Source organism: Proteus sp. G2669, assembly GCF_009915245.1.
Classification (GTDB): domain Bacteria; phylum Pseudomonadota; class Gammaproteobacteria; order Enterobacterales; family Enterobacteriaceae; genus Proteus.
Map to the genome: position 1 here is coordinate 1 of NZ_JAABLX010000008.1, position 193,124 is coordinate 193,124.

The 193,124-nt window shown below is 38.5% G+C and carries 168 protein-coding genes and 1 tRNA gene; 83 read left to right on the forward strand and 86 right to left on the reverse strand.

All coding sequences use genetic code 11. The features are described from left to right. Window position 1 precedes the first annotated feature (1 nt). From tuf to GWI68_RS00510, 8 genes are all read right to left on the reverse strand, one after another. On the reverse strand, window positions 2-1,186 hold the full coding sequence (tuf, locus tag GWI68_RS00475) for an elongation factor Tu (RefSeq protein WP_166539077.1): 1,185 nt from the start codon (window positions 1,184-1,186) through the stop codon (window positions 2-4). 68 nt (window positions 1,187-1,254) lie between these two features. Next, window positions 1,255-3,369, reverse strand: coding sequence for an elongation factor G (gene fusA, locus GWI68_RS00480; RefSeq protein WP_166539078.1), 2,115 nt, complete (start codon window positions 3,367-3,369; stop codon window positions 1,255-1,257). Between the two features lie 82 nt (window positions 3,370-3,451). Beyond that, entirely contained in the window at window positions 3,452-3,922 is a 471-nt protein-coding gene (gene rpsG, locus GWI68_RS00485) for a 30S ribosomal protein S7 (RefSeq protein ID WP_004246897.1), read from the reverse strand. Between the two features lie 98 nt (window positions 3,923-4,020). Next, window positions 4,021-4,395 carry a 30S ribosomal protein S12 gene (gene rpsL, locus GWI68_RS00490; RefSeq protein ID WP_004236497.1) on the reverse strand — a complete coding sequence of 125 codons (375 nt, stop codon included), beginning with the start codon at window positions 4,393-4,395 and terminating at the stop codon, window positions 4,021-4,023. 127 nt (window positions 4,396-4,522) lie between these two features. After that, entirely contained in the window at window positions 4,523-4,816 is a 294-nt protein-coding gene (gene tusB / locus GWI68_RS00495; protein WP_100159732.1) for a sulfurtransferase complex subunit TusB, read from the reverse strand. Between the two features lie 31 nt (window positions 4,817-4,847). Beyond that, window positions 4,848-5,216 carry a sulfurtransferase complex subunit TusC gene (tusC, locus tag GWI68_RS00500; protein WP_109408912.1) on the reverse strand — a complete coding sequence of 123 codons (369 nt, stop codon included), beginning with the start codon at window positions 5,214-5,216 and terminating at the stop codon, window positions 4,848-4,850. Beyond that, a complete protein-coding gene (tusD, locus tag GWI68_RS00505) occupies window positions 5,216-5,611 on the reverse strand; it encodes a sulfurtransferase complex subunit TusD (RefSeq protein WP_166539079.1) in 396 nt (131 codons plus the stop codon). Before tusD ends, tusC begins: the two co-directional genes overlap by 1 nt. Before the next feature lie 9 nt (window positions 5,612-5,620). Next, the gene (locus tag GWI68_RS00510; protein WP_023583301.1) at window positions 5,621-6,325 is read right to left on the reverse strand and encodes a transcriptional regulator; all 705 of its coding nucleotides are present in this window, start codon (window positions 6,323-6,325) and stop codon (window positions 5,621-5,623) included. A 347-nt stretch (window positions 6,326-6,672) separates the two neighbouring features. Between GWI68_RS00510 and GWI68_RS00515 the strand changes: the two genes are divergently transcribed. Both GWI68_RS00515 and GWI68_RS00520 read left to right on the forward strand, forming a co-directional pair. Further along, the gene (locus GWI68_RS00515) at window positions 6,673-6,831 is read left to right on the forward strand and encodes a hypothetical protein (RefSeq protein ID WP_166539080.1); all 159 of its coding nucleotides are present in this window, start codon (window positions 6,673-6,675) and stop codon (window positions 6,829-6,831) included. A 144-nt stretch (window positions 6,832-6,975) separates the two neighbouring features. Beyond that, window positions 6,976-7,857, forward strand: a complete 882-nt coding sequence (locus tag GWI68_RS00520) for a DMT family transporter (protein ID WP_166539081.1) — start codon at window positions 6,976-6,978, stop codon at window positions 7,855-7,857. Between the two features lie 97 nt (window positions 7,858-7,954). On the opposite strand, the gene fkpA is transcribed toward GWI68_RS00520, so the two are convergent. Then, window positions 7,955-8,704 carry an FKBP-type peptidyl-prolyl cis-trans isomerase gene (gene fkpA, locus GWI68_RS00525; RefSeq protein ID WP_109408915.1) on the reverse strand — a complete coding sequence of 250 codons (750 nt, stop codon included), beginning with the start codon at window positions 8,702-8,704 and terminating at the stop codon, window positions 7,955-7,957. A gap of 415 nt (window positions 8,705-9,119) precedes the next feature. Here fkpA and GWI68_RS00530 point away from each other — a divergent pair, with 415 nt between their 5' ends. Further along, window positions 9,120-9,338 (forward strand): SlyX family protein, encoded by a 219-nt coding sequence (locus GWI68_RS00530; protein ID WP_166539082.1) that lies wholly within the window; start codon window positions 9,120-9,122, stop codon window positions 9,336-9,338. 81 nt (window positions 9,339-9,419) lie between these two features. Here the strand turns inward: GWI68_RS00530 and slyD are convergent, their stop codons facing one another. From slyD to kefG, 4 genes are all read right to left on the reverse strand, one after another. Further along, window positions 9,420-10,058 carry a peptidylprolyl isomerase gene (slyD, locus tag GWI68_RS00535; RefSeq protein ID WP_072068764.1) on the reverse strand — a complete coding sequence of 213 codons (639 nt, stop codon included), beginning with the start codon at window positions 10,056-10,058 and terminating at the stop codon, window positions 9,420-9,422. Window positions 10,059-10,147: 89 nt separating this feature from the next. After that, window positions 10,148-10,351 (reverse strand): YheV family putative zinc ribbon protein, encoded by a 204-nt coding sequence (locus tag GWI68_RS00540; protein ID WP_109408917.1) that lies wholly within the window; start codon window positions 10,349-10,351, stop codon window positions 10,148-10,150. A 4-nt stretch (window positions 10,352-10,355) separates the two neighbouring features. Beyond that, window positions 10,356-12,218 carry a glutathione-regulated potassium-efflux system protein KefB gene (gene kefB, locus GWI68_RS00545; RefSeq protein ID WP_166539083.1) on the reverse strand — a complete coding sequence of 621 codons (1,863 nt, stop codon included), beginning with the start codon at window positions 12,216-12,218 and terminating at the stop codon, window positions 10,356-10,358. Further along, the gene (gene kefG, locus GWI68_RS00550) at window positions 12,218-12,769 is read right to left on the reverse strand and encodes a glutathione-regulated potassium-efflux system ancillary protein KefG (RefSeq protein WP_166539084.1); all 552 of its coding nucleotides are present in this window, start codon (window positions 12,767-12,769) and stop codon (window positions 12,218-12,220) included. The genes kefB and kefG overlap by 1 nt, the downstream gene beginning before the upstream one ends. 121 nt (window positions 12,770-12,890) lie before the next feature. Here kefG and GWI68_RS00555 point away from each other — a divergent pair, with 121 nt between their 5' ends. From GWI68_RS00555 to GWI68_RS00565, 3 genes are all read left to right on the forward strand, one after another. Then, window positions 12,891-14,822: an ABC transporter ATP-binding protein gene (locus tag GWI68_RS00555; protein WP_166539085.1), complete on the forward strand. Its 1,932-nt coding sequence runs from the start codon at window positions 12,891-12,893 to the stop codon at window positions 14,820-14,822. 331 nt (window positions 14,823-15,153) lie between these two features. After that, a complete protein-coding gene (locus GWI68_RS00560) occupies window positions 15,154-16,836 on the forward strand; it encodes a methyl-accepting chemotaxis protein (protein ID WP_166539086.1) in 1,683 nt (560 codons plus the stop codon). Between the two features lie 538 nt (window positions 16,837-17,374). After that, entirely contained in the window at window positions 17,375-19,117 is a 1,743-nt protein-coding gene (locus GWI68_RS00565; RefSeq protein ID WP_166539087.1) for a methyl-accepting chemotaxis protein, read from the forward strand. Between the two features lie 97 nt (window positions 19,118-19,214). Here GWI68_RS00565 and GWI68_RS00570 read toward each other — a convergent pair whose 3' ends face one another. The 3 genes from GWI68_RS00570 to GWI68_RS00580 all read right to left on the reverse strand — a co-directional run bounded on the left by GWI68_RS00570 (window position 19,215) and on the right by GWI68_RS00580 (window position 23,075). Continuing rightward, the gene (locus GWI68_RS00570; RefSeq protein ID WP_166539088.1) at window positions 19,215-20,759 is read right to left on the reverse strand and encodes a methyl-accepting chemotaxis protein; all 1,545 of its coding nucleotides are present in this window, start codon (window positions 20,757-20,759) and stop codon (window positions 19,215-19,217) included. Window positions 20,760-20,908: 149 nt separating this feature from the next. Further along, window positions 20,909-21,769 (reverse strand): SIS domain-containing protein, encoded by an 861-nt coding sequence (locus GWI68_RS00575; protein WP_109408924.1) that lies wholly within the window; start codon window positions 21,767-21,769, stop codon window positions 20,909-20,911. A 700-nt stretch (window positions 21,770-22,469) separates the two neighbouring features. Continuing rightward, window positions 22,470-23,075, reverse strand: coding sequence for a LysE family translocator (locus tag GWI68_RS00580; protein WP_072068772.1), 606 nt, complete (start codon window positions 23,073-23,075; stop codon window positions 22,470-22,472). 99 nt (window positions 23,076-23,174) lie between these two features. On the opposite strand from GWI68_RS00580, the gene GWI68_RS00585 reads away from it, so the two are divergent. The 3 genes from GWI68_RS00585 to GWI68_RS00595 all read left to right on the forward strand — a co-directional run bounded on the left by GWI68_RS00585 (window position 23,175) and on the right by GWI68_RS00595 (window position 25,305). Beyond that, window positions 23,175-24,155 (forward strand): hydrolase, encoded by a 981-nt coding sequence (locus GWI68_RS00585; protein ID WP_072068773.1) that lies wholly within the window; start codon window positions 23,175-23,177, stop codon window positions 24,153-24,155. Then, complete coding sequence (locus tag GWI68_RS00590) at window positions 24,152-24,373, forward strand: YheU family protein (RefSeq protein WP_109408926.1); 222 nt, start codon at window positions 24,152-24,154, stop codon at window positions 24,371-24,373. Before GWI68_RS00585 ends, GWI68_RS00590 begins: the two co-directional genes overlap by 4 nt. A gap of 62 nt (window positions 24,374-24,435) precedes the next feature. Then, entirely contained in the window at window positions 24,436-25,305 is an 870-nt protein-coding gene (locus GWI68_RS00595; protein ID WP_072068774.1) for a phosphoribulokinase, read from the forward strand. Window positions 25,306-25,393: 88 nt separating this feature from the next. Here GWI68_RS00595 and GWI68_RS00600 read toward each other — a convergent pair whose 3' ends face one another. Further along, window positions 25,394-25,801, reverse strand: a complete 408-nt coding sequence (locus GWI68_RS00600) for an OsmC family protein (protein ID WP_166539089.1) — start codon at window positions 25,799-25,801, stop codon at window positions 25,394-25,396. A 313-nt stretch (window positions 25,802-26,114) separates the two neighbouring features. Here GWI68_RS00600 and crp point away from each other — a divergent pair, with 313 nt between their 5' ends. After that, window positions 26,115-26,747 (forward strand): cAMP-activated global transcriptional regulator CRP, encoded by a 633-nt coding sequence (gene crp / locus GWI68_RS00605; protein ID WP_004246872.1) that lies wholly within the window; start codon window positions 26,115-26,117, stop codon window positions 26,745-26,747. Window positions 26,748-26,842: 95 nt separating this feature from the next. Here crp and GWI68_RS00610 read toward each other — a convergent pair whose 3' ends face one another. The 3 genes from GWI68_RS00610 to ppiA all read right to left on the reverse strand — a co-directional run bounded on the left by GWI68_RS00610 (window position 26,843) and on the right by ppiA (window position 29,694). Beyond that, a complete protein-coding gene (locus GWI68_RS00610; RefSeq protein WP_166539090.1) occupies window positions 26,843-28,057 on the reverse strand; it encodes an aspartate aminotransferase family protein in 1,215 nt (404 codons plus the stop codon). Between the two features lie 117 nt (window positions 28,058-28,174). Continuing rightward, window positions 28,175-28,750 carry an aminodeoxychorismate synthase component II gene (locus GWI68_RS00615; protein WP_036933913.1) on the reverse strand — a complete coding sequence of 192 codons (576 nt, stop codon included), beginning with the start codon at window positions 28,748-28,750 and terminating at the stop codon, window positions 28,175-28,177. 374 nt (window positions 28,751-29,124) lie between these two features. Then, the gene (gene ppiA / locus GWI68_RS00620) at window positions 29,125-29,694 is read right to left on the reverse strand and encodes a peptidylprolyl isomerase A (RefSeq protein WP_072068777.1); all 570 of its coding nucleotides are present in this window, start codon (window positions 29,692-29,694) and stop codon (window positions 29,125-29,127) included. Window positions 29,695-29,964: 270 nt separating this feature from the next. Between ppiA and yihA the strand changes: the two genes are divergently transcribed. The 3 genes from yihA (at window position 29,965) to GWI68_RS00635 (ending at window position 32,226) form a co-directional block, all read left to right on the forward strand. Beyond that, a complete protein-coding gene (gene yihA / locus GWI68_RS00625; RefSeq protein WP_109408929.1) occupies window positions 29,965-30,597 on the forward strand; it encodes a ribosome biogenesis GTP-binding protein YihA/YsxC in 633 nt (210 codons plus the stop codon). Window positions 30,598-31,081: 484 nt separating this feature from the next. Continuing rightward, window positions 31,082-31,600, forward strand: coding sequence for a peptide deformylase (gene def, locus GWI68_RS00630; protein ID WP_109408930.1), 519 nt, complete (start codon window positions 31,082-31,084; stop codon window positions 31,598-31,600). Window positions 31,601-31,767: 167 nt separating this feature from the next. Next, a complete protein-coding gene (locus GWI68_RS00635) occupies window positions 31,768-32,226 on the forward strand; it encodes a hypothetical protein (RefSeq protein WP_166539091.1) in 459 nt (152 codons plus the stop codon). A gap of 53 nt (window positions 32,227-32,279) precedes the next feature. Here GWI68_RS00635 and polA read toward each other — a convergent pair whose 3' ends face one another. From polA to GWI68_RS00655, 4 genes are all read right to left on the reverse strand, one after another. Then, window positions 32,280-35,078 (reverse strand): DNA polymerase I, encoded by a 2,799-nt coding sequence (gene polA / locus GWI68_RS00640; RefSeq protein ID WP_166539092.1) that lies wholly within the window; start codon window positions 35,076-35,078, stop codon window positions 32,280-32,282. 640 nt (window positions 35,079-35,718) lie between these two features. After that, window positions 35,719-36,342, reverse strand: a complete 624-nt coding sequence (gene dsbA / locus GWI68_RS00645; protein ID WP_109408932.1) for a thiol:disulfide interchange protein DsbA — start codon at window positions 36,340-36,342, stop codon at window positions 35,719-35,721. Between the two features lie 20 nt (window positions 36,343-36,362). Continuing rightward, the gene (locus tag GWI68_RS00650; RefSeq protein WP_166539093.1) at window positions 36,363-37,358 is read right to left on the reverse strand and encodes a serine/threonine protein kinase; all 996 of its coding nucleotides are present in this window, start codon (window positions 37,356-37,358) and stop codon (window positions 36,363-36,365) included. A gap of 14 nt (window positions 37,359-37,372) precedes the next feature. Continuing rightward, window positions 37,373-37,642: a YihD family protein gene (locus GWI68_RS00655; protein ID WP_109408934.1), complete on the reverse strand. Its 270-nt coding sequence runs from the start codon at window positions 37,640-37,642 to the stop codon at window positions 37,373-37,375. Window positions 37,643-37,862: 220 nt separating this feature from the next. On the opposite strand from GWI68_RS00655, the gene mobA reads away from it, so the two are divergent. Together mobA and mobB are read left to right on the forward strand one after the other, a co-directional pair. Beyond that, the gene (gene mobA / locus GWI68_RS00660) at window positions 37,863-38,453 is read left to right on the forward strand and encodes a molybdenum cofactor guanylyltransferase MobA (RefSeq protein WP_166539094.1); all 591 of its coding nucleotides are present in this window, start codon (window positions 37,863-37,865) and stop codon (window positions 38,451-38,453) included. A gap of 5 nt (window positions 38,454-38,458) precedes the next feature. Beyond that, a complete protein-coding gene (mobB, locus tag GWI68_RS00665; protein ID WP_166539095.1) occupies window positions 38,459-38,977 on the forward strand; it encodes a molybdopterin-guanine dinucleotide biosynthesis protein MobB in 519 nt (172 codons plus the stop codon). A gap of 59 nt (window positions 38,978-39,036) precedes the next feature. Here the strand turns inward: mobB and GWI68_RS00670 are convergent, their stop codons facing one another. Next, entirely contained in the window at window positions 39,037-40,695 is a 1,659-nt protein-coding gene (locus GWI68_RS00670) for an alpha-glucosidase (protein ID WP_166539096.1), read from the reverse strand. A gap of 216 nt (window positions 40,696-40,911) precedes the next feature. On the opposite strand from GWI68_RS00670, the gene GWI68_RS00675 reads away from it, so the two are divergent. Then, window positions 40,912-41,892, forward strand: coding sequence for a LacI family DNA-binding transcriptional regulator (locus GWI68_RS00675; protein WP_166539097.1), 981 nt, complete (start codon window positions 40,912-40,914; stop codon window positions 41,890-41,892). Between the two features lie 63 nt (window positions 41,893-41,955). Here GWI68_RS00675 and GWI68_RS00680 read toward each other — a convergent pair whose 3' ends face one another. The 5 genes from GWI68_RS00680 to GWI68_RS00700 form a co-directional block, all read right to left on the reverse strand. Then, a complete protein-coding gene (locus GWI68_RS00680) occupies window positions 41,956-43,032 on the reverse strand; it encodes a Fic family protein (protein ID WP_166539098.1) in 1,077 nt (358 codons plus the stop codon). Window positions 43,033-43,378: 346 nt separating this feature from the next. Further along, window positions 43,379-43,876, reverse strand: a complete 498-nt coding sequence (locus GWI68_RS00685) for a RidA family protein (RefSeq protein ID WP_072068788.1) — start codon at window positions 43,874-43,876, stop codon at window positions 43,379-43,381. A gap of 48 nt (window positions 43,877-43,924) precedes the next feature. After that, a complete protein-coding gene (locus GWI68_RS00690; RefSeq protein WP_166539099.1) occupies window positions 43,925-45,343 on the reverse strand; it encodes an FAD-dependent oxidoreductase in 1,419 nt (472 codons plus the stop codon). Window positions 45,344-45,952: 609 nt separating this feature from the next. Continuing rightward, entirely contained in the window at window positions 45,953-47,308 is a 1,356-nt protein-coding gene (gene gorA, locus GWI68_RS00695) for a glutathione-disulfide reductase (RefSeq protein ID WP_166539100.1), read from the reverse strand. A 144-nt stretch (window positions 47,309-47,452) separates the two neighbouring features. Beyond that, window positions 47,453-48,295 (reverse strand): 23S rRNA (adenine(2030)-N(6))-methyltransferase RlmJ, encoded by an 843-nt coding sequence (locus tag GWI68_RS00700; RefSeq protein WP_166539101.1) that lies wholly within the window; start codon window positions 48,293-48,295, stop codon window positions 47,453-47,455. A 180-nt stretch (window positions 48,296-48,475) separates the two neighbouring features. Between GWI68_RS00700 and GWI68_RS00705 the strand changes: the two genes are divergently transcribed. The 4 genes from GWI68_RS00705 (at window position 48,476) to GWI68_RS00720 (ending at window position 51,583) form a co-directional block, all read left to right on the forward strand. Continuing rightward, complete coding sequence (locus tag GWI68_RS00705; RefSeq protein WP_166539102.1) at window positions 48,476-48,865, forward strand: DUF1090 domain-containing protein; 390 nt, start codon at window positions 48,476-48,478, stop codon at window positions 48,863-48,865. Between the two features lie 327 nt (window positions 48,866-49,192). Next, a complete protein-coding gene (gene yhjD, locus GWI68_RS00710; protein ID WP_109408943.1) occupies window positions 49,193-50,212 on the forward strand; it encodes an inner membrane protein YhjD in 1,020 nt (339 codons plus the stop codon). A 70-nt stretch (window positions 50,213-50,282) separates the two neighbouring features. Further along, window positions 50,283-50,492 carry a 4-oxalocrotonate tautomerase family protein gene (locus GWI68_RS00715; RefSeq protein ID WP_109408944.1) on the forward strand — a complete coding sequence of 70 codons (210 nt, stop codon included), beginning with the start codon at window positions 50,283-50,285 and terminating at the stop codon, window positions 50,490-50,492. A gap of 80 nt (window positions 50,493-50,572) precedes the next feature. Then, window positions 50,573-51,583 (forward strand): serine hydrolase domain-containing protein, encoded by a 1,011-nt coding sequence (locus tag GWI68_RS00720; protein ID WP_166539103.1) that lies wholly within the window; start codon window positions 50,573-50,575, stop codon window positions 51,581-51,583. Between the two features lie 102 nt (window positions 51,584-51,685). Here the strand turns inward: GWI68_RS00720 and GWI68_RS00725 are convergent, their stop codons facing one another. The 8 genes from GWI68_RS00725 to GWI68_RS00760 all read right to left on the reverse strand — a co-directional run bounded on the left by GWI68_RS00725 (window position 51,686) and on the right by GWI68_RS00760 (window position 61,239). After that, complete coding sequence (locus tag GWI68_RS00725; protein WP_227336145.1) at window positions 51,686-53,200, reverse strand: insulinase family protein; 1,515 nt, start codon at window positions 53,198-53,200, stop codon at window positions 51,686-51,688. A gap of 174 nt (window positions 53,201-53,374) precedes the next feature. Next, a complete protein-coding gene (locus GWI68_RS00730; protein WP_109409039.1) occupies window positions 53,375-54,085 on the reverse strand; it encodes a HAMP domain-containing protein in 711 nt (236 codons plus the stop codon). Window positions 54,086-54,608: 523 nt separating this feature from the next. After that, on the reverse strand, window positions 54,609-55,610 hold the full coding sequence (gene dppF / locus GWI68_RS00735; protein ID WP_166539104.1) for a dipeptide ABC transporter ATP-binding subunit DppF: 1,002 nt from the start codon (window positions 55,608-55,610) through the stop codon (window positions 54,609-54,611). Next, window positions 55,603-56,586: a dipeptide ABC transporter ATP-binding protein gene (gene dppD, locus GWI68_RS00740; protein WP_166539105.1), complete on the reverse strand. Its 984-nt coding sequence runs from the start codon at window positions 56,584-56,586 to the stop codon at window positions 55,603-55,605. Before dppD ends, dppF begins: the two co-directional genes overlap by 8 nt. A gap of 12 nt (window positions 56,587-56,598) precedes the next feature. Next, window positions 56,599-57,501: a dipeptide ABC transporter permease DppC gene (dppC, locus tag GWI68_RS00745; RefSeq protein ID WP_166539106.1), complete on the reverse strand. Its 903-nt coding sequence runs from the start codon at window positions 57,499-57,501 to the stop codon at window positions 56,599-56,601. Window positions 57,502-57,511: 10 nt separating this feature from the next. Next, window positions 57,512-58,531, reverse strand: coding sequence for a dipeptide ABC transporter permease DppB (gene dppB, locus GWI68_RS00750; protein ID WP_109408948.1), 1,020 nt, complete (start codon window positions 58,529-58,531; stop codon window positions 57,512-57,514). A 153-nt stretch (window positions 58,532-58,684) separates the two neighbouring features. Further along, a complete protein-coding gene (gene dppA, locus GWI68_RS00755) occupies window positions 58,685-60,292 on the reverse strand; it encodes a dipeptide ABC transporter periplasmic-binding protein DppA (RefSeq protein WP_166539107.1) in 1,608 nt (535 codons plus the stop codon). An 870-nt stretch (window positions 60,293-61,162) separates the two neighbouring features. Continuing rightward, window positions 61,163-61,239 (reverse strand) — tRNA-Pro (locus tag GWI68_RS00760). Between the two features lie 300 nt (window positions 61,240-61,539). Here GWI68_RS00760 and GWI68_RS00765 point away from each other — a divergent pair. After that, a complete protein-coding gene (locus GWI68_RS00765) occupies window positions 61,540-61,845 on the forward strand; it encodes a DUF5339 family protein (protein ID WP_166539108.1) in 306 nt (101 codons plus the stop codon). A 74-nt stretch (window positions 61,846-61,919) separates the two neighbouring features. Here the strand turns inward: GWI68_RS00765 and GWI68_RS00770 are convergent, their stop codons facing one another. After that, window positions 61,920-62,255 carry a YceK/YidQ family lipoprotein gene (locus GWI68_RS00770; RefSeq protein ID WP_208105078.1) on the reverse strand — a complete coding sequence of 112 codons (336 nt, stop codon included), beginning with the start codon at window positions 62,253-62,255 and terminating at the stop codon, window positions 61,920-61,922. Window positions 62,256-62,642: 387 nt separating this feature from the next. Between GWI68_RS00770 and GWI68_RS00775 the strand changes: the two genes are divergently transcribed. Beyond that, window positions 62,643-64,301 (forward strand): putative transporter, encoded by a 1,659-nt coding sequence (locus tag GWI68_RS00775; protein WP_166539109.1) that lies wholly within the window; start codon window positions 62,643-62,645, stop codon window positions 64,299-64,301. Between the two features lie 265 nt (window positions 64,302-64,566). Here the strand turns inward: GWI68_RS00775 and GWI68_RS00780 are convergent, their stop codons facing one another. Together GWI68_RS00780 and GWI68_RS00785 are read right to left on the reverse strand one after the other, a co-directional pair. Next, window positions 64,567-65,826, reverse strand: a complete 1,260-nt coding sequence (locus GWI68_RS00780) for a valine--pyruvate transaminase (RefSeq protein WP_166539110.1) — start codon at window positions 65,824-65,826, stop codon at window positions 64,567-64,569. A gap of 170 nt (window positions 65,827-65,996) precedes the next feature. Continuing rightward, window positions 65,997-66,581, reverse strand: coding sequence for a DNA-3-methyladenine glycosylase I (locus tag GWI68_RS00785; protein WP_166539111.1), 585 nt, complete (start codon window positions 66,579-66,581; stop codon window positions 65,997-65,999). A 238-nt stretch (window positions 66,582-66,819) separates the two neighbouring features. Between GWI68_RS00785 and glyQ the strand changes: the two genes are divergently transcribed. Together glyQ and glyS are read left to right on the forward strand one after the other, a co-directional pair. After that, entirely contained in the window at window positions 66,820-67,725 is a 906-nt protein-coding gene (gene glyQ / locus GWI68_RS00790; RefSeq protein WP_004246832.1) for a glycine--tRNA ligase subunit alpha, read from the forward strand. Window positions 67,726-67,734: 9 nt separating this feature from the next. Then, the gene (glyS, locus tag GWI68_RS00795; protein WP_166539112.1) at window positions 67,735-69,807 is read left to right on the forward strand and encodes a glycine--tRNA ligase subunit beta; all 2,073 of its coding nucleotides are present in this window, start codon (window positions 67,735-67,737) and stop codon (window positions 69,805-69,807) included. Between the two features lie 116 nt (window positions 69,808-69,923). Here the strand turns inward: glyS and GWI68_RS00800 are convergent, their stop codons facing one another. Both GWI68_RS00800 and GWI68_RS00810 read right to left on the reverse strand, forming a co-directional pair. Beyond that, complete coding sequence (locus GWI68_RS00800; protein WP_109408955.1) at window positions 69,924-70,349, reverse strand: hypothetical protein; 426 nt, start codon at window positions 70,347-70,349, stop codon at window positions 69,924-69,926. A gap of 470 nt (window positions 70,350-70,819) precedes the next feature. Further along, window positions 70,820-72,106 (reverse strand): DUF3748 domain-containing protein, encoded by a 1,287-nt coding sequence (locus GWI68_RS00810; RefSeq protein WP_166539113.1) that lies wholly within the window; start codon window positions 72,104-72,106, stop codon window positions 70,820-70,822. Between the two features lie 136 nt (window positions 72,107-72,242). Between GWI68_RS00810 and GWI68_RS00815 the strand changes: the two genes are divergently transcribed. The 6 genes from GWI68_RS00815 (at window position 72,243) to recG (ending at window position 79,092) form a co-directional block, all read left to right on the forward strand. Beyond that, the gene (locus GWI68_RS00815; protein ID WP_072068818.1) at window positions 72,243-72,860 is read left to right on the forward strand and encodes a trimeric intracellular cation channel family protein; all 618 of its coding nucleotides are present in this window, start codon (window positions 72,243-72,245) and stop codon (window positions 72,858-72,860) included. Window positions 72,861-73,165: 305 nt separating this feature from the next. Further along, window positions 73,166-73,789 (forward strand): guanylate kinase, encoded by a 624-nt coding sequence (gene gmk / locus GWI68_RS00820; protein WP_166539114.1) that lies wholly within the window; start codon window positions 73,166-73,168, stop codon window positions 73,787-73,789. A gap of 54 nt (window positions 73,790-73,843) precedes the next feature. Beyond that, the gene (rpoZ, locus tag GWI68_RS00825; RefSeq protein WP_006534607.1) at window positions 73,844-74,119 is read left to right on the forward strand and encodes a DNA-directed RNA polymerase subunit omega; all 276 of its coding nucleotides are present in this window, start codon (window positions 73,844-73,846) and stop codon (window positions 74,117-74,119) included. Window positions 74,120-74,148: 29 nt separating this feature from the next. Then, complete coding sequence (gene spoT, locus GWI68_RS00830; protein WP_166539115.1) at window positions 74,149-76,275, forward strand: bifunctional GTP diphosphokinase/guanosine-3',5'-bis pyrophosphate 3'-pyrophosphohydrolase; 2,127 nt, start codon at window positions 74,149-74,151, stop codon at window positions 76,273-76,275. Between the two features lie 2 nt (window positions 76,276-76,277). Further along, window positions 76,278-77,000: a tRNA (guanosine(18)-2'-O)-methyltransferase TrmH gene (gene trmH, locus GWI68_RS00835; protein ID WP_109408958.1), complete on the forward strand. Its 723-nt coding sequence runs from the start codon at window positions 76,278-76,280 to the stop codon at window positions 76,998-77,000. 4 nt (window positions 77,001-77,004) lie between these two features. Continuing rightward, the gene (recG, locus tag GWI68_RS00840) at window positions 77,005-79,092 is read left to right on the forward strand and encodes an ATP-dependent DNA helicase RecG (RefSeq protein ID WP_166539116.1); all 2,088 of its coding nucleotides are present in this window, start codon (window positions 77,005-77,007) and stop codon (window positions 79,090-79,092) included. A gap of 148 nt (window positions 79,093-79,240) precedes the next feature. Here recG and gltS read toward each other — a convergent pair whose 3' ends face one another. Further along, complete coding sequence (gltS, locus tag GWI68_RS00845) at window positions 79,241-80,455, reverse strand: sodium/glutamate symporter (protein ID WP_166539117.1); 1,215 nt, start codon at window positions 80,453-80,455, stop codon at window positions 79,241-79,243. Between the two features lie 241 nt (window positions 80,456-80,696). On the opposite strand from gltS, the gene GWI68_RS00850 reads away from it, so the two are divergent. From GWI68_RS00850 to GWI68_RS00860, 3 genes are all read left to right on the forward strand, one after another. After that, window positions 80,697-82,088, forward strand: coding sequence for a uracil-xanthine permease family protein (locus GWI68_RS00850; protein WP_166539118.1), 1,392 nt, complete (start codon window positions 80,697-80,699; stop codon window positions 82,086-82,088). 201 nt (window positions 82,089-82,289) lie between these two features. Then, on the forward strand, window positions 82,290-83,966 hold the full coding sequence (locus GWI68_RS00855) for an AsmA family protein (RefSeq protein ID WP_166539119.1): 1,677 nt from the start codon (window positions 82,290-82,292) through the stop codon (window positions 83,964-83,966). A gap of 87 nt (window positions 83,967-84,053) precedes the next feature. Then, window positions 84,054-84,293, forward strand: coding sequence for a hypothetical protein (locus GWI68_RS00860; protein WP_072068827.1), 240 nt, complete (start codon window positions 84,054-84,056; stop codon window positions 84,291-84,293). Between the two features lie 81 nt (window positions 84,294-84,374). Here GWI68_RS00860 and rluF read toward each other — a convergent pair whose 3' ends face one another. The 5 genes from rluF to typA all read right to left on the reverse strand — a co-directional run bounded on the left by rluF (window position 84,375) and on the right by typA (window position 89,851). Continuing rightward, on the reverse strand, window positions 84,375-85,256 hold the full coding sequence (rluF, locus tag GWI68_RS00865) for a 23S rRNA pseudouridine(2604) synthase RluF (protein ID WP_166539120.1): 882 nt from the start codon (window positions 85,254-85,256) through the stop codon (window positions 84,375-84,377). A gap of 194 nt (window positions 85,257-85,450) precedes the next feature. Then, a complete protein-coding gene (fabY, locus tag GWI68_RS00870) occupies window positions 85,451-86,365 on the reverse strand; it encodes a fatty acid biosynthesis protein FabY (RefSeq protein WP_109408962.1) in 915 nt (304 codons plus the stop codon). A 36-nt stretch (window positions 86,366-86,401) separates the two neighbouring features. Next, window positions 86,402-86,839: a D-aminoacyl-tRNA deacylase gene (dtd, locus tag GWI68_RS00875; RefSeq protein ID WP_166539121.1), complete on the reverse strand. Its 438-nt coding sequence runs from the start codon at window positions 86,837-86,839 to the stop codon at window positions 86,402-86,404. A gap of 67 nt (window positions 86,840-86,906) precedes the next feature. Further along, the gene (yihX, locus tag GWI68_RS00880; RefSeq protein WP_109408963.1) at window positions 86,907-87,524 is read right to left on the reverse strand and encodes a glucose-1-phosphatase; all 618 of its coding nucleotides are present in this window, start codon (window positions 87,522-87,524) and stop codon (window positions 86,907-86,909) included. 491 nt (window positions 87,525-88,015) lie between these two features. Beyond that, entirely contained in the window at window positions 88,016-89,851 is a 1,836-nt protein-coding gene (gene typA, locus GWI68_RS00885; RefSeq protein ID WP_166539122.1) for a ribosome-dependent GTPase TypA, read from the reverse strand. Window positions 89,852-90,210: 359 nt separating this feature from the next. On the opposite strand from typA, the gene glnA reads away from it, so the two are divergent. The 3 genes from glnA to glnG all read left to right on the forward strand — a co-directional run bounded on the left by glnA (window position 90,211) and on the right by glnG (window position 94,287). Then, complete coding sequence (glnA, locus tag GWI68_RS00890; protein ID WP_072068833.1) at window positions 90,211-91,620, forward strand: glutamate--ammonia ligase; 1,410 nt, start codon at window positions 90,211-90,213, stop codon at window positions 91,618-91,620. A gap of 185 nt (window positions 91,621-91,805) precedes the next feature. Further along, window positions 91,806-92,852, forward strand: coding sequence for a nitrogen regulation protein NR(II) (gene glnL, locus GWI68_RS00895; protein WP_109408965.1), 1,047 nt, complete (start codon window positions 91,806-91,808; stop codon window positions 92,850-92,852). A 10-nt stretch (window positions 92,853-92,862) separates the two neighbouring features. Further along, window positions 92,863-94,287 carry a nitrogen regulation protein NR(I) gene (glnG, locus tag GWI68_RS00900; protein WP_109408966.1) on the forward strand — a complete coding sequence of 475 codons (1,425 nt, stop codon included), beginning with the start codon at window positions 92,863-92,865 and terminating at the stop codon, window positions 94,285-94,287. Window positions 94,288-94,307: 20 nt separating this feature from the next. Here the strand turns inward: glnG and hemN are convergent, their stop codons facing one another. From hemN to GWI68_RS00925, 5 genes are all read right to left on the reverse strand, one after another. Beyond that, complete coding sequence (hemN, locus tag GWI68_RS00905; protein ID WP_166539123.1) at window positions 94,308-95,681, reverse strand: oxygen-independent coproporphyrinogen III oxidase; 1,374 nt, start codon at window positions 95,679-95,681, stop codon at window positions 94,308-94,310. Between the two features lie 862 nt (window positions 95,682-96,543). Further along, on the reverse strand, window positions 96,544-97,200 hold the full coding sequence (locus GWI68_RS00910) for a DUF799 domain-containing protein (RefSeq protein ID WP_109408968.1): 657 nt from the start codon (window positions 97,198-97,200) through the stop codon (window positions 96,544-96,546). After that, window positions 97,197-97,550 (reverse strand): DUF4810 domain-containing protein, encoded by a 354-nt coding sequence (locus GWI68_RS00915; RefSeq protein WP_166539124.1) that lies wholly within the window; start codon window positions 97,548-97,550, stop codon window positions 97,197-97,199. Before GWI68_RS00915 ends, GWI68_RS00910 begins: the two co-directional genes overlap by 4 nt. Before the next feature lie 24 nt (window positions 97,551-97,574). Next, window positions 97,575-98,249 carry a CsgG/HfaB family protein gene (locus GWI68_RS00920; RefSeq protein WP_166539125.1) on the reverse strand — a complete coding sequence of 225 codons (675 nt, stop codon included), beginning with the start codon at window positions 98,247-98,249 and terminating at the stop codon, window positions 97,575-97,577. A gap of 480 nt (window positions 98,250-98,729) precedes the next feature. Continuing rightward, window positions 98,730-101,072, reverse strand: coding sequence for a Tex family protein (locus GWI68_RS00925; RefSeq protein WP_166539126.1), 2,343 nt, complete (start codon window positions 101,070-101,072; stop codon window positions 98,730-98,732). A 180-nt stretch (window positions 101,073-101,252) separates the two neighbouring features. Here GWI68_RS00925 and greB point away from each other — a divergent pair, with 180 nt between their 5' ends. The 11 genes from greB to GWI68_RS00980 all read left to right on the forward strand — a co-directional run bounded on the left by greB (window position 101,253) and on the right by GWI68_RS00980 (window position 111,340). Continuing rightward, complete coding sequence (greB, locus tag GWI68_RS00930; RefSeq protein WP_006534574.1) at window positions 101,253-101,732, forward strand: transcription elongation factor GreB; 480 nt, start codon at window positions 101,253-101,255, stop codon at window positions 101,730-101,732. Window positions 101,733-101,882: 150 nt separating this feature from the next. Beyond that, window positions 101,883-102,605 carry a two-component system response regulator OmpR gene (gene ompR / locus GWI68_RS00935; protein WP_036933800.1) on the forward strand — a complete coding sequence of 241 codons (723 nt, stop codon included), beginning with the start codon at window positions 101,883-101,885 and terminating at the stop codon, window positions 102,603-102,605. Next, a complete protein-coding gene (envZ, locus tag GWI68_RS00940; protein ID WP_166539127.1) occupies window positions 102,602-103,942 on the forward strand; it encodes a two-component system sensor histidine kinase EnvZ in 1,341 nt (446 codons plus the stop codon). Before ompR ends, envZ begins: the two co-directional genes overlap by 4 nt. A gap of 209 nt (window positions 103,943-104,151) precedes the next feature. Continuing rightward, a complete protein-coding gene (gene pstS / locus GWI68_RS00945) occupies window positions 104,152-105,192 on the forward strand; it encodes a phosphate ABC transporter substrate-binding protein PstS (RefSeq protein ID WP_166539128.1) in 1,041 nt (346 codons plus the stop codon). 76 nt (window positions 105,193-105,268) lie between these two features. Beyond that, the gene (gene pstC / locus GWI68_RS00950) at window positions 105,269-106,228 is read left to right on the forward strand and encodes a phosphate ABC transporter permease PstC (protein WP_166539129.1); all 960 of its coding nucleotides are present in this window, start codon (window positions 105,269-105,271) and stop codon (window positions 106,226-106,228) included. Between the two features lies 1 nt (window position 106,229). Continuing rightward, window positions 106,230-107,132: a phosphate ABC transporter permease PstA gene (pstA, locus tag GWI68_RS00955; protein WP_166539130.1), complete on the forward strand. Its 903-nt coding sequence runs from the start codon at window positions 106,230-106,232 to the stop codon at window positions 107,130-107,132. A 29-nt stretch (window positions 107,133-107,161) separates the two neighbouring features. Then, window positions 107,162-107,938, forward strand: a complete 777-nt coding sequence (gene pstB / locus GWI68_RS00960; protein ID WP_006534565.1) for a phosphate ABC transporter ATP-binding protein PstB — start codon at window positions 107,162-107,164, stop codon at window positions 107,936-107,938. Window positions 107,939-107,952: 14 nt separating this feature from the next. Continuing rightward, complete coding sequence (gene phoU / locus GWI68_RS00965) at window positions 107,953-108,687, forward strand: phosphate signaling complex protein PhoU (RefSeq protein WP_109408975.1); 735 nt, start codon at window positions 107,953-107,955, stop codon at window positions 108,685-108,687. 215 nt (window positions 108,688-108,902) lie between these two features. Next, window positions 108,903-109,742 carry an ABC transporter substrate-binding protein gene (locus GWI68_RS00970; RefSeq protein WP_166539131.1) on the forward strand — a complete coding sequence of 280 codons (840 nt, stop codon included), beginning with the start codon at window positions 108,903-108,905 and terminating at the stop codon, window positions 109,740-109,742. A 106-nt stretch (window positions 109,743-109,848) separates the two neighbouring features. After that, complete coding sequence (locus GWI68_RS00975; protein ID WP_166539132.1) at window positions 109,849-110,586, forward strand: amino acid ABC transporter permease; 738 nt, start codon at window positions 109,849-109,851, stop codon at window positions 110,584-110,586. A gap of 1 nt (window position 110,587) precedes the next feature. Continuing rightward, window positions 110,588-111,340, forward strand: coding sequence for an amino acid ABC transporter permease (locus GWI68_RS00980; RefSeq protein WP_109408977.1), 753 nt, complete (start codon window positions 110,588-110,590; stop codon window positions 111,338-111,340). 56 nt (window positions 111,341-111,396) lie between these two features. Here GWI68_RS00980 and GWI68_RS00985 read toward each other — a convergent pair whose 3' ends face one another. Then, on the reverse strand, window positions 111,397-111,909 hold the full coding sequence (locus tag GWI68_RS00985; protein WP_109408978.1) for a GNAT family N-acetyltransferase: 513 nt from the start codon (window positions 111,907-111,909) through the stop codon (window positions 111,397-111,399). Continuing rightward, the gene (locus GWI68_RS00990) at window positions 111,887-112,183 is read right to left on the reverse strand and encodes a DUF1778 domain-containing protein (RefSeq protein WP_109408979.1); all 297 of its coding nucleotides are present in this window, start codon (window positions 112,181-112,183) and stop codon (window positions 111,887-111,889) included. Before GWI68_RS00990 ends, GWI68_RS00985 begins: the two co-directional genes overlap by 23 nt. A gap of 303 nt (window positions 112,184-112,486) precedes the next feature. Here GWI68_RS00990 and GWI68_RS00995 point away from each other — a divergent pair, with 303 nt between their 5' ends. Together GWI68_RS00995 and GWI68_RS01000 are read left to right on the forward strand one after the other, a co-directional pair. Further along, window positions 112,487-113,845 (forward strand): NCS2 family permease, encoded by a 1,359-nt coding sequence (locus GWI68_RS00995; protein WP_166539133.1) that lies wholly within the window; start codon window positions 112,487-112,489, stop codon window positions 113,843-113,845. An 80-nt stretch (window positions 113,846-113,925) separates the two neighbouring features. Beyond that, the gene (locus GWI68_RS01000; protein ID WP_166539134.1) at window positions 113,926-114,237 is read left to right on the forward strand and encodes a monooxygenase; all 312 of its coding nucleotides are present in this window, start codon (window positions 113,926-113,928) and stop codon (window positions 114,235-114,237) included. A gap of 49 nt (window positions 114,238-114,286) precedes the next feature. Here GWI68_RS01000 and GWI68_RS01005 read toward each other — a convergent pair whose 3' ends face one another. Together GWI68_RS01005 and GWI68_RS01010 are read right to left on the reverse strand one after the other, a co-directional pair. Next, complete coding sequence (locus tag GWI68_RS01005; RefSeq protein ID WP_166539135.1) at window positions 114,287-114,835, reverse strand: GNAT family N-acetyltransferase; 549 nt, start codon at window positions 114,833-114,835, stop codon at window positions 114,287-114,289. Window positions 114,836-114,837: 2 nt separating this feature from the next. Beyond that, the gene (locus GWI68_RS01010; RefSeq protein ID WP_166539136.1) at window positions 114,838-116,310 is read right to left on the reverse strand and encodes a glycosyltransferase family 39 protein; all 1,473 of its coding nucleotides are present in this window, start codon (window positions 116,308-116,310) and stop codon (window positions 114,838-114,840) included. Between the two features lie 188 nt (window positions 116,311-116,498). Here GWI68_RS01010 and yihI point away from each other — a divergent pair, with 188 nt between their 5' ends. The 6 genes from yihI to GWI68_RS01040 all read left to right on the forward strand — a co-directional run bounded on the left by yihI (window position 116,499) and on the right by GWI68_RS01040 (window position 122,609). Then, window positions 116,499-116,996, forward strand: a complete 498-nt coding sequence (gene yihI, locus GWI68_RS01015; protein WP_109408983.1) for a Der GTPase-activating protein YihI — start codon at window positions 116,499-116,501, stop codon at window positions 116,994-116,996. A 241-nt stretch (window positions 116,997-117,237) separates the two neighbouring features. Beyond that, window positions 117,238-118,683, forward strand: a complete 1,446-nt coding sequence (locus tag GWI68_RS01020) for a DUF4026 domain-containing protein (protein ID WP_166539137.1) — start codon at window positions 117,238-117,240, stop codon at window positions 118,681-118,683. A 411-nt stretch (window positions 118,684-119,094) separates the two neighbouring features. Continuing rightward, window positions 119,095-119,331 carry a ferrous iron transporter A gene (gene feoA, locus GWI68_RS01025; RefSeq protein ID WP_036914344.1) on the forward strand — a complete coding sequence of 79 codons (237 nt, stop codon included), beginning with the start codon at window positions 119,095-119,097 and terminating at the stop codon, window positions 119,329-119,331. A gap of 48 nt (window positions 119,332-119,379) precedes the next feature. Continuing rightward, window positions 119,380-121,707: a Fe(2+) transporter permease subunit FeoB gene (feoB, locus tag GWI68_RS01030; RefSeq protein ID WP_166539138.1), complete on the forward strand. Its 2,328-nt coding sequence runs from the start codon at window positions 119,380-119,382 to the stop codon at window positions 121,705-121,707. A 19-nt stretch (window positions 121,708-121,726) separates the two neighbouring features. Then, the gene (locus GWI68_RS01035; protein WP_072068859.1) at window positions 121,727-121,957 is read left to right on the forward strand and encodes a FeoC-like transcriptional regulator; all 231 of its coding nucleotides are present in this window, start codon (window positions 121,727-121,729) and stop codon (window positions 121,955-121,957) included. A gap of 181 nt (window positions 121,958-122,138) precedes the next feature. Next, complete coding sequence (locus tag GWI68_RS01040) at window positions 122,139-122,609, forward strand: OsmC family protein (protein ID WP_166539139.1); 471 nt, start codon at window positions 122,139-122,141, stop codon at window positions 122,607-122,609. Window positions 122,610-122,652: 43 nt separating this feature from the next. Here the strand turns inward: GWI68_RS01040 and bioH are convergent, their stop codons facing one another. Next, a complete protein-coding gene (gene bioH, locus GWI68_RS01045) occupies window positions 122,653-123,426 on the reverse strand; it encodes a pimeloyl-ACP methyl ester esterase BioH (RefSeq protein ID WP_166539140.1) in 774 nt (257 codons plus the stop codon). 36 nt (window positions 123,427-123,462) lie between these two features. Here bioH and gntX point away from each other — a divergent pair, with 36 nt between their 5' ends. The 6 genes from gntX to glpD all read left to right on the forward strand — a co-directional run bounded on the left by gntX (window position 123,463) and on the right by glpD (window position 128,737). Continuing rightward, on the forward strand, window positions 123,463-124,155 hold the full coding sequence (gntX, locus tag GWI68_RS01050) for a DNA utilization protein GntX (protein ID WP_166539141.1): 693 nt from the start codon (window positions 123,463-123,465) through the stop codon (window positions 124,153-124,155). Window positions 124,156-124,215: 60 nt separating this feature from the next. After that, window positions 124,216-124,794: a Fe-S biogenesis protein NfuA gene (gene nfuA / locus GWI68_RS01055; RefSeq protein ID WP_166539142.1), complete on the forward strand. Its 579-nt coding sequence runs from the start codon at window positions 124,216-124,218 to the stop codon at window positions 124,792-124,794. Between the two features lie 179 nt (window positions 124,795-124,973). Continuing rightward, window positions 124,974-125,300 (forward strand): thiosulfate sulfurtransferase GlpE, encoded by a 327-nt coding sequence (gene glpE, locus GWI68_RS01060; protein ID WP_166539143.1) that lies wholly within the window; start codon window positions 124,974-124,976, stop codon window positions 125,298-125,300. A 19-nt stretch (window positions 125,301-125,319) separates the two neighbouring features. Further along, window positions 125,320-126,159, forward strand: a complete 840-nt coding sequence (gene glpG, locus GWI68_RS01065; RefSeq protein ID WP_109408991.1) for a rhomboid family intramembrane serine protease GlpG — start codon at window positions 125,320-125,322, stop codon at window positions 126,157-126,159. Between the two features lie 38 nt (window positions 126,160-126,197). Continuing rightward, window positions 126,198-126,956, forward strand: a complete 759-nt coding sequence (locus GWI68_RS01070) for a DeoR/GlpR family transcriptional regulator (protein ID WP_006534541.1) — start codon at window positions 126,198-126,200, stop codon at window positions 126,954-126,956. Window positions 126,957-127,243: 287 nt separating this feature from the next. Next, the gene (gene glpD / locus GWI68_RS01075; protein WP_166539144.1) at window positions 127,244-128,737 is read left to right on the forward strand and encodes a glycerol-3-phosphate dehydrogenase; all 1,494 of its coding nucleotides are present in this window, start codon (window positions 127,244-127,246) and stop codon (window positions 128,735-128,737) included. A gap of 125 nt (window positions 128,738-128,862) precedes the next feature. Here glpD and GWI68_RS01080 read toward each other — a convergent pair whose 3' ends face one another. Next, window positions 128,863-129,216 carry a DUF488 family protein gene (locus GWI68_RS01080; RefSeq protein WP_109408993.1) on the reverse strand — a complete coding sequence of 118 codons (354 nt, stop codon included), beginning with the start codon at window positions 129,214-129,216 and terminating at the stop codon, window positions 128,863-128,865. 277 nt (window positions 129,217-129,493) lie between these two features. On the opposite strand from GWI68_RS01080, the gene metF reads away from it, so the two are divergent. Then, on the forward strand, window positions 129,494-130,393 hold the full coding sequence (metF, locus tag GWI68_RS01085) for a methylenetetrahydrofolate reductase (RefSeq protein ID WP_109408994.1): 900 nt from the start codon (window positions 129,494-129,496) through the stop codon (window positions 130,391-130,393). A gap of 47 nt (window positions 130,394-130,440) precedes the next feature. Here metF and GWI68_RS01090 read toward each other — a convergent pair whose 3' ends face one another. The 9 genes from GWI68_RS01090 to GWI68_RS01130 form a co-directional block, all read right to left on the reverse strand. Continuing rightward, window positions 130,441-131,031 carry a DUF4291 domain-containing protein gene (locus GWI68_RS01090; RefSeq protein ID WP_109408995.1) on the reverse strand — a complete coding sequence of 197 codons (591 nt, stop codon included), beginning with the start codon at window positions 131,029-131,031 and terminating at the stop codon, window positions 130,441-130,443. Between the two features lie 256 nt (window positions 131,032-131,287). After that, window positions 131,288-132,292: a LacI family DNA-binding transcriptional regulator gene (locus tag GWI68_RS01095; protein ID WP_166539145.1), complete on the reverse strand. Its 1,005-nt coding sequence runs from the start codon at window positions 132,290-132,292 to the stop codon at window positions 131,288-131,290. A 59-nt stretch (window positions 132,293-132,351) separates the two neighbouring features. Next, entirely contained in the window at window positions 132,352-133,872 is a 1,521-nt protein-coding gene (locus GWI68_RS01100; RefSeq protein ID WP_166539146.1) for a tripartite tricarboxylate transporter permease, read from the reverse strand. Window positions 133,873-133,892: 20 nt separating this feature from the next. Continuing rightward, window positions 133,893-134,354: a tripartite tricarboxylate transporter TctB family protein gene (locus GWI68_RS01105; protein WP_151436395.1), complete on the reverse strand. Its 462-nt coding sequence runs from the start codon at window positions 134,352-134,354 to the stop codon at window positions 133,893-133,895. 55 nt (window positions 134,355-134,409) lie between these two features. Then, on the reverse strand, window positions 134,410-135,384 hold the full coding sequence (locus GWI68_RS01110; protein WP_227336161.1) for a tripartite tricarboxylate transporter substrate binding protein: 975 nt from the start codon (window positions 135,382-135,384) through the stop codon (window positions 134,410-134,412). A gap of 20 nt (window positions 135,385-135,404) precedes the next feature. Beyond that, on the reverse strand, window positions 135,405-136,457 hold the full coding sequence (locus tag GWI68_RS01115; RefSeq protein ID WP_109408999.1) for an exo-alpha-sialidase: 1,053 nt from the start codon (window positions 136,455-136,457) through the stop codon (window positions 135,405-135,407). 22 nt (window positions 136,458-136,479) lie between these two features. Then, a complete protein-coding gene (locus tag GWI68_RS01120) occupies window positions 136,480-137,409 on the reverse strand; it encodes a dihydrodipicolinate synthase family protein (protein ID WP_109409000.1) in 930 nt (309 codons plus the stop codon). A 10-nt stretch (window positions 137,410-137,419) separates the two neighbouring features. Next, window positions 137,420-139,066, reverse strand: coding sequence for a signal transduction protein (locus GWI68_RS01125; protein WP_166539148.1), 1,647 nt, complete (start codon window positions 139,064-139,066; stop codon window positions 137,420-137,422). Between the two features lie 50 nt (window positions 139,067-139,116). Then, window positions 139,117-140,703 carry an FGGY-family carbohydrate kinase gene (locus tag GWI68_RS01130; protein ID WP_109409002.1) on the reverse strand — a complete coding sequence of 529 codons (1,587 nt, stop codon included), beginning with the start codon at window positions 140,701-140,703 and terminating at the stop codon, window positions 139,117-139,119. 437 nt (window positions 140,704-141,140) lie between these two features. On the opposite strand from GWI68_RS01130, the gene GWI68_RS01135 reads away from it, so the two are divergent. After that, a complete protein-coding gene (locus GWI68_RS01135) occupies window positions 141,141-141,569 on the forward strand; it encodes a hypothetical protein (RefSeq protein WP_109409003.1) in 429 nt (142 codons plus the stop codon). Window positions 141,570-141,620: 51 nt separating this feature from the next. Here the strand turns inward: GWI68_RS01135 and GWI68_RS01140 are convergent, their stop codons facing one another. The 6 genes from GWI68_RS01140 to GWI68_RS01165 all read right to left on the reverse strand — a co-directional run bounded on the left by GWI68_RS01140 (window position 141,621) and on the right by GWI68_RS01165 (window position 147,425). Next, a complete protein-coding gene (locus GWI68_RS01140) occupies window positions 141,621-142,373 on the reverse strand; it encodes a dipeptide/oligopeptide/nickel ABC transporter ATP-binding protein (protein ID WP_166539149.1) in 753 nt (250 codons plus the stop codon). Between the two features lie 24 nt (window positions 142,374-142,397). Then, complete coding sequence (locus GWI68_RS01145; protein WP_166539150.1) at window positions 142,398-143,213, reverse strand: ABC transporter ATP-binding protein; 816 nt, start codon at window positions 143,211-143,213, stop codon at window positions 142,398-142,400. Beyond that, the gene (gene opp1C, locus GWI68_RS01150) at window positions 143,191-144,060 is read right to left on the reverse strand and encodes a nickel/cobalt ABC transporter permease (protein ID WP_109409006.1); all 870 of its coding nucleotides are present in this window, start codon (window positions 144,058-144,060) and stop codon (window positions 143,191-143,193) included. Before opp1C ends, GWI68_RS01145 begins: the two co-directional genes overlap by 23 nt. Window positions 144,061-144,062: 2 nt before the next feature. After that, window positions 144,063-144,989: a nickel/cobalt ABC transporter permease gene (opp1B, locus tag GWI68_RS01155; protein ID WP_109409007.1), complete on the reverse strand. Its 927-nt coding sequence runs from the start codon at window positions 144,987-144,989 to the stop codon at window positions 144,063-144,065. Window positions 144,990-145,051: 62 nt separating this feature from the next. Then, complete coding sequence (nikA, locus tag GWI68_RS01160; RefSeq protein WP_166539151.1) at window positions 145,052-146,626, reverse strand: nickel ABC transporter substrate-binding protein; 1,575 nt, start codon at window positions 146,624-146,626, stop codon at window positions 145,052-145,054. Window positions 146,627-146,645: 19 nt separating this feature from the next. Next, window positions 146,646-147,425 carry a class I SAM-dependent methyltransferase gene (locus GWI68_RS01165; protein WP_109409009.1) on the reverse strand — a complete coding sequence of 260 codons (780 nt, stop codon included), beginning with the start codon at window positions 147,423-147,425 and terminating at the stop codon, window positions 146,646-146,648. 433 nt (window positions 147,426-147,858) lie between these two features. Between GWI68_RS01165 and GWI68_RS01170 the strand changes: the two genes are divergently transcribed. The 15 genes from GWI68_RS01170 (at window position 147,859) to GWI68_RS01240 (ending at window position 167,819) form a co-directional block, all read left to right on the forward strand. Further along, window positions 147,859-149,382, forward strand: a complete 1,524-nt coding sequence (locus GWI68_RS01170; protein ID WP_166539152.1) for a VWA domain-containing protein — start codon at window positions 147,859-147,861, stop codon at window positions 149,380-149,382. Window positions 149,383-149,953: 571 nt separating this feature from the next. After that, window positions 149,954-151,438 carry an SrfA family protein gene (locus GWI68_RS01175; protein WP_208105079.1) on the forward strand — a complete coding sequence of 495 codons (1,485 nt, stop codon included), beginning with the start codon at window positions 149,954-149,956 and terminating at the stop codon, window positions 151,436-151,438. Between the two features lie 3 nt (window positions 151,439-151,441). Then, the gene (locus tag GWI68_RS01180) at window positions 151,442-154,426 is read left to right on the forward strand and encodes a virulence factor SrfB (RefSeq protein WP_166539154.1); all 2,985 of its coding nucleotides are present in this window, start codon (window positions 151,442-151,444) and stop codon (window positions 154,424-154,426) included. A gap of 2 nt (window positions 154,427-154,428) precedes the next feature. Further along, window positions 154,429-157,137 carry a virulence factor SrfC family protein gene (locus GWI68_RS01185; RefSeq protein WP_243733275.1) on the forward strand — a complete coding sequence of 903 codons (2,709 nt, stop codon included), beginning with the start codon at window positions 154,429-154,431 and terminating at the stop codon, window positions 157,135-157,137. 3 nt (window positions 157,138-157,140) lie between these two features. Continuing rightward, the gene (locus tag GWI68_RS01190; RefSeq protein WP_166539156.1) at window positions 157,141-158,148 is read left to right on the forward strand and encodes a hypothetical protein; all 1,008 of its coding nucleotides are present in this window, start codon (window positions 157,141-157,143) and stop codon (window positions 158,146-158,148) included. Window positions 158,149-158,157: 9 nt separating this feature from the next. Next, window positions 158,158-160,161, forward strand: coding sequence for a vWA domain-containing protein (locus GWI68_RS01195; protein ID WP_166539157.1), 2,004 nt, complete (start codon window positions 158,158-158,160; stop codon window positions 160,159-160,161). Then, window positions 160,161-160,853, forward strand: coding sequence for an ABC transporter ATP-binding protein (locus tag GWI68_RS01200; protein WP_166539158.1), 693 nt, complete (start codon window positions 160,161-160,163; stop codon window positions 160,851-160,853). Before GWI68_RS01195 ends, GWI68_RS01200 begins: the two co-directional genes overlap by 1 nt. Next, window positions 160,834-162,069, forward strand: a complete 1,236-nt coding sequence (locus GWI68_RS01205; protein WP_166539159.1) for an FtsX-like permease family protein — start codon at window positions 160,834-160,836, stop codon at window positions 162,067-162,069. The genes GWI68_RS01200 and GWI68_RS01205 overlap by 20 nt, the downstream gene beginning before the upstream one ends. Further along, on the forward strand, window positions 162,059-163,615 hold the full coding sequence (locus GWI68_RS01210; RefSeq protein ID WP_227336169.1) for an SUMF1/EgtB/PvdO family nonheme iron enzyme: 1,557 nt from the start codon (window positions 162,059-162,061) through the stop codon (window positions 163,613-163,615). The genes GWI68_RS01205 and GWI68_RS01210 overlap by 11 nt, the downstream gene beginning before the upstream one ends. Window positions 163,616-163,639: 24 nt before the next feature. Next, the gene (locus GWI68_RS01215) at window positions 163,640-164,323 is read left to right on the forward strand and encodes a hypothetical protein (RefSeq protein WP_109409018.1); all 684 of its coding nucleotides are present in this window, start codon (window positions 163,640-163,642) and stop codon (window positions 164,321-164,323) included. Window positions 164,324-164,340: 17 nt separating this feature from the next. Then, window positions 164,341-164,829 carry a hypothetical protein gene (locus GWI68_RS01220; RefSeq protein WP_227336171.1) on the forward strand — a complete coding sequence of 163 codons (489 nt, stop codon included), beginning with the start codon at window positions 164,341-164,343 and terminating at the stop codon, window positions 164,827-164,829. Window positions 164,830-165,076: 247 nt separating this feature from the next. Continuing rightward, window positions 165,077-165,628 (forward strand): Ail/Lom family outer membrane beta-barrel protein, encoded by a 552-nt coding sequence (locus GWI68_RS01225; RefSeq protein ID WP_166539160.1) that lies wholly within the window; start codon window positions 165,077-165,079, stop codon window positions 165,626-165,628. Between the two features lie 67 nt (window positions 165,629-165,695). Continuing rightward, entirely contained in the window at window positions 165,696-166,205 is a 510-nt protein-coding gene (locus GWI68_RS01230; protein ID WP_166539161.1) for an outer membrane beta-barrel protein, read from the forward strand. A gap of 235 nt (window positions 166,206-166,440) precedes the next feature. After that, the gene (locus tag GWI68_RS01235; RefSeq protein ID WP_166539162.1) at window positions 166,441-166,932 is read left to right on the forward strand and encodes a sce7726 family protein; all 492 of its coding nucleotides are present in this window, start codon (window positions 166,441-166,443) and stop codon (window positions 166,930-166,932) included. Between the two features lie 383 nt (window positions 166,933-167,315). After that, window positions 167,316-167,819, forward strand: a complete 504-nt coding sequence (locus GWI68_RS01240) for an RES family NAD+ phosphorylase (protein WP_166539163.1) — start codon at window positions 167,316-167,318, stop codon at window positions 167,817-167,819. Window positions 167,820-167,930: 111 nt separating this feature from the next. Here the strand turns inward: GWI68_RS01240 and chbG are convergent, their stop codons facing one another. The 6 genes from chbG to GWI68_RS01270 all read right to left on the reverse strand — a co-directional run bounded on the left by chbG (window position 167,931) and on the right by GWI68_RS01270 (window position 173,289). Continuing rightward, a complete protein-coding gene (chbG, locus tag GWI68_RS01245) occupies window positions 167,931-168,692 on the reverse strand; it encodes a chitin disaccharide deacetylase (RefSeq protein ID WP_109409025.1) in 762 nt (253 codons plus the stop codon). A gap of 36 nt (window positions 168,693-168,728) precedes the next feature. Beyond that, window positions 168,729-170,084, reverse strand: coding sequence for a 6-phospho-beta-glucosidase (locus GWI68_RS01250; RefSeq protein ID WP_166539164.1), 1,356 nt, complete (start codon window positions 170,082-170,084; stop codon window positions 168,729-168,731). A 160-nt stretch (window positions 170,085-170,244) separates the two neighbouring features. Further along, window positions 170,245-171,093 (reverse strand): transcriptional regulator ChbR, encoded by an 849-nt coding sequence (gene chbR, locus GWI68_RS01255; RefSeq protein WP_109409027.1) that lies wholly within the window; start codon window positions 171,091-171,093, stop codon window positions 170,245-170,247. Window positions 171,094-171,103: 10 nt separating this feature from the next. Beyond that, window positions 171,104-171,451, reverse strand: a complete 348-nt coding sequence (gene chbA / locus GWI68_RS01260) for a PTS N,N'-diacetylchitobiose transporter subunit IIA (RefSeq protein ID WP_072068898.1) — start codon at window positions 171,449-171,451, stop codon at window positions 171,104-171,106. Window positions 171,452-171,511: 60 nt separating this feature from the next. Then, a complete protein-coding gene (chbC, locus tag GWI68_RS01265) occupies window positions 171,512-172,870 on the reverse strand; it encodes a PTS N,N'-diacetylchitobiose transporter subunit IIC (RefSeq protein ID WP_109409028.1) in 1,359 nt (452 codons plus the stop codon). Between the two features lie 92 nt (window positions 172,871-172,962). Next, complete coding sequence (locus GWI68_RS01270; protein ID WP_072068900.1) at window positions 172,963-173,289, reverse strand: PTS sugar transporter subunit IIB; 327 nt, start codon at window positions 173,287-173,289, stop codon at window positions 172,963-172,965. Window positions 173,290-173,741: 452 nt separating this feature from the next. Here GWI68_RS01270 and GWI68_RS01275 point away from each other — a divergent pair, with 452 nt between their 5' ends. The 4 genes from GWI68_RS01275 to GWI68_RS01290 are packed head-to-tail and all read left to right on the forward strand — an operon-like array spanning window position 173,742 to window position 177,424. Beyond that, the gene (locus tag GWI68_RS01275; protein WP_166539165.1) at window positions 173,742-174,701 is read left to right on the forward strand and encodes a siderophore ABC transporter substrate-binding protein; all 960 of its coding nucleotides are present in this window, start codon (window positions 173,742-173,744) and stop codon (window positions 174,699-174,701) included. Window positions 174,702-174,710: 9 nt separating this feature from the next. Then, window positions 174,711-175,673 carry an iron chelate uptake ABC transporter family permease subunit gene (locus GWI68_RS01280; RefSeq protein ID WP_072068902.1) on the forward strand — a complete coding sequence of 321 codons (963 nt, stop codon included), beginning with the start codon at window positions 174,711-174,713 and terminating at the stop codon, window positions 175,671-175,673. Then, window positions 175,660-176,667, forward strand: a complete 1,008-nt coding sequence (locus GWI68_RS01285) for an iron chelate uptake ABC transporter family permease subunit (protein ID WP_109409031.1) — start codon at window positions 175,660-175,662, stop codon at window positions 176,665-176,667. Before GWI68_RS01280 ends, GWI68_RS01285 begins: the two co-directional genes overlap by 14 nt. Window position 176,668: 1 nt before the next feature. Continuing rightward, the gene (locus tag GWI68_RS01290) at window positions 176,669-177,424 is read left to right on the forward strand and encodes an ATP-binding cassette domain-containing protein (protein WP_166539166.1); all 756 of its coding nucleotides are present in this window, start codon (window positions 176,669-176,671) and stop codon (window positions 177,422-177,424) included. 64 nt (window positions 177,425-177,488) lie between these two features. Here the strand turns inward: GWI68_RS01290 and GWI68_RS01295 are convergent, their stop codons facing one another. Then, complete coding sequence (locus tag GWI68_RS01295; protein WP_166539167.1) at window positions 177,489-178,043, reverse strand: TetR/AcrR family transcriptional regulator; 555 nt, start codon at window positions 178,041-178,043, stop codon at window positions 177,489-177,491. A gap of 86 nt (window positions 178,044-178,129) precedes the next feature. Here GWI68_RS01295 and GWI68_RS01300 point away from each other — a divergent pair, with 86 nt between their 5' ends. Beyond that, window positions 178,130-179,620, forward strand: coding sequence for an MFS transporter (locus GWI68_RS01300; protein WP_166539168.1), 1,491 nt, complete (start codon window positions 178,130-178,132; stop codon window positions 179,618-179,620). A 61-nt stretch (window positions 179,621-179,681) separates the two neighbouring features. On the opposite strand, the gene GWI68_RS01305 is transcribed toward GWI68_RS01300, so the two are convergent. The 4 genes from GWI68_RS01305 to GWI68_RS01320 all read right to left on the reverse strand — a co-directional run bounded on the left by GWI68_RS01305 (window position 179,682) and on the right by GWI68_RS01320 (window position 193,046). Next, window positions 179,682-181,145 (reverse strand): TolC family protein, encoded by a 1,464-nt coding sequence (locus tag GWI68_RS01305; RefSeq protein ID WP_166539169.1) that lies wholly within the window; start codon window positions 181,143-181,145, stop codon window positions 179,682-179,684. 12 nt (window positions 181,146-181,157) lie between these two features. Beyond that, window positions 181,158-182,558: an HlyD family efflux transporter periplasmic adaptor subunit gene (locus GWI68_RS01310; protein WP_227336178.1), complete on the reverse strand. Its 1,401-nt coding sequence runs from the start codon at window positions 182,556-182,558 to the stop codon at window positions 181,158-181,160. Further along, window positions 182,548-184,689: a type I secretion system permease/ATPase gene (locus tag GWI68_RS01315; RefSeq protein WP_166539170.1), complete on the reverse strand. Its 2,142-nt coding sequence runs from the start codon at window positions 184,687-184,689 to the stop codon at window positions 182,548-182,550. The genes GWI68_RS01310 and GWI68_RS01315 overlap by 11 nt, the downstream gene beginning before the upstream one ends. Window positions 184,690-184,769: 80 nt before the next feature. Continuing rightward, window positions 184,770-193,046 carry a hypothetical protein gene (locus tag GWI68_RS01320; RefSeq protein WP_208105081.1) on the reverse strand — a complete coding sequence of 2,759 codons (8,277 nt, stop codon included), beginning with the start codon at window positions 193,044-193,046 and terminating at the stop codon, window positions 184,770-184,772. Window positions 193,047-193,124 lie beyond the last annotated feature (78 nt).

The following is a 193,124-nucleotide window of genomic DNA, read 5'->3' on the forward strand; positions in this document are numbered from 1 at the left end:
ATTAACCTAATACTTTAGCAACAACGCCCGCACCTACTGTACGGCCACCTTCACGGATAGCGAAACGTAAACCGTCGTCCATCGCGATTGGGTGAATCAGATCAACGATCATATTGATGTTGTCACCTGGCATTACCATTTCTACGCCTTCTGGTAATTCGATAGTACCAGTTACGTCAGTTGTACGGAAGTAGAACTGTGGACGGTAACCTTTGAAGAATGGAGTATGACGACCACCTTCATCTTTGCTCAGAATATAAACTTCTGATTCGAATTTAGTGTGTGGCTTGATTGAACCTGGTTTAGCCAGTACTTGTCCACGTTCGATTTCTTCACGTTTAGTACCACGCAGCAGAACACCTACGTTCTCACCTGCACGACCTTCGTCAAGTAATTTACGGAACATTTCAACGCCAGTACAAGTTGTTTTAACTGTTGGTTTGATACCAACGATTTCAACTTCTTCACCAACTTTAACAACACCACGCTCAACACGACCAGTTACTACTGTACCACGGCCTGAGATTGAGAATACGTCTTCGATTGGTAACAGGAATGGTTTGTCAATTGCACGCTCTGGTTCTGGGATGTATGAATCCAGTGCTTCTGCTAATTCAACAATTTTTGCTTCCCACTCAGCTTCGCCTTCCAGTGCTTTAAGCGCTGAACCACGGATTACTGGAGTGTCGTCACCTGGGAAATCGTATTGAGACAGAAGTTCACGAACTTCCATTTCTACTAATTCCAGTAACTCTTCATCATCTACCATGTCACATTTGTTCAGGAATACGATGATGTAAGGAACACCAACCTGACGACCTAACAGGATGTGCTCACGAGTTTGTGGCATTGGGCCATCAGTCGCAGCAACTACCAGGATAGCTCCGTCCATTTGCGCAGCACCAGTGATCATGTTTTTAACATAGTCGGCGTGACCTGGGCAGTCTACGTGTGCGTAGTGACGAGTTGGAGTATCGTATTCTACGTGTGAAGTAGAGATGGTGATACCACGAGCTTTTTCTTCTGGTGCGTTATCGATTTGATCGAATGCACGAGCAGCACCACCGTAAGTTTTAGCTAAAACTGTAGTGATTGCAGCAGTCAGAGTTGTTTTACCGTGGTCAACGTGGCCGATAGTACCAACGTTAACGTGCGGTTTGGAACGTTCAAATTTTTCTTTAGACACGACTATATTCCTTAATATCGCTCCCTCTTATTAGAGGGAGCGTAAACTAAATTGAACTCGAAAGGATCTTATTTCGCTTTACGAGCTTCGATAATAGCCTGAGCGACGTTGCTAGGCGCTTCGTTGTACTTCAAGAACTCCATAGAGTATGAAGCACGACCCTGAGTTTGTGAACGCAGGTCAGTTGCATAACCGAACATTTCAGCCAGTGGTACTTGAGCACGGATGATCTTACCGGTAGGCAGATCGTCCATACCTTCAACCATACCACGACGACGGTTTAAGTCACCGATAACGTCGCCCATGTAATCTTCTGGCGTTTCAATCTCAACTTTCATGACTGGCTCAAGCAGAATTGGCTTAGCTTTCATGAAGCCGTCTTTAAATGCCATTGATGCGGCAATTTTAAACGCGATTTCTGAGGAGTCAACATCATGGTAAGAACCGTAATGTAAACGAGCCTGAATATCCACAACAGGGTAACCTGCTAATGGACCAGATTTCAGCTGTTCTTGAATACCTTTATCAACAGCTGGGATGAATTCTTTAGGAATTACACCACCAACGATATCGTTGATAAATACGTAGTTCTCTTCACCACCTGCTGGTAATGGAGACAGGTCGATAACAACATGACCGTACTGACCACGACCACCAGATTGTTTCGCGTGCTTACCTTCGATATCAGTTACTGTATCACGAATAGTTTCACGGTAAGCAACCTGTGGTTTACCTACGTTCGCTTCAACTTTAAATTCACGACGCATACGGTCAACTAACACGTCTAAGTGCAGCTCACCCATACCAGCAATGATAGTTTGACCAGTTTCTTCGTCGCTTGATACGCGGAAAGATGGATCTTCCTGAGCCAGACGGTTCAGAGCGATACCCATTTTTTCTTGGTCAACTTTAGTCTTAGGTTCGATAGCAACAGAAATTACTGGCTCTGGGAATTCCATACGTTCTAAGATGATTGGTGCATCAATTGCACATAAAGTATCACCTGTAGTTACGTCTTTCAGACCGATAGCAGCAGCGATGTCGCCTGCACGAACTTCTTTAATTTCTTCACGCTTGTTAGCATGCATCTGAACAATACGGCCAAAACGTTCTTTTCTGTCTTTAACCGGGTTCAGAACTGTGTCACCTGAGTTTACAACACCAGAGTACACACGGAAGAATGTTAAGTTACCAACAAATGGGTCAGTTGCGATTTTGAATGCCAGTGCAGAGAATGGCTCTTCGTCGCTTGAATGACGTTCTGCTGGAGTATCTTTACCATCTGGTAACATACCGTTGATAGCAGGGACATCTGTTGGCGCTGGCAGGTATTCAATTACCGCATCCAGCATTGCCTGAACACCTTTGTTCTTAAATGCAGAACCACAGGTAACCAGGATAATTTCGTTATCTAGAACGCGTTTACGCAGAGCAGCTTTGATTTCTGCTTCTGTCAGCTCTTCACCGCCCAGATATTTGTCCATCAGTTCTTCTGATGCTTCAGCAGCTGATTCGACTAGGTTGTTGTGCCATTCTTCAGCTAAATCTTGCAGATTTGCAGGAATGTCTTCGTATTCGAAAGTAACACCTTGGTCTTCTTCATTCCAACGGATTGATTTCATTTTAATTAAATCAACAACACCGGTGAAATGTTCTTCAGCGCCTACTGGAATTTGCAGTGGAACTGGGTTTGCTGCCAGACGTGTTTTGATTTGTTCAACAACACGCAGGAAGTTTGCACCCATACGGTCCATTTTGTTAACGAACGCGATACGTGGTACATGATATTTGTTAGCCTGGCGCCATACTGTTTCTGACTGAGGCTGAACACCACCAACTGCACAGTAAACCATAACCGCGCCATCAAGAACACGCATAGAACGTTCTACTTCGATTGTGAAGTCAACGTGTCCTGGGGTGTCGATGATGTTTACACGGTGAGGCTCAAACTGTTTAGCCATACCAGACCAGAATGCAGTAGTTGCTGCGGATGTGATAGTAATACCACGTTCCTGCTCCTGCTCCATCCAGTCCATTGTTGCTGAACCTTCGTGAGTTTCACCAATTTTATGGTTTACACCGGTATAAAACAGAATACGTTCACTTGTAGTGGTTTTACCGGCATCGATGTGCGCACTGATACCGATATTACGGTAACGTGCTATGGGGGTTTGACGAGCCATTTTTTCCTCTCTCGTGGGCGTTCAATTCAGGTAAAGGACAGCAGAGCTGTCCTGAAAAGAGTTGCGACAACTACTTCGTGGATTACCAACGGTAGTGTGCGAACGCCTTGTTTGCATCTGCCATACGGTGAACGTCTTCACGTTTCTTAACAGCAGCGCCTTTGTTTTCAGCCGCATCAGATAATTCATTTGCCAGGCGAAGAGCCATGGATTTATCACCGCGTTTACGAGCAGCTTCAACAATCCAACGCATTGCTAATGCATTACGACGAACTGGACGTACTTCAACTGGAACTTGGTAAGTTGAACCACCAACACGGCGGGATTTAACTTCCACAGTAGGACGTACGTTATCTAATGCGATTTCGAACGCTTCCAGTTCAGTTTTGCCTGAACGCTGAGCCAGGGTCTCAAGCGCATTATATACGATAGATTCTGCAGTAGATTTTTTACCGTCTACCATCAGAATGTTTACAAATTTGGCCAGCAGTTCTGATCCGAACTTAGGATCTGGCAGAATTTTACGTTGACCAATTACACGACGACGTGGCATGGAAATACTCCGTTTAAATTCAGGGTTGTCCAAAACTCAATGAGTTTATTTTGACATTAATAGTGAAAAAATGTTTGGCCTTACTTAACGGAGAACCATTAAGCCTTTGGCTTCTTCACACCGTACTTAGAACGAGCTTGTTTACGGTCTTTAACACCGGAACAGTCCAGCGCGCCGCGAACAGTGTGGTAACGCACACCTGGTAAGTCTTTAACACGACCACCACGGATTAAGATTACGGAGTGCTCCTGCAAGTTGTGGCCTTCACCACCGATGTAGGAAGAAACTTCGAAACCGTTAGTCAAACGCACACGACATACTTTACGCAGTGCTGAGTTTGGCTTTTTTGGAGTGGTAGTATATACACGAGTACATACGCCACGTTTTTGCGGGCAAGCTTCCAGAGCTGGAACGTTGCTTTTAACAACTTTCGAGCTACGAGATTTGCGCACCAGCTGGTTAATAGTTGCCATTTAAAAAAAGCTCCTGGTTTTTGCTTCGTAAACACGGATTTGAACTCTGTCTTGTCAACAAGACAAAACATGAGGACGCAGAATTTTATTGCTGACGGGCTCATGTGTCAAGAATTATACAGCAATTCTACGCTCCCCAATGAATTTGTTGGGGGTGTTTTACCGTTAAATCGACAAAATCACCATAACTGATGAGTTTAATATGATGAGATACTTGATCTTTTAAGCCTCTAGCTAAAACATCATCAATTAATGCGTAAACTGAAATTTGCTGTTGAAGACAATATTTTAATAAAGGATTGTCCTCAAGAACTGCCAGCACACCATCTTGTATTAACAAAACATCATCTTCTTTTGTCAATAAAGATAAAAAAGCCTCTAAATCACTTTGATAAATAGAGACGGAATAAGTATACAACATAACCGTTCAACCTTCCTGCCTAACTTCTGTATTAAAAGCGTAATACCACATCATATTCACTCAATTTTTGAGCGATATCTTGATGTGATATCACTTGTGCATCCAACACAAAAGAAGTTTGAGAGGATAATCCACGATGAGCCACGTCTTGGTGTGATATATAGACATTTGTCACATCATACAAGGGGAGCACTTTAAAAGTTGCCGCATGATGGCGTGATAACACCCCCTCAGGCTGTTGATTTTCAACTAATTGAAACACACCATCTGAGATAAAAAAAACACCAATATCTTCTGTTAACGCAGAGGTTGCGAGTAAAGCGTCCAAACCTTCTCGTCCAGCACTATTACCGTGCGGTGCCTGTGTAAAAAGAAATGCGATTGAATTCATTTTTTTCATTAAAATTGCACCACACGCGAACAAGTCAACATCGCTTGAGCAAGCGAACCCAACCCACTGAGTTCAAATTCCGTTGCCATATTATGATTATCAATTCCCTGCTCTTTTGCCTGATCCTCATCAATAATTCCTCGACGTAGCGCAGCTGCAACACAAACATGTAAAGGAATTTGGTATTTTTTCGCCAATGCTATCCACGCTTTGGGAAGATCGAATTCATCATTTGCGGGTGACACCAATTTATTAGCATTTACCACCCCTTCCCGATAAAAGAAAATTTGCGTGATTTGATGCCCTTTTTCAAGAAGGGCATTGGCGAATAAATAGGCACTTGAAGATTGTTCAGTGCCATAATGAGGCCCTGTTACCACTAAACAATATGTCAAAGAGCTCATAATGTTGCCTTACTCGCCATTTTTAAACTGGCGAATATAGAGATAAACAGTATGTTTTGAGATATTCAGTCGATCAGCAACTTGGTTAATAGCGTCTTTGATATCAAAAATACCTTTTTCATAAAGACTTAACACCACTTGTTTATTTTTTGCGTTGTTGGCTACTTCACGATCATTATTCACTTCTTCAATGGTGAACTCTAATGTTTGAGCCACTAAATCATCAACAGATGAGGCAAAGTTAACATCGGATGCAACTTCATGCGTTTCTTCAGGAATAAAGGTTTTGATTATTTCAGAGAATGGAACATCAAGGTTCATATTAATACACAATAAACCGATGACTCGACGTTCACGATTACGAATCGCAATCGTAATCGATTTCATCAATGCACCACTTTTCGCTCTAGTAAAATAAGCCTTTGAAAAACTTGAATCTTCATCTGTGATATCATGTAACATTTGTAATGCCAAATCGGTAATTGGAGAACCAATCTTACGACCAGTATGTTCTCCATTCGCGATTTTAACCGCTGAACATTTCAAATCTTCCAGAGAGTGCAATACGATTTCGCAATGGTTGCCGATGAGCATAGCCAAACCATCCACGGCTGCTTCATAGGACTTCAATATTTCGTGATCAGTTTGAGTAAAAGGTCGGCTATCTAGTTTTTCAAACTCGCTGCTGTCACCATTAAATAACGGGCTAGACATTTGATTATATAATCCTTAAAGGCTTTAATTATGATAATGACTTGAGGTTCTATTTTTTATAACGATTCGTCACTGCGAATCAATTTAATATTAAAAAATTTTAAATATAAAAACTGAATTAGGGCACAATTCTGACGTTAGATCGTCAAAAGATCTACGTCAAGTGCCTTAGAATAAGAGCTTTGTCATAGGTCACAGCTTTTTTCGTTTTTCTTTATCTTTTTGTATCAACGCCCTCTATATTTTTGAAAATTCCATTTTTAAACAGGGGTCTGGATAAAGATTGACACTATTGGATAGATTACCTATATTCCAAGTTATTGTTATTTTAACGAGTGATTAATCCCATGAATACACTGATGATATGCCAATGTCAGCAAACTTCATCAATAATGGGGCTAATTTCTGTTGCTTCTATGCCTATTGAAACTCTCTCTCCACCACCTCCACCTGTGAAAGTGGTTGTAGTCAATACAACGGTTATTGTTGCAACTTACATCGCTTGATCTATTTAATCGGCTTAATCGCGTATTTAACCAACAGACTAGATTGATGTGTTATTTACGTTTATTTATTGATGTTTTATCAATCGCCAACCATGACTAAAAATAATCAAGCTATCTTACTGCTCATTTTACAGGTGTATCATCATGTATTTACGTCAATATTGGGCGAAATTCGGCCCAACGACATTATTTGTTTTATTATGGAGTAGCGGTGCTATCTTTTCTCGCTGGGGATTAGATAATGGTAGCTCATTTGCTATTTTGACTTGGCGTTTTATTATCGCTTTGGCATTTCTTTCTTTTTTGTGTATTCAGCGCCATCGCTTTTTGCCACCGAAAGGAAGTCGCTTAAAAACAGCGTGGGTGGGTTTATTAATTATTGGTGGTTATTCTATTTGTTATCTTTTAGCACTCGCTAATAGCATTACACCAGGAATGTTGGCCACAATTATGGGTGTTCAGCCGATTATCACATTATGGATAATAGAACGTAATTTTACAGCAACACGACTATTAGGGCTTTTAATCGCTTTGGCTGGATTAGTGTTAGTGGTTGCCCAAAGTTTATTTAATACAGCCCTCTCATTGACAGGGATGATTTATGCGTTAGTTGCACTGCTTTGTATGAGCTTTGGTGCGATTTCACAAAAAAAATTACAATTAGCACCAATGGATGCTTTGCCTCTGCAATATGTTGTTAGTCTGGTACTGTGTTTGTTATTTGTGCCATTTCAACCTTTTGATGCTTCATTCGATATTGGCTTTATCATTCCTGTTCTTTGGTTGGCTATTATCATTTCTGTTGTCGCTCAGTTACTGTTATATCGCTTACTCACAACGGGTAATTTAGTTAACGTGACTAGCTTATTTTATTTAGTACCGGGAGTGACAGCATTAATGGATTACATCTTCTTGGGTAATAAAATGTCTTTACTCAGCTTAGCTGGGATGGGCGCAATCATTGTGGGCTTGCTATTTGTCTTTAAAAAACCAAAAGCTATTCTTGTTGAAGAACAGGTAGATTAATATTATCCATTCGTAAGCTATGTATATTAATGAACTTCTTAATAGAAATAAAAATGCTGACATCAATGTCAGCATTTTTTCTTTCGTGATAAGTGAATTACTTATCGCTTTCAACACTCAGTAATTCAACTTCAAATACTAATGTTGAGTTCGCTGGAATACCACTTGTTGCGCGTTGGCCATAGCCTAATTCTGGTGGAATAACTAACTTGATTTTACCGCCTTCTTTGATGTATTTCATGCCTTCAGTCCAGCCTGGAATAACACTTTTTAGGCTAATTGTCAGAGGCTCATTACGATCATAAGAGCTATCAAATTGTTTGCCATCAATTAACATACCTTTGTAGTGTACAGTAACGCGATCAGCATCTGTTGGTGTTTTACCTTTACCAGGGTTTTCAACTAAATACAGTAAACCTGATTTTGTTTTAACTACACCTTTTTCAGCAGCAAATTCTGTACGGAATTTATCACCTGCTGTTTTATTTTCTGTTGCTTCTTTTTCCATTTTCGCTGTAGCAGCTGTACGAACTTGATCTTCAAAAGCCGCTAAGGTTAATTCAATCTCAGCATCTGATAATTTTGATTTACTGTTAAATGCATCCTGAACACCTGCCAGCAGTTGTTTAGAATCTAAAGTAATACCAATATTTTTTTGCTCTTGTAATGCAGCTTCCATGTAGCGACCCATCGACGCGCCTAACGCATAGGCATTTTGCTCATTTTGAGTTTTAAATGCGCTATTTAATGTTGGCACTTTAGCAGTTTCTTCAGCGAATGCTTGAGGTGCGCTGAATGCGAAAGCTAAACTTGTTGCCAGCAACGTCGTTTTTAATAAAGATTTCATCCCATTCTCCAGTATATGTTAGTGAGTCGCTACGTTTTACAAACGAAGATCATAGATCTTCACTGAAACGTTTTGCATCACATCTTGCTGTCATTGCGGTATGAACTCGCCATACTTCAAGTTATATATGCGTCTAATGACCCATTCACTTGTCACTTAGCTGCACCTCGAAATATTTAGAGTAAGATCTATCCGCAGGTAGCAATTTTATATGAATTTAAAAAATTTGCCGACACTCTTAACAGTTAATGTTAGGATTTTTGTCAGCACAGAGTGTTATCACATTAACAAAATAGTCTTTTATCTCAAACCAGATTTATGTCTTCCTGTGTATATATCAGTAAATAAGATTAAATTTCACGATTTCGTTAGTCTCATTCGTCGTAATTCGACATTTTAAAGGAGGAAAAACACAATGGATATTAAGGAAGTAGAGCAATTGCTCATACAATTAGAAAGCAAAGTTGCTTTCCAAGATGCGACTATTGAAGAGTTAAATCAGGTGGTCACACAGCAACAAATTGAAATTAGTCGTTTTAAAGAAGCATTAAAAATTGTCACTGAACGCTTAAAAACATCTCAATCCTCAATACTTGCAAGACCTGAAGATGAAACACCGCCCCCACACTATTAAGTGATAATTTTCTTTTTAGCGTAATCAGAAAAAACAAAAAAGGAGCGCTTAAACGCTCCTTTTGATCTTTCTAAAGAAAGATTAGTGTTGGCAACCGCAACCGCCATGACCGTGGCCGTGACCACCGTGACCATGACCTTCGCCACCACAGCATCCACCTTCTTCACCGTGAGAATGGCCATGACCATGACCACCGCCACAGCATCCGCCTTCTTCACCGTGACCGTGGCCACCACAACATTCGTGCTCTTCTTCTTCACCGTGTACGTGACCGTGAGCTAATTCTTCTTCAGTCGCTTCACGAATTGCAACGATTTCAACATGAAATTTCAGGTTTTGGCCTGCTAACATGTGGTTACCATCAACGATAACTTCGTCACCTTCAATACCTGTAATTTCTACTGGTACTGGACCTTGATCGGTATCAGCAAGAAAACGCATGCCAACTTCTAACTCATCAACACCAACAAAAACATCTTTTGGTACGCGTTGAACTAAATTTTCATCGTATTGGCCATAAGCATCATCAGAAGCCACTTCTACGTCGAATTTCTCACCGACTTCGCGACCTGTTAATGCATTTTCTAAACCACTGATTAAAGAACCACGGCCATGCAGATAGTCTAACGGCGCGCTCACCGTGGACTCATCAACTAAAACACCGTCTTCTGATCTTACTTGATAAGCCAGACTAACTACCAAGTCGTTTGCTACTTTCATGACATCTCCTACATACCCGTGGGCAAAATTTTCCCGATTGTAACGAAAAATAAATCTTCTGTATCGGGTTATATCAAAAAAACCTACAATTATTGTGGTGTAAAGATCCCGATGACCTGTTCATTTTCACGAACAAGTGAATTAACTTCATCCTCTGTTTGCCGTTGCTGATGGCCACATTGAGCACATTCCACAATATCAACTTTATCTTCGCGCCACATTTTGAGTGTGTCTTGAGCTTGACAGTGTGGACACACAGCACCAGCGATAAAGCGTTTACGGGTTGCAGACATGGGGTCAGTTCTCCTGTTTATCAATAGATCTTTTTTCTTTACTTATTTGAGGAATATCCTCTGTTAAAGATTCATCCCAAATATCCGGTTGGTGATGTTCTTGACGAATTTCTTCACTAAAAAGTTCTTCAAGCTCTCGCCTTGCTTCTTTTACACGAGAAACATTGGAAACTTCTTCAGGTGATTCATCCATCAGCTTTCTAAGCAATTGCATATCCAAACGACGAAAATGCTGTTGTGCTCGATAAGCTTGATGAGGATGCATACCTAATTCAATTAATGTCTTACGCCCTAGTTCTAAAGCACTAGAAAATGTTTCTCTGCTAAAATCTGTTACACCTGCTTTAAGTAATTCATGAGCCTCAACACGCCCTCTTGCTCTGGAAATAATATGCAAATTAGGGAAGTGTCGCTGACAGAGGTGAACAATTTCCATCGTCGCTTCAGGTTCATTACTAGTGATTACAATCGTTTTTGCGTGTTCCGCACCCGCCGCTCGTAATAAATTGAGATCAGTAGCATCACCATAATAAACTTTATAACCATATTTACGCATGGTGTTTAAACTTCCCACATCATGCTCTAAGACAGTGACGTTAATCTTGTTAGCCATCAATAAGCGCCCTACAACCTGTCCCATTCGACCAAAACCAACAAGAATGACTTCTGGATGATTGTTTTCAACAAAAGGCTGTTCATCTGTTTTAGGCTCATTATAACGGCGAGATAATACAGCGTCTGTCATTTGCATCACAAGTGGCGTTGTCATCATAGAAAGCGTGACAACCACCAGCAATAATGCCATTTGCTGACTATCTAATACGCCCATTGCCATTGATGTTGAAAAAACAACAAACGCAAACTCACCACCTTGACTTAATACTGATGAAAACTGTAAACGTGTAGAAAAGCGTAATCCAGCTAACCATGCAATACCATAAAGTATCAGTGCTTTAACAATGACTAGAATAAGCACACCCAGTAAAACCTCAGGTAAATAGCGCCATAAGATGCCTATATCTAAAGACATACCGACAGAAATAAAAAAGAGGCCCAGTAACAAGCCCTTAAAAGGCTCAATGGAAATTTCTAATTCATGCCGATATTCTGTATCAGCTAATAATACGCCCGCAATAAAGGTTCCCATTGCCATTGAAAAACCGAGTGTTTCCATAAAAATAGCCGCACCTAGCACCACTAATAACGCGGCAGCAGTAAAGACTTCTCTTACACCCGATTTGACAACTAAACGAAACAGAGGACGTAATAAATAACGCCCACAAACCAATAACGCAGCAAAAGAGGCAACTTTTAATCCAATACGATACCAATCACTGCTAGCCGTTTCCCCTGCAAGTAGCGGAATAACGGCGAGAATAGGGATCACTGCCATATCTTGGAATAACAGAACTGCAAAACCTAACTGCCCGCCTTCATTATGATTCATCCCTTTTTCACTCATAAGCTGTAATGCCATAGCCGTTGAAGACATCGCAATACCTAATCCGCCAATAACGGCGGCCTGCCATGAAAAAGAGGTTAAAACGAGAATAAGTCCTGAGAAAATAGAAGCAGTAAAAACCACCTGCATTGAACCGACACCAAAAATAGCGCGTCTTAATTCCCACAACTTGGCTGGATTTAGCTCCAATCCAATAATAAACATCAAAAAGACCACACCAAGTTCAGCAAAATGTAAGATGTAATCGACATCTTTAAACAGCCCTAACCCCCAAGGCCCAATGGCAATACCCGCAATTAAGTAACCCAGTACGGCACCAATTTTAAGGCGTTGTGCAATCGGCACCATGATCACCGCAGCACAAAGGAAAAAGAGAACCGCTTTAATCATCCAGTTATCTTCCATTAGACATGCTCCCCTTCAAGTGGTGCACTTAACCAATGTCGATAAGCTTCTCCAATATGTGTCAATGTCGTTTTAGACTGTTGCCTTGCTGAATACACAATCATGGGTGATAACCAACGCATACCACACATTTCTGCCATTAATTCAAAAGGACGTAATAATTCTGTGAGTGTGTAGTGATTTTTTCCATTATGTTGGTAAGCATATTCAGGTTCACCTGTGGTCACAACACAGCGGAATGCTTTCCCTTTTAAATGTGACCGTCCACTTTCATTTGCAAAAGGACGTGTTAGTATCCTGTCTTGCCACTCTTTTAATAACGCTGGGCAACTATATGTTTGTAATGGAAATTGAAAAATGATCACTTGATGTTTGCACAACAAAGATTGCTCATGGTGTATATCAATAAAAAAATCAGGATAAGTAGCATATAAATCATGAATAGTTATATTCTCTAGATCCCTCACCGCCTTGATTAATGCTTTATTAGCAATGGATTGGCGCGGCTCGGGATGAACATACACCAGTAATACATTTGATGCGTTTGACATCATTCCTCCTTACAAAACGTGTCAGAAACCATTTTTTCCGTTACCATGCACGCATTGTGACCAACTGTTACGAACAACTTACTCTATATATTAATTTACATACTCTTAATAGACGATATTTATGATTGTTTTTTCTTCTTTGCAAATTCGCCGTGGCGTCAGAGTGTTACTGGATAATGCCAGTGCAACCATTAATCCAGGGCAAAAAATTGGTCTAGTCGGCAAAAATGGTTGTGGTAAAACCACATTGCTTTCTTTATTAAAAGGTGAGCTTCAAGCGGAAGCGGGGAATGTCACCTTTCCCAGTACTTGGGCTATGGCGTGGGTTAACCAAGAAACACCTGCACTTGATGTACCAGCAATTGATTATGTTATTGATGGTGATAGAGAATATCGCCAGTTAGAACAACGATTACAAAAAGCCAACGAGATAAATGATGGTCACGCAATTGCACTTATTCACGGGCAATTAGATGCAATTAATGCATGGACAATTCAATCTCGTGCGGCAACCTTACTAAATGGCCTTGGTTTTAGCCAACAACAACTAAACGAGCCTGTAAAATCATTCTCAGGTGGTTGGAGAATGCGTTTAAACTTGGCACAAGCGCTAATTTGTCGCTCTGATTTACTATTACTCGATGAGCCTACCAACCACTTAGATTTAGATGCTGTTATTTGGCTTGAAAAATGGCTAAAAAGCTATACTGGCACCTTAATTTTGATTTCCCATGACCGTGATTTCCTTGATCCGATCGTGGATAAAATCTTGCATATCGAACAAGAAAAAATCTTCGAATATTCAGGTAACTACTCTTCGTTTGAAATGCAACGAGCAACAAAACTCGCTCAGCAACAAGCCTTGTTTGAAAACCAACAATCAAAAATTGCACACTTACAAAGTTTTATCGATAGATTTAAAGCGAAAGCCACTAAAGCAAAACAAGCACAAAGCCGCGTGAAAATGCTTGAGCGAATGGAGCGCGTTGCTCCAGCTCATTCTGATAACCCATTCCAATTTAGTTTCCGCCAACCAGAGAGTTTGCCTAATCCACTGCTATCGATGGAAAAAGTCAGTGCTGGTTATGGCGAAAAAATTATTCTTAATGATATTAAGCTAAATTTAATCCCTGGATCACGTATTGGGTTATTAGGACGAAATGGTGCAGGTAAATCAACTCTAATCAAATTACTTGCAGGAGAGCTTGAGCCATTACAAGGAAAAATGTCTCTCTCAAAAGGCATCAAATTGGGTTACTTTGCACAGCATCAATTAGAGTTTCTACGCTCCGATGAGTCTGCACTACAACATCTAACGCGCTTGGCTCCTAAAGAGACTGAACAAAAATTACGTGACTATCTTGGAGGTTTTGGCTTTCATGGCGATAAGGTGACTGATGCGTGTGGTCAATTTTCTGGCGGTGAAAAAGCTCGTTTAGTGTTATCTCTTTTAGTCTGGCAACGCCCTAATTTGCTGTTAATGGATGAACCAACTAACCACCTCGATTTAGATATGCGTCAAGCGTTGACTCAAGCGTTAATTAGCTTTGAAGGGGCAATTGTTGTGGTATCGCATGATAGGCATTTATTGCGTTCAACCACTGACGACCTCTATCTTGTTCACGATGGTCAAGTTGAGCCTTTTGATGGCGATCTGGATGATTATCAACAATGGTTAGTTGATCAAAACCGCCAAGAAACACAGGCCAATAAAAATCAGCAAGACAAAGATAATACCACGACAACAAATTTAAGTGCGCAAGACAAAAAAGAACAAAAACGTAAAGAAGCAGAGTTTAGACAGCAAACTCAACCGCTACGTAAAAAACTGACTACCTTAGAAAGTAAAATGGATAAACTCAGCCAAGAGCTTACTCTCATTGAAACAGCACTCTCTGACAGTGGCATTTACGATATCAGCCGTAAAAATGAGCTTTCAGATTGTTTAAGCCGACAAGGTATCGCAAAGTCAGCACTTGAAGAAGTTGAAATGGAATGGATGGAATTACAAGAAACATTGGAAGAGATGACAAATACATTTGACTCTCAGTAATAACCTATCATTCATTAAAAAAGGAACTGTTTTAAGTGAAATAGTTTCTTTATTTTTATCCCATCATTCATTCTTAAAATTTATACAATTCATTTTACTTAGAGGATTTATATCATTTTACAGTAGCACTATTTACACAAAATATAATCTCTCCCTATCTGACAATATCCCAGTAAAAATAACAGTCTAACGTTTATTTTCTGACTATTCATATAAAGTAAGAGAAATAAATCCTTTCGCACTAAAGTTTCTAACATTCCAGCCGAATTAATCATTCTGCTAAGTGGACCTCCCACTTATCGACGAAAAGGCAAAGCTAATAGGTAGGGTTATGTTAAAACGAATTAAAATCTCTCAAGGTTTAATGTGTGTCCTGACTCTGTTTTGTATTATTCAGATCATTTCTGGAGTACAAAGCATTCACGATGCCTACCAGACTCAAAATAAACTCAAGCAAATCTCATACAGTTTCGACCAACTACGTACAATGGATAATACTTATGCGGAGTTGAATACATTACGTACAGATATTATTGCGCAAGCATTTAGCTATATATCAAACCCTCAAGCAGAAGATGCAAACATCACCGCATTTATGCAAACCATGCCAGCACGTAAAGCACAAGTTGATGCTTTGATGAATGAGTATGTTGAGCTATCTGCTCAAACAGGTTTCGATCAGCAACGTATGGCTCAGATCAAACAGCTTTATCAAAAAAGCCGAGCTGATCTTGATTTATTGGCACAATATTTAAGTGAGCGAAATACTAATGCTGTTCGATTGATCTTAAAAAGCCCAGCGAATACTAACTTTACTAACTCACTGTATGAAGCCACAGACTTTATTACAGATGAAGTGGTTAATCCCTCAGTGACCGAAGCGGAAAAGAACTACTACAGTATGCTGTGGATAGCGTCTACCTTTATGGGTATTTTCCTTATTTTCACCACGCTAGTGCTTATTTGGATACGTAAATACATCATTGCTCGTATTAATCAAATGATCACCTATCAAGAAACAATTGCTAAAGGTGATTTAGTCAGTCGTGTAGACAGTGACATTTCAGGTAATACTGAAATAGACCAGCTAATGCTGGGATTACAGCAAATGCGCGCACAATTAAAAGAGATGGTAAGCTCTATCCGAAATAGTAGTGCAGCTATTTATACAGGTGTACAAGAGATTGCTGCAGGCAATAATGACTTATCAAGCCGAACTGAAGAACAAGCTAGCGCACTAGAAGAAACAGCATCCAGTATGGAGCAAATGACCGCAACCATTCGCAATAACACAGAGAGCGCTCGTGAAGTCACAGAGTTGGTGATGAGTACTGCAGATATTGCCGTTCAAGGTGGCGAACACAGTAATAAGATGGTTATGACAATGACAGATATTGCCGACCGTTCACAAAAGATTGGTGAAATTACGGCTGTTATTGATGATATTGCATTCCAAACAAATATCTTAGCCCTTAACGCAGCCGTTGAAGCAGCAAGAGCTGGCGAGCAAGGTCGAGGATTTTCTGTGGTAGCAAGTGAAGTGCGCAACTTGGCACAACGAAGTGCAGAAGCTGCTAAAGAAATCAAAGAGCTTATTGAATCCACAATTTTACGAGTAAGACAAGGTAATGATCTTGTTGAACAAGTCAGTTTATCAATGGGTGAAATTGTAACATCCGTTAATCACGTTTCGGGTTCAATGAAAGAAATTCTATCTGCATCAGAAGAACAAACTCGTGGTATTGCACAAATTAGCCTTGCTGTTAATGAGATGGATAAAGCAACTCAACAAAATGCGGCTATGGTTGAACAATCAACTGCGGCTTCTGCCACATTAAGTGAACAAGCCAGCATGTTAGATATCATCGTCAATACATTTAAAGTAGAACATGAAAAACCATCCCCAACGAAACTGCCTACATTCTCAGCAAAATCGCCAGAAAAAGAAGCGATTAAAACACCGACAATAAAGGCAAACCACCATGGCACCGATGATAATTGGGAAAGTTTTTAAGTTGGCCTCTTATACAAAAGAAAGTAATCGCTCGGTATAATAAGTAGTCAATTACATATAACAAAACCTCTACCTACCATACTCCCAGTTAATTTCTGGGAGTATTTCAATTCCCCCCACACATAAACATAAAAAACGATCATTTTTCATACGAAAAAAGAGCGATTTTTAAGAAATAATAAGAGCATTTTCGAAATCAATACGTTTATTTCACTTATCATAAGACAAATCGATAAATAAAGAAAAACATTGCTCATTATTGCTCTCTTATTCAGCAAAATCATTATAAAGTCTTATTATTCTATTAATTAACATAAAAAATAAGTAAGATAATATACTTACAGTATTTTATATATATCATTAGAATATTTTAGCTATTAGCTGATAAACAAAGCTAAAAAAAGAAATATAAGTCGTCTTTACTATTAAATAGAGTAGAAACAATAAAGTTTTTAAATATTAAGCCGAATAAGTTTAATTGATAAATAGTTATCGCTCCTTGCTGTGTGTCCTACAAATCAATTAAATAGGTAAGGCTATGCTGAAACGAATAAAAATATCTAATGGCTTAATGTTTATTTTAATACTGTTTTGCACTATTCAACTTTTCTCTGGTGCAATGAGTATCCGTGATGCGAGTTTAACAAATAAGCGGATCTCACAATTAGCAAATGGCTTTGAACAGATAAAAACGATGGATTATGGTTATGCGGAGTTAAATAAATTACGTGAAGATATGCTTAATGTTATGTTTGAAGCTCATCTCACTCCTGACATTGCAGAAGATAAAATTACCCACTTTCTTTCCACTTACCCACAACGAAAACAAGAAATTACACGTATTATTACCTCGTATTTTACTTCTGCAACCAATGCCAACTTTGATCCTGAAAAAATAGAAAGTATGAAAAAGCTTTTTAATCGTGTTATTTACGATCTTGATCAGCTTGTCTCATGCTTAGAAATTCGAGATTACTACGGCTTTCAATCTCTTTATGCTCATAATACCAATGAGCGTTTTACTCAATCCCTCTATGAAGCAACAGATTACCTCAGTGATAACGTGGTGACTCATGCAACACAAGCTGCGCAAGGTAATTACGAACGTACGTTAATTTTAGCGTTTGTTTTTATGTTTATTTTTATTCTTTTTACGGTTCTTGTTGTACTTTGGATACGTCGAAATATTGTTTTACGTATCAATCAAATCGTGGATTATATGTCAGAAATTTCACAAGGAAATTTATTAGAAAATAAAGACATCACAGCAAAAGGAAATAATGAAATTGACCAATTAATTACGGGTATTCAGTATATGCGCACTGAACTCTCATTAATTGTGAATGCTATTCGAGGAACAAGTCATCATATTTACACGGGTGTTCAAGAATTATCGGCAGGAAATACCGATCTTTCTTGCCGTACTGAAGAACAAGCTAGCGCATTAGAAGAAACTGCATCTAGTATGGAACAACTCACAGCAACAGTGAGAAACAATACAGAAAGCGCTCGTGAAGTTTCACATCTCATCAATCAAACATCAAATATTGCCAGTAAAGGGGGCGATGTCACTAATCGAATGGTGAAAACCATGACGGATATTGCCGACAGCTCACAAAAGATTGGCGAGATCACCGCCGTTATCAACAGTATTGCCTTTCAAACCAATATTCTCTCCTTAAATGCGGCCGTTGAGGCTGCTAGAGCCGGAGAGCAAGGGCGTGGTTTTTCTGTGGTGGCAACTGAAGTGAGAGAATTGGCACAGCGTAGTGCTGAAGCAGCGAAGGAAATTAAAGAATTAATTGATGCCTCAATAAGTCGAGTTCGTCATGGTAATGATCTTGTTGAACAAGTTAGCATTTCTATGGGTGAAATACTGACATCTGTAAAACATGTTGAAGACTCAATGACAGAAATTTTATCGGCATCTGAAGAACAAACTCGCGGTATAACCCAAGTCTCTCTTGCGGTTACTGAAATGGATAAAGCCACCCAACAAAATGCTGCTATGGTTGAACAATCCTCCTCTGTTGCCAGTTTACTAACCGAAGAAGCAGGCAATCTTGAACAGATCGTTGAGCAATTTAAAACTGCTGAAAGTGAGCAATACAATAAAAAATCACAACATAACATAATCGAAAAATCATTCTCTTCTGAAAAGTCACTGCCCCCCAAAGAAGAAAAAATAAAAAACACCACCAAGGATGACATAAAAGAGAAGAGTTTCGTGAAAGGAACATCTGTCAAAAATGATGAAGACGATGATTGGACAAGCTTTTAAATCATCGTTTTATCATGATTAAAATAGAATTTAGATAAACGCAAAGACACCTATTTTTAGTAGGTGTCTTTTTCTTTTATTTTCTAATAATTACAACTTAATGAAATACATTAATTGCACTGACTAAGTAATTAGTTTGTACTTTCATTTCACCTGAAATCATTGAAGCCTTAGAAACATAATTAGCATTTTCATGCGTAATTGATTCCAGTTTTTCAACTGCACGACCTAGCTCCTTTAATCCCGCACTTTGTTCTGATGAGGCAAGGCTAATTTCACCAATTAAATCGGTCACATTTTTGACATGTACGACAATATCCTCCATCGTACTGACCGTCTCATTGACTTGTTTTGAACCGACTTTGATATTACTACTTGAAGCACTAATCAATTTTTTGATCTCTTTTGCCGCTTCCGCACTGCGTTGTGCCAATTCTCTCACTTCAGTCGCCACCACAGAAAAACCACGCCCTTGCTCACCAGCTCTAGCAGCTTCTACTGATGCATTCAATGCAAGGATATTGGTTTGAAAAGCAATACTATCAATTACACCAATGATATTGCTGATCCGCTCTGAACTTTTCGCAATATCATTCATAGTATTGGCAATATTATCCATTGCATTGCCTCCCTTTATCGCTGCATCACAGGTGATATTAGAAAGGTTATTTGCCTGCCCCGCAGTTTCACTATTACTACTTACCGCCGTAGTCAGCTCATTCATCGTAGATGCTGTTGCTTCAACATTACTGGCTGTCTGTTCCGTTCTTACATATAAATCACGATTACCCGCAGCTAGTTGATCACAAGAAATATCGACTTGATGAATTTGATGACTTACATCATTCACTAACCAACGGAACATTCGGCCTAACTGATTAACTGAACGCTGAGTCATCCCAATTTCATCAATACGATTAAGGTAAGCAACGTTATGTTCATCTCCTGTTGCAACTCGATTAGCATGTTTATTTAATTGAATGATGGGCTTAACAATTTGAAAATACAAAATTCGTTCATTTGCCATGAGTAATAATAGTAAAACGACAACATGCATCAAAAGAGCATAGCCGGATAAGCCAGAAAACCATGCACTTAACAACATAAACGGTAGAGGGAATAGAATAAAAAGGCGAAGGCGTTTTTTTAATGAAATAGTTTGATTCCATGAGCGCCAACGTTGCCATCCTTTATAAACAAAAGCACCTTTTAAAAAGGTGTGAGAAGGATATTTACCTTGATTAAATGCATCATAAAGTGTTGAGGCTTGTGCTATTTCCTCTTTTTGTGCACAGGTTCTGACCGACATAAAACTTTGAATTTTGCCTTGACGAATAATAGGCGTGATATTGGCCCTTACCCAATAGTGATCGCCATTTTTACGTCTATTTTTAACAATCCCTGTCCAAACTTCGCCTTGTTTTAAGGTTTTCCACATATCCTTAAAAACGTCTGAAGGGATATCGGGATGCCTGACAATGTTATGGGGTTTTCCCACTAGTTCCTCTACTGAAAACCCACTGGCCTCGACGAAGTCCTCGTTGGCATAAATAATATTGCCATCAAGATCTGTCGTCGACATCAGTGTTGCGTTTTCAGATACCGGGTATTCTCGCTGTGTCACCGGTTGATTGTTACGCATTAGTTACTCTCCTCGATATTGAAATTAAAACATCTCAACAAAAAAACACTGCCTAAATAACTATCGTTTCGGCCGTTGGGAGAATAACTTTAGTAATAAGTGTAAATACCTACCTTTAAATATTAATTTTTTGAATCAGTTCAAAATTTTTAATTATCTAGACTGTTAATTAATGCCTGAGAACTTAACACTAATGTCTTCGCACATTCATCACGTTTCTTTAATAACGCCATGAAAATAAGATCTGTTATTGTATTTTGTGCAGTACGAGATGAGATTGAAGCACTCCTCCACTCCCCCTCATCCGCAATTGTTTCTAATATATAATCAGAGATCTTTCCTAATGGAGAGTGTTTTTCTCCTGTAATAGCAATAATTTTTGCCCCCTGTTTTTTAGCAACAGAGGCTGCCACTAACATGTCTTTTCTTTTTCCACTATAAGAAATAACTATTTGTAAGTCTTTTGGACTTAACATTTGGGCAACAGATATTTGGACATGATGATCCGTTTCAATAAGTGTAGTGATACCGATTTTTTGTAATTTATAACTTAAATCTCTAGCCACCAACCCAGAACCGCCAATACCTATAATTTGAACGCGTTGAGCTTCATCAATAAGCTGGATCACCTTTTCAAAATGAAAATAATTAATTTGGCGAGTTGTATCACTAATAGAATTATTTTTTTCTTGCGCCAGTTTTTGTGCAATAACAACTAAACTATCATCAGAACCTATTTGATTATGTAATATACTAGCGTTTTGCCCTGTACCTGCATTTTTTCGGCCTAGCTCTTCACTTATTGCAAGTTTCAAAGATGGAAAACCTTTGAATCCTATTTTTTGACTAAACTTAACAATCGCAGACTGACTGACGCCCGTAATTACAGCTAATTGCTGTGATGAAAGTGTCACCGTTTTTTCAGGGTTATCTAAAATATAATCTGCTATTTTACGCTGATTTGTAGCCATACCTGGCTTGATCCAAGCAATTTTTGTTAATGTTGGCATAATGACAATATCCACTTCGAGTACTATATCGTTATATTTGGGATCATTCTTGATAAAGAGTTTGATACCTAAAATTATTTAGGTTTTCAGATTAAAATCAATAAAAAAAGAACATAAACAATAAATTATAAAAAATAATGTTATTATTAAAATACTTACTCTTATAATAGTTTTATAATTATCTTTTCTATCTGCATTTGTTCATTAACCACGATATTCTATAATAATTAATTTATTTTTTTCCAATCTTTAATAATAATTTATTCTTTTTGGTCAATAAGAGAATATAAATTCAATCTATATATATTCAATAATATTGCGTTTTTAAACGCTCTAATTAAGTTATAACAATTAAAGAACACACTAAAAACATATGTACAATAAAATTCTCTTTAATTACAAACAGTAAACAGGAATAAATAATTCCTAGCCGCGAGAATTATTTTTCATTTTAAAGTATAAATTCAGATAAATGAAAACGTTAAATAATCACGTTTATATGAAATGAGGAATTCTTATTCTCACCTTATATAAAAGAGCACTTTAACATAAATACCTATGATAACAGGCGATCATAGATCTCTCTTTCACTAGATTAATACTCTTTTTTGGATGAAAATTTAGAACAATCATATCAACCAAACTTAAAAAAGCATTATTTAAATCAAAATAATTAAGTTACTTATTGATTTATAGTTATTTATTCAATCCAAATCAAAGGAACACAGAGCGCTGTTAATAATCCCATTGAAATATTAAAAATAAACCAGGATCTTCTGCTTTGTAAAAATAAGCTGATTAAGGTTCCCCCTAAAATCCAAACAATCCCTGCGACAAAATTCACTATCACCATCACAATGCTCATCGCAATAATTGAACTAAAATAGGCATCACCAGATAAACTAAAACTTCCAACTGCCCCTAATCCCATCATCCACGCTTTAGGATTGAGAAATTGTAATAATCCACCTTGAAACCAACTTACTGCTTGTGGCGTTTTTGCTGGGATATCTAAACGCTGATAAGATGATGTCGCTGTTTTCCAAGCAAGCCAAAGTAAGTATGCACTTCCGATTATCTTTAATCCTATATGCAATGCAGGATAAATAATCAGTAATGCAGCCACACCAAATGCCGAGCTAAGTAAAACACATTGCATTCCCAGCATAATACCCGCCATAAGCTTTAATGAGCCTTTAAAACCGACATTAGCACCTGATGAAGTAAGTAATAAGTTGTTGGGCCCTGGTGTGATAGCGGCAATAAACAGGAAAATAGTTAAAGAAAAAATAAGGCTAATTGTCATGGCGAGTGCTCAAAGATGTGACAGATGTTTTATTTTCACCGAAAATAGCAGTATGTTATTTAGCAAACAAGTGTTAATTCATTTTGATAGACGGAAAATATGTCTCAATACTTTAATCCAATGCGTTGGGCTAAAAATCCACATTTACAAACGCTTTTACCAAGAATAGTGCGTAGAACACCACTATTAACGCCTTACTGGCAACGACTAAACCTTCCTGATAATGATTTTGTCGATTTGGCATGGAGTGAAGATCCCAAAATGGCGCTCGATAAGCCAAGGTTAGTGATCTTTCATGGTTTAGAAGGAAGCTTTAGCAGTCCTTATGTTCATGGCATGTTATCAGCAGCAAAAGAGAGAGGCTGGTTAAGTGTTGTAATGCATTTTAGAGGATGCAGTGGTGAGCCCAATAGACAAAAACGCATCTATCACTCAGGTGAAACCGAAGATGCTCGCTACTTTTTAAATTGGCTAAAAAAGGAATTTGGTGAACAGCCAACAGCTGCCGTCGGCTACTCTCTTGGAGGTAACATGCTCGCTTATTACCTTGCTGAAAGTGGTGAAAATGCCGTTGTAGATGCCGCTGTTATTGTATCAGCACCATTAATGTTAGAGCCTTGTTCAGCTAAAATTGAGCATGGCTTTTCCCGTTTTTATCAATGGTATCTATTAAAAGGACTAAAAAATAACGCGACACGCAAGTTGATCCGCTATCCTGAATCATTGCCAATTAGTTTGTTGACGATAAAGTCCATCAAAAAGCTACGCCAATTTGACGATCTAATTACCTCTAAAATTCATGGATTCAAAGATGCCCTAGATTACTATCGTCAATGTAGTGCTTTGCCTTTATTAAATAAAATAAAGAAAACGACACTGATCATTCACGCTAAAGATGATCCTTTTATGTCTGCGGATGTTATTCCTGATATCACAACACTACCCAATAATATTGAGTATCAACTTACTGAATTTGGCGGGCATGTAGGTTTTGTCAGTGGCAAGCTTTCTAAACCCGTGATGTGGCTTGAAAATCGGATACCTGACTGGTTATCCGCTTATTTGGAGAAAACCAAATGATAATACCTTGGAACGAACTTTCCTCAGAGACTCTAGACAATCTTATTGAAAGTTTCGTTTTACGAGAAGGCACTGATTATGGTATCCAAGAGAAAACGCTTGAACAAAAAGTCGCCGACGTAAAAAAACAACTTAAATCCGGTGAAGCCGTATTAGTTTGGTCAGAACTTCATGAAAGCGTCAATATTATGCCTGCATCGCAATTTCGCTCTGATTAATCACTCCAGAGCGAAATATCGCCACCAATAAGGGCTAACCTTATTTTGCAAAAGGATAACCTATGTCAGTCAAACATCCTATCATCGCGGTTACTGGCTCAAGTGGAGCAGGAACGACTACCACGAGCCAAGCTTTTCGTAAGATATTCCAGCAACTTAATGCACATTCTGCTTTAATTGATGGGGATAGTTTTCATCGTTATACTCGCCCTGAAATGGACATGGCGATAAGAAAAGCCAAAGAACAAGGGCGACATATTAGCTATTTTGGCCCTGAAGCAAATGATTTTAGCCTACTGAGTTCCACATTCAGCCATTATAGTGAAACAGGACAAGGCCAATCACGTAAATATTTGCACTCTTATGATGAAGCAACGCCCTACAACCAATTACCAGGGACTTTTACACCATGGGAATCATTACCCAATAATACCGATGTACTCTTTTATGAAGGATTACACGGAGGTGTTGTCACTGATGAACACGATGTCGCACAGCATGTTGATTTACTAGTGGGTGTAGTTCCTATCGTTAACCTTGAGTGGATACAAAAACTTATCCGAGACACAACCGAACGGGGCCACTCACAAGAAGCCGTAAGAGATTCAGTGGTGCGTTCTATGGATGATTATATTAACTATATCATTCCGCAATTTTCGCGTACTCACATCAACTTTCAACGAGTCCCTACTGTCGATACATCAAACCCATTCTCAGCTAAAGCTATCCCAACTCTTGATGAAAGTTTTATTGTTATTCGCTTTAGAGGCTTAACGGATATTGATTTTCCTTATTTACTTGCAATGTTGCATGGCTCATTTATGTCAACAATAAATACAATTGTGGTGCCTGGTGGAAAATTAGGATTAGCGATGGAGTTAATTATGGCGCCATTAGTCAAAAAATTATTAAATGGCGAAAAGATCAGTTAACAAAAATAAAATCTATTTTTATAAAAATAATATCCCCTTTATTAAGGGATATTATTTCTAAATTAAACTTTATTTTAAAATATCAAATTTATTCAGCGTTTTTTATTTCGAATGAATGTGTAATATTAGCTGCTTTTCCTAACATTAAAGAGACGGAACAATATTTTTCTGCAGATAATTGAACTGCTCGTTCAACAATTTTATCTGTGAGTTCTTTACCTGAAACAATAAAATGTAAATTGATATCAGTAAATAAACGTGGAGCTTCTTCTCGACGCTCTGATGTTAATTTCACTTCACAATCAGTGACTTGATGTCGCCCTTTGCGTAAAATACTAACGACATCAATCGCACTGCATCCACCCGCAGCAATTAAGACCATTTCCATTGGGCTTGGTGCTTTATCGCCAGAGTTCCCATCCATCATTATTTGATGACCTGATGAAGACTCACCAACAAAAGATAAATCTTCAACCCACTTAACTCGTGCTTCCATTTATTTTCCCCCTAAACATGACAGAAACTAAAAGAGTACATTCTCATAATTCAACTAGCAATTAGCAAATAGGTTTATTATGCTGACTGCGTAAAACGAGACTTAATGCACTAATTGTGTTAAAAACAATATCTGCTTGATGATAGTGGTTAAGATCAATGCATTATTTTCTCATTTATTATAATCTACTCCATATTAACTTACCGTGTTCTCAGGAAGTTAATAGGTCAAGATAGGATTTTTAAGCACGCTGTCTCAAAAGGGAGTCTATCCGTTTTGAATGGCTGCATTTAACGTACAGAGGATAACGCGAATGGTTCTCGGCAAGCCGCAAACAGACCCGACTCTTGAATGGTTTTTGTCACACTGCCATATTCACAAATATCCATCCAAGAGCACGCTGATCCACCAAGGTGAGAAAGCGGAAACACTTTATTATATTGTTAAAGGTTCCGTGGCTGTTCTTATTAAAGATGAAGAAGGGAAAGAAATGATCCTCTCCTACCTGAATCAGGGGGATTTCATCGGTGAACTTGGATTATTTGAAGAAGATCAAGAACGTAGTGCATGGGTTAGAGCAAAAACAGCCTGTGAAGTAGCAGAAATTTCCTATAAAAAATTCCGCCAATTAATTCAGGTCAACCCTGATATTCTGATGCGCCTGTCAGCTCAAATGGCGAACAGATTACAAACCACATCAGAAAAAGTAGGTAACCTTGCTTTCCTTGATGTAACAGGTCGTATTGCACAAACCTTACTAAACTTAGCAAAACAACCCGATGCTATGACGCATCCTGATGGCATGCAAATTAAAATTACACGTCAGGAAATCGGTCAAATTGTTGGTTGTTCACGCGAAACTGTAGGCCGTATTCTTAAAATGCTAGAAGATCAAAACCTGATCTCTGCACACGGTAAAACAATCGTCGTTTACGGGACTCGCTAAGTTTCCCTGCCCGAACAAACAATAGCCCGATACAAAGGGCTATTGATAAAAAATCTGTATAAACCCCATTCTTGTGATGGGGTTTATAATAAGGACTACTCTTTTACAAACTCCGCAATAGCTGCTTTTAATGCCGCCATTCCTTCTTGTAATTCTTCTTGGGTAATAATTAATGATGGCGTAAAACGCATAACATCAGCCCCTGCATTTAACATCATTAACCCATGTTTTGCAGCTAACCCTAATAGTATTTTCGCTTTGCCTTCATATTGTGGTGCAAGTTGTGCACCAATCAATAATCCTTGCCCACGGATTTGCGAAAAGACGTTGTAGGTTTGGTTTATTGCCGTGAGCTCGTCTACAATCCACTGATAGCGCTTTTCTACACCCTCAAGTACCTCTGGTGTATTGATTAAATCAAATGCAACATTACCCACTGCACACGCTAATGGATTACCACCATAAGTTGTACCATGAGTTCCTACTCCCATTACCGACGCTATCTCTTGTGTCGTTAACATCGCACTGAGTGGAAAACCACTTCCTAGCGCCTTTGCCGTAGTAATAATATCGGGAGTTACATCGTAATTCATATAAGCAAAAAGCTTACCTGTACGCCCCATACCCGTTTGTACCTCATCAAGAACAAGTAATGCTTGATGTTTATCGCACAACTCACGTAGCCCCCTCATAAATTCAGGAGTAGCAGCTGTTACACCGCCTTCACCTTGTACTGGTTCTAGTACAACGGCACATGTATGATCATCAATAACCGCTTTCACGGCATCTAAATCATTAAAAGGAACGTGTACGATATCGGCAGGTTTTGGGCCAAACCCATCTGCATATTTAGGCTGTCCTCCTACAGATACAGTGAACAGAGTTCGACCATGGAAGGCATGGTGAAAAGCAATAATTTTGGTTTTATAAGGACTATGACGAGTGATCGCATAATGGCGAGCTAATTTAAATGCAGCTTCATTCGCTTCAGCGCCTGAATTAGCAAAAAAGACACGCTCTGCAAATGTATTATCAATTAATTTTTGTGCTAAACGCAGTGCAGGCTCATTTGTAAAAATATTACTCACATGCCAGAGTTGCTCACTTTGTTCTTTCAATGCTTGATTCAGTGCAGGATGAGCATGTCCTAATGCCAATACAGCAATACCACCAGCAAAATCAATATAAGATTTTCCTTGCTGATCCCAAACTCGACTTCCCACCCCTTTAACAGGAATAAATTCTGCGGGTGAATAAATTGGCAACATTACTTGATCGTAAGTTGCCCGGTTGATGCTTTGCTTTGTCATTACCCCACCTGATCGTTATTCATCTTCAATGTGAAAATATAATCACTAAATATGAATAAAAAATCAAATGTGGTTTTGTATAAAAAGGCGTTATTTCGCTATTTAAATACTATCTTATTAATATTTAAGAAAATTATTTAATAACTCATGCCCTTGTTCACTTAAAATACTTTCTGGGTGAAATTGAACCCCTTCAATTGGAAGTGTACGATGGCGAATTCCCATAATTTCATCAACATTTCCATCATGTTGGCTCCATGCCGTTACTTCAAAAGGCACAGGTAACGTCGTAGCATCTATCACTAAAGAGTGATAGCGCGTTACACTTAAAGGACGATTAAGTCCTTTAAAAACGCCTTGTTGGTTATGATGTATCAATGAATTTTTACCATGCATAACTTCTCGTGCTCTAATAACAGATGCACCAAAAGCTTGCCCTATTGCTTGATGTCCAAGACAAACGCCAAGAATAGGAATTTCACCTGCAAACCGCTGTATAGCCTCAAGAGAGATCCCGGCTTCATCAGGAGTACAAGGTCCTGGCGAGATAACAAGATGTGCTGGCATCATCTTTTCTATCTCTTTAAGTCCAATCTCATCGTTACGCTTAACAACAACCTCAGCACCCAATTCACAGAAATACTGATAGAGATTGTAGGTAAACGAGTCGTAATTATCAATAAGTAACAGCATATTAGCCTATCCGACTGATTTTCTTATCATTATCTATTTTATTACTATTTTAAAGCGAGTGTATATTTGCCAAAATAGCTCGTTGTTTAACCGACTTGGGTACAACAAAGCCGATTATCATAGCACAGGTATAAAATATGAATAGTAAGCAAGAAAATCTGCTGATTTATTGCGCAATAACAATAATGACGGTAATTGATGATGAATACAGTGATTAATAGTGTAATGAATACTTATTGCAGGAGATCACACGAAAAAACAGACGATAAAAAATATTTTTTTCGTACTAAAAACCCCGGAATGAATACTTTCACTCCGGTTTATATGTATTTTATCTTATCAGAATACGTAAATACCCTATCCTAATAATGCGTTTATTCTTTTACGACTTCAGCAGATAAAATAGTAACCGTTTTTACTGGCACATTTTGGTAAGGGCCAATATTGCGGGTTTGAGCTTGTGAAATTTTATCAACCACATCCATACCCTTTACCACTTTACCAAATACGGCATAACCAAAATCACGTTGACCGTGATCTAAAAAGGCATTATCAGCCACATTAATAAAGAATTGACTGGTTGCACTGTCTTTATCCGACGTACGTGCCATAGCAATAGAGCCTTTTACATTACGTAACCCATTATCTGCTTCATTTTTAATTGGCGCTCTGGTCTGCTTTTGTTGCAAATCAGCAGTGAAACCACCGCCTTGAACCATAAAACCGGGGATAACACGATGAAAAGTTGTGCCGTTATAGTATCCATCTTCGACATACTGAATAAAATTTTTCGTTGTTATTGGGGCTTTTTTATTATCCAGTGATATTTCAATATTGCCTTCAGAGGTGACTAATTTAACGAAGGTTTCTCCCGTTGCCATTGCAAAAGTCGCTGTTGTTAAAGTGCAAGCGGTAACGAAGGTGACAAGAAAACGTTTTAACATGCAGGGATCCTTTACTTTAATAGTCTACAACTTACTTAATATGCAGCGATTCTAATTCGCTGAGGTAAATAGTGCCAATCATTTACCTTTATTTACGCTCAATAAGTCTAATTACGTCATAACAGAGTAAATTTTAATTTTTAAGCTCTGTTATAAGTCATTAAATTGCGCCAAAATAGAGCAAATAGATATTTTAGATATTCTTTCTCATGCAGAATTGAAATGAGTATGCATGAGAAGCCGCATTATTTCAGAGAGGTTTATACCATAATGGCCCAATTTAATTACCAAAAAGCACATTTCATCATCAGTGCGCCTGATATCCGCCATTTACCACCAGATACAGGGATTGAAATTGCCTTTGCGGGTCGCTCTAATGCCGGTAAATCCAGTGCTTTAAATGCCTTAACCCAACAAAATGGGTTAGCAAGAACCAGTAAAACCCCAGGCCGTACTCAATTAATCAACCTCTTTCAAATTGAAGAGGGTTTACGCTTAGTCGATTTACCTGGCTACGGTTATGCTCAAGTTCCTGAAGAAATGAAGCGCAAATGGCAACGTTCTTTAGGTGAGTACTTACAAAAAAGAGAGTGCTTAAAAGGCGTAGTTATTTTAATGGATATTCGTCATCCATTAAAAGATCTCGATATGCAAATGATTGACTGGGCAGTTGAGTCTGAACTCCCTACACTCGTCTTACTGACTAAAGCCGATAAGCTGGCATCTGGTGCCCGTAAACAACAATTGATGAGTGTACGTGATGCACTAGCAAGTAAAGTTGGTGATATTCGTATCGAATATTTTTCATCATTGAAAAAAATTGGTATTGATAAGCTACGTAACACACTTAATGAATGGTATTCAGGCAAAGAAGAAGCGCCTGTAAACGACAATAACGTTTAATCTCTTCTTTTTCCCACCCAAAACTGACTGATCTTTTATTGATTAGGGGAAAATCACCTTTCCCCTTTCACTTCTAGCACAAACCACTTCAGCAAATTTTAGACAAAAAAATGCCCCAGTCGAAATAAAGTCGACTGGGGCAGCTAATATTCAGCTAAATCCGATTACGTGAAGTAAAAGGTCTGAAAGATAGAACATCTTACCTCTGTACCCTACGAGAGATAATGTACTCTATTTTATTGGTTAATAAAAGCCCTTTTGTAATTTTTTTTCACATGCAGACACGATTCAGCTATGTGTTTATGTATTCAAATCATAAATAAATGTAGTTTAATTACATAATTATGAGACTTTAATCACTTACATGAATATGATTAAAAATAGAACAAATCACACAAAAGGTGCGGTTTATCCTTAATGATTTTGTGATACGCTTACCGCGAGACCGTAGTAAATATGTAATTAGCGATAAAATGAGGTATCCATGGCTGTATTAACGCTGCTGCGTTTTCCTGATGAGCGTCTGCGCAGAGTTGCAGCACCAGTGGAAAAAGTAGATAACGAAATACGCACATTAATCGACGACATGATTGAAACCATGTACGCAGAACGAGGTATTGGCTTAGCGGCACCTCAGGTTAATGTATCTAAACGCATTGTTGTTATTGATGTTTCTGAAAACCGAGATCAACCGATTGCCCTAATCAATCCTGAAATTATCAGCACTGAAGATGAAGTGATGGATATGATGGATGGGTGTCTATCTATTCCAGATTCTTTTGCCCCAACAGAGCGTTACCGCTTCTTAAAGGTGAAAGCATTAGATAGAAATGGTGATGAAATTGAACTTGAAGCCTCTGATTTATTTGCAGGCTGTATTCAACATGAGTTAGACCATCTTGATGGCAAACTCTTTATTGACCATTTGTCTCCGTTAAAACGTCAACGTATTGAGAAAAAACAGAAGAAATTAAGCAAACTGATCGATTCACAAGTTGCTTAATTATTCACTTATCTCTTTTTCACATTTTGATAAGTTTTGACATAAAAAAGCTCGGTAATTAACCGAGCTTTTCTTTTTTCTACCTAATACAGATAAATTATCGCTGTTTTCTCACCATCACTTATACAATAAATATAAAGCTTATTAGCACATCAATTGAGGTAAAAATGGAAAATAGTCAATTTATGGATTTATGTGAACAACTCAAAGCAGCTGGTGCAACAAATCCCAAATCATGGGCAAATAGTGAATTACAAGAAAATATTCCACAGTTTGCACGCTTCCTTGTGTTAAAAGGACTCACCGATATCTATCGTGATGTTGAGGGAAATATCAATGAAATGGATATTTACTCTGATAAAGCCAACGATGTATATCAAAAACTAGCCCCCCAACTTGATAAACAAGAACTTAAGGAATTACTCCATTCCTATGGTAAATCAATTATTGGCAAGGTAATTGATATGCTTGATGAAGGCTATCTTTATGATGTTAATGACAACGTAGGTTGGTCTTTGATGGAACTTGATGACAAAGGCACAACAACAGACAGGCTGATCCAAGGTTTGCACGAAGATTTTATTGAATTTGAAGAGTCAGAGCTAACTTCTGACACTAAAGCTTAAACAAGAAAGGGCACAATCCTGTGCCCTTTCTATTAAAGAATAATATTTAAAAATTAATGTGCTTCATCCCAGTTATTACCCACACCCACTTCGACTTTTAATGGGATAGCTAATTCCATACTACCTTCCATCAATTTGTGGATCATGGTGTTTGCTTTCTCTAAATAAGACTCTCGCACTTCAAACACTAATTCATCGTGTACTTGCATGATCATATGCACATCATCAGGGCATTCATTACAAATCCAATGATCTACTGCAATCATCGCTTTTTTGATGATATCAGCAGCAGTACCTTGCATTGGTGCATTAATAGCCTCACGTTCTGAAGCTTTACGACGAATTGCATTCTTCGAATTAATTTCTGGTAAATAGAGGCGACGACCATCTAACGTTTCAACATAGCCTTGCTCAGAAGCTTGTTTACGTGTGCGCTCCATATAATCCAATACGCCTGGATAACGCTCAAAATAGAGATCCATATAGCGTTGAGCTTCTCTTCTCTCAACACCAATTTGTTGAGATAAGCCAAATGCGCTCATGCCATAAATAAGACCAAAGTTGATCGCTTTCGCACTACGGCGCTGTTCAGAGGTTACTTCCTCTAAAGGTATGCCAAACACTTCAGATGCGGTTGCACGGTGAATATCTTTACCTTGAGCAAAAGCATCTAACAAACCTTTGTCTTGCGATAAATGTGCCATAATCCGCAATTCAATCTGTGAATAGTCGGCTGCAACAATTTTAAATCCTTCACGCGCAATAAAGGCTTGGCGAATACGGCGTCCTTCTTCATTTCTCACTGGAATATTTTGAAGATTAGGATCCCGTGATGATAAACGACCTGTTGCGGTCACTGCTTGATGATAAGAAGTATGTACACGCTTTGTCTTACTATTCACCATTAATGGTAATTTATCAGTATAGGTAGATTTTAGTTTCGCAAGTCCGCGATGTTCTAAAATTAAACGTGGTAATTCATGACTATGCGCTAACTCTTCTAATACTTCTTCATTAGTCGATGGCGCCCCTTTCGGGGTTTTCTTGATAACAGGTAATTGCAGTTTATCAAATAAGATTTCTTGTAACTGTTTAGGTGAAGAGAGATTAAATTCTTGCCCAGCTAACGCAAACGTCTCTTTTTCAATTTCAGCTAAACGTTGTGTAATTTCTTGAGATTGAACTGCTAAAACTTGAGCATCAATTAATACTCCTTTGCGTTCCATTCTAGAAAGCACAGGGACTAATGGCATCTCAATATCGCGGTAAACATGTTTAAGTGGTTCAATAGCTTCTATTTGAGGATACAGAGCTTGATGAAGTAATAAAGTGATATCGGCATCTTCAGCTGCATATAGCGTTGCTTGTTCAACTTCAATTTGATTGAAAGTCAGTTGCCCTTTACCTTTACCCGCAATTTCTTCAAATGTTGTGGTTTTATGGTTTAAATGCTTTTCAGCCAAAGTATCCATATCATGTCGATTACTGACACTATTTAATACATAAGATTCCAACATCGTATCAAAATGGATACCATTTAATTCGATACCTTCATTTTCCATAATGCCACGGTCAAATTTCAAGTTTTGCCCAATCTTTAAGATATTTTTATCTTCTAAAATAGGCTTTAATGCTGTCAGAACATCATCCAGAGGAAGTTGGTCTGGCGCATCTAAATACTCATGACGTAACGGAATATAAGCTGCTTTGCCTGGCTCAATCGCAAACGACATGCCAATTAAACGTGCATCAATATTATTTAAGCTGTCAGTTTCTGTATCGAATGCAAATGCGGGGGCTTTTTTAAGAAGCTCCACCCAGTGTGCTAAGCTTTCATGCGTTAATATCGCCTCATAATTTTCTTGTGTGATCACAGGGAAATTAGCCGATATAGATGCTTCTTTGGGTTTTGCGACTTCAGAGGTATAAGGCACCGCAACTTTATGAGTGCTACGCTGTGCTAACCAGCCACCATTTTGAAGATCACTTATCCAGCGTTTAAATTCATAACGCGTGAACATCTCTAATAATTGATCTAAATTTGGCTCATTAACCACTAAATCATCAAACGTTTTATCGAGTTCAACATCCGTTTTAATCGTTGCCAGTTTATAAGAAAGTTTTGCCACTTTCTCATGCTCAGCCATTTTAGCGCCAAGTGTTTTAGCACCACGGAAACTTAACGTTGCAATATTATCAAGCTGTTGATAAATATCGTCTAAACTCCCAATTCCTTGTAAAAGCCCTAATGCTGTTTTCTCACCGACACCAGGGACACCTGGAATGTTATCTGATGAATCTCCCATTAATGCGAGGAAATCAATAATCAGTTCAGGAGGAACGCCATATTTTTCTTTGACTTCATCAGGACCTAAAATAACGTTAGTCATAGTGTTAATAAGCGTGATCTTTGGCGTCACTAACTGCGCCATATCTTTATCACCTGTACTTATTAGGACATCACGTCCGTCAGCAGCTGCTTTTAGTGCCAGTGTTCCAATGACATCGTCTGCTTCCACACCTGAAATAGATAGCAAAGGTAAACCCATTGCCTGTACCATTTCATGTAAAGGTGCTATTTGCTCACGTAAATCATCCGGCATTGGAGGACGGTTAGATTTATATTCCTCATACAATTCATCACGGAATGTTTTACCTTTAGCGTCAAACACAACCGCAACATGGCTTGGTTTATACTGAATTATCAGACTACGTAACATGTTCAACACACCATACATCGCACCAGTTGGTTCACCTTGGCTATTAGTTAGCGGTGGAAAAGCATGATAGGCACGATAAAGATATGAGGAGCCATCTACAAGGATAAAGGGGTTTTCTGCTATCTGGACCATAATCTGTTCATCATTGTTCTGAGGTTCGTTGATATGACTAGAATGCCACATCACAGCCCAATAGACGAATATTACCTGTTCTTTAATGTGGAAATTCGGCGTAAAGAGTCAATTATTTATTGTTAGCAGAACTTAACCGAAAAGAATAAGTGATAATGATAACTTAATATTAATTAAAACAAACTTTAAGCAAAAGCCTTTTCTGTTAATCTATTCTTAATTAAAAATAAAGGCTAAAAATCACATTTACAACTTTGTTTAAAAACGATTTAGGATAGTGTCATTGATTCATCATTAATATTAACGTTCATATTAGTGTCACTTTTTTCCCATTAAGATTTCAACTATCCAACGAACCTCACAATAACCTGTGGATAACTCTGTGAGTAGTTTTTTAATTCTCTCTATATTAATAAGTTACCTTTCTTTTCACTTTATTAACACAATTAAAAAATCAATCACTTAGCGAATTCATTAAGATATTATAAATTAATAAAAACATTTTTCATTAATGTGGATAGTTATATTATGACAATTTTATGAAAGCAAAAAAAATAGCACTCTTATTTACTGAGTGCTATTTTTCATATAAAAACTATATATTTTTACTTAATCCATATAAGAAAGAATTAAGCCTATATTATTTTTTTAACAATAACTGATTCACAATATCAGAATATGTTTTCGCATATTCTTCTGGTGATTTAGCGCTAATGCCATCATTTTTCATCTTGTATTTACCACCAACGATCATGGCTGGCACACCATTAATTTGGAAATCAGCGACAGCATTTTGTTGTTGGCTCACTAAGGAATTGACGACGAAGCTATTCATTGCCGCATCGTAGTCTTCACCTTTAACGCCTGCATTAATAAAAGTATTGCGGATATCATCAACAGAACGAATAGATTGAGTTTCTTGAATACCTTTAAATAAAGCAGGAGAAACTTGATCTTCAACACCTAATGCCATTGCTACAGCCCAAGAACGGGTCAAATCTTTACCTAAAGGCCCTAAAAAATCAACATGATAACGAACAATATTGGTATTTTCTGGTGCGTTCTTTTCAACAGTGCTATTGACTTTATAGACTTCAGAAAACTGGTAACAATGTGGGCAATAAAAAGAGAAAAACTCAACAACATCCGGCGCTGCATTGACAGTTTTGGAAAGATTAGTATATTGTTTGCCTTCAGAAATATCTGCAGCAGACACGCTGAATGCTAACACCATACTTGCTAACGCCAACCAAATCTTTTTCATGTTTCATCGTCTCCTAAGAATTAATACATTGGGCTAAGTTGTAAAGGAGGCTCATTTAACTGCTCCACTTGTCCCTTGAATAAGGCTAATTGTTTAAACCAAAAATCTTGTTCTTGAAACCAAATAAAAGCTCTTGGAAAGGCCGGATCATTCCAGCGCTTTAATACCCATGCGAGATAATGCACCATTCTCATCGCTCTTAGTGGTTCAATTAATGACAATTCTCGTAAATCAAAATCTTGGTATTCATAATAAGACTCAAGGATTGTATCTAATTGTATAATTTGCTCTTGCTTTGAACCATTTAATAACATCCAGAAGTCTTGTATTGCGGCTCCCATTCGAGAGTCATCAAAATCAACCATTACAACTTCATCACGCCACAATATATTACCGGGATGGCAATCCCCATGTAGTCGTAATATTTGCCATGTGGAGTCTTCTATTCGAGAACTCACTTCATGAATAAGTTTATCAATCACCTCAATAAACTGAGGCCTGAGGCTATTAGGAATTAATGCACTATTTTCAAATTCTAATTTTGGTGCCATCAGATATTCTGCAATAGAAAGGGTTGGGCGATACTGATAACTCTTTTTTCTACCTATTTGATGAATGCGCCCTAATGTGCGTCCTACTTCTTCTAGTTGAAATAAGTTATCCGTTTCATATGCCCTTCCACCAATACTAGGAAATAATGCAAAATAAAACCCGTCATCAGAAAGATGGACTGTCTCATTATGTATGATTAAAGGGGCTGCAACTGATACTTGAGCTTCCTTTAATGCTAAAACAAATTCATGTTCTTCTTTTATTTGCTCATATGACCAACGCTGAGGGCGATAAAATTTCACCACATAACGCTGTCTATGTTCATCCATAAATTGAAAAACACGATTTTCATAACTATTTAATTCAGTTAACCCTGATTCAGGATAAAAACCAATTTTAACTAGTGCATCCCAAATGTTATCAGGTGAAAGTCCCTGAAAATTAAATGAGGCAGATATTTCCATTTTCTATCCTGAACTTAATCTTTAATTACACCACGGGCGCGTAAAATAGCGGTTTTAAAATCTTCTTCGTAATCTTTTTTTAGCCCAGGTATAACATCTGTCGGTGCTGAACCTCGCATTTTCAGATGGTAAATCAAAATATCATCAGTCAGATCAGATAATTGACCTTTAAAACCCGCTTCATTAGCCAGTTTCTGCAATAATTGAATTAAGTTTAAATCAGAATTCTCTTCCCAAACTGGATGCAGTAATTCCATAACTTCATTAAGACGGTGACATTTCATACAAAAAATCCTTATTATTAATGACAACAACAAAGTACCAATTATTATCTGATAGAAAAAGGAAACCTCTGTCAATATGCGTAAAGATTACGCTTTTTTGATAAAAATTGCTGTTGCTTTACATGAAATCTCACTAAGCCGAGACTTTTTATTAGTATATCGTCTTTGCTTGATAAAAATCGTTCGTAAATTTTAGCCAATTTATTCACAAATATTGAATATGAAAAAGAAGAATATTACAGGTGGTATACTCGCTGGAGGCCAAGCAACTCGAATGGGTGGCGCGGATAAAGGGCTACAAATTCTACATGGACAACCTTTATACCTCCATATTGCCCAAAAACTAGCACCTCAAGTTGATAGCATATTGATTAGTGCTAATCGAAATCTAGAGCAATATCGCCAGAGCCAATATCCTGTTATTACTGATGAAATAGAAGGGTTTTCCGGCCCCTTGGCCGGTATGCTAACACTATTAAAACAAGCATCCACACCTTGGGTTGCCTTTGTGCCTTGTGATGTGCCTTATTTTCCACTCAATTTGGTTGAAACTCTCTATGAACAAAAAGGAGAGTCTTTGGCTGTTTATGTTGATGATGGTGAAAGAGAGCACCCTACACTAGCACTATTAAATCGTAGCATTATTCCTATGCTAGAAGCCTATTTAGCACAAGGTGATCGAAAATTAATGTTGTTTATGAAGCAGATAAATGCACATTCTGTTTTATTCGCGGATCAAGCAAATGCTTTTATTAATTTAAATACCCCTGACGATATTAAAAAAGCCAACCAATTAAAAAAACAGGACTGAAAAATATGGCACAAGTAGATTTACCCCTTTTAGGGATCACGGCGTGGAGTGGAACTGGTAAAACGACACTACTAAAACAGCTTATTCCACAATTACGCAAAAGAGAAATTCGTGTGGGGATGATCAAACATACTCATCATGATATGGATGTAGATAAACCCGGAAAAGACAGCTACGAGCTTAGAAAAGCAGGCGCCGACCAGACATTAGTCGCAAGCCAACAACGTTGGGCATTAATGACAGAAACTCCAGAACTACCAGAATTAGATTTGTATTACCTCGCATCTCGTTTTGATACGAGTAAACTAGATTTAATCTTAGTCGAAGGATTTAAAGGCGAAACCATTCCTAAAATTGCACTTTATCGCCATATCAACGAGCGTGATTTTAATGATTTACTTGATGAGCACGTTATTGCCGTCGCCAGTGATTGTGATTTAAGTATCGATTTTCCACTACTAGATATCAACGCACCTGAGGCTATCGCAGAATTTATTGCAGATTGGCTAAAGAGCACAAAATAAAAATCACAAATAATAAAGCGCCCTATAAAGGCGCTTTGTTTTCAATTAGATAAAGAAAATTAAGCAAAAATAATAGCCTGATAAGGTTGAAGTATAAGATTTCCTTTTTCATCTTCAACTATTGGGCTGTTATGCAGATATGCCTGTTTTACTTTAAGTGTTAATGACTTTTTCTCACCACTAAAATTACAGTAAATATTGACGGAGTTGCCTTCATAAGTACGCTTAAAAGCAATCACATTTTCTGGTGAATTTAATGGTAAAAACTCTCCATAAATCAAAATATCGCTGATCTCTGAATGTCGTCTTAATGCAATTAATTGTTGGTAATAAGCGAAAAGAGAGTGCTTATCTTTAGTCTCTTGCTCTGCATTAATCTGCGTATAGTTAGGATTAACTTTTAACCATGGTTTGCCTGTACTAAAGCCCCCATTGATCTCACTATTCCATTGGAAAGGTGTTCTTGAATTATCACGACTGCGTTCATTAAAATATTCAATAATTTGCTTATCGCTATAACCTAATTTCTTGCCCCATTCATGTAATTTAAATACATGTAAATCGTCATGTTCTTCCAATGTCATTGAGCAATTTGTCATGCCAATCTCTTGCCCTTGATAAATAAAAGGCGTGCCCCGTTGCGTTAATAAAAATGTTGCTAACATTTTGGCACTAATGGGGTTAATAGCACCTTTAGGGAGAAATTTATTTAATGAACGAGGTTGATCGTGATTTTCTAAATAAGGCGCTCCCCACCCTACTCTTTGAGTATCTAATTGGCTTTTGATAAATACAGGTTTTAATCTTTCACCGGTAATTGGGTTAATTGTAAATGGCTTTTCATTGCGAATATCCAAATCGGCAATGCTAAAATCAAATACCATAGAGAAATAACCATTCTCGCCGACATAAGCACGTAAATCTTTTTCTGGAACATCAATTTCTGCAACTGTCATACTGTTCGCAGGCTTAAAAGTATTCTCAACTAATTCAGTTAAAAACTTATCAATTCCTGGTTGATTCAAAACCCAAGGCACTAAAGAAGCAGAACCATCATCTTTATCAGGTTCAAATTGATATTCAGATAAGGCTTCAGGGGATTTTTTTAAATTACCAATCGCATCAATACGAAATCCAGCAACACCTTTTTTTATCCAGGCATTTATCATATCGATAATATCTTTACGTAATTGTGGATTTTCCCAATTTAAGTCCGGTTGCTCTGGACCAAACGAATTAAAATACCATCGGTCAGTATTTCCTACTCGGCTCCAAACAGAGCAGTCAAAATAAGTACGTAAATTATTAGGCGGAGTCGGTTTATTCCATTGTTTAAAAATATAATAATCCGCATAAGGGCTATTAGGATCTTCGATTGCCGATTTAAACCAAGGATGTTCATCTGAAGAGTGATTTAATACTAAATCTAATAGAATTTTAATATCACGTTTTTTAGCCTCACTGATCAGTTTATCCAATGCCTTGTTATCACCAAAAATAGGATCAACAACGGAATAATCAGCAATATCATAACCGTTGTCTTTCATAGGCGATCTAAAAATAGGGCATAGCCAAATAACATTCGTGCCTAGTGATTGAATATAATCTAATTTTTCAGTGATCCCTGCTAAATCTCCAATACCATCACCATTACTATCGTAATAGCTTTTGGGATAAATTTGATAGACCACGGCTTCTTTCCACCAATTATTAGACATATTCACCTCACTAAGGTAATTAATATATATGGAACTGTTCCATATTTAATATAAGATACTATAAGCACTAAAATAGCGGATAAGGTAATTAACATACTAAAATGTGAAATAGCTCATACTAAAAAAACACAATTACCTCATTAAAGAGGGGTTTGTCTTAATCAGATTAAGATATATTAGACAATCAACTAATTGAAAGGAGCAACAGCATATTCAATGGCCGGGATCCGTGATGTCGCAAAAAAAGCTAATGTCGCCGCAAGCACTGTTTCAAGAGCACTAAATAACAGTGGTTATGTGTCTCAAGTTGCACGAGAAAAAATAAAGAAAGCAGTAGAGGAATTAGATTATATTCCAGATACTTGGCTAAGAAATTTATATCAACAAAAGAGTGCAGTTGTTGGCGTCATTATTAATAGCCTTGAGTACCCTTATTTTGCGACAGTGACTCGTTTTATCGAAAATAAACTCGCCGAAAAGGGTTATAGCATGATGTTATGTGCTACACAAAATAGCAAAGTACGCGAACGTATATTTTTTGATATGCTCAAACGAGGCCAGATTGACGGTATTATTGCAGAATATCTACTATTGGATGACAATGAATATCAGCATATTCAAAAACCAGTAGTCACACTTGACCGCCATCTTCGTGATATTCCGTTGGTTTGTTCTGATCACTATACTGGTGGCCGATTAGCAGCAGAACACCTTATTCAAAAAAGTTGCAAAAAAATACTCTATATCGAAGATAATTCCAGCTATTTATCTTCAACACCTTCTTATCAAAGCTGTTTAGCTTTTAAAGAAACACTTCTTCAATCAGGTATTATACCTATTCCCTGCAAAGTAAATTGGAAAGAAGAAGAGAAAGATTACTTCCATACTTTTGCAACAAGAATACTGACGCAGCATCCCAATATTGATGCTATTTTCGCTGCTGATATTCCTGCGATGGCATTATTTAATGAAGCAACCAGACGAAATATAACCATTCCAGAACAATTAAAAATCGTTGCTTACGATGGAAGTCCTTGGCTAAATCAGACACTGCGCCAATTAACTTGTATTGAACAGCCCTTTGAACAACTGGCTGAAAAAAGCGTAGAAGTGATTAGTGCATTAATTGAGAATAAAGAAATAACAGATAAAATCTCTGTTATTCCAGTGAAGTTTATTCAAGGTGAAAGTAGTTAAAGCATATATTATAAAATCAATTATTCCTTTATTGCCTCTAAGTTATCGAGGCAATAAAAAACATTATTGATTCAACTCTTGTAATAATTTGGTATTGAGATACAACTTTTCACGACCAACACTCATTTCTTCCAACACACCAATTTCAACTAGCTGTTTAAGATATATCGATGCTGTTTGCCGTTTAGCTACACCATGTTGAACAAGATGATCAATCCGGCAATATGGCTGCATAAAAAGAATTTGGATTAGCTCGTAAGTATATATTTTAGGAAGGTTCTCACACACATAATCAGTTGTTTCTTCCATAAGTTTACGTATAGATAATATTTTACTTGTTGTCCATTGAGATGTACTTTCAACAGCCTTTAACATAAATAGTATCCAAGATCCCCAATCACCTTCTTCGGTTACTTTACGTAAAAGCGTGTAGTAATCATCACGCTTTTCCAAGATAAAGCGTGATAAATAAAGAATAGGTAATGTAAGTAATCCGCTTTGAATTAAATACAAAATATTAAGTATTCGCCCTGTTCTACCGTTCCCATCAGGGAATGGATGAATGCATTCAAACTGATAATGTGCAATAGCCATTTTTACTAATGGGTCTAAATCATCTTCATTGTGTATAAAACGCTCCCAATTTGACAGCAAATTACGAATAGACTCTTCACCCTCTGGTGGCGTATACACCACATGATTATTCTGATCACGTAATACGGTACCAGGGGTTTTTCTTATATCAGTTTGTATTGCGCGTAATTTGGTGCAAATTGCTATCGCTGTGTTGGTACAAAGTGGATAAGTTTCAAGATGAGTATAACCATCATAAAGAGCAGTACGATAACGAAGTGCTTCTTTAGTTGCAGGATCAGCACCGACTTGATGATCAATATACTGAAAAAGCTGATCACTGGTTGTTACAATGTTTTCAATACGTGAAGAGTCTTTTGCTTCCAATATTGGAAGGATATTTATCAATAACTCCTGATCAGGAATTAACTCTCCTGCTGTTTTTAATTCAGCAATTGCTGAGCGCGCATTGATGCACGCTTTTAATATTTCACGTGTTTCAATGAGTTCCAGATCTGGTGGTAACAGTGGTAGATCGTTATAGGGTGTTTTAGGAGACCAACTCATATGTTTATAAAACTCATTTATATCGACATATAGCTATAATATGTCGATACCATAAACATGTCACGCTATTATGTTTATAAAAACACGTTTTATCGACATATCACCATAACATGTCGATACCATAAACATGTCACGCTATTATGTTTATAAAAACACGTTTTATCGACATATCACCATAACATGTCGATACCATAAACATGTTTCGCCATTATGTTTATAAAAACACATTTTATCGACACATCGCCATAACATATCGATATCATAATAAAACGCCAAAGAAAGTTACCCTTCTTTGGCGTTTTATTTGATGATGTTTTACGTCGAAATTGAGTAAAAGCTCTCGTTCTTATTTTGCAGGACGAACAGCGATAACTTCAATTTCTACACGCCATGCAGGGTTCGCCAGTTTATAAACTTGGAACGCTGAGCGTGCTGGTAGTTGATCAGTCTTTGAAGCATCATAGAACTTAGAGTAACCGTTCATGAAACCTTTAAAATCCATAGTGCCATTATTTTCTTCACCACCAACTAAGAATACTTGCATCTTAACAACGTCTTTCATATCAAGACCAAGATTATTCAAGTTAGTTTTGATTTGCTCTAGAACATTAATGGTTTGTTCTTCTGTATTACCATAAGAAGCTAATTCACCTTCTGGTGCATTTGCTGATTTCTTAGTAGGAACTTTACCACTTAAGAAAACCAGATTGTTGCCTGCATTAATTTCAACTGCTTCTGAAATAGGCATACCGTCTAATTTATGATGCACAACATTCTCCGCTGCATTTGCGCTTGCTACACCAAAAATAAAAGGCAGGGCAACAAGTAAACTTTTATAGCGCATGAAAACTCCTTAAAATGTTTAATCTACAGTAAAACAAGGGGTTAATTACTACTTAAAACGATCCATTCTAAATGGTGTTGGATCAATAACTGGTTTTTTACCTGTTACAATATCAGCCGTTAATTCACCGGCTGCAGGGCTTTCAGTCATTCCCCAAACTGTAGCGGTATTAATAACTAGGCCTGGATATTCTTTGACCTCAGAAATAATAGGTAATTCATCAAATGTTGGACTAACAACTGCACCCCAACGCTCAACAACTTGAGATTTTTCAAATACAGGGAATTCAGCTTTCATTCTTTGGAACACAGCATCTAAGTGCTCAGTATTTTGTGTTGCTGTTGCAATGCGATATTGTTCGAACGGTGTTTTTTCATCTAATTTCCAAGATGTTGCCATCTTAAATGAATTAAATAAGTCTTCACCGATAGAGAATTCTAATGGTAGCTCACCACCACCTAATAGGTGCATGAACTTAGGTCCTAATAAGAAACTATCTTTCACAATAGAACTTGTGAAAATGCGTGGTGCGACAGCGTAAGTACCATCCGCTTGCTCACGGAAGTGAATGCCGTTTGGTAAATGCACGTTACCACGAGGTGCGCCAGGAACACCTGATACACGTTGCTGTGATAAGTAAACATTCAGCGTTGGAATATCAATGCCCATGTTACCCATAAATAGGCGTGACCAAATACCACCAGCAAGAACAACATGAGATGTTCTAATTGCACCTTTTTCTGTTACAACATCAGAAATTTTACCACCAGCAGTTTCAATACCTCTTACTGCACAGTTGGTGTAGATTTTTACACCAATTTGCTTAGCATAACGTGCTAATGCTGGTGTACCTGTTTCTGGATCAACAGAACCTGAGTCTTCTTCGAAAGCAGCAACAGTCCATGGCGTTTGCGCACCAACAAGACGGTTTGATAACTCATCACCTTTAATAATGCGAGTATTTAATGGCGTATCAAATCCTGCAGATTCTTTTGCTGTTTTGATCCATGCTTGGGCTTTATCAAACGCTTTTTCATCAGCAAGTGCTTCTACGCGACCTTGTGTACGATAACTGGTGTCTGCACCAATTTTCTCGTTCATACCACGCCATAAGATTTTCCCGTAATGATGTAATGGGAAAATTTCTGGTGATGTTTGATAGCTAATAATTTGGCTGTATGCTCGGCCCGATTGTTCACCGCCAATCTCGCCTTTTTCTAAAATAGTGACACTCATGCCACGTTCTGCAAGGTTGATAGCGGTCATGATGCCTTGGATACCAGCACCGATAATCACTGCATCAGACTCTTTAGGTAGAGCACCTTCTGTCCCTTCGACAAATGATACTCTAGATTTAGTTTCAACGAATTTGCCATCACGACGAACCATTGGAACTAACGCAGCACCGCCAGCTAAAACGCCCGCAGCACCAACACCTAAAAGCAGCTTTCTCCTTGAAATTTTCATCTTCTACCTCAGTAATGGATTTACCATTTATATTTATAATGTTATTAATTTGTATCTTTAAAATTGGATATTATCATAGTTCATTATATTGTTAATAATTATAATTATTTGTTAATCATTTCCACCAACAACAATATCCACAGATACAATATGGTTACTTCAATCGTTTTTTCTCATAAAAAAACATCAATTAAAGACATTCATTCTCTGAGGGTAAGATAGTTATACATTGATATATAAGAATATAATTATAAATTATAAGATTTTTGATAAAAAAGATGATTGTTTCTTTAATTAACATTTTGATACAAAATAACATGTAAAGCTGTCAATTTTTGTTTACAAAACGAGCAAAACCTATCGCACAATTGCATAAAATAAAAAGTCGATATTGACGGAGTAATAACCTTTTTTTTACAAAATAAGTTGTTTCACTTTATGACTGGTTTAGTGGTTAATAAGCAGACGAATATGCTTTTAGGAAAAAATAGAAAAGAAAGAGGTTGAACTAAAAATAAAGTAGGAATAAATACAAATTTTCAATAAAAAAAGCCAGAGTATAAACTCTAGCTTTTGCATGTTAATTTCAAAGTAAGCGATATTATGCGCTTATCTCATGGTAACAAATTCTTCGGCTGCCGTTGGGTGAATTGCCACAGTGTCATCAAAGTCTTTCTTCGTTGCCCCCATTTTCAGTGCAACTGCAAAACCTTGTAACATTTCATCCATACCAAAACCAATACCGTGAATACCGACAATTTTTTCATCAGCTCCCACACAAACAAGTTTCATACGGCAAGGTTGGCGATGACGAGTCACTGCACTATACATTGCGGTGAAAGAAGATTTATATACTTTGACCTGTTCAGCACCGTATTGCTCAACGGCTTGAGGCTCTGTTAAACCAACAGTACCAATAGCTGGATGGCTAAAGACAACCGTAGGGATATTCGAATAATCTAAGTGCTCATTAGGTTTATTGTTAAATAAACGCTCTGATAGACGACGGCCTGCAGCAACAGCGACCGGGGTTAATTCAACCGCACCGGTGTTATCGCCCACAGCATAAATTCCCTTTATATTGGTATTTTGGAATTTATCAACTTTGATATAACCTTTTTCGTTTAACTCAACGCCTGTTACTGCCAGATTAAGGTTATCGGTTGCAGGCTCGCGACCAATTGCCCAAATTAAAGTATCGACGGTTTGTTCTGTGCCGTTTTCCAGCTGTAGCGTTAAACTGCCATCTGAATTTTTGATCACCGCTTTAGGGATCGCGTGAGTATGTAGCTTAGGCCCTTCGCTCTCCATCACTTCAAGCAGAGTTTCAACAATTAATGGATCGAAATTACGCAGTGGGGCATGTTTGCGTACAAATAGATGCGTTTCACTTCCTAAAGCATTTAACACACCTGCAAGTTCTACTGCAATATAACCAGCACCAACGACAGCAACACGTTTTGGTAATGCTTTTAACTCAAAGAAGCCGTCAGAATTAATGCCATATTCGGCACCTGGAATATTAGGTTGAACAGGACGTCCGCCTGTTGCAATCAGAATATTATCGGCTGTGATTTTCTCACCGTTGACTTCAATCGTATTCGCATCAACAAAACGAGCAAACCCTTGGATAACATCAACTTTATTATTACCTAATACACGGTCATAAGACTGATGAATACGGTCAATATAAGCAGAACGGCTACTGATAAGAGTATCCCAATCAAAACGATTAACCGTCGTATCAAAACCATAATCAGGGCCATATTGATGAATAGCTTCGGCAATTTGCGCTGCATGCCACATCACTTTTTTAGGTACACAGCCCACATTAACACAAGTGCCACCTAATGCTTTCGCTTCAATTAATGCACATTTTTGGCCATACATTGCTGCTCTATTAATTGATGCGATACCGCCACTACCGCCACCAATGGCGATATAATCGTAATGTTTGCTCGTCATTTCTCTGATCCATTTATCTGTAGAAAAATAGGTAACTCACAGGCTAAGTCTTTCATGTCATAAAGTCTATTATGACAAAATTTAATACATAGCACGTCAGATTTTAGCTTTTACAGTAATAGGCAAAAACAATAATAAGGATGCTTATTCTGGTACAACCCATTCAACTGATGTATGACCAATACCTTCAGGAACTAATGTTTTATGTAACCAAGGTAATATTGATTTCATTTGTGACTCTAGCTTCCAAGGTGGGTTAATCACAATCATACCTGATGCCGTCATACCTAATTGATCACTATCAGGTTTTACTGCTAATTCAATTTGTAAAATTTTACGAATGCCAGTTGCTTCAAGCTCTTTTAGCATACGCTTAATTTGCTGACGATGAACCACTGGATACCAAATCGCATATGTTCCCGTTGCAAAGCGTTTATGACCTTCCACAACACCTTTCACTACAGCAGAATAATCCTGTTTAAGCTCATAAGGAGGATCAATTAATGCGAATCCACGACGACTTGCGGGTGGTAGTTTAGATTTCAATTGGCCAAAACCATCTTCGCGAGAAACTCTCACTCGCGGATCACGAGAAAATTCTGTGCGTAATAGAGGGTAATCTGTTGGGTGTAATTCCGTTAACACCAAAGAATCTTGTTCTCTTAATAGTTTTCCCGCCAATAAAGGAGAACCTGGATAATAACGCAGTTCACCATTTGAGTTTAATTCTCCAACGGCTTCAAGGTAAGGTAAAATAAGCTCTGGTACCTCATCTTGTTGCCATAAGCGTGCAATACCTTCTAGATATTCGCCAGTGCGAGTCGCATGAGCATTGGTTAATTGATAACGTCCAGCGCCAGCATGAGTATCAAGATAAAGAAATGGTTTTTCTTTCTCTTTTAAAGACTCAATGATGAGTGTTTGAACAATATGTTTTAAAACATCGGCGTGGTTGCCAGCATGAAAACTATGGCGATAGCTCAGCATTCTTTATCTTCCGTTAGAAATAAGTATAGCTTAGTAGTGAATTTACTCTGAAAGCTTGATTAAGTTCAGTGTATCAGAAAAAGCCGAACTTCTTCATTGAAAGCGAAAGAAACGTTGTGTCTTAGTGTTCAGTCGTTATGATAATCCTATATTTCACTTAAGATTAGATAGGATATGAAAATGAAAAAAGCACTCTTTACCGCAATTGCATTAACACTGTCTGTTAGCAGTGTGTATGCCAACACTTCAATCAATGGCTGCGAGATTAAAAAACAAAATATCCAAAAACAGATGGAATATGCAAAAGCACACGGTAATCAATACCGCCTACAAGGCTTAGAACGAGCATTACAAAATGTTGAGCGTTATTGCGCACCAGAAAAAGTGGTTGAAAATACGCGCCTTGAATTACGTGAAAAACAACTTGATGTCAAAGAGCGTGAACTTGAATTAAAAGAAGCTCAACTCAAAGGTGATACAGATAAAATCGCCAAACAAGAAAGAAAATTGGCTGAAGAAAAAGCAGAATTAAAAGCTATTGAAGATGAATTAAATCTACTGACAAAATAATTATCATCATAAATCAATGCTTACTCCTTATTTATTTATGAAATACAGAATAGAACAATACGCGAGTAGCCATTTTCTAATTAAACTCAACCAATTCAGAATTACTGTATTGGTTTTGTATTCTTAATTAAGTACAAGGTGATCACGCCTTTTAATAGTTCATCATCTACACTTAAACCAGAACAAACAATTACATCATCTAAATCAGAGGCTAATTACAATAAGCATAAGGTATGTAATAGAAATTAAGCTATGCTATTTTTGAGTAGAAACTATAGTAATACTACTAATTTATTAAAAATGGACTGATCTAATTAAAGAGGATATATGTCAGAAGAGCAGCAACAAAAAACAGCAGATGAAAAAACTCAACTGACTCAGCCACTAAAAAAAGGGCTGGAAAAAGGATTACATGGTGGAAAAAAAGCCATCGGTATTGGGATAAAAATTAGTAATTTCATTACCAATATTCCTTTTATTGCACATCTTATTCGTGCCGCAGAGCGCTTCACTGATAGAATGGGAAATCAGTTTGGTGCCGCTATCACTTATTTCTCATTTTTATCATTAATCCCTGTATTAATGCTTTCCTTTGCCTGTGCCGGTTTTGTTTTAGCCTCAAATCCCGATTTGCTCGCTAAATTAATTACTGGTGTAGCAAATAGTATCGACGATCCAACATTGGCTGCAACCGTTCAACAAAGTATTGATACCGCTGTTCGTCAACGTACAACTGTCGGTTTAACGGGTTTAGCAATTGCACTTTATTCTGGTGTTAATTGGGTTGGTAACTTACGTCAGGCCATTTTGGCACAATCACGACTTGTTTGGGAAAGAAACAAAGAAGAGCAAGAAAAAATCTATTTCCGCTATTTCCGTGATTTCTTAGCGCTGATTGGCTTACTCTTTGCGTTAATTGTCACTATAACACTCACTTCTGTTGCGGGATCAGCCCAAAGAATGATTGTTCATACCTTAGGATTAGATGGCATTGAATGGTTAACGCCGGCATGGACAACCATCGGCCTAACAATCTCCATTACTGCAAACTATTTACTATTTTTGTGGATATTATGGATTTTACCTCGCCATCAACCTAAACGTATTTCTCTTATGAAAGGTACGCTTATCGCCGCCATTGGCTTTGAAATTTTAAAATCCGTAATGACATGGATGCTACCAAGAATAGCAAGCTCACCTTCAGGTGCCGCATTTGGTTCGGTAATAGGCTTAATGGCTTTCTTCTACTTTTTTGCTCGATTAACACTCTTTTGTGCCGCGTGGATCGCCACTGATGGTCCAAATATGCGTAAAGAACAGCTGACTGAAACGCAATCAACATCTTAATTTTATGATAAAACTACAATGGTTAATTCCCTGCATTAACCGTCTATCAATAACGTAATAAGGAAAAAAAATGCCATACGTTAATATTAAAATCACACGCGAAGGTGCAACTGCCGAACAAAAAGAACAACTTATTGCGGGTGCAACACAACTTTTGGTTGATGTCTTAGGCAAAAACCCAGCAACCACAGTCGTTGTGATCGATGAAGTAGAAACGGATAACTGGGGAATAGGCGGTAAAACCGTAACAGAATTACGAGCAGTGGCAAAAAATAAATAAAGAATAATTGCAGAATAAATAAAGGGTGCCAAGTACACCCTTTTTACTGATTTATTTTCCTGATAGATAAGGAAGTAACTATGGTTCAATCAATGACTGATGCTTTTCATGCCTTACCCTCAGCGAGTGCTATTTATATTACAGGTGCCGGCATTCAATACCCTTTTGGTATGGCACATGGATTTGCCGATGAAAGTACCCTGAAAAAATTAACTGTAGATACTCCTTTTCGGATCGCAAGCAATACAAAAACCTTTCTCGCAGCCGCTTTTTTACGTTTATGGGAACAAGATGCTCTGTCCCTTGATGATGACATAACTAAGTATTTAAGTACTAATTATCAACAGACATTATTAGAGCTAGGGTATGATCTTAACACTATCACATTGCGCCATTTATTAAGCCACAGCAGTGGTTTATTTGATCACGCAAATGAAGCTTACCTTGAGAAAGTCATAAATAGCCCCACCCATCAGTGGACTCGAGAAGAACAGATCGCGCATTATGCTCACCAAGGTTTTCCCATTATCCCTGCTGGAAAACGCTTTATTTATTCAGATACTGGATACATCTTATTAGGCGATATTCTTTCTCAATTTATGAGAAAAAATATGGCTACAGCAGTTCGTGAATTATTACATTTTCAAGACTTAGATTTACCCCAAACATGGTGGGAAGGTCTGGAGCCACAACCCATATCCAAGAAAACTCGCGCTAGACAATTTGCCGGGGAACATGAAGGTACTCACATTGATGCCTCAATGGATACTTTTGGTGGTGGAGGTCTTGTGATGACAACGCTTGAATTAGCTAAATTCACAGCAGATCTTTTTGAAGATAGAGTGTATGCACATCCATCCACCTTAAAAGAGATGAAATGGCAAGGCTCACATACTGGTGCTACAAATTATCGTTTAGGGTTGATGGCTGAAGAGACGAACTTAGGGACTCTTTATTATCATCTAGGTTATTGGGGTTCTGTTGCTTGTTATTTGCCTGAAAAACAAATTGCTATTGCAGGCTTTACAACTCAAAAAAATAACCGTGAAGCATTAACTGAAATAATTAAAGAAGCATTTAAACGCCTTTAATATTAAAAAAGCAAAAAGCCAAAAATGTATTAATAACACTTTTGGCTTTTTTAATTATATAAACGCTAATTTTTTATATCAGCACAACGAATTATTTTATGGTTATTTCTTCGCCGGAGTTGTCACTGTAGGTGTTTCCACCGTTTTATTTGGTGCCGTATTAGCGGGTTCTGAAGCTGGTGTATTTACTACTTCTGGATGAACTTGCTTTTCAAATTGAATACGCAATTCACCTAAATTTACGGTCGGTGTTTCACCACTTTGCGTTAATACAAAAGTAATATCTTCAGACAATACTCTTGAAAGCTCCTGATTTAATGTTTCTTTAGTTAAACCGGCTAAAAATGCTTGGCGTAAACGTTGATATTGCTCAGGAGGAATATCAATAATATTGCTTTGTTGTGATAACAAACGCTGATTAATTAAAATAGCCGTACTTGTTTTTGCATAGCGGGCAAAAAGCTGTGTTAACTGAAGTTGTTTCTCTTGTTGAAGCTCTTTATATAACTCATCGCTAATGCCTTGATTACGCAAACGACCTAATTCTTCACCCACCCATGATGCTAACGCTGGAATATTTGCTGTCGCAGTATCAACATTCAAAGAACAACTGGCGCGCTGATATTGTACTCTGCAATCAATGTTAACTTGCGTACTGTCATTTTCTTTACGTTGTTCAAGGCTACGGCCTAAATGAACAAAGATCACTTCGCGTGCTAAATCACTTAACCAATATTTATTTAACGCATCAGAGTCTTTTACTGGCGACCAATCTAGATCCCAAATTAAAGAAATTTGATCTTTAGCTCGCATGGGCTCTTGTACATATAATGTTTCAGGCTTCATATCTGCCAACATCGGTACTGGAACAGGGGTAACTCGCTTTCCAGATAGCGATGAAAAGGCCTGATTAATACTTTCGGTCAATACTCGATTATCAACATTGCCAGTAATATAAAGCGTCATCATATCAGGGGTATACCAACGCTGTTGATAATCTGATAATTCTTTTGTATTAACTGACTGATTAACTGGCTTACCGGGATTGTGGCCTTTTAGATTAGATCCTTCAAGACGTGAGCGCCAAATAGGATCTTCAATATTAAGTGGAAATGTGGCAATAGGAAGTGGGGACTGAACAGCGTTACGGACTGCATTTTCAGTATATTGCGCTGGCTTAGCAATTCCCGCAAGCAATGCAAAAGCATCTTTTAATAGTTCAGGTTGGTTATTTGGCAGACTTAAATTATAAACCGTAAAATCGTATGAAACGATCATTGGCGGTAACGGATAATCTGGATCTAACGCATTTTTCCATAAGTTATCGCGCTTCTCTGGTGTCAGGCCTGTATTTTCTAATACATTGAGTTTAGACACCAAGGATGAAAAACCCGTTTCACTGCTTTTCTCTGATAAAGAACCTGTATTCACTAATAAACGAATTTGTATTCTATCATTAGGGCGTTGCGGTGTTTGTAAGATTTGCCACTGAAAACCATTTGCTAGTCGCCCTTCTTGCCAAGCAGGATCAGGCTGTAAAGCTTCGGCCTGAACTTGGCAAACAACAGCGCCAAACATAACGCTTCCCAATAAAATTCGTGTCATTACACCCTGCATGTGAACCTCTGTTTTATTAATCCTTGGTATTAAACCACTTATGAGGTTTAACAATAAGCGCCAAAAGACATGTTAGATGTTTGATGTCTATTTTTTGTATTATCATTCTTTGTCACCACAGAAACATGAAATGAAATCACTATAGTGATTAGACTCATTATGGCGTAAGAAGGTTCAGACCTTCGGCAATTTTTGATCAGATTTTTGATGATTATATCCTTTAACCAGCAAACCAATCTCATCATCACGATGTGATTCTGGACAAGATAAAGCAGAAACTTGGCTATCTTTATTAAGAGTAACGGCTATTTGGCGTAAAGGTTTCACCACAATACGATTGATACACCAGCTAATCGCAACCGTTAGAATAAGTCCCATTAACAGATATGTGGTTAACATTAGTGCGACAGTGTTGCTGGCAAAACGATAAAAACGGTTTGTGTCAGCCTGTAAAATAAGATAGCCGGTATAAGACTTATCATCTGTTGAAGTAATACCTAATGGCTGTAATGGAATAACAGCCTCAACAGGGATACCAAAAAGCCAGCTTGAGAAATCAGATACGTCTTTTTTGGGTGCAAAATCTAAGTTCATCACTTGAATATTCTCAGGTTGCATCACTATCGCTTTACCGAGGATACCTGTTGCTTTTAACCCAATTATCTGTTTTTTGGCATCATTTAAATCTGATCGTAACAATGCATCAGCAAGTGGTTGCTGGATACTGACACCCGCATTAAAAAGCTGATTTTGATAATCTTCACGGCGTTGATCTATCAAATAGACAAGTTGGATACTGATAAAAATAGCAATAGTCACCAACGTAACGCCCGCAACTGCGGCCATCTGTTTTATTGTTAATGAATGTTTAAGATGAGGTTTCATCATTGCTATTTCCAATATACATACTTGAACAGAGTGATTATACTGTATTTTTTAGATTATGTATCACCCTCAATAAAGAAAATAGCGCGATAAAAACTGTCTTTCCATTAAAACTAAAGTAGATAAATATATAATTATTATTATTTGAGTATAGTTGTAAGATAAAAATAGTAAAATGAGATAAATACTGGGTTTCACTTTTTTAACCGCAATATTGCCATATTATTTTTATTATAGAATATATTTCACTAAAAAACACAATACCATGTAAATTTAAATCTATAAAAATCTTATTAAGATGTTAAAAACAAAAATAAAAGAATAATAATATTTTAATATATAAATATTTTTTATTTTTAATACCAGCACCACTTAATATTTTAAGAAATTCACATAAAATAACATTTAATATTTACCGAATCATAATAGGATTGTTTCATTTAGATTAGCTTAATATAATTAAAAAAAGGAACAATATATTTTAATATATTGCTCCTCTTTGATTAAATATATTCTTTTTTATTTAAGGTGCTATGTTATCTTGCTCAACAGCAAAACAAGCAATAAGTTGGCCATTATAATCTTTTAAAGTTGGCTGTAATTGACTGCATGGCCCAAATGCACGACGGCAACGTGCTGCAAAAGCACACCCTGGTGGTGGATTTAACGGGCTTGGCAATTCTCCTGTTAATTTAATACGTTCGCGTCTTAATTCAGGTGTTAATCTTGGCGTTGCTGATAACAAGGCTTGTGTATAAGGATGCTGAGGGTTTTCAAAAATTTGAGCCTTAGTACCTTTTTCTACACAACGTCCTAAATACATCACAATAACTTCATCTGCAATATGCTCAACAACGGAAAGGTCATGAGAAATAAAGACATAAGAAAGCCCCATATCCTGTTGAAGATCCATCATTAAATTTAGCACTTGAGCACGCACTGAAACATCGAGAGCAGAAACGGGTTCATCCGCCACCACAATATCCGGCTCAAGCATTAAACCACGAGCAATAGCAATACGCTGACGTTGACCACCAGAAAACATGTGGGGATATCGGCTATAATGCTCTGTTTTCAATCCCACTTTTGCCATCATTGATAATACTTTTTCTTTACGTTCAGATACGTTAAGTGTCGTATTGATCAAAAGTGGCTCTTCTAGAATTTGTCCCACCTTTTTACGGGGGTTTAATGATCCATAAGGATTTTGAAATACAATTTGGATCTTTTGGCGACGCAATTTCTCTGCTGATTTATCTTTGATCAACAGATTCTGCCCACGGTAAGAAAGCTCCCCTGAAGTGGGGATCTCAATCATGGTTAATAATCGACCTAATGTCGATTTTCCACATCCTGATTCGCCAACAATCGCCAAGGTTTTACCTCGCTCTAACTCAAATGAAACACCATCGAGCGCTTTCACTGTTTTCTCTTTTGAAAACAGCCCTCCTTTAACATTGTAATACTTGGCTAAATTGACCGCCTTTAATAAGGGAGTAGTGACATTTGGATTAACTTCAACCATGAGTAGGTCTCCCTGTATTATCTAACGGTGTATGACATTTCACGCGATGTGTTCCCAATTCTCTTAAAGCAGGTTCTGTTTTATAGCATTCATCATGAGCATAAGGACAACGAGGATTAAGTAAACATCCCGTTGGTCTATCATAGCGACCTGGTACAACCCCAGATAATGAAGTTAATCGCGCTTTGTTGCTGGCAAATTCAGGTAATGCTCTTAATAGTGCCTGTGTATAAGGATGACGAGGTGATTTAAAAATTTCTGATGCCTTTCCTGATTCAACAACTTGCCCTGCATACATCACAATAATGGTGTCGGCGGCTTCTGCCACTAATGCTAAATCGTGAGTGATAAGCACTAGCGCCATATTTTCTTGCTTTTGTAAATCCAACAATAGTTCGATGATCTGCGCCTGAATAGTTACATCCAGAGCCGTTGTCGGTTCATCAGCAATCAATAATTTAGGGCGACAAGCAATCGCCATTGCAATCATCACTCGCTGGCTCATACCGCCAGAAAGTTGATGAGGATACACATCTAAACGTGAAGCAGGATCAGGAATACCCACCAACGTTAAAAGGTCGATAGCACGTTGTTTACGTGTTTTTCGGCTTCCACCTTGATGAACTTTCAATGCTTCCATGATTTGATAGCCAACCGTAAAACAGGGGTTTAGGCTGGTCATTGGATCTTGGAAAATCATTGCGACATCGGCTCCCACCAAATTACGTCGCTCTGATTCAGAGATTTTCATTAAATCTCTGCCATCAAAATAAAGCTCTTGAGCACTTACTCGCCCCGGAAAATCAATCAGCCCCATAATAGCCAGTGAGCTCACAGATTTACCTGAACCAGACTCTCCAACAATACCAACGACTTGCCCTTCTTCAACTTGATAGCTAATTCTGTCTACCGCTTTAAACGGAGTATCTTCATCACCAAAGTGAACCGATAATTGATTAATATTTAATAATGCCATCTTCTTACTCCGTTACTGCTTTAATTTCGGATCAAGCGCATCTCGTAAACCGTCACCCATTAAATTAAAGGCAAGCACAGTAAACAAAATAGCAAGACCAGGGAACGTCACAACCCACCATGCACTTTGTGTAAACTGCAACACGTCAGATAACATAGTTCCCCACTCAGAAGTTGGAGGCTGAGCGCCCATACCTAAAAAGCCCAATGCCGCCATATCTAAGATTGCATTAGAAAAACCTAAAGAAGCTTGAACAATTAAAGGCGCAAGACAGTTAGGTAAGATATTGATAAACATTTGGCGCATTGACCCCGCACCAGCAACGCGAGACGCAATAACATAGTCACGGTTTACTTCAATTAAAACAGCAGCTCGTGTTAATCGGACATAATGAGGTAAAGCAACAAAAGTCAGTGCAATAGACGCATTAACGATAGAAGGCCCAAAAATTGCTACCAGCACTAATGCCAATAATAAACTGGGTAATGCCAACATAATATCGACCACTCGCATAATGCCGATATCCACAAGACCACCAAAATAACCTGCTGCTAGCCCTAGAATAATTCCTAAGATAAGTGACAGTACGACAACGATACAGCCAACTAATAATGAAAGACGAGCACCAAACATTAAGCGAGAAAGAATATCTCTGCCAACATCATCAGTACCTAGAATAAATTGCCAACTTCCTCCTTCTTGCCAAACAGGAGGCGCTAATAAGAAATCACGAAATTGCTCATTCGGTGCGTGAGGCGCAAGAAAGCCTGCAAATAACGCAATCAGCAACATAATTACGATATAAATTAATCCAACAACTGCGCCCTTATTTTGTTTAAAATAGTGCCAAAATTCTTGGAAGGGTGTCATGGGAGCCGGTGCATTGATGACCGGTGTAACTTTATTTTCAGTCATTATGCATTCCTTATTTTTTATGGCGAATACGTGGATTCACAATGCCATAAAGAACATCAACCAACAGATTGACAAAAATAATCATCGTTGCAATTAACAGCACACCACCTTGAACTACGGGGTAGTCTCGTCGTTGTAAGGCATCAATTAACCAGCGTCCTAATCCCGGCCATGAGAAGATGGTTTCTGTTAAGATTGCGCCAGCCAGCATTGTCCCAACTTGTAATCCAATAACAGTGACAACAGGCAACATCGCATTACGTAATGCGTGAATAAGAATGACGCGAGCACGGCTTAAGCCTTTTGCTCTTGCTGTACGAATATAATCTTCCCCTAATACTTCAAGCATTGAAGAGCGTGTCATACGCACGATAACCGCTAGAGGAATGGTTCCTAATACAATTGCAGGTAAAATAATATGATGGATAGCATCAATGAAATCCCCTTCTTCACCCCAAATAAAGGTATCAATTAGCATAAATCCGGTAAGAGGATTACTGTCATCTAAAAAGACACTATCAGCGAGACGTCCAGATACTGGCGTTAGGTCTAATTTTACAGACACCAGCATGATTAACATGATCCCCCACCAGAAAATTGGCATGGAATAACCTGCTAATGACACACTAATCGCAGTATGATCAAAGATAGAGCCACGTTTCACCGCAGCTAAAACGCCCACAGGAATACCGACTGAAACCGCAAAGATCATGGCACAAACGCCAAGTTCTAAAGTGGCTTTAAAACGAGGTAAAAATTCATCCCAGACAGGAATGCGGCTTTTTAATGAAATCCCCAAATCACCATGAAGAATACCATTTAGGTAATTAAGGTATTGTTGCCATAACGGTTTATCCAACCCTAACTCCGCCATTAAATAAGCATGGCGCTCTGGAGATAGACCACGCTCACCCGCCATAATCATTACCGGATCGCCGGGAATAAGATGTACGAAAATAAACGTAAGTAATGTAATTCCGATAAACGTAGGGATCACAAGTCCCAAACGTTGAAGGATAAATTGCAGCATATCCTAGTTCTCTTTTCAAACATCAGCTAAAAGATAGCGCTGATAAATCAGGAGAAAATCCCCTGCGCCCACAGTGTACTGAATGTATTCTTTATTATGGAATAGCGGTGCCTTTCATGAAGAAAGACACCGTACTTAAGTAAGGTATTGCTATTATTTCAGAGAGACATTCTCGAAGTGATGTTTACCTAATGGATCAACCACATAGTTCTCCACTTTTTTACTCACTGGCTCATATACCGTAGAGTGAGCAATAATTAGTGCAGGAGCTTGATCGTGCATAACGACTTGAGCTTGTTTATAAAGCTCGACACGTTTTTCATGATCTGACGCTACTCGCGCAGGCTGGATCAGATCTTCAAATGGCTTATAGCACCACTTAGAATAGTTTGAACCTTGCTCTTTCGCAGCACAGCTAAATAATGTCGCAAAGAAGTTATCTGGATCCCCATTATCCCCAGTCCAACCCATCATTACCGCTTGGTGTTCGCCGGATTTAGCACGTTTGAGATATTCACCCCACTCGTAACTTACAATTTTGGTTTTAACGCCAATTTTTTCCCAATCCGCTTGTACCATTTCAGCCATACGACGTGCATTTGGGTTATAAGGGCGTTGTACTGGCATTGCCCATAAATCGATAGTAAAGCCATCAGCAAGACCCGCTTCTTTTAGCAGTGCCTTGGCTTTTTCAGGGTTATATTCATAATCAACAATATCATCGTTATAACCCCACATTGTTGGTGGAATAAGATTTTTTGCTTTTTGGCCTGCACCTTGGTAAACCGCTTCAATAATCGCGTCTTTGTTCACAGCCATACTTAATGCTTGGCGAACTTTTTGGTTATCTAGAGGTTTCTTCTCAACGTTAAACGAGATATAACCCACGTTTAAGCCCGGCTGTTCTAACAGATTGATATCGCTATTTTGTTTCATTTTCGCAATATCAGCAGGATTTGGGAAAGGCATCGCCTGACACTCACCTTTTTGCAATTTAGCATAACGCACAGAAGCATCAGGTGTAATAGAGAAAACTAAGCGATCAATGTCTGGCTTTTTACCCCAATATTGGTCATTTGCTTTATAAAGAATACGAGAATCTTTTTGATATTGTTGTAATTGGAAAGGCCCTGTACCAATAGGATCTAAATCTACTTTTTCAGGTGTTCCTGCTTTCATCATATTATCGGCATATTCCGCAGATAATATGGATGCAAAGTCCATTGCCATATCAGCAATAAAAGGCGCTTCTGAACGTGTTAAAACAAAACGAACGGTATGATCATCAACTTTTTCGATTTTCTCGATCATGTTGTTCATGTCCATTCCTGAGAAGTATTCGTAACTTCCGCCAGACACTTTATGGTAAGGATGTTGTGGGTCCATTTGACGCATAAACGTATACATTACGTCATCTGCGTTAAATTCACGGGTTGGCTTAAAGGTTTTGCTACTATGCCAACTCACGCCTTTACGTAAATGGAAGGTATACACCTTACCATCATCACTCACATCCCAACTTTCAGCGAGTCCTGGAATGATTTCCGTTGTACCCAATTTAAATTCAACTAAACGATCATAAATAGGTACCGAACTTGCGTCATAGGTTGTTCCTGAGGTAAATAGCTGAGGGTTAAATCCTTCAGGTGAACCTTCGGAGCAATATACTAATGTTTTTGCCTGCACACCCGCAGAAACAGCTAATGCAAGTAGCCCGATTGTTGCGGTTAAAATTCCTGTCTGTTTTTTGGAGCTTTTCATCATTACTCTCCGAAATTGTTCTGTTGTGTTTTGGCTTCCTGTTTAAAAACGGAATGCCTTTTTATTTTGTCATTGTTCAATTAACCAACTGTATCCCCTTACGTCAATAAGGGTCTACTCCGTAAAAAGAACAAGTTATAAACACAAATGAAACGAATATCGAACAAACTCAGAATAAAAAAACAAGTCTCTGACTAATATCTAGTCAATAAAACCACACATTAAGAAATCCTTAAGTGAAATGACTGTTTTAAAAAAAGCTATGATTTGTGATTAACCGCTTAAATATTGAACGAATATTTTGAAATGAAACAAAGAACTTGGTGCTTTATTCTGTTATGGAAGAAAAATAATCACCTTGCTAGAGGATCCTGATTTTAGTTTTGATCAGGCAAATAGAGTGAAAAGTATTAATCTTTGCCTCTTAGCAAATCACTTAACTAGATAAGACCATGAAATTCAGTCTGTTATTAATGATTTTAATTCTTTCATAGTGAAAAATTTATATTCTTTAAGCATTATCAGAAGTTCTATCGCCCATAAAAAGTGGCATTGAAAGAAAATTTAAAGACATCTTTAGACTGTTTATTAAAATTATTAAAAACGTCTAAAATAATTTAATGCCTAAACAACTTTATAGGTCAGCGAAACCTACTGCATTTTTAGCCAATATTTATCTTGATTTGGAAAATATTTCCACAGCTCTCTGTTTCTGAACTGTATGGGAGTTTGGAATGCAAATAGAGATGAGATAGAAGTAAGGTTGATCGAGAGAAAACACCTTTTATGGTGAAATCAAAAATAAGAGTGAGGTATTTTTGGTAAGACTAAAACGACAAAACCCCGCTTTAAAAGCGGGGTTTCTTAATATGGTCGGCGAGAGAGGATTCGAACCTCCGACCCACTGGTCCCAAACCAGTTGCGCTACCAGGCTGCGCTACTCGCCGAAAACGAGGTGCATCTTACTGCCAGAAACCCACTGCGTCAATACTTTTTTAGTATCTCCTGACTGTTCGTATGGTTTTCAACCAAAACGCTTGATTTTTAACTTTTTTATCATAAAATCCACCCACTTTTAGCGTAACTATAACAATCGGCTTCTTCTATATTCTCTGCAAATTCTGTTTTTCTTTACATTGCTGATAAAAAACAAGAAAAAATAACAAATTTATTCGCTAATACTATCGTTTATTTTATATGCTTTTTATATAATTTACTTATGTCAAATAAGGTGGGTAGTTTAGAGAATGAAACAATGTTGGTGGAGCCTCGCATTACTCCTGTTGTTAACCACACTTCCAGCCCAAGCATCCACGGCACATGCTTGCCGAGTGTACTTTAAAGAAGCAGACAAATTTATTCAGTATATTTCTCAACGTGAGGATCTAAAGCATAATATACCTGAAATTAAAGGAAATTTTGAGCAAAGTAAAAAACAGATAATGGCAGCATCGCTAACAGAACAAAAAGTAATATGTGATAAAGAAATGCAAGAGCTTAATAGCCTTAATAAAATGTTCGGCCCTAAAGAAGAAACAGTATTAAATAAATAGCCCTATAAATAGTTAAATAAACAGATAATGACTAAATAGAATTACTTATTCGTTATTTAGTCATTATTTTGATATTAATTCTTATTTTCATAATTATTATCTGCTGTTGTACTTTCTAATCTTTTTACTCGTTCTTTTGGTGAGTTATCACTTTTATCATCACTCTTGGTATAATAATCATAAGGCAGTAACAAAGTATCTAATACTGCACTAAAAGGAAAATCTAAAAGAACTAAGGGTTTCATTGCCCACCCTGTTTCATCATCTTTTAGCATTGCCATATTATTTTTTGTCCCTGAATAAAGCTCTTTATTGGGGCCAGCATGTGTCATAACGCTAGAACATCCCGTCAACAAGGTCATTAAAAATGTGATTAATGTTAAATTTTTACTCGTCTTTCTAAATATCATAGGGCACCTATAAAACAAGATCAGGAGTCAACACTTTTTATCATATAGTTAAACCTGTTTTCTCTTATAGGACAAGAGAAAGATGATATAAAATAGCTTAATTTTTCAATAATTAAATAAATAAGCATGCACAAAAAACCTTATTAATATAATTAAAAAAAACATAATAAAATTACCAATTATTATGTTTCTCTGATATTAAAATTCAACCCTCTTTATTTTAAAAAAACATTTTAACTCTATATTTATCTTTCTTATTTTTTTGATCTTTATATATTCCGAATCTGTGCGATAAGACACAGCGACTTTCTTTGTTCTTTGCCAAAATAGGTTTATCGTTTTAGCTCAATTTTTTAATTTTTATTTTTTGAGTATAGGATCTTTTTTATGAGTGATATTGCATTAACAATGGTGATGTTGTCATTAGCAGGCGCTCTAGGTCTTTGGATTGGCAATATCAAAATCTATCGAGTCAGCCTAGGAATAGGCGGCGTTCTTTTTGGTGGTATAATTATTGGGCATTTTGCTCAACACTATAACCTTTCACTCAACGCACAAACTCTTCATTTTATTCAAGAATTCGGTCTTATTCTTTTCGTTTATACCATTGGTATTCAAGTTGGCCCTGGTTTTTTCTCTTCATTACGTGTTTCTGGATTAAAACTCAACGCCTTTGCGATTTTCATTATTCTTCTTGGTTCTATCATCACCGCCTCAATTTATCGCTTATTTGATGTTCCTTTGCCTATTATTTTGGGTATTTTTTCTGGTGCTGTCACCAATACCCCGTCTCTGGGCGCTGGGCAACAGATACTCACTGATTTACATATTGATCCTGCTTTAATCGGGCAAATGGGAATGGGCTATGCGATGGCTTATCCTATGGGAATTTGTGGCATCTTGTTAGTTATGTGGCTTATTCGTGTGTTTTTTAAAATCAACATTGATGAAGAAGCGAAAACCTTTAGTAACCAGCAAAATAGTACTAAAGAGGCACTACATACTATTAATATTGCCATTAAAAACCCCAATTTAGATGGTTTATTAATGCAAGATATCCCACTACTCAATGAAGATGCCATTGTATGCTCTCGTTTAAAACGTGGTGATAACATTATGGTACCGATGCCATCAACGATTATTCAGTTAGGGGATTTGCTGCATATTGTTGGCTCGAAAGAAGATCTTAATAAAGTACGCCTTGTATTAGGCGAAGAGGTTGACGCTTCACTCTCAACATCAACCAATTTACTACAATCAGTACGGATCGTTGTCACGAATGATTCCGTACTCAGTAAGCGTTTAAAAGATCTTGATCTTAAAAGAAAATACGATGTTGTCGTAACTCGATTAAACCGCGCAGGTATCGAACTAATTCCAAGCAATAACAGTATGTTGCAGTTCGGGGATATTCTTAATGTTGTTGGTCGCCCTGAATCTATAGAAGCGATTACTGTCCTGTTAGGTAATGCTCGTCAAAAATTAGAGCAAGTTCAAATGCTACCCGTTTTTATTGGTATTGGATTGGGGGTTTTACTTGGCTCTATTCCTATTTTCATTCCCGGTATTCCCGTAGCTCTTAAACTGGGATTAGCCGGTGGCCCTCTTGTTGTTGCCTTAATTTTAGGGCGTATTGGAACATTCGGTAAGCTCTATTGGTTTATGCCACCAAGCGCAAACTTAGCATTGCGTGAATTGGGCATTGTCATGTTTCTAGCCGTAGTAGGGCTAAATTCTGGTGGCGAATTTGTTGAAACCTTAATTTATGGTCAAGGGCTGAGTTGGATTGGCTACGGCATTCTTATTACACTATTACCGTTATTAATTGTGGGGATCATAGCCAGGATCTTCTTTAAACTTAATTATTTAACTCTTTGCGGAATGTTAGCTGGTTCAATGACCGATCCACCTGCACTGGCCTTTGCCAATTCAATACATAGCTCAAGTGGAGCTGCGGCACTTTCTTATGCCACCGTTTATCCTTTAGCGATGTTTTTACGCATAATAACACCACAATTAATGGCACTTATTATCTGGAGTTTGTAGCAAAAATAATAAATATATTAATCAGTTGAACCTAATATGTTACTAAAATCCACATTTTGCTTAGCAGAGGGATAATTAAGGCCATGAATGGCTCTTATTTAAGCCATAGATTTTATGATTGTCTGTTTTAATAGTTCTCGTGCTAAGAAATTTAGATTGAGACGGATTGCTAAATATTTAGTAATCAATTTCTTTCCGTCAAACTTATGCTCAAAAGTCCTCGTTATTGTCTTTGCCCCTTCTTCTCGCTGAAGGGGCATTTTTATTAGATATTCACTGGCTGATAGATATTCTCGATTTCTTCAGCCAGAATTTTTATTCCTTTCTCTATCAATTCAGGCTCAGGCACGTAATTCATACGCATACATTGATGAGCGTGATCCCATGAATCTTCTAATCCCGGAAAAAAGTAATGCCCCGGCACCATTAATACACCGCGTTTTTTCAAACGACGATATAGCTCTTCACAAGAAACAGGTAAGTCTTTAAACCACAACCACAAGAAAATAGCGCCTTCTGGTTTATGAATAAGGCAACGTTCTTCAGGCAAGTAACGGCGAATAATATCAATAGTTTCAAGCACTCGTTGATGATAAAAAGGCCCAATTATCTCTTGAGATAATCGCATCAAATCATCACGTTTTAGCATTTCTAATGCCATTGCAGGTCCAATTCCACCAGGTGCAAGACTAATAATGCCATTCACATTTGTAATGGCCGAAATCAGCTCTTCACTGGCGATGATAATGCCACAACGTGCGCCGGGTAAACCTAACTTAGACAGGCTCATACATAGAATAGTATTGTCATTCCAACGAGGTGTTGCTTGAGTGAAAATGATACCCGGAAAAGGAACACCATAAGCATTATCTATAATAAGAGGGATATTATGCCGTTTAGCTAAGTCCTCTAGCTTTTCAACTTCGTCATCAGTAATAACATTACCCGTTGGATTTGTTGGTCTAGAAACACAAATAGCCGCAATATCATCACCAATTTCAAGATGAGCAAAATCAACATGGTATTTGAATTGCCCATTTGGCAACATTTCTATAGTTGGCTTATTTGCAACAAACAGATCTTCTTCTAATCCAGAATCGGCATAACCGATATATTCAGGCGCTATAGGAAAAAGAATTTTACGTTTCTTGCCTTCAGGCGTTGTACCACCTAATAAATTGAACAAATAGAAAAAAGCACTTTGGCTACCATTGGTTAATGCAATATTTTTTGCCGAAATATTCCAGCCTAGCTTCTCTTTTAAACATGCCGCCAACGCTTGTAACATAGCATCTTTGCCTTGCGGGCCATCATAGTTACAAACTGCATCACTTAACGTGCCATTTTCTGTCATCTCTTTAAGTAACTGGCGGAAATAGTTGTCCATTTCAGGAATATGCGCAGGATTACCACCTCCCAACATCACGGCACCCGGTGTCCGTATTCCTTCATTTAAATCTTGCATCAAGCGAGCAATGCCTGAATGTTGAGCAAATTTTTGCCCGAATTGTGATAGTTGAGTCATCTTTGCAGGTATCTTCTATGTTGCTTTCTCGTTAAGAAATACCATACCGCGAGCTTTAATCTGCATCAATAGTTATAATAGAAATGATAAAATAGGAATATTAATACAGATTTAAATATTGAAATATAAAACCAATAACCTATTAAGTTAAAGATAACTCAACCCACATTTTACTTTTTATTGGTGTTTTCACTCTCTTCTTGGCGACAAAAACAAGAGAGAATATGGTCATTCACCATACCAACGGCTTGCATAAAAGCGTAGCAAGTTGTTGTACCAACAAATTTAAAACCTTTTTTCTTTAACGTTTTTGCCATTTTATCTGAGATTTCAGTGGACGCAGGTACTTGTGATATATCATCCCACTGATTAACAATTGGTTTATTATCAACAAATTGCCAAATAAACTGACTAAAATCTTCACCTTGCTCTTCCATTGCCATAAAAACACGCGCGTTATTAATAATGGCGTTAATTTTTCCTTGATGACGAATAATTGCAGGATCTTGCAATAAAGCTTCAACATCCTTATCTGTCATTTTGGCAATTTTTTCAGGTGAAAAATTAAAAAAACAGCGACGAAAACCTTCTCTTTTTTTGAGTACGGTATACCAAGATAGCCCGGCTTGTTGGCCTTCGAGGCAAATCATTTCAAAAAGTTTGTATTTATCTCGTTCAGGTTTTCCCCATTCATCGTCGTGATATGCCAAATATTCAGGATCACTGGTTACCCAATCGCAACGCTGTTTATTCATTTTCTCATTCCTTGTTAGCAATAACTTGTAATAGCACCATTTTATATACTGTATGAATATACATGTAAATAGGTGAAAAAAAATTCAATCTAATTCTTTGAGCATAGCCATAAACTCAATTAAGGGATTATTTTTTTGATCGGAGGAAAATTGCCCGCATTCCTTGCTGTATATCTTTCGTCTAGAAGGTATACTGAAACCTTTCTTTTTATTCTATGTATCGCCATGCGGATATAACATGCAAAAGTTTGATACCAAAACCTTTCAAGGTCTTATCCTGACACTACAGGATTACTGGGCTCGCCAGGGCTGTACCATTGTCCAACCATTAGATATGGAAGTGGGTGCCGGCACATCGCATCCAATGACCTGTTTACGAGCATTAGGGCCAGAGCCTATTGCTGCGGCTTATGTACAACCTTCACGTCGCCCTACTGACGGACGCTACGGTGAAAACCCTAACCGTTTACAGCACTATTACCAATTCCAAGTTATCATTAAGCCATCACCGGATAACATTCAAGAACTGTATCTTGGCTCTTTAAGAGAGTTAGGTTTAGACCCAACTATTCATGATATTCGTTTTGTAGAAGATAACTGGGAAAACCCAACACTGGGTGCTTGGGGCTTAGGCTGGGAAGTTTGGCTCAACGGCATGGAAGTCACGCAATTTACTTACTTCCAACAAGTCGGTGGATTAGAGTGCAAACCTGTTACAGGCGAAATTACTTACGGCTTAGAGCGCCTTGCCATGTATATTCAAGGCGTAGATAGTGTCTATGACTTAGTTTGGTGTGATGGCCCATTAGGTAAAACCACCTATGGTGATATTTATCATCAAAACGAAGTTGAGCAATCAACTTATAACTTTGAATATGCTGATGTAGACTTCTTGTTCTCTTGCTTTGAACAGTATGAAAAAGAAGCCCGCGAGTTGTTAGAGTTAGAAAAACCTCTGCCTTTACCTGCCTATGAACGTATCTTAAAAGCAGGACACACCTTTAATCTATTGGATGCACGTAAAGCGATTTCAGTGACAGAACGTCAACGTTATATTTTACGTATCCGTACTTTAACCAAAGCGGTTGCTGAAGCATATTATGCTTCTCGTGAAGCGCTTGGTTTCCCTATGTGTAAAAAGTAAGAGGCTATCATGACAACTGAGACTTTCCTCGTGGAAATCGGCACGGAAGAATTACCGCCGAAAGCGCTTCGTTCTTTAGCCGAATCTTTTGCTGCTAATTTTACTGCTGAGCTGGATAACGCCAATATCACTCATGGTGATGTATCTTGGTTTGCAGCTCCTCGCCGTTTAGCCATTAAAGTGGCCAATATGGCAAAATCACAAGCAGATAGAACCATTGAAAAACGTGGTCCTGCGATTGCTCAAGCATTTGATGCTGATGGTAAACCAACAAAAGCGGCTGAAGGTTGGGCAAGAGGTAATGGCATTACGGTTGACCAAGCAGAACGCTTATCAACAGATAAAGGTGAATGGTTATTTTATCGTGCAGAAGTAAAAGGTGAAGCTGTTAACCAATTACTGATTGGCATGGTAAGCACTGCATTATCAAAATTACCAATTCCAAAATTAATGCGCTGGGGCGATAAAGAAACTCACTTTGTACGCCCTGTTCATACTGTCACTTTATTATTAGGTGATACTGTTATTGATGGTGAAATTTTAGGTATCCAAAGCGATCGCGTTATTCGTGGTCACCGCTTTATGGGTGAAGCTGAGTTCACTATTGATAATGCAGATCAGTATCCTGAAATTCTTTATGAACGCGGAAAAGTTATCGCTGATTACGAAACGCGTAAATCAATTATTCTTCATGATGCTCGCCTTGCGGCTGAAAAACTTGGCGGTATCGCAGATTTAAGCGATAGCTTAGTGGAAGAAGTCACTTCATTGGTTGAATGGCCGGTTGTGCTAACAGCAAAATTTGAGGAAAAATTCCTTGAAGTTCCTGCTGAAGCACTGGTTTATACCATGAAAGGTGACCAAAAATACTTCCCTGTTTATGACAAGCAAGGCAAATTATTACCTAACTTTATTTTTGTCACTAATATTGAATCTTCTGATCCACAACAGATCATTAGCGGTAACGAAAAAGTAGTGCGTCCTCGTTTAGCTGATGCTGAGTTCTTCTTCAAAACTGACCGTAAACAACGTTTAGAAGATAACTTACCACGCCTTGAAACCGTATTATTCCAGAAAGATTTAGGCACACTGCGTGATAAAACAGACCGTATTCAAGCATTAGCTGGCTTTATCGCAGGCAAAATGGGGGCTGATGTTAATAAAGCAACCCGTGCAGGTTTACTGTCAAAATGTGACTTAATGACCAATATGGTATTCGAATTCACAGATACCCAAGGTGTTATGGGTATGCATTATGCACGTCATGATGGTGAAGCCGAAGAAGTTGCGGTTGCATTGAAAGAACAATATCAGCCTCGTTTCGCAGGTGATGAATTACCGTCTAATCCTGTTGCTAGCGCCCTCGCTATTGCAGAGAAAATGGATACCCTTGCAGGTATTTTCGGTATTGGTCAACATCCGAAAGGGGATAAAGATCCATTTGCTCTACGTCGTGCATCATTGGGTGTTTTACGTATTATCGTTGAGCAAGATTTACCGTTAGATATTGAAGAATTAACGCAAGAAGCCGTTCGCCTTTACGGTGATAAACTGACGAATAAAAATGTCGTCAGTGATGTCGTTGAATTTATGTTGGGTCGTTTCCGTTCTTGGTATCAAGAATTGGGTTACAGCATTGATACTATTCAAGCAGTATTAGCACGCCGCCCAACACAACCTGCTGACTTCAATGCTCGCGTTAAAGCGGTAACTTATTTCCGTACATTAGACGAAGCCTCTGCGTTAGCAGAAGCTAATAAACGTGTTTCTAATATCTTAGCAAAATCTGCTAACGTAAAACTGAATGACACTGTTTTAGCTTCCGTCTTAAAAGCACCAGAAGAAGTTCAATTAGCAGCGAATCTTTCTGTATTACAAGATAAGTTGGCGCCTTTATTTGCAGAGCGCAAATACCAAGAAGCCTTAGTTGAACTGGCTTCATTACGTGATGTGGTCAATAACTTCTTTGATAAAGTCATGGTAATGGATGAAGACGAAGCAGTTCGTATCAACCGTTTAACTATGTTAAGCCAATTACGTGAACTGTTCTTAAAAGTCGCGGATATTTCTGTTTTACAATAAGTTGTAAACCTTAGAAAACATAAACCGGCATTGTGAAAGCAATGCTGGTTTTTTTGTATATATCCCCCTAGCTAAACTGGGGATATATATTGTTTTTATCGCTAATTCAATATGAATTAAAAAGGCAATTCTTCTATATTTTTATATGCCAATTCCATTATTTTAATAGATGCTTTATCTATAATATTTGCAATAATATTAGACAATTCTTTGAAATCACTTGCATTGAATACTTCTTGTTCGGTTTCTATTTCAACAGGGAACCCACTTACATCATCAATGTTATAGCCAAATAATATGAATCCGTAATTAAAATTTAATTTTGTTTTACTTATACAAACCAAACTATTACCACTTTGAAAATCCATATCTTCAAAGCGGTTTGTTTTTATTAAAATTTCGATTTTATTATGAGTAAAATCTTCTAGCTTTTTTACTATTTTATATATTTCTTCTTCTATTTTATTCTTTATATCTAGAACTGAAGAAGCTCTATCCAAAGAGGCTTTTATTCTATTAAAAATTTCATTTTCATCGTTCATGTAAAATCCCACAAAATATTGGATAGTGATCAAATTTTTCAAAAAAAACTTTATCCAAACACTCGTTATCATCTTTAAAACTTTATGAAAATCAAGCTTATCAACATCTAATTTAAAACAATCATCTGCCCCGTATAAAAATGAGGAAGAAAATATTATTTGATCAAAAACATGCCATCGATTAGAGGGTGCAGACTTATAATAATAAGTACCTATATTATATAGTCTTTAGCTAATTTAATTGTTTCATTATTTTCTTTATTGGTGGTGATATGCCAATATTCCTCCAGAATAAGTTTATTTCCATTTAATATTTCTATCTATAAAGTTAAAAGCCAAAATTATAATCTAAAAATAAAAAAATAAAATTAGTTAAATTAATTAAAAGTGTATGTATTCAAATATAATTAATTTTAATTAGATTTAGAAAAAAGGTATCAATATTATCTTGATACCTTTTACATTAAAAACTACAGCCCAGTCTCTACTGTAAATATCTGGCGATAACCATCAACATCACGCATAAATGCAATATATTGGTCATTCGGAGAGAACACGACAGCATCACTACTTGGTGCCTGTGCTGTTTTTTCTGTTAAACGTGTTAGTTCACCCGTTTTCACATTACATAGCATCACGCTGTTATCACAAATAAAAGTGAGATATTGTCCGTTACTATTCCATGTAAAGGCTGACTGAATATCCCAATCCTGCGAGGTGACTTGTTTTATCTCTTTCGTACTTGGCGATACCGTATATAACTGCACAATGCCGTTATCATCTTTCATCAAGAAAGCAATCGCATCACCTTTTGGGGAACTTCTTAACCAGTGACGAGGCTGATTTAAAATACCTGCATATTTTCTATTAGCTGTATTTGTTAGGCGAACTTGATGAATACCTTTAGCCACCGCTGGCATTGTTGTATCAGTTCCTGCCAGTGGTTTATCACCTTCAATACTGAAAGCTTGATTATCATCAGGTAAATCCACTAAGAAAATATCAGAAACTTTATCGCCATTTTCACTCACAGTATCGCCGATAAATGCAATAGCCCAACGTTGTTGTGAACCATCAACCTTTGTATAACCCTGAGTACCAACCCAACACTCTTCATAAGCTTTATTAATTTCATCACTTCCCTTTTGTGGATGAGCAACAGTTTGGCTTATTACAGTACAAAAATATTCACCATCATATTCACGATGATGTTTTTTAGCGACATTTACCGCCTTTAGTGGCACAGCAACCGCCACATTACGTTGATCATATTCGCCACCCAGTTCATGCATAATATGATCGTTATATGTAAAGCTTAAACGCGTACCGTCAGGACTAAAGACATGAACATGCGTTCCGCCACGTAAAGCACCGGCTTGATAAGGTGATGTCAACGAGCAAGCGTCGATATTAAATGCTCGATTATTTTCTGACTCATCAACAATCACTCCTCGACGATGATGAAAATCATAATGCCATTCATCATCTGGGTTTTCAGGCCCATGAATAAAAGCATAACGCACAGGCTCAGTTGGGCATACTGTAGCCACACCAACATGTGCCCCTTGTGTAGCAGTGTAAATTATCTGTTGCTGTTTTGTTTTCGCATGAATTTTTTCTATGGTTAGACCCGTAAAAGATCCCCCATTGGGACGTACATCATAGACTAACCACTGGCTATCTGGTGTCCAAACATTTATATTGGTTAACTGATGATGACGGCTATCAAACGTAATCTGGTGTTCCTGAAAAGACATATTTATCCTTATCGGGAAATAAATTTCCACATTATAAAAACTAATTAATTTTACCTGGCACTAAAAAAATTCAGTCGAGACTTTTTCGCAAGGTAATTACTCTATCCTCACTAAATAGTCAGAAAATTAGAAAATCATGTTACTTAGTGTTCTCTATATTATTGGTATTACTGCAGAAGCCATGACGGGTGCGCTTGCTGCTGGCCGTCGTAAAATGGATGTTTTTGGCGTCATTATTATCGCCTCTGCAACTGCCATTGGTGGTGGCTCTGTCAGAGACATTCTACTCGGCCATTACCCACTGGGTTGGGTAAAACATCCTGAATATATCGTCACTGTTGCATGTGCTGCTGTTATCACCATGTGGGTTGCTCCCATGATGAAACATCTACAGCGACTCTTTCTTATCCTAGACGCCATCGGCCTAATGGTTTTCTCTATTATCGGCGCACAAATCGCACTCGATATGGAATATGGCCCAATTATTGCTGCTATTGCCGCGGTGATTACAGGGGCTTTTGGTGGTGTATTAAGGGATATGCTCTGTAATACCATTCCTTTGGTTTTCCAAAAAGAAATTTATGCCGGTATCGCTTTTGGTGCTGCGTGGCTTTATATGGGATTACTGTTTTATACACCATTACCAAGAGACGTTATTATCATCATTACCCTTGTTGCTGGGTTAACGGCTCGACTTCTCGCTATTCGTTATAAATTGGGCCTACCAGTCTTTAATTACGAGAATCAAGATTAACGAATCGCTGTTTTAACAACAGCGGTTATTTTTGATTCTGTGGGGTATCTCAAAATATAATCTCTTTTCGCTATTGTGATAAAAGGTAATTCCTATCACTGAGCCTTTAATTATATGTTAATATTGACATAGTTTAATTTTTCTCTTGTTTCTATATTAAAAAAATAGAATGTAATAAGAAAAAAATGGCCCTGTATTAAACATGGGCACTGTATGTCATTCATTGTATGTGTATACTATATGGGGGATTTGCTCCCTAAACATGTATTTATACTTAATTCTCCAGTCAAATTCAGAAAGTCATCATGATCCAAGGAACTCTTTATATTGTTTCCGCTCCAAGCGGTGCGGGTAAATCAAGTCTTATTCAAGCGCTGTTAAAAACACAGCCTTTATATGACACACAGGTTTCTGTCTCTCATACAACCCGCCCAATGCGACTGGGAGAGAACCATGGTGAACATTACTTCTTTGTTACTAAAGAAGAATTCAAAAGCATGATAGACAGCGGGGATTTCCTCGAACATGCTTGTGTTTTTGGTAATTACTACGGCACATCCGGCAAAGTTATCAAAGAAATCTTAGCCAGTGGTGTTGATGTTTTTTTAGATATTGATTGGCAAGGCGCACAACAAGTGCGTAAAGCGATGCCTGAAGCTCGCAGTATTTTTATTCTGCCACCGTCAAAAGAAGAGCTTTACCGCCGACTTCGTGGACGTGGGCAAGATAGCGAAGAAGTGATTACAAAACGTATGTCGCAAGCTGTATCGGAAATGGAACATTTTAATGAGTATGATTATTTGCTGATTAATGATGATTTCAATACTGCGCTTGCTGATTTACAATCAATTATTCGTTCAGAAAAATTACGCCTTGATCGTCAAACGCTACGACATGGTGATTTAATCAGCAAATTATTGGCAGACTGAGTTAACTTTCAGTATTATGCCCAGTCATTTCGTTAATGGTGGAGTAACACAAATATGGCACGCGTAACCGTTCAAGACGCTGTAGAGAAAATTGGTAACCGTTTTGACCTCGTTCTGGTCGCAGCACGTCGTGCGCGTCAGTTACAAGTTGGCGCTAAAGATCCTTTAGTTCCAGAAGAAAATGATAAAATGACTGTTGTCGCGCTACGTGAAATCGAAGAAGGCCTGATTAACGGTAAAATTCTTGATGCTCGTGAACGTCAAGAGCAGCAAGAGCAAGAAGCAGCGGAATTACAAGCTGTTTCAGCGATTGCGGAAGGTCGTCGTTAATCGTTTTATAAAATAGGGGTAGGTCTGCCTTGTACCTGTTTGAAAGCCTGAATCAAATCGTTCAAAAATACTTGCCATCGGAGCAAGTTGAACAACTTAAAAAAGCCTTTATCGTCGCCCGAAATGCCCACGAGGGACAAACTCGTTCAAGTGGTGAGCCTTATATTACTCACCCTGTTGCGGTTGCGTGTATTCTCGCAGATATGCGATTAGACCACCAAACGCTTATGGCGGCGTTGTTGCATGATGTTATCGAAGATACGCCTGCAACCTTCCAAGATATCGAAAACCTCTTTGGTAGTACGGTGGCCGATCTTGTTGAAGGTGTTTCTAAACTGGACAAATTAAAGTTTAGGGACAAAAAAGAGGCTCAGGCTGAAAACTTCCGTAAAATGATTATGGCGATGGTGAAAGATATCCGCGTCATTTTAATCAAACTGGCAGACCGAACTCACAATATGCGCACACTGGGTTCATTGCGCCCAGATAAACGTCGCCGTATTGCTCGCGAAACACTCGAAATCTATAGCCCTTTGGCCCACCGTTTAGGTATACATCATATCAAAACAGAGCTTGAAGAGCTGGGTTTCGAGGCACTACATCCTAATCGTTACCGTGTTATAAAAGAAGTCGTTAAGGCTGCTCGAGGTAACCGCAAAGAGATGATTAATAAAATCCTCTCTGAAATTGAAGGTCGCCTGACAGAAGCGCATATCGAATGCAAAGTTAACGGTCGCGAAAAACATCTTTACTCTATTTATCGAAAAATGTTGCTAAAAGAGCAACGTTTTCACTCGATTATGGATATCTACGCCTTTCGCGTTATCGTGAAAGAAGTTGATACCTGTTATCGCGTTTTAGGTCAAATGCACAGTCTTTATAAACCGCGTCCCGGTCGAGTTAAAGACTATATTGCCATCCCTAAAGCCAATGGCTATCAGTCTCTTCATACCTCACTTATTGGTCCTCATGGGGTGCCAGTTGAAGTGCAAATTCGTACTGAAGATATGGATCAAATGGCTGAAATGGGGGTTGCCGCACATTGGGCTTATAAAGAGCAAGGTGAACAACCGGGCACAACTGCACAAGTAAGAGCTCAACGCTGGATGCAAAGTCTACTTGAATTGCAACAAAGCGCGGGTAGCTCATTCGAATTTATCGAAAACGTAAAATCAGACCTCTTTCCTGATGAAATCTACGTTTTCACGCCAGAAGGTCGCATTGTTGAATTACCAACGGGTGCGACTCCTGTCGATTTTGCTTATGCTGTACATACTGATATTGGTCATGCGTGTGTGGGCGCAAGAGTTGATAGACAACCTTATCCTCTTTCACAATCGCTACGCACAGGACAAACCGTTGAAATTATTACTGCTCCAGGTGCTCGACCAAACGCAGCTTGGCTAAACTTTGTCGTCAGCTCAAGAGCTCGCTCTAAAATTCGCCAACTTCTGAAAAATCTAAAACGCGAAGACTCTATTAATTTAGGTCGCCGTTTATTGAACCACGCTTTAGGTGAGCATAAGCTCGCTGATATTTCAGCCGAGAATATTGAGCGTGAATTGAAGCGAATGAAGCTCCATTCCATTGATGACCTAATGGCTGAGATTGGTTTGGGTAACACCATGAGTGTTGTTGTAGCGCGTAATTTATTAATTGATATTCAAAATCAAGATAATAACGCACAAACAAATACAACTAATGATGAAACACCTAAACTACCAATTAAAGGTGCCGATGGCGTATTAATCTCCTTTGCTAAATGTTGTCGCCCTATTCCGGGTGATCCTATCGTGGCACATATTAGTCCAGGTAAAGGCTTAGTTATTCACCATGAATCTTGTCGTAATATTCGTGGTTACCAAAAAGAACCTGAAAAATTCATGCCTGTCGAGTGGGATAAAGAGATCAACAGTGATTTCATTACTGAAATTAAAGTCGATATGATTAACCACCAAGGTGCATTAGCAAACTTAACCGCAGCTATTAACGATGCAAACTCAAGTATTCAAAGTATGAATACAGAAGAGAAAGATGGTCGTGTGTATTGTGCTTTTATTCGCTTAACTGCGAAAGACAGAATTCAATTAGCCAATATCATGCGTAAACTTCGTATCATGCCAGATGTTCTGCGCGTTAGCCGTAATAAAAACTAGTCATGAATTCAATTCGATATGCCCGCATCTGTCAAATGATGGCGATGCGGCAACCTGACCTGACGGTTTGCCTTGAAGAAGTGCATAAATCCCATAATGTGGCGGCTGTTATAAGAACAGCTGATGCCGTGGGTATTCCTAAAATTCATGCTATTTGGCCTGAAGAAAAAATGCGAATGCTCGTATCACCAGCAGCAGGAAGTAACAGTTGGGTCAATGTAGAAACACACCCCACAATCACTGATGCAGTAGGTGTTTTTCGTACTCAAGGTATGCAAGTTCTTGCGACACATCTCTCAGATAAAGCCGTCGATTTTCGCGAGATTGATTACACTCGCCCAACTTGTATTATTATGGGACAGGAAAAAACAGGTATCTCACAAGATGCGATAGCGCTTGCCGATCAAGATATCATTGTTCCTATGATGGGGATGGTACAATCACTGAATGTTTCGGTTGCCAGTGCTTTAATTTTATATGAAGCACAACGCCAGCGTCAGGCTGCGGGTATGTATAATCGAACAGAGAGCACCTTAACAGAAGAAGAACAACAAATTCTGCTATTTGAAGGTGGATACCCAGTATTGGCAGAAGTTTCTCGTCGAAAAGGCCTGCCTCGCCCATACATTAATGATCATGGTGAAATTGAAGCACCTGATTCATGGTGGGCAGAAATGCAAATGACACAAAAGCAACTTAGGAAATTAAAAAAGACGGAGTATTAATCCCATGAAAGGAAAACTGCTTGATGCAATCCCCTTAACCACTCTTCACGGCGTAGGTGCAAGTCAGGCAGACAAGCTGGCAAAAATAGGGCTTGTGACTATTGAGGATTTGTTACTCCACCTTCCTTTGCGTTATGAAGATCAAACGCACCTCTATGCTATTAGCGATCTTCTTCCCGGTATCCCTGCTACTGTTTCAGGTGAAGTATTAAGAACCGAAGTCAGTTTTGGTCGGCGTAAAATGATGACCTGCCAAATTTCTGATGGCTCAGGTATTTTAACGCTTCGCTTTTTTAACTTTACGGCAGCAATGAAAAACAACCTTGCTCAAGGTAAACAAGTCACCGCCTATGGTGAAGTTAAGCGAGGAAGTCGGGGCCCTGAAATTATTCATCCTGAATATAAAATCAAAGTTGCAGGCTCTGAAGTTAAACTGCAAGAAACACTCACTCCCATCTATTCAACTACAGAAGGCTTACGCCAAACATCATTACGTAAATTAATAGAGCAAGCATTAGAATTGCTTGATACCTGTGCTATTAATGAATTATTGCCCGATCAATTTATTCATGGTTTACCCCCATTAGCCACCGCATTGCGCACTTTACATAATCCGCCTCCTAATATTGCCTTTGCAGAGCTTGAAAAAGGGCAACACCCTGCACAAAAAAGACTTATCCTTGAAGAATTGTTGGCTCATAATTTAGGTATGCTGAATGCCAGAGCTGGTGCGCAATCTTATCGTGCAGAGCCGCTGTTTATGCCAGATACATCAACATTACGTCAGCAGTTTCTCGCAATGCTACCTTTTACCCCGACTAATGCTCAGCAACGTGTCGTCAATGAAATTGAAAATGATTTAGAAAAAAACTACCCGATGATGCGACTTATCCAAGGAGATGTCGGTTCAGGTAAAACACTAGTTGCAGCATTAAGTGCATTACGCGCTATTGCAAATGGTAAGCAAGTAGCGTTAATGGCCCCAACAGAATTATTAGCAGAACAACATGCATTGACGTTTAGAAAATGGTTTGAGCCTTTTGGTATTCAAGTGGGTTGGTTGGCTGGAAAGCAGAAAGGGAAAGCTCGCGAGGCACAGCAAAACGCCATTGCGAATGGTGAAGTTTCTATTATTATTGGTACTCATGCTATTTTTCAAGAACAAGTAAAGTTTCACTCCCTTGCCTTAGTCATTATTGATGAGCAACACCGTTTTGGAGTGCATCAACGTCTTGCTTTATGGAAAAAAGGTGAAGAGCAAGGTTTTCATCCTCATCAATTGGTGATGACAGCAACACCAATTCCGCGAACACTCGCAATGACTGCTTACGCCGATATGGATACCTCTATCATCGACGAATTACCTCCTGGACGGACACCAGTAACCACAGTTGCCATCCCTGATACTCGTCGTAATGATATTATTGAGCGTATTAGGCTCGCCTGTACAGAAGAGAACCGCCAAGCTTATTGGGTCTGTACATTAATTGAAGATTCCGACGTACTTGAAGCACAAGCAGCCCAAGTCATTTATGATGAACTTACACTCGCACTTCCTGAAATTAAAGTCGGGCTTGTACACGGTCGAATGAAACCTACTGAAAAACAAGCTGTTATGGCGGCTTTTAAAGAAAATGAATTACATCTTCTGGTCGCAACAACCGTTATCGAAGTCGGCGTTGATGTGCCTAATGCCAGTTTGATGATTATTGATAACCCAGAACGACTAGGCCTTGCACAGTTACACCAACTACGTGGACGTGTAGGTCGAGGCGCAATCGCCTCCCATTGTGTCTTGTTATATAAAACCCCACTCACTCAAACAGCACGTTTGCGATTACAAGTATTAAGAGATAGCAATGATGGCTTTGTGATTGCCCAAAAAGATCTCGAAATTCGTGGCCCTGGTGAGCTTTTAGGTACTAAGCAAACAGGTAATGCGCAATTTAAAGTGGCTGATTTATTACGCGACCAAGGACTGATCCCTGAAGTACAACGTATTGCTCGTTACTTACATCAACATTACCCTAAGCATTCTCAAGCCTTAATCGAACGCTGGCTACCCGCTAAGACTCAATATAGCCAAGCGTAAGATCACTCTTTGCATCGCCTTAGCATGCCGTTAAACGCGATTTAGCATAGTATTGAAATAGAACACCATAAAAAAACACCCCAATGCTGAAAAACAACATTGGGGTGCAATTTAATACAGAGATATTTCTCAAGTTATAACGGTAAAACTATCCCGCTATCGGTGTAAAGAATGGTAGCAGTAGATACAGTTTGATCACTATCGCATTCACAATATCAATAAAGAATGCCCCTACCATTGGTACGACTAAGAACGCAAGATGAGACGGTCCAAAACGATCTGTAACGGCTTGCATATTAGCAATCGCTGTTGGTGTTGCCCCTAAACCAAAACCACAGTGACCTGCCGCTAAAATCGCCGCATCGTAGTTTTTACCCATCACACGGAATGTCACAAAAATAGCGTACAACGCCATAACACCCGCCTGAACACCAAGAATAACCAGCATTGGGATCGCCAGTGAAGCCAGTTCCCATAATTTTAGACTCATTAATGCCATCGCTAAAAATAACGATAAACTCACGTTACCTAAAACTGACACAGCTCTATCAAAAACACGGTAGAACCCAAGCATTGAAAGGCTATTACTTAAAATAACACCAATAAATAGAACGCACACAAAGGTTGGTAGTGAGAATGCCGTGCCTTCTAATAATTGAGAAAGGAATGTACCCGCCATTAAACAGATAGAGATCATCGCAATAGTTTCTAACAATACCATTGAAGTAATCATTCTACCTGTAGTGGGTTTCTCAAACGCCGTTGGCATTTCATGATCATCAGCGCCAAGTCCTGGTGTTGGAATATTCTTGATTAAGTAACGTGCAACTGGGCCACCAATCAATCCACCTAAAACCAAACCAAAGGTTGCACACGCCATTGCGACTTCAGACGCACTCATGAAGCCATAACTTTCAACGAACGTTTTACCCCAAGCAGCCCCTGTACCATGACCACCCGATAATGTAATCGAGCCTGCAAGTAATCCCATCAAAGGATCAAGGCCTAACATTTTCGCCAATGCAATACCGACTGTGTTTTGCACTAGCAACAACCCAACAACAACAAAGATGAAAATAAAAAGTGCTTTTCCTCCCGCTTTTAAGCTCGCGAGGTTCGCGTTTAAACCGATTGTTGCAAAGAAGGCTAGCATTAATGGATCTTTAAGTGAGAGATCAAAACTCACTTCCCAATCCATAAAAGATTTAAATACTAATAAAAGAACTGCAACAAGTAGCCCACCTGCAACAGGTTCTGGGATCGTATACCGTTCTAAAAAAGGAACAGATTTCACTAACTTACGTCCGATCAAGAGAACCAAAGTGGCCGCAACCAGCGTGCCATAAACATCAAGATGATACATTTATGTACCCCGTCTTATTTGTTAATTTTATATAAAAATACTACGACGCTAAGTTCATCCATAAACAACGCCAAAAGCAGGTATCCCCGATTAGAAAAAAAAATGGCGACAAACACAAGTTAAAACATATAAAAATGTGAGCGCCTCTTATGCATTTTGATAACATCATTTTCACGCAAACGATTGCTTTTGTGGCGTAGATCATTAAAATACCGTTTTTGTCGAATAAGAAATTCACACCATGGTTACTTCAGAAAATCAAAAATTGCCTAAAGATAGTGATGTTTCAGTTAAAAAAAATAGCGAGCTTCTTTTTGCTTTAGAAGAAAAACCGCCATTAGCTCAAACGCTTTTTGCCGCTTGCCAACATCTTTTAGCCATGTTTGTCGCAGTTATCACACCTGCGATCCTCATTTGCCAAGCCTTAGGATTACCTGCACACGATACCCAACGCATTATCAGCATGTCTTTATTTGCATCAGGAATTGCCTCTTTAATACAAATTCGTGCATGGGGACCAATTGGTTCAGGATTATTATCGATTCAAGGAACTAGCTTTAACTTTGTTGCTCCTTTAATTATGGGAGGATTAGCACTGAAAAATGGGGGGGCTGATATCCCAACAATGATGGCAGCCCTTTTTGGAACATTAATGGTCGCCTCATTAACAGAAATCGTTCTTTCACGCGTACTTCATTTGGCAAGACGTATCATAACGCCTTTAGTATCTGGTGTGGTCGTGATGATTATTGGTCTCTCATTAATTCAAGTGGGATTAACCTCTATTGGTGGCGGCTATGCTGCTATTGAAAATAATACTTTTGGTTCGCCACAGAACTTATTATTAGCAGGCTCGGTCCTCATTGTTATTATTTTACTGAATCGACAAAAAAATCCTTATTTGCGTGTTGCCTCTTTAGTCATAGCTATGGCTGTGGGTTATATTCTTGCTTGGGCTCTGGATATGTTGCCAACACCAGTAGAACATCAAGAAACGCCAATGATGATGATCCCTGAACCGTTTTATTATGGGCTATCATTTGATTGGCATCTGCTTATTCCCTTAATGCTCGTGTTTATGATCACCTCACTGGAAACCATTGGCGATATCACAGCCACGTCCGATGTCTCTGAACAACCGGTTAGTGGCCCTGTTTATATGAAACGTATTAAAGGGGGGGTCTTAGCTAATGGAATTAACTCCATGGTATCAGCATTTTTCAATACCTTTCCAAACTCCTGTTTTGGTCAAAATAACGGTGTTATTCAATTAACGGGTGTTGCCAGTCGTTATGTGGGTTATGTTGTGGCGGCCATGTTGGTTGTTTTGGGTTTATTTCCTTTCGTTGCAGAATTTGTACAACAAATTCCTGAGCCTGTATTAGGTGGTGCTACGCTTGTTATGTTCGGCACCATAGCGGCATCAGGTGTACGTATTGTTTCTAAAGAAGCGCTAAATCGCCGAGCAATTATGATCCTGGCGATTTCACTAGCCGTAGGATTAGGGGTTTCCCAACAGCCTCAAATATTGCAGTTTGCTCCTGATTGGCTAAAAACATTGCTATCATCAGGTATTGCTGCTGGTGGATTAACTGCAATTATTTTAAATCTAATTTTCCCTCCAGAAAAATAAACCCTAAAAACGGAACAGCGGAAAAACATAAACGCCATTTTTCTCACTGAGAAATGGCGTTTTATTTTTATCTTATTTATATCGCTTACATTAATAAACAGGTGAAATAACGTAGATTTACCCGATGAATACTTGAGCATCGCTTAGTTTTCAGGCATAACTGTATAATGTTTTGATGGAGTATAAAACAGGAGAAGGGCAATGCGCTGGCTGATGAAAAGTATGGTATCTCTGATACTTATCGTTATTTTATTTATTATTATAATTTACGCTTTTATTCAGACTCAGTGGGGAGCGCAAAAGACAAGTGAATGGCTAACACAATATACTGATTACGATATTCGCTTCTCAGGTATTGAACATGACCTCATGCAGCCCGAACAAGTTATTGTTCATGATCTCTCTGTTAACCCTAAACAAGACAAAACAACTGTCTTCGCAAAATCAGCACAAATTCGATTTAATTGGCAATTTTTTACTGCTCCTTCTCACCTGCAAAAGATTACATTAGAAAATGGCAATATTGAATTTACCAATAAGGCTCCATCAATACCGTTAAGCGCTGATATTCTGCAATTTAAAAATATGATTTTAAACAGTACCAATACGGATTTTTCTTTCGAAGCAAACAAAGTGACGGGGGGAATTACACCTTGGGCACCTACATCGGAAGATTTTATTGGAGCTGGCCATTTTCAATTTTCCATTGCTAATGGCGCAATAAATAATAATGAATTCAGTAACTTCATTATTTCTGGTCAATATCAACCAAATAATATTCAAATAGAAAAACTAGGAACGCGTTTACTTAATGGCTCACTCTCATTAAGTGGTCAATATCAAGATAATCAATGGAAATTTGATGAAGTTTATATGAATGGCCTACGTTGGCAATCCTCTCAAACCTTCAGTGATTTAATACAATCAATCTCTAAATACCCACACATTAGCATAAGAGCGCTTAATATTATTGATTTTACGGCTGAAGGAAAACAGTGGGCAGTAAGTGGTTTTGATGGTCAATTTTCTCAATTTGATTGGGATAAAAACCTCACATTCACAATGGGTGAACTCAACGCAAATGACGTTGTTTTTCAAGATGAACATTTCACTGATCTTATCGCAAAACTGAATCAGCAAAACAATCAGCTCAATCTAGATAACCTCAGCCTACGCTATGAGAAAGGCTTAATTAAACTTGCAGGTGATTGGAATAAAGACTCGAAAACTATCTCTATTCATGAAGCGACACTTTCAGGCCTTTTATACACACTCCCTGAAAATTGGCTCACTTTTTTAGCTAAACCTATTGATAACAGCAGTGATATTCAAAATATTACTATCGAACAGTTATCCATAAACCAATCAATTTTAATTGATATTACACCAGAGTTTCCTTTCCAATTCACAGGGTTAACAGGAAAACTGCAAAATTTAATTATTGCAAAAGAAGGTGAATGGGGATTATGGCAGGGTTCAGCTATATTAAATGCAGATAGTGGGACATTAAATAGAATTGAATTACGTCGACCTGATCTACACCTTGTCACTCAACAAGATAATGCAATTGTTGAGCAATATTCGGCCTTTATTGGTGATGGTATTGTGCGAGGCTCAGCAGGTTTAGTGCAATCTAACCAACAACGTCAGTTCTCACTCATTGCTAATGGGCTCAATGTGCCTTTATCAACGCCTTATACATTAGGTTTAAAAACAACCTACTCTGATGAAATAGGCCAATTCACACTAAAATTGAAAGGTAATTTACGTGCGAGCCCAGTGATATCAACACTCAATGGTACGTTGACTGGAAGTAAAGGTGAGCAACAAATACTCAATTCAGAAATACAAAATGGTGAAATAATTAATCATCTATAATATTGATCTTTCGCAGGAGCACGGATTGCTCCCTTAATAAAAAGCGTTACAATGCGCTATTGCCCTTTTCTTTATTGTGGAGTTTTCATGTCTGACGAAGATTTTTCCCCTGAAAAAATATCTTTAAACACGTTTCAACAATCTCCTTTAACTGCACTTGAAGATAACAGCACACTGCTTGTGTGTGATGACAACAAAACTCCGTTGTTCTATTGCCTCTCTAAAGAAGACTATGACGCCTTAATTGAACGGGTTATGGATGCCGAACTTGCAGCGATTGTGCTTGAACGTCGCCAAAATAAATTAGATGAGTTGAATTTAGACTAATTTTATTGATGCCTAAATAGAACAAACAAAAAACACCCTTTCAGGTGTTTTTTTGTTTTTATCGCATCTACAGAGATGAAATTAGCGTTTTTTCTTTTTTCGACCCGGTTGAACAAAGCGCTTACGAGAGTTATTTTCCGTTTCTTTGGTTTTTGTTTGAGGAATATGAATACCCAAGGTTTTTGCATTACTACTGATTTGTTTTTTAGGTTTACTTTGTTTTGCTTTTGGTGGTGCTTCAGACGTTGATTTTTCAATCGCTTCAAATAAGGTAATCAGTTCATCATCGGTCAGGTCACGCCATTCACCAACAGGCAATCCCGATAAGCTCACATTCATAATACGAATACGCTCAAGCTTAGTGACCTCATAACCAAAATATTCACACATACGGCGAATTTGGCGATTTAGCCCTTGAACTAAGGTAATACGAAACACCATTGGTGCTTCTTTCTTCACCTTACATTTCTTGGTTTTTTGTCCCATGATAGGAACGCCTGCACTCATTCCATGAATAAACTCATCGGTGATCGGTTTATTCACTGTCACAAGGTACTCTTTTTCGTGATCGTTACCTGCACGTAAGATTTTATTGACTAAATCACCGTGGTTAGTCAGGAAAATCAATCCCTGTGAATCTTTATCTAAACGGCCAATTGGAAAAATACGGGTACTGTGGTTAACATAATCAACAATATTATCTTTTTCGCCATCATCTGTGGTACTGACAATACCCACAGGTTTATTCAGCGCAATCAGCACCAGCTCAGAATTATCTTGTGCTTCAATCAATCGACCATTAACTTTGACTTCATCGCCAGCAAATACTTGATCGCCGATACCAGCGCGTTTGCCATTAATAAGGACAAGTCCTTGCTCAATATAACGGTCAGCCTCACGACGTGAGCAGATCCCGCTTTCACTGATATATTTATTAAGACGAGTAGATAAATTGGTGTCCATGCTTCCCTCCGTAAACTGCGAAATATACATCAATTGGATCGCGATAGAAACACTTTGCCATTCTCCTCGCCCTAAAGGATGGAATTTTGTGGCTCACCTAATAAGATAAGCATTAAAGTATAAATTAATTATCCACACTCTTTAACGCAAAAAAGATAAAAAATCATTAAATTCAATTAATTAACTTTAACCACCTAACATTGCTTGTTTTGTGCAGGTAAAACAATATAAGTACCACTAAAAACAGCACCAACTCCTTCATCACCGCAAATATCGACATCTAACTTAATACGTGCCTTACTCCCCTTTGCTAATCGTCCTAAATCACCACTTAAATTTTCCATATCAGCAACGGCAGCAGGACGCCCAGAAACAGGTTTACGATAACGAATATGGGCATCCACCAGCACAATATCACCTTGTAATTTATGCTCTTGCATTAATAACCAAATCAATCCCCAACCTGTTAAGGTGGCAAGTGAAAATTGGCTACCAGCAAAAATGGTGTGATGGGGATTTTGATTTCCCGCTTCTGGGATAGTGGTATAAAAACGAGTTCCCGTATATTGAGTGATGCGTAATCCCATTTTTTCACTTAATGGAATATGTTGATGCCACTGTTTTTGTAATTCAGCACACCAATCAGGCCGATGAAGAATATCATCTAAGGACTCAATACTTTTTTTCATAAAGAAATGCTTTATGGGTGTTGTTTGCGGACCTGTAACTAGGCCACAATTTTCATAACCCAATTTTTCAAAGAAGCTTACAGACTCTTCTCTTGCACTGCACACGATCCGTTTTATACCTTCTTGGCGAGCCAATGACTCTAGCGCCATGGCAACAAGAGTACCTAAGCCTTTACCTTGCGCATCAGTACGTACCGCCATAAAGCGGATAGCCCCTTCGTTATCCGCATTAATATAAAGTCGCCCAATTGCAACGGGTTGCCCTGTTTCATCAACAACCATTTGGTGATGAGCAAAGGTATCATACCCGTCTTTTTCAGAGCCTTCAGGTTGATGTAGAGGTTTACGAAGCATTTCCCAACGAAAAGCATAATAAGCCTCAAATTCGGCCTCTGTTTTTGGGGTTCGTAAATGGTACATATCTGAGCTCCTTTTTACATCACTACATGTTTGACGTTATACCTGCAACCAGAAGGTAACAGGGCCATCATTAGTCAGTGTGATTTGCATATCTGCGGCAAATTGGCCTGTTTGCGTTTCTAAGCCTTGTAGCTGGCACTGTTCAATAAAGTAGTGATAGAGATTTTTCGCTAATTCTGGCGACGCGCCGTTTGAAAATCCTGGGCGCATTCCTTTTTGTGTTTCTGCGGCAAGAGTGAATTGAGAGACAACTAATAAACTGCCACCAGCTTGTTGCACATTTAGGTTCATTTTGTCGTTTTCATCACTAAAGATGCGATAACCGCACACTTTTTCACATAATCTTTTGGCTTTCTGTTCGTTGTCGTCTTTCTCTACACCTAATAAAACCAATAAGCCTTGATTAATAGCGCCCACTGTTTCACCGGCAATATCCACGTTTGCCTGTGTCACTCGTTGAATTAACGCGATCATACTCTCTCCAAAATGAATCAATAAAAAAGGATAACAAATTCAATATATTGTTATCCTTACAATAGCATTATTCTTCTACCGGGAGAGAAAAATCATAATCTTTAAAATAGTCAATGATGGTTTGTTTATCAATGACATGCACACCTTTTATTCCCACAGCAATGGCAGCATCAACGTTGGCTTTTACATCATCAAAGAAAACGGCATCTTGTGCTTCAATATCTTCAGACTGTAAAACATATTTATAGATTTCAGGATCAGGCTTTCTCATTCCAATATCTTGAGATAGATAGAGAAAATCTGCGGAAGCTGCAATTTCAGGATAGTGTTCTGGCCAATAATCTTGGTGTAAGCGATTAGTATTTGATAATACCACAACCCGATGTCCTTGCTCTCTTAATTTATTCATTATATCAATGACTTCGGGGCGAACTGCGATAAAAATAGCCTGCCATCCTTCAGCAAACTGTTCAAAGCTTAAATTCATGCCTAATTCTGAACTGATTTCTTCTGCAAATTCGATGTCTGTAATATTGCCGCGTTCGTGTAATTTAAAGATCTCTCCTGTGGTGAAGTTCTTTTTTATGTTCGCTAATGGAACACCACTGAGTTTACTCCATACTGCGAATACCCGGTTAAAATCGATATCAATAATCACATTACCCATATCAAAGATATAAAGCATAAATCCTCTCCATAATAGAAAACTCATTTTACTTTAATCATAAATCGCTTTACTGAACAGGCTTAAACGCTAAAAAAGTACAATAATCACACTTAATTTTTTTGTAAAACATAAAACCAGAATAGGGAGAGACGAAAAATGAGACTAAAAGCATCATTATCTATAATGCATAATAGGGTGGATGATGATTTTTGATATTGATACCAGAAAACAACTTATAAGTTGTATTTTGAGTGATAAACAACACTTAAGTTGTAGATTTAACTTGAGGAAGAAAAACTTATGCGATGGTAAATAAACCACCGCATTCGTCTTATAGTACTGATAGTACCTATACTCTAAATAATTTGAATTACAGATAGGCGGGGAACATAGATAAACTATGTAACTCGACTAGTTGAGTGTAATCAACACCCCTGTAACTTAAAGTATGACGAGTATAAACTCAGGGCGCTAACGCGCCCTAAGAATTATGTTATCAGAATAATGAATTAGTCTTTGCTACGGTAAGCACGACGACGATCATTTTCTGACAGATAACGCTTACGCAGACGGATAGACTGCGGAGTTACTTCAACTAACTCATCGTCATCAATAAATTCTAATGCTTGTTCTAATGTTTGTTTCAGGTGTGGAGTCAGCGTTGTCGCCTCATCGGTACCAGAAGCACGCATGTTAGTTAGCTTTTTACCTGTTAAACAGTTTACTGTTAAGTCATTAGAGCGAGTATGAATACCAATTACTTGGCCTTCATAAACTTCTGCACCATGAGTAACAAATAATTTACCGCGGTCTTGTAAGCTATACAGTGCGTAAGCAACGGCTTTACCTTGGCCATTAGAGATCATAACACCGTTATTACGACGACCGATTTCACCTGGGCGAACATCATCATAATGACTGAATGTTGCATACAGTAAACCAGTACCTGATGTCATGGTCATAAATTCAGTACGGAAACCAATCAGACCACGGCTAGGGATAATGTAGTCTAAACGTACACGTCCTTTACCATCTGGTTGCATATCGCGCATTTCACCTTTACGCTCACCCATCGCTTGCATCACATCACCTTGGTGCTGTTCTTCAATGTCGATAGTAACTTGTTCGAAAGGCTCTTGTTTACGGCCGTCAATATCACGGAAGATAACTTTAGGACGAGATACACCTAATTCGTAACCTTCACGACGCATATTTTCAATCAGAACTGACAGGTGAAGCTCACCACGACCTGATACACGGAATGCATCTGGATCTTCAGTTTCTTCTACACGTAATGCAACGTTATGGACTAACTCTTTTTTCAGACGATCTAAAATCTGACGAGAAGTCACGAATTTACCTTCACGACCACAGAATGGTGAAGTATTAACACAGAAATACATGCTAACAGTTGGTTCATCAACGGCTAATGCAGGTAGCGCTTCAACAGCACCGACTTCACAAATCGTATCAGAGATATTCAGTTCACCTAAACCAGTGATTGCGATGATATCGCCAGCTTCAGCAACATCAACTTCGATACGCTCTAAGCCTAAATGGCCTAAAACTTTACCGACTTTACCGTTACGGGTATTACCTTCGCTATCGATGATAGTCACTTGTTGGTTAGGTTTAACCTTACCACGCTTAATACGACCGATACCGATAACACCCATGTAGTTGTTGTAGTCCAACTGAGAAATTTGCATCTGGAATGTGCCTTCCAGATCCACTTTTGGTGGCTCTACATATTTGACAATAGCTTCATATAACGGAGTCATATCTTCAGCCATGTCATTGTAATCTGTTCCCGCAATACCATTTAATGCAGATGCATAGATAATTGGGAAATCAAGTTGTTCGTCAGTTGCACCTAAGTTTACGAACAGGTCAAATACCTGATCAACAACCCAGTCTGGACGCGCACCAGGGCGGTCAACTTTATTGATAACAACAATAGGTTTTAAGTTGTTAGCAAATGCTTTTTGTGTCACAAAACGAGTTTGTGGCATTGGGCCATCCATCGCGTCAACCAGCAATAGAACGCTGTCTACCATAGACATAACGCGTTCTACCTCACCACCGAAGTCGGCGTGTCCTGGGGTATCTACGATATTGATACGATAGTCATTCCATTTAATCGCTGTATTTTTCGCAAGAATAGTAATTCCGCGCTCTCTTTCGAGATCATTTGAGTCCATCACGCGCTCAGCAACGGTTTCACGTTCACCGAACGTACCAGATTGCTGTAGTAATTTATCGACGATAGTTGTTTTACCATGGTCAACGTGGGCGATGATGGCGATATTACGCAAGTTTTCGATCACAAAATTTGCCTCAGGCATTGTAGAAATAAGCGCAGTATTGTACACGCTTTAGACGAGAGACTAAACAAGATCACAATAATGATTGCTTAACAATATGCAATTAATTGAATTGTGATCCTTTTCACGCCTCAGAATTTAGTAGCATCCGTTCGTTTGCACTAAAATAGTGCAACTAATTAGGCTTAATTTGCACCAACTTTGTGCAATAATTAAAAAATCACAGGAGATATTCTACACTAAACTTCATCAATACAGTATATATCCCTTTTTAGATAAGTTGGCATGCTTTTCGCAATAGAATTTAGGTGAGCAAAAAATTCACCGAAAAATGTGTAAGGCCACTGCACTCAATAAAACCATTCGCCAGGAGAGTTCCTATGTCCCTTGAACATGTGTTATCCATGATTGAAGAACATAAAGTTAGATATATTGACTTACGTTTCACTGATACCCGCGGTAAAGAACAACATCTTACTATTCCGGCTCATCAGGTTAACGATGATTTCTTTGAAGAAGGAAAAATGTTCGATGGTTCCTCTATTGGTGGCTGGAAAGGCATTAACGAATCAGACATGGTACTGATGCCAGATGCAACAACCGCAATGCTCGACCCATTCTTTCAAGATCCAACCCTGATTATTCGTTGTGATGTGCTAGAACCGGGCACAATGAAAGGTTATGACCGCGATCCACGCTCTATCTCAAAACGTGCTGAAGATTATTTAAAATCAAGTGGTATTGCAGACACCGTATTATTTGGGCCAGAACCTGAATTCTTCCTGTTTGATGATATTCGTTTTAAAAACGATATTTCAGGTGCTTCTTACGCTATCAACGATATTGAAGCAGCTTGGAACACCAACACAAAATATGAAGACGGTAACAAAGGGCACCGCCCTATGGTTAAAGGCGGTTATTTCCCACTGCCACCTGTTGATTCATCACAAGATATTCGTTCTACCATGTGTAACATTATGGAAGAAATGGGCTTAGTGGTTGAAGCACACCATCATGAAGTGGCAACAGCAGGTCAAAACGAAGTGGCGACTCGCTTCAATACCATGACCAAAAAAGCAGATGAAACCCAAATTTATAAATACGTGGTACAAAATGTAGCTCACGTATTTGGTAAAACAGCGACCTTTATGCCAAAACCTCTCGTGGGTGATAACGGTTCAGGTATGCACTGCCATATGTCACTGTCTAAAAACGGTGTAAACCTGTTTGCAGGTGACAAATACGGCGGATTATCTGAAATGGCGCTGTATTACATCGGCGGTATTATCAAACATGCTCGTGCACTCAATGCGTTTACTAACCCAACAACTAACTCTTATAAACGTTTAGTTCCGGGTTTTGAAGCTCCTGTTATGTTGGCTTACTCCGCACGTAACCGCTCGGCATCAATTCGTATTCCAGTGGTTGCCAGCATGAAAGCACGCCGTATTGAAGTACGCTTCCCTGATCCTTTAGCAAACCCTTATCTCGCGTTTGCAGCTCAGTTAATGGCTGGTCTTGATGGAATTATCAATAAAATTCACCCTGGTGATGCTATGGATAAGAATCTCTATGACTTACCACCAGAAGAAGCCAAAGAGATCCCAACTGTCGCAGGTTCACTAGAGGAAGCATTAAATACACTGAATGCCGATCGTGAGTTCTTAACTCGTGGTGGTGTATTTACTGACGATGCTATTGATGCTTATTTAGAATTATTACGTGCAGATGTTCAACGTGTACGTATGGCTCCACATCCTCTTGAATTTGAAATGTATTACAGCGCTTAAGATAAGTTTTACCGATAAAAACTTAAGCCAAGATGTAAAACTGTTTTTTTTGCCGTGAAGCTATTTTGCCCATCTTCGGATGGGCACTTTTCTCCCACTTAAGGAGTCCGTCTATTCACTTACGCATTGGTTCATTAATGCAATAAAGGTAAGATGCACTAAAATGGTGCAAAGAGGTATTCAATATGGAAACGGCAGACTTACCTGATAACACATTAATTTTGGACTCATTGATACACTCAGTATTGGTTATCAACAAAGAGTTTATTATTTGTTATGCGAATCATTCTGCGTTACAGGTTTTAGCACAAAGCCGCCGAAAATTATTTGAAACGCCTTTTACTGCCTTATTCAGCTATTACTCTTTTGATGCTGATTTAATGCGTGAAACGTTAGCGAGTGGACAAAGCTTTACTGACAATGAAGTGATATTGGTTGTTAATAACCAATCACACACAATGTCGCTCAGTGCCCAACCTATTTCCGAGCAACACATTTTGCTGGAACTGGCGCCTATGGATAGTCAACGCCGGTTAAGCCAAGAGCAGATACAACAAGCACAGCAAATGGCAGCGAGGGAATTGGTTAGGGGGCTGGCACATGAAATTAAAAACCCGTTAGGTGGGTTAAGGGGCGCGGCACAATTGCTGGCAAAATCATTGCCCGATCCTGCCTTAACAGAATATACGCAAGTTATTATTGAACAAGCTGATCGCCTGCGTGTGCTGGTGGACAGACTACTTGGCCCACAACACCCAGGAACAAAAACATATCAGAGTATTCATCATGTTGTTGAGCGAGTGGCTCAACTTATTTCACTTGAATGCCCTGACAATGTCACCTTGTTAAAAGATTACGATCCCAGTTTGCCTGAGTTATCACATTACCCAGATCAAATAGAACAAGTACTCCTAAATATTACACGCAATGCTTTACAAGCCGTTGAAAAAACAGGAGGGACGATTATCTTGCGTACCCGTACTGCTTTTCAAGTCACACTCCATGGTGAGCGTCATCGCCTTGTTGCTCGTATTGATGTAATTGATACTGGCGATGGGATCCCTTCTCACTTACAAGATACTCTTTTTTATCCCATGGTAAGCGGTAGAGAAGGAGGAAATGGATTGGGATTATCAATTGCGCGTAATTTAGTGGATCAGCATGCAGGTAAAATTGAATTTACCAGTTGGCCTGGGAATACCGAATTTTCTATTTATTTACCAATTAAGTAGGAGATAACTAATGCAAAAAGGAAATGTGTGGGTTGTCGATGATGACAGCTCTATTCGCTGGGTACTGGAACGTGCAATTTCTCGTGAAGGCCTTGTATGTAAAACTTTCGAACATGCAAATGATGTACTTAACGCCCTCAATACAGAAATGCCAGATGTCTTGCTATCTGATATTCGTATGCCTGATATCGATGGTTTATCTCTTCTTAAAATCATTAAAGAAAGCTACCCTACTTTACCCGTGATAATTATGACTGCGCATTCTGATCTGGATGCCGCAGTAAATGCTTATCAACAAGGGGCTTTTGATTATTTACCGAAACCCTTTGATATTGATGAAACCTTAGCATTAATTGATCGTGCAATTACGCATTATCGCGAGCAAAAACAGCCCAATACGACTGAACCTACTCTGCAATCTGTTTCTGATATGATTGGTGAAGCGCCTGCAATGCAAGAGGTTTACCGTATTATTGGTCGACTTTCTCGCTCCTCAATCAGTGTACTTATTAATGGTGAATCAGGTACCGGAAAAGAGCTAGTCGCACATGCATTACATCGCCACAGCCCAAGAGCTTCTTCTCCTTTTATTGCTCTCAATATGGCGGCAATTCCTAAAGATTTAATTGAATCAGAGCTTTTTGGTCATGAAAAAGGGGCATTTACAGGTGCGTCTCAAGTACGCCAAGGGCGATTTGAACAAGCAAATGGGGGTTCTCTTTTTCTTGATGAAATTGGTGATATGCCCCTCGACATTCAGACACGGTTACTACGAGTGCTTGCTGAAGGACAATTTTACCGAGTAGGCGGTTATGCTCCTGTTAAAGTTGATGTGCGTATTATTGCCGCTACACATCAAGACTTAGAAAAACGCGTTCAAGCGGGTGATTTTCGTGAAGATCTCTATCATCGACTTAATGTAATACGCATTCAATTACCACCATTACGTGATAGAACTGAAGATATTCCCAGCTTAGCGCGCTATTTTCTACAAAAAACAGCAAAAGAATTAGGCGTCGAAGCCAAAGCGCTTCATCAGCAAAGTTTGCAAATAATGATGGAATACAACTGGTCAGGTAACGTAAGACAATTAGAGAATGTGTGTCGCTGGTTAACGGTAATGACGGCAAGCCAAGAAATTATGCCTCAAGATTTACCACAAGAAATTCGCCAACCCGATGAGAAAGCAAAAAATATCAGTCGAATTGCTTCATCTCAACATTGGTCACAACATCTTTCATTATGGGCAGATGAAGCATTAGCTGAAGGAAAAGACAATATCCTAACGAATGCATTACCTCAGTTTGAACGGACACTTTTACTCAGCGCCCTAGCCTATACACAAGGCCATAAACAAGATGCCGCACGATTATTAGGTTGGGGCAGAAATACATTAACCCGAAAATTAAAAGAATTAGGGATAGAGGAATATTGATCCTCTACCCCCTTCATCAATTAAATTACACGTGAGAATTGACGTTGGCGCATTTGATTTCGTAAATAGGTATCAAAACACATGCAGATATTACGAATAAGCAAACGTCCTCTTGGTGTCACTTGAATGCCATCAGCTGTTATTTCAACTAAACCATCATCTTTCATTGGCACAAGTAATTCTAAATCTTCTTTAAAATAGTCATGGAAGACAATATCGTGCATTTTTTCAATATCAGAAAAATGCAAATTAAAATTACAAATTAAGGTTTTAATTACATCACGGCGAATACAATCATCATTAGTCAGTGATAAACCTCGCCATAGTGCATTACCTTCACTATTTACACGCGCATAATACTCTTTCAATACCTTCTCATTTTGCGCATAGTTATCCCCTAACATACTAATTGCAGAAACACCCATACCTAATAAATCACACTCTTCATGAGTGGTATATCCTTGGAAATTACGATGTAAAATACCTTTGCGCTGAGCAACCGCTAATTCATCATCAGGCTTAGCAAAATGATCCATTCCAATAAATTGATAGCCATTTGTCGTTAGCGTAGAAATGGTTTCTTGTAATATTTCTAATTTTTCTTCCGCTAAAGGGAGATCTTCATCTTTAATTTTACGTTGAGCCGCAAATAAATTAGGCAAATGAGCATAATTAAATACACTTAATCTATCTGGCGATAATTCAATGACACGTTTTAATGTAAAGGCAAAACTCTCTTTGGTTTGCTTAGGTAAGCCATAAATTAAATCAATACTAGTAGAGTGAAAACCCACTTCACGCGCACGCTCTACTAATGCAAAAATAAATGCTTCGTCTTGCTCACGATTTACTTTTTGTTGTACTTCTTTATTGAAATCTTGCACGCCCATACTCAGGCGGTTAAAGCCTTCATTACGCAAATGATCGATAACATCTAATTCAATCTCACGCGGGTCAATTTCAATAGAAAGCTCTGCATTATCGACAAAATGAAAATGCTGACGTAATAACGAAACCAATCGACTAATTTGTTGCTTATCCAGAAAAGTAGGCGTACCCCCACCCCAATGCATTTGAGTCACTTTTCGGTCTTTAAAATAACGAGCTCTATTAATAATTTCTTTTTCTAAAACATCAAGATACTCGTCTGCTTTATGTTTATGCCGCGTAATAATTTTATTACAACCACAGAAATAACACAGCTTATGGCAGAAAGGAATATGGATATAAAGTGATAAAGGGCGCTCAGGATAACGTTGAGTCGCTTTGATAAAATCAGCATCACCATATTGTTGATTAAATTCCAATGCTGTTGGGTATGATGTATAGCGAGGACCTGAATAGTTATACTTATGGATCAGGTCAAGATCCCAAATAATTGTTTGTTCTGACATGCCTCTACCTTCCAAAAGTGAACCGCTGATATCTCATACCAGCAAACAGACATTATGAATATCTGAAATAATAGTGTAACCAATAAATCGAGAACTGAATATGATCGAAAGGGGTATCGTATAAATCCCCTTATCTTCTTATTCATAGGCTATCCGGCCCGAATACAATATGTGATATAAATCACATTACATAAAAATAGTCTTACTCATTAAAGATATTCATGAATAATTTAAGTTTATTCAACATGTTAGTTAAGCTTTATTATTTTAAAATAACGCTTCTCAACTTTTACCCAGAGTTTAAAACGATATATTACTCAAAATACGATTTAAATTAATTAAATATCTCGTTATATTAATTTTATTATTTTTTTATTCTCTCGTAATTCGATGGTTGCAATAATAGTAATAATTATATCTTTACCTAAATTATAATATTACATACCCTAGGACAAAACATTGATTAATATCCAACTCAGTCGTGTTTTGATTTAAATTTGAGAGTCATTTAAAGAATAAAGGTCGCTATATTACAAGGAAAGATAGCATCCCCCATACCTTATCTTATTTTAATTGACCATTCTCTTATTTTATCAGTCTCTTTTATATACCCGAATTATGGATTATTAACCATGGAAGGAAACGGACTAGCAACCAAGGATGGTTTCTCTTTTCAATAAAAATAACCCTCTATTTTATTTTCTTTGTTATTAATCTAATTTCTTTGATTAAAATATCTGCATTCCTTTAATAGCTAATAAGAATTATTATTATTTGATAATAACAAATAGAAAGGCCCTGTTTATTATGATCACATAAAACAGAGCCTTTTTCTTTATTATGGTTAATTTATAGCATTAAATTATTTTGCTTCTTTACCATAATTAGGTGAGCGAGGGCCGTATAAAATACCATTTGCTTTACCTGCTGAAAGTAACCGCACACTGGTTATTCCTGCAATTTGGTAACTCTTATCAGAAACGGTATTAACGATTTGATTCACAACAGCAGAAACCAACATTCCCACTAAGCTGCTTGATGAACTTTCTGTCTCTGTACTTGATGCGGTTGCAGAACTGCTCCACAACACACCACCATTACGGAGATCAACAAGTTTAGCACTAACAGTGACTCGTGTATCACTGGAAATAACTTGGTATGACGTGCCGAATTCAGTGATATCTAAGTATAAAACCGCATCAGCACCAAAGATTTCACGCAATTTATTCGGACTTACTGCGTGAATATCTCCAGCCATTGATAGACCATTTTGCTTAAATGTCTCTTCAACGACCGCAACTGGGAAAACATAATAGCCCGCTTCAGCCAAAGGATACGTCACTTGAGATAAGAAACTATGCCCCGCACCAACCTCTGTTGTGTGGTTTTGTGGCACTAAAACTAAAATACTTTTTGGCTTACTTTGTTTAAAGGCGGTGTAATCTGTTTTGACAGGTTGAGCACAACCCGTTAATACCAACGCAAACGCAAAACACATTAAAGCAAATAAACGACTCATTTTTGCATTCCTTTGTTTTTCATCAGGCGATCCATAAATTCTGCTGATTCAGGGTAAAGTGCTTTTTCCTCATTAAATTCAGCCATCGCTAAATCTAATGCACCTGTTGCACCATATAACATGCCTAAATGTGCATGTAATCCTGGTGGAATACCTAATGATTTAGCGCGGGAAAGTTCAATACTTTTCTTTAATGTATCAATCTGTGCTTGAGGGTCACTTTCACTTTGTTGATAGTGTTGATAAACCACTTGTTGATAGCTATCCCAGTTATAAAGCGGTTTAGGGCCACTTGCGCACCCTGTTAATAATAGTGCGCCAAAAGCAAGGCTCATTAATGATTTTAACATTGTTATATCCTTATAAAATGAGCATTATTTTGAAGGCTGCCAAGCATTGCTCTCAATACCAGCCACTAAATTATTAACCGCTTCACGAATAGCGAGATCAAGCACTTTACCGTTAAGTGTTGAGTCATAGCTTGCTGTTCCACCAAACCCGATGATTTCACGGTTAGAAAGTTCATATTCACCTGCACCTTGAGATGAGAACACCACTTCTGATGTGTTTACATTCACAACGTTTAAATTCACTTTGGCATAAGCAACTTGAGTTTTACCGCGGCCTAAAATACCAAATAATTGGCGATCACCCACTTCTTTACGACCAAATTCAGTGACATCACCAGTAATAACATAGGTTGCACCTTTTAATTGCTGGCTTTGGCCTTTAATACCCGCTTCTTCTTTTAATTCAGATAAGTTAGCTCTATCTAATACATTAAAACGCCCTGTCTGTTGTAAATGTGTCATTAAAATGGTTTTGGATTGATTACCTAATCTATCAACACCATCAGAGAATATTCCATTCATATAACTAGAACGGTTATCAAACTTACCAATTGAAATAGCGCTTTTTGTCCCTGTATAAGTCGTGTTATAGGTTGCAACTTTAGCAACATCTAAAGAGCGAGAAGACTCTGAAGCACACCCTGCAAGTAATGTTGCAGAAACTAAAATCAAGCCAAGCGATAATTTATTTAAATTCATATTAATAACCTAATAAAGGTGAAATAAACTTATAGATATTCATTCTATTAATTAAAATAGAGTTGATATAAACAGAAAAAATGGTTTTCAGTTTTAGCTCATAGAAGTTCACTTAAAAACCTTATTAGTAATAAGGTTATAAGACGATCAACTCATATTTATAATATAAAGGTAATCAGCGATGGGGAGAATAGAAGATAGATGATAAAAACAATAATAAATAAATATAGAGATGAAATAGAGAATACTTTATTTATTATTTTTTTAATATCGCTTAAGTCAGATTAAAACCAAACCGATTAAAAATAAAAAGTAAATGAGAGGATATTTAGTTTGCACTCTTCTTTATCAATGTTTTGTTATTAGAAAATAGCTTGAATAAGGCAAAATAAAAAAATGTGGTGCCATCAATATTCATGACACCACATTCAACAACGTTAGAGCCTCTAGCTCATTAACACCATAACCATAAATGTGTTATTAGCGTTTTTTTCCAAATGCAGCGGCTAACGCGTCACCCATTGCACTATTTCCCGCATTATTACCGTTATTTGTTGATTGACGGTTATTACGAGCTGGCTTCTGCCCTTTATTATTTCTAGGGTGATTATTACTATTACTCGGTAATGATTGTCTATTTTCACTATCACCAGCAACTTCATCTAAACGCATAGTTAATGCAATACGTTTACGAGCTAAATCAACTTCAAGAACTTTGACTTTAACAATATCACCTGTTTTTACCACAGTATGCGGATCTTCAATAAATCGGTCAGCTAAAGAGGAGATATGAACCAAGCCATCTTGGTGTACACCGATATCAACGAATGCACCGAAATTAGTCACATTAGTCACGGTTCCTTCAAGGATCATGCCACTAACTAAGTCATTCATTGTTTCGACACCTTCAGCAAAAGTCGCAGTTTTAAACTCAGGACGAGGATCGCGCCCTGGTTTTGCTAACTCTTTTAAGATGTCATTAATTGTTGGTAGACCAAATTGCTCTGTGATAAACGCTCTTGCATCAACCTGTGAGATCAAAGCGCTATTTCCCATTAAATCGTCAATCTTTTGCTGCGTAGATTGCAGGATATTTTCAACAACTGGATACGCTTCTGGGTGAACTGTTGACGCATCCAGCGGATTTTTACCATCACGAATGCGCAAGAATCCTGCACATTGCTCAAAGGCTTTTGGCCCTAAGCGTGCGACTTTGAGTAACTGTTTTCTATCAATAAAGCGGCCGTTCTCATCACGCCAATTAATAATATTTTGAGCGATAGATTGGCTAAGCCCCGCAACTCGCGTTAATAATGGTACTGACGCTGTATTTAAATCCACACCAACACCATTCACACAGTCTTCAACAACAGTATCAAGTTTTCTGGCTAATAATGTTTGGCTAACATCATGCTGATATTGGCCAACACCAATTGATTTAGGATCAATTTTTACAAGCTCAGCCAACGGATCTTGTAAACGGCGAGCGATAGATACCGCACCACGAATAGACACATCCAAATCAGGAAATTCATTAGCAGCAAGCTCTGATGCAGAATATACGGACGCTCCCGCCTCGCTCACAATTACCTTTTGTGCTTTGACGTCTGGGTAACGTTTTACTGTTTCAGCAAAAAAGCGTTCGGTTTCACGAGAAGCAGTACCATTACCAATCGCCACCAGTTCAACATTATGCTTAATACATAACGCCGCGACACTGGCAGCCGCTTTATCAGCTTGGCCTGTATGTGGATAAATCGTATCGGTTGCAATTAACTTACCAGTGCTATCTACAACGGCAACTTTCACACCGGTACGTAAACCAGGATCAAGCCCCATAGTGGCTCGCATACCCGCAGGTGCCGCCATCAGTAAATCATTTAGGTTTCGAGCAAAAACATTAATAGCTTCTTCTTCCGCCTTTTCTCGTAATTGGCTCATCAATTCTGTTTCAATATGCATTAAAACTTTAATACGCCAAGTCCAGCTTACAACCGCTTTGCGCCAGCTATCTGCTGGTTGGTTGTTTAAGCGTAATCCTAAATGCTCTGTAATCAGTTGTTCACCGTAGCTTTCTTTAGGTGCTTCTTCAAATTGCGGATCAGGATTAAGTGATAATTGTAAAATACCTTCATTACGACCACGAAACATGGCTAACGCACGGTGAGAAGGAACATTGGCAATCGGCTCATGACTGTCAAAATAATCACTAAACTTCGCACCTTCGGCTTCTTTTCCTTCCACTACTTTGGAAACAAGATGTGCATTTTTCCATAAATATTGACGAACTTTCGCCAATAATCCAGCATCTTCAGAAAAACGCTCCATTAAAATATAACGCGCACCATCTAAAGCGGCTTTAGTATCATTCACGCCTTTTTCTGCGTTGATATAAGCGGTTGCTACATCTTCTGGGTTATTTTGTGGCTCATTCCACAACAAGTCTGCTAAGGGCTCTAACCCATTTTCAATGGCGATTTGTCCACGAGTACGGCGTTTAGGCTTATAAGGAAGATAAAGATCTTCAAGCTCTGTTTTACTTTGCGTTTCATTAATTGAAGAACGTAACTCAGGTGTTAATTTTCCTTGTTCTTCAATTGATTTTAAAATGGTTTGGCGACGATCATTGAGTTCTCGTAAATAACTAAGGCGAGTTTCTAACTGACGTAGTTGCGTATCATCTAACCCACCAGTGACCTCTTTACGGTAACGGGCAACAAATGGCACCGTATTCCCTTCATCCAGTAACGTTATGGCCGAAAGGACTTGCTGAGGCTTAACCGTGAGCTCTTCTGCAATAATTCGGCTTAATGATTCATTCATAATATATTTACCTACCGAGAGGAATAATTTTAAAGAGGGCTATTATACACACGCCACACTAAAAAAATTTGGCAAATTTCCGATTACACTCGACAATTATGAGGAAAATAACAGATTAATTTATCATTCACGCTATAGTATCTTTATGAAATTCAATGTTGATGATAGTTTTAATTCGTAATGGCAAAAAGTAACTATATTACTCGTGATGGCTGGTATGCCTTAGACAAAGAGCTAAAATATCTTTGGAAAGAAGAGCGCCCTCGTGTCACACAATCAGTTTCAGAGGCAGCGGCACAAGGTGACCGTTCAGAAAATGCTGAATATATTTATGGAAAGAAGCGGTTACGTGAAATTGACAGACGTGTTCGCTTTTTATCAAAACGTCTTGATGAGCTAAAAATTGTTGACCCCGATCCTCGCCAAGAAGGAAAAGTTTATTTTGGTGCTTGGGTCACGCTTGAAGATGATGACGAAAATGTCAAAACTTTCAGACTTGTGGGGCCTGATGAGTTTGATCCGGCAAAACAGTGGATTTCTATAGATTCTCCTGTTGCCCGAGCTCTCATTGGTAAACAAGTTGATGATGAAATTAGTGTGCAAACACCAGGTGGTGAAGTTAATTACTGCGTATTATCTATCAAATATCATTCGGAATAAGACAAATAAATAGATTTATTACCTTTATTATCACTAAATAACAAGTTTTATCTATAAATTATTAACATTTATTCTTTGGTTTTGGTTTAATATTCTTAACGATGATAGAATTCGCTAACAAAAGCATTTGCACTTCGGGAGCTTAAAAAAATGCAAGAAAGTTATAAAGTGCTAATCGTGGATGATGATTTACGTCTACGTTCACTATTAGAGCGCTATTTGACAGAGCAGGGTTTTCAAATCCGTACTGCTGCAAACGCTGATCAAATGGATCGTCTGCTCACTCGCGAATCTATCCACCTTATCGTGCTCGACTTAATGCTTCCAGGTGAAGATGGCTTATCCATTTGCCGTCGCTTAAGAAGCCAAAACAACCCTATCCCTATTATTATGGTTACAGCAAAAGGGGAAGAGGTTGATAGAATTGTTGGGCTTGAAATTGGTGCTGATGATTACATCTCAAAACCATTTAATCCAAGAGAATTACTGGCTCGCATTCGCGCAGTACTTCGCCGTCAAGCGAACGAATTGCCGGGTGCTCCTTCACAAGATAATGCCATTATCTCTTTTGGTAAATTCAAGCTAAACCTTGGTACACGGGAAATGTTCCATGAAGAAGAGCATATGCCTCTGACGAGTGGTGAATTTGCTGTATTAAAAGTACTGGTATCTCACCCTCGTGAGCCTCTTTCTCGTGACAAATTAATGAGCCTTGCTCGTGGTCGCGAATACAGTGCTATGGAACGTTCAATCGACGTTCAAATTTCTCGTTTACGCCGAATGATTGAAGAGGATCCAACACATCCTCGCTATATTCAAACAGTTTGGGGTCTTGGTTACGTCTTTGTTCCTGATGGAACCAGTGCTCAATGAGAAGGCTGAGGCTTTCCCCTCACAATAAACTGACACGTTCGTTATTTCTGGTTATCTCGCTACTTTTTTTTAGCTTGATAGCCAGTTATATCGTTGTACAGCACCTTATTGTTGGGCCAAGCCTTCAGCAATTTAATAAAGTTTTAGCGTATGAAATACGCACATTAATGCCTGAAGAACTTATTTTAGTTGATGGCACTCCACTCAAAATCTCCCCGGCTTTACGCAATAAAATCTATAGCGAATTAGGTATCTCTTTTTTTGATAAAGAGGCCGCACTTGAGGAAGGACTTTATTGGGCTAAAATCGATGACGATTTAAGTGAACAGATGTCTGAATATCTGGGTGGAGAAACTGAAATTTGGATTGAAAACACGCTGGAATACCCTGTTTTATGGGTTAATACACATATTTCCCCCTCTCTCTGGATCCGTGTTCCTCTCACTGAGTTAGGGCAAAATTTCCTACTGCCAGTTTATCGACAAGCGATTATTTTTATTATCATCGTTGTCGCTTTTTTTTGGCTCTATAACCGTTTTCAAAATCGCCCACTCAATGAAGTAGAATATGCTGCACGTCGTATCGGTAAAGGGGTTATTCCACCACCTATTCCTGAATCTGGCTCCTCTGAAATGCGATCAATCATTCGCGCATTTAATCAGATGTCATCGGGTATTCGTTCATTAGATAATGATAGAACACTCGTTATGGCTGGTGTCAGTCATGACTTGCGTACACCTCTTACCCGTATTCGCCTTGCCACTGAAATGATGAGCCCAGAGGATAGCTATCTTGCTGACTCTATCAATAAAGATATTGAAGATTGCGATGCCATTATTGGCCAGTTTCTAGACTATATGCGCACAGGTAAAGAGATGTCTTTAGAACTGTGCGATATGAATAATCTATTACAAGAAGTCATTTCGGCTGAATCTAATTCAGGTAAAATAAGTGAAGATCATCTTCATCCTGAACCCATTAATATTACGGCTAATCCTATCGCTGTGAAACGAGCACTTGCCAATATGATTGTAAATGCGACCCGCTATGGCCATGGCTGGATAAGTGTTTCAAGTGGAAAAAATGAAGAATATGCATGGTTTCAAGTCGAAGATGACGGCCCCGGTATTCCACAAGAAGACCGACAACGTCTTTTCCAACCTTTTGTTCAAGGTGAACAAGCGCGTAGCTCGACAGGTGCAGGTTTAGGGTTATCCATTATTCGCCGTATTATGGATGCTCACGGTGGTTATGTTGAACTTGATGATAGCGTTAAAGGTGGATTACTTATCCGTGCTAATTTTCCATTAAAAGAGCGTGATGATGAGGATGATTAATTTTTCTTTCTGATAAAGCCCTTTTTTATTCCGCTACTTTTGCTCTATTTTTTCTTCTCCCTCTAAATATTTCATCATTTTTTTACTTTGTCATAAAACTGTCACAATTAAGACATTTAATTGTCATCTAACTGACCTATTGTCTGTGCGTACCGTAACCGAAGTTGATAGATGTCGAAAATTATTCTACCTATCCCACAGGAGGGATTATGAAACTGATGCGTACCACCCTGACTAGTGTCATTGCCGCTGCGTTTTCAATGACCGCTCTTTCTGCGCAGGCAACGACCTCGCTGACTGGTGCTGGCGCAACGTTCCCTGCCCCAGTTTATGCTAAATGGGCAGATTCCTATCAAAAAGAAACGGGTAACAAAATTAACTACCAAGGCATTGGCTCCTCTGGTGGTGTTAAACAAATCATTGCAAACACCGTTGATTTTGGCGCTTCTGATGCACCATTAACAGACGACAAATTACAAGCTGACGGTTTATTCCAATTCCCTACCGTGATTGGTGGCGTTGTTATGGCTGTAAACATTCCTGGTATCAAATCAGGTGAGCTGACCTTAGATGGCGACACTATCGGTAATATCTATCTAGGCAAGATCCAAAAATGGAATGACCCTGCCATCACAAAACTCAATCCAGGCGTAAAATTACCAGACCAGAATATCGCGGTTATTCGTCGTGCTGATGGTTCTGGAACTTCTTTCGTTTTCACTAGCTACTTATCAAAAGTAAATAGCGCATGGAAAGATGAAGTAGGCGCTGGCTCTACCGTAAAATGGCCAACAGGCTTAGGTGGTAAAGGAAATGATGGCATCGCTGCATTCGTTCAACGTGTACCAGGTTCAATTGGTTATGTTGAATATGCTTACGCGAAACAAAACAACCTTGCTTATACTAAATTAGTCACAGCTGATGGCGAAGCAATCGCACCAACAGCAGACAGCTTTAGTGCCGCAGCAAGAAAAATTGATTGGAGCAAAAGCTTTGCACAAGACCTGACTAATCAGAAAGGTGAAAACGCATGGCCGATTACTTCAACCACCTTTATCTTAGTGCATCAAAAACAACAAAATGCAGAAAAAGGTAAAGAAGTGCTGAATTTCTTCAACTGGGCTTATGACAAAGGTAATCAAGAAGCGAAAAATCTAGATTACGCAGTATTACCTGCAGAAGTTGTAGAACAAATTCGTGCTGCATGGAAAACAAGTATTAAAGACAGTAATGGCAAACCGATTTACTAATAAAACCGGTAACCATTAAGAGATAAGTTAACGTTCACCCCCTGCTAACAGGGGGTAATAAATTAAAAGAGGCTTTATGGCCGAGCACACAACGGTAATAAAGGCCCCTAGTAAACGAGGGGACGTTATTTTCAGCGCACTAGTCCGTCTAGCTGCGTTGATTACGCTTTTGCTTTTAACAGGTATCATTGTTTCACTGATTTTTGCCTCATTACCAAGTATTCAGCAGTTTGGTCTTTCATTCTTATGGACAAAAGAGTGGGACCCACCAGCACAGGAGTTTGGTGCATTAGTGCCTATTTACGGCACCATTGTAACGTCAATTATCGCACTGGTTATTGCTGTTCCTGTCAGTTTTGGTATTGCCCTTTTCCTCACTGAATTAGCACCTAATTGGCTAAAACGCCCATTAGGTATTGCGATTGAGTTACTCGCGGCTATCCCAAGTATTGTTTATGGTATGTGGGGACTGTTTGTCTTCGCACCACTGTTTGCAACCTATTTCCAAGAGCCGGTAGGCAATGTGCTTTCTTCTATTCCTATCGTTGGCGAGCTTTTCTCAGGCCCTGCTTTTGGTATTGGTATCTTAGCAGCAGGGGTTATCCTCGCTATCATGATCATTCCTTATATCGCCTCTGTGATGCGTGATGTGTTTGAACAGACACCTGTCATGATGAAGGAATCAGCCTACGGTATTGGCTGTACAACATGGGAAGTAATTTGGAATATCGTTCTACCTTATACCCGTAACGGTGTCATCGGTGGCGTTATGTTGGGATTAGGCCGTGCCTTAGGTGAAACCATGGCGGTGACCTTTATCATCGGTAATACCTACCAATTAGATTCTGCCTCGCTATTTATGCCAGGTAACAGTATCACGTCTGCATTAGCCAATGAGTTTGCTGAAGCAGAAACGGGATTACATACTGCGGCATTAATGGAATTAGGGCTTATCCTGTTTGTCATCACCTTTATCGTACTTGCGATTTCTAAGTTTATGACATTACGTTTATCTAAGAATGAAGGAGCGCGTTAATATGTCTAAAACATCCCCTTCTTCATTACAAGTTCAAACAGAGAGCGAACTGCGAGTACGTCATAAACGCCAACTTTGGCGTCGTCAAAAAAACCGTATCGCACTGTTTTTATCTGTATCTACTATGGCATTTGGTCTTTTCTGGTTAACGTGGATTTTATTCTCAACAATCACAAAAGGCGTTGATGGTATGTCCCTTGCGCTTTTCACCGAAATGACACCGCCGCCAAATACTGATGGTGGTGGATTGGCGAACGCCATTGTCGGTAGTGGATTACTCATTCTTTGGGCCACAGTGATTGGCACGCCATTAGGTATTCTTGCAGGGATTTATCTTGCAGAATATGGCCGTCGCTCATGGCTTGCTGAAACCACTCGCTTTATTAACGATATTTTGCTGTCAGCACCATCAATTGTTGTCGGGCTCTTTGTCTACACTATTGTGGTCGCACAGATGCAGCACTTTTCAGGATGGGCAGGTATTATTGCTCTTGCCTTACTGCAAATTCCTATCGTTATTCGTACCACTGAAAATATGTTGAAGTTAGTGCCTGATAGTTTACGCGAAGCTGCTTATGCATTAGGAACACCAAAGTGGAAAATGATCTCTAAAATCACCTTAAAAGCCTCGATATCAGGCATTATCACAGGTGTGTTATTAGCGATTGCACGTATTGCAGGTGAAACTGCGCCACTGTTATTTACTTCACTATCAAATCAATTCTGGAGCACAGACTTAAACGAACCGATAGCTAACTTACCTGTGACTATCTTTAAGTTCGCCATGAGTCCTTTTGCACAGTGGCAAGAGCTTGCCTGGGCTGGCGTATTACTTATCACCCTCTGTGTTCTATTTATCAATATTATCGCGCGCGTGCTGTTTGCTAAACGCAAGCACGGTTAACGCAGAAAGTTAAGCAAGAGAGACGTTGAATGATTATGGCTAATGATAACGCGGGAAATAAAATTCAAGTTCGTGATTTGAACTTCTACTACGGTAAATTCCATGCGCTGAAAAATATCTCTTTAGATATTGCCAAAAATAAGGTGACTGCATTTATCGGCCCTTCTGGCTGTGGTAAATCAACCTTACTGCGTACTTTTAATAAAATGTATGAGCTTTATGGCGAACAGCGTGCAGAAGGCGAAATTCTACTAGATGGCAACAATATCCTGACAGATAAACAAGATATTGCGCTATTACGCGCCAAAGTCGGAATGGTGTTCCAAAAGCCAACCCCTTTCCCGATGTCAATTTATGACAATATCGCTTTTGGTGTACGCTTATTCGAAAAGTTATCTCGCGCTGATATGGACGAACGTGTTCAATGGGCTTTGACAAAAGCCGCATTATGGAACGAAACCAAAGATAAATTACATCAGAGTGGATATAGTCTATCTGGTGGTCAACAACAGCGTTTATGTATAGCGCGCGGTATCGCTATTCGTCCTGAAGTTTTGTTACTTGATGAGCCTTGTTCAGCACTTGATCCAATCTCAACAGGTCGTATTGAAGAGCTTATCAGCGAACTCAAATCAGAATATACCGTGGTTATCGTGACACATAACATGCAACAAGCGGCACGTTGTTCTGATTACACTGCATTTATGTATTTAGGCGAGTTAATTGAATTTAGCGATACGGATACGTTATTTACGCGTCCTGCGAAAAAACAAACTGAAGATTACATCACTGGGCGTTATGGCTGATAACGAGGCAATAAATGGATAATTTAAATCACAATAAGCATATTTCTGGTCAATTTAATGCTGAGTTAGAGCATATCCGTACTGAGCTGATGGTGATGGGTGGGCTTGTTGAAGAACAGCTGAAAAAAGCCATTATGGCAATGCACAATCAAGACCAAGCACTGGCAAATGAAGTTATTCAAGGTGATCATAACGTCAATATGATGGAAGTCGCTATTGATGATGCGTGTATGCGAATTATTGCTAAACGCCAGCCAACAGCCAGTGACTTACGTTTAATTATGGCGATATCAAAAACGATCGCTGAGCTAGAACGTATTGGTGATGTTGCTGAAAAAATCTGTAAAACAGCACTTGAAAAGTTTTCACATCAACATCAGCCATTATTAGTCAGTTTAGAATCTTTAGGCCAACATGCGATACAAATGCTTCACGATGTTCTTGATGCCTTTGCGCGTATGGACTTGGATGAAGCAGTGCGTATCTATCGTGAAGACGCCAAAATTGATAACGAATATGAAGGTATCGTTCGTCAATTAATGACTTATATGATGGAAGATCCTCGCACTATTCCCAGTGTGTTAACCGCCTTATTTTGTGCTCGTTCTATTGAACGCATTGGCGACCGTTGTCAGAATATTTGTGAGTTTATTTTCTATTATGTAAAAGGTCATGATTTCCGCCATTTAGGGGGAGACCAAGTAGAAAAAATGCTAACAAAAAGTGATGGTAACAATACCACCAAATAAATTTCTCTCTTCTTCTCTTTTCTTACAAACAGCGATAATTATGTCGCTGTTTTTTTATTCCCTCATAAATTTAATACCGTGTTAGCTCAACGCTTTTCCTCACCTTATTCCTTAAAAGTATATCCATATCAATTTTTATTATTTTATGAACTTAGATCAACTTGATAGCGTGATATCCAACATAACGATGATAATTCTTTTCTTTGGGGTGAATAATGAAACTACGTGTTTTGGCAACCGCATTAATTGCAGGCTCTGTGCTTTTCTCTGGTATTGCAAAAGCTGATAAACTTGATGATATAAAAAAAGCAGGTGTAGTACGTATCGCGATTTTTGACAGCAATCCTCCTTTTGGGTTTATTGATCCTCAAACCAAAAAGCTCGCAGGTTATGATGCGGATATCGCCAATGAAATAGCCAAAGATCTAGGTGTAAAACTGGAGCTGCGTCCAACAAACCCAGCAAACCGTATTCCACTGTTAAGCTCTAAGAAAGTCGATTTAATCGCAGCTAACTTCACCATTACCGACGAACGCGCTAAGCAAGTTGACTTCTCTGTTCCTTACTTTGCAACCGGACAAAAATTTATTGCACGTAAAGGGGTTTTAACTAACCCAGAACAAATTCACTCACTACGTATTGGTGCAGATAAAGGTACTGTTCAAGAAATTACGCTACGTGAACGCTATCCCAATACCAAAGTTATCTCTTATGACGATACACCACTGGCTTTCGCCGCATTACGTAACGGTAACGTACAAGCCATCACCCAAGACGATGCAAAATTAGTGGGTTTATTAGCAAATCTTCCTGATGCCATAAAAGCAGATTTTGAAGTGTCATCATTTAGTATCACTCGTGAATACCAAGCAGTTGCAGCAGCTAAAGGTGAAGAGCGTTTAATTAATGAAATCAATAACACCTTATTAAGATTGGAAAAGGAAGGTAAAGCAGACGAGATCTACAATCGTTGGTTTGGCCCTGAAACAAAATCAGCTCAACCTCGTGGTGATTTTAAATTTGCCCCACTATCAGAGCAAACACCACAATCTTGATCTTTAAAGCGTAATAACTTTCTTCTTTCATCAAAATAAAGTTATTCCTTTATTAAAACACCTACCCCGCCTTTGCGGGGTTTGGTGTCTACAATAGGCCTATTATATGTTTGAGCAATTTCTATCACATTACCTTCTTGAGCCACACTATTTAAGTTGGCTTTGGAGTGGTTTTTTAATCACCTTGCTTATCTCTTTTTGGACTATTGTCATTGCAACATTAATGAGCTTTGCCCTTAGTGCTGCAAGAGACAGCACTTTTGCACCATTACGCTGGTTAGCCACGGCTTATACATCGCTATTTCGTAATACTCCACTGTTAGTACAACTATTTTTTTGGTATTTCGCATCTGGAGAAATTCTGCCACAAAGCGCCATGATATGGTTAAACACATCTCATGAGATTGCATTTTTAGGTGTGACGCTTTCTTGGCCTTCTTTTGAATTTTTAGCGGGCATTGTGGGTCTGACATTTTATTCAACCCCGTTTATTGCCGAAGAGCTAAGAGCTGGTATTCAAGGTGTTAAACAAGGGCAAAAATATGCTTCTTTGGCATTAGGTTTAACACAATGGCAATCTATGCGTTATGTGATCCTACCTCAAGCCTTTCGTATTGCTCTGCCCCCTTTGCTGGGTCAATACATGAATGTGATAAAAAACTCATCACTAACTATGGCTATTGGTGTTGCAGAGCTTTCTTACGCATCAAGACAAGTCGAAACAGAGTCTTTACGTACCTTTGAAGCCTTTGGTGTTGCAACGGTTCTCTATATTGCAGCAATCGCATTGATGGAAGCTTGGGGTCAATGGCATCAGCAACGTAAATTAGCACAAGGATATTAAGATGGATTTTACTGTTATTGCTGATAACTGGCAGTACTTACTCTTTGGTGCTTATCCTGATGGACCTTTAGAAGGTGCAGCACTGACCGTCTTTATCAGTATCATTGCAGGTATTGCATCAATTATTTTGGGTACATTAGGTGGCATTGCTTTGGCTATGCTCAGAGGTATCTGGGTTAACCTTTTCGCAGCTTTTTTAGGCTTTTTCCGCGCTATTCCTGTCATTATGTTGATATTTTGGGTCTATTTTTTATTGCCCGTAGTATTAGGAATGGAAATACCTGAAATCACCACCGTAATTTGTGCATTGGCTTTAATTACATCGTCTTATATTGCGCATGGCGTTAAAGCCGGTATTTTAGCGATTGGAAAAGGGCAATGGCAGGCAGGATTATCGTTAGGCTTTAATCGCTGGCAAGTGTTGTGGTATATCGTATTACCACAAGCATTACGCATGATGGTGCCTTCGTTTATTAATCAGTGGATAGCCTTAATTAAAGATACTTCATTAGCTTATGTGGTGGGTGTAGGTGAGCTTTCTTTCTTAGCGACCCAAGTTAATAACCGCAGTATGGTTTATCCAATGGAAGTTTTTCTATTCGTTGCTTTTATCTATTTTATTCTCTGTTTTTCATTGGAAATTATTGCCAATAGAGTAGCGAAATTATTTTCCACACAAAAAGAAAAGCGCCCTTTTTGGCAGATAGTGTTGCCGTTTAAACAACAATCATTTGTTAAGAAAGAAATGGGATAAACAAAAGAGACTAACTTATTGTTTTAATAGAATAAGTTAGTCTCTTTATAATTGATTTATTCATTATCAACTAGACTGATTACCGCTTTAGCATTCGCCATAGTCATAAATAAACGATATTCATTTTGGCTAAATGAAGAAAAACCTAATCCTTGATACATACTTTTTGCAATATCATGCTTTGCATCTACGATAATCATGGGTATCGGAATATTACCAGATGAATTTATTGCTTTTCTTACAGCATCAACTAATAAAATAGATCCTAAACCTTGGCGTTGATACTGCTGACTAATTGCTAACCGCCCGATTAATACGCAATAGAGCTCTTTGGGATATTTTTTCCCGATTTCTTGCGGTAATTCATCTAAATCGATAGTACACAATGCTAATGAATAAAATCCTTTAATTTTTGTAGGCTCGATTTCACTTGTTAATACAAAAGTACGTGCTAAATCTTTTTCATGATGTTGATTGGATATTGCTTTCAAGTAGTTATTAAGTGTTTTATCGCCACAATCAAAAGATGTTCTATCATGTATTTTTCTATTCAGAGGACTTATTTTCATCAAGAATTGTTTCCTTATGCTTGCGCGCGGCACGAAGGAAGCGATCATTTATTTCGATTGGTTTTTCCAATGCATTAATAAAATCTAAAGCGTCTTCCTGACAAAGTTTAATACGCATATCTTGCTCGATTAGCCGTTTAGCTTCAGCAATAGCTGCTTGTACAATAAAACTATTTAAACTCGTATAACCTGATAATGATAAAGCCTTTTCTAACAAAATTTTCATTTCGGGGCTAATACGTGTTGTGATCCTTTCATTTGATAAAGTAGGCATAATTCCTCCACCTCTTTATTAAAACTTATTTAATAGCTGTTATTTATAAAACTAGTAAAACTTCAAAACAGCTCACTTTTCAAGCAAGATAATATGATCAAATTTTAACAAAGTAAATAAAATGTGCCATTTTGACGTCATACAATTATTAGCACTAAACTACACTTAGTTTATTAAATATCTCCATCTATTTTTAATGCCTTCGCTGTAGCGCTCTACGCAATCGATTACTTTTTTAGGTGCAGTTATTGTTTTATTTGTGTAGGATAAAGCGAAAAACATTTTTTTTGGGATCTTTTGTCTATGAGCATGTCATCACCAAATTCTGGATCACAGGGTTTGCTCCAACGCCTGTTTAAGCTACAAGAACACGGCACAAACGCTCGCACCGAACTGATTGCGGGTATCACAACTTTCTTAACGATGGTTTATATTATCTTCGTTAACCCTCAAATTCTTGCTGCTGCCAATATGGATATCAAAGCCGTCTTCGTGACGACCTGCTTAATTGCGGCTTTCGGTAGTATTTTAATGGGATTAGTGGCGAATTTACCTATTGCCGTTGCACCTGCGATGGGCTTAAACGCATTCTTTGCCTTCGTCGTCGTTGGTGCTATGGGTTACTCATGGGAAGTCGCTATGGGTGCGATCTTTTGGGGTGCAGTAGGGCTATTTTTACTGACTCTCTTTCGTATTCGCTACTGGATAATTGCCCATATTCCACTGAGCTTACGTGTTGGTATTACTAGCGGTATCGGTCTTTTTATCGCCATGATGGGCTTAAAAAACTCCGGTATTATTATTCCTAATAATGACACTATCGTTACTATCGGTAATTTTGCTTCTCATAACGTATTATTAGGTGCATTAGGCTTTTTTATTATCGCTATTCTTGCTGCTCGTAATATTCATGCCGCCATTCTTATCTCAATTGTTATCACCACTGTAATTAGTCTTCTTTTAGGTGATGTTCAATATCAAGGTATCTTTGCTGTTCCTCCTTCTATCACCACCGTTGTTGGTAAAGTTGATATTATGGGAGCCTTAGATATCGGTCTTTCTGGCGTGATCTTTGCTTTTATGTTGGTTAACCTATTTGACTCTTCTGGCACATTAATTGGTGTTACTGATAAAGCAGGTTTAACTGATGACAAAGGTAAGTTTCCACGAATGAAACAAGCGTTATACGTCGATAGCTTAAGTTCTGTTGCAGGCTCTGCAATGGGAACATCTTCCGTAACCGCCTTTATCGAAAGTACTTCCGGTGTTTCTGTCGGTGGCCGTACAGGTTTAACTGCCGTTGTTGTGGGTATTCTTTTCTTACTCGCTATCTTCTTATCACCACTAGCAGGTATGGTGCCAAGCTATGCGACAGCAGGTGCACTGATTTATGTGGGTGTATTAATGACATCCAGCCTTACACGCGTGAAATGGGATGATTTAACAGAATCCGTTCCTGCTTTTATCACCGCAGTCATGATGCCATTTAGCTTCTCAATTACAGAAGGTATCGCACTAGGCTTTATTGCTTATTGTGTTATGAAAGTGGGTACTTTCCGCTGGAAAGAAATTAATCTATGTGTTGTGATTGTTTCACTGCTATTTATTTTAAAAATATTGCTGATTGATACTCATGTGATTGATTTGAATTCTTTATTCTAATATTCAATAAATTAAGATCATCATGATACAGATAAAACGGCACCAATAACGTGCCGTTTTTTATAAGAAAAGAGGTGATTATGCACGTACTTTTACAAGTAGATTTCCCTTATCATGGTCCTTTCGGAGATGAAATGACACAAGCTATGGATGCATTATCTGCATCAATCAATCAAGAGCCTGGCTTTATTTGGAAAATTTGGACTGAAAATAAAGAAACCCAAAAAGCAGGTGGGATTTATCTTTTTGATTCAGAAGAAAATGCTCAAGCTTATTTAGAGAAACATAGCGCTCGGTTAAAATCGTTTGGTATTCCAGAAATACGTGGTGATATTTTTGCAGTAAACCAAACTTTAAGCTTAAAAAATCAAGCCTATTTTTTGGCTAAGTAGCTAAAAGCACAAGTGTTATATGCCACTTGTGCCTTTCTATTTTCTGCAATTACTCTGCTTTTGTGGGCAATAACAAACCAAAAACAATAGAATCAGAAACCTCATCACCCACTATCCAACGCTGTTTAAGATATCCTTCCTGTTCAAAACCTAACTTCGCTAATAAAGCAGCTGATGCTTTATTATTCGGATGAATATCCGCTTCTAAACGACGAACAGATAAATGTGTTTGTAGGTACGTGATAAACGCAACCATGGCTTCCTTCATGATCCCTTTCCCTTGATATGGTGTATCAAGGCAATACCCTATTTCGCCTCGTCGAGAACTAGAATAATGATTAAAGAAAACACACATTCCCATTAGTGTATTCGTCTCTTTCTCTATTACCGCTAAGCGCAGATACTCTTTTCTTTCCATATGCGTAATATCTTGAATGATATCTTCTTGCGCTTCTTGCAGTGATTGCCAAGGAAGATGGCTCCAGTAGCGAGTGACTTCAGGTGAACTCATAATATTAAACCAATTTTCAGCGTCTCCCATTTTAAAGGGACGTAAAATCAATCTTGGTGTTTCAACCTGAATATCAGCGTAACGCATTTCTACTTTTCCTTATGAGTGCTTGGAGCCACAAATGCAATACAAACGGGCTCTGCAATAGCATTTGGCTCAGAACGAAACATTATCTCTTGAGTATCAACTATTTTTAAACTTGGCCAGTATTTTAATCCTTTATCAAAAGAGGCTTTTTCACAGTAATAGCCCACTTCGCTGATCAATACGACGCCTTTCTCTTCTAATTGTTGAAGCGTGATATGCCGATTATAGATATTAGGTGGTTGCACATTTTCTTCTAATATCCAAGGCTGTGAAGATAGAGGCCTATCTTTACCATAAAAAGTTACCCATTCATGCATATATTCACCCCCCACATACGCTAACGGGGTGTGATAATGTTGATGCCAAGCTTGTTCAACCTCTTGCACAAATGTTTTGATACCAATAAATTTTTGACCCGCATTACGCACATTAGCTGCTTGTACGACGGTATAGCCAGAAACAACCAACATGCCAAACACACCTAAACCGTACAATACACCACGCAATGAACGCTTAGGCATGACACTAATTGAACCCACAAAAAGTGCAGTCGCTATCGACATAAATGGCTGTAACCACTCCGTAATACGGCCACCTTCATGAAAGCTAAACCAAGTAAAAATAATTGCTAATGGGAATAACAAAATAAAATTCAATAATTGGCTATCTGGAGATGCAGACCAACTTAATCGACCACCATAAAGACGTAATATTGCCCACATCAAGATAATAGGATAAAAAACTGTCAGTGCAGCACGCGTTGTACGCAAATTAAAACGGCTCTCTATTTGAGAATCAACCCATTTAAACGCGGCAAAGTCGGTTTGCCATAACCAAATAAAATTAGGAATAACAAAAGCAAACCAAATCGCAATTGCCAAATAAAAATAAGGTGAACGATAGCTCACTCGCACTTTAGGGACAAATAGGCTTAATAAGAAGACAGAACCCATAAAAGCTAGTGATGAGTATTTCCCCATTGTGGCAATACCCATAACAATAGCAAAACCAATCCAATATTTTTGATTGTCATTGATTGCACAGAGGAAAAAATAAAGAGCCCAAGCCCAGCAACCGACTAGAATATAGTTATCGTTATAAGGGATAATATCGAAGTTAATAATGCCAGATAAATTAAGCCCTAACATGGCAAACCATGCAAGATTAGTGTTGCGTGTCAATTTATAAGCTAAATTCCAGACACCTAATAACCCAATGGCAATCACAATAAAGTGGATAAAATACCAATAAAAGCTAAAATCGACACCGCCATAAATAGCAGGTGATATTATAAAGCCAACAAACCAAGGATTTTTAGGGGAACCCCAACCTCCATTGGTACCCCAATTGACCGCTTCTACGGCATCATAAGGCACCGTAGGGTCAAAAAGATAGCTGACTAAGATCCACAGTGCCGCATAGCCAATAACCCACCAATATACCGGTTTACGCAATTGCGCAGATGATAATGTCATAATAAATAGAAAGTTAAGTTGATAAATTTAATTTTGTTATTAAAGAATGTCACAACACAGTAAAGTATAGTGAAATGAACCGCACATTGTACGTGAGCAAAAATTAAATTGTCTTAAATTTGCGCTTTTATTGAAAATTTGTTTCTGATAGATTGCGCAACCAAGAAGATCACTACCGAGTTACCATTATGAATATGATTAAAAGAAAGCCCGCAGCAAAAACACGTAAAAAAACACGTGAAGAGCTGAACGCGGAAGGACGTGAACGCAAACGTCAAAAGAAACACCGCGGCAATCCTGCTGGTAACCGTCAGCAGGAAATGGAAAATAAAAACCAAACTAAAAATACAGCACCGAAAGATCCACGTATTGGTAGTAAAAAACCAATCCCTCTGATTGTCGGTGATGCACCTAAAGTGACGAAGAAAAAACCCGCGCCTATCAAACCAGAGCCGGTTCGTTTAACACCTGAACAAGAATTAGACTTGTTAGAAAACGATGCTCGTTTAGATGAATTACTGTCTCGCCTTGAAAATGGTGAAAAACTTAATGCTGAAGAACAGGCTTATACTGAGAAAACCCTTGATCGCATTGACGAATTAATGGTTGAACTTGGTATTGAGTTTGAAGATGATGACGATGAAGAAAAAACTGAAGACATCATGCAATTACTGAAAGGTAAATAATCAAAAGGCTAATCATTTTCTTTGATTATCTTACATCTAATGGATATCAATAACTTATTGATATCCATTAATTTTTATATACGATCTATTTTTTCATATTTGATTTATGTTTGAAAATACCCTTTTCTTGTGATGACATAAACAAACCTATCAAGCTCAGATAACTCCGCCTATTCCTCTCTTATCATCCCTGATATTCTATTTTTCCATCTTTAATATAAATATACGAGTGATAAGAAATATGGATAACAGACAGCAGTACTTAGATATCGCAGCCGGGCAAGGAGAAAAAGTGCCCTCTCGTATAGTGGCTTTTCCTGCACAGCCACTAAACTATGCACTTATTGAGCAACGCCTAGAAGAGCAGACGGATTATACTGATGGTGAAATCAATTATCTGAGTGAAAATATTGATGATGGTTTTTTCTATCGTTGCCAACATGGCGATAATGAATTGCATTTTTTTGTCTGTCTTTACCCTAGAGATGAAGATTATGAAATACGCCCAATGTATTCAACAGATGAACTTACCCCGCAATTATTAGCGCACGCAAATGCCACAACTCAAGATTTATTATTAGAAACGCTATTTACTGAGGCGTTGCATCCCTTAGCAAGTTACCGCCATCAACTAAATTTTCTAAATATTATTGCTCCTGAAATGGTTTTAGCATTAGATGAATCAGCAGCAGGTAAAGCCTTATCACCAGAGTGGATCCGCTTTCAATTAGAAACCCCCGATCTCTATCCTGAAGTAGAAAGCTTATATGTTATTCATGCTGTCTATGACACAGAAAATGATCCACCAACCATGTTTTGGTTCCATACTCATGGGCTCGCACGCTGTGGCTTAACTGAAGTCGATTTAGTTATTCCAAGTATGCTTGAATCTTACTATGGTATCCCTGATCTCTTCCGCTGCTTTGTTAACAACAGTATTAATCATCGCCAAATCGAATTTGGTGAACCAATGCTTTGTGGGCAAACATCATCAGGTTTAGAGTATCTTGTTGCCTTACCTTTTGAAGAAGGTATCCGCCATATTAATCAATCAACACCTCTCGAAAACCTTAGATCTTTAGAAGAGATGCGTTACGACACTGAAGGCGCACCAAACGGCGTTTTCTTAGGTGATCTAGCCGATCGTGACGAGTATCACCAACACCCTTCATCTATGCTATTTAGAACCAATGAAGAAAATCCTGTTTTAGAAACCTTCTTTAAAGGTTATGAAGAGCAGCAAGCAATGATGCTATTACGTAGCAATGAAGAAACCTATGAAATGTCTGAAAAAGCCAAACGACGCTGGGAATACTTTGTTTCTATGTTTGATAACTACAATCAACCCCCCGTCGAAAAAAAGAACGGTTTTCTTTCGAAATTATTAGGTAAAGAAAAACCCGAAGAGACCGAAAACCCTTGGCAATTTATGATCAAATTCGGTATTCCTTACGGTGAAGAGGAAGAAAAAGAGCTTGAACATATGTGGTTTGTGCCACAGTCTCGTGATGGTGACACTGTTTATGCCAAATTACTCAACGTGCCATTTTATGTTAAAGAGATGCAAGAAGGTGAAATCTATCCCATCAATATAGATTTAATTACTGATTGGGTCGTTTCATTCGAAGATGATAGTTATACCCCTAACAATATTTACCAGCTTTTTAGCCACCAGCAAACTCACTAATTAGCTAACAATCTCACGCCTTTAATGCGGGTTTCTTATTTAATCATGATGAGAAACCCGTTTTTAAATTTCAGTAAAATCTACTTTCATCTGGTGACCAGTTAACATTATTAATTGATTGTTATTTTGTTGCTACATTGACATCTCAACTCTTCACATTTTGTTTTTGTCTAGTAACAGATAGAGAAAACAGTCTGATTTCCTCCCAATATCTTTTCTCTGGTTGATTTAAATCAAGTGTGGATAAGTGTAGAGTAGGCTAAATTATACCCAATAAAGATAATTATAATTCTCATTAGCATTAAAAATATTTATTATAATTATCCTGACTCTTATTATGTGAATTTTTATATACGTTAATAATTATCAGTATCATTATTTTTTGTATCAATATTCGTGGAAGAACGATTTATGTCACTGATCCCAAATCACAGTTATAAAATCTTGAGCTACTCACCTCAGATTAGCCCTGCATACAGGCAAAAATTGTTATCTTTAGGTATGTTGCCTGGCGCTGTGTTTAACGTTATTCGTATCGCACCACTGGGTGATCCTATTCAAATAGAAACGCACCGAGTATCCCTCATTTTGAGAAAAAAAGATCTCGCACTTATCAACCTTAGCGAAGTGGTTCATAACGAAAAATAATCGTTATTTCTCATTCAACCAGGCAAGACAACTATTGGCACCACTATTATGACTCCTCTCACTATAGGCCTTATCGGCAACCCCAATGCTGGTAAAACGACACTTTTTAATCAGTTAACAGGCTCTCGCCAGCGCGTAGGTAACTGGGCGGGTGTGACGGTCGAACGCAAAGTTGGTCGTTTCACAACGACAAATCATAAAATTGAGCTCGTCGATTTACCCGGCACTTACTCTTTAACGACAATCTCAGAACAGACATCACTTGATGAGCAAATTGCCTGTCATTTCATTTTAAGTAATGAAGCAGACATGCTGATTAACGTTGTTGATGCCTCTAATCTTGAACGTAACCTTTATTTGACATTACAACTTCTTGAGTTAGGCATTCCCTGCATTGTGGCATTAAACATGCTCGATATTGCAGAACATCAAGATATGCAAATTGATATCAAAGCATTGTCTGAACAACTGGGTTGCCCTGTTATTCCAATGGTTTCAACTAAAGCATCGGGAATGGATAAGCTCAAAGAAGCGATTGATACTTTCCCTGCTGAAAAGAAAAAACCACAAGAACTACTAACGTCTTACCCATTATGGTTACTTAATGAAGTCGAGGCACTCGCTGAAAAAATTAATCATGATGAGTTTAATTTACAGCAACGCCGTTGGATGGCATTACAGTGTTTGGAAGGGGATATTTATACCCATCAACGTGCTCAAGTTACCACCGAAGATATCAAAGCAATTCGTCAGCGAATTCAAGATGAGCACAATAATGAACCAGAATTAGTCATTGCGGATGCCCGTTATCAAAATATTGAGCGCATCTGTCATACTGTGATTAATATGGAATCTATTAAGCCAAACATCCTGACTCAAAATATCGATAAAGTGATATTAAACCGTTGGTTAGGTGTACCTATCTTCCTGTTTGTCATGTATTTAATGTTCGTTTTGGCGATTAACATCGGTGGTGCATTACAACCTGCTTTTGAGGGAGGTTCTGAAGCCATCTTTATCCATGGTATTCAATGGATTGGTGCAACTTTTAACTTCCCAGAATGGTTAACCATTTTCCTTGCACAAGGTGTCGGTGGTGGTATCAATACTGTTCTTCCACTCGTGCCACAAATCGGGATGATGTACCTCTTCTTATCCATCCTTGAAGATTCAGGTTATATGGCTCGCGCCGCATTTGTTATGGATAGATTGATGCAGGCTTTGGGTCTGCCGGGTAAATCATTCGTACCGCTGATTGTCGGCTTTGGTTGTAACGTGCCATCCATTATGGGTGCGCGCACCCTCGATGCTCCAAGAGAACGATTAATCACAGTATTAATGGCACCATTTATGTCTTGTGGTGCTCGTTTAGCTATCTTTGCGGTATTTGCGGCGGCCTTCTTCGGTAAAAACGGTGCCAGTGTTGTTTTCTCACTTTATCTTTTAGGTATTGTGGTTGCTATCCTCACAGGCTTACTGCTAAAACACACCATTATGCGCGGTGAAGCGTCACCTTTCGTGATGGAACTGCCTGTTTATCACATTCCTCACCTAAAAACGTTACTCATGCAAACATGGCAACGTCTAAAAGGTTTCGTGGTACGTGCAGGTAAAGTCATCATTATTGCCAGTATGTTTATCGGTGCATTAAATAGCTTTACCTTCTCAGGTAAACCTGCCGATAACATCAATGACTCTGCTTTGGCATCGGTCAGTAAAGTGATCACTCCATTATTACAACCTATTGGTGTTCATAACGATAACTGGCAAGCAACGGTAGGCTTAGTAACAGGGGCGATGGCAAAAGAAGTGGTTGTGGGAACATTAAATACCCTTTATACCGCGGAAAGCATTGTGAACGAGCCTTTTGATCCTGAAGAATTCGATCTTTGGGGTGAAATTAGTGACGCCTTTGGTGAAACGTGGGATAGCTTAAAAGAGACCTTTACCCTAGCTGCACTTTCTAATCCAATTGAAGCAAGTAAAGGCGATGGTGAAATGGATACCGGCACTATGGGTACCATGGGGGCTAAATTTGGCTCTGGCATTGCTGCATACAGCTATTTAATCTTTGTTTTACTGTATGTCCCTTGTGTTTCAGTAATGGGTGCTATTGCTCGTGAAACAAGCCGTGGCTGGATGACCTTCTCTATTCTTTGGGGATTAAATATTGCTTACTCATTGTCAGCGCTGTTCTATCAAGTCGCAACCTTTAGTGAGCATCCGCAAAGTAGTGGCATAACCATTGCTGCCGTGGTGATCTTTAACTTAATTCTATTTATCTTGTTGCGTAATGCTCGTAGTCGTCTAACAATTAACTTAAGCAATAAGCCTTCATTGGCTAAACAATGTTGTTCAAAAGGTAGTTGTCACTAAGTGACAAAGGAAAGTTCAGATGGCCAGTTTGATAGAAGTACGTGATTGTATCGCCCTTAATGGTCGAGCCGATGCCCGTCTTATCAGCCATCAACTCAATATGCCTGAACCGTTGGTGCAAGCAATGTTAGAGCGGCTCACATTGATGGGTAAACTTCAAGAAGTCGATGTTGAAGAGTGTCTTACGGGTAGCTGTAAAAGTTGCCCTGAAGCCACTGCCTGCCAGACAAAGCTTTATCAATTAACCTAACAAATTGATAAATGCCATTATAAAAACCCTTACTTTATGTATGGGTTTTTTATCTAATGCTTAAGATGAATCATTTTCATCTTCCTATTTAATGATTTACTTTCCTAACTATCACGGCATAATCCTTTAGTATAGACGTAAAGACGTCTGTTATTACTTCACTTTATAAGAATATAAAATTATGCCAATAACTGAATTTTCATCGACCATTACGACCGGCAAACAAGGCGGATTACAGATGCAATGTGCATCACGCCAGTTTCAATTTTTACTTGATGAACCTTTGTCATTAGGTGGAAAAGACAGTGCAATGAATCCTGTTGAAGCATTATTAGGTACATTAGGGGCTTGTAAGGGGATTGTCGCCAAAAGCTTTGCGCGTATGCATAAAATTAATCTCAACGATATTCGCATTGAAGTTAAAGGTGAATTAGATACCGATGGTTTTACGGGAAAAAATAAAGAGGCCAAATTGGGCTTTAGTAAAATTACGACACATTTTTTTATTCAAGCCGATAATAGCGAAGAAGAGATTGCTGCATTTATCGCTTTTATTGAACGCACTTGCCCTGTTTTTGACACTATTAAAAATCCACCGATTTGTGAAACATCTTATAGTGTCGAAAACCACATTGAAAATATAGCGTTATAAACTCTCAGAACTGCCCTCAAATATGGGCAGTTTTGGGTGATAACTATGATGTTATTTCACAAGCTTCAATTAACGCTTGAGCAAATTCATCAGGATGTGAAATAAACGGTGCATGAGCCGCATTACGGAAAATAACAGACGGTGAATGTGGATAAAAAGTATCTAATAATCCGGCCACTTTTCGAGGAACTAAACCGTCTAAATAACCGTAAAAACGAATAAAAGGACAACTCAACGTTTTCAATTCTTCTCGCAAATCCTCAGTACGCAAAATTTCCAATCCACCATTAAGCACTTCAACAGAAGGGAGTGGTTGTTCTAACACCACTGATTTTAATGCTTTCATATCTTCACGGGCACTTTGTGTGCCCAATGTTTGCAGTGCTAAAAAGCGCTCAACTGTGCGATGAAAATTCTCATTTAGCTGTTGTTCAAATCCTTTTAAAACCTCAGGTTTGATCCCCGGCCAATCCTCATGAGCACCAAAACAAGGTGAAGAAGCCACTGTAATCAGCGCTTGCACATTATTGGGATTATCTAAAACAACACGGCTAGCGACTAATCCACCTAAAGACCATCCTAACCAAATGGCATTAGCAGGCGCTTTAGCAAAAACAATGTCAGCCATCTCTTTTAATGTGAGAACAGGAAAACCTTGGCTACGTCCATAACCCGGTAAATCAACAAGATGCAGTGTAAAATGCGAACTTAGTCGCGATATTAATGATTGCCAGACCTCTGCATTCAATCCCCATCCGTGTAATAGCACAAGATGCGTTTTTCCTTCACCAATTGTCTGCCAATACAGTTTATTCATTGCTATGCTCTCTTCTCTTTTACAAGGATGTTCATTATGTGGATAACAATAGCAGGATATTGTTGGCTATGTCGTCAACCCTTAATTTATGATACTAAAGGCATTTGTTCGAGTTGTATTCGACATCTACCAAAACAACAAAATCGTTGCCCTTGCTGTTTATATCCTTCTCATCATTCTATGATGTTGTGTGGGCGTTGCTTACAATCACCACCGCTATGGAAACAGATGTTGACAGTCACCGACTATCAACCGCCATTAAATAAATTATTACACCTTTATAAATATCAACCTCGCCCTCAGATAGCCTTATGTCTTGCACGACTTTTTCTATTGCGATGGTTCTCACATCGACGAGAAAATTTAGTGCAGAAACCTGACAGAATAATTAGCGTTCCTTCACATCGTCATCGCCGTTGGTCTAGAGGCTTTGAGCAAGTAGAAGCTATCGCTAAGCCTTTGGCAAGGTGGTTAAATTGTGCTTATCAACCGAATACCCTGATAAGAACTCGTGCTACACTGATGCAAACGCATCTTAATGCCAAGCAAAGGCAACAAAATTTAAAACATGCATTTGTATTAAATAACACAGTGTCGGTATCAGGGAAAAATCTGGCACTAATTGATGATGTTATCACTACTGGTGCGACATTAAATTCCATCGTACCCTTGTTATTTCGTGCGGGAGCACGCTCTGTTGAGGTATGGGCGATTTGTCGAACCTTGTAGTTAACCGCCAATTGGGCGTATGATAACCAACCAGAACAGTCAACTATTGAGCAAGACGATATGATTATTATTACTGATGCCGCACAGGCGCATTTTGTCAAACTACTGGCTAACCAAGAACCCAACACCCAAATTCGTGTATTCGTTATCAATCCAGGCACACCTAATGCTGAATGTGGCGTTTCATACTGCCCACCTGATGCTGTAGAGCCAAACGATACTGAAATAAAGTTCGAAAAACTTTCTGCGTATGTTGATGACATCAGCGCACCTTTCTTAGAAGATGCAGAAATTGATTTTGTTACTGACCAACTAGGCTCACAATTAACCCTAAAAGCACCTAACGCAAAAATGCGTAAAGTTGATGCTGATGCACCATTAATTGAGCGTGTTGAATACGTACTGCAATCACAAATTAACCCTCAATTAGCAGGTCATGGTGGTCGCGTGAGTCTGATGGAAATCACTGAAGATGGCTATGCTATCTTACAATTCGGTGGTGGTTGTAACGGTTGTTCAATGATTGATGTCACCTTAAAAGATGGCATCGAAAAAGAACTGTTAAACCTGTTCCCTAATGAATTAAAAGGTGTGAAAGACTTAACTGAACACCAACGTGGCGAGCACTCCTACTACTGATCCTTCAGTATTAAGTCCCCTATGATATTCACCTGCACTGATATCATGGGGGATTTTTGTATTAAAATAATCATTTACAAAGCGTTACGTCATCTTTACCCATTTGGCGTTATGATAAATGTATCGTTCTCTCGCTCAGAACAAATAAATTAACTAACAATATAACAAATAAGACAATTATGGATAAGTTTCAATTTATTAGCATTGAACAAGCTTATCAATTCTGGGTATCTCAATCAGCTATTTTAGTCGATGTACGAGATCCTCAGAGTTATCGTTTTGGTCATGCAACAAATGCATTTCATCTCACCAATGAAACGCTAAATCAATTTTTACAAGATGCTGACTTTGATGTTCCTGTTATGGTGATGTGCTATCACGGCCACAGCAGTCAAGGGGCAGCTCAATATCTAGTTAATATGGGCTTTGAAACCGTTTATAGTATTAATGGTGGTTTTGAAGCATGGCAAAGAGAGTTTCCACAAGCGATAACGTCTCTGCAATAACGACGGATGAGTTTTGTCAATGATCCACATTATTACGCTTTCCAACCCTCAAGCTGCTGATTTATTTGTCAATTACATGGCAACTAAAGGTGTGCGAATTCACGCAAAAAATGAAAATCAGCAAATCTCTCTTTGGTTAGAAGACCAACATCAGTTAGAAATGGTTGAAAAAGAACTTAACACGTTTCTACGTGAGCCTTTTCATCCGCGCTATCAAGCCGCAAGTTGGCAAACCGGTGATCCGAAAAATACAGGTATAAAATATCGCCCTGCCTTTTCGATAAAAAATATGGTGCAACGTTCAGGCCCACTAACGGTGCTGGTGATTATTTTATGTATCCTCGTTTTTATCTGGCAACAAGTAGTTGGCGACTATGATGTCATGCTCCATTTAGCATGGCCTTATGAAGAGAGCTTAAACTTTGAAGTCTGGCGCTATATTACTCCAGCGTTTATTCATTTTTCACTGATGCATATCGCCTTCAACCTTGCTATGTGGTGGTATCTCGCAAGTCAAACAGAGCAGCGATTGGGTACCGGTAAATTATTTGTGATCATGCTCGTTTCTGCGCTCTTTAGTAATTGGGCACAATCCTTGTTTACAGATTCCAACTTTGGTGGGCTTTCTGGTGTTGTTTACGCATTAATTGGCTATGTCGGTTTAACAGGAATACGTAATCCAGAAAAAGGTATTGGCGCCCCAACAGGTTTAATCGTTTTTTCAATTCTGTGGATTGTTGCAGGTTATATGGGCGTTTTAGGTGACTCTATCGGAAATGCTGCACATTTTGCAGGCTTCCTTATCGGCTTATTGATGGCTTTGTGGGATAATCGACATCAATTATCTCGTAGATCATAATAAAATTAACATGATATTTTTAACATTAGGGGATACCTGTGAAGCAAACGCAACGACATGATGCCATCATTGAACTGGTACGCCTACAAGGCTATGTCAGCACTGAAGAGTTGGTGGAGCATTTTGAAGTCAGCCCACAGACAATCCGACGTGATTTAAATGAATTAGCGGAAAAGAACAAAATCCAACGCCATCACGGTGGTGCGGCATTACCTTCAAGCTCCGTGAATACGGCTTATCATGATCGTAAAATCATGTGGTCTGATGAAAAATCACGTATCGCACAACGCGTGGCGAGCTTAATTCCTGATGGTGCAACACTGTTTATCGATATCGGTACAACACCCGAAGCTGTCGCACATGCATTAATTAACCACAAAAACCTCCGTATCGTGACTAACAACCTCAATGTGGCAACGTTACTGATGGGCAAAGAAGACTTTCGTTTGATCCTTGCCGGTGGTGAAGTGCGTACACGAGACGGAGGGATTGTTGGTGAAGCGACACTTGATTTTATCTCTCAATTCCGCCTTGATTACGGCATTTTAGGGATAAGTGGTATTGATATGGATGGCTCATTGCTTGAATTTGATTACCACGAAGTTCGCACTAAACGCGCAATTATCGAAAACTCGCGCTGTGTTATGTTGGTGACTGACCATTCTAAGTTTGGTCGTAATGCGATGGTAAATTTAGGCAATATGAATCTGATCGATTACTTATTTACCGATCAAGAGCCACCTGCAGGGATCCAGAAAATTGTTGAACAGCACAACGTTCAACTCGAATTATGTTAATTGAATAAACGCCCTCGAAAAGTACCTATTTAGGTACTTTTTTTTATCAATTCACCATCAAATTCAATTAACTCCTTCTATTTATTCTCTTTTTTATTAATACATTAACAATGTTGCTTATTTTCAATAAGCCCACAAACCATGTGGATATGATAATAAATTGTTATCCATATCACGCGGTTATGTTTTTTATCAGTTATATAGTTGGCATTTTCATCAAACTTCATTACAATTATGAGCGAAAACGAACATTAAAGAATTGTTTCGCGCATTCGTAGGAGGATGTTATGAAAACTCAAGACTTGATTGTCATCGGCGGCGGAATAAACGGCGCTGGAATTGCGGCGGATGCAGCTGGCCGAGGCCTTTCAGTACTTATGCTGGAAGCTCAAGACTTAGCAAGTGCGACATCTTCCGCGAGCTCTAAACTTATTCATGGTGGTTTACGTTATTTAGAACACTACGAATTCCGCTTAGTTAGCGAAGCTCTGGCAGAGCGTGAAGTGTTATTACGCTTAGCACCACATATCGCATTTCCAATGCGCTTTCGCCTGCCACACCAACCACACTTACGCCCAGCTTGGATGATCCGTATTGGTCTGTTCCTTTATGATCATTTAGGAAAACGAGTAAGCCTACCAAGCAGTAAAGGCATTAAATTTGGTGCAAACTCTGTTTTAAAACCAGAATTAACACGCGGTTTTGAATATTCAGACTGCTGGGTTGATGATGCACGTTTAGTGGTACTCAACGCACAAGAAATCGTCCGTCGTGGTGGTGAAGTGCGCACACGCACAAAAGTAACCCGCGCTTGGCGTGAAAATAATGTATGGATGGTAGAAGCACAAGATTTACGTACAGGTGAAACATCTCTCTACCAAGCGAAAGCCTTAGTAAACGCAGCAGGCCCTTGGGTTAAAACCTTATTTGATGAAGGCTTAAAACTGAAATCACCTTATGGTATCCGTTTAATTAAAGGTAGCCATATCGTTATTCCTCGTGCTCATAACGAACCACAAGCTTATATTTTACAAAACGAAGATAACCGTATTGTTTTCGTTATTCCTTGGATGGATGAGTTCTCTATCATCGGTACTACGGATGTTGAATATAAAGGCGATCCTAAAGATGTCGCTATTGATGACAACGAAATTCAGTATTTACTGAAAGTCTATAACGATCACTTTAAAAAGCAGTTAACTAAAGAAGATGTGGTGTGGGATTACTCTGGCGTGCGTCCATTATGTGACGACGAATCAGATTCACCACAAGCGATTACCCGTGACTACACCTTAGATGTGCATGATGATAATGGCCAAACACCACTGTTATCTGTATTTGGTGGTAAATTAACGACTTATCGTAAATTAGGTGAGCATGCTGTTGATAAACTTGTTGCTTACTTCCCTAACATGGGTAAACCGTGGACTAAAAATGGTCAATTACCAGGCGGTAATTTAGAAGGTTGTGATCGTGATGGTTATTCACGTTTAATTCGTCAACGTCATCCTTGGTTACCAGAAGCACTGGCACTGCGCTTTGCCCGCACTTATGGTAGCAACACCGAGTTATTGCTTGAAGGCATTACTGATTTGGCCGGCATGGGCGAAAACTTCGGTCATAATCTGTATGAAGCAGAATTACGTTATTTAGTGAAACATGAGTGGGTTATCGAAGTTGATGATGCTATTTGGCGTCGTACTAAACTCGGCATGTGGCTAAATGACGAGCAAAAACAATGTATTAGTCAATGGCTATTGGCAAATACACACACTGTATAAGAGTAGTAAAAATATTCTCTGACTCTGTTCGATGTTTTTATTAGCAATTTTTGTGGCGCCGAATACCGCGCCACTTTTTTTTTCTTTTTCCACAGTAAGAAAATCAATATATAACCTGTTGATGCCTATTTAAGCTGTTTTTCTAAAAAGGCTTTTAATACTGTCGCATTATTTTGTTGCTTATCTTTACCTGAATAAAGTAATACCAACGGTTGCTCTTTAGCTATTGCGACAAGCGATTGCCAATGTTCAGGTACAGCCATTAATTCTTGCGTATAACGTTGCGTGAATTCAGTAAAATCTCCCCCTCCGCCATGAAACCATTTTCGTAATTCAGTCGAAGGCGCGACACCTTTATTCCATTCATCATAATGAAAATCTGTCTTTTTCACGCCCCTTGGCCAGAGCCTATCGACTAACACACGATAACCTTCATGCTCACCGTCTTTATCATCATAAACACGTTTACAAGTGATCATTTCGCTTCTCATCAATACGTTAGTTAGCTTTATTGTAGAAGAAAAATGAGAAGATTGATCTCTCAATACGCTCATTTTCATCATAGAGCCTTTTTCAACATGAAATTTCCTCTCCTTTTGATTGAATTATCCTCATCAAAAACAGGGTGAATAGTTGTTGACTAAATAACCTAATTAAGAGAATCTACATCTAGACGTCTAAATGGTTAGATGGGTAAATGAGTAGTGATACTTAAATAAAAATAACAAAACAGTGAAAGATTGATGAGGTACAGGTATGAGCTTTTATCACGCAAGCCAACATGAAGCACTTAACCAAAATCTTGCTGAATTAGATGGCCAGATCCAAGTTTCATTTGAATTTTTTCCTCCTCGTACCGAAGAGATGGAAAATATCCTTTGGCAATCTCTTGCGCGTTTAAATACCTTAAAACCGAGCTTTGTTTCTGTGACTTATGGTGCAAACTCAGGAGAGCGTGATAGAACACACTCTATTATTAAAGGAATAAAAGAACGCACAGGATTAGAAGCAGCACCACACTTAACTTGTGTTGATGCAAGCCGCGAAGAGCTACAACATATCGCACAGGATTATTGGCAAAGTGGCATTCGTCATATTGTCGCATTACGCGGAGACTTGCCCGATAACACACAAAAACCAGAGATGTACGCCACCGATTTAGTTCACTTACTCAAAGGTGTGGGTGATTTCGATATTTCTGTTGCAGCTTATCCAGAAGTGCATCCTGAAGCGAAAAGTGCACAAGCGGATTTAATTAACTTAAAAAGAAAAGTAGATGCGGGAGCAAATCGCGCCATCACTCAATTTTTCTTTGATGTGGAAAGTTATTTACGTTTTCGCGATCGCTGTGTTTCAACAGGAATTGATGTGGAAATTGTACCGGGTATTCTACCCGTGACTAATTTTAAACAGCTAAAACGCTTTGCGGGTTTAACCAATGTAAAAATTCCAGGATGGATGAATAAAATGTTTGATGGATTAGAGAATGATCCTGAAACCCGTAGTCTGGTAGGTGCTTCAATTGCAATTGATATGGTGAAAATTTTAAGTCGTGAAGGAGTAAAAGATTTTCACTTTTATACGCTTAATCGTTCAGAATTAACCTATGCTATTTGCCACACACTGGGTGTTCGTCCTGAACTTGTTAGAGCATGAATTGACACAATTACCCCGCCAATAAAGCGGGGTGACATTCTGATGAATTATTCACCAAAGTGATACGGTTTTTCAACTGGCAATAGGCTGTATGCGGTATCAAGATCACCATTAGCAATACAAGCATCTATTTTATGTACCTTATCGGTAATATCCGTAATATTCACAATCCACTCTTTGCAATATTTTTCAACTGCTTGATTTCGCAAACCAATTTGGATGGTGCGATAACTGAGCCGATTCAAATAAATATCACGTTCAGGATCCCACTGAATGCGGATATTGCTGGTTTCTGATGCTTCTTTCCAAGCTTCAGCACTAGTATAGCGATCTGGATCAAAATGACTCACAACACCTTGAGTCAGCATCTCTTGAAAGCCTTCATGTGTAATATCAACCGCAAGAATAGAAGCTTGATTAGCGTCTTTACGTCCCCAACCAGAACGGTACATCATCCAAAGAAAGGAAGGTTTTACCCAAGTCATACGGGTCATACTAAAAGGGGGCGAAACAAATGTTCCGTTTGCGACTGCGCTCTGAGCAATAGTATTAGAATAGGCTTGATAAACACGAACAAAATCATTCGTATAATATGCCCTTACTTCACACTCAGGACATCGGTCAACATCATCGTTCATCTTTCTTTAATATCCTTTTATATTAATAAAATGGAACTATCCGCTTAAATTATGAGCCTCTGATCGCAGATAATCAAGAGCCCTTATTTTTGTTAAAGCTCTATCAATAGAGTAGCGCGCATTTATAAAAGTAAAAAAAAGAATAACAATAAAACGAACAGACTAATGTTCCTATTGTATTTTATTTATACAGTGATGAGTCAATAAATCTTGCTAATCTACTCACAAAGTGAGGCGAATAAGCGATTTAATTGACTTACTGGTTAGAAATTAGGCGCTCGATAAGCTGTGTTTTTATTAATGCAGGGGATTTAACTGTGGTGCCTGCTATCTTTGCAGACATGATTTCAAAGGCTTTTTCGACCAATAAAGCCTCATCTTGCTTCATTGACCACACGTTATTAGGTAAAAAGCTCAACATCACATGATCATCGAAGGTACCAATATGAAGGTGAGCAGGAATAACGCCTTCACGCTGACGAATAACACTCAATAGACCTTCAAGAATAGGCAGTGATGAGGCAATAAAATGAGTCGGTATTTGCTGATGTTGCTCTAAATACTGTTTCATCATTTGTTCGCCATCTTTGGTCGTATTATGTTCTGCATAAGAGACCGTGACACGACTATCATCGCCATAATGCCCTTTTATCGCTTGCACATAACCGCGCAAACGCGCTGCAATCGTGGGCAGTAATGCATCTCCCGCAAAAAAATGGATTGGCGCATCTAGCTTTATCATTGCTCTGGTCAGTTGGGCTCCACTGTCACAGTTATCTGAGGCGACACAAATAGCGTCACTCACAGAAAAATCTCTATCTAAGAAAACGAGGGGTTTTTGACGATGTTTCACATGGTGTAACTGATTTTTGCGACTAGATGAAACAATGAAAATACCATCAACATTACGTTCATCCATTGATTTGACGAGTTTATTTTCATTTTTGATATCACCATAGGTACAGCTAATTGTTAGCTGGCAACCAATTTGGTGACAATGCATCTCTAATTTTTCAGCCAACGCGGCAAAAAACGGGTTAGAAAGACGAGGAATAACCAATCCGTAGGTATCTGTTTTATTCAGCTTTAAACTTCTAGCCGCATGATTGACGGTATAGCCAAATACCTCAACATAGTCTGCTATCTTCTTTTGTGTTTTTGCACTGATCCGGTATTGATCACCTTTGCCATTTAATACCAATCTGACTGTGGTAATAGACAAATTCAGGTCATTTGCAATCTGTTCAACTGTTTTTGCCATTACATTAATATTCCATCATTGATATTGCCCTCATCGTAATGATGAGGGCCAGTTAACCTTTACTGAGCAGGTTTAGCTCGGCATTTCTTCCACATTGCTTTTAACGAAGGTCCAATAATCGGTAGGATCAACGTCAATATCGCAATACCTAAGAATGTCGCTGTAATCGGGCGTGTATACAGAATCGATAAATCACCTTGAGACATTGTTAATGCTCGACGTAAGTTAGATTCCGCCATTGGCCCTAAAATGATACCAATGACTATTGGTGACATGGAGAAATCTAGCTTAATCAATATATAAGCAAGAAGCCCCGTTCCCATCATGATAAACACATCGCGAATATCGTGGTTAACAGAATAAGCCCCAATGCTACACAATACAAAGATGATAGGAACTAATACGCGACGAGGTACATCCATCACTCGGACAAAAAGTTTCATACATAAGAAACCTAAAATGCCCATTAAAATATTCGCAACCATTAAGCCAATAAAAATGCTGTTGACTTCAACGGGGTTATCCGTAAAGAGCTGAGGTCCTAATGCCAACCCTTGCACCATAAACGCACCCATAATAATGGCAGTCGCACCATCACCCGGAATACCTAAGGTCATTAATGGCACCATACACCCACCCGTTACTGCGTTAGCACCCGCTTCTGGCGCAGAAACGCCTTCTGGTGAACCATGGCCGAACTCTTCAGGGTGTTTTGACCAACGCTTCGCTTCATTATAAGAAATAAATGAAGAGATATCGCCACCCACACCAGGAATAACGCCCACACCAGTACCAATCGCTGATGAACGTAAGTACGTCGGTAATACGCGTTTAAAATCTAACCATGTTGGTAATACACGGTGAATACGCGCACTCACTTTTCCTTCTGGGTTCTTTTGACGGCGTTCACGGTAATCTTCTTCAAAGCTAATTAAACCTTGAGAGAAAGCAAACAAACCAACGAGGATCGGAATAAAGGAGATCCCGCCCATTAAGTACACAGTATCAAAAGTAAATCGCATACCCGATGTCATCGGATCAAGACCAACTGTTGCGATAGCTAACCCAATTGCACCGCCCATTAATCCTTTGATAATCGATTGCGATGATACACTGGTAATAATACTTATGCCAAATACAGCGAGTGCAAAATACTCAGCGGCAGAGAAACCTATTGCAACTTTAGCCAACTGAGGTGCAATCACAATCAGAGCAATCGTACTAAATATCCCCCCAAACATAGAACCCATGGTGGATAAACCCAGTGCTCGCCCTGCTTCACCTCTTTTCGCCATTGGATAACCATCCAACACCGTTGCAGCAGAAGCGGGAGTACCCGGCGTACTAATCAGTATCGCAGTAATGGAGCCACCATAAACGGCACCACAATACATTCCTAATAACAATAATATCCCTGTCATTCCTTGGAAGGAGTATGTTAATGGGAGTAGCAATGCAATTCCCATATTGACTGTTAAGCCAGGTAATGCACCGATAACAATACCTGCGAATACCCCTAACAGTAGTACTGTGAATGTTTCCAAACTGAAAACAATCATAAATGCATCTAATATTTCCATATCAAAGCTCCTTTCCTGCGTTACTCAAGAAAAACAGGGATTGGTAGAGGTGAATTGAACAGGAGTTCAAAGAAAAGATACGACATCACCACAATCGCAATAGGAACCACGATAAGTGAGATCTTTTTGCGTTCATTCATCAACCACATAATGATTGGGATAAGGAGCAATGATGAAATAATGAATCCTAAGAAATATAAGCCTACTGCGTAGAATATTAATAAAAATCCTAAACCATAAGCCCGTTTAACAGCCGTCGAACTTAAATCAACAGAGCGGTGGACGTGTTTTGCTTTATCTATAATTACACTGATCCACTGAAAAATCCCCAGTAAAATAAACAAGATAGCTAAACCATAGGGCCAAAAACGCTCCCCAGGTACACCATACTCGTCAAATATGCTCATATCACGGGAGAGGTAGATAATAAGTAGCCCAAAAACTACTGAAATCGCACCGATGATGGTATTACTTTTTGTCATGTCGGGATCTCCCTGACCAACCCTATCCGCCTAAACGGACAGGGTGGTATCACTATTATTTCTTCAGTGTCGCCGCGATGAGCTCAGCGTACATTTCGTGGTCTTCTTTCATCATTTGGTAAGCATCATCACCTGTGATAAACACAGGCATAATACCTTGTTTTTTCAACGCTTCTTGGTAAGCTGGTTTTTGCACTACTTCAGAAAATGCACCAACTAACTCATTTTTCACGTTATCAGGTACACCCGCTGTTGTTGCTAATACAGCCCAAGCACGCATTTTCACATTGGTATCTAACTTCAGTGCTTCTTTGAATGTTGGTACTTCTGGAATAAGAGGGAAACGACGTTCGTCCATCACACCCAGAACACGTAATAAGCCACCATCAACGTGTGATTTTACTGCGCCGGGTGTAGTTAATACGCCATCAATATGATCACCTAATAAAGCTGCAATTGAGGGACCTGTACCTTCGTTATAAGGAATATGGTTAAATTTAGTTCCTGTAGTACGTTCAATATTCACACCTGCAAGATGGAAAATAGCGCCCATACCGGAGTTACCAATTTTCAATTTTCCTGGGTTCGCTTTTGCACCATCCACAAAATCTTGTAGTGTTTTATAAGGTGAATTAGCATTGACGACTAATACAACAGGATCTGCAATAGTCGTGGCAATCGGAGTAAAGTCTTTATAAGTCACTGGCGATTTCCCTTGGTGAGGGAACATTGCCAATTCAACTGTTGTCATGACTAATTTTGTGCCATCTGGACGCGCATTAGCGACTTCAATCAGACCTGTTAAACCATTACCTGTTGGTTTGTTGATAGGAACAAAAATACGACCAGCAGGCATGATATCTTTAGCAAATTCTGCAATAGTACGTGCAGAAGTATCAGTACCTCCGCCCGGATTTTTCGGGATGACAACATCAATATTTTTTGTAGGATACGTTAACTGTTGGGCAACTGCATTCCCCATGCCCAGTGTCATCGTAATCGCCAACGCTGCGAGTAGACTCTTTTTCATAAAACCCTTTCTCCACATTTTTATTGAGTAGCCATTAACTGCTGATAAACAATGTTTTTTCGATTCCAAGTAAAGGTCACGTGTAGGGTATTGTTTTCAGCAATAATAGCCGGATATGAAAATTCGCCTTCCCCATCGAGTAAATCGAATGGTTCAGACCAAGTACTGCCATTATCGGATGAAAGACTGACAGAGATGGGATAACGACGGCTCCAGTTACCTGAATTCGGGTTATACACCAATGCCAGTTGACCATCTGCGAAGGAGACGACATCAATGCCGCTATTATTATTTGGTAATATTGTTGCATAAGCCGGACACCAACTGCGCCCATAATCCGTTGAATCGCTACGATAAATAGTACCGCGCGTACTCCGCATCATGGCATGCACATGCCCAGGCTGGGATTCCCATAGTGTTGGCTGTATCACGCCATCCCATTGAAAAACGCGTTGTAGATCAGTCTCCCATAAGGCATCGTCCTTTAAACCCTGCCAGATTTCATGTTCCGTCTGCCCACCTTTATGGTGTTCAATCGGAATATCCACTCGCAACCAGTGTTGACCATTGTCACTTGATATATCGACAAACGCATCCCAGAACTGGTCATCCTCAACCGATCCTGGTGCCAACCACTCGCCATTCGACATCACTAATACTTTGTTCTTCACAGGACCTCTAGGTGCTACATCACCAGAAACCAATTCACTCGGTAAATTCCAGCTATTTCCGCCATCCTTCGAGATAACGTATTGGGTCGTCCAACTATGTACATCGGGACCCGTTTTATAAAACAGCCAGATATTACCTGTTGATGGGTCAACATGTAAAACTGGATTCCAGTGCGCAACACCCGGATTTTTAACAACAGGTTGAGCGTGCTGCCAATGATCGCCCTCTTTTATCGCCAGCCAGATAGCGGTATTACCGCTACCTTCTTTATCACCAGCGAAAAAAGCGGTTAACAAACGCTCAGAGTTAGGCACACGCACAATCGTTGAAGCATGGCAGTGATTAAAAAGTGAATGTGCGTTATCAAGCACAAACTGAGTTTCCTTCATCACGAAAGGCATATTCCTACTCCTGTGTCCTAAATTAATCTAACGAAAGCCATTTTTTCATGTTTTCACCTAATGCAGTCATGCTATTGACGGCAGAAGGGAAAAATGAGTTTTCAAACTGACTGCTATTACGGGAACGGCAGACCAGAGTGCTGAAGTTACCAATCAGGCGCTGATGATATTTAGCGCATGCTGGATAATCCAGTGTTTCGGTCATCGCTGCTGTTGATAAATAATCAGCTAATACGGCAGCCTGCTCAGGTTTATCCTTCCAATTTTCATAAAGCCAAACATAAAGCTCTGGATGGAAGTTGGCCATAACACCGCTATATGCCTGACATCCCGCTTGGAATGATGCTAATAACGTTTGACTGTTCGCATTGGCTAAGTGCAAGCGAGTTCCTTTTGATAATGCCAAACGACGCTCTATCATTGGTAGAGAACAACACGTATCTTTGATAAAGGTAAAGCGATTACTTTGCGCACACCACTCTACAATCTCTTCAGATAACAGGCGTTTGTAAGGATGAGGACATTCATAAATACCCAAATCAATCTCTTTTGGCACCACATTGGTTAAGACCTGTAATGTTTCCAGCGCTTTATCATCTGACTCACCAATAAGCGCTAAGCGATTACTGATCATAATGACGCCATCGACACCGGTACCCGCCATTGCCTGCAATTGTTCTTTTTGCTGACTTAATGCGGTTGCAGTATGACCAGAAGCTACTACAGGTACTCTTCCATCTGCTTTTTCAACGATAAAGCGGGTAAGCGCTTGAGTTTCCTCATCACTTAAATAAAACATTTCGCTTGATTGGCAGGCGGCAAAGAGTCCATGTACACCAGAATCGATATACCAGTCTACAAGGCGCTCTAACGACGCCCAATCAATTTCCCCTTTGGCATCAAAGGGGGTTAGCATAACAGGCCAAACACCGACGTATTTTTGCTGACTCATCATCAATTCCTTACAGTAGGTTAATGGCATCACCTGCCACTTTTACTTGAATACCTTGAGTCAATGCTTGAGCAACAAAGGCTTTAAGCACAAACGCCAATTTATCTTCATCAATGTAAGCCACAGTAATGTGATTACTTTGATGTCCCGCCATAAGGTCATCACGCGTTACGCCATCTAACGTACAGTTTAATAATGGCCATTCGTAGTTGGTTGCTCTACGGCGACGTTCAAATTCTGCTTCAGGTAATTCTACCGCCACACCCGTACCGATATGCATAATCACATCAGTGCCTTCATAGTGTGCACGACCCCATAACAAGCGCCCTGCTTTACCTTGACCTGCGATAGTTGAACCCCCTTTAGGGAAGAACATCGCAGGCTGACGATAACCTGTTGCACCTTTTAAGCCACCTTTGAGGTGTTCAAAAGGAACTGATCCTGAAATCTCCATATCCCAGTAGAATGTTCCTTCGTACTCACTACCCCAACGAATATCATGCAATGTGGTTTCTGCTGGTAATCCTAATGATGTTAATAAACGCCATAACATCGTTTGAGGAATAGCCGTACCCATATCCACTTCGTTGATACAAGGAATTGGCGTATTAGGGCAGATAATCTCGCCGTTTTCATCTGGTAGTGGGAAACGTGCTGTTGAACCGATAGCACCTTCGGCAAAGTCAGACGCTGGGCAACAATCTTTTAAGCCCTGCTGATATTGCACACCCACCGCAGTTAAACCAAAACGTTTTACGAAACGCGCCATTGCGATCATCATGGCGCACTGCTCCATCACCTGTTCACGAGTGAGTTCAGTTTTGTCATCTTGACCAAACATAAACGTCATCCCGTTATCTTCGTACCACTGTAAACATGCCTCTCTTAATTCTGTCGGTACTTTCGCCATTTCGACCAGTAACGCAGATTGAGAAAGGGATTCAATTGGCATACCAATATTGATCATGGCCTGTTGTGGGAAGACCCCGTTAATCATTCCCATACAGAATGTATCGAACAAACCTATTATTTCTTTATTTTTAATTATGTATTCGCCGACTTTACGACCCACTTCGCCAGCTTCCGTCGCCATTACCCTGTGTGTTGGCGCAATATCCGTAAGATAGCTAAGCTTATGATTTACATAACCATATTTCAACCAAGTCGCTAAGCCATCTACAAAGAATTCATCCTCAAACTCTTCTGACCATAAACGTGAATAATTTTTACCTAAACTGGTCATCGTGCCCGCTAAACACAACATTCCTACCAGACCCGGCCATGTACCATCAAAGTTAGCCAGCAGTAAAATAGGACCACGATGGTGTGCTAATGAAGAGGCAATATGGTGTGAATATTGCCATGCAGTTAATAACACAATAACTGGCGCATCAGGATCGATAGCGGCAAACATGTCGCAACCTTCACGCTGACTACTGATAAAACCATGACCGCGAGCTTCACTAATTTCATGAGCACGCTTCATTTTGTAACCTTGCGCTTCTAATGCTGCGGCCAGTTTATCTTCAAATTTTTTCTGTACAGGCCAGCACGTTACGTTTGCAGGCTCGCGTAAGTCTGCGTTAGTGACCATCAGGATCTCTTTCTGACCTGCTGTGATGGTTGTCGGTAATTTTGGTAGATTTAAGTTCAACATAAGATATCCCTGGTAAGGTAAACTCGGTTCATAATCGGAAAAATTCGTGGTCAACAATCTGACATCATTTCGTTATAACGTTGCTGATCTTGATACATCTGCAAATAAACTTGATATTTAGCTTGATGGAAGGCAAACGTGTCGCTATCTGGTGTAATAATGCCACCTTCTCTCACCATTGCACTGGCAGCTTTTGAGAAATCATCAAAGGCTTTACACGCTACAGCACCTAGTAATGCAGCCCCTAAATTCACCGCATCTTCTTCTTGTGCTAAATGAATTTCACGACCTGTCGCATTGGCATATTCGCGTAGCCACAATGGATTTTTCGTTGCTCCACCACACATCACGATGCGATTGATTTGATGTCCAGCATCTTCAAGTGTGTCAATAATATGGCGTGTGCCATAAGCAATAGATTGCAGTGTCGCAAGATAATAACGAGCCAATGCAACACGACCACTTTCCAGTGTTAACCCGCTTACCATGCCTTTTGCCGCAGGATTGGCGCGCGGAGAACGATTGCCATGATGGTCAGCTAAAACATGAAACTGTGTGGTTGGATATTGTTCATTTTCTTCCAATTCAGCGACAGCTTCGTTTAATAAGGCATAGTAGTTAACGCCTTTTTCATTCGCTTCTTGCTCTAATTCAGCCCATGATTCATGACGGCGGATAGACCATTCAACTAACGCACCAGCAGCACTTTGGCCGCCTTCGTTTAGCCATAACTCGGGTAACATCGCGCCAAAATAAGGACCCCAAACGCCGGGTACCATAATTGGATATTGGCTCACAATCATATGGCAGTTAGACGTACCACTGATAATTGCCAAACTACCTTCAGGTTGTGATGCTGTTAATGCCAAGCCACCTGCATGTGCGTCAATAATGCCTGAAGCAACAATGACCCCTGTGTGCAAGCCAAATGCATTGGCAACCGCCTCATCTAAACAACCTGCTTGTTCACCTAATGCCAGAATGGTTTGTGGTACTTTTTCTAATAATTCATCCAAACCTACATCGGCTAACAAACTCTCACTAAATTGTCCCTGATGTGCTAAATAGTTCCATTTACAGGTTAATGTGCAGGTACTTGCTACATCTCCTGATGTTGCTTTCCAAACTAAAAAGTCAGCTAAATCAAAGAATCGCCATACATTTTGATAACGTTCTGGGTAATGATTTTTTAACCACAGAATTTTCGGCAATTCCATTTCGATACTCACTTCACCACCGACATATCGCAGTGAAGGATCATTGGTCAGATTGATGGTGACCGTTTCTTGTACAGCCCGGTGATCCATCCACATGATGATATCTTGTTCAGCGTTACCGCTTGGCGAAACAGAAAGTCCTTTACCTTCTTTATCCACAGCAACCAAAGAACAAGTGGCATCAAAACCGATAGATTTCACATGGATAGGATCAATAGCAGATAACGCCACCGACTCTTTTACGGTAGTGCACACCTGCTGCCAAATATCGGTGGATGATTGCTCAACAAAATCCGTTTTAGGACGGAATTGGGCAATAGGGCGAACAGAAAAGCCTAAACGCTTTCCATTGCTATCAAATACCGCTGCACGGACACTGGCTGAGCCAACATCAACGCCAATAAAATATTGTTGTTCCATGCGAACCCTCATCATTTGCTAACGCTATGCTAATTTTTGCTACTTCGAGTTAGCAAGTTAATTCGAGCATGATGAAAAAACAATCACAATAAGATTGGTTTGTGATGCAGATCTACATCAATAATTTAATCGGTTGATTTTAATGGCAATTTATTTATTTCACTTTATTGATAATTTAAATGAAGTACTGAATCGATTATGTTCGTTATAAATATAACGAACATTTAATTAATGACTGAGTAAAAATACCTATTAAAGTATTAATAGGCTTATCATAAAATGATTTTATTAAAAGACATCTCACTAATAATTAAAAATATTATTCAAAAAAGAGTAAAGTACTAAAAATAATCATCTTCCTATTGTTATAACTTCCCATTGTTTTATTTTTAATAAGTTAATTTAAATTTATATATTCATTTTTGGAGCATTTGATCATGTTGAAAAATATTGCTGTCAGTCTCTCTCTACTGCTTATTTCCTCTTCTGCTTTTTCAGCGACATTAGCAGAAAAAGAATTACACCAAAAATTTGAAGAGAATATTCAATCTCGTGTTGTTGATTTAAATAAAAGCTGTGATGCCAATATAAAAGTTGCTTTTGATTGGTCTGCATTTACTGCTGATGATTTAAAAACAACAGGGGTTGATAGTTATTGTAGTGAAGGACTAAAAGGTGTAATAAATACCTGTGAAAGCTCTAAAATCGCCCAAGAAACAGTAAAAGAAAAAATACAGAATATCACCTGTTCTAAAGCAACGCCTCGTAGTATTGAACTCAAAGAAGGTACGCTAAATTTCGGTATTGATTTCAATGCCTCAAATGATGCAAAAGCCGTTCAAGAACACTTAATGAATAATCTCTAAATAGATTAAATTCAGCAAACAGCAATACTTAAAAGTATTGCTGTTTATTAATTAGATAACAGATTGAATAAGTTTTTTAGAATAATCATGCGCAACATTACCTAGATTATCTACCTCACATAATTCAATTTTCTTACCTTGTAAAAAGAACATAACTTTATCGCAAAAGTAAGCAACCGTTTGAATATCATGACTGATAAAAAGGTAAGATAATTGGAATTCTTCTTTTAACTGTTTTAATAAATCTAATATCTGTACTTGGGTAGGAATATCTAACGAGCTAAGCGCTTCATCTAATACAATCAATTTAGGGTAAGAAGCTAATGCACGACATAAACATACCCGTTGTGCCTGCCCACCTGACAGTTCATATATATAACGCCGATAACAATTTTTAGGTAATCCCACTTTATCTAAAAAAGCAAAAATCAGCTTTTCTAATGCCTGATGATGAATACTTGGGTCCACTATTTTTACTGGCTCAGCAATAATTTCGCCAACCGTTAATGTGGGATTAACGGATGTTGTATAATCTTGGAAAACAATACTAATAATACCTTGACGATGAAGTCGTTTTGTCACTGATTTATTATTCAAATAGATAGCACCACTATCTGGTAATTCTAATCCACAAATTAAACGTGCTAAGGTGCTTTTACCACTGCCACTTTCCCCCACTAAACCAAAAGTTTCTTGGGTATTTATATTAAAAGAAAGAGCATCAATAACCTTCACTTTCTCACCGAATAAAGTGTTATTCCTTTGAGTATAAAACTTACTGATATTCTCAACGTTTAATAACATAGCGTCTCTTTTATTATGATGATATTAATATGTTTTTTTATTAATCAATTGCTCGAAACGTAATGAAAGCTGTCGCCGTGCATTAATTAAATAACGCGTATATTCCTGTGTTGGAGATGTTAAAACGGTTATTTTATCACCTAACTCAACCATTTTCCCCCCTTGCATCACGACAATATCATCGGCAATTTCATTCACGAGCCCTAAGTCATGGGAAATAAAAATCAGCGTTGAGTGATGAGTCGTTACGACAAGCTGGAGCAATTTTAAAATCTCTCGACGAAGAGGAGCATCAAGCGCTGTTGTGGGTTCATCAGCAATTAATAGTTTAGGTGACAAGGCGAGCGCAATCGCAATCATCACACGTTGTAGTTGTCCGCCGCTTAATTGATGAGGGAACGCCTGTATAATAGATTGAAATTGATGAGGAAAAACATGAGATAATGCCAATTGAGTTTCTTCTAGAGCTTGTTTTTTAGTATAGGAAAAATGGTAGATTAACGTTTGGCTAATTTGCTTGCCTATTTTCATCAAAGGATCAAACGCACTCATGCCATTTTGAACAATCAAACCTAAAGATGTTCCCAATAAAGCTCGATGTTGAGAAAAGGCCTCATCACTGATTTTCTTTCCTGCAAAAAAAATCTCCCCTGATATTGCTAATTGTTCAGGCAGTAATCCCATAATGGCTTTGCTGATCACACTTTTTCCACTACCACTTTCTCCGACAATAGCTAATGTGCGTCCTTGCTTTATCGAGAAAGAGACATCATCAATCAGCTTTTTTCCGCTTTCTTGATGAATAACAGAAACATGCTCAAGCGTCAGTAAGTTGTTCATGCTTTTCTCCTACTGACTGGCGATTATCGGGATCAAACACATCACGTAAAAAATCACCCCAAAAGTTAAAGGCTGTGACAACAAGAGTGATAGCAATTCCCGCAGGCAACATCTGTTCTGGATGTAATACCATGACATTTTTTGCTTCACTGAGCATATTTCCCCATTCTGGGGTCGGTGGTTGTACACCTAACCCTAAAAAAGAGAGCGCCGAGATCATTAAAATAACACTGCCAATATCGGTTGATGCTAAGACGATAGTTTCAGCAAAAGTCACCGGTAATAAGTGACGTCGTAAAATATGATGAGAAGGCGCACCAATCACACGGGCGTAAGCAATATAATTACGGTGTGAATATTGACGAACAACCCCTCTGATCATTCTGGCATACCATGCCCATTTCACTAAAATAACGGCAATTAAGATATTACCAATACCCGGCCCCATTATTCCCACTAATGCTAAGATCATAATTTCTGCAGGAAATGACAAAACCACATCACATAATCGCATAATCAATGTGTCTGTTTTTCCATGGAAAAATCCAGCTAACATGCCCATTAGCCAGCCAATGATTAATGTCACACTCATAGCTAATAAGGCATAAAATACCGTGGTTCTTACACCAAACAATAATCGTGAAAAGATACAGCGCCCTAAATTATCCGTACCTAACGGATAATCAAAACTCATAGGCTTAAATTTCAAACGTATTGAGGTTAATGTAGGATCATGCGGTGCTAACCAAGGGGCGAATATTCCTGCGATGACCACAATCGTGATCACCAATAAACACAATTGCGCACTTTTGTCTTTTGCAAGTCGTTGCCAAAACAGTTGCCACATCATTATCTCCTTAACCGCGGATCAGCCATCATTTGAATGACGTCCATCAAAAAGTTAAAAAAGAGAAATAACAGTGACATCAATAAAATATAGGCTTGTATCATCGGATAATCACGACCAAATATGGCGCTGATACATAGTCGCCCAATTCCCGGCCATGCAAAAATATTTTCAATCACGACTGTACCAGCGATTAGCTTTGGAATACTCATACCCAATGCCGTTAAACTGGAATACAGCGAATTTCGTAAAATATGACGACGTAAAATAAGGTTGTCAGGTAATCCTCGCGCTTTGGCATAAAAGACATAAGGCTGATGCCATTGATTTAACATCGCACCTCTTAACAGCCGTAAATAAGTACCGATATACCCTAAAGAAAGCGCTAATGCAGGCAAAATAACAGACTGAGGCGATAACATCCCGCTGACTGGCAACCAATCTAAATAAACGGCAACTCCCCAAATCAATAGCAACCCTAACCAATAATTAGGTATAGCCGTTAAAACAAACACAATGAAACGAATGCATTTATCTGTAAAACTTTGAGGTTTAGCCACACACCACAATGCTAAAGGCAGTGCCAAAATAATCGTAAAGAATAAAGCCGTTGAAGCTAACCAAAGCGTTGGAGGTAATGCCCTTAGCATCTCTTGAATAACTGGGGTTCTGGTAAGAAAAGAGGTGCCAAAATCGAGCTGAAACCCTGCCATTAACCATAAAAAATAACGGGTAAAGAAAGGCTTATCTAAGCCTAACTCATGACGCATACCATCAATCGCTTCAGGGGTTGGAACAATTTCATTGACACGTAATGCGACTTCCGCAGGATCAGACGGCGCCAATTCCAACAGAATAAAAGCAATAAATGAAATCATCAGTGCCAGCGGAAATATCGCCAACACTCTCCAGAATATATAACGTAGCATCAGATTTAATCAGTGTGGCACTTTCATATAAGGTGCCACACTTATCTAAGTGAGCGTTTTAATTACGGATTAAAATACATTTTTTCAAACGGTATTTCATATTGAGACGGATTAAAGCCAACATTTTCTAATTCACTGCGATGGATAGCCTTAGTACGTGAATAGGTTAATGGGATATAGACCGCTTGATCAGCTAATGACGTAAATAAGGTTTTATATAATTCCTGACGTCGTGTTTCATCAGGTGTAATTAATAGCTCACCAATCATGGCATCTAATTGTGCTTTATTCGCTAATCCTTTTTGTCCTTGGTAATCGGCATGAGCAGGTATTCTAAAAGATGAAACAAAGGAAGCTGGATCGTAAGGTGTTCCCCATGAAAGCGAATATTGCAAATCAAAATCACCATTTTTTTGTCTATCTAAATAAGCTTGTTTCTCTTCACCTAAAATAGTCAGACCAACGCCAATCTTTTTAAAATCATCTTGAATAAGTTCGGCAATTTCTTTTTCTACTGCGTTATTCACATTATAAGAGAGCAATAGCTCTAATTTCTCACCTTGCTTCTCACGGATAGTCTTACCTTTTGGTAATACCCAGCCTTCAGCTTCTAATAGATCAATCGCTTTTGTTGGACGATAAATATAGGTTGGGGAAGCAAAATCACAGTAAGGCACGCTTCGCGCCATTAAACTATCAGCGACTTTTTCACTACCCGCTAAAATACCTTGTGCAATCCCCTCTTTATCGACGGCATATTGTAATGCTTGGCGAACATGTTGGTTTGATGTCATTGGACGACTGCTGTTTAACACAATAGCGCGAGATGCAATTGGGGCGCTCATTTCAGTTTTGAATTTATCTGATGCCATAAGAGCTTCAAATGAATCCATATCTAACATGTCACCATCAGCACCAAATATAAGCTGAATATCCCCTTTTTGTAGCGAAAGTAGCATCGTTTGTCTGTCTGGGATCACCCGCCACATTACCCCATTTAATACAGGTTTTTCTCCCCAATAATTTGGGTTAACTTTAAACTCTGCGTATTGGTCTTTTTTATGTTCAGTTAATACCCAAGGCCCCGTACCAATATAGTTCGCAACACCTGTTTTTGTTTTGCCATTAATAAATGAATTTGGCGAAATAAAGCGGAATGGGCGAGTTAAACCTAATTCAGTTAATGTTGGGTAGTAAGGGTTTTTTAAATTTAATTTAACGGTAAGTTCATCAACAACTTCAACGCTATCAATTTGACGAACTAACTCTAACCATGCATGTCGTTCATAGTTATCTAATATGGCTTCAATATTTAATTTTACAGCTTTGGCATTAAACGGTTCACCATCACTAAAGGTCACATCATGACGTAAATAAAAGGTATAACTTTTGCCGTCGGGGGAAATATCCCAACGTTCCGCTAAATAAGGAGCAACACCTTTTTCGGTATTTAATACAAGAGATTCAAATACCATGTTTTGAGCTGCCATCTCACCAGAGTAGAGATGAGGATTAATATCACGAATATCTTTTGTACTGGCATAATCCAGTATGTTATTGCTTTGATCTGCAAGTGCTGGAAATGCACATGCAAGTGTTAATAACAGGGTTGGGATCACCGAAAATAAAGGCTTCACGTTATTCTCCTTTCATTATTTATGCGTTGTTTTTTTGTGCGTGGATCATAAACATCGGCGTTGACCCATAATTAATTTTTTCTTCTTCATTCCACACAAAATCACCAATGCGAGTATCTATCATGTATCGATTAAAACCAATCTCTAGCAACGTATTAATGTCCCATTGAGGACGTTTTATTTGACTTAATGGAAGTTGACGGGCAATTCGCTCCATCTCTTTTGTATCTGTATTCACATAGTGATCTTCAACTTGTTCTTCTATTGAACGAGCTCTATCTGCGACAAAACCTTGCCAATAAGTCTCGTCAAAAAGGTGTAAATACCAGTTAGCATCAAAATTAATTAAACTACCGCCAGGCTTTAATACACGAAACCATTCTGAATACGCCACTTGTGGTGCTTTTAAATTCCAAGTGACATTACGGCTGACAACAAGATCAAACTGTTCATTGGCAAAAGGCAGTTGATGTACATCGCCACGAATAAATTGAATATTTACCTTGTGTGTTTGTGCATTTTGTTTGGCTTCCTGCAACATGCCTTCCGTTGCATCAATTGCCGTGACATCATGTCCTGATAACGCTAATAAAATGGCAAAAAAGCCTGGGCCAGTTCCAATATCTAATACTTTTAAAGTTTCACCCTCCTTAACATGTCCCAATAATAAATGACGCCATTTTTGTTGTTTCTCACTCAGCAATTCTTGTTGATTAGACTCACTATAACTTTCTGCTCTGATATTCCAGTAACGAGTTACATCATTAAGTAATGGGTTATTATTTATTTTATTTGTCATCAGAAACCTACGGTTGTATCAACGTAAAGAGGGAGAATAAATTCCCTCAAAAGCAAATGATTTGGCTATTTTATAGTGTGGGTAACATACCTTGTAACCCGTCGATACTCTATGTGCTATATCAATATTCATCAGCACTCAATGGTGAGAATTGGCTGATTTGTAATCTTCGCCTTTAACATAAAGGCGCCATCCTAAGGGGTAAAAAGATAAATAAGCAAATAGATTATTTTGCCTGTTAAAATAGAGAAATAAATTGAGCGAATTTAGCAATAAACTAAAGCCTAAGTGCTATAAAAATTTATTTTGCCTTAGATTAAAAAAATGAACGCTTTAATTTCACCATTTTAATAAAACCGTTATAGTCAGTAATATTGATATCTTAATTTTCTCTCTTTAAACGAATATAGCCGTCACGAAGGCTCTCTAAAATATGAATCGAATTTCACGATTAACGGCTGATATTACCCGCGCCGATTTTGCCTTAACTCATCAACAGCAGTTACTCCAATTGCTGACACAACATTTTCCGACTAAGTATCGAGCGCTATTTGCCACGCCCGAAAAGAAATCGGATGATGTCATTGAATGGTATTCTGCTGTTTCTGGTAATCCTGTTGCTTTGACCTCGTTACAAGGCCAAGAACAACAAGAGATAAGACGCATTTTAGATGAACGCCTTAACGATATTAAAACGCAAACCGCGCTATTAGCTTCGCAAAACAGAATTACAGATGAAGAGCGCCACCTTTTAGATACGGCATCAACGCTGCCTGATAGTGAAAGTGTCTATGTGATTAATGGGCAACCTGTTATTACATGGTGGCCACGAACAACCCCATTACCACCACCGATTGCACAAGTTACCGCTGGTGCAAGTGCCGCGGCTGCGGGTGCCGCACTCGCTAATGTGCCAGCCAAAACACGCAATCGCTGGTTACGTTGGCTATTACTCTTCTTATTCTTGCTGTTTTTAATTTTATTGGCATCTTGGCTAAAAGGGTGTTTTGATCCCAAGGCCGTTCCTCCTGTTGTGGAAGAAAAACCTGCCGTCGTAATACCACCAAAACCTGCACCTGAGCCAGAGCCTATTCCTGAGCCAGAACCTGTACCAGAACCTATTCCAGAGCCGATCCCTGAACCCGTTCCAGTACCGGAACCCATTCCTGAGCCAAAACCTGTGCCCAAACCAGTGCCTGTGAAAAAACTCACGCCACTAGAAGCTTGTGTACAAGATGAATTAAAAAAAGCGGGGATGACAGAAAAGACAGCGAATGCAACCTGTGAAAATCGCTTAGCCAGTAAGATAAAACAAATGTGTCCAGTAGATCGCCCACCAGAACTGGCACCACAAGTGATTATTATCTTTGATGCTTCAGGCTCAATGGCGTTGAGTATGAGCTTAACAGAAGATGATTTAGACTTTATTGCAAACACAGGAAAACTCTTCGCGGGCTATGATGCCGAACCTCGTCGGATCACTGTGGCAAGAAATGCAGCAACAAAGATTATTAATAGTATTCCTTCAGATATGAAAATTACTACCGTTGTGGCATCAGATTGCGGTGTAGTGAAATCAAGTCCTGCTTATGGTGGCAATGAACGCTCAAAATTACTTAACTACATTAAACGTATTGAACCTGATAGTGGCACACCATTAGCCGAGTCTATTCAACGAGCGGGTTCTCTAATCAAAGGCAATAATCGTGACACTATTATTGTCTTGTTATCTGACGGTTTAGAGTCTTGCGATCAAGATCCATGCGCAGCAGCCAGAACTTTAAAACGTGCCCACCCTCGCGCCGTAATTAACGTTGTTGATATTTTAGGCACCGGCGCAGGCAACTGTGTGGCAAATGCAACGGGCGGTAAAGTCTTCACTGCGCGTAATGCCAATGAGGTCAGTTTAATGACTCGAAAAGCGATTGAAGATTATATTCCGAAGAACTGTAAATAATGATTGATTACAGTTTTTAATATTTATTTCACCCTCTTTGTTTCAACATTGAGGGTGAAATTTTTCACCTATTACGCATAATTTATTATTATATTGAAGCCAATAGGTGCTATATCTTATCTATTTAAGACCCTTCTTTAATTGCGTATTTTGTTTCTTTTCTTATTCACTCATTATTCAGAATAAACCTATTTTGTGATTACTATCACAGCGACCAAATGTTATCTGATGGTTTACCTTTTTATATTTTGTCTTTTTTTTCTTCTATTTCATTATTTTTTAATGCAAAAACCAATATATCGGTGATTTTATCCGTATATTTAAGAAAATATAGCGCAACCTGTAACGTCATTATTTAATTATCATAATCGTTATCTCAATATTCCTCTTTTACTCAAGAAAAATAAAAAAGTCTTTAATAATAATCAGTTAATTAACCCTAAATAATCCGCTAGATAGACACCCAATTTCTGATAATATAAAATGTATATAAATTTTATATCTTTATTTTTAGCCTTAAAGCCTATTTACGGATAAGCCAACTTACCCATAGATAATCTTGCCTAGCGGAATGATCGTCGTGAATAAAGCATTCTTACGAAGTGGTAAATTAGAAAGTTACCTCCCTATGGGAGAAAATGGACAGGCTGTTTATATCTCTGCACTGCAGCTACGTGAAACTTTGCGTTTAAGAGGAAAGGCACATATTTCTCAATGCCTTGCCATTCCTCAGCCAAATGAAACGGGCGAACGTATTGACTGGTATTCACCGATTGACGGCTCTGTTATCCCTTGGTCTGCGGCTTCAGAAGAAGAGCGTACTGCCGCTTATGCTGTGCTGAAAAAAAATCAAGATGATTTAATCGCCTTTAGCGAACAAGAACAGAAGAGGGATGGAAATAAAGAAAGTCAGCTTTTTGGCGCACTCCTCAGTAAAACAATCCAATTTCCTGACGAAAACCATATTTTTATTGTTGATGGCCAACCGATTATTACCTTTTGGGGATTTGTCAGCGCCAATCAACAACTAAGAGTTGATCCTGTTGCTTGCTTAAAACCCGTTGTTGCGACAATAGCACCAACATCAACAGCCATTCCACCCGTACAAGAAAAAGTCATCATTACTGACACAAAGCGCCCTTGGTGGCGTTTTTTATGGTGGCTGTTACCTTTATTATTACTACTACTCGCTATTTTCTTCTTAAGAGGCTGTTTCTCAACACCGACATTACCAACCGTCGATATTAAAACGCCAGATATTGAAGCGCCTAAGCTACCTGATCCTACGCTTGAGAAGCCAAAAGTCCCTACTGTGGTCACTAATGGCCACACCGTTGGTGTTCCAACAGGTACAGCTCACACAAGTACATTAGGCACCGTAGATGCCAATGGAAATGTGATTAATGGCACTGATGGGAACGGTGCAATAGTTGATCCTAATACTGGTTTACCCGTGGTTGATCCTCAAATAGATAATAACCAAGGTGCTTTACCTGATGGAACAACGCCCGATGAGGCACAACAACCAAATGTGCCTCCTGTTGATCCCGCAACACAAAATGAGCAACCGAAAACAGATACTCCTCAAAATGCAGGAAATGAGAACAATACTGCTAACCCTCCGGTTGATCCTAATGCACCACCAGATGTCACACCACCAGCCACGGCTGATAACACAACACCACTGACTATTCCTGCAAATGCGTTAGCCAATGGCTCAACCCAATTCCTTAATGGCCAATGGAAAGCAGGTGCAGGTATTCAAGATCAAAAAACAGGTAAACCACTGAGCCTGAACTATCAATTAGATAATGGCAAAGGACAAGTCGTCATGACACGCAGTGATGGCGTGACCTGCAAAGCCCCTGTTAACGCAGCCGTCAATCAAGGTGGACTGAATATAAATAACCAAGGTCAGGCTCTGTGTAGTGATGGCTCAAACTATTTGATGCCAAATATTATTTGCCAACCAGGAAGCCAAAATATTGCTGATTGCCAAGGGAAATATGAGAACAGTCAGCCATTCCCATTATCAATGAAGCGGGAGAATAATTAATTCATGTTAGCGCCACTGACCGATTATAAAGATAAAATTACCCTTATCCGTGACAGCAATATTCAGTTTCTGGATTTTGGTTTTACGCTACCACAGCGCAAAGAGTACGGTGAGTTTGTTAAAAAAGGTGAAAACGGCCCGTTAATGCGACTCATCTACAATGAGCGAGACGATAACTATCTTTATCCAGCGCCGAAAAATCAACCACAAACGCCTAGAGAAGCAGAATTTAGCTTCTCTCTTGATGAGTCATTAAATTTACTCAATGACACTTGGTTACCAGTACCATTTTTCCGCTTTAATCCGCCACGTTCATTCTCTCAAGGCCCTGATAACTGGGTGAGAATGATGTTTCACCAACTGCCAGAGCCAGATGAAGACGGGCATACACATCGCATTGTAGTGGCTTTTGATACTCGCATTGAACCCAATCGCACTAATACGGCTTATCTAGCACCAAACGAAGAAGATGTTCGTTCTGGTGTTGCTTTTGCACTAGCTTATCTAGGTTATGAGGTAGAAAATTTCCTTGAAACACCTTGGATTGATGGTTGGTTAAAGGAAGTCTTTAGTGAAAGAGCACTAGCAGTCACTAAGATATACCATGATGAACTTGAAGAAGCGATTAAAGAGTTTCAACATCAAGCACATTATCTCAATCTGCTCAATATCTTAGGTGAGAAACTCCACTTACCTGAGATCAAAATTAATGAAACCAAACCACAAGAGCCTGCCATTGAAGTTGACCTTATTCTTGATGTGGGTAACTCACGTACATGTGGGATCTTAATTGAAGATCATATCAATGATAATAAAGGGTTAACTCAACTTTATGAAATGACATTGCGTGATTTAAGCCACCCTTATCAAATCTACAACGAGCCTTTTGAAAGCCGTGTTGAATTTGCGCAAGCGGAATTTGGTAAACAAGACTTTTCAGTCAGTAGTGGGAGAAATAATGCCTTTATGTGGCCAACTATTGGTCGCGTTGGCCCTGAAGCTAACCGCATGGCGGCACAACGCTTAGGAACCGAAGGCTCAACAGGTATTTCAAGCCCTAAACGTTATTTATGGGATGATTCGCCGTATTCTCCAGGTTGGCGCTTTAGTCGCTCCTTTGGTCAAACAGACAGAGAACCATTGGCAACTGCTGTACCTATGACCTATCTGCTTAACGATCATGGTGAACCGTTATTCCGTTTAGAGCCTGACTTTCGCATGCCTGTCTTTACGCCAAACTACACACGTAGTTCATTAATGACCATGATGTTAACCGAAGTATTAGCTCAGGCATTAACGCAAATGAACAGCCCGGCTCAGCGTCTTAAAATGAGTCACGCAAGTGCGCCTCGTCAATTACGCAATATCATTTTGACTATTCCACCCGCAATGCCAAAACCAGAGCGTGCTATTTTTGAAACATGCATGGAAAACGCATTAGGCTTAATTTGGAAAGCAATGAATTGGGATCCGACTGACGAAAAACTGAATTTTGATGGCAAAGATACCCAATGTCGCATACCAATGCCTAATATCCACGTTAAGTGGGATGAAGCCACTTGTGGTCAATTAGTTTATCTCTACAACGAAACACAAATTAAATTTGGTGAGCGTACTGAAGCCTTTTTTGCCAGCCAAGTGCGTGAAGATAACCGCGCATTAACGGGTGATAGCACATTAAAAATTGCCTCAATTGATATTGGTGGTGGCACAACCGATCTCGTTATCACTCGCTATAAACTGGATACGGGAACAGGAAGTAACGTCAAAATTATTCCAACACAATTATTCCGCGAAGGATTCAAAATTGCGGGTGATGATATTTTATTAGATATCATCCAGATGTGTGTTTTGCCAGCATTACGCACCGCATTAACAGACGCGGGTATTTCTGATGCCGATGCCCTAATGTCTTCTCTTTTTGGTAGTGAAGGTTTAGATGCGGGTCAGCAAGTGTTGCGCCAACAGCTTACCTTACAAATCTTCAATCCAATTGGATTACGTATTTTAAGCCAATACGAAAACTTCGATCCATTAGTGCCTCATGAAGGCATTAACAGCACCTTTGGTGAATTGCTAAATGTTCAACCAACAGAGCATGTGCGACGTTATATTGACGATGCCGCCAATAAAGAGTTAGGTGGCGGAGATAGTTTCTCTATCTTGAATGTGCCAGTGCAAATTAACTTTACACAACTACACGCTGAATTTATTTCAGGTGAACGTATTAACATCACCCGTAGTTTAAAAGCACTGTGTGAGGTGCTTTATTACTACTCCTGTGATGTTTTACTACTTACAGGCCGCCCTTCTCGCTTACCAGGTATTCAAGCACTGTTAAAAGTATTACAACCTGTACCACCTTCTCGTATATTGCCATTACATGGTTACAAAACGGGTGGTTGGTATCCGTTTAACAAAAAAGGCCGCATTGATGATCCAAAATCAACCGCTGCGGTTGGTGCGATGTTGTGTTTAATGGCTGAAAATGCACGTTTGCTCAACTTCTATTTCTCAACAGGTAATTTTAAAACTTACTCAACAGTGCGTTATTTAGGGATGTTGGATAATAACAACACCATTTCTGATAATGACGTTTATTACCGAGATATTCAGGATAAGTTTGAGCCTGATCCAGATACCTATTTTGAAGTCAGAGGCGGGATACGTTTAGGTTTCCGTCAATTAGATAATGCTCGTTGGCCAGCCTCGCCACTCTATACATTACGCATTAAAAATCCGAAATTGGCACAACAATTAAGCCAAGAAGACAGCGTATTGCATATCAAGCTAGGAGAAGAGCGCGGAGCCTCTAGCCATAATAATGACAATAAATCTGAAAAATTACGTATTGAAGAAATGGAGCTCATTAATGGTAAAGGTGGCGTTAATAAGAGTGGTTTAAGCTTCAAACTCAATACGTTAGCAGACAGTGGTATTGGTGAAACATCCTATTGGCTGGATAGCGGGAGTGTACTAGGTAAATGAATATGATGGATGAAAAACAGTTAACAGCTAAATGGGATGCCATTTATCAAGGTGCAGGCAAAGCCATTGATTGGGTTAGCGCAGTAAGAGGTAATGCACCTCGTTTAAATACAGAAGCAGATAGCCTTATCTATCGCCTGCGTCGTAGCCGTAATATGGCAAAGAACCTCAGCTTAGCGACCCAACGTCCAATGTCAGTCGGCTTCTTTGGTCTGTCTCAAGCAGGAAAATCGTACCTGATTTCAGCCCTTGCTGCGGGACAAGAAGGTCGTTTAAGAACCAGCATGTCAGGTAAAACACTTGATTTTATCGACCATATCAACCCACCTGGTGGCGGCAAAGAGGCTACAGGATTAGTCACTCGCTTTAGTCGCAAAGCAACGAAAGGTACGCAAGAGTTTCCAGTAGAGCTACACCTTTTTAGCGAAATTGAAATTGTTAAGATCCTTGCTAATGCTTACCTGTATGACTTTAATCAGGAAAAAATTGATTTTGAATTAGATGAAGAAAAAATATCTAGTTTAATCAATTCATTAAGTTCACAGTGTAGTGCCACAACTGTCGCAGGTATTACGCACGATGATGTCGTTTCATTATGGGATTATCTGCAACGTCACGCCGAAAAAAGCCAGAAGAAATTAGCAACAACCTATTGGCCTAAAGCGATTGAACTAGCTCCTTATCTCAGCATAGCCCAACGTGCTAAGTTATTTTCAGTGTTATGGGGCGACATTGCAGAACTGACATCGGCTTATCAGCGTTTTAGTACCACACTTGCCTCTTTAGGCAATGCACCATTAGTTTTGGCTCCACTTTCTTCTTTAGTCAAAGAACAAGACGGTGTGTTAGTACAAAACGACAGTATTATGAACGTAGATATGCTAGAGCGTCTCAATACTGCCAATGATAGCCAGATCAGCATTTGCCCTGTTCATGGTGATCGTATTGATGCCCCTGTAACCCTTTCTTTAGCGGAACTGACCGCACTCACCGTTGAATTAGTCGTACCATTATTAGATGCACCAAGCAAAACGCTGTTTGAACAGGTTGAGCTACTAGATTTTCCGGGTTATCGCGGACGTTTAGGGGTTGAAACCATGGCGGATGTGCGCCGTCAAGTCAATGATGATAGCGCAAACCCACTCGCTCAACTTATTCTTCGGGGTAAAGTCGCTTATCTGTTTGAGCGTTATACCGATAACCAAGAAATGAATGTACTGGTGGTGTGTACCGCATCAAACAAACAATCCGATGTAAAAGAAGTCGGTGCTGTACTCACAGAATGGATCAATAACACGCAAGGTAAAGATGCACAAACTCGTGCTAAACGCCCTTCTGGCTTGATTTGGGCAATGACCATGTTTGATATGCGTATTACCAACTCCTTAACCATGAATGAAGCGTTATTACGCCAATCATGGGGTAAAGGTGGCATGATAAAAATGGCGATGTTAGAGCGCTTTGGTCAATATGAATGGATGTCATCAGATTGGATTAATGGTGAAGCGTTTAATAACACCTTTTTAGTACGTAAACCGGGCGTACCCACTCCGTTTATTCAAATCAGTAATGGTAAAGAAACAGTTCTAAATGAAGACAGTGTTTCACAATTACATCTGATGAAAAAAACCTTTGCTGAAGATGAAACTGTCCAACGTTATATTCGTGAACCAGACCAAGCATGGGATGCCATGTTGTCGCTTAACGATGGTGGTATGCAACGCCTTGCTGATTATCTTGAAACCGTTGCCTTAAAATCACTAAAACTTGAACGTATCAGTGAGCAACTGCAAGAAATTCAACGTGATTTAATCGGTCATCATCTTGAAAAATGGTATCAATCAGGTGGTGAAGAGGAATTACAGGTAAAACGCCGTAATGCCACGACTATTTTGCGTTTTATGCAAAGTCGCCCTTATTTACAAGGTGCATTACTAGACTACCTGTTGCCTTCTCGTAAATCTCTCTACGACCTGTATATGCAGGAAAAAGAGGTTGTCGATACTCTTTCAGACAACAAAAAAGCAACACAGGCCCCAGTTTCTGCCTTTGCCGCTATGGAACAACCGACTTTTGATCTCTTTAGCGATGCGCCAATCTCTTTGGTGCCAGAAGAAGATGAAGCCCCCAAAGGCCACGGCAATGAGGTTACCTACCCTAAAAAAGTGATGGCATTATGGATAAATCATCTACGTAGTCTGCCTGATAACAGTACATTATTAACCTACCTAGGCATCGACCAAGAAATTATGGTGCTGTTAGTCGATGAGCTTATTACAGCTATCAATCGTCTTGGTGTTGAACAACGTATGTTGAAAACTTTGGCAGGAACAGAAGCCATTGCCCGTCGTGATGACTTAGCCGAACAGCAATCCTCTCGCGTTTATAATGTATTGGGTGATTTTATTACTTGGTTTAATTTCAAAGATAACGGTGTTGAGAAGCCAGATAGCAAAATCAATGCAGGTCATAAGATCTTTGAAAGACCCGATAACACTAGCGTGCAATGGGGTGATGATGAGCGTTTAGTCCGCTTACCCACTAACCCTGTTAACTATACCCTTTTATTTGTAATTGATTGGCTTATCGCTTTATCGGCGATTATTACTGAGAATGCAGGACATTCAGCAGGAAGAGAAATCAGTGCTGAACAAAACGCACAGTTAGGCCAAATCATTCAAACCATGAAATCATCCGTCGTGGAGTCATAATTCGTGTTTAATCCAGAATTAAAACCCGTACAACCTGCTCGTCCTGGCTTTGCGGTATTAAGTATTCGAAATTGGGAAGGTGATGCTTCCCCTGTTTATTTAAGCATTCAGCGTAACCAAGATCGCTATTTCTTAAATGATAAAGGGGAGTGGGTAGGTAATGCTTTTTTCCACCAGCTTTCTCTTGAAGATGCCGAGGAAGGCTATCAAATCGTTCTTGATAAAACGTTAGTTGATCCCCTTGTTAGCAACTTACAAATGGCCTATCAATTTACGTTAAAAGACGATAATGAAACACAAGATATTGGCCGATTACGTATTCGTGATGGTGTGTTAGCCTCACAAGCACAAGGTCAAAGTGAAGCATTAAAATCAACGGCGACATTAGATACTCAAGCCGTTCCACCAACTCCTATTATCGAAACATCACCGGAGCCGGAGCCTGAAGCAGTCAAAGAGCCTGAACCTGAGCCGATTATTCCTGAAATTAAGGTAGATGAACCGCCACAACGGCCGACACCACCTACACCGAAAAAATCTAAAATTGGTTTAATTTTAGCGATTATCTTGATCTTAATTTTAGCGGGTATCTTAACGTGGTTCTTCTTACTAAGAGGCAATCCAGCAGGCGACCCCGCGCCACAACCGACACCAGAACCATCAACACCAAGTGTGTGTAGTGTTGAAAATATGAAATCAGGTACGGCGCTCGCTTTTGTACAAAGTTGTATACAGAGCCAACCAGATAGCAAAACTATTCTTACAACGATTGAACAAGCTAAACAGAACAATCAATGTGACGTTGCTCAGCGTTTATATGCATATAAAGCACAATCAGGTGATGTTGAAATCGCACTAAATTATGCTCGTGAATACGATCCAGAAACCGCGTCAGCACAAGGTTGCTTTGGTGCAGACAAAGAAACGGCCATCTATTGGTACGAAGCTGTTCTTAATCATGACTCACAAAACCGTGACGCAAAAGCGCGTCTTGAAGCACTGAAAAAATAGGAAAGTCGTATGAAAAAGGCGCATTGGCTTACTCTTATTCTCAGTGGTTTAATTCTGACAGCACCGGCAAGTGCTGAAGAGAAAAAACCGCTATTACAAGAGGGTAAAAAGACTCTCTATCAGCGTGTATTAACCTACCCAGGTTGCCAAGTGACGGACACAATTGGCGCAGCAGGTAAAGAACAACCTGCATTTAGCCGTTTTTATGTATATCAGCGTCAAAAACAAGGCGCCAATGAGTGGCTACAAGTCGGCCCTGATAGCTTGGGTCATATTAGCGGTTGGATGAATGCAAGCTGCACATCTGAATGGAAAATGCAATTAACGCTGGCTTTTACTAACCCTGCGGGTCGTAACCCAATGCTATTTTTCAAAGATAAGCAAACGGTTGAAGGCTTACTTGAAAACCCTACTCCCGAAAAGCAGTATCAACCTTTTTTAGCTGATATCAAAAATCAAAAAGTTAATCCGGCTGTTTTAGCTAAAGAGCCTGATTATATGATTGATCAAAAAAGTAATTTTTATCTGCTACCTGTATTAGGCTCAGATGAAGTCTTTACTGATGCGGGCTATAAAGTGCGAGTGCTCAATGTGGCATCTGTCTCTTCACAAACCAAAGACAGCAAAGACGCACAGAATACGAATGCAACTGCAAACAATACAAAACCAGCAACACCAGACAGCAAAGATGCTGACAATATGATGCAAGGTTTCTCTGCGGCTGTCGTGTTTGTTATCGACTCGACAATATCAATGGATCCTTACATTGATAGAACCAAAGAAGCGATTCAGAAAGTTTATGCACAAGTCGAAAAAGACAACATGTTGGATAAGGTAAAATTTGGTTTAGTGGCGTTTCGCTCTAATATCAAAGCCGTTCCCGCATTGGAATACGATAGCAAAATGTTTGTAAACCCCAATGACGTAAAAGATGGCCCTGATTTCTTAAATAAAGTTAAAGAATTACGCCAAGCTAAAGTCTCAAGTAGTCGTTTTGATGAAGATGCTTATGCTGGTGTCATGCAAGCCCTTGATGGTGTTGATTGGACACGCTTTGGTGCGCGCTACGTTATTTTAATCACTGACGCGGGCGCATTAACGGGAGATGATCCTCTGTCATCAACTAAACTTGATGCTGAACAAATTCGCCAAGAAGCCGCTTATCGTGGTGTTGCACTTTATACTCTGCATTTAAAAACCCCGTCAGGAGCAAAAAATCATGCTTCGGCACAAGCGCAATATGAAGCATTAACGCTTAATCCGTTCTTACACAAATCGCTTTACTACCCTATCAACTCAGGAGATGTAAATAGTTTTGGTCGTATGGTAGACAGTTTAGCAACTGCTGTAACCACGCAAATTCAAACTGCTTATCGTGGTGAAGCCACTGTAGGCAGTGCATTAAATGCCGATCCCACTTATAGCAAAAATAAAGAAACTGATACCTTACTTAACGATGCGCATGATTTAGGTTATGCCATGCGTTTAGCGTATTTAGGTGAAAAACAGGGCACAAAAGCACCTCCAGTCTTTAAAGCATGGATAAGTGATCGAGATTTATTACAGCAAAATATCCCAACAACAGAAGTACAAGTGTTATTGACCAAAAGTGAGCTTAGCGATTTAAGTGACGTGATGAAAAAAATTGTTAATGCGGCTAACGAAGGTTTGATCTCACCTGACAATATGTTTGCTGATTTGCGTTCAATTGCCGCCACTATGGGTAACGATCCTAATCAAATCAAACAAGGTTCTGCGACTAAATTGGGTGAAATGGGTTTACTGGGTGAATACGTAGAAAATCTACCTTATTTAAGTGAGGTTTTAGGCTTAGATGAAGAGACATGGAAAAGCTGGGATGGCCTTGAGCAAGAGAAGTTTATCCGTCGTCTCAATACAAAATTACAATACTATCAACGTTATAATGAAGATGTTGATCGTTGGATATCCCTTGCACCACAAAGTGATCCGCGCGATCACGTTTACCCTGTTCCACTGGAAAACCTACCTTAATGATCCAGATTGAAGGTATGGCAATTACGCGCGGTGATGCGCAACATGGTTTTCGTGTTGCGCTTCCTTCATTGACGCTTGAAAAAGGGGAAATCGGCGCGCTAACCGGATTAAGTGGTTGTGGTAAAAGTACCTTATTAGAAATGATAGGGTTGATCTTACGCCCAGATGAATTGACCCATTTTCAACTCGGTGATGAATTAATTATCACGCAAGCGGTGTTAAGTAATGAGCAGACACAACTCGCATCATTACGTGCCGAGAAATTGGGTTTTATGCTCCAAAGTGGCGGATTACTTCCCTTTTTAACCGTCATGCAAAATATTCAATTACCTCGCAAAATGCTGGGATTAACGCCACACTCCGCTTGGCTTGATCACGCAATTGACCATCTGCAATTACGCCCATTGTTAACTCGTCTTCCTCGCCAACTCTCCATTGGTGAGCGCCAACGCGCAGCGTTTATTCGCGCCATTGCACACGAGCCCGCTTTATTACTTGCTGATGAGCCCACAGCAGCCCTTGATCCCCATAATGCGCAAGCGCTGTATGCACTCATTGTAGAGATGGTAAAACAACTGGAGATCTCTGCACTGGTTGTTAGCCACGATTGGTCTTTAGTCGAGCGTTTTGGGTTTAGCCACTATCATGCACAACTCGAAGGGGGCGGTAGTGTCTTTATCAAACAATAGCGCCAATCCTAATCGCCTAGGCTTACTTAGCTCACTCGCTTGGCGCGACTTAATTTATGATCGCAAAGTCGCATTATGTATTGTGTTCTCTTTAGTCTCGGTTATTGCACCACTGCTACTGCTGTTTGGGTTAAAAAATGGCATCGTGACGCAGCTTCACAATCAACTGTTAAATGATCCTCGTAACCTTGAAATACGTATGTTAGGCAATGGTAATTATCCACAAAGTTGGTTTAATAATATTGCGCAGAAAGATGAAGTACGTTTTGTTATCCCATTAACACGTAGCTTAAACACACAAGCCGATATTGTGATTGATGGACAACATTTTATTGATAATGCGGAAATCATACCAACAGCAGAGAACGATCCTTTATTAGAGGGTGTGGCTATACCCCAAAATGCAGACACATTAGTGCTCTCTGCCAATGCTGCACAAAAACTACAGGCGAATGTCGGTGATAGTGTGCGCTTATTTATCAGCCGTAAGCTTAATGGCGTCAATGAACGTGCCAAACGTACCTTTACTGTTGCTGCCATTATCAGTGATAGTAAATTTTCAAGAGCTGCAGCCTTTGTTTCTCTTGATGTTTTAGTGGCGATGGAAGATTACCGAGATGGTTATCAAGCCCCTCTTTTTGGTATTACACAAGGTGTTGAGGCAAAACCAAGAACCCAGTTTGCTAAAGCTCGCCTTTATGCAAAAAATTTAGATGCCATTGCACCACTAGATGATTGGTTTCGGCAACAACACATTGATGTGATGACACAAAAAAGCCAAATAGACTCTGTAAAAGCAATCAGTTATGTCCTTAACGTTATTTTCTCTGTCATTGCTTGGGTCTCACTATTAGGTTGTATTGCCTCATTAATTGGTGCCTTTCTTGCCAATATTGACCGTAAACGCAAAGATATGGCAGTCCTACGCCTGCTGGGTTTTCGTCAGTTTGCTGTTTCTTTATATATTGTATTGCAAGCGCTGTTATTAACGAGCGTTGCCTTTATTTTAGCCCTTGGGCTTTATGGCATTGGTAGCACCTTATTTACCACATTATTAGGCACCCATTTACCTGAACAAGCCTTTGTTTGCCAGTTAACATTGGGGGATTTATTGATTGCTATGTGCAGTGCCTTACTTGTGGCCTTAGTGGTGGCAAGTATTGGCGCATTACGTGCCGTTTCAATTGAACCTGCGGAGAGCTTACGTGAAATTTAATTTATCGCTTTTAACTTTATCATTCGCGCTGTTATCTAGCAGTTTTACGGCATCGGCCAAATGGGATGACAAATTCGTTAACCAAAAAGCCTTACCTGATGATGTGATCTTGCCTTTCCCTTGTGAAGGTTCAATGGTCTTTCGCCAAGTTACTATCCCTCTCAGCCAGCCTTTACAAGACTACAGCGTAACTTTAGGGCAAGAAGGTGATGAATGGGGTTATTTAGAGCAATCACGAGCTGAACATATTGCGGGTAGCTTCCCACTAAAAGGCAAAGAAAAAGGCCGTTATTACCTTATGGCGAAATATCCCGTTACCGATCTGCAATATAACGCCATGCAAAGTACCATTAATGGTAAAGAGTGTCCGGTTGCCTCAAATAAATTACGTTTACCGAAAGTGAATATTAGCTGGTATGAAGCCATGCAGTTCGCTGATCAATATAATCAATGGCTAAGAAGCCATCATCCAGAAGCATTACCCGTTGAAGATGGCGCAAAAGGTTTTGCAAGATTACCGACAGAAACGGAATGGGAATTTGCGGCACGTGGCGGTTTAAAAGTCTCAGCCTCCGAGTTTCGTGATGTGCGTTTTCCAATGCCAGAAGGTACCAAAAATTATATTTGGTCAGCAGGCAGTCAATCCTCTAACGGTTCATTACAACTCACCGGTTTGTTATCACCCAACCCATTAGGCTTACATGATATGTTGGGTAATGTTGCTGAAATGATGTTTGAGCCTTTTAGATTAAATAAACTCGACCGCTTACACGGACAAGCAGGTGGATTTATTGTACGTGGTGGTAGTTATCTAACACCAGAGAGTGATATGCGCAGTTCATGGCGTCAAGAAGAGCCTTATTACACCAATACGGGTGCGAATAAAAATAAATATACTGGTTTTCGTTTAGCCATTGTTGCTCCAGCATTAACATCTCGCGATAAAATCAAAGAGATAGAAAAAGAGTGGCAGCAATTAGGCAATGAGAAACCAGCAAGCAACAACTCAAAAACTAATAGCGATAACTCTATCAATAGCCTAAATACACTCTCGACCCAAGTACAAGATGAAGCATTGAAAAAACAGTTAGCTGAATTAAAAAATAGCTTGCGGGCAAATGCACAACTACGAGATGAACAACGAGATCAAGCCATCCGAACCTCACTACAATTAGGTGCTTTTTTATGCACCAAATTAAAAGATGATGGCGAGTTCTATGACAGATTAATCGCATTACATGAAAAAAACTGCCCTCCAGGCACTAAAGATGCCACATGTGAACGACGTCAAGAGCAAGTTAACGAACATAAAAAAACGCTCGACTTTGTTGTGAGCTATTACGCAGACACATTAGTGGATATGGCAACCACATATGATGCCTCTTTAGTTAAACCGCAAATTGACGTTGTACGCCAATTAATGGAAGCCAGAGGTAAATCGAATTTAAATACGTACCTTTCAACATATATGCAGGGACTCCAAGGATATTGGGCTAACGGTAAAGTTTCACGGAATGAATGGCTTGAAGCGTGCAAAAAACAATAACAGAGACTTTGGGATAGGTGTGGTATGAATAAACGACTCATGGCTGTACTTGGCATTAGTGCCGTACTTGCTTTATCAGGGTGTCAAAGTAATAGTGGTGCTGATCCACGTTTGAAAAATAACAGTGATATGGAGTTTTTCAGTAAATCTGGCATTGGGGCTTGTGCTGGTGGTGCAGCTATTGGTGCATTAAGTTGCCTAGTAGCTAATGTTGATAACAAAGGCGCCTGTATGATTATCGCGGCGGTCGCAGGTTGTGGTGTCGGTATTGGTGCAAATGCCTATTTAGACAATAAGCGCCAAAACTACGCCTCGAAAGAAGAAATGCTCAACTCGATGATAGAGGATGTGAAAAAAGAGAATCAACGCCTACAAAGTGCCTCAAATACGGCAAGAGCCGTAATCAACGACGATAAAAGAGCGTTGGCAAAAATTGAGCAAGATATGAAACAACAACGCCTTAATAAAGCCGCTGCTGAAAAACAATTAAAAGGCATTGATGCCAATATTGCAGCACTTCGCTCTCGTTTAGCCGATATGAAAAAACGTGAAGGTGAATGGCGTGATATCGCTGCGCAAAGTCGTCAAGATGGCCTAAAGACGGCACAGCTTGATAAACAAATCAATGGGATGAAACAACAAGTAACCTCTTTACAGGAAGAACTTGATAGCCTTTATACCCAACGTACAGCAATAAAACTTAGTTAACGTTAAAAAGGATGATAATGAAATTTTTACCTCTTTCCCTTGTTGGCATGACCTTACTCTTAAGCGGTTGTGTCACCAATCCCGCTGATTGTGACCCAACAACGGGTGATGTCAGTATAATTACCAAATTTAACTGTAATTATTCAGGGACTTATGACAATCGCATTGAACAAAAAAAAGCGATTTTGGGTAATGAACAAGCATTAAACACCGAGTTTAAAGCCGTTCTTGCTGCCATTGAGAAAGAAAAACAACAGACCAATGCAGATCTAAAAAGTAAACAAGCTAGTCAACGTGCATTAAGTCAATCAATGAATAATCTGTTAAATCAAATTCGCCAAAAAACCAAAGGGCAAAATGATATTCAAAAGCAGATCAATGAAATTGATAAGCAAATGAAAGCGGCACAAAACAACCCATCAAAATCGGTGATGGAAAAACAGCTTGAATTAGAGAATTTACAAAATCAAGTCATTAGTCTACAAAGTGATCTAGGTCTTAAATAAATCCTCAAAGGCTCTCTAGGTAATAGAGAGCCTTGCCCTTTTATATCTACTTCTTTATTTTATTATTGATTTCTATTACTAATTAGAATTAATTTATGTTAATTATTTAATAGTTAATTAGACACTTTAATAAAATAACCTTATTTAAATACATGTGCTCTTTTTTATTCCATTAAAAACAAACTCATTATTATAATCCCCCCGCTTCATAATACGTTCTCCGTTTTTTATTTATGGGATATAACTAATGAAAACAAAATTATTATCAACTTTATTTATTAGTGGCTTATTAACTACCTCTTCTGTTTATGCTCAAAATGATTTTAAATTAGATAAAACCACACTTTCAGCGGGTTATGCACAAGTCAAAATGGCGGGTCAGAATCCAATGCACGGAGGTGTCTTTTCTATTCGTCAAGAAATAAATTCACAATTTGGTATTTTAGCAACAGCTACTTATGCTCAAAATGAATATGATTTGAATAAGCCTGTTAATAGTTTCTTTAAAGATGTCAATGCACGTTATTACTCTGTAATGGCGGGCCCTACATTACGTCTAAATGATTTTATTAGTGTTTATGGCACTGCGGGTATGAGCCAAATTCAATTTAAATCTGAAAGCTCAGAATTAAAAAAATTAAAGAAAAATGCATTTAGTTGGGGCGCAGGCTTAATCATTAATCCAGCTGAAATGGTTTCAATCTCTCTTGGTTATGAAAATAGCCGTTTTAAATTTAAAGATACCGACAATCGAATTATTTTAGATGGTTTTATTGCTAATATCGGTTATCGTTTTTAAATAAACTTAAGCACATATTATTTTATGATATGTGCTTTCTATTAACTTATAATTTAAAACTATATTTATGAAAAATATTTTATTATTAGCTTGCTTACCTTTTTCTTTATTTTTCACCACATCAATTTATGCAAAAAACAGTGATACTCTAGTTTCCATTGGCTACGCTCATATCAAAATAAAAGATTTACCCACAGTTAATGGGATCAATATGAAGTATCAATTTACTAATACGAATAAAAAAATCTCTCTACAACTTTCAGGAACGATAGCTCACAGATCGTTATCTCATAATGAGAGATTACGTTATGCCTCACTTGTAATGGGTCCAGCTTATGCATTAACACCTTTCGTTGAACTATACGGGGTTATTGGGGTAAGTGGTATGAGTTATCAAACACCAGAAAATATAAATAAAGATCACTCATCTGAATCAGTAAGTTGGGGAACGGGTATCACGTTAACATCACCACAAAATATTACACTTACTTTAGGCTATGAGGGCAGTTATTTCAAAATGGAAGGAAAAAGCCATCCAAGCAAAGCACTTATCGCCAGTATTGGTTATCGGTTTTGATTAATAAGAATAATTTTTATTTCATTGTTAAATTCTATTTTCTAATTATTCTCTCAATTATTAGATTACCCTCTAGATTTTATACCTATTTAGTATAAAGTTTTCATTTTCAAGTTATTAAATATAAAATATTTAATTAACCTCATGAATTTTAATAAAAAATGTTTTTTATTTAGCGAGTAGTATTATGATACAATCATAATTAATTATGAATAATTATCGGATATATATTGAAATGAATAATAGATCAAAGAAACACAATTCACTTAAAAGTAAAATGGCTTCACAACTTTTTACGAGTCAATCTATTCATAAGATTATTCAAGGTGATTTTTCATTTCTTTATACATTAATCAATAATTATCTTTCATTAAATAATCACTCTATAAAAATAGCTGATATCTTTGAATCAACATTTAAACAATGTAAAAAAGATTATAAATCAGAATATTTTTTTAAGAATATTGTTGCACAAAAACTATTTTTAAAAAAACACAATAACAACGCAACCATGATAACAGAATTGAGAGTAGGCAATAACAAAGCCGATTGTGTCATCGTGAATGGATGTACTACTTGTTATGAAATAAAAACTAAATTTGATTCTCTAGTTCGATTACCAGAACAAATATCAACCTACCTCAAGATCTTTGAAAAAGTATATGTTGTATGTGATAAAAGTCATACTCAAAAAGTAATATCTATAGTTCCTGAAAATCTCCATTGAGCATCATATTGAAACTCTTTGTAATTATTTATCTTCTAATATTGAGGTGGATAAATGACACTATGCTGTTCTAATTGTTTTCATGATTCTGCCATCATTAGAACTATTGGCCTTAATCATACTAATGATAGATGTGGATATTGTAAAAAAGAAAATGCATTTACAATAAACCCTAAAGATTTATCTCGATTTTTTTAACCTTTTTTAGGAATTGTAGTTGAAAGCGAAAAAGGGGAATTATTATCTGATATTCTACAAAATACTTTTAATATCTTTAATGAAAAAATACATAATACAAAAAAATTACTTGGTAAAATATTAGAAAATGAATATATAATAAAAAAACACCTATTAAAAGAAGATTATTTAGGTCATATAAGCAAATGGGAAAGCCCCCTGCAAGAAATGCTACAGCAGGCCGCGCAAATCCGATTGGAATATCCTACTTATATTTAGCTAATAACGAAGAAACTTGTATTTCTGAAGTTAGACCTAATAATACTAGCATTATTTATATATCTAAACTGATTTTAGAAGAAGATGTTTCTTTAATTGACTTAACATCTCCAAGAAAAAAAATATCAATATGTTCTTTTGATGAAAAGAAATACAACAATGTTATAAGTATTTTAAATTTATTAGAAATGCTTTCTAGTGAATTATCCAAACCTGTTAGACCAGAAAGTTCTAATATAGATTATATTCCTACTCAGTTTTTGTGTGAATTTTTAAAAAGTTTTAGTAACTGTGATGGAATAATATTTGAAAGTTCATTTGGCATGGGTAAAAATTTTGTTTTTTATGATGACTTATGTTTTACGATTGAAGATCCAATATCTTATAAAATAACAGAAATAGTCCATTCGTTTGAAAAAATTACAACTTAGTTTTTTTCTTCATAATACAAAAATGCCTCTACTTTATAAAAATAGAGGCTAAATAATTCAAAAAGACCCACACTAGGGAATAAACACAGACACCGATTGTCTAAAAACCCACTACATTAAATCTTGATACGTTCCTAGCTGATAACCTCTTTCCAAAATGGCATGCTTTAAAGCGCGATCCGTTAACACTTCCAACTCTGTTAAACGCTGAAAACAATAACCACTTGCACGCAATGGATTATCGACAAAAGCAGGATGTGTCATCACTTCAATAGAGTGCTCATGACGCGCTTTTGATTCATCAAGTACCTTTAAAAATAAAGCTTGAGTGATTTCATCACCATAAAATTGACTATCAAAACCATCACTACTTATCACACCTTGGGTATCAATCCCTTCTTTTTGTGCTAACGGTCTATCAACCCGCATTGGTAATGACTTTTCTTTGGCAAACTCCGCCACAATAGGAAAAATTTGCTTAAACATATGCACATGGTGGTGACTATCAATATGGTCGGGAGCACAACCAAAGATCTCAATAAAACGCTGATATTGTGCGTTAAGCTCAACACGAATTTCATCAAGCGGTAAATTACCCTCTTCCGCCATTTGCCACACCCATTTCCCTAATACACCTTCACGTGTTAAAGAAGGTAAAGGAGACAGTGGTTTACCCATCGTCAAAGTAAAATGAAGCCCAACACCTAAGCCAGGCAACTCATGACGCAATTGTGCTGCGTGTTCAATTCCCTCAGCATTGACAAGTGCCGTTGTTGAGCTAACAACACCATGGCGAAAACACTCTGCAATACCGTAATTTTGGCCTTTACTAAGCCCAAAATCATCCGCATTCACAATCAATAAACCAGCCATTCTGTCTCCTTATCACTTATATTTATCTGCCGACAATTAATGAGAGGCTTTTTCTAACTCAGCAATTGCTTTAGCAAAATGAGGTAGATGTGCTTTATGTGCTAATAACATTTCACGTGTAAGCACCTCTGCATCTTTGTCGGAAAGTACTAATGGCGTTAAATTCATCGCTAATAAAGCGTCATTTAGTTCACCGCTAATAGCCGCCTTACTGGCGGCAATTTCAAAGGCTTTAATGGTATGAATTAATCCCATTACCTTTTCATCAAAATGTGTTAAACGAGGATGAGGTTTAGCACCCTCTCGACCTAAAATTGCAGTCACTTCAATTGACCAATCTGCGGGAATATTATCAATATGACCATGATGTGGAATATTCACATAATGCTCAGCTTGTTTATCATTATAAATAGCATTAATCACTTCACAGGCCGCATCAGAATAATAGGCACCACCACGTAATTCCAACTCTTTCGGTTTGATATTTAAATCAGGATCTTTATACAATTCAAACAATTGTTTCTCGACTTTCTGCACTACTTTAGCGCGAGCTCCACCCTTGTAGTATTCACCCATTTCTATAGCCAACATCTCTTTTTGCTTAAAGTAATAAAGCAAATAAGAACACGGCAACATATTAAGAGAACGGATTAGCCCTTCACTAAAAGGTAAATCGAAAATATTTTTCACCGAGCCTGCGGTTAATGTTCCTGAAGCGACACCATCCAATAATTCAGGAAAACGGGATTGGCCATTTACAATGACATCTTTAATAAACACCATATGATTTAAACCAAATAAATCAATGGAGAGTTCATCTTTATCTGTTAACTTAAGAACATCTGTAATAAACATCTTCATGCCAATTGGGATATTACAAACCCCAATAAATTTCTTAAAGTTGGTATGACGATAAACCGCTTCAGTCACCATGCCCGCTGGATTGGTAAAATTAATGATCCACGCATCAGGGCAAATTTCTTCAACATCTTTAATAATATCGAAAATAACAGGGATCGTGCGTAGCCCTTTAAATAGCCCGCCCGCACCATTAGTTTCTTGTCCTAAATAGCCGTGACTTAACGGGATCGACTCATCAAGCTCTCTTGCTTTCAATTGACCAACACGCAATTGTGTTGTGACAAAATCAGCATCTTTTAACGCTTCACGGCGATTAAGGGTTTTATAAACGGTTAAAGGAATACCCGCTTTTTTTACCATGCGTTGGCAAAGCTCAAAAATAATATCAAGCTTCTCTTTTCCTTCTTCTACATCCACCAGCCATAATTCAGTGATTGGTAATTCATGATAACGCTTAATAAAACCTTCTAACAATTCAGGCGTATAACTGCTTCCACCACCAATGGTAACGATTTTTAATTTATGACTCATAAAATACTCCCATACAGCACAATAATGCTGTTATTTGTGTATTAATGGCGAAATTAAGACGTAAAGAGCCCTGAAAAAAATAAGCTTATTTTCTTCTTTCTCTCTATTTCAAATAAAATCAATCTTTATTATTGATTAATTTTTTACGCTTAATAATGAATTAGTTTGTTTCTTTAATACTGCACAAATTTTTTCGATAACTATTTGGCGTCAATGATGTTATTTTCTTAAATGTCTTAATAAACAGACTTGGGCTACTATAGCCAGAATCAAAAGCAATATCGGTTATCGAATAATTTGTTATTTCTAACTGTTTTTTCGCAAAATTAATTCTAATATCATGAATAATTTGCATAGGCGTTTTATCGTAATAACGCCGTGTTGCCCGTGTTAAATACTCTTGTGATTTTCCTGATAGCATCACCATATTAACCAATGCATTTTCACCAAACTTTTGTTTGTCATGCATCTCGCTTACGGTATCTCTTAGCCATAAAGGAATATCATCTTCAATACGATTATCTCGATGGTGTCGTAACCTGTTCACCACATTAAAGGTGACAATTTCAATAAATTCATTAAATTCCGTATGGCGAAAATTCAAAGAGCCAATAACAGATTCAATATAGGAAAGAAATTCATTTTTTAATTCATAAACTTGTGAAGCGATAAAATAAGCAGGTAATAACGAGAGGTAATGTTTATCAAAAAAAGCTTTACTAATTCCCACATTTAAAATGCGTGTTGCACCAAAATCATAAAAACTCTGATGGTGAGAGCCTATGGGAATAAAAACAAAATCACCACGCTCTAATAAAACCTTTTTTCCATTAATCTCTTGATAATAACGCCCTGTTAAAACAATGGTGAATTCATAATAATCATGTTGATGCAATCCGCTGACACTTTCTGTTTTATTATAAATAAAGACATGAAAATTTTTGCCATTAAATAGCTGATCTTCATAGACCATACGTATTTCGCTTTGTGCTCTCAATGACTCCACCACAGTATTCACCTTATTTTATCTTTTCATGTAACTCGATTAATTCTGTCACTAATTCTCTAGCTAACATTGAAGTCATTAAATGATCTTGTGCATGGACTAAAACTAAACTGACTTTCGTTTTCCCGATACCTTGGTCATCACCAATTAAACGTGTCTGTATTTTATGGGCTTCATTTAATGCTTCGCGAGATTGCTCCATTAACTTTCTAGCGCCTTCAAAATCGCCTTCTTTGGCTTTTTTTAAAGCGCCATAGGCTACGCTGCGTGCTTGGCCTGAATTAATGATAAGACCCATGATTATCTCTTCAAATTCATCTTCTGTAGCACTGCTATCAACGGCATTTTCAATATCTAACATGGTATATCCTCTTTGACTCTAAAAAGTGCAGAGAAACCTCTGCACTCCTTTTTCTATGACTTAAAATTTCAATGCATTGGCAATATCCTCTTCACTCTCTTCTTTCTCAATTTCAGTTTGTGCTTTGTTTGAGATGATAACGAAAGGAAGATAAATCAGTGTTGCTACACCCAAGTTAAACAGCGCTAATAACAGTGCTGCGATACTACCGTTAGTATTAAAGAATGCACCTAATCCCGTTGGCATCGTCCATGGCGCTATATTTGTTACCGGTGGGATTATCCCTAAGTAATAAGCCGTCACAGTAATTGCAGCAAGAATAGGTTGAATAAGAATAAAAGGAATAAACATCACTGGATTCATAATCACAGGTAAACCAAAAATAATCGGCTCATTAATTTGGAATAAACCTGCTGGCAATGCCAGTTTAGCAACTTGGCGATGATCCGCACGACGAGATGCGATAAAGATTGCAATAATAAGTCCCAGTGTTGCCCCTGTACCGCCTAAGAAGATAAAGGAGTCTAACATTGGTTTTGCCCAGAGATGGAACGTCTTACCTGCGGCTAAAGCGGCTTCTACTGAACCGTATTCAGTATAAATAGAAACGTTTTCTAATGCCCATGGTGTCATGATACCACTATCAAGTGCTGCAAGTGCCAGTGAACCATGAATACCAAAGAACCACAGTAGAGAGGTAAAAATAACGTATGCCCAACCTACAACAGAACCCATTGATGCTAATGGTGTTGAGATAGAGTCTAAAATAATTTGATGGAAGTTTGTTTCATACGTCGCTAATCCCCACGAAATAATCCCCATAATTGATAAGATAATAAAACCGGGAATTAACGCAGAGAAAGAACGTGAAACAGAAGCAGGGACACTATCAGGTAATCGAATAACCCAATTACGACGCACAATAAAGGTAAACATTTCAGCCACAACAAGACCAATAATGATACCTGAAATAATATTTGCCCCACCAAGCCAATTAGCGCCAACAGCATAAGCGCCAGCTGCATTGTAAGGTGTTACCGTCATAAAGGCAGCAATAGAGAGTAAGCCTGCCGCAATCGGATCAACTTTTCGCTCTTCTGCTAATGCCATTCCGATAAAGAATGGCGCCATCAACGACATTATGCCTAATGTACCGTTATAGACGTTCCCCCCAATAGCTTTAAAACCATTGAGTGTTTCTATTGTTGACGCATCAAGGCGGATACCTAGAGAATAAAAAAAGGAGCCATCACCAAAACTAAGAAAAACGTTATTGATAAGTACAAACATTGCCCCTGCAAGGGTTAACGGCATTAAACGAATAAAGCCATTTTTAATCGCATTAACGTGAGGTTGCTTTCCAATTTTAACCGCAAAAGGAAGGAGTACCTTTTCAAGTGAACCAATGAACTTACTCATAGAAAAATACCCTTTAAATGCCGCTAATTGCTCGGCTTGCTGAAAAATTCGCTCTTTGACTGGAATAAAAAATTAAATAATAAAAAATAAAATTAATTTGTTGTTGCAGATGCTTTTTTAATAGAGGCGACAGCGGCTTTTAACACGCCTAAGCCATCTACTTTTCCATATAACAGAGAATCGATCACTTCGACCGGTTTATTCGGGAGTAATTTTTGAATATCAGGTAACATCCAGCTAATTTGTGGACCCAGCAAAATCAGATCCGCATCCTGCCCTTTTTGTGCAGCTAAAGTTTCAGGAAAAGCTTCAATGACCACAGGCACATCATATTTCTCTGCTTGTGCTCGCATTTTGGTCACGAGAAGGGATGTTGACATGCCAGCAGAACAAAATAAGTAAATATATTTCTTTTGCATAAAACCCTCTTGAGTTGGCAACGATTTACCCTAGAGATAACAAGGCTTTCTCTTGTGCATTCATTACTGTGTCAGTACAGAAACCGAAGTAAGATTAAAATAAGGATTGTTTCTGCTTGAATGAAGTATACGCAATGATACTAGTTAACGATATTTCTTACAGGTTAAGAATTGTCTCTCCTTGACCTGCTCTTTTGACACTCTTCACAAATTGAGCAAATAATCTTAAGAGTTCTTTCACGTCACAAAATTTGTTCTCTATTTTCCTTTAATGATCTCTCGCAAAATTTCGCCATTTTAGTCAAGTTAACCCTTTATTATTATGAGAATGTGAATTAGTATCATTACTCTTTATACTTTTGATGGTATTATCATCTTCTTTGTGGATCGACATTTAAGCCACTGCTGTAAAGATCCGTCTTATTTCGTGTTGCAACAATATGGGAAAGAGAATGTTTAAAAAGTCATTAAGCCCACTGTTTTTACTGCTTTCTTCACTTGTTATCGCTGGTTGTGATAACGCTCAAGACACATCAACAGCACAATCAGCAGAGAAACAAACTCTCACGATTGAACATTTTCAAGGGACAACTGAAATCCCAGCTCACCCACAGAAAGTGGTTGTGATGAATATGGAAACCCTTGATATTATTGATGCATTAGGTGCTCCTATTGTTGGTCTGCCACAAACTAATGTTCATTTACCTAAATTCTTAGAAAAATACACCAATCCGAACGACTACATCAATGAAGGTGCGTTATTCGAGCCAAACTATGAAAAGCTCAGCACAACAGCGCCTGATTTAATTTTAAGTGGTAGCCGAGCTCGCGATGCATATGCAAAATTAAGTGAAATTGCGCCTGCGATTTCAATGGATATCGACCCTAAACGTTTTGTCGAAAGCCTTGCTAAACGCACAACAACATTAGGTCAAATTTTTGGCAAAGAAGAGCAAGCCAAAAAATTACTGGCTGATTTCAATAGTAAAATTGATACTGTAAAAGCCAAAACACCGGATGCTGGTAAAGCGATGGTTGTGTTAGTCAGTGGTGGTAAAATATCAGCGTATGGCCCAGGCTCTCGCTTTGGCTTTATCTATGATGTATTAGGTTTTGAACCTGCTTATGTTTTTGATAGCCCAGGTTCACACGGCAACATCGTCAACTCTGAATTACTGTTAAAACTTAACCCAGACTGGATGTTTGTTATCGACCGTGACGCTGCAATTGGTCGTGAAGATTCACAACCTGCACAACAAGTCCTTGATAATGCGCTGGTCAGAAAAGTAAATGCTTGGAATAAAGACCAAGTTATCTATCTTGATGCAAGCTCTATTTATATTTCTGGTGGGATCCAAACTTACTCTCGTTTAATGGATACTATCAATCAAGCGCTGGATCAAAAAAAATAAAGTAACTGAATGAAAACGTTCCATTTATCATTGGGGATAGGACTTGTTGCTATCCTCTCAATGATCAGTCTATTTGTCGGCGCAGGAGATATTACTCCTGCTTCGCTTTTTTCTGATCCCGATATGCGTGATATCTTCTTTATCAGTCGTGTTCCAAGAACCCTGTCATTATTACTCGCCGGTGGTGCCATTAGTGTTGCAGGCTTAATTATGCAACTGCTAACCCAGAATCGTTTTGTCGAACCCTCTCTTGCGGGAACCACTCAATCTGCAAGCCTTGGATTATTAGTCGTTATGCTGCTCTTTCCTGCGGCTGGCATCTTTACCAAAATGTTGGTAGCGACCGTTTTCGCCCTGCTTGGTACTTTATTATTTATGTTGCTTCTGCAAAGGATCACCTTAAAAACGACATTAATAGTGCCTTTAGTGGGGATTATGCTTAGCGCTGTTATCGGTGCGTTGACTATCTTTTTAGCAGTTTATTTCGATTTATTGCAATCTTTAGACGCATGGACAAGTGGCGATTTTTCAAGTGTATTACAAGGCCGCTATGAGCTTTTATGGCTTGTCGGTGTGCTTGCGCTAATGGCATGTTGGGTTGCTGATAGCTTTACTGTGGCTGGAATGGGACGTGAATTCTCCATTAATGTGGGACTTAATTACCGTAAAGTGATGATCATTGGATTATCCATTATTGCACTGATTAGTGGTGTTGTTGTGTCTGTTGTTGGGGCATTACCTTTCCTTGGCTTGATTGTCCCCAATCTAGTGAGCTTAGTGATGGGTGATAATATTCGTAAAACCATTCCGTGGGTTTGCTTGAGTGGTGGTGCGATTGTTTTATTGTGTGATGTAATTGGCCGACTTATTCGCTACCCATTTGAAATTCCTGCCAGTGTTATTTTAGGCGCTGTGGGTGCCGTTATTTTCCTTTTTTTACTACTAAAGCAGCAACGTTATGCAAAAAGTTAATTCAGCCATAATTAGCAAATGTACTGGCGCTGCCGAACATAAGAAAATGCGCCTTTCGCCCATGTCTCGTATCTGGTTATTATTAGGGGCATCGTTATTATCTATTGTGTTATTTATGACGATAAACCTAAACGGCAATATCTCTTATATTCTGACTCACCGTGCCTACATTATTCTCACCATGATTGTGGTGGCGTTTGCAGCTGGTGTGTCGACGATTCTGTTTCAAACCATTGCTAACAACCGTATTTTGACTCCTTCATTAATGGGTTTAGAAGCTCTGTTTGTGTTACTACAAACCGTGTTTGTCTTTTTTGAAGGCGATATGCCCGCGTCATGGATGTTGAACTTATCAAAATTCTTTTTAGAATCAACATTATTGGTGCTATTTTCGGTTGTACTTTATCGTTGGTTGTTTAGCTCAGTACGTTTTAACATCAATTTAGTCCTGATGATTGGGATTATCTTAGGTACGTTATTTCGTAGTTCAGCCACACTATTACAACGTTTGATGGACCCTAATGAATTCTCCATTTTACAAGGTCGCATGTTTGCCACCTTCACCCGTGCAACCCCTGATCTTATCTTTTGCGCTTTAGCCATTATCGTTGTCGTCGGTATTTTACTTTGGCGGATGCGCTATAGTTTTGATGTAATGGCATTAGGCCAAGCGAATGCGATTAACCTTGGTATTAATTACCGCAAGCAAACCACTTATATTTTATTACTGATTTCTGTCTTAGTGGCTGTTTCGACCGCTTTAGTCGGTCCATTAACCTTCTTAGGTTTAATTGTCGCTAACCTTGCTTACCATATCAGTGGCAGTAGCCAACACCGTTTCTTAATGCCTGTTGCCTTTTTACTGGGTACTATCGCCTTAATTGGTGGGCAATTAGTTTTAGAATATGGTTTAAAAATGACAGGAACACTTTCTGTTGTGATTGAGTTTGTCGGCGGGATGTTCTTTATCTACTTGGTGTTAAGAAGACTTTAATATGATTGAAATCAACAAAATATCAAAGCATTATCAAGATATAACCGTTCTCGATAATATTACAACAACAATTCAACGTGGCGGTATTACTTCGATCATTGGTCCTAATGGTGCAGGTAAATCCACACTGCTTTCTGTTATTGGACGTTTATTAATTCCTGAAAGTGGCATGGTCAGTGTTAACGGCATGGATGTTGCTGCAACAGATAGCGATGTGCTGGCAAAAAATCTCTCAATACTGCGCCAAGAAAATCAGTTCGTCAGTCGTTTAACCGTAGAAGAATTAGTTGGCTTTGGGCGCTATCCTTACAGCAAAGGCCGTTTAACGCTCGATGATAAAAAAGTCATTGATGAGTCATTAGCTTTTTTAAATCTAACTGAATTTCGTCATCGCTATCTAGATGAGTTATCGGGTGGGCAACGTCAACGTACCTATGTTGCGATGGTGCTATGCCAAGATACAGAATATGTCATGCTTGATGAGCCACTGAATAATCTTGATATGAAACATGCGGTAATAATGATGAAACTTCTGCGAAAAGCCGCAAATGAATTAGGAAAAACCATTATTATCGTTATTCATGATATCAATTTTGCCTCTGTTTACTCTGACTATATTTTAGCCATGCGTAATGGACAACTGTATTATCACGGCTCACCCAAAGAGATCATGAAAGCAGACATTATCGAAGATATTTTCGACACCCCCGTTGACGTTAAAGAGATCGACAATAAGCTAATTGCTATGTATTACTAATTCTATTTAGCCCAATTATCGTCAATAAAAAGCATATTGTTCTTCTCATTAACAACATGCTTTTTTATTGCCTCTTCCCTTGCTGAAGTAACTCAGAATCAATATCTTCAAAAATGGATTGCCACTCATCGTCATCAATATCCATTAGCCCAAAATAACGCAGTAAAAAAGTACCTTCTGTCGCCAAAAAAGCCAGTCTTGCACGTTTTCCAGCCTCCGTTGTTGTATCTAACCCTGTCAATCGCTGTTGATACCACTCTTTTGTACTTTGTAAATATTCTGGCGTCTGTAGCAATGCCGCCATCAAACTCGCGCCTTTGGCAAAAGAGACTTTATCGTGATGATGTGTTGCACGGATATGTGCAGTAACACGATTATCAGGAGAATTATCCTTTTCAACTATCTTGTTAAATTGGGTTTCATAACTCTCTTCCCAGAAATCAAACATCGCATCAATCATCGCTTCTTTACTACTAAAACAGTATTGAACGCCCCCTTTTGAGATCCCCATTTTTTTTGCAACAGTATCAATCGTTAACGCTGCGGCACCTTGTTCCATCACGATATCGAAGATCGCTTCTAATAATTTTTCTCTATCAATAGTTCTTTGACGTCCCATAAAAAAACCTCTTTTCAATACGGTCGTATGGATTTATATTATAGCCGCTAGTAAAAATAATACACATAAAAATAACTGAGATTTCTATGATAAAAGATTATAAACGTTGGATAGTATTACTTTTGGTATCTAGTATGCTGTTTCTCATCGTTGTTGATGTAACTGTGCTTTATACCGCATTGCCACGTTTAACTCATGATTTAAACGCCAGTGCATCAGAAAAATTATGGATAATGAATGCTTACCCGTTAATTGTTGCTGGATTACTCCCTGCAGCGGGTATGCTCACAGACCGGATCGGCCATAAAACACTCTTTATTTGTGGGTTACCGCTATTCGCTCTCGCTTCTTTGTGTGCAGCTTTTTCTCCCACCGCAACGACCTTAATTGCATCTCGTGGTTTTTTAGCGGTAGGTGCAGCAATGAGTATGCCAGCTACCCTGTCGATAGTACGACAAGTCTTTAGCGACTCACAAGAGCGCGCTATTGCGATTGGTATTTGGTCTGCGGTTGCCTCTGGCGGTGCGGCTTTGGGGCCTTTAATTGGTGGGATGTTGCTTGAACATTTTTGGTGGGGTTCTGTCTTCTTAATTAACGTCCCTATTGTTCTTTTGGTATTACCATTCTCTATTTGGCTTATTCCTAAGTTTGCTGGACATGGTAACCATAAAATTGATTATTTAAGCTCAGCACTGATCCTAGTAGGTTTAATCAGCGCTATTTATGCTTTAAAAGAACTAGGAAAACCTTATACACAGTGGAATGAAGTCACTATTACAGGTGTAATTGCGGTAATTTTTCTTACGCTATTTTCCTTGCGCCAGCGTAAACAAACTCACCCGATGATTGATTTTGGGTTATTTAAAAACCGCTTTTTTAGTATCGGGATTTTGATGGCTGTGCTTTCTATGGTGATCATTGTGGGTATTGAATTGCTACTTAGTCAGCGTTTACAGCTTGTTGCGGGTTTTACCCCTTTAAATGCAGCATTAGTGATCTTACCTATTCCAATTGGCTCTGTGTTGGCATCCCCTTTAGCGGGCTATTTTTTAACACGGCTAGGGGAAATTCGCCTGATCATCAGCGGATTTCTACTCACTCTAGTGGGAAATCTGTGGTTAATTGCCGTTTACCAAACAACATCGCCAATGGTGTTAATCGGTAGTCTATTCTTAATCGGTTTTGGTTTAGGTGTTATTTTTACCACCGCATCGACATCCATTATGTTAAGTGTTGCTGATAAACAAGCGGGAATGGCAGCCTCCATTGAAGACGTTGCTTATGAGCTTGGGAGCGTGATTGGGGTGACATTTATGGGCAGTTTGATGAGTACCGTGTACACCTTAAAGCTAATACTACCTGATTCATTAGCTATCAACGATGCTGTCTATGACAGTTTAGACGAAGCCCTGATTGTGGCAGAAAAGTTGCCAAATGACGTAGCTTCTCTTGTGATATCTCAGGCAAATTTAGCCTTTGAAAATGCCTTTTTCGTGGTATTAGTTGCTACCGCAATTATTACAGCATTAAGTCTTTTTATATTGCCATTTATATTGCGCAATAAGCGTTTATATTAATTTTAAGCGATACCTTTTCAGGCTGATATATTTTATCGCACTGAAAAGGTATCGCTATGATCTAATTTGAAATATTTAAAACGCGACTAATTTCTCCAGATGCTAATAAGCAATCTAAACTTTGTAAATTTGTCTCAATAACATTATTAATATATTCAATGTTAGATTGATGAATATCTCCCTCAGCGTTCAATACATCAATCAATGGTCTTGTTCCTAAACTTTTGTATTGTAATAAATAAAGATCCCTCGTTTTTTCTGCTGTTTGTATTTTTTCTTTTTGTGAATTCATCATAGATAAATTACCCGTTACTTGAGATAACGCGACATTTAATTGCTGCTTTGTATTAATCGCTATTGTTTCATATTGATATTGGCTAGCGAGTAATTCATTAGCGGCTTGGGACATTTTTGAATATTTACTGCCCCCTTCAAATAAAGGGATATCCACGTTAAGCTTAATCTCTCTTCTATCAGGATCATAATCAACATTATCATTTTTATTGATATTTGTTCGATAGTTACCTTCCAAATAAATTGTTGGGAAATTATCTAATCGCGCATATTCCATATTTTTCTTTGCAAGTTCATGATCATATTTAGCAAGTAACATATCGGTTGATTCTGCTCCATGATCTGCATATTGATAGCAAATATTAGAAAGATGAGCATCAGTAATTAAAGGGATTTGAGAATAGCTCACCGCATTATTTGTGTAATTTTGTAATAATGCATTCCAGCGCGCTTGCTGTGTTTTATAGCTATAAAGCAATGCTTGTGCTGAAACAAGTTTATTTTTACTTTGTACATAGTCAGCTTGTGTAGAGGCTCCTAATGAAGAACGGCTCATCGCTAATTGCTCTATCTCACTAAAACCTTCCACTTGTAATTGTGCAATATTAACTAAATTATTATAAAGAGAAGTATAGAAGTAAGCTTGTGAGACTTGATAAATCAGATCTTGCTGGCTTTTTAAAGAAACTATTTTTTCTCGTGCAAAAGAAATTTCTGCAGAATCCACCTTTGTAGATGTTTTCCCAAAGTCATACACCATTTGTCTAATGGTAAAACGAACATCCGAACCTTTATTATTATTTCCATACCGATCTTTATTTTCATAGAGCTTGTTATCCATTCCTACACTGACTTGTGGAAAATAATCTGCCCGCGATCCATCAACCATATCTTGAGCCGCTCTTGCTAAATATTCACTATTTCGTAATGATGGATGCCAATTTAACGCTAATTCCACCACAGAAGACAGCGACTGTTTCTCAATACCTGTTTCCGCTTTTTGCATTGGTTGTAATACATTAGATTGAGCATCAGCAACGCTCATTGATTTTGTAACACCCTGAGATAAAAAACGTTTAGAAGGCTCTACCTCCTTATGGATATCCACAATATCTAGAGTAAAAGAGTTAACTGGTTCAGTTTGTAATGTTGCATTCGCTTGTTGTATACCACTGCCACCTAATGACAAAACTGACCCTATTAGTAAAACAGTATGTTTGATTTTTTTCATTTTATTAACCTATTACCGTTCTCTTAATGCTTCATTAATTTTATTAAATGGCTTAATTAAATACTGTAATACTGTTTTACTGCCTGTTGTTATTTCGACAGACGCAATCATCCCCGGCGTAATAGAAAATGATTTTCCCGCCTTATTCACTAAATAATCTTTATCGGTTTTGATATATATTTTGTAATACGTCACATCACTTTTAACTTCATCTTTCACCGTATCCGGTGAAATAACACTGACCGTTCCCTCTAATCCGCCATAAATAGCATAATCATAAGCCGTTATTTTGACTTTGGCTTCTTGTCCTGGATGAATAAAAGCAATATCTTTTGGCGATATCTTAGCTTCAATAATTAATGTATCTTCCAAAGGAACAATATCCATCAAAATACCATTTGGAGGAACCACACCACCAATTGTTGAATTTTGAATATTCTTCACAATACCTTTAACTGGCGATATCATAGTTGTTTTTTGTACAAAATCTTGTCGCCCTTTAATTAAAGGCGCTAAGCTATCTATTTCAGCCATTACTTTCGCGAGTTCTTGTCGCGCAGTAACATAAAAATCCGAAGTGTATTCTTGTGTTTTACTTTCTAAATCAATCAATTCCTTTTCTAATCTTAATACTTCAACGGTACTACTAGCACCTTGGCGAGCAAGTTCTTTATTAATATTTAATTGCTGACGAATAATGTGCTTACTCTTTTGCAAATTAGCGAGTGTTTGAGTAAGTTTTTGTTTGCGAGACAAATAAAGCTTATTTTCATAATTAATTAATTCAGTTTGCGTTTGTAATTCCTCAGGGAAAACCAAATTAACTATTTTATGTTGTTCAACCTCTGCTTTTAATCGAATAGATGTTGCTAAAGCCGTATTATATTTTGCCTGTGATTCCTCTAGGCTTGATGCTGTTCTTGTCGAATCTAATGTCGCTAACGTTTGTCCAACTTGAACAATATCCCCTTCTCTCACAAAAATATTAGTTACAATCCCACCATCTAGAGATTGAATAAGTTGCTCTTTAGAACTTGGGATAATTTTCCCATTCCCTTTTGTCACCTCGGCAACTTCAGCAAAATAAGCCCAAATCACCATAATAAATAAAAAGATAAAGATAGCCATGATAATACGATTTGCTCTACTGGCTTTAGTATCATCAATCAAACCAAATTCAGCAGCATCACCAATACTGTCTTCAATAAGATAGAGATCTTTATCTTTTTTATTCGTAATATAACGATAATCCGCAATAAGATTTTTTATTCGTTTAAAAAATCCCACTTTTTCTTCTTGGGTCTGTTGTATTCCTTGATTGTGTTGTTGATTTAAACTTTCTAATTCTTTTACCAACTTATTCATCTCATCAGGAGATACTGCATTCGATGAGTTATCTTTTTTATTTTTCATCTGTTACTCCTGAAAGCATTTTTAATGCAACTGCTTTGGGTTTATCAAGTACAATTTTGCCACCCGAAACAACAATAATACGATCCACAAGTTCTAATAATTTTTTTCTATGCGTGGTAATAATAAATGTTTTTCCAAGAGACGTTTTTTCAATATTCTTAATGAAATTAGCTTCAGTAATATCATCAAGAGATGCTGTTGGCTCATCCAATAGTAAAGTCGTTGGTTTTTTCAATAACAAACGGCTTAATAATAATGACTGTTTTTGCCCTCCTGATATCCCAATACCGCCTTCTTGAATAATATAATTAATCCCTTCTGGTAATTTATTTATAAATTCAGCAGCACCTGTTTCCTCAAGAACTTGATAAATTTCCTCATCGGTAGCTAATGGATTTCCTAATGTCACATTATCTCGTACAGTACCGTAAAATAACTTAGCATTTTGGCTTAAATAGCCCACATCTCTACGTAAATCTGAAGGATCTAAGGTATTTAATTCAATATTATCTAGTGTTATTGTTCCTTCTTGATATTCCATCTTACCAAAAAGTGCCGAAAGCAAAGAGGATTTACCCGCACCATTGCGACCTATAATCGCAATTTTCTCACCGGGTTTAATTTCTAATTCATTTATATAAATCGCATAATTTGGGCTATTTTGATTAAATTTAAAACCAATATTCTCTAATTTATAATGGCCTTTAATAAAAGGTAAATGGACTTTTTTAATAGACGTAGGATGATCAACTGGTAATTCCATAATAGACGTCAGCCCTTTTATTGATACCTTAGTTTGTTGCCAACGCGTAATAATATTCGCCATTTGAGAAATAGGCCCCATCATTCGGGAACTTAATATAGAAGAAGCGACGAGTGCCCCAGTTGAGAGTTCACCACTGATCACTAAAGGGGTTCCCATACAAATCACCCCCACAAACACACTGTTTTGAATAAAATAAGCCATACTACTTAATTTATGTGTTAGGTGTTTTAGCTTTAAACTGGCTTCAGCACTCGTTTTTGTATAATGGATCCATTGCTGTTGAAAACGATACTCTGCCTGCATAGCTTTGATATCATCAAGCCCTTGAACTGATTCAACAATCATGCCACTACGTAGAGTGCTTTCTCTCATTGCTTCGTTGGCAAGCACAAACAATTTTTTCTGTGCTAATAGCCCAGGCGTTATCATTAAGAAAAAACCAGCTAATGGAATGACACAAATAATTCCGCCAATCATATAAATAATAAAGAGAAAAAAGAGAAAGAAAGGTAAATCTGCAATGGCTGCGACTGTACTAGACGTCATCATTTCTCTAATTTGTTCAAGATCACGCAACTGAGAAATAAAAGAACCTGTAGAAGGTGGGCGATTACTGTCTTTTATCCTTAAAGAATGCCCATAAACACGATCTGACATGCGTAAATCAGCTTTTTTTCCTAATAAATCAATCACTCCATAACGCAACATTTTAAGAATATAATCAAAAATAAAAGCAATTAATACGCCCACAACCAAAACAAACATCGTTGAATAAGATTGTGATGGAATAATCCTATCATAGGTTTGCATAGAATAAGTGATCCCAGCCAAACCCAAGACATTAATAATAAACGTTGCCATAATGACATATTTATAAGGAGAAACGTCTCTTAATAAAATGCGCCATAGCCAATGTTTTTCTGTCGGTTTAATATATAAATCCACTCTTGGATCAGGTCTATCAACCATTGGTCTAAAAATAGCAATTCTTTTTATATTTTCTTTTAGTGTGTCTATATCAACATCAATAGCTAGACCATGATCGCCGCTGAATAATATTGTCGCGTTATTGCCTTTTATATTTTGAACTATCCCCACTCTGCCATCATTACTTTCAACAACAACAGGTAAAGACCAAACATTGAATTTAAATTTTTTGCTGTCTATAAATTTAGCAACTAAACAACATTGTCTAGCTAATAATTTAATTACGTCATCATAAGAAATATTATTCTCATACCATTTAGCCGTGATATTGATATTTTCTGGTGAAAAATCTAATCGGTAATGATTGGCTATATTTATAATCGCTTCTTTATAATTTTCTAAATAGCAATGAGCGTTATTATTTTCACTATTTTCCATAATAATACCTTAATATGGGAAAAACATCCTCATGCCGTATTGGCACGAGGATGTTAATTATTTATTTTATTTTTATAGATTTAGATATTATGAGTTGTCCCCATATCTTCCTCTGTTATTAGTGTTGCAACCTGATGAGATTCAATATTCCCATCATGTGTCGTTTCACTAACAAAAAGTGGAGACTGAATTGCCTGTTCTGTTTCTTGAGAAGCTGGAACAATATTATCAATATTAATATTGGCCTGACTTGCATCCGTTAACAATTCACTTAATTCAGGTAACTCAACATTATCTTGTTGTTCATTCGATATTGTTTCTGAGGCTTCACCTAACTGAAGTAATGCCGCGATATCAAGATTATTTTCTCCATCAATGTCGGTATCAACGTCAGTGTCTGTGTCGGTATCTACATCAGTATCTGTGTCGGTATCAACGTCAGTGTCTGTGTCGGTATCAACGTCAGTGTCTGTGTCGGTATCAACGTCAGTGTCTGTGTCGGTATCTACATCAGTATCTGTGTCGGTATCAACGTCAGTGTCTGTGTCGGTATCAACGTCAGTATCTGTGTCGGTATCAACGTCAGTATCTGTGTCGGTATCTACATCAGTATCTGTGTCGGTATCTACATCAGTATCTGTGTCGGTATCTACATCAGTATCTGTGTCGGTATCTACATCAGTATCTGTGTCAGTGTCTGTGTCGGTATCTACATCAGTATCTGTGTCTGTGTCTGTGTCGGTATCTACATCAGTATCTGTGTCGCCTGTCGATGGTTTAGTTGGTGCGATAGGATCAATATCGATATCATCAAAGTTTATGCCATCATTTGAATCTTGGTCTGTAGGTGGCTCTTGTGTATTTGAATTCACATTACCTTGTACAGATAAATAGTTTTTGCCAAGAATAAATGCATCACTTTGAATATGCTCCCACTGACCACCTTCATAAGCGATTGCAGCATAAATCCATTTCAGATCAGGATATTGGTCGGTTGTTACGCCTTCAATTTTGACAACTTTTTGGCCACCAATCATTTGAACAACGCCAGTACCTACAACAGTCTTATAATCATAAAAATCATAGACTTTTATCTGTTGTCCTACTTCAAATTTGGTACTCTTCAAGTAAAGGTGTTTTTTGTTATCCACCCAAGCTGTCACATCTTTCGTGGTAATGTCAGCATATTTACCCGTTATTAAATCACTATGAATTTCGGCTGGTGACTCTTTCTTACCGAAAGAAGCACTCTTAGAAGATTCATTTTCACCAACACCAACACGACTAATGGCTAAATTGCTTGAATCACCTAACCCTTTAACGGTATCCCATGAATGTGCGCCAGAATATTCAGTCACCACACCCACAAATTTACCGTTATGTAATGCCACATGCCCTTTACCGATTTCTTCAAAATCTCGTATACCTAATAGGTTTGTTGAGACTTTATAGAGAGTAAAGGCATCACCAGCTTTCAAACCGTCACCCGTGATCATAATCGTATGATCTTCAGTGATGTATGCTTCGACATTCTTAGGTGTTGAAGAATCCTTAACTTTAAAGCTACGACTAATATCTGAGGTGTCTTTTCCTAACTCTTTTTGATAGCCATACAGATAACTTAAATCGTTACCACTCGACTTGATATTGTTTGCTGTTTCTTTATCTACAAAAATATCAACGTATTTGCTGCCATCTGTACGAGTGTGAACAGTACCTGAACCAAATGTTTTATCGACAGTACCAGAAATATTACCTAGCCATGCGCTATACCACGGTAAATCTTTACCTCCTAATGTAAAGACCGCACCATCAACAAGTCGGGCTCCTTCGATATGAATTTTACCGTCATTGGTAACAGTAATATCCAATGCTGTATCCAATGCACCCGCTGGTTTCTGCGTTTTTTCTCCCGTACTTAAATAAGGGTCAAACATTTTCAGAGAGTTAAGTGCATCGTTATAATCTTGCTGCAATTCAGCCAGCTTGATCTTCGAAATCGTTCCTGACAACTTAGCTTCCGTCATCACTTTATTGGCAGTTTGTAACTGTGTATAAAGCGAGTTGTAAACTAAATCTTTTTGTTCTTTGGTATCTGTTGCATTGAGTAACTTTTCAATGTTTTTCGCTTCAGAAACAACATTATCAATTAATATTTGAGCCGCGACGATTGGATCTTCAGCTGACAAATTATTGACTGAAATGTTGAGTTTATTCAGATTAGCCTGAACCATATCCAGTGGTGCACCATCAATAATTGATTGCTCAACTAATTGATAAGCTTCACTCAGTTCTGCAGCTAATTTCTGAACAGCATCATATTTCTCACTCGCACTCTTAATACCTGACAGCTCTTTTGAAGAGGCATAAGCCTGATTCGTCATTTCCGTCAGTTGAGTGATGCTATTCCATGCTTTTGAGAAACCTTCAATTTCTTTACTAAATTCTTCAATTTGATAATTGTAATACGCTAATTTAACGTCTTTAACGCCTTTCGCGGAGTACTCTTCCGATAGTACTTTCGCATCATTTAATGCACGAATAGCAATTTTGTACTGCTCTTCAAAGACAGCATGATTAGAAAGCGTTGATTTATCTAAGTTGATATGTGCGTTATACACAGACTCTTGCAGTAAACTCATGACAATATCGAGGTCAGCAAAGGCTTGCTCACCTAACTGTCCATGGAATTCATTCATTAAGTTTACTTTGGTTTCATTAGCAGTATGCGCTGCACTATTAAGATAAGTCGTGCCTGCACTGTCTAATCCCAACTCTTTCGCTTTATTAGCACGCTCTTTACCTTCAGCTAATAACGCATTTGCTTCCGTTACGATAGATAAGAACTCGGTAGGATCTTTGATTACCGAAGTTGGGTCTTTTTTCAGTAGCTCATCGGCTTTTTTATACTCATTTGTCGCAGTTGTTAATAACTCTAAAGAGAGTGACATACGTGAGTAAGCATCAATTTCCTGAAGAACCCCTTTTGGATAATCAAGCTTGTTATCAAGTGAGTTGTAATACTTGTTGAGTTGATCTGTAAGATAATCTGGAACACCTTTACTAGAAGCATTTGCTACTGCATCTTTAGCATTATTCAGACTATCTTGAGCCGCAATGACACTATTTTTAATTGCTGTCGCTTGCTGAATAGAAGTAATGTTGTTCTCTTTTGCTTCAGCCGCTTTATCAACCGCTTTTCTAACAGCAACCTCAGCTTCAGTTATTGCAGCTTTGGCATCGTTATAGGCTTCAATAATATCTTCTTCAGTAAGTTGATTATCTTTTGCTTGAGCAATCAATACTTCAGATTCATTATTTTGTTTATCAACAAGCGCTTCTGTTTCATCAAACTGCTTATCAACACCAGTGAAGGTTTTCAATAAAGCATCTTGTAAAGAACCGGCACTGATTGATGATTTAATATTGCTGACAACATCATCATATAAGCCTTTTGCTTCAATCAGTTGTTCTTTGGCTTCTAGCGCTTTAGCCAGTTTTTTCTCTGCTAACAGAATATTTTCTGCAGTTGGTGTTTTAACAGCTTGTTTCGCTGCCATTAAAGCATCATCAGAGAGTGTTTTTGCATTATTTAATGCAGTATCAAGTGCGCTTTTGAAAATACCTAATTTTGCTAATGCATTCTCAATATTCTCTGGTGATTTATCTTTAGCCAGATCATTAATTGCATCATTCGCATCTTTAGCTTTATCTTCTAAACCATCAATATCAATCGCATTCAGAGTTAAGCCATCTAACGTAGTTTGCGCTGAACCAATCGTATCATTTGCACCATTAATACCTTTTAATGCATGTTCAATTAAACCTTGATCCACACCATCAATGTTTGCCGCATCATTAATGACACTGTGCAGTTTTTCTATATTCAGCTCAGCTTTATTAATAATATCTTGAGCATCTTTTACTGCTTTATCAAAGTTCTTAACATTAGCAGGACTTGGATTTTTCTGTGCGTGATCAAAAGCTGTTTGTGCTTTATCTACCGCTTTAATCACTTCGTTTAATTGCGCATTAATAACATTATCAACATTTAACAATGCTTTATTAATGGCGTCACTATCACCTGAGCCAATTTTATCTTTAAGATGATCAACTAATTGACTGATATCATCACCTTCAAAATCAGGTAATTTTTCATCAGGAATAGCATTCTTCGCTTTCGCAATATTTGCCCCAGCTTTGCTGATTTCATTGTCAAAGTATTTAATATTGGCAATGTATTCTTTAAATTCTGGGTTATTTTCTGGTGTTAAGCCTTTACTAATCGCTTTTTCAACAGTCTTTTGTAAGTCGCTGGTATTCTCTTTAGCTAATGTATACAGCTCATCAGCAGTATTAAGTAAATACTTCACATCTTGTAAAGCCTGCTGATATTCAACGCTAGACTTATCCATTTCGGCAAGTTTTAGTGCTGCTTCTAAGGCTTCTAAGGCTTTACTCGTAAGCTCTTGAACTAACTCATTGTTATTATCAATAGCTGCTTTTAATGCCTTATTGAAATTATTGATACTTTCTTTATTTTTTGGATCTAATTTATCTAATGCTGTATTTAAATCATCAAATACAACATGAGACTCAATTTCCTGAATCTGTTTATTCAGGTTATTAGCTTCTTTTTTCAGATCATTGAGGCGTTCTAAAAGCTCTGCTTCCGTCGCTTCATATTTCGCAATAACATTACTACCTACACCACCTTTTAAGGCTTTATCTAATGCAGCTTTTACTTTCTCATCAGCTAATTCTGCATTTTCAATAGCTTTAGTGAACTCATTTAAGACTGCTTTCGCATTCTTAATATCTTGTTCTTTAGGTGATGTTGATTCCAATAGTTTTTCAATTTGACTATTCGCTGTTATGCCTTTTTTCTGAGCTTGAAGAATTTCAGTATCAAGTTTATCCAGCGTATTTTTGATATTCGCAATTAAATCAGGATCACCTTCCTGGTTATGTAAATTATCGAGAATATCAAGCGCATTATTAAGTGCAGTATTCGCACTGAGTAATGAGGTATCAGCTTGATCAGCTAGCGCTTCTGTAACAATGAGATCAATATCTGTACCTTGTGCTTTTTCGATTAATTTATCGAGATGATCTTTACTATTTTGCGCTTTTTCAATGTATTGAGTCGCATCACGAACTGACTGTTCAGCAATCAATAAATCATCATAATTGCCTGATACTTTAGCTTTTTCAGCGTCATCTTTAGCAATATTCGCTTTTTCTTCAGCTAATTTAGCTAAATCAGCCACCAACTCAGCCGCTTTTTCTAAACTCTCTTTTGCTTTAGCCTTATTCTCATCCGTTGGATCTTTAATCACATCATCAATTGCAGTATCTGCATCATCTAATGCAGGCTCTGTAATGTCTGAAGTTAATTTATCCAGAATATTTTGAGAAGTAAGAAGGTCATTTTCTGCAGTTGTCAGATGCTCAATCGTGATGTTTAAATCGGTAGCAGCATTTGTCGTATCAACGCCTTTGCTTTCTGCTTTATCAATTAATTGGCTTAATTGCTCTTTTGCAACATTTGCTTTATCAAATGCTTCTTGAGCTATTACTAATAATGCTTTGGCAGCCAATACATCGTCAGATGTTAAACTTTCACTTGCTGTTTCTGCTGCAACTTTTGCTTCATAAGCGAGTGTTTGTGCTTTCTCAGCCAACGTCACAACATACTCAGAGGCAGTGTCTAAAACCTCTTTAACTTGCTCTTTTTCTTCATCTGTTGAGTTTTCATCAAGATCATCAAGGCCTTTTTCAGCATCATCCAATGCATCCTGACCATCAAGATCTGCTTTGATATTTGCTAATGTATTTTCAGCATCACCCACAAGATTTAGCGCATTATCAATATGTTCATTCGCTAGGATAAATTCTGCCGTTGCATCCTGAACATTAACTTGTTTTGCCTGCGCTTTTTCAATCAGATTTTCCAATTGTTGTTGCGCTTCTTGAGCTAATTTAATTGCATCTTGAGCGACAACGACTGCATCGTAAGCCAATTGAATATCTGCGTCAGATTTACTGATAGCCGCTTTATCTGCCGCCTGTTTTGCTGCTTCTGACAATGCTTCAGCTTTTTGCGCTAATTCAGAGCCATATTTAACTGCATTATCAACCGCTTCTTTGGCTTTTTCTAACTTATCTTCTGATGCATCTTTACCCAAATCATCAATAATACTATTAGCATCATCAATTGGATTTTTATCATCAGTTTTACGTAAATCTTGGATAATGGCATCAGTATCATTAATCAGTTGATGCGTTGTATCAAGATTCGTTTGAGCCTGTTGAGCATCATCTAACGCAACCTCTGTTGAAACACCTTTTTCTTGTGCTTTAACAATAAGTTGGTCTAACTCTGCTTTTATTTGCTCGGCATGAGAGAATTCAACTTTTGCTTTCTCTAATAGAGCTTCAGCTTCAACAAGATCAGTCTGTTTACCGCTATTGAATGCTTTTTCTGCTGCTGATTTAGCAAGTTCAGCCAATATCAGTGCATTTTCTGTCACAGTAACAACATATTCAGATGCTAATTCAACCGCATCTTTCGCTTGCTCTTTATCTTGCTCTGATGAATTTTCATCTAAATTATCAATAATCTCAGTACCCTTATCCAATGCATCTTTTGCATCATCAATAAGTTGTAACTTATCAAGAATTGACTGTGTATCTTTTAGATTTTGAGTTGCTTCATCTAATGAGATTTGAGACTTATCAGCATCAATTTGAGCATCCGCTGTATCAACACCTTTACTTTGTGCTTTTTCAATTAAGCTATCTAATGTTGCTTTAGCTTCATTTGCTTTATCTAATGCTTCATCCGCTTTAGCAAACAATGTCTTAGCGGCAGCAAAGTCTTTCGCACTACCGGAGATCAATGCTTTTTCTGCTGCCAGTTTAGCACTACTAGATAAAAGTTCTGCTTTCGATGCTAAATTAACCACTAAATCTGAAGCAGCATCTAAAGATACTTTTGCTTTAGCTAATTCATCTGGTGTTGAATTTTCAGTTAAATCATCAATCAGATCATTGGCCTTATCTAATGCATCTTGCTCTTTCAGTAAGTCATTCACCATATCCAGAATATTTTGTGTATGACTTAAAATATCATTGGCATTATCAATGTGTTCTTGTGAAAGAAGTGCATCAGATTGGGCTTCATCTGTATTAATTTCTTTAGCTATCGCCTTGGTAATTAGCGCATCCAACTTATCTTTAGCGACTTGAGCCTTATTAACTGCCTCTTGTGCTTTTTCTTGCAATAAAAGCGCGGTGTTCAGATCTTTTTCTTTGCCAGAAATGAGAGCTTGTTCAGCAGAATCATGAGCTTTTTTAGCCAAGATTTCTGCTTTTTCAGCGAGACCCACCACATAATCAGAAGCTGCATTTAATGATGCTTTAGCTTCTTCTTTTTGTGCATCAGTTGGATCTTCTGGTAAATCTTCAAGAATATCATCGGTTTTATCCAAGATATTCGTATCTTCACCATTAGTTTCTTTATCTAACATATCAATAATAAACTGCACATTCGCTAGTGTATGTGCTGCATCATCAATATGTCCCTGCGCTTTATTTGCATCAATTTGAGCATCAGTTATATCAATATCTTTCCCTTGAGCTTTTTGAATTAAGGCATCAAGTTCAGCTTTTGCTTGTTTCGCCGTATTTAATATTTCATTGGCTTGACTTAATAACGTTTTGGCTAAATCAATATCGACTTTATTCTCACTAATCAATGCTTTATCAATAGCGGCTTTAGCCATATCAGCATAAAGATCAGCTTTCAATGCCAATGCAACAACATATTCAGAAGCTGCATCTAACACTTTTTTCGCTTCAGCTTTCTCTTCTTCTGTTGCTGTATCTTTATCTAAGTCATCAATAATTTCGTTACCATCATCAATATTCCCACCTCCATTTTCGGTTGTGGTCAATGTATCGATGATTTTTTCAGCTGCATTCAGCGCACTGTTGGCTTCATCTAACTGTGCTTGAGCTGTTTCTGCGACCTGTTGTGCATCGGCAGTATCAACCCCTTTAGCATTTGCTTTGTCGATCAACGCATCTAATTTGGCTTTCACCGCTTCAGCGTTAGCAACGGCTTCTTGCGCCACTTTTAGATCGGCTTGCGCTTGGGCTAAATCGGCTTTATCACCACTTATTAACGCTTTTTCCGCCGCGGTTTCTGCCGCTTTGGCTAACGTTAAGGCATCAGTAATTTGCTGGCCAATCAACTCGGCGGCATTATCCAGCTTCGCTTTAACTTCGGCTTTTTCTTTGTCAGACGCATCATCCGGCAGATCGTCGATCGCCGTATCAGTGTCATCAATCACATCGACGTCTAACAGGCTGTCGATGATTTGCTGAGCATTTTCTAAGGCTAATTGTGCGTCATCTAACTGTGCTTGAGC

Coding starts and splice junctions, on each gene's coding strand:
- glnA (WP_072068833.1), top strand. CDS start 90,211: ATGTCCCTTGAACATGTGTTATCCATGATTGAAGAACATAAAGTTAGA.
- GWI68_RS00575 (WP_109408924.1), bottom strand. CDS start 21,769: ATGCCAACATTAACAAAAATTGCTTGGATCAAGCCAGGTATGGCTACA.
- GWI68_RS00985 (WP_109408978.1), bottom strand. CDS start 111,909: ATGAAAATAAGTCCTCTGAATAGAAAAATACATGATAGAACATCTTTT.
- GWI68_RS01215 (WP_109409018.1), top strand. CDS start 163,640: ATGAATAAACGACTCATGGCTGTACTTGGCATTAGTGCCGTACTTGCT.
- GWI68_RS00650 (WP_166539093.1), bottom strand. CDS start 37,358: ATGGAAATATCTGCCTCATTTAATTTTCAGGGACTTTCACCTGATAAC.
- GWI68_RS00685 (WP_072068788.1), bottom strand. CDS start 43,876: ATGCGCTATAAAAGTTTACTTGTTGCCCTGCCTTTTATTTTTGGTGTA.
- GWI68_RS00580 (WP_072068772.1), bottom strand. CDS start 23,075: ATGACAATTAGCCTTATTTTTTCTTTAACTATTTTCCTGTTTATTGCC.
- GWI68_RS00725 (WP_227336145.1), bottom strand. CDS start 53,200: ATGCAGGGTGTAATGACACGAATTTTATTGGGAAGCGTTATGTTTGGC.
- feoA (WP_036914344.1), top strand. CDS start 119,095: ATGTCACTGATCCCAAATCACAGTTATAAAATCTTGAGCTACTCACCT.
- yihI (WP_109408983.1), top strand. CDS start 116,499: ATGAATATGATTAAAAGAAAGCCCGCAGCAAAAACACGTAAAAAAACA.
- GWI68_RS00730 (WP_109409039.1), bottom strand. CDS start 54,085: ATGAAACCTCATCTTAAACATTCATTAACAATAAAACAGATGGCCGCA.
- GWI68_RS00785 (WP_166539111.1), bottom strand. CDS start 66,581: ATGAATAAACAGCGTTGCGATTGGGTAACCAGTGATCCTGAATATTTG.
- GWI68_RS00910 (WP_109408968.1), bottom strand. CDS start 97,200: ATGAGTCGTTTATTTGCTTTAATGTGTTTTGCGTTTGCGTTGGTATTA.
- GWI68_RS00555 (WP_166539085.1), top strand. CDS start 12,891: ATGATTGTTTTTTCTTCTTTGCAAATTCGCCGTGGCGTCAGAGTGTTA.
- pstS (WP_166539128.1), top strand. CDS start 104,152: ATGAAACTGATGCGTACCACCCTGACTAGTGTCATTGCCGCTGCGTTT.
- GWI68_RS00655 (WP_109408934.1), bottom strand. CDS start 37,642: ATGAAATGTCACCGTCTTAATGAAGTTATGGAATTACTGCATCCAGTT.
- glnG (WP_109408966.1), top strand. CDS start 92,863: ATGCAAAAAGGAAATGTGTGGGTTGTCGATGATGACAGCTCTATTCGC.
- crp (WP_004246872.1), top strand. CDS start 26,115: ATGGTTCTCGGCAAGCCGCAAACAGACCCGACTCTTGAATGGTTTTTG.
- trmH (WP_109408958.1), top strand. CDS start 76,278: ATGAATTCAATTCGATATGCCCGCATCTGTCAAATGATGGCGATGCGG.
- GWI68_RS01010 (WP_166539136.1), bottom strand. CDS start 116,310: ATGACATTATCATCTGCGCAATTGCGTAAACCGGTATATTGGTGGGTT.
- nfuA (WP_166539142.1), top strand. CDS start 124,216: ATGATTATTATTACTGATGCCGCACAGGCGCATTTTGTCAAACTACTG.
- dppD (WP_166539105.1), bottom strand. CDS start 56,586: ATGGCATTATTAAATATTAATCAATTATCGGTTCACTTTGGTGATGAA.
- rluF (WP_166539120.1), bottom strand. CDS start 85,256: ATGGACACCAATTTATCTACTCGTCTTAATAAATATATCAGTGAAAGC.
- GWI68_RS00800 (WP_109408955.1), bottom strand. CDS start 70,349: ATGAACGATGAAAATGAAATTTTTAATAGAATAAAAGCCTCTTTGGAT.
- rpsL (WP_004236497.1), bottom strand. CDS start 4,395: ATGGCAACTATTAACCAGCTGGTGCGCAAATCTCGTAGCTCGAAAGTT.
- dppB (WP_109408948.1), bottom strand. CDS start 58,531: ATGCTGCAATTTATCCTTCAACGTTTGGGACTTGTGATCCCTACGTTT.
- GWI68_RS00970 (WP_166539131.1), top strand. CDS start 108,903: ATGAAACTACGTGTTTTGGCAACCGCATTAATTGCAGGCTCTGTGCTT.
- GWI68_RS00530 (WP_166539082.1), top strand. CDS start 9,120: ATGGATATTAAGGAAGTAGAGCAATTGCTCATACAATTAGAAAGCAAA.
- GWI68_RS01270 (WP_072068900.1), bottom strand. CDS start 173,289: ATGCAAAAGAAATATATTTACTTATTTTGTTCTGCTGGCATGTCAACA.
- GWI68_RS01140 (WP_166539149.1), bottom strand. CDS start 142,373: ATGTTATTAAACGTTGAGAATATCAGTAAGTTTTATACTCAAAGGAAT.
- GWI68_RS00570 (WP_166539088.1), bottom strand. CDS start 20,759: ATGCGTAACAATCAACCGGTGACACAGCGAGAATACCCGGTATCTGAA.
- GWI68_RS01020 (WP_166539137.1), top strand. CDS start 117,238: ATGGATAACAGACAGCAGTACTTAGATATCGCAGCCGGGCAAGGAGAA.
- dppA (WP_166539107.1), bottom strand. CDS start 60,292: ATGAAAAGCTCCAAAAAACAGACAGGAATTTTAACCGCAACAATCGGG.
- opp1B (WP_109409007.1), bottom strand. CDS start 144,989: ATGCTACGTTATATATTCTGGAGAGTGTTGGCGATATTTCCGCTGGCA.
- dppC (WP_166539106.1), bottom strand. CDS start 57,501: ATGACTGAAAATAAAGTTACACCGGTCATCAATGCACCGGCTCCCATG.
- GWI68_RS00595 (WP_072068774.1), top strand. CDS start 24,436: ATGTCAGTCAAACATCCTATCATCGCGGTTACTGGCTCAAGTGGAGCA.
- GWI68_RS01240 (WP_166539163.1), top strand. CDS start 167,316: ATGGGAAAGCCCCCTGCAAGAAATGCTACAGCAGGCCGCGCAAATCCG.
- GWI68_RS00585 (WP_072068773.1), top strand. CDS start 23,175: ATGTCTCAATACTTTAATCCAATGCGTTGGGCTAAAAATCCACATTTA.
- chbA (WP_072068898.1), bottom strand. CDS start 171,451: ATGTTAGATATTGAAAATGCCGTTGATAGCAGTGCTACAGAAGATGAA.
- GWI68_RS00520 (WP_166539081.1), top strand. CDS start 6,976: ATGTATTTACGTCAATATTGGGCGAAATTCGGCCCAACGACATTATTT.
- pstA (WP_166539130.1), top strand. CDS start 106,230: ATGTCTAAAACATCCCCTTCTTCATTACAAGTTCAAACAGAGAGCGAA.
- GWI68_RS00565 (WP_166539087.1), top strand. CDS start 17,375: ATGCTGAAACGAATAAAAATATCTAATGGCTTAATGTTTATTTTAATA.
- yhjD (WP_109408943.1), top strand. CDS start 49,193: ATGTCAGAAGAGCAGCAACAAAAAACAGCAGATGAAAAAACTCAACTG.
- GWI68_RS00705 (WP_166539102.1), top strand. CDS start 48,476: ATGAAAAAAGCACTCTTTACCGCAATTGCATTAACACTGTCTGTTAGC.
- GWI68_RS00715 (WP_109408944.1), top strand. CDS start 50,283: ATGCCATACGTTAATATTAAAATCACACGCGAAGGTGCAACTGCCGAA.
- gntX (WP_166539141.1), top strand. CDS start 123,463: ATGTGGATAACAATAGCAGGATATTGTTGGCTATGTCGTCAACCCTTA.
- GWI68_RS00860 (WP_072068827.1), top strand. CDS start 84,054: ATGTCTGACGAAGATTTTTCCCCTGAAAAAATATCTTTAAACACGTTT.
- fabY (WP_109408962.1), bottom strand. CDS start 86,365: ATGTACCATTTACGAACCCCAAAAACAGAGGCCGAATTTGAGGCTTAT.
- phoU (WP_109408975.1), top strand. CDS start 107,953: ATGGATAATTTAAATCACAATAAGCATATTTCTGGTCAATTTAATGCT.
- GWI68_RS00720 (WP_166539103.1), top strand. CDS start 50,573: ATGGTTCAATCAATGACTGATGCTTTTCATGCCTTACCCTCAGCGAGT.
- chbC (WP_109409028.1), bottom strand. CDS start 172,870: ATGAGTAAGTTCATTGGTTCACTTGAAAAGGTACTCCTTCCTTTTGCG.
- GWI68_RS01310 (WP_227336178.1), bottom strand. CDS start 182,558: ATGAAAAATAAAAAAGATAACTCATCGAATGCAGTATCTCCTGATGAG.
- GWI68_RS01200 (WP_166539158.1), top strand. CDS start 160,161: ATGATCCAGATTGAAGGTATGGCAATTACGCGCGGTGATGCGCAACAT.
- greB (WP_006534574.1), top strand. CDS start 101,253: ATGGCAAAAAGTAACTATATTACTCGTGATGGCTGGTATGCCTTAGAC.
- gorA (WP_166539100.1), bottom strand. CDS start 47,308: ATGACGAGCAAACATTACGATTATATCGCCATTGGTGGCGGTAGTGGC.
- glyS (WP_166539112.1), top strand. CDS start 67,735: ATGACAACTGAGACTTTCCTCGTGGAAATCGGCACGGAAGAATTACCG.
- GWI68_RS01080 (WP_109408993.1), bottom strand. CDS start 129,216: ATGATCACTTGTAAACGTGTTTATGATGATAAAGACGGTGAGCATGAA.
- GWI68_RS00925 (WP_166539126.1), bottom strand. CDS start 101,072: ATGAATGAATCATTAAGCCGAATTATTGCAGAAGAGCTCACGGTTAAG.
- mobB (WP_166539095.1), top strand. CDS start 38,459: ATGGCACAAGTAGATTTACCCCTTTTAGGGATCACGGCGTGGAGTGGA.
- GWI68_RS01105 (WP_151436395.1), bottom strand. CDS start 134,354: ATGACAAAAAGTAATACCATCATCGGTGCGATTTCAGTAGTTTTTGGG.
- GWI68_RS00540 (WP_109408917.1), bottom strand. CDS start 10,351: ATGTCTGCAACCCGTAAACGCTTTATCGCTGGTGCTGTGTGTCCACAC.
- kefB (WP_166539083.1), bottom strand. CDS start 12,218: ATGGAAGATAACTGGATGATTAAAGCGGTTCTCTTTTTCCTTTGTGCT.
- GWI68_RS01305 (WP_166539169.1), bottom strand. CDS start 181,145: ATGAAAAAAATCAAACATACTGTTTTACTAATAGGGTCAGTTTTGTCA.
- pstC (WP_166539129.1), top strand. CDS start 105,269: ATGGCCGAGCACACAACGGTAATAAAGGCCCCTAGTAAACGAGGGGAC.
- feoB (WP_166539138.1), top strand. CDS start 119,380: ATGACTCCTCTCACTATAGGCCTTATCGGCAACCCCAATGCTGGTAAA.
- GWI68_RS01165 (WP_109409009.1), bottom strand. CDS start 147,425: ATGACAAATAAAATAAATAATAACCCATTACTTAATGATGTAACTCGT.
- GWI68_RS01120 (WP_109409000.1), bottom strand. CDS start 137,409: ATGAGTCAGCAAAAATACGTCGGTGTTTGGCCTGTTATGCTAACCCCC.
- dtd (WP_166539121.1), bottom strand. CDS start 86,839: ATGATCGCGTTAATTCAACGAGTGACACAGGCAAACGTGGATATTGCC.
- GWI68_RS01235 (WP_166539162.1), top strand. CDS start 166,441: ATGAATAATAGATCAAAGAAACACAATTCACTTAAAAGTAAAATGGCT.
- hemN (WP_166539123.1), bottom strand. CDS start 95,681: ATGTCAGAACAAACAATTATTTGGGATCTTGACCTGATCCATAAGTAT.
- GWI68_RS01035 (WP_072068859.1), top strand. CDS start 121,727: ATGGCCAGTTTGATAGAAGTACGTGATTGTATCGCCCTTAATGGTCGA.
- dsbA (WP_109408932.1), bottom strand. CDS start 36,342: ATGAAAAAGATTTGGTTGGCGTTAGCAAGTATGGTGTTAGCATTCAGC.
- GWI68_RS00600 (WP_166539089.1), bottom strand. CDS start 25,801: ATGGAAGCACGAGTTAAGTGGGTTGAAGATTTATCTTTTGTTGGTGAG.
- GWI68_RS01295 (WP_166539167.1), bottom strand. CDS start 178,043: ATGGGACGTCAAAGAACTATTGATAGAGAAAAATTATTAGAAGCGATC.
- GWI68_RS01180 (WP_166539154.1), top strand. CDS start 151,442: ATGTTAGCGCCACTGACCGATTATAAAGATAAAATTACCCTTATCCGT.
- GWI68_RS00920 (WP_166539125.1), bottom strand. CDS start 98,249: ATGAATTTAAATAAATTATCGCTTGGCTTGATTTTAGTTTCTGCAACA.
- glpD (WP_166539144.1), top strand. CDS start 127,244: ATGAAAACTCAAGACTTGATTGTCATCGGCGGCGGAATAAACGGCGCT.
- glnL (WP_109408965.1), top strand. CDS start 91,806: ATGGAAACGGCAGACTTACCTGATAACACATTAATTTTGGACTCATTG.
- GWI68_RS01300 (WP_166539168.1), top strand. CDS start 178,130: ATGATAAAAGATTATAAACGTTGGATAGTATTACTTTTGGTATCTAGT.
- GWI68_RS01115 (WP_109408999.1), bottom strand. CDS start 136,457: ATGCCTTTCGTGATGAAGGAAACTCAGTTTGTGCTTGATAACGCACAT.
- GWI68_RS00680 (WP_166539098.1), bottom strand. CDS start 43,032: ATGAGTTGGTCTCCTAAAACACCCTATAACGATCTACCACTGTTACCA.
- GWI68_RS01170 (WP_166539152.1), top strand. CDS start 147,859: ATGAATCGAATTTCACGATTAACGGCTGATATTACCCGCGCCGATTTT.
- mobA (WP_166539094.1), top strand. CDS start 37,863: ATGAAAAAGAAGAATATTACAGGTGGTATACTCGCTGGAGGCCAAGCA.
- GWI68_RS00510 (WP_023583301.1), bottom strand. CDS start 6,325: ATGTCTAGCCCGTTATTTAATGGTGACAGCAGCGAGTTTGAAAAACTA.
- GWI68_RS00560 (WP_166539086.1), top strand. CDS start 15,154: ATGTTAAAACGAATTAAAATCTCTCAAGGTTTAATGTGTGTCCTGACT.
- GWI68_RS00700 (WP_166539101.1), bottom strand. CDS start 48,295: ATGCTGAGCTATCGCCATAGTTTTCATGCTGGCAACCACGCCGATGTT.
- GWI68_RS01095 (WP_166539145.1), bottom strand. CDS start 132,292: ATGGCAAAAACAGTTGAACAGATTGCAAATGACCTGAATTTGTCTATT.
- fusA (WP_166539078.1), bottom strand. CDS start 3,369: ATGGCTCGTCAAACCCCCATAGCACGTTACCGTAATATCGGTATCAGT.
- GWI68_RS01145 (WP_166539150.1), bottom strand. CDS start 143,213: ATGAACAACTTACTGACGCTTGAGCATGTTTCTGTTATTCATCAAGAA.
- GWI68_RS00590 (WP_109408926.1), top strand. CDS start 24,152: ATGATAATACCTTGGAACGAACTTTCCTCAGAGACTCTAGACAATCTT.
- GWI68_RS00610 (WP_166539090.1), bottom strand. CDS start 28,057: ATGACAAAGCAAAGCATCAACCGGGCAACTTACGATCAAGTAATGTTG.
- GWI68_RS00775 (WP_166539109.1), top strand. CDS start 62,643: ATGAGTGATATTGCATTAACAATGGTGATGTTGTCATTAGCAGGCGCT.
- GWI68_RS00990 (WP_109408979.1), bottom strand. CDS start 112,183: ATGCCTACTTTATCAAATGAAAGGATCACAACACGTATTAGCCCCGAA.
- GWI68_RS01005 (WP_166539135.1), bottom strand. CDS start 114,835: ATGCGTTACGCTGATATTCAGGTTGAAACACCAAGATTGATTTTACGT.
- GWI68_RS00780 (WP_166539110.1), bottom strand. CDS start 65,826: ATGACTCAACTATCACAATTCGGGCAAAAATTTGCTCAACATTCAGGC.
- tusC (WP_109408912.1), bottom strand. CDS start 5,216: ATGAAAAAAATGAATTCAATCGCATTTCTTTTTACACAGGCACCGCAC.
- GWI68_RS00690 (WP_166539099.1), bottom strand. CDS start 45,343: ATGAAAATTTCAAGGAGAAAGCTGCTTTTAGGTGTTGGTGCTGCGGGC.
- GWI68_RS01185 (WP_243733275.1), top strand. CDS start 154,429: ATGATGGATGAAAAACAGTTAACAGCTAAATGGGATGCCATTTATCAA.
- tusB (WP_100159732.1), bottom strand. CDS start 4,816: ATGTTGTATACTTATTCCGTCTCTATTTATCAAAGTGATTTAGAGGCT.
- rpoZ (WP_006534607.1), top strand. CDS start 73,844: ATGGCACGCGTAACCGTTCAAGACGCTGTAGAGAAAATTGGTAACCGT.
- glyQ (WP_004246832.1), top strand. CDS start 66,820: ATGCAAAAGTTTGATACCAAAACCTTTCAAGGTCTTATCCTGACACTA.
- GWI68_RS00670 (WP_166539096.1), bottom strand. CDS start 40,695: ATGTCTAATAATTGGTGGAAAGAAGCCGTGGTCTATCAAATTTATCCC.
- def (WP_109408930.1), top strand. CDS start 31,082: ATGGCTGTATTAACGCTGCTGCGTTTTCCTGATGAGCGTCTGCGCAGA.
- GWI68_RS01000 (WP_166539134.1), top strand. CDS start 113,926: ATGCACGTACTTTTACAAGTAGATTTCCCTTATCATGGTCCTTTCGGA.
- GWI68_RS01195 (WP_166539157.1), top strand. CDS start 158,158: ATGAAAAAGGCGCATTGGCTTACTCTTATTCTCAGTGGTTTAATTCTG.
- opp1C (WP_109409006.1), bottom strand. CDS start 144,060: ATGTGGCAACTGTTTTGGCAACGACTTGCAAAAGACAAAAGTGCGCAA.
- GWI68_RS00635 (WP_166539091.1), top strand. CDS start 31,768: ATGGAAAATAGTCAATTTATGGATTTATGTGAACAACTCAAAGCAGCT.
- GWI68_RS01315 (WP_166539170.1), bottom strand. CDS start 184,689: ATGGAAAATAGTGAAAATAATAACGCTCATTGCTATTTAGAAAATTAT.
- GWI68_RS01130 (WP_109409002.1), bottom strand. CDS start 140,703: ATGGAACAACAATATTTTATTGGCGTTGATGTTGGCTCAGCCAGTGTC.
- metF (WP_109408994.1), top strand. CDS start 129,494: ATGAGCTTTTATCACGCAAGCCAACATGAAGCACTTAACCAAAATCTT.
- GWI68_RS00810 (WP_166539113.1), bottom strand. CDS start 72,106: ATGTCTTTTCAGGAACACCAGATTACGTTTGATAGCCGTCATCATCAG.
- GWI68_RS01040 (WP_166539139.1), top strand. CDS start 122,139: ATGCCAATAACTGAATTTTCATCGACCATTACGACCGGCAAACAAGGC.
- gltS (WP_166539117.1), bottom strand. CDS start 80,455: ATGTATCATCTTGATGTTTATGGCACGCTGGTTGCGGCCACTTTGGTT.
- dppF (WP_166539104.1), bottom strand. CDS start 55,610: ATGGTTGAAGTTAATCCAAATGTCACTACTCCCTTATTAAAGGCGGTC.
- GWI68_RS01110 (WP_227336161.1), bottom strand. CDS start 135,384: ATGAAAAAGAGTCTACTCGCAGCGTTGGCGATTACGATGACACTGGGC.
- kefG (WP_166539084.1), bottom strand. CDS start 12,769: ATGTCAAACGCATCAAATGTATTACTGGTGTATGTTCATCCCGAGCCG.
- GWI68_RS01100 (WP_166539146.1), bottom strand. CDS start 133,872: ATGGAAATATTAGATGCATTTATGATTGTTTTCAGTTTGGAAACATTC.
- gmk (WP_166539114.1), top strand. CDS start 73,166: ATGATCCAAGGAACTCTTTATATTGTTTCCGCTCCAAGCGGTGCGGGT.
- GWI68_RS01225 (WP_166539160.1), top strand. CDS start 165,077: ATGAAAACAAAATTATTATCAACTTTATTTATTAGTGGCTTATTAACT.
- ompR (WP_036933800.1), top strand. CDS start 101,883: ATGCAAGAAAGTTATAAAGTGCTAATCGTGGATGATGATTTACGTCTA.
- GWI68_RS00815 (WP_072068818.1), top strand. CDS start 72,243: ATGTTACTTAGTGTTCTCTATATTATTGGTATTACTGCAGAAGCCATG.
- GWI68_RS00515 (WP_166539080.1), top strand. CDS start 6,673: ATGAATACACTGATGATATGCCAATGTCAGCAAACTTCATCAATAATG.
- GWI68_RS00980 (WP_109408977.1), top strand. CDS start 110,588: ATGGATTTTACTGTTATTGCTGATAACTGGCAGTACTTACTCTTTGGT.
- bioH (WP_166539140.1), bottom strand. CDS start 123,426: ATGAATAAACTGTATTGGCAGACAATTGGTGAAGGAAAAACGCATCTT.
- GWI68_RS01230 (WP_166539161.1), top strand. CDS start 165,696: ATGAAAAATATTTTATTATTAGCTTGCTTACCTTTTTCTTTATTTTTC.
- tusD (WP_166539079.1), bottom strand. CDS start 5,611: ATGAGCTCTTTGACATATTGTTTAGTGGTAACAGGGCCTCATTATGGC.
- GWI68_RS01280 (WP_072068902.1), top strand. CDS start 174,711: ATGAAAACGTTCCATTTATCATTGGGGATAGGACTTGTTGCTATCCTC.
- ppiA (WP_072068777.1), bottom strand. CDS start 29,694: ATGTTAAAACGTTTTCTTGTCACCTTCGTTACCGCTTGCACTTTAACA.
- rpsG (WP_004246897.1), bottom strand. CDS start 3,922: ATGCCACGTCGTCGTGTAATTGGTCAACGTAAAATTCTGCCAGATCCT.
- GWI68_RS00995 (WP_166539133.1), top strand. CDS start 112,487: ATGAGCATGTCATCACCAAATTCTGGATCACAGGGTTTGCTCCAACGC.
- GWI68_RS00855 (WP_166539119.1), top strand. CDS start 82,290: ATGCGCTGGCTGATGAAAAGTATGGTATCTCTGATACTTATCGTTATT.
- GWI68_RS01220 (WP_227336171.1), top strand. CDS start 164,341: ATGAAATTTTTACCTCTTTCCCTTGTTGGCATGACCTTACTCTTAAGC.
- recG (WP_166539116.1), top strand. CDS start 77,005: ATGAAAGGAAAACTGCTTGATGCAATCCCCTTAACCACTCTTCACGGC.
- GWI68_RS01285 (WP_109409031.1), top strand. CDS start 175,660: ATGCAAAAAGTTAATTCAGCCATAATTAGCAAATGTACTGGCGCTGCC.
- GWI68_RS01290 (WP_166539166.1), top strand. CDS start 176,669: ATGATTGAAATCAACAAAATATCAAAGCATTATCAAGATATAACCGTT.
- GWI68_RS01135 (WP_109409003.1), top strand. CDS start 141,141: ATGTTGAAAAATATTGCTGTCAGTCTCTCTCTACTGCTTATTTCCTCT.
- GWI68_RS00850 (WP_166539118.1), top strand. CDS start 80,697: ATGGTTACTTCAGAAAATCAAAAATTGCCTAAAGATAGTGATGTTTCA.
- envZ (WP_166539127.1), top strand. CDS start 102,602: ATGAGAAGGCTGAGGCTTTCCCCTCACAATAAACTGACACGTTCGTTA.
- typA (WP_166539122.1), bottom strand. CDS start 89,851: ATGCCTGAGGCAAATTTTGTGATCGAAAACTTGCGTAATATCGCCATC.
- GWI68_RS01125 (WP_166539148.1), bottom strand. CDS start 139,066: ATGTTGAACTTAAATCTACCAAAATTACCGACAACCATCACAGCAGGT.
- GWI68_RS01275 (WP_166539165.1), top strand. CDS start 173,742: ATGTTTAAAAAGTCATTAAGCCCACTGTTTTTACTGCTTTCTTCACTT.
- GWI68_RS00770 (WP_208105078.1), bottom strand. CDS start 62,255: ATGATATTTAGAAAGACGAGTAAAAATTTAACATTAATCACATTTTTA.
- GWI68_RS00765 (WP_166539108.1), top strand. CDS start 61,540: ATGAAACAATGTTGGTGGAGCCTCGCATTACTCCTGTTGTTAACCACA.
- GWI68_RS00615 (WP_036933913.1), bottom strand. CDS start 28,750: ATGCTGTTACTTATTGATAATTACGACTCGTTTACCTACAATCTCTAT.
- GWI68_RS01250 (WP_166539164.1), bottom strand. CDS start 170,084: ATGAGTCATAAATTAAAAATCGTTACCATTGGTGGTGGAAGCAGTTAT.
- fkpA (WP_109408915.1), bottom strand. CDS start 8,704: ATGAAATCTTTATTAAAAACGACGTTGCTGGCAACAAGTTTAGCTTTC.
- GWI68_RS00675 (WP_166539097.1), top strand. CDS start 40,912: ATGGCCGGGATCCGTGATGTCGCAAAAAAAGCTAATGTCGCCGCAAGC.
- glpE (WP_166539143.1), top strand. CDS start 124,974: ATGGATAAGTTTCAATTTATTAGCATTGAACAAGCTTATCAATTCTGG.
- yihA (WP_109408929.1), top strand. CDS start 29,965: ATGGCCCAATTTAATTACCAAAAAGCACATTTCATCATCAGTGCGCCT.
- GWI68_RS01090 (WP_109408995.1), bottom strand. CDS start 131,031: ATGAACGATGATGTTGACCGATGTCCTGAGTGTGAAGTAAGGGCATAT.
- chbG (WP_109409025.1), bottom strand. CDS start 168,692: ATGGCTGGTTTATTGATTGTGAATGCGGATGATTTTGGGCTTAGTAAA.
- polA (WP_166539092.1), bottom strand. CDS start 35,078: ATGGTCCAGATAGCAGAAAACCCCTTTATCCTTGTAGATGGCTCCTCA.
- yihX (WP_109408963.1), bottom strand. CDS start 87,524: ATGCTTTATATCTTTGATATGGGTAATGTGATTATTGATATCGATTTT.
- GWI68_RS00975 (WP_166539132.1), top strand. CDS start 109,849: ATGTTTGAGCAATTTCTATCACATTACCTTCTTGAGCCACACTATTTA.
- glpG (WP_109408991.1), top strand. CDS start 125,320: ATGATCCACATTATTACGCTTTCCAACCCTCAAGCTGCTGATTTATTT.
- pstB (WP_006534565.1), top strand. CDS start 107,162: ATGATTATGGCTAATGATAACGCGGGAAATAAAATTCAAGTTCGTGAT.
- slyD (WP_072068764.1), bottom strand. CDS start 10,058: ATGAAAGTAGCAAACGACTTGGTAGTTAGTCTGGCTTATCAAGTAAGA.
- GWI68_RS01175 (WP_208105079.1), top strand. CDS start 149,954: ATGATCGTCGTGAATAAAGCATTCTTACGAAGTGGTAAATTAGAAAGT.
- GWI68_RS00915 (WP_166539124.1), bottom strand. CDS start 97,550: ATGTTAAAATCATTAATGAGCCTTGCTTTTGGCGCACTATTATTAACA.